Raw genomic sequence first — 206,807 nt, 5'->3', positions numbered from 1 at the left:
GTCCGTGTTGTTGCCCGGGGGCCGCGCACATTTCTCTGCGGGGAGCACTTCCTCCCCACCCCCTCCCGCTTACCCACCGTGCGGCGGGGGACATGGGGCACAGCCAACGCCCTCCCGCAGACGGGGACGGGCCGGAGGGGGACGATCCGGGTGTGTCCCCGCAGAGCTTTGCAAGGCCCCGGGTAAGTCCCGGGAAGAGTCGCCATGCAAAGCTCGAGGAGACACTCCCGGAGTGGCCCCTGACCCCACCCACGAACCTGCACCGCCAGGGGCGCGGGGAACTGCGCGAGCAACCGGCCACCGGCCGGGACACGGCAACGCACCGCAAGGGGCTGGACGAGCCCCGCAGGGGCGCGGGGCCTCGGCGGCTGGGCCAGGTCCGCGCGGGGCGCGGGGGGGCGAGGTGGAGTCGCGGGACCCCCCGGGAGGGGGCTAGCGGAGGAGTTGGGGGAGGCCCGCGACGAAGTGGAGGACGTGTTCGGACTCGGCGGCGACGCTCGCGTTGAGGCGGCCGAGCTCGTCACGGAAGCGGCGGCCGGACGCGTGCGCGGGGACGACGCCGGAGCCGACCTCGTTGGAGACGGCGACGACCGTGCGCCGGGTCGTCCGCCACGCGAGGGTCAACTCCTCGGTGCGGCGCCGCACTTCGCGGCCCGCACCGTCGCGCCACGCCTCGTCGTCCCACGCGCCCGCCGCGTCCATGACGTGGGTCAGCCACAGGCCGAGGCAGTCGATGAGGAGCGGTGGGCCCGAGCCGTCGGCCAGCAGGGGGACGAGGTCGAGGGTCTCCTCGGTGCGCCAGCCCGCGGGGCGCCGCTCGCGGTGCTCCGCGACCCGCCGCGCCCAGTCCGCGTCGCCCTCGCGGGTGCCGCCGGTCGCGACGTACACGACCTCGGGGTACGCCGACATGCGGCGCTCCGCCTCGGCGGACTTGCCGGACCGTGCCCCGCCCAGCACGAGCGTGCGGCGCGGCACGTCCGGCACGCTCTGGTAGTCGCCGGCGACGAGCGTCGTGCCGTCGGGCACCGCGCGGGCGCCCAACGCGGCCAGCCGGCGGCCGAGTTCGGGCTGCGGCGGTGCGCTGTGCCCGATGTGGACGGCGACCACGTCGGTGGTGGAGGCGACCGCGCCCGCCGCGCGCAGGCGCGCCAGCGCGTCCGGCCGTCCCACCACGTCGAGCAGGACCAGGTCGTACGGCTCGGGGTGCGTCTCGGCGAGCCCGGCGGGCGCGCAGCCCGGCGGCAGGTAGAGGGCCCGCAGACCGTCGGGGGACTCGACGGCGTACCCGGTGCCCGGCGCGTCCGTGGCGACGGCCTCGACCCGGTGGCCGGTGATCAGCGGCAGCCGCTGGCCGTCCGGCACCCGGGCGGGCGCTGGCAGCCCCGCCGGGATCTCCACGGCCGGCCCGTCGTGAGGGTGGGAGAGCAGCATGAGGCGCAGGGCGCCCAGGCTCTGCCCGGCCCGCGCGGCGGCCAGTGCGACCCCCGGCGTCAGGTCGATCAGCACCACCCCGTCGACCATGACGGCGGTCGCCGCGCGGGCGCCGGCGCCGACGGCGAGCGCGCAGGACGCGCACGGGCAGTCGGGCAGCGGCAGACCCTCGGGGCCGCCGGTGCCGAGCAGAGTCAGTTCCACGGAAGTGATCCTCTCGCGTCCCGTCTCCGGCGGCGCGTCCGGCCCGCCAGGCGGAGATGCCGGGGAATGCCCGTTACGCGCCTGGACGGTGCCGATACCCTGCCGACAGAGCGGGGAAGATCCAGGACGACCCGAGACGACCTCACGGGACCGAGGAGAGACACATGGCGTGGACGTGGCGGTTCGAGAAGGCCGACGGCACCGAGGTGCCGCCCGCGGTGGAGCCCGAGGAGTTCACCACGCAAGGGGACGCCGAGTCCTGGATCGGAGAGGTCTGGAAGGAGCTGCTGGCGGGCGGCGCCGACCAGGCCCTGCTGTTCGAGGACGAGACCCGGGTGTACGGCCCGATGAGCCTGCACGCCGAGAGCGCGGAGAGTCCGGAAGGCGTCGAGGGCGTCGACGGCACGGACGGCACGGAGGGCGGCGGCGACGCCGGGAGCAGCGAGAGCGCGGGCGTCACCGGGCTCTGAGCCCGGCCGGCGGACCCCGGGCGCCGGAGGGCGGTCCCGGGGTCCGCCGCTGTCACGACGGGGGTGCCGACGGGGTCACAGCGTCCCGAGCGTCACCGTCACCGTCTTCTGCGAGCCGTTCCGCGTGTAGGTGACGGGCACCTTCTGGCCGGGCGCGTAGCCGGCCAGCGCCTCCGTCAGGGACTGGACGCTGGTGATCGGCGAGCTGCCGACCTTGGTGATCACGTCGCCGGCCTGCAGCCCGGCCTGGTCGGCCGCGCCGCCCTTGTGCACCGACACGATGGCCACCCCGGCCGGCTGGAAGTCCTGCCCGACCACGCCGCGCACGGTCACGCCGAGTCCGGCCCGGCCGGAGTTGGTGACCTTGCCGTTGCTGATGATCTGGCCGGCGATCCGCTGGACGGTGGAGGCGGGGAGCGCGAAGCCGATGCCGGGTGCGGCGCCGCTGCCGAGCTGCGGGTCGGTGGCGGCGAGGGTGGGGATGCCGATCACCTCGTCGTCGAGGTTGACGAGCGCGCCGCCGCTGTTGCCCGGGTTGATGGCCGCCGAGGTCTGCACCATGTCGGGGATCGTCGCGCCGGTCCCGCCGCCGGACTCGCTCTCGCTGACGGTGCGGCCGGTCGCCGACACGATGCCCTGGGTCACGCTGCTGGACAGCCCCAGCGGGTTGCCCATGGCCAGCACGATCGTGCCGACCGCGACCTTGGAGGAGTCCCCGAACGTCGCGGGCTTGAGTCCGGAGGGGACGGAGTCGAGCCGGATCACCGCGAGGTCGCCGGCCGGGTACGACGACACCAGCTTCGCGCCGAGCGGGTTGCCGCCGGTGGCCAGCGACACCTCGAACGTCGTGGAGTTGCCCACCACGTGGGCGTTGGTCACGATGTCGCCCTTGCTGTCGTAGACGACGCCGGAGCCGAGGCCCTGGTCGGTGGTGATCGACACGACCGACGGCAGCACCTTCTTGACGGCGTTCATGTACGCCGTCTGCAGGTCGTTGGCGCCCGAGGTGGACTGGTCCGCGGCCTGCACCGCGCCGGGCGTCTGGCCGGCCGCGTGACCGGTGCTCGACCCCGACGAGGTGCAGCCGGCCAGCAGTGCTGTCGCGCTCAGTGCCGTCGCGGCGGCCGGCGCGAGGAGACGGTTGCGGGTATGTCGGACGCGGGATGAGTGCGATCGGCTCATGCCCGAATTGTCGCGTTCGGTGCGGTGCCGGGCCCGGCCCGCGCACCCAATCGGGTCCCGCGCCGACCGCGGGCCGCGGCTCACCACGACCCGGTGACCGCCGCGGAGCGGGGCATGCGCACCGGCCGGGACCAGACCCTAGGAGCGCACTCCGCACAGGTGCAGCAGCGCCGCCACCCCGCGGTACGGGTCCGTGCGGCCGGCCTGTTCCTCGGCCTCCAGCAGCAGGCGCAGCGCGTGCGCGTCCTGCGGGGCGCGCGCCCCGTCGGCCGCCGCGTCGGTGAACACCCGCACGCCGTACCAGGCACGCAGCGGCACCGCGATCCCGGCGAGCGTCGCGGTCAGGTCCGCCCGGCGGTCGGCGCGCGTGGCCAGGCCCAGCCGGTTGGTGTAGGCGGCGGTGCCGAACGCGGCGACCGCCTGCTCCCAGTCGCCCAGCAGGGCCGGCCGCATGGCGAGCGCGTCCCCGTTGCGGACCAGCAGCGACAGCATCCCGCCCGGCGCCAGCACCCGGGCCAGTCCGGCCAGCACGGGTTCCGGGTCGGGCAGGTACATGAGCACGCCGTGGCAGAGCACCACGTCGAAGCAGGCGGGGTCGAAGTGCCGGCCGGTCTCGCGGCCGTCACCGTGCACGACGGTGAACCGCTCCCGCACCTCCGGCGGCTCGGCGGCGACCGCGGCCTGGAGTGCGGACAGCATCGCGGGGTCGGACTCGAGCCCGGTCACCCGGTGGCCGGCACGGGCCAGACGCAGTGCCTGGGTGCCCTGCCCGGGGCCGACGTCCAGCACCCGGAGCGCGCGCGGCGCGCCGCCCGGCCCGTGCGTCGCACGGGGCAGGGCGGCGAGCTGCTCGTCGAGCTGGCGGGCGACCAGTTCCTGGCGGACGGTGTTCCGGAGCCCGCCCAGGCGCGCCAACCAGCCCTGCGCGCCGCCGGCGAATCCGGCGGCCCCAGGGCCGGGGTACCCCGCGGTCAGAGCTTGGTGCCGCGTGCGACCTGCGGCTTGGGCAGGCGCAGCCGGCGCATCTGAAGGGTGCGCATCAGCCCGTAGGCCACGGCGCCCTTGGTGCTCTGGTCCGGGAAGCGCGTACGCAGCTGCCCGCGGAGACGGAGCCCGGTGATGAGCGAGTCGGCGACGATGGCCACGATGACGATCAGCCACAGCAGCAGGGAGATCGTCTGCAACGAGCCCACGCGCACGATGCTGAGCACGAGGATCAGCACCGCGATCGGGAGGAAGAACTCCGCGACGCGCATCCGCGAGTCGACGTAGTCGCGCACGAACTTGCGCACCGGTCCCTTGTCGCGGGCCGGCAGGTAGCGCTGGTCGCCACTCTGCAGCGCCTCGCGCTGCTTGGACATGTCCGCCCTGCGGGCGTCACGGGCCTGCCGCGTGGCCGCCTTGCGGTCGGTCGGCGCGGTCACCGTCTTGCGCCGGAGGGTCTGGGCCTCGTTGCGCTTGGGCGTGGGGCGACCCTTGGGAGCCTGCGGGTCGCGGGGCTGGTCGTCGAGCACCGAGGTGGTCGAGACCTGCTCATCTTGGGAACGACGTCGGAACACGCCTCCCAGGTTACGTGAGACGGGCGCGTCACCCCAGCCCCTCGCCTACTCCCTGGGCCTGAGGTCACCGAACCGTGATCGTCCTTGGGGATGAGCGCATCCGCACCCGAACAGTGCGGTAATGGAACCATGGCCCGTAGGCTTGGGTCTGTAGAGGTGCTGGAGCAGTTGCCGAGAAGGGGGCGCGCGAGGCCCATGAGCGGTGTCATGAAGCGGATGGGACTGATCTTCCGCGCGAAGGCCAACAAGGCCCTGGACAGGGCCGAGGACCCGCGCGAGACGCTCGACTACTCGTACCAGAAGCAGCTGGAGCTGCTGCAGAAGGTGCGACGGGGCGTGGCGGACGTGGCCACTTCCCGCAAGCGGCTCGAGCTGCAGCTGACCGAGCTCCAGAAGAAGTCCGCGACGTACGAGGACCAGGGCCGCAAGGCGCTCGCGCTCGGCCGTGAGGACCTGGCGCGCGAGGCGCTGTCCCGCAGGGCGGCGCTGCAGCAGCAGGTCGCGGACCTGGAGACCCAGCACACGCAGCTGCAGGGCGAGGAGGAGAAGCTGACGCTGGCCTCCCAGCGCCTGCAGGCCAAGGTCGACGCCTTCCGCACGAAGAAGGAGACCATCAAGGCCACCTACACCGCCGCCCAGGCCCAGACCCAGATCGGCGAGGCGTTCTCCGGCATCTCCGAGGAGATGGGCGACGTCGGCATGGCCATCCAGCGGGCGGAGGACAAGACCGAGCAGCTGCGGGCCCGGGCCGGCGCCCTGGACGAGCTGCTGGCCTCCGGCGCGCTCGACGACCCGAGCGGGCTCGCGAAGGACGACATCCAGGCCGAGCTGGACCGCCTGTCCGGCGGCAGCGACGTCGAGCTGGAGCTCCAGCGGATGAAGGCCGAGCTGGCCGGCGGCAGCAGCCAGCAGGCCATCGAGGGCGGAAAGGGCGGCCAGAACAGCCAGGCGCAGCCCCAGGACACCCCGAGGCTCGACAAGCAGTAGGCGCCCGGGACCGGCCGCGGGCGGGGGCCGCGGGGCGGTGAGTTCTCACCGGCCCCGGCGCCCTGCCGTCCGTGGCACCCGGGGCCCGGCACAGTGGCCCGAAGGCTCGACGGCTCAACGAGGAGGCCGTGATGATCGCGCGGATCATGGGGGAGGGCCAGGTGGAGTTCGACGACGCCCACCTCGCCGAGCTCAACACGCTGGACGACCAACTGCTCGCCGCGATCGAGTCGGGCGACGAGGAGGGCTTCCGGCGCACGCTGGGCGCCCTGCTCGACGGGGTACGGCGGCTGGGCACCCCGCTGCCGGACGACTCGCTGGAGCCGTCCGGGCTGATCCTGCCGTCGCCCGACGCCACGCTCGACGAGGTGCGCGCCATGCTCCACGACGACGGGCTCATCCCCGGCTGAGCAGCCGATTCCCTTGAGCCCTCCGGTCCCGCCCACGGGGGGTGCGGCGCGGCGGTACCCGTCCCTTACGGTGGCTACCGTGCAGTACCCCGCCCGGAAGGCGCTCTGCGGCCCGTACCTGTGGCTGCGCGCCCATCAGAACGCCGCTGACGCCGGTCTGGCCGCCGCGGCGTTCGCCGTGATGCTGCTGGGCACCCTCGTGGGCGGCGTCGGCACCTACCGGCTGGGGCCGCTGGAGAGCGCGCTGGCCGCCCTGGCCTGCGCCTCCCTGATCGTGCGGCGCCGCTGGCCGTGGGCGGTGCTGATCGTCACCTGCGGGCTGTCCGGGCTGTTCGTCGTGGTCAGCCCGATCGACGGGCGGGTGCCCGTGGTCCTCGCGGTGGCCGTCGCCCTGTGCACGGTGGCCGCCCGCACGGACCGGGCCACCACCTGGACCACCGGCCTGGTCGCGGGCACCGGGCTCACCGCGCTCGCCATGGCCTTCGGGCCGGGCCCCTGGTACTGCCAGGCCAACTTCGCGCTGTTCGCCTGGACCGGCATGGCCACCGCCGCCGGGGACGCCGCGCGCAGCCGACGGGCCTACGTCGCCGCGATCGAGGAGCGCGCCGAGCGGGCCGAGCGGTCCCGCGAGGAGGAGGCGAGGCGCCGCGTCGCCGAGGAGCGGATGCGCATCGCCCGCGAACTGCACGACGTCGTCGCCCACCACATCGCCCTGGTCAACGTGCAGGCCGGGGTGGCCGCGCACGTGATGGACAACCGGCCCGACCAGGCGAAGCAGGCGCTTGCCCACGTGCGTGAGGCCAGCCGCTCGGCGCTGGACGAGCTGCGGGCCACCGTCGGGCTGCTGCGGCAGTCCGGTGAACCCGAGGCGCCCATGGAGCCGGCGCCCGGCCTCGCCGTCCTCGACCAGTTGCTGGACGGGTTCCGCCGGGCCGGGCTGCGGGTCGAGATCCACGTCGAGAGCGACGAGGCATCCGGCGGCTGCGGCGAGCACGGCGGCCGCGCACGCGGCGCCGCGGACCGCGGCGGCACGCTCCCGGCCGGTCCCGGTCCCGGCCGCGAACGTGCGGCTGCCGGGCTGCCGGCGAGCGTGGACCTGACCGCGTACCGGATCATCCAGGAGTCCCTCACCAACGTGCAGAAGCACGCCGGGCCGGACGCGGGCGCGGTGGTCCGGATCAGCAGGGAGCGGGACACCCTCGAGGTGGTGGTCGACGACGACGGGGCCCCCGGCACCGCCTCTTCACTGCTTCCGCCACCCGCCCTGCCCCGCCCCCGCCCGGCGCCGGAGAGCGGCGGGGAGTCCGTGGTGCCCGAGGGCGTGCCCTGCCCGGTGGAGGGCGGCGACCCGGCGCTGTCCGGCGGCCACGGGCTGCTGGGCATGCACGAGCGGGCCAGCGCCCTCGGCGGGGTGTGCCGCACGGGCGCCCGGCCCGGCGGCGGGTTCCGGGTCTGGGTGCGGCTGCCGCTGTCCGCGCCGCCGCGCTCGCGGGCCGCCCACCCGCCGGCCGCCGAGGGCGGGGCCGCCTGATGGCCGGGCCCGGCGCGGACGCGCCGGCCGGACCCGCGGACCGGGACCCCGCCGCCCGGACCGGGCCGCTGCGGGTGCTGCTCGCCGACGACCAGGCGCTGATGCGCGGGGCGCTGCGGATGCTCGTGGAGTCCGAGCCCGACATGGAGGTGGTCGGCGAGGCGGTGGACGGTGCCGAGGCGGTGGCACTGACCAGGGCCCACCGGCCGGACGTGGTGCTGATGGACATCCGGATGCCCGGCACCGACGGGATCGCCGCCAGCCGTGAGATCACCGGTGACCCCGCGCTGGCCGGCACCGCCGTGCTCGTGCTGACCACGTTCGAGGCCGACGAGTACGTGGTGCGGGCCATCACGGCGGGCGCGGCCGGCTTCCTCGGCAAGGGCGCCGAACCGTACGAACTGCTGGGCGCGATACGGACGGTGGCCCGGGGTGAGGCGCTGCTGTCGCCCGCCGCGACGAAGAGCCTGATCGCCCGGTTCGTGGCCCAGCAGCGGGGCGGGGACGGCGGCGAGCGGGCCGTGCCCGGCCTGGAGACGCTGACGGTCCGCGAGCGCGAGGTACTGGTCGAGGTCGCCTGCGGCCTGTCCAACGACGCGATCGCCGAGCGGCTGGGCGTCAGCCCGCTCACCGTCAAGACGCACATCAACCACACCATGGCCAAGCTGGCCGCCCGCGACCGCGCCCAACTGGTCGTCGCCGCCTACGAGTCGGGGCTGGTGCGGCCGCAGCCCTGGTGACCGCGGCCCGCGGCGGGCCGCCCGGCGCCGGTCATGGGAACGGCGCGGTCACGGGAACGGCGCCGGTCAGAGGAACGACGGCGAGGGCAGGTACGGCGACGGGGGCCGCATGCCGCGCAGGCACACGTACCCGGCGTTGGCGACGCTGAGCCCCGCGGCGATCCCCACGTCGACGGCCCACTCCTGTTCCGCGGTCAGCCCGGACACGCGGACCGCGCGTCCCTGCGGCATCGTCAGCAGCGCCGCGGTCAGCAGCCGGGTGGCCAGCCGGCGCGAGGTCGCCGCCAGGAGTTCGACGACGCCGTCACGGACGTAGCAGTAGCCGCTGCCGGCCAGGTCGTCGACGACCAGCAGCCGGTGGTGGCGCAGCAGTTCCTCGTGGTCGGGCCCGTGCGCGCCGCCGCGGGTGCGGCGGTCGACGGAGTCCATCATGTCCCGGCTGCGGGGCGTCCCCGGGTGGACGGCGCCGTCGAGCGGCGCGAGCCCCGAGGGGTCCACCACGCCGTCGAGCGCCATTGCGGGATGCAGGGTGAAGCCCGCCCTGCGGTACGTGCGGGCGGCCACCGGGTGCGGCGGGCCCCAGACGACACCGCGCAGGCACGCCGTGCCGTAGGCCATCGACCGGGCCATCAGCGCCTTGCCGACGCCCTTGCCCTGCGCGCCCGGCAGCACCGCCAGCAGCCCCATCGCCCAGGTTCCCTCGCGCCGGGAGGAGAGCACCGCGCCCAGCGGCCCGGCCTCCTCGTCCTGGGCGATCCAGCAGCCGCCGGGGTCGGTCGCCGCCAGGTGCCGGGTGCGGCCGCGTTGCCGCGCCGCGTCGTCCCCGGCGAAGGCACCGGCACCTGCGGAGCCGCCGGCGGGCGCGTCACCCGGCAGTGTGCGGGAGGCACCGAGAGCGGCGGACGAGATCATCCGCACGGTCTCGGCGTCCTCCTCGTCGTCCCGGACGGGTCGAAGGATCACCGATCCATCATTGCCCGCCGGACTACGGCAGGGCCAGCATCTGCTCCAGGGCCAGCTTCGCGAAGTGCTCGGTCTCGGCGTCGACCTGGATGCGGTTGACGACGGTCCCGTCGGCGAGCGACTCCAGGGCCCACACCAGGTGCGGCAGGTCGATCCGGTTCATCGTCGAGCAGAAGCAGACGGTCTTGTCGAGGAAGACGATCTGCTTGTCCGGGTGCGCCTTCGCCAGCCGGCGGACCAGGTTCAGCTCGGTGCCGATCGCCCAACTGGAGCCCGCAGGGGCCGAGTCGAGCATCTTGATGATGTGCTCGGTCGAGCCGACGTGGTCGGCGGCGCTGACCACCTCGTGCTTGCACTCGGGGTGCACCAGCACGTTCACGCCGGGGATCCGGGCGCGGACGTCCTCCACCGAGTCCAGCGAGAAGCGGCCGTGCACCGAGCAGTGCCCGCGCCACAGGATCATCTTCGCGGCCCGCAGCTCCTCGGCGGTGAGCCCGCCGCCGGGCTTGTGCGGGTTGTAGACCACGCAGTCCTCCAGCGAGAAGCCCATCTCGCGCACCGCGGTGTTGCGGCCCAGGTGCTGGTCGGGCAGGAAGAGCACCTTCTCGCCCTGCGAGAACGCCCACTCCAGCGCGCGCTGCGCGTTGGAGGACGTGCAGATGGTGCCGCCGTGCCGGCCGGTGAACGCCTTGATGTCGGCGGAGGAGTTCATGTACGACACGGGCACCGTGGTGTCCGCGACGCCCGCCTCGGTCAGCACGTCCCAGCACTCGGCGACCTGCTCGGCGGTGGCCATGTCGGCCATCGAGCAGCCCGCGGCCAGGTCCGGCAGGATCACCTGCTGGCGGTCCGAGGTGAGGATGTCGGCGGACTCGGCCATGAAGTGGACACCGCAGAAGACGATGTACTCCGCGTCCGGCCGGGCGGCCGCGTCCCGCGCGAGTTTGAAGGAGTCGCCGGTGACGTCGGCGAACTCGATGACCTCGTCGCGCTGGTAGTGGTGCCCCAGGATGAAGACCTTGCTGCCGAGCCGGGCCTTCGCGGCCCGGGCCCGCTCGACCAGGTCGGGGTCGGACGGCGCGGGCAGGTCTCCCGGGCACTCGACGCCGCGCTCGCTGCGCGGGTCGGACTCGCGGCCGAGCAGCAGCAGGGCCAGCGGCGTGGGCTGGACGTCCAGTGGGTCGTTCAGCGTTTGAGTGGTGGTCACGGGCCCGTAGCCCTTTCTTTGCGGCGCAGACCTTTTCGTCTACTTGACACTATCTATGATAGCCCGTTCGTGTCACATTGACGATGGGCAACTCGTCAATGTGACGCATTCGCCGGGCGGCGGCCGCTCCGGCACACGAGGGCGCCTTGCGACCGTGTGCGAGCATGGAGGGGACAGGTCACCCGCGGACGCGGCCGACCGGCCGAACGGCAGAGCGCGGAATGAATCCGAGCGGGTACCCGTTGGGTACCGATAGCCAGAAGTCCGTACAACCCGGGAGTGAAGCACATGACGGTTCAGGACGAGACCACCGCGAGCGAGGGCATCCTCCTGTCCGACGCCGCCGCCATCAAGGTGAAGACCCTGCTGGAGCAGGAAGGCCGCGAGGACCTGGCGCTGCGTGTCGCCGTCCAGCCCGGCGGCTGCTCGGGTCTGCGCTACCAGCTCTTCTTCGACGAGCGCTCGCTCGACGGCGATGTGGTCAAGGACTTCGGTGGCGTCAAGGTCGTCACCGACCGGATGAGCGCCCCGTACCTGGGCGGCGCCTCCATCGACTTCGTCGACACCATCGAGAAGCAGGGCTTCACGATCGACAACCCGAACGCCACCGGCTCCTGCGCCTGCGGCGACTCCTTCCACTGAGCAGCCACTTTTTGCCGCCGTCTCGCCTCCGGGCGCTGGTACCCGCTGTCGCTCGACGGCTACGCCGGGCTTCCCCGGCGGAGCGATGAGGCGAGACAGCGGCAAGAAGTGAAGACAGCGAAGCGGCGGCACCCCCACCAGGTGCCGCCGCTTCTGTGTGGGCGAGCGGGTCACTGTCCCTTGACCGGCTGCCCGTCTGTGGTGTCCACCACCGTCCTCGTGCCCAGAGGCTGCTTGAGGGACACCTCTGCGGTGAGGGCCTTCTCGATCATCGGGCAGACCCTGCCGGCCGGCCCCGGGGTCTCGGTGACGCTGACCCGCACCTGGGTGGCCGTCTCGTCCGCGGAGGCGCGGTACGTGCCGCACAGGCCACCGTAGAACGTGACCGTCAGCGTCGTTCCCTGCGCGCGGTACGCGGTGAACTTCACCGGGTGCGGCGCCCGCGGGTCGGACGGCTGGCCGGGACCGGTCCGCACCGGGCCGCCGGGGTCGACCGGCAGCGGGGTGACGGGGAGGGTGGCCGGCCCGCCGGGCTCGACCACACCGCCGCCGTAGCGGATGTACTTCGGGTCGACCGCGGCCTGCGCCACCACCGAGGTGGCCTTCACGCCGGGCTGCGCGGTGTCGAACAGCCAGGACGGCACCAGCGTCTGCGTCCCGTCCACGAACTGCGAGGAGAGCCCGAAGACCGCGCCGCGCACCTGCACCGGGTGCGGCTGGACGGGGATGCACGGCAGGTCGCGCCGCAGATCGTCACCCGAGCCGCCCGAGCCGCCCGGGGCCAGGGGTGTCATCGTCGGCACGGGAATCCGGCACGAGGTGGTGTCCGGTGCGCTCCGCGTGCCGCCCTGCGGCCGGGCGAACGTCTTCGCGTTGAGCTCCTTGAGTGCCGTCGCCGCGGACACCACCGGGTAGGTGGCTCCCTTGGCGAGCGGCGAGAGGCGTCCGGACGCGGAGGTGATGCGGCCGTCGGCGCCCACCATGACGGTGGTGGTCCAGCCGTGGGTGGGCAGCCCGCCGACCACCGGGTCCGCGTCGACCAGACGCAGCGAGCCGACCGTCTGCGCCGACTGGATCCGCGCGCCGGACAGCCCGAGGCCGCCGAGCAGCGGCGCCGCCGCCTGCTCCGCCCGCTGGGGGCTGACGGGCCCGGGTGCGTCGGTGAGGGCGCCCGAGGAGTTCGCGGCCGAGGAGCTGCCGGAACCCGTCGAGCTGCTGGAGCTGCTGGAGCTGCCCGAACTGCCCGAACCCGGCGCGCTGCCCGCGTTGCCGGAGGCGCTCGTGCCGTCGGGCCTGGCCGTCACCGGCGGCGGCCCCAGCCGGCTGTAGGTCCAGCTGCCGGGCGCGTCCTTGCCGACGAGCAGGGAGGGGCCGCCGCTGTCGCCGGTCGGGCCCACGCGCCAGGAGTCACCCATCGTGGTGACGGGTCCCGAGAAGCCGAGCAGCGATGCCAGATGCCGCACCGCGGCCTCGTCCGTGCCCCCGGCCGCCTTGTAGAGCGCGGCGGACGACGGTCCGCTCGGCAACGTGCCGGACAGCTGGTAGGTGTCGCCGCCCGCGGGCACCGCCTGGCCGGAGGCCGGCGCGGGCACGCCGGGGCCGTCGAAGCGCAGCGGCTGCAGGGCGGTCTGCGACGTGCCGTCACCGCTGCCGCTGCCGGACGCCGACGCCCAGTACGCGCCGCCGCCACCGGCCAGCAGGACGGCCGCGGCCACCGCCACCACCGTCGCGCGTGAGCGGCGGCCGGTCCGCTCCCGCGGATGCCCGTGTGCCGGATCGCCGGCGTCCACGGGGGGACCCGTGGGGGAGTCCCCGACGGATGTGTGGCTCGGCTCGTCGCTGTTCTGGTCGTGCCGCTCGGTGCTCACCGCGTGCTCCTTCGGCTCTGTCTCCCGTCAGGTGCCGATGTGACGCGGTGGCGCGCGATCCGGTTCCGTCCGTCCGCTCAGCGCGTGGCGGACCGGCGGTCAGTCGCCGTAGTCCGCCATGCCGCTCACGACGTGGGCCGAGGCGGCGGGGACGGTGATGCCGTGCAGGGCCGCGGGGGCCACGGCGTCGGCCTTCTTCGTGGCGGGGGCCTTCCAGCGCTCCGCCATCCGGCGGCAGTCTCCGATCAGCTCCTCCAGTGATTCGGATTCGCCGACTGGTGCGGAGGGGAGAACGAGTGGCAGCTTGTAGTCGCCCATGAACCCGACCCTAGGCACGCGGGACGCAAGGAGAAAGCCCTACTATCGGGTAGTTTCCACGTGTCCCGTGCGTTCCCCGCCCGGTCCTCCCGCTCGCCCCGCCCGCTCGTCCCGCCCGCCCTTCCGCCTGATCCTCCCAGTACCAGGAGCCCGCAGCCGTGCGTATCGCCGTCACCGGATCCATCGCCACCGACCACCTGATGACCTTCCCCGGCCGGTTCGCCGACCAGCTGGTGGCCGACCAGTTGCACACGGTGTCGCTGTCGTTCCTGGTCGACGCCCTCGACGTGCGGCGCGGCGGGGTCGGCGCGAACATCTGCTTCGGCATGGGCCAGCTGGGTGCACAGCCGATCCTCGTCGGGGCGGCCGGCAACGACTTCGGCGAGTACCGGGCGTGGCTGGAGCGCCACGGCGTGGACACCGCCTCGGTGCGCATCTCCGAGGTGATGCACACCGCGCGCTTCATCTGCACCACCGACCAGGACCACAACCAGATCGGCTCCTTCTACACGGGCGCGATGAGCGAGGCCCGGCTGATCGAGCTGCAGCACGTCGCGGAGCGGGTCGGCGGCCTGGACCTGGTGTCGATCGGCGCCGACGACCCGGAGGCGATGATCCGGCACACCGAGGAGTGCCGGACCCGCGGCATCCCCTTCGCCGCCGACTTCTCCCAGCAGATCGCGCGCATGGACGGCGAGGACATCCGCGTGCTGCTCGACGGCGCCGCGTTCCTGTTCAACAACGAGTACGAGAAGGGCCTGATCGAGACCAAGACCGGCTGGAGCGGCGCGGAGATCCTGGACCGCGTCGGCACCCGCGTGACCACGCTCGGTGCGCACGGCGTGCGCATCGAGCGCAAGGGCCGGCCGGACATCGAGGTGCACTGCCCCGAGGAGGACGCCAAGGTCGACCCGACGGGCGTCGGCGACGCGTTCCGGGCCGGCTTCCTGTCCGGCCTGAGCTGGGGCGTCGACCTGGAGCGGGCCGCGCAGGTCGGCAACATGCTGGCCACCCTGGTCATCGAGACCCTCGGCACCCAGGAGTACGAGCTGCGCCGCGGCCACTTCATGGAGCGCTTCACCAAGGCGTACGGCGACGCGGCCGCCGCCGAGGTGCAGCAGCACCTCGGCCGCTGACCGGAGGCCCGGACCCGGCCGGTCTCAGACGCGGCGCCGCACCACGTAGGCGGCGCCGCGCTCGGCCGGCCGCTCCCCGACGTACTCCTGCTCGCGCATCGCGCACCAGGCGGGGATGTCGAGCCGGGCGGCCTCGTCGTCGGAGAGCACGGTGACGAGCCCGCCCAGCGGTACCTCGCCGATCACCTTGGCCAGTTCGATCACCGGGATCGGGCACCGCTTGCCGAGCGAGTCGACCACCAGACCCGCGCCCGGCTCCGTGGCGCCCGCGTCGTCCGAACTCCCCGTCGCGGCTGGTTCGTTCGCGGCGCCCGGCACCGTGTCCGCCCCCGTCTGGGCGCGGACGTCCGCCACCACCCGCGGCAGCGTGGCGAGGAAGCGCTCGACGTCCTCGGCCGCCGTGCCCGGCGGCAGCGACACCCGCACGTTGCCCTCGGACAGCACACCCATGGCCTTCAGCACATGGCTCGGGGTGAGGGTGCTGGAGGTGCACGACGAGCCGGAGGACACCGAGAACCCGGCCCGGTCCAGGCCCGACAGCAGCGCCTCGCCGTCCACGTAGAGGCAGGAGAAGGTGACGACGTGCGGCAGCCGCAGCCGCTCGTGCCCCACCACCTCGACGTCCGGGACGAGTTGCGGCACCCGCGCCCGGATCCGGTCCACCAGGGCGGACAACCGGGCCGCCTCGGCGGCCGCCTCCGCCCGTACCGCGCGTAGCGACGCGGCGGCCGCGACGATCGCCGGCAGGTTCTCGAAGCCCGGCGCGCGGCCCGACTCCCTTTCGTCCGCGGGCTCCTGGGGAGCGAAACGGGTCCCCTTGCGCACCACGAGCAGTCCGACTCCGGGGGGTCCGCCCCATTTGTGGGCACTTCCGGCCAGCAGCGACCAGTCGCCCGACACCGGTCCCCAGGCCAGCGACTGGGCCGCGTCCACCAGCAGCGGCACCCCGGCCCCACGGCACGCGGCGGCGGCCTCGGCCACCGGCTGCAGCGTGCCCACCTCGTGGTTGGCGGACTGCAGGCAGGCCAGTGCCGTGTCGGGGCGCAGCGCGGCGGCGAACACGGCCGGATCCACCCGCCCCCGGCGGTCCACCGCGACCTCGGTGGTGTCGTAGGGCGCGGCCGCGTGCAGCACCGCGGAGTGCTCCACGGCCGAGACGACCACGTGCCGGCCGGTCCTGCGCCGGCCGGCGGCGGCCCCGGCGACCGCGGAGTGCAGGGCGCGCGTCCCCGAAGGAGTGAAGGAGAGTTCGTCGGGACGGCAGCCCACCGCTTCCGCGGCGGCGTCCCGGGCGGCGTCCAGCAGCAGCCGCGCACGGCGCCCTTCGCGGTAGAGGCGGGCCGGGTCGGCCCACCCCTCGTCGAGAGCGGCGACCAGCGCCTGACGTGCCACGGGATGCAGCGGAGCGGCCGAAGCCACGTCGAAATAGGACACGTCAGCACGCTACAGCGCGGGGCGGGCGAGGTGTCAGAAGGCGTCCGGAGCGCGGGTTTCCATCCCTTCGGGGTGCCGCCCGGCGCGTTGGACCCCCTCCCCGCGTGGCGCCAAATAGCGTCCAGTAGGGTTTGGTCCGCATAAACATCCACACCTCAGTGCCCGCGCTCGGGCCGACCGACCAGCAGACGGCCGGAACACTCGGACGCGCGGGCGAGACTCTCGGGAAGGCGCTACGTGAGTCCCAACGGCTCCGACCTCCCCCACGGCCCCACGGGCGTGGGCGGTACCCCCACGTCGCGGCGCCCGGTGCGGCGATGGCTGCCGCGGGCGCTGGCCGCGGGCCTGGTCCTGGCGACCGCCACTGGCTGCTCTTACAAGGACTATCCCCGCCTCGGCCTGCCCAGCCCGGCCACGGAAGAGGCACCGCGGATCCTCGCGCTCTGGCAGGGCTCCTGGGCCGCCGCGCTGGCGACAGGCGTGCTCGTCTGGGGCCTCATCCTGTGGAGCGTGATCTTCCACCGGCGCAGCCGGACGAAGGTCGAGGTTCCTCCGCAGACCCGCTACAACATGCCTCTTGAGGCCCTGTACACGATCGTCCCGATCCTCGTGGTCGCGGTGCTGTTCTACTTCACCGCACGCGACGAGTCGAAGATCCTGGACACCTCGAAGAAGCCCCAGCACGTCATCAACGTCGTGGGCTTCCAGTGGAGCTGGGGCTTCAACTACGTCGAGAACGTGGACGGGAACCCGGCGACGCCGGTCGGCGTGCCGCCGAACCTGCGCGAGATCCCGGCCAACAAGCTGGACCTGCCGCCCGGCGCCGAAGGCGTCTACGAGGTCGGCACGCCGGCCAGCAAGAACCCGGAGACGGGTCTGCCGGGGCCGACGCTGTGGCTGCCCGAGGGTCAGTCGGTGCGCTTCGTGCTCACCTCGCGTGACGTGATCCACTCGTTCTGGATCATCCCCTTCCTGATGAAGATGGACGTCATCCCGGGCCACACCAACGTGTTCCAGGTGACGCCCGACAAGCTCGGCATCTTCAAGGGCAAGTGCGCCGAGCTGTGCGGGCAGGACCACTCGCGGATGCTGTTCAACGTGAAGGTCGTGACACCCGCCCAGTACCAGCAGCACCTCAAGGACCTGGCCAGGGCGGGCCAGACCGGATACATCCCGGCAGGTATTCCCACCACGGGCAACGCGAAGAACTCGGAGCCCAAGACCACATGAGTATTCTCAACGAACCTCACGGTGCGGCCGAGGCCGACGACTCGTACGAGGACGAGCTTCCCGTCCGCACCAAGAGCCCCGGCTCGGTGGTGGTCAAGTGGCTCACCACCACCGACCACAAGACCATCGGCAGCCTGTACCTGGTGACGTCGTTCGCCTTCTTCCTCATCGGCGGCGTCATGGCGCTGCTCATGCGGGCCGAGCTCGCCCGGCCGGGCAACCAGTTCCTGTCGAACGAGCAGTTCAACCAGGCGTTCACGATGCACGGCACCGTGATGCTCCTGATGTTCGCGACCCCGCTGTTCGCCGGGTTCACCAACTGGATCATGCCGCTGCAGATCGGCGCGCCCGACGTGGCGTTCCCGCGGCTGAACATGTTCGCCTACTGGCTCTACCTGTTCGGCTCGCTGATCGCGGTCGGCGGGTTCGTCACGCCCCAGGGCGCGGCGGACTTCGGCTGGTTCGCGTACTCCCCGCTGTCGGACGCGGTGCACTCGCCCGGCGTCGGCGCGGACATGTGGATCATGGGCCTGGCGCTGTCCGGCTTCGGCACCATCCTCGGTGCGGTCAACTTCATCACCACGATCATCTGCATGCGCGCACCGGGCATGACGATGTTCCGCATGCCGATCTTCGTGTGGAACGTGCTGCTGACCGCCGTCCTGGTCCTGCTCGCCTTCCCGGTGCTGGCCGCCGCGCTGCTGTGCCTGGAGGCCGACCGGAAATTCGGGGCGCATGTCTTCGACGCCGCCAACGGCGGAGCGCTGTTGTGGCAGCACCTCTTCTGGTTCTTCGGCCACCCAGAGGTGTACATCATCGCGCTGCCGTTCTTCGGCATCATCTCCGAGGTCATTCCGGTCTTCTCCCGCAAGCCGATGTTCGGTTACATCGGCCTCGTCGCGGCGACGATCTCCATCGCCGGTCTGTCCGTGACGGTGTGGGCGCACCACATGTACGTCACCGGCGGTGTGCTGCTGCCGTTCTTCTCCTTCATGACCTTCCTGATCGCGGTACCGACCGGTGTGAAGTTCTTCAACTGGATCGGCACCATGTGGAAGGGAAGTCTGAGTTTCGAGACACCGATGCTGTGGGCGATCGGATTCCTGATCACCTTCACCTTCGGCGGTCTCACCGGCGTGATCCTGGCGGCCCCGCCGCTGGACTTCCACGTCTCGGACTCGTACTTCGTCGTGGCGCACTTCCACTACGTCGTGTTCGGCACCGTGGTGTTCGCGATGTTCGCGGGCTTCCACTTCTGGTGGCCGAAGATGACCGGCAAGATGCTCGACGAGCGGCTCGGCAAGATCACCTTCTGGACGCTGTTCTTCGGCTTCCACGGGACCTTCCTCGTCCAGCACTGGCTGGGCGCCGAGGGCATGCCCCGCCGCTACGCCGACTACCTGGCCGCGGACGGCTTCACCACGCTGAACACCATCTCGACCATCTCGTCCTTCCTGCTCGGCCTGTCGATCCTGCCGTTCCTCTACAACGTCTGGAAGACCGCCAAGTACGGCAAGAAGGTCGAGGTCGACGACCCGTGGGGCTACGGCCGTTCGCTGGAGTGGGCCACCTCGTGCCCGCCGCCGCGCCACAACTTCCTCACCCTGCCGCGGATCCGGTCCGAATCCCCGGCGTTCGACCTGCACCACCCGGAGATCGCCGCGGTGGACGAGCTGGCCGCGCACGGCGCGGGCCGCGCGTCGCTGTCCGGCACTGAGGGCAAGGAGGCCGGAGAGTGAAGATCCAAGGCAAGATGTTCGCCGGCTTCGCCCTCTTCATCCTGGTCATGGCCGTGATCTACGGTCTGTGGTCCAAGGAGCCGGCCGGCACCACCGCGCTCGTGCTCGCGTTCTGCCTGTGCACCATGATCGGCTTCTACCTGGCGTTCACCGCCCGGCGAGCCGACAACGGCGCGCAGGACCGGGACGACGCCGATGTCGCCGACGACGCCGGTGAGCTGGGCTTCTTCAGCCCGCACAGCTGGCAGCCGCTCGCCCTGGGCGTCGGCGGCTCGATGGCCTTCCTCGGCATCATCTTCGGCTGGTGGCTGCTGTTCTTCTCCCTGCCGGTGATCCTGGTGGGCGTGTACGGCTGGGTGTTCGAGTACTACCGCGGCGAGGACCGCACGCAGTAGGGGCACCCGACAGGCGATAGCGGGCGGGCCCGGACACCACCTCGGTGTCCGGGCCCGCCCGCGTCGTACCCGGGGTGTGCGGGGACGGCGCCGGCGGCCCACCACGGTGCCGCCGGCGGCCCACCACGGTGCCCGTGCCCCGCGGTGGCGGCGGCCGTCCGGGGGATTCCACGGCGTGTCCCCTTGCCCCGCCCCCCGTTTGCACCCGCTCGGCGCGCGCCCCGCCCGGTCCGTTCCTAGCGTGTCCGTATGACCCACATTCGCACCGGGGACAACCCCCGCGGGGCGCGGTTGGCGTCGCGCTGCGCGCTCCTGATAGCCATATCCCCGCTGGCGGTGGGACTCGCCGCCTGCAGCAGCGGCGGCAACCCGCTCGCCGCCTCCCCGTACGACGCCGCGGCCAAGGTCGTGTACGGGACCGCCGCCGGCGGTAAGGCAGACCCGAACAAGCCACTGGACGTGTCCGTCAAGGACGACGGCAGCCGGATCACCGACGTGACGGCCACCGACACCGCAGGGCGTTTCGTCCGCGGTGAACTGAGCGCCGACGGGCTGCGCTGGCACTCCACCGCCCCGCTCGCCGCCGGAACCCACTACACCGTGCGCGTCAGCACCGAGGACTCCGACGGCCATCCCGGCCGCAAGGTGCTCAGCTTCGACACCACCTCCGCCGGGGCCGGCCTGCACGTCACGTTCGGCCCGGACGCCGGCACCTACGGCGTCGGCCAGCCCATCACCGCCACGCTCAGCAAGCCGGTCCACGACCGTGCCGCGCGCGCCGCCGTGGAGGCCAACCTGCGGGTCAGCTCCGTTCCCAGGGCCTCCCAGGGCTCCTGGTACTGGGTCGACGACAAGACCCTGCACTACCGCCCGCAGACGTACTGGCCCACCAACGCCGCCATCACCGTGAGCAGCACGCTCAGCGGCGTCAAGGTCCAGGACAAGCTGTACGGCGGCGCCGACAAGCCGCTCACCGTGCACACCGGCGACCGGATCGAGGCGATCACGGACGCGGCCACCGACCAGATGACGTTCAAGGACGACGGCAAGGTCGTCAAGACGCTGCCGGTCACCACCGGCAAGCCGGGCTTCGACACCCGCAACGGCATCAAGGTCGTGCTGGAGAAGGAGCAGTTCGTCCAGATGAAGAGCGAGACCGTCGGCATCGGCGGCGCCGACGCCTACGACCTGCCCGTGTACTGGGCGACCCGGGTCACCTGGAGCGGTGAGTACGTGCACGCCGCGCCCTGGTCCGAGGGCTCGCAGGGTGTCGCCAACGTCAGCCACGGCTGCACGGGCATGAGCACCGAGAACGCCGAGTGGTTCTTCGACCACGTGCGCCAGGGCGACATCGTCCGGGTGGTCAACAGCCACGGCCCGACGATGACGCCGTTCGACAACGGCTTCGGCGACTGGAACCTCAGCTGGTCCCAGTGGAAGCAGGGCAGTGCGCTCAGCGGCGGCGGCGGTGTCACCGGCGCGCCCAAGCAGCAGGAGCCGGACCCCGGCCAGAGCCAGAGCCCGACTCCGGACCAGAGCCAGAGCCCCAGTCCCAGCCAGGACCCGGGCGAGCTGGACGCGGGCAGCCGGCCCACGACCGACCCCGCCCGGCTGCAGCCGCAGGCACTCTGAGCGGGCCGGCCGGCCCCTCAGCAGCGCTCACGCCGCCCCGAGCGGGCGGTCAGCGGGTCGCGACGGCCTTGCCGGTCGGCGCGACCCGCCAGCGCAGCAGTTCCGCGGCCGTCTCGCTCAGCGCCACCGGGTCCACCGGGTGGGTGGCCGCCGCGTCGGCCCGGCTCCAGGTGGCCAGCCAGGCGTCCTGCGGGCGCCCGATCAGCACCAGGACCGGCGGGCACTGGTAGATCTCGTCCTTGATCTGGCGGCACACGCCCATGCCTCCGGCGGGGTTCGCCTCGCCGTCGAGCACGCAGAGGTCGATGCCGCCGCGCTCCAGCTCGGTGAGGACCGCGGGGAGCGTCGCGCACTCGACGTACTCCACCGGCGGCAGATCCGCGGCGGGCCGGCGGCCGACGCCGAGCCGGACCTGCTCCCGGGTGTTCGCGTCGTCGCTGTAGACCAGCACCGTGGCGGTCGCCTGCATCTGGCTCTCCTCCTCGTACACACCCTCGTGAACGCATTCTCAAGCTCTCTCGGATGCTACTCCGCCCGGGGGCCCGGAGGGAGATCCCGGAGCACGGAGATCCACGCCCGCGCAGGGCCCCCGTGAGGGCCGTCGCGACGGCCCTCACGGGGGTCTTCGCCGTGCCCTTCACGGGAGCCGCGCGGCAGCGGCGCGGGACCGCGCGGAAGTGTCCGACGAGGCGTCATCCTTCGTTCGAGCGAACGGCTGACTAGGCCGAGCGGGTCCCACAGGGGCCTTGACACACCGAAGGGGACCCCCCGGAGTGAGTGCCAGATAAGCGACCGACATAATGTCGGACGTGGCGACAGCAACAGCAGTAGAAACCGGGCACGCGCACCCGTCGGTCAACCGGCCGAACCTCACCAGCGTCGGAACCATCATCTGGCTGAGTTCCGAGCTGATGTTCTTCGCGGCCCTCTTCGCGATGTACTTCACCCTTCGGTCGGTCACGGGTGCCGACTTCTGGAAGGCACACGCCGACGCGCTGAACGTGCCGTTCTCCGCGACGAACACCACGATCCTCGTGCTCTCCTCCTTCACGTGCCAGATGGGCGTCTTCGCCGCCGAGCGCGGTGACGTGAAGAAGCTGCGCTCCTGGTTCATCGTGACCTTCATCATGGGCGCGATCTTCATCGGAGGGCAGATCTTCGAGTACACGAACCTGGTCAAGAAGGACGGGATCTCGCTCAGCTCCGACCCGTACGGCTCGGTGTTCTACCTGACGACCGGGTTCCACGGGCTGCATGTGACGGGCGGTCTGATCGCGTTCCTGCTGGTACTCGGGCGTACCTACGCAGCCAAGCGGTTCACGCACCAGCAGGCCACCGCGGCCATCGTCGTGTCCTACTACTGGCACTTCGTGGATGTCGTCTGGATCGGCCTCTTCGCCACGATCTACCTGATCAAGTAGTCGGCCGCGTCCGTCAACAGCCGCCCCCACGCGGGACGGACCCATCCAGAAGCATCGACACAAGAGATCCTGACACCGGGGTAATCGTGAAAAAGCTCTCCGCACGACGGCGCCACCCGCTGGCGGCGCTTGTCGTCCTACTCTTCGCGCTCGTGGCCACCGGGGGGCTGTACGCCGCGCTCGCGCCCGCGCCCAAGGCGCAGGCCGACGACTCCGCGCAGTCCCTGGCCATCACGCAGGGCAAGAAGCTGTACTCCGTCGGCTGCGCCAGTTGCCACGGCCAGTCCGGCCAGGGCAGCTCCGACGGCCCGAGCCTGGTGGGCGTCGGCTCCGCGGCGGTGGACTTCCAGGTCGGCACCGGCCGCATGCCGGCCCAGCAGCCGGGCGCGCAGATCCCGAAGAAGAAGAACATCTACACCCAGCCCCAGATCGACCTGCTGGCCGCGTACATCGCGTCGCTGGGTCCCGGTCCGGCGGCTCCCACCAAGGACCAGTACAGCCCGGCCGGCGCGGACGCCGCCAAGGGCGGCGAGCTGTTCCGCACCAACTGCTCGCAGTGCCACAACTTCGTTGGCAAGGGCGGTGCCTTGACGGACGGCAAGTTCGCGCCGAGCCTGAAGGGTGTGGATCCCAAGCACGTCTACGAGGCGATGCAGACCGGCCCGCAGAACATGCCGTCGTTCCCCGACTCGACGATGCCGCAGGACGCGAAGGCCGACATCATCGCGTACCTGCACGAGGTGGACAGCGCCAACAGCCCCAACCCCGGCGGTTTCACGCTGGGTACCATCGGACCGGTGTCCGAGGGCCTGTTCGCCTGGGTCTTCGGCCTGGGCACGCTGATCGCCATCGCCGTCTGGATGGCCGCACGGACAGCTAAGGCCAAGAAGTCATGAGCGACGAATTCGGATCCCACAAAGACGTGTCAGAGAACCTGCCGAGTGCGCACGGCGCCCACTCCGGCGACGCGGTCCAGCACGACCCGTTCGCCAACCCGGGCCTGCCGCCTCACGAGTACCGCCGCCAGGACATCGACGAGAAGGCCGCGAAGCACTCCGAGCGAGTGGTCGCGGGCCTGTTCACCCTGTCGATGCTCGGGACGATCGCGTTCATCGCGTGCTTCGTCATCTTCCCGGTGGACAAGATCGTCTACATCTTCCCGTTCGGGCATGTCAGCGCGCTGAACTTCTCGCTCGGCCTGACGCTGGCGGTCGCCCTGCTCGGCATCGGCGTCGGTGCCGTGCACTGGGCCCGGACGCTGATGAGCGACGAGGAGATCGTCGACGAGCGGCACCGCGCCGACGCCGACGACGAACTGCGCGAGAACATCCGCCAGCAGTGGATCACCGGCGCCCGGGAGAGCGGCTTCGGCCGGCGCAAGCTCATCCGGACGACGATGTACGGCGCGATGGCTCTCGTCCCGCTCGCCGGAGTGGTCCTGCTGCGCGACCTGGGACCGCTGCCGGAGGACAAGCTCTTCCACACCCTGTGGGCCAAGGGCAAGGTGCTGATCAACAGCAACACGAACAAGCCCCTGCGTCCCGAGGACGTCGTCGTCGGCTCCCTGACCTTCGCTCAGCCGGAGGGGCTCCAGGAGAGCGACGAGGACTTCCAGCAGCAGATCGCGAAGGCGGCCCTGATGATCGTCCGGCTCAAGCCGGAGGACATCAAGGACAAGCGCGAGGCCCAGTGGGGACACGAGGGCATCGTCGCCTTCTCCAAGATCTGCACGCACGTCGGCTGCCCGATCAGCCTCTACGAGCAGCAGACGCACCACGTACTGTGCCCCTGCCACCAGTCGACCTTCGACCTCTCCGACGGTGCCCGAGTGATCTTCGGCCCGGCGGGTCACCCCCTGCCGCAGCTGCGGATCAGTGTGAACGGCGATGGCAACCTCGTCGCCCTCGGTGACTTCGCGGTGCCCGTCGGCCCGGCTTTCTGGGAGCGCTCATGAGTACTACGACCGAATCGCCGTCCAGCCGGCAGGCCACCCACCCCGGTGAGCGGATCGCCGAGTGGACCGACGGCCGGCTCGGCCTCTACAAGCTGGCCAAGTCGAACCTGCGCAAGATCTTCCCGGACCACTGGTCCTTCATGCTCGGTGAGGTCTGCCTCTACAGCTTCGTCATCCTCATCCTCACGGGTGTGTACCTGACGCTGTTCTTCCACCCGAGCATGAACGAGGTCGTCTACCACGGCCCGTACGCGCCACTGCAGGGCGTGCGGATGTCCGATGCGTACGCGTCGACCATGCACATCAGCTTCGAGGTCCGCGGTGGTCTGCTCGTCCGGCAGATCCACCACTGGGCCGCCCTGATCTTCATCGCCGGCATGATCGTGCACATGATGCGCGTCTTCTTCACCGGCGGGTTCCGCAAGCCGCGCGAGATCAACTGGCTGTTCGGCTGGACGCTGCTGTTCCTCGGCATGTTCACCGGCTTCACCGGCTACTCGCTGCCGGACGACCTGCTGTCCGGCACCGGCGTGCGGTTCATGGAGGGCGCGATCCTGTCGACCCCCCTGGTCGGCACCTACCTGTCGATGTTCCTCTTCGGCGGCGAGTTCCCCGGCCACGACTTCGTGTCCCGGTTCTACTCGGTGCACATCCTGCTGCTGCCGGGTCTGATGGCCGGTCTGCTGACCGCCCACCTGATCCTGATCTTCTACCACAAGCACACCCAGTTCCCGGGTGCGGGCAAGACCGAGAAGAACGTCGTCGGCACCCCGCTGCTGCCGATCTACACGGCCAAGGCGGGCGGCTTCTTCTTCCTGGTCTTCGGCGTCATCTCGGCGATCGCCGCGATGGTCACCGTCAACCCGATCTGGACCATGGGTCCGTACCGGCCGGACCAGGTGTCCACCGGAGCACAGCCCGACTGGTACATGGGCTTCTCCGAGGGCCTGATCCGTGTGATGCCAGGCTGGGAGATCAGGCTCTGGGGCCACACCCTGGTGCTCGGCGTCTTCATCCCGCTGATGATCTTCCCGCTGGTGCTGCTCGCCATCGCCGTCTACCCGTTCATCGAGTCCTGGGTGACCGGCGACAAGCGTGAGCACCACATCCTGGACCGGCCGCGCAACCGCCCGGTGCGCACCGGCTTCGGCGTGGCCTGGCTGACCCTGTACTTCGTGCTGCTCGTCGGTGGCGGCAACGACATCTGGGCCACCCACTTCCATCTGTCGATCAACGCGATCACCTGGTTCGTCCGTATCGGCTTCTTCGTGCTGCCGGTGCTGACGTACTGGATCACCAAGCGGATCTGTCTGGGTCTGCAGCGGCGCGACCGCGACAAGGTGCTGCACGGTCGCGAGACCGGCATCATCAAGCGGCTGCCGCACGGTGAGTTCATCGAGGTGCACGAGCCGCTCTCGCAGCAGCAGCTGCACGTGCTCACCGCGCACGCCCAGCCGGCGCCGATCGAGCTCGGCCCCGCGGTCGACGAGAACGGTGTCGCCCGCAAGACCAACCCCGTCGAGAAGCTGCAGGCCCGCATGTCCCGCAACTTCTACGGCGAGCACAGCCAGATTCCGAAGCCGACGGCGGAGGAGTACGAGGAGGTCCTGGCGGGCCACGGCCACCACGAGGAGATCACCTCGGGTTCCGGCAGCCACTGACCGGACCACCTCGGCGCCGCATCGGCGCCATGTCGCCACACACCGGGCCGGCCCGGCATCCCGCGAGGGGTGCCGGGCCGGCCCGCTCTTGCGGGGCGGGCCGGGCCGATAGGGTGAGAGGACCGGTACCGGACCCTTCGATGACCCTTCCGCCGCCCTTTCAGGAGCGTGACCCATGAGCGTTGTGACACCCGCCGGAGGCGAGACGACGGCTTCTCGTTCCTGGCCGGAGGTGCTGAGCGCCCTGATGGCCGGCCGCGACCTGAGCACGGACGACACCGCGTGGGCCATGGACCGGATCATGAGCGGCGAGGCCACCGACGTGCAGATCGCCGGGTTCGCGGTGGCGCTGCGCGCCAAGGGGGAGACGGTCGACGAACTCTCCGGCATGGTCCGCGCGATGTACGAGCACGCCCACACCATCGAGGTGCCCGGTCCGAGCGTGGACATCGTCGGGACCGGCGGTGACCGGGCGAAGACCGTCAACATCTCGACGATGTCGGCGATCGTGGTGGCCGGCACCGGAGCGAAGGTGGTCAAGCACGGCAACCGCGCGGCCTCGTCCGCGAGCGGCGCCTCCGACGTGCTGGCGAAGCTCGGCGTCAACCTGGAACTGTCCGCGGAACGGGTGGTCCAGGTCGCCGAGGAGGCCGGCATCACCTTCTGCTTCGCCGTCAGGTTCCACCCCGCGCTGCGCCATGTGGCCAAGGCCCGGGCCGAGTTGGGTGTGGGCACCAGCTTCAACTTCCTCGGGCCGCTGACCAACCCGGCGCGGGTACGGGCCCAGGCCACCGGCGTCGCCGACCTCCGCATGGCGCCCCTCATGGCCGGCGTGCTGGCCGAACGCGGCTCGTCCGCGCTGGTGTTCCGCGGCGACGACGGCCTGGACGAGCTGACCACCACGGCCACCTCGCAGGTGTGGGTGGTGCGCGACGGCAAGGTCGAGCAGCGCGCGTTCGACCCGCGGGACGTCGGCCTGCCCCTGGTGCCGGTGGAGGCGCTGCGCGGCGCCGACGCGGCCCACAACGCGGAGGTGGCCCGCCGCCTGCTGGCGGGGGAGACCGGGCCCGTGCGGGACGCCGTGCTGCTCAACTCCGCGGCGGCGCTGGCCGCTCTGGAGCCACGGGACGTGCCGCTGGAGGAGCAGATCGCGGCCGGCCTCGGCAAGGCCGCGGAGTCCATCGACTCCGGTGCGGCGGCCGCGGTCCTCGAACGCTGGGCGGCGGCCACCCAGGTCTGACGCGTGCCGGCCGCCCACGGCGGCCCCAGGTGCCGTCCGTCCACGGTACGGACGGCACCTTGCACGCGGGCACGTGTATGGCACAATGCTTTTCAGGTCACGAGTGACAGCGCAAAGGCCCCGGCTCGCTGTCCGGCAACCCTCCGTCCGAGGCGGGGTGCCCCGGGTGATGACCAGGCTGTGAGCAGCAAGGCTCGCAGCAAGCCGGACATGGGGAGTTCTGTCTTGAGCAAGCGAATGCGATAGGGCCTGTCGGCCCCGGCTTCCGCGTCTTCACCGCGTTACCGCCGTCCAGCGTTTCTGGTCCATCTCGCCTTCATCCAGTGCTTTCAGCGCCGCCGCGCGTGCCGCCGCATGTCCGGGCGTGCCCCGGCGGGCGCTGATTCGGCCTGCCTTCCTCCGGGAGTTCGCCATGACCGTGACCACCGCCGCCCCCGTCGCCACCGAGATCGGTGCGCCCCTTCCCGTCCTCGGCCGGGACGTCTCCGTGCCCCTGGTCACCGGCGGCGAGGTGACCTACGCCGCGCTCGACTACGCCGCCAGCGCGCCCGCCCTGCAGCGCGTGTGGGACGACGTGGCCGCCTACGCCCCCTACTACGGCAGCGTGCACCGCGGCGCCGGCTACCTCTCCCAGCTGTCCACCGACCTGTTCGAGCAGAGCCGCGAGACCGTCGCGCGGTTCCTCGGCTGCCGCGAGGACGACCAGGTGGTGTTCACCCGGTCCACCACCGACTCGCTGAACCTGCTGGCCGCCGCGCTGCCCGCCGGCACGCAGGTCTTCGTCTTCGAGACCGAGCACCACGCCTCGCTGCTGCCGTGGCGGCGCAGGGGCGCGGACGTCACCTGTCTGGCCGCGCCGCGCACGCCCGAGCAGGCCGTGGCCTCGCTCGACGTGGCGCTGCACGGCGCGCCGAAGGGGCCCAAGCTGGTGTGCGTCACCGGGGCCTCGAACGTGACCGGCGAGATCTGGCCGGTCCGCGAACTCGCCGCCGCCGCCCACCGGCACGGCGCCCGCATCGTGCTGGACGCCGCGCAGCTCGCGCCGCACCACCGGGTGGACATCGCCGAACTCGACGTCGACTGGGCGGCGTTCTCCGGCCACAAGCTCTACGCGCCGTTCGGTTCCGGCGTGCTCGCCGGACGCGCCGACTGGCTGCGCGAGGCCGAGCCGTACCTGGCCGGCGGCGGCGCCACCCGCACCGTCAGCCGCGCCGCCGACGGCACGGTGGACGTCGAGTGGCACACCTCGGTAGCCCGGCACGAGGCCGGCTCGCCCAACGTCATCGGCGCGTACGCCGTCGCCTCCGCCTGCCGGGCGCTGACCGAGGCCGGGCTGGACCGGCTGGCCGACCGCGAGCAGCGGTTGCTGGGGCTGCTCCGGGACGGGCTCGCGGGGATCCCCGAGGTGCGGGTGCTGTCGCTGTTCGGGGACGACGCACCGCGCGTGGGCGTGCTGTCGTTCGTCGTCCAGGGCTGGAACAGCTCGCACTTCGCGGCCGCGCTGTCCGCCGAGCACGGCATCGGCGTGCGGGACGGGCTGTTCTGCGCGCACCCTCTGGTGCGGGTGCTGCTGGACGCGGCGGAGGGCGAGCCGGGGGAGTGCGGGGCGCCGGACGCCGCGCCCGGCGAGACCTCGCTGAACGCGATCCGGGTCAGCTTCGGCGCGGGGACGCCCGAGGAGCACGTGGTCCGCTTCGTCGAGGCGGCACGCTCCCTGGTCCGGGACGGCGCCGCCTGGCGCTACCGCACCGAGGCCGGCCGCTGCGTCCCGGTCAAGGCGTGACCCCTGCCGCGGGGGCAGGAGCGGCGGCGGATCGGTGAGGGCTCAGGCGTCGAGGCCGATGGCGAACGCGGCCTCGAGGTCGTGCTGGCTGTAGGTGCGGAACGCGACGTGCGTGTCCGTCACCTCGACGCCGGGGATCTTGCTGATCCGGCCGGGGATCACGTCCGCGAGGTCGTCGTGCCGGGCCACCCGCACCATCGCGACCAGGTCGTACGTGCCGGTCACCGAGTAGACCTCGCTGACGTGGTCGAGCGCCGTGATCGCCTCCGCGATCTCCGGGATCCGGTCGACGGAGGTCTTGATGAGAACGATCGCGGTGATCACGGCGGGATGTCTCCTTGGGTCGACCTGATGACGAGGCTCACCTTACGCCGTGGCCGGTAGCAGACCCATGCGCACAGGAACCCGAAGGCGAAGCCCACCACGTGGGCCAGATAGGCGACGCCGGGCCCGCCCCGCGCGGTCTGCGCGGCCAGCCACTGCAGCACGAACCAGAAGCCCAGCACCATCCACGCCGGGAACCGCAGCGGGATGAAGAAGAGGAACGGGAACAGGCTGGTGACCCGCGCCTTCGGATACAGGTACAGGTAGGCGCCGAGCGCCCCGGAGATCGCGCCGGAGGCGCCGACGAGGCTCTGCGTGTCCTCGGTGTGCGCCAGCGCGAAGCCGTAGGTGGCCAGGTACCCGGCGGCCAGGTAGAACAGCGCGAACCTGACGCGGCCCATGCGGTTCTCCACGTTGTCGCCGAAGACGTAGAGGAAGAGCATGTTGCCGATCAGGTGCAGCCAGCCGCCGTGCAGGAACATCGCGGTGAACACCGACAGGAACGGCACCTTGGTGTAGGGCGCGGGCACCGGGCACCCCTGCGGCAACGGCAGCCGGTCGACCGGCAACTGCCCGTGGAACAGCTCGCCGGGGATCACGCCCCAGCGGTCGAAGTACGCCGCCTGCTCGCACTGGAGCGCGTGGCCGTGCCCGTACGACGGGGTGAAGCCGGACAGCGGGCCGAGCAGGAACACCGCGGTGCACAGGGCGATCAACGTGTACGTCACGACCGGCGTGCGGCGGACCGGGTTCTTGTCGTACACCGGGATGACCATGCACTGATCATGACGGATGGGGCGGAACCGGCAAAGGTCGCCTCGCCGCAGCGCGCCGGACCGCCGAGGCCATAGGGTGACCGGGACACGCGCCCGTGCTGACGGCGCGGAGAACCCGTCCGGGCACGGTTGACGGCGGTTAACGGGGACAATGGAATCGGGAGGCGGCGGCCGCAGGGATCGAAGGGGGGGCGGTACCGCGAGGAGGTCCGTTGCCGATCCGACCGGCACCGACGGGCATCCGCTCGGTGCGGACCTCGGACGGGAGTGAGTGGTGGACGGTAGCGACGGCGTTCCGGGCGCCGAAGCGGGCGCGGAGCGGACGCGGGACGAGGCTGAGCCGGACGAGGCTGAGCCGGACGAGGCTGAGCCGGGCGACGGCGAGCCCCTGCTGGACCGACCGCTGCCCGAGGGCGTCCGGCATCGCGTCGTGACCCTCGCCGCCGACGCGTTCGGCGGCTTCACCTACCCCGAGCTGCCCGTCTCGCTGCGCCCCTACGCCCGGTTCACCCCCTCCAGACGTGTGAAGTACGCGGCGACCGCGCTCGCCGCCGCGCTGGAGTCCGACGCCGCGTTCCGGCAGAAGGTGGCCGCGAAGCTCAGTGAGGCGCAGCCGGAGCTGACCGGCGCGCTGGAGGCCGGCACCCCGCCGCCCGCCGCCGACCCGCTGGACGTCGCCGCCGCCGCGTACCTGCTGCGCCCGGCCGGCTGGGCCAAGCTCGTGGCCACCGCCGGCGAGGAGGCGCAGCGCGCCGACGCCGAACGCGCCGACGAGGAGGCCCTGCGCGAACTCGCGGCGCTGCGCGGCGAGGTGGAGCACCTGCACACCCATGCCCGCACCGAGGCCGCCCGCGCCCGCGGCGAACTGGAGGCGGCCCGCAAGGAGAGCGACGCGCTGCACCGCAAGCTGCGGGCCGCGCAGAGCGACGTCAAACGCGCCGAGGCCGCGCAGCGCAAACTGCAGACCGAGCTGGACGAGGCGCGGTCGGCCGCCGCCCGCGACAAGGCGGCCGCGGACAGTGAGGCCCGCCGGCTGCGGGCCCGCCTGGCCGAGGCCGAGTCGGTGGTGGAGGCCGGGCGCAAGGCGGCCCGGGAGGGCCGCAGCACCGAGGACGTGCGGCTGCGGCTGCTGCTGGACACCGTGCTCGACGCGGCCGCCGGCCTGCGCCGCGAACTGGCCCTGCCGCCGCGGGACACCCTGGGCGTGCTGCCCGCCGACACCGTGGACGCGGTCGCCCCCGGGCAGTTCAGCGCCCGCGACATCGCCACCCGGGCCCTGTCCGACACCGATCCCGCCCTGCTCGACCAGCTGCTCGCGCTGCCGCAGGCCCACCTGGTCGTCGACGGCTACAACGTCACCAAGACCGGCTATCCGTCGATGCCGTTGGAGAAACAGCGGCTGCGGCTGCTGGGCGGGCTCGCCGCGCTCGCCGCGCAGAGCGGCGCCGAGGTGACCTGTGTGTTCGACGGCGCCGACCTGGACCGGCCGGTGTTGCTCGCGCCACCGCGCGGGGTGCGGGTGCTGTTCTCCAAGTCCGGTGAGACCGCGGACGAGTTGATCCGCCGTTTGGTGCGGGCCGAGCCGCCCGGCCGGCAGATCGTGGTGGTCTCCGCGGACCGCGAGGTGGCCGACGGCGTGGCCAAGGCCGGTGCCCGGCCGGTGGCTTCGACGCTGCTGCTGCGCCGCCTCGCCCGCGTCTGAGGACGCCCGCCCCGGTGCCTCCGGTCCGCCGGGCCGCCGGCACTCCTGTGCGGTCCCACCCCGTCCGGCGCCGGCGCCGGACCGTTCAGGGGTTGTGCCCGGAGTGTCGGATTAGGTCCGGATGACGTCGAACGCCCGTACATGACATGGCTGTTCACCACTTGGGCGCTACCGGGTGTCGTGTCGTCCTCACCGCGCGTACGGAACCCGTAAAGAATGTGCGATGCGGTCGAGATTTTGCCTACAAGGATTTGAACCGATCACAGAAAGGTCACTAAGGTCGGGCGTCGAACCTCCAAGCAGTCGATCATCCAACCCGGATGGCGCTCGGGGGCCGCCCGCCAGCTGAACCGGTAGGCGGCTGAGGAAGAAGGAGCTCGCCTTCGTGGCGTCCCACCGTCGTCCCAAGCCGGCAACCCGCACTCGCGTGACCGTGCTGACCGCGACCGCCGCTGCGGCCGTCGCGCTTTCCGCCCAGGCCGCGAACGCGACCCCCGCCAAGCCTTCCGTCAAGGACGCCAAGGCCAGGGTGGACGCCCTCTACACGCAGGCGGAGCAGGCCACCGAGAAGTACGACGCCGCCAACGAGAAGTTGCATACCCTCCAGAAGGACGCCTCAAGCCTTCAGGACCAGGTGGCCCGGCAGCAGCAGCACCTGAACCAGCTCAGGGACGGCCTCGGCACCATCGCGGCCTCGCAGTACCGCAGCGGCGGCATCGACCCGTCGCTCCAGCTCTTCCTGTCCTCCAACCCGGACAGCTACCTGGCCCAGGCGACGACCCTGGACCAGCTCGGCTCCCTCCAGGCCAACGCCCTGGAGCAGCTGCAGAACGCCAAGCGCACCCTGGACCAGGAGCGGGCCGAGGCCACCACCAAGCTCGCCGAACTCCAGTCCACCCGCACCGAACTGGCGCAGCGCAAGTCCGAGGCCAAGGACAAGCTCTCGCAGGCGCAGCAGGTCCTCAACTCGCTGACCGCCGCGCAGCGCGCGCAGATGCAGCGCGACGACGCCCTCGCCGCCAGCCGCGCCAGCTCCCGCGTGAACCTGGGCAGCGCGCCCGCCGCCTCGAAGTACGCGGCCGCCGCGTTCGCCGCCGCGCAGTCGAAGATCGGCGTCCCGTACGTCTACGGCGCCACCGGCCCCGGCTCCTTCGACTGCTCCGGCCTGACCTCCTGGGCCTACCGGCAGGCCGGCGTGTCCATACCGCGGACCTCGCAGGAGCAGGCGAACGCCGGCACGCGCATCTACTCGATGTCCGACCTGCGCCAGGGCGACCTGGTCATCTTCTACGGCGACTACCACCACGTCGGCCTGTACGCGGGCAACGGCATGGTGCTGCACGCCCCGAAGCCGGGTGCGTCGGTGCGCTACGAGTCGATCGGCGACATGACCTTCGAGTTCGGCGTCCGGATCTGAGCAACCCCGGTACGGCGTACGGGTGAGGGAACCCCTGGACGGGGGTTCCCACGCGGCGCGTGTGACCTGCGGTGCGGGCCGGGCGACCGGCCGCCGCTCACACGTACGGGCGGCGCGATCTTTGAACTCTCCGGCACGGCGTGGCTACTGTCTGCTGCCGTGCCTTCCCATCGACGCCCCCCGCAGGCCGGTCCGGCCGCCCGCACCACCCGCGTGACCGTGCTGTCCGCGGCGGCCGCGGTCACCGCGGCGCTGTCCGGCCCGGCCGCGCAGTTCGCCGCGGCCGACCCCGCCGGCGGCGACACCTCCGCCCGGATCGACGACCTGTACCAGCAGGCGGAGCAGGCGACCCAGGCGTACGACGCGGCGCAGGAGCAGTCGCAGCGGCTGCACGGGGAACTGACGACCCTGCAGGACCGGGCGGCGCGGGCCCAGCAGCGCGTCAACGACCTGCGGGACGAACTCGGGACGCTGGCCGCCTCGCAGTACCGCAGCGGCGGCATCGACCCGTCGCTCGACCTGCTGCTGTCCGACGATCCCGGGGACTACCTCGACCGGCTCAGCACGCTCGACCGGCTCGGCGGGCAGGAAGCCGCCCGGCTGCGGCAACTGCGGTCCGCCCAGCGGGAACTGCACCAGGAGCGCGACCAGGCCGCCCAGAAGCTCACCGACCTGGACCGGGCGGGGGCCCTGCTGCACGGGCGCAAGCAGCGGGTGCAGCGGGCCCTGGGGGCGGCACAGCGGCTGCTGGCCACGCTCCCGCCCGCGCAGCGCGCCGTGTGGACCCCGGACGCGGGCCAGCGGGCCTCCCGCGACCGCGTGCTCCCCGTCATCCCCGACCTGCCGGCGCCCACCGGGCGGGCCGCGCTCGCGGTGGCCGCGGCACGGCGGGCGCTGGGCGCCCCCTACGTGTGGGGGGCGACCGGGCCCAACGCCTTCGACTGCTCCGGCCTGATGCTCTACGCCTACCGGCAGGCGGGGGTGGCCCTGCCGCGCACCTCCCAGGAGCAGATGAACGCCGGGCCGCACGTCCCGCTCGACCAGGCCCGCCCGGGTGACCTCGTCATCTACCGCGGCGACGCCAGCCATGTGGCGATGTACGTCGGCGGCGGGATGGTGATCCACGCGCCCTACCCCGGCGCCCGGGTCCGCTACGACCCGGTCGGCATGATGCCGGTCACCGCCGTGACACGCCCCTGAACCCGCGCGGCGGGCGGCGCGGCGCGGACCGCACGGGGTGCCGGGACGGATCGCTCACGGAGCTCGGCCGCCGCACGCCCCTCGCACGGCCGGAACACTTCCCGACCAGGCCGTACGATCAGGGCATGGCCGTGGTGCGCCGAACACGACTCAGGGCTGCCGCGGCCGTGCGTGCGGTGGCCGCCGCCGTCCTGCTCGGGCTGACCGCCGGGGTCGCCGGATGCGACGCCTCGCACAGCACCGCTCCGTCGCCGGCGGTCACCGACCCCGAACTGCGGCACCTCTTCGACACGCACGCCTCGGCGCTGCTGCACCGCGACCGCACCGCCTTCCTCGCCGGGATCGACCCGCAGGCGCGGCGCTACCGCGCCCGGCAGCAGGCGGTGTTCGCGAACCTGGCGCAGGTGCCGCTCGCGTCCTGGTCGTACGGCCTGGTGCGCACGGACGCCTTCCCGTTGCCCCCGGCCGCCGACGGCGTGCGGCGTACCGCCGCCGAAGTCCGCCTGGACTACCGGCTGTCCGGCTACGACACCCAGCCGGTCGAGACCACCGAGTACGTGACCCTCACACGACGGGCCGGCCACTGGTACTTCGCCGGTGACGACGACGGCACGTCCAGCGGCCACCGCTCCGACGTCCAGCTGTGGGACCAGGGCCCGGTCCGCGTGGCGCACGGCGCGCACAGCCTGGTGCTCGGCCTGGCCCCCGACCGGGCCCTGCGGGAGTACGCGGCCGACGCCGACCGCGCGGTGCCCGCGGTGACCCGGTCCTGGGGCACCGACTGGCCGCGCAGGGTCGTCGTGGAGGCGCCGGCCACCCTCGCCCAGATGGCCGCGCTGCTGAACGTCGGCGCGACCGCCTACCAGGGCATCGCGGCCGTCACCACGGGCGAGCTGGGCGTGAGCGCCGCGCCCGCGGACCGGGTCCTGGTCAACCCCGAGGCGTTCGGGCTGCTGTCCGCCTTCGGCAAGCAGGTCGTCCTCACCCACGAGACCACGCACGTGGCGACCCGCCGGTCCACCGACGACCACACCCCGCTGTGGCTGTCGGAGGGCACCGCGGACTGGGTCGCCTACCGCGACTCGGGCCGCGGCGCCCCCGAGATCGCGCCGGAACTCGCGGGTGACGTGCGGGCCGGGCGGGTGCCCGGCGCGCTGCCGGACGCCGCGGACTTCAAGGCCGGCTCGGCGAAACTGGCGCAGGCGTACGAGGGCGCCTGGCTCGCCTGCCGGATGATCGCCGACCAGTGGTCGCCGCAGACCCTGACCGCCTTCTACCGGGCGGTGGCGCAGGGCGGCACCCTGGACGCGCACCTGCACGGCGCGCTGGGCCTGAGCACCGCCGAGTTCACCGCGCGATGGCAGGCCTATCTGCGGAAGGAGCTGGCGTGAGCACCGGCACGGAGGGCGGGGCACCGCGGGACGGCGGGGCGCCGGGGGACGGGGAGACGTCGGGGGGCGGCACGAGCGGCGATGGCGGCGCGGTCGCCGGGGAGAAGGCGGGCGCGGACGGCGCGGACTTCAGCGAGGAGGAGGCGTCCCGCGGCCAGGCCCTCTTCCGGCAGGTGTGGCCGCTGGCCCTCGGCGCGTCCGCGGCGTCCCTGGCCCTGTCCCTGGCGCTGGGGCTCACCTCCGCCGGCACCGGGCTCATCGGCGCGTTCGGAGACGCCTGGGCGGCGCGGGTGGCCGGCGGCGCGGTCACGCTGGTGCTGCTGCCGATGCTCCTCGGGCTGCCGTTCGCGGCCCGCGGCCGCGTGGTGCGGGCCCGCTTCGGCCTGGTCACCCAGGGCTGGGGCGGCTGGGCCGTCGACCGGCTGCGCGGCCTGCTGATCTCGCTGCCTCTCGCGGCGGGCGCGCTGTTCGCCGTGTACGCGCTGGCCGGCACCACCCGCTGGTGGTGGGCCTGGGCGGCGCTGGGCGCGGCCGCGCTCACCGTGCTGATGTCGTTCCTGGCGCCGCTGGTCTTCGAGCCGCTGTTCAACCGGTTCACGCCCATGGAGGCCGGGCCGCTGCGCGAGTCGCTGCTGGCCCTGGCGGCCCGTGACGGCGTGGTCGTGCGCGACGTGCTGGTCGCCGACGCGTCGCGCCGGACCACCGCGCTGAACGCGTACGTCTCCGGGTTCGGCCGCACGCGCCGGATCGTCGCCTACGACACGCTGCTGACCACTGCCGAGCCGCGCGAGGTCGAGCTGGTCGTCGCCCACGAGCTGGGGCACGTGGTGCACCGCGACGTGCTGCGCGGCACCGTGCTCGGCGCGGTGGGCGCGGCGGCCGGGGTGTGCGTGCTGGCGGCCGTGGTGTCCTGGCGGGCGCTGCTCGACGCGGCGGGCGTCGACCGGTTCGCCGACCCCGGATCCGCGTGGCTGCTGGCGGCCGTCGCCGGGGTGGGCGAGGTGCTGTCCGGCCCGCTCTGGCGGGCCGTGAGCCGCCGGGTGGAACGCCGGGCGGACGTGCACGCGCTCGATCTGACGGCCGCGCCGGCCGCGTTCGCGGCGATGCAGCGGCGGCTGACCGTGGTCAACGTCGGCCATCCCGACCCGCCGCGGCTCCTGCACCTGCTGCTCTCCACCCACCCCGCCCCCGCCGAACGCATCCGCCTCGCCCGCGCGTGGCGTCCCCCCACCACCGAGGCGGAGCACGCCCCGAAGGACCGGCCACCGGCCTGAGCCCGCCGGGGTTCGGGCGGTGCCGGGTCGGCGATGCGGTGTCGGCCCACGTCAGGCGATCCGCGGGCGCGCGTCCTGTGCGGCGGGGGCGGTCACGGGGTGAGGACCGTGGAACGGGGGTCGGGTTCGGCCGGTTCGGGGCGGGTGGGGCCCGGGGTGCGGGCCGGGACGGTGGCGGCCCACAGGCGGCGGCACGACATCACCGACGCGGTCACCAGGAGGGCGTTGCGGGTGCCGAGCAGCAGCAGCCCCCAGGCGTCGCCGGCCGTCACGTGGCTGAAGAAGGGGGGGAACTCCAGCGTGGTGAACAGCGCGGCCGCCAGCGTCAGCAGCAGCGGCAGGCGCAGCACGGTGCCGCGGGCCGCCGCGCACACCGCGCCGGCGCCGACCAGCCACACCATGTACTGCGGGCTGATCACGCGGCTGGTGGTGGTGAAGACCAGCAGCGCGGTGAACGCCGCGTCGTACGGGGTGGCGGCGGTGAACCGCCGCGCGCGCAGCCGCCACCAGGCCAGCCAGCACACGCCGAGCACGCTCAGCCCCAGCGCCGCGGCGCTCACCAGGTGCACGTGCGGCCCGAGGAACTCCATCGACCCGTAGTGCATCTCGACCCGGCCGTGCCAGCCCAGGTGGCGCGCCACGTGGAAGACCATGGCCCCCAGGGACTCGACCTCGGTGCCGCGGTGCTGCTGGAAGGCCAGGAAGGACATCGAGTTGCGCATCAGGGCGGCCGACAGGCCGAGCAGCACCGCCACGGTGGCCGCCGCGGCCGCCCAGGAGCGGCGCAGCGTGCGGGAGGTGGGCGCGCCGATCAGCACCAGCAGCGGCCACAGCTTGAGCAGCCCGCCGAACCCGGCGAGCGCGCCGGCGAGGGCCGGGCGCCGGCGCAGCGCCAGCAGCGCGGGAACCGCGACCGCGGTCACCATCACGTCGTAGCGGGCGTACACGATCGGGCCGAGCAGGGTCGTGCCCCCGATCCACACCCAGACCCCGGCCATGCGCCCCGAGTGCCGGGCGTCGCGCAGCAGGGCGCCGAGCACCACCGCGTCGGCCAGCAGCGCCAGGACGAAGAACGCCGACGCGTAGCCCAGGAACGGCAGCCCGCCCGGCGCCAGCAGCGGAACGGCCGCGCCCGGCGGGTACTGCCAGGCCACGTCGTGGGCGGGGAACGCGCCCGTCCGCAGCACCGGGTACCACCCGCGGTAGATGTCCTCGACGTCGTGCACCACCACCTGGCCAGGGAAGCGGACCACCTGGAACACGAAGACCAGCAGGGCGGCGCGGGTGGCCGCCCAGGCGGCGACGGCGCCGCCAGGACCGCCGATACGGGGCTTTGTCACGGTATGCATCATGCGTGCCGCCGCGCCCGCGCTCCTGTACGGACGCGATCCGCACGCCCGGCCGGGTGAACGACCCGCGGAGCCCCGGGTGAACGCGTCCGGCCGCCGCCCTGCGCCCGTCCCCGCCCGCCCGCGGCCGCCGTCCGCGGCTGTCAGCGCCCCTCAGCGCCCGTCAGCGCCAGTCGGATAGACTCCCTTTTTCCCTGCCCGCCTGCGCATCAGGTCAGCGAGGACACCCCGGCGTGGACAAGACCCTCATCGTCACCAACGACTTCCCGCCGCGCCCCGGCGGCATCCAGTCCTTCGTGCACAGCATGGCGCTGCGCCTGGACCCCGGCCAGGTCGTGGTCTACGCCTCCACGTGGAAGGACGGCAAGGAGGTCGCGGCGTTCGACGCCGAGCAGCCGTTCCCGGTGGTCCGCGACCGCACCTCGATGCTCCTGCCCACCCCGCGGGTGACCAGGACCGCCGCCCGGCTGCTGCGCGAACACGGCTGCTCCTCCGTGTGGTTCGGGGCCGCCGCGCCGCTCGCCCTGATGGCGCCCGCCCTGCGCAGGGCGGGGGCGCGGCGGCTGGTCGGCACCACGCACGGCCACGAGGCCGGCTGGGCCCAACTGCCGGGCAGCCGACGGCTGCTGCGCAGGATCGGCGAGGGCACCGACACCCTGACCTACCTCGGCGAGTACACCCGCTCCCGGATCGCCGCGGCGCTCACCGGGGACGCGGCCGCCCGCATGGTCCAACTCCCGCCCGGCGTCGACGAGAAGACCTTCCACCCCGGCTCCGGCGGTGCCGTGGTCAGGGCCCGGCTGGGCCTGTCCGACCGGCCCGTGGTGGTGTGCGTGTCGCGGCTCGTGCCGCGCAAGGGGCAGGACACGCTGATCCTGGCGATGCCGCGGATCCTGCGCGAGTTCCCCGACGCGGCGCTGCTGGTCGTCGGCGGCGGCCCCTACCGCGGCGAGCTGGAGACACTCGCCGAGCGCACCGGCGTCGCCGGGGCCGTCACGTTCACCGGTCCCGTGCCGTGGGAGGAACTGCCCGCGCACTACGGGGCGGGCGACGTGTTCGCGATGCCGTGCCGCACCCGGCGCGGCGGCCTGGACGTCGAGGGCCTGGGCATCGTCTACCTGGAGGCGTCCGCGACCGGACTGCCGGTCGTCGCCGGGGACTCCGGCGGCGCGCCGGACGCGGTGCTCGACGGCGAGACCGGCTGGGTGGTGCCCGGCGGCTCGCCCGAGCAGGCCGCCGACCGCGTCCTGACGCTGCTGCGCGACCCCGAACTGCGCCGCAGGATGGGCGAGCGGGGCCGCGAGTGGGTCGAACGCGACTGGCGCTGGGACCTGCTGGCGACCCGTCTGACGTCCCTGCTCTGAGCCCGCACGGCCCGGGCGGGGCCCGGACCGTGCCGCGTGCCGTGCTACGGCCGGTAGAGCGCGTCGATCTCCGCGGCGAACTCGTGCAGGACGATGGTGCGCTTCAGCTTCAGCGAGGGCGTCACGTGGCCCGACTCCTCGGTGAACTGGGTCGGCAGGATGCGGAACTTGCGCACCGACTCGGCCTTGGAGACGGCCGCGTTGCCCTCGTCCACCGCGTGCTGGACGGCCGCGACCAGGTCCGGGTCGCCTGCCAGTTCGGCGACCGTGCGGCCGGTCTTGCCGTGCTGCTCGGCCCAGTGCGGCAGGAACTCCTCGTCCAGGGTGATCAGCGCGGCGACGAACGGCCGCCCGTCGCCGACGACCATGCACTCGGCGATCAGGGCGTCCGCCCTGATGCGGTCCTCTATCACCGCGGGGGCGACGTTCTTGCCGCCGGCCGTCACGATGATCTCCTTCTTGCGGCCGGTGATGGACAGGTAGCCGTCCTCGTCCAGCGTGCCCAGGTCACCGGTGTGGAACCAGCCGTCGGCCATCGCCTCGGCGGTCGCCGCCTCGTTGTTCCAGTAGCCCGTGAACAGGTGCTCGCCGTACAGCAGCACCTCGCCGTCGTCGGCGATGCGCACGGTGGAGCCGGGCAGCGGCTGGCCGACGGTGCCGATCTTCGTGCGGTCCCACGGGTTGAAGGCGGTCGCCGCGCAGGACTCCGTGAGCCCGTAGCCCTCCAGGACCGTGAAGCCGATGCCGCGGTAGAAGTGGCCGAGGCGCTCGCCCAGCGGGGCGCCGCCGGAGATCGCGTGGGTCGCCCGGCCGCCGAGCACCGCCCGCAGCCGGCTGTAGACGAGCCGGTCGAAGACCCGGTGGGACAGGCGCAGTTTCAGCGACGGGCCGCCGGGGGCGTCCAGCGCCTTGCTGTACTCGATCGCGGTCGCCGCGGCCTTGTCGAAGATCCGGCCCTTGCCGCCGGCCTGAGCGGTGGCGCGCGCGGTGTTGTAGACCTTCTCGAACACCCGCGGCACGCCCAGGATCAGGGTGGGCCGGAAGCCCTGCAGGTCGTCGGTGAGGTTCTTGATGTCGGGCACGTGGCCCAGCCGGATCGGCGCCATCACCGCGGCCACCTCGACCAGCCGCCCGAAGACGTGGGCCAGCGGCAGGAACAGCAGCACCGAGGAGTGCCCGGTCCGGAACAGCGGCGCCAGCCGCTCCACCACGTTGCCGCACTCGGCGAAGAAGCTGCGGTGGGTGAGCACGCAGCCCTTGGGGCGGCCGGTGGTGCCCGAGGTGTAGACGATCGTGGCCGGCGAGTCCGCGTTGGCCCACGCGGCCCGCTCGTCGACCACCGCGTCGGAGACGTCGGTGCCGGACGCGACCAGCGCGTCCACCGCGCCGGAGTCGATCCGCCACACGTGCTTGAGGTGCGGCAGCCGCTCGCGTACCGACTCCACGACGGCCTCGTGCCCGGCCGACTCCACCACCACCGCGACCGCGCCGGAGTCGGCGAGGATCCACTCGACCTGCGAGGCCGAGGACGTCTCGTACACGGGCACGGTCACGGCGCCGGCGCACCACACCGCGAAGTCCAGCAGCGTCCACTCGTAGCGGGTCCTGGACATCAGCGCGACCCGGTCGCCGGGCTGCACGCCGGAGGCGATCAGGCCCTTGGCCGCCGCCCGCACCTCGGAGAGGAACGCCGCCGCCGTCACGTCCTGCCAGCGTCCCGCCGGATCCTTGCGGCCGAGCACGGGGATGTCCGGATGCTGAGCGGCGTTGCGGCGGATCAAGTCCGTCAGGTTGCCGTCCGCGGGGACCTCGTACAGGGCGGGAAGGCTGAACTCACGCAAGGCGACTGCTCCTCATCGGTGCCACGGCGCACCCGGAGGGAAGAGGGACGGCCTGGACGTTACCCATCGGTAAAGCTCCGGCGGTAGAGGGGCAGTGCAGATGTTTTCAGCATCACACACCGGAGGGCAGCCAGGCCGGTGGGATCGGCGCACCGCCTGCCGCACACTAGACCAGGGCGCCCCGCGCCCGGCGATGACCCCCCATAAGGTGCCCGCTATAGGGTGACGGTATGCGGGTGCATGTGGTGAGCGACGTCCACGGGGCGGCCGAGGACCTGGCCCGGGCCAAGGACGGCGCCGACGCGCTGGTCTGCCTCGGCGACCTGGTGCTCTTCCTCGACTACGCCGACCACGCGCGCGGCATCTTCCCCGACCTGTTCGGCGTCGAGAACGCCGACCGCATGGTGGAACTGCGCACCGCCCGCAGGTTCGACGAGGCCCGCGACCTCGACCGGCGGCTGTGGGACGGCATCGACCGCCGCGCCGCCATCGAGACCGCGGTGCGCAAGCAGTACGCCGAGCTCTTCGCGGCCTTCCCGACCCCCACGTACGCCACCTACGGCAATGTCGACATCCCGTCCCTGTGGGCGGAGTACGCAGGCCCCGGTACCACCGTGCTCGACGGCGCGACCGCGGACATCGGCGGCCGTACGTTCGGATTCGTCGGCGGCGGCCTGCGCACCGCCATGCGCACGCCGTACGAGATCGACGACGACGCCTACGCGGCCAAGGTCGACGCGCTCGGCCCGGTCGACGTGCTGTGCTCGCACATCCCGCCAGCCGTCCCCGACCTCTGCTACGACACCGTCGCCCGGCGGTTCGAGCGCGGCAGCCACGCGCTGCTGGAGGCGATCCGCACCCTGCAGCCGAAGTACGCGCTGTTCGGCCACGTCCACCAGCCGCTGGTGGCCAGGACCCGGATCGGCCGCACCGAATGCGTCAACGTCGGCCACTTCAACCACACGCGCACTCCCTGGGCGCTGGAGTGGTGACACCGGTCCGCCGCGGTGACCGCCGCCACACCGGAGCGCGGTAGCCTGCACCAGCAGCCAGCAGCACTGTTCAGGAGGCCACGGCCATGGCGGAACACACGAGGTCCAGCATCACCATCGAGGCGAAGCCCGCCGCCGTCATGGGCGTCATCGCCGACTTCGGCCGCTACCCGGAGTGGACGGGCGAGGTGAAGGAGGCCGAGGTCCTCGCCACCGACGCCGCCGGCCGCGCCGAGCAGGTCAGACTGCTGCTCGACGCCGGCGCCATCAAGGACGACCACACCCTGGCGTACACCTGGATCGGCGACAACGAGGTCCAGTGGTCGCTGGTGAAGTCCCAGATGCTGCGCACCCTCGACGGCTCCTACGCGCTCGTCGCGCTCGACGGCGGCGCCCGGACCGAGGTCACCTACCAGCTCACCGTCGACGTCAAGATCCCGATGCTCGGCATGATCAAGCGCAAGGCCGAGAAGGTCATCATCGACCGCGCGCTGGCCGGCCTGAAGAAGCGGGTCGAGACCCCGGCGCAGCCGGACGCCGGCGACACCGGCGAACCGGCCTGACCGCGTGGCCGCGCTGACCGCCGTCCGCACCCTGCTCGTCACCGGAGCGGGCGGCGCCGGCCGCACCTGCGTGGCGGCGGCCACCGCGGCGGCCGCCGCCCGTTCCGGCACCCGCACCCTGCTGCTGACCGGCGCCGCCGGCGCCGCGCTGGACCCGCTGCTGCCGCCGGCCGGCACCGAGGGCCCCGCCGTCTCGGCCGCCGGGCTGCCGCAGCCCTACGGCGTGGACGGCTTCGACTCCCTGTACGTCGCCCGGATCGACCCGGCGGCGTCGTTCCGCGCCGGGGCGCTGGACCTCCAGGGGCGCATCGGCAGCCTGCTGGCCATGCTCGGCGCGGCCCCCCTCGACCCCGAGGAGCTGACCGCACTGCCCGGCGCGGACGCCCTCGCGATGCTGCGCGCGCTGCGCGAGGCCGCCGGGGCCGACGCGGTCTGGGACCTGGTCGTGGTGGACCTGCCGCCGGTCGCCGAAGCCGTCCGGCTGCTCGCCCTCCCCGAGCAACTGCGGCGCTACCTGCGGCGGTTGCTACCCGAGGACCGGCAGGCCGCGCGCGCCCTGCGCCCGGTCCTGGCCCAGCTCGCGGGAGTGCCGATGCCCGCGGAGTGGGCCTACGAGGCGGCCTCCCGCGCCGACCACGAGCTCGACGCGGTCCAGGCCGTGATCGAGGACCCGGGCACGGCCGTGGCGGTCGTCCTCACCCCCGGCGCGACCGCCCCCGCGACCCTGCGCACCGCCCGCACCGGCCTGGCCCTGCACGGCCACCGGCTGGCCGCCGTGGCCGCGAACCGTGTGCTGCCGACCGGCTCCGCCGACCCCTTCCTCGCCGGGCTCTCCGCCGACCAGCAGGACGCGCTCAAGCAGCTCGCCGACCAGTGCGCCACCGACGGCGTCCCCCTGTACGAGCTGCCGCACCTCGGCCGCGCCCCGCAGGCCGGCCTCGGCGACGGCCCGGCCGTGCCCGTCGCCCCGCCCGAGCCCGCGGCACCGGGGCCGCACCCCCCGTCCGCGCCGTGGACGGTCACCGACCGGCTCGCCGCCGACGGCTGGTTCGTCTGGACCCTGCCGCTGCCCGGCGCCACCCGCGAGGGCCTCGACCTGGTCCGCCGCGGCGACGAACTCGTCCTGGACGCGGGCGGATTCCGCCGGATCGTGCCGCTGCCGTCCGCGCTCCGCCGCTGCACCGTGGCCGGCGCCGCGCTCCGCGACGGCGCCCTCGCCGTCCGCTTCACCCCCGACCCAGAGGTCTGGCCCCGCTAGACCCGCCCCGCGAGGAGTGCCGTCCGGCTGCGGGCCCGCAGGCCCCCGCGGGATCAGCCGGACCGGGCCCCGGTCCCGCACGGGCGCGCGAACGCCCGGCGCGCGGCGGGAGTTCGGGTACCGTCGAAGGGGAAGCGAAGGAGACGGACCGGGGCCACGTGCCGCGGTGAGGTGTTGAGCGGGTGTTTGGAGAGCCGATCATGAGCGAAGCCACGGACCGTCCCGACGCCGACGCGTGGGCCAAGGCCAGCGCCGAGGACATCGCCGCCGAGCACGCCCGGCGGCGGGCGCAGGCCGGGCAGGAGCCGGGCAGCGCCGTCGACGAGCTGCGCCGGCTGGCCGAGGCGGTGGGCGAGGCCGTCACCGACCGGCTGGCCGCGCTGAACCACCCCGCGGTCCAGGTCGCCGCCCAGTCCGTGGTGTCCCAGGTGCGTTCCGTTGTCGAACCCATCGTGGACCGCAACCCCGACGTCTTCGACCACCTGGCGAGCGCGGGGGCCGAACTTCTGGCGGCCTACCGCTCCGCGGTGGCCTCCGCGGAGGCCCACTGGACCGCCGGGGACCCGTCCTCGCGTTCAACCGCTGAACACATCGACCTCGACTGACCTCCCCTCCGGTACGGTTCTCTTAGCGGGGAACGACCGAAAACTGAGGGACACATGGGACTCACCATCGGCGTCGACATCGGCGGCACCAAGATCGCGGCTGGAGTGGTCGACGAGGAAGGTTCGATCCTCGAGACCGTCAAGGTGCCGACTCCGTCGACTCCCGAAGGCGTCGTGGACGCGATCGTCGAGGCGGTTCGCCAGGTCAGCACGGGTCACCAGATCGAAGCGGTCGGCATCGGCGCGGCAGGCTACGTCGATGACAAGCGCGCCACCGTCCTGTTCGCGCCGAACATCAACTGGCGGCATGAGGCGCTCAAGGACAAGGTCGAACAGCGGGTCGGCCTCCCCGTCGTCGTGGAGAACGACGCGAACGCGGCGGCGTGGGGCGAGTACCGCTTCGGCGCCGGCCAGGGCCACTCCGACGTGATCTGCATCACGCTCGGCACGGGTCTGGGCGGCGGCATCATCATCGGCAACAAGCTGCGCCGCGGCCGGTTCGGCGTCGCGGCCGAGTTCGGGCACATCCGTGTGGTGCCGGACGGCCTGCTGTGCGGTTGCGGCAGCCAGGGCTGCTGGGAGCAGTACGCCTCCGGCCGCGCCCTGGTCCGCTACGCACGGCAGCGCGCCAACGCCACTCCCGAGAACGCCCAGGTCCTGCTGAGCCTCGGCGACGGCACCGCCGAGGGCATCGAGGGCCGGCACGTCAGCGCGGCGGCGCGGCAGGGCGACCCGGTCGCCGTCGACTCGTTCCGCGAGCTGGCCCGCTGGGCCGGCGCGGGACTGGCCGACCTGGCCTCGCTCTTCGACCCCTCGGCGTTCATCGTCGGCGGCGGCGTCTCGGACGAGGGCGAGCTGGTCCTCGACCCGATCCGCAAGTCGTTCCGGCGCTGGCTGATCGGCGGCGAGTGGCGCCCGCACGCGCAGGTGCTGGCCGCACAGCTGGGTGGCAAGGCAGGGCTGGTCGGAGCGGCCGACCTGGCACGCCAGGGCTGAGAGCTCACGAGGAAAGGCGCACCATGGACGATCTGCCGGGTTCCGTCACCGAGCCTGACGGCTCGGCGGTCATCCGCGTGCTCAGCTACAACATCCGCTCGCTGCGGGACGACAGGGCGGCGCTGGTCCGGGTGATCCGTGCCTGCGCCCCCGACCTCGTCCTCATCCAGGAGGCCCCGCGGTTCTTCCGGTGGCGCAAGGCCGCGGTCCGGCTCGCCGACGCCACGGACCTCACCTACGTCACCGGCGGAGCGACCGCGACGGGGCCGATGATCCTGTCCGGGCTGCGCGCGCACGTCGAGCGCACCGAGGACAGCCTGATGCCGCGCACCCCGGGCCTGCACCAGCGCGGGTTCGCCGCGGCGGTGCTCAGGATCGGCGGCGCGCGGCTGGCCGCCGTGAGCACCCACCTGAGCCTCAGCCCCGCCGAGCGCTACGTCCAGGCCGGGCTGGTCCTGGACCGCGTCGCGTCGCTGGGCGAGCCGCACGTCGTCCTCGGCGGCGACTTCAACGAGCCGCCGGAGCGGAGGGGCTTCGCCCGGATCGCCGCGGAGCTGCAGGACGGGCACGTGGTGAAGCCGTGGGGCGGCGACATCACGAACATGCGGCCGCCGTTCCAGCGGATCGACGCGGTGTTCGCCACGCGGTCCGTCGACGTCCTCGGGTGCGGTGTTCCCCACGGCCTGCCCGGTGTCTCGGACGCGGACCTGCGCTCCGCGTCCGACCACTTCCCCGTCCTCGCCGCACTCCGCGTCCCCGCGTAACGGTTCGCCCTGGGCGTCCACAGGGCGGACCCCTGCGCCTGACCGGGGCGGAGCCCACTCCGTCGGGGGCGGACCGGTGTTCGGGGTGGGTCAGACGACGGCGCCGCCGCCGGGGCGATCGTCGTCGTCCTCACCCGTCCGCATCCGGGCGACCAGCGTGGCGAAGCCACCGAGGAAGCCGCCGACGCCGACGAGGATGGCCCACCAGGTCAGTTCGAGCTGGAAGAGGACGAACGCGAGCAGCAGGAGCGGGCCGCCGAGGACCGCGATCCACGCGAACTTCGTGGTGACGTCCGTCTCCGGCAGCGGCGGCGGCTCGGGCGGCACGAAGTGCGCGTCCTCGTCGTCGTCCTCCAGCTCGTAGTCGCGCGGCCCCTGGATCACGGGGTGGACGACGATGCTGCGGGCCGGCGGCGGCGCCTTCGGCACCGGGGGCTCCTCGGCCACGTTCTCCGCGTCCGGCCACGCGGACTTCGCGCCGGGCGCCGGCTCCTCGTCGAAGCCGGCGATCAGCGCGGCCCACGCCGCGTCCTCGTCGAGCGGAGCGGCGCCCTCGTCCTCGCGGTCAGCCACCGGCCATGCCCTCCTCGACCGCCGCCGGAGCGGACAGCCGCTGGATGAAGTCGTAGGACTCGGAGAAGATCCGGTCCGCGTCGTGGTCGAGCGTGGCCACGTGGTAGCTGCGTTCCAGCACCCGCTCGGTCACGTCCGTGGACGACACCCGCGAGAGTACGACAGCGGAGTTCGAGGGGTGCACCACGTGGTCGACACGGCTGTGCAGGAGCAGCAGCGGCTGGGTGACCTGGGGGAGCCCCGGCTGCACGACCCGCCAGAACCGGGTGAGCGAGTGCACCGCGTGCAGCGGCGTCCGGTCGTAGCCGACCTCCTCCGCGCCCTCCAGCGCGATGTCGCTGGCGATGCCCGGCACCGACGGCACGACGTGCCGGATCACCGGCACCGCCTTCAGCTGCAGGCTGTCGGCCTTCACCGACGGGTTCACCAGCACCAGCCCGCTGATCCGCGACCCGTGCTTCTGGGCGAGCCGCAGCGCGAGGGTCCCGCCCATCGACAGGCCGCACACGAAGACCCGTTCGCACTGCTCCGTCAGCTCCCGCAGTTCCCGGTCCACCTCGGCGTACCAGTCCTGCCAGCCGGTGACCTGCATGTCCTGCCAGCGGGTGCCGTGGCCGGGCAGCAGCGGCAGCCGGACGGTCAGCCCGCGGGCGGCCAGGTACTCGGCCCAGGGCCGCAGGGACTGCGGGGTGCCGGTGAATCCATGGCACAGCAGGACGCCGGTGTCGCCGCCGTCGTGGCGGTACGGCTCGGCTCCGGGGATGAGCGGCACCGTGGTTCTCCTGTTCGGGCGCGCGATTGCGGGTACACGGGAGTTCGGAGGTTCAGCGTACGCGGGACCCGTACCAAGCGGTAAGCCCCAGCCGACGTGCGTGCTCATGTGTGGCCGCCTGGGGCCGGATGCGCGCCCGGTTGGCGTTAAGGTCTTTGCGTCGGAAACAGGAGGCAGGGTTGTTCTACGGCGCGATGAAGATCGTTATCGGCCACCCGATCAAAGCGGCGTTCCGTCCGTGGGTGGAGGGGCTGGAGAACATTCCCGAGGAGGGACCCGCCATCCTGGCGAGCAACCACCTGTCCTTCTCCGACTCCTTCTTCCTGCCCGCGGTGCTGGACCGCAAGGTCACCTTCATCGCGAAGGCGGAGTACTTCACCTCGCCGGGAGTGAAGGGCAAGCTGACCGCCGCGTTCTTCAAGGGCGTCGGCCAGCTGCCCGTGGACCGCTCGGGGGCCCGGGGCGCCGGCGAGGCGGCGATCAAGAGCGGCCTGGCCGTGCTGGAGCGCGGCGAGCTGTTCGGCATCTACCCCGAGGGCACCCGGTCGCCCGACGGCCGGCTGTACCGGGGCAAGCCCGGCGGGCTGGCCCGGGTGGCGCTCGCGTCCGGCGCGCCCGTCATCCCGGTCGCGATGATCGACACGGAGAAGGTGCAGCCGGTCGGCCAGGTGATGCCGAAGTTCTCGATCCGCCCGGGCATCAGGATCGGCAAGCCGCTGGAATTCGACCGCTACCACGGCATGGAGAGCGACCGGTTCATCCTGCGCTCGGTCACCGACGAAGTGATGTACGAGATCATGCGGCTGTCCGGCCAGGAGTACGTCGACATCTACGCCACCGCCGCCAAGCGGCAGATCGCCGAGGCCGCCAAGCGCGCCGCGGAGGCGTCCGGGTCCTGAGCCGGGCCGTCCGTCCGGGTCCGGCACCGGGCCGGAAGGCGTAGGACCGGCCGCAAGGGGCAGGACCGGGCCGCAACGGGCCCGGGCAGGCCGTCCAGGGGGCCGCGGAGCGCCCGGGACGGCGGGGGAGGGGAGAAGCACGCGTGGCCGTGCGCATGTCCGTCGAGCAGCCGCTGTGGCGCGCCCTGCTCGCCTACCGCCTGCTCACCGCGGCCTACGCGGTCGCCCTGTACGTCCACGCGTACGGCCACCTGCGCCACCCGCTGCCGGGCGGGGTGTACATGGCCCTGCTCGCCGGATGGACGCTCGCCACCATCGGCCGGGTCAGGAACGCCGAGCGCTGCACCCGCGCCTTCCTCGCCGCCGACCTGACCGTCGCCGTCGGCGGCATCCTGCTGACCCGCTACGTCGACACGATGGAGCGCGTCGAGTCGGGCGCGTTCACGCTGCCGTCGATATGGACCGCGGGCGCCGTGCTGGCCTTCGCGGTGAAGGGCGGCTGGCGCTGGGCGGCGGCCGCCTCCAGCCTCGTGGCGGCCGCGGACCTGGTGGAGCGCGGCAGCCCCAGCCGCGACACCCTGCACAACGTGATCCTGGTGTGGGTGGCCAGCATCGCCATCGGCTACGTCGTCGAGGTCGCCCGGGCCAGCGAGCGGACCCTCGCGCGCGCCCTGCAGATCGAGGCGGCGACGCGGGAGCGCGAACGCCTGGCCCGCGACATCCACGACGGGGTCCTCCAGGTGCTGGCGATGGTCCAGCGCCGCGGCAACCAGGCCGGCGGCGAGGCCGCGGAACTCGGCCGGCTCGCCGGCGAGCAGGAGGCCGCCCTGCGCACCCTGATCAGCGCCGCGCCGCCCGCCCCCCGGCCGGGTGCCCCCGGCGACGGCGGGCCCGCCGCCCCCGACGGCCCGCAGGACCTGCGGACGCTGCTGGCGCCGCACGCCTCGCCCCTCGTCACCCTGTCCGCGCCCGGCACGCCCGTGCTGCTGGCCCCGCACGCCGCCGCCGAACTGGCCGCGGCGGTGGGCGCCGCGCTGGACAACGTCCACCAGCACGCGGGGGAGCGGGCGCACGCCTGGATCCTCGTCGAGGACGAGCCCGAAGCCGTCCTGGTGACGGTGCGGGACGACGGTCCCGGGATCGCGGAGGGCCGGATCGTGGCGGCCGCGGACGAGGGCCGCCTCGGGGTCGCCCAGTCGATCCGCGGGCGGCTGCGGGACCTCGGCGGCACTGCCGAGCTGCTGTCGGTGCCCGGCCAGGGCACCGAGGTGGAGCTGCGGCTGCCGCGCGGGCCCGGGGAGTACCGGGCGCCGGGCGCGGCAGAATCGGGGGCGGCACTGACGGACGCCGACGGAAGAGGCAGAACATGACGGGCAGTGCGGGCAGTGCGGGCAGTGCGGGCGGCACGGGCGGCACGGTGGGGACGGCGGACACCGGCGGTGGGCGGGAGGCACCCGTGACGGTGATGGTCGTCGACGACCATCCGATGTGGCGCGACGCGGTGGCCCGCGACCTCACCGAGGCCGGCATCCACGTGGTCGCCACCGCGGGCGACGGGCCCGAGGCGGTCCGGCGGGCCCGTGCGGCCCGCCCCCAGGTGCTGGTGCTCGACCTGAACCTGCCGGGAGCGTCCGGGGTGCAGGTGTGCAAGGAGGTCGTCGCCCACGACCCCGCGGTGCGCGTCCTGGTGCTGTCCGCGAGCGGCGAGCACGCCGACGTGCTGGAGGCCGTGAAGTCCGGCGCGACCGGCTACCTGCTGAAGTCCGCGGGCCGCGAGGAGCTGGTCGACGCGGTCCGCAGGACCGCGGTGGGCGACCCGGTCTTCACGCCCGGCCTGGCCGGGCTGGTGCTCGGCGAGTACCGCCGGCTGGCCACCGTGCCGGCCGCGGCCGCCGCGCCGGACGAGCCGGCCGCGCCCCGGCTGACCGAGCGCGAGACCGAGGTGCTGCGGCTGGTCGCCAAGGGCCTGAGCTACAAGCAGATCGCGCAGCGCCTGGTCATCTCGCACCGCACCGTGCAGAACCACGTGCAGAACACCCTCGGCAAGCTCCAGTTGCACAACCGCGTGGAGCTGGTCCGGTACGCGATCGAGCGCGGGCTCGACACGGCCGACGACACCGGGGGCGCGGCAGGGGCGACCGGCACCGGCGGCGGTCGCAGGGGCGGCGACATGTGACCCAAGTCACGCTAGCTTGGCGGAGGTTGCAACATCCGGCACAGCTGGCTTGCGACGAAGGGAAGAGCCCATGCGGGTCGGAGTCCTGACCGGCGGCGGAGACTGCCCCGGCCTCAACGCGGTCATCCGCGGCATCGTCCGTAAAGGCGTCCAGGAGTACGGGTTCGACTTCACCGGATTCCGCGACGGCTGGCGCGGCCCCCTCGAAGGGGACATCGTGCGCCTCGACATCCCGGCGGTCCGCGGCATCCTGCCGCGCGGCGGCACCATCCTCGGCTCCTCGCGCACCAACCCCCTCAAGACCGAAGGCGGCGTCGAGCGCGTCAGGCGCACCCTGGCGGAGAACGACGTCGACGCCCTCATCGTGATCGGCGGCGAGGACACCCTCGGCGTGGCCGCCGAACTGTCCTCCCGGCACGGAGTGCCCTGCGTGGGCGTGCCCAAGACCATCGACAACGACCTGTCGGCCACCGACTACACCTTCGGCTTCGACACCGCGGTCAACATCGCCACCGAGGCCATCGACCGGCTCCACACCACCGCCGAGTCCCACATGCGCGTCCTGGTGGTGGAGGTGATGGGCCGCCACGCCGGCTGGATAGCCCTGCACTCCGGACTGGCCGGCGGCGCCAACGTCATCCTCATCCCCGAGCAGCGCTTCGACCTCGACCAGGTGTGCGCGTGGGTCGAGAACCGGTTCAAGATCCGCTACGCGCCGATCGTGGTCGTCGCCGAGGGCGCCATGCCGGTCGACGGCGACCTGGTCCTCAAGGACGGCACCCTCGACTCGTTCGGCCACGTGCGGCTGTCCGGGATCGGTGAGTGGCTCGCCAAGCAGATCGAGAAGCGCACCGGCAAGGAGGCCCGCACCACCGTGCTCGGGCATGTCCAGCGCGGCGGTACCCCCAGCGCGTTCGACCGCTGGCTCGCCACCCGCTTCGGCCTGCACGCCGTCGAGGCCGTCCGCGACGGCGACTTCGGCACGATGGTCGCACTGCGCGGCACCGAGATCGTCCGCGTCCCGATCGGCGACGCCACCGCCCGCATCAAGACCGTCGACCCCGCCCTCTACCAGGAGGCGGGCGTCTTCTTCGGCTAGCCGTGGGACGCCTCGCGGCCGTCCCCGGTGTGCCGGAAATTCCCTTGTCCTTCCCTTGACCGACGGCGCTTGCCGTAGGTGATCCCCGCGACCTATTCTCCCTCCACCGGTCCGGAGGCGGCCGGTCCGGCGGCTTCGCCGTCCCCTCGGGGATCCCCCTTTCTGAGCACATGAGGAGCGCCCGTATGACGGGTGTTGCGGGAGGGCACCGCGTGCCCGTACTGGCGGTCGCAGGCGGCACCGCCTCCGGCAAGTCGACACTGGCCGACGCACTGGTCCGGCACCATCCCGGCCTGGTCGGCCTGGTCCGGCTCGACGACTTCTACGTCCCCGCGCACGATCCGCTGCGCGGGGTGCGGACCGTGTCCGCGACCGGCGCCGAGATCCTCGACTGGAACCACCCCGGCTCCATCGACCAGACCGCCGTCGCCGCCGCGGTCGACGCGGCCGCGACGGCGGCCGGCCGGCGCCGGCTGGTCGTCGTCGAGGGCCTGTTCGCGCTGACCCTGCCCGTGGTGGCCGCCCGCGCCACCTGGCGGGTCTACGTCGACACCCCCGACGACATCCGGCTCGCCCGCAAGATCCTGCGCAAGATCGAGGTGCAGCGGCAGGACCCCGCGCTGTCCCTGCGGAACTACCTGATGACCGGCCGGGAACGGCACGCCGCGCACGTCGCGCCCTCGCGCGCGGTCGCCGACCTGGTGGTCGACGGCACCGCCGACGAGTACGCGATGATCGCCGCCGTGGCCATGCTGATCGGCCCGGTGCTCGCCGCGCCGCTGCGCGGCGAACCCGCCCTGGACGCCAGCAGCTTCGGCGAGACCGCCTGACCCCGTTCCCGGGGCCGGGCGGTCCCTCCCGGCCCGTGCCGCCGCTCAGCGCACGGTCACCGCGGCCAGCACCTCCGCGACGATCGCCGGGCCGTCCAGCGTCAGCACCGACTCGGGGTGGAACTGCAGCCCGGCGAAGCCGGGACCGCGCATCGCGTGGACGTCGCCCGTCACCGGGTCACGACTCAACTCCACCTGGTGCATGGCCAGTTCCTCGGCCGCGGCCTCGTCGCAGCGGGCCGTGAACGTGTTGTAGAAGCCCACCGTCTCCGGCCGCCCGAAGAAGTCGATGCGCTCCTGCGCGCCCTGCGCCGGGTTGGCCTTGCGCGCCAGGTCGAGGCCCAGCTCCGCGGCGAGCAGCTCGTGGCCCAGGCACACCCCCAGCAGCCCGTGCCGGTGCTCCGCCACCAGGTCGGCCGCCAGCGCGCGCAGCAGCCGCATCTTCGGGTCCGCGGTGTCCGCCGGATCCCCGGGGCCGGGCCCCAGGACCACCGGGCCCCGGTGCGCCAGCGCCGCGTCCCGCAGCGCCGGCTCGTCGAACCGCCGCACCGTCACCGCCAGGCCGCACGAGCGCAGCAGGTGCGCCAGCATCGCGGTGAACGTGTCCTCGCCGTCGATGACCAGCGCGTGACCGGACAGCGCCCCGCCGGCCGCGGCCGCCGGACCGGTCTGCATCCGCAGCCAGAACGGCGCCAGGTGCCGGCGCCGGGCGTCCAGCGCCGCCTGGACCCTGATGTCGTCCGCCAGGCGCGGCCGCGGACCCGCCGCGGCCGCCGCGGGCGCGGGCAGCACGCCGAGCGCGGTCAGCACCCCGGCGGCCTTCGCGTGCGTCTCGGCGACCTCCGCGCGCGGGTCCGAGTGCCGCACCAGCGTCGCCCCGACCGGCACCCGCAGCCGACCGTCCGGCGCGATGTCCGCGGTGCGGATCAGGATGGGCGAGTCCAGCGTCTGCCCGCCGCCCGCGTCCCGGCCGATCAGCGCGAGGGCGCCCGCGTAGTAGCCGCGGCCGGCACCGTCCGGCCCGGCGGGCTCGTACCGCTCGATGACCCGGCAGGCGTTCTGCACCGGTGAGCCCGTGACCGTCGCCGCGAACATCGTCTCCCGCAGCACGTCCCGCACGTCCATCGTGGAGCGGCCCCGCAACTCGTACTCGGTGTGCGCCAGATGGGCCATCTCCTTCAGCCGCGGCCCGACCACCACACCGCCCAGGTCGCCGACGGTGCACATCATCTTCAGCTCCTCGTCGACGACCATCGTCAGCTCCTCCACCTCCTTCGGGTCGTGCAGGAACGCCAGCAGGCCCTCGGCGCTCGGGCCCTGCGCCGGGTAGCGGTACGTGCCGCTGATCGGGTTCATCACGACGGTCCCGCCGGACATCCGCACGTGCACCTCCGGACTCGCGCCGACCAGCGTCCGCTCCGGGGTGTGCACCACGTACGTCCAGTACGCGCCGCGCTCGCCGCGCAGCAGCCGGCCGAACAGGGCCAGCGCGGCCCGCGGGCCGTAGCCGGGCACCGAGCCGCGGAACGTGCGCCGGATGACGAAGTTCGCGCCCTCGCCGCGGCCGATCTCGTCCCGGACCACCCGCTCGACGACCGCCGCGTACGTGTCGTCGTCCACGTCGAACGCGCCGCCCTCGACGCTTACGTCGTCCTGGGGCAGCGCCGCCAGCAGGCCGTCCAGTGGCAGTGCGCACACCTCCTGCGGCAGCAGCACCGCCAGCGGCGTGCCGTCGTCGCGGACGTCGAAGCCGCGCTCGCGGATCTGCCGGAAGGGGACGAGGGCCAGGGCGTCCAGGGACGGCCCGCCGGCGGGCGCACCGGCGGGGAGCGGGATGCCGGACAGCGACGGCGCGGTCAGCACCGGGCCGAGCAGCACCTCCACCACGTCCGCGGGGTGGCCTGGGGTCCTGCGGTGCAGCAGGGCGAACGGCGGGCAGTCGCCGGCGGTGAGGCGCTGCACCATTTGGGCGGGGGAGTAGGGCACGTCGGTGCTCCTTCCGGAAGTCCCGTGGACGGAAGGGGCGGCCGGGCCCGGGAACGCCGAAGGCCGCCCCGTGTGGGGCGGCCTTCGCGTGAATCGGATGCGTCGCGCGCGAGGTCAGTGGGCCGCCCGGGAGGGGGGCCACCACCAGTTCTGGTTCATCGGCGCGGACGCGAGCATGGACCCGACCTTAGACCAGCGAGCCGTAGATCTGCCAGCCGGTGCCGATCTGGGTCCTGGCGGCGAACGCGGTCGCCGTCATGGAGCCGGTGCCCTTGTAGAGCCACAGCGTGCCCGACGAGTCGCGGGCCACCATGTCCGGCTTGCCGTCGCCGTTCACGTCACCGGTGCCGGTCATCGCGTTGTAGATCGTCCAGCCCGCGCCGATCTTCACTCGCGGGGCGAACGGAGCGGCCGCGTTGCCGGTGCCCTGGTAGAGCCACAGCGTGCCGGCCGTGTCGCGCGCGACCATGTCGCCCCTGCCGTCACCGTTCAGGTCGCCCACCGCGACCAGGGAGTTGTACGTCCCCCAGCCCGCGCCGACCTTCACCCGGGCGGCGAACGGCGTCGCCGGGGTGCCGGTGCCCTGGTAGAACCACAGCGTGCCCGACGAGTCGCGGGCGACCAGGTCCGGCTTGCCGTCCCCGTTCACGTCCCGGACGCCGGCCATCGTGTTGTAGACGCCCCAGCCCGCGCCCACCTTCAGGCGCGCCTTGAACGGCGCCGACGGGTTGCCGCTGCCCTGGTAGTACCAGAGCACCCCGGAGGTGTCCCGCGCGACCATGTCGCCCGTGCCGCTCGCCTTCAGGTCCGTCAGCGGCACCAGGGAGTTGTACACGCCCCAGCCCGCGCCGACCTTGAACCGCGTGTAGAACGGCGTGGCCGCGCTGCCCGTGCCCTGGTACTGGTAGAGCACGCCGGAGGAGTCCCGGGCCAGCAGGTTGTTGCGCGTGGTGCCGGGGTCGGGCGCGGTGGTGCTGATCTGCTTGACGTCCGACGCCTTCACCCACGCGATCCGGTGGTTGTACTGGATCGGGTAGAACTCGTCGGTGCCGGTGACCAGGGTGCGGTCGCCCGCGGCGGTGCCCGCGTAGGTACCGCCGTTGAAGTAGTCGCCGACCTTCTCCGGGCCCGCCTGCGCGTAGGCCTGGCCCGCCGGGATCGAGTACTTGGTGAGGCTCGCGTTGTTGTTCGTCTGCACGGCCACGCCGGTGCCCGTGTACGCGGCATCCTCCGGGTAGGCGCGCCCGTAGACGGCGATCGCGCCGGTACCGGCGGGGGTGATCACGCTGGAGCTCTTCACCGGCGCGGTGTACTGGCCGCCGGGGTTGTGGAACCACAGTTTCTGGCCGCTGTACCAGATCGCCGTCCAGTCCGGACCGGACGTGCCGGCCACGACGTACTCGCTGCCCGTGACGGCCTTGTTCTCCCAGTTGGACCCGTCGTTCGCCGCCGCCGAGCCCAGGTACGGGTCGTTCGGCTGGGCGCCCGAGGTGGAAGGCGTCGTGTACAGGTACACGAAGTTCGCCGGGTGTGCCGCGAACGTGGTGCCGCCATTGCTCAGGCTCGGCTCGTAGGCCGTGGTGTACGGCGGGACGATGCGGACCAGCTCGCCGACCCGCAGCGGGCCACCGGCGCCCTGGTCACCCACGGGGCTGCCGAGCAGCGCCATGTAGTGGTTCCAGTCCCAGTACGGACCCGGGTCCCAGTGCTGACCGGACACCAGGCTGTCGATCACGCCCGGGACCTCGTCGTGCCCGATGATGTGCTGGCGGTCCAGCGGGATGCCGAACTTGCCTGCGAGGTACTTCACCAGGGCGGCCGAGGAGTCGTACTCCGGCTCGGCGTACCAGCTGGCGGCCTTCATCGCGTAGCCCTCGTGCTCGACGCCGATCGAGTGCATGTTCACGGTCTTGTTGGCCGCGTGCCACGCCTCGTCCGTCGTCGCCACCATCTGCGTCACCCGGCCGTCGTCGGCGACCAGGTAGTGAGCGCTGGCGATGGCCGCCGGGTTCTGGAACTCCTGGATGGACCCCTCGAAGGTGCCCTCCATGTCGTGGATGACGATGTAGCGGATGTCCTCGCCGCTGGCCGGCCGCTTCGCCGGGTTGTAGTTGCCCTCGATGGTGGGCGGCGTGGCGCTGTCCGGCCCGAATCCCGCCTTGACGAAGTTGCAGCTCAGCCCGGACGGGCAGTCCGCCGTCGTCGTCGTGCTCGTGTCCGCTTGGGCCGCCAGCGGCGTCTTCGCGGGCTTGACGGGCGTCACAGAGGGGTCGGCGGCCAGCGTCACGATCTGACCGGAGTCGGTCACCCGGCTCTCGCCGGTGTGGATCGACTGGAAGACCCGCTTCGCGAACTGGTCGGCGCCGCCGGCGTCGGGGGACTGGCTGTAGCGGGCGATCGCCCCGTACCAGTTGCCCGCGTTCGCCGGCAGCGAGCCGTATGAGTCCTTCTCGTACTGCGCGAGCAGCGCCGCGGCCCCCCGGACGCTCTGCTCGGAGTTCTTCTTGAGGTCGCTCGCGGAGGTGCCGGTCAGCTTGGCGGCCTCGTCGAGCGTGTGCAGCCGCGGGTCCGAGGTGTTCACCTCGTTGTGAATCGCCGCCAGCGCCCGCTTGGCGTTGAAGTGCTTGCTGACGGCTGGGTCGCCGCTGAGGTTCATCTCGGAGAGACGCTCGGCGTCCGTCGGCTGCGACAGGTCCTGCGGGTTGATCTGGGTCAGGCCCATGACGTTGTAGTTGCCGGTCGAGCTCGGCTCGCCGTTGTGCGCGTCCCACAGCGTCTGCCGGTACGACACGGCCATCAGGACGCTCTGCGGGACCTTGAACTCCGCCGCGGCGGACGCGAACGCGTCCTGCAGCGCGTGGGGACTGTTCTGCGCGGTCGTGTCGCCGTTCGACGGCGACGCCAGCGCGATCGTTCCGTAGGTCGCGACGGTGGCCAGGACGGCCGCCCCCGCTCCGTACGCGATCAGTGATTTCCTTCTGCGGTGCTTGCTGCGGGCCACCTTGCCCCTGGCTCTCCGGCACGCCTGGGGCGCGCCCTCCCCTTGGCGATCTCCCGGACGGTGATCGCCTCCGAAGGCGCAGACGCTATCAGCCGTGTCTGACGTTCCGTTGACACCATGGGTTTCGGACGCGATGTCTCACCCACTGGGCCGAGAGAAGATCACGCCAGGCGAACCCTTAACCTGGTTCGTGTGACCGTGAACGCAGAACTCCTCGCCGGTGGCAACACCTGGCACTCCCTTCCCGCGGCGCAGCAGCCCGAGTGGCCCGACACCGATGCTCTGCGCGATGTGACCGCCGAGCTCGCCTCGTATCCGCCGCTCGTGTTCGCCGGGGAGTGCGACCAGCTGCGCGCCCGTATGGGCGCGGTGGCCAAGGGTGAGGCGTTCCTGCTCCAGGGCGGCGACTGCGCGGAGGCGTTCGACGCCGTCGGCGCCGACCAGATCCGGAACAAGCTGAAGACGCTGCTGCAGATGGGCGCGGTGCTCACCTACGCCGCGTCCGTGCCGGTCGTGAAGGTCGGGCGGATCGCCGGGCAGTACAGCAAGCCGCGCTCCAAGCCGACCGAGACCCGCGACGGCGTGACGCTGCCCACGTACCGCGGCGACTCGGTGAACGGCTTCGAGTTCACCGCCGACGCGCGCATCCCGGACCCGCAGCGGCTCAAGCGGATGTACCACGCGTCCGCGTCCACGCTGAACCTGGTGCGGGCCTTCACCACCGGCGGCTACGCCGACCTGCGGCAGGTGCACGCCTGGAACCAGGACTTCGTGAAGTCCTCCCCGTCCGGCCAGCGCTACGAGGCGCTGGCCCGGGAGATCGACAACGCGCTGAACTTCATGGCGGCCTGCGGCACCGACCCCGCCGAGTTCCGCACGGTGGAGTTCTTCTCCTCCCACGAGGCCCTGCTGCTCGACTACGAGACGGCGCTGACCCGGACCGACTCGCGGACCGGCAAGCTGTACGACGTCTCGGGCCACATGGTGTGGATCGGTGAGCGGACCCGGCAGCTGGACGGCGCGCACATCGAGTTCGCGTCCCGCATCAGCAACCCGATCGGCATCAAGCTGGGCCCGGGCACCACGCCCGAGGAGGCCCTGACGTACATCGACCGGCTCGACCCCGACCGCGAGCCCGGCCGGCTGACGTTCATCGTCCGCATGGGCGCCGACAAGGTCCGCGACAAGCTGCCGACCCTGGTCGAGAAGGTCACCGCGTCCGGCGCGCAGGTCGCCTGGGTCAGCGACCCGATGCACGGCAACACCTTCGAGGCCGCCTCCGGGCACAAGACCCGGCGCTTCGACGACGTGCTCGACGAGGTCAAGGGCTTCTTCGAGGTCCACCACGGCCTGGGCACCCACCCCGGCGGCATCCACGTCGAGCTCACCGGCGACGACGTCACCGAGTGCGTCGGCGGCGGCGACGAGATCTTCGTCGACGACCTCCACCAGCGCTACGAGACCGCCTGCGACCCGCGCCTCAACCGCAGCCAGTCGCTGGACCTGGCGTTCCTCGTCGCCGAGATGTACCGGGGCCAGTAGCCCCTGCGCGTTCGTCCCCGCGGGGCGGGGGTCACCCGGTGACCCCCGCCCCGCGCGCGTTGCGCCCCGCGCCACGCCGGCCGCGGCGAGCCCACCCGTACGGCAGCGGTGGGCGGCGGCCCGGCGCGGGTAGGCTCCCCGCGTGATCCGCGCTGTGGCCTTCGACATCGGCGAGACCCTGGTCCACGACAGCCGCCTCTGGACGATGTGGGCCGACTGGCTCGGCGTCCCGCCGCACACGGTGTCGGCGCTGGTCGGCGCCGTCGTCGCGCAGGGCCGCGACAGTGCGGACGCCCTGCGCCTGATCCGGCCGGGCATCGACATCGCCGCGGAACGCGCGGCCATGGAGGCGGCCGGCCGGGGCGAGCGGCTCGACGACGGCGACCTCTACCCGGACGCCCGCCCGGCGCTCCAGGCGCTGCGCGCCGCCGGGCTGCGGGTCGTCGTGGCCGGCAACCAGACCGCCCGCACCGGGGAGCTGCTGCGCGATCTCGACCTGCCCGCCCATGCCATCGCCACGTCCGGCGAGTGGGGTGTGGCCAAGCCCGACCCGCTCTTCTTCGCCCAGGTCGTCGGGGCGGCCGCCTGCGAGGCGCACGAGATCCTCTACGTCGGGGACCACCCCGTCAGGGACGTCTTCCCGGCGAAGGCCGCCGGGCTGCAGGCCGCGCATCTGCGGCGCGGGCCGTGGGGGTACCTGTGGGCCGACGACTCCGAGGTGGCGCTGACCGCGGACTGGCGCGTCGGCAGCCTGACGGAACTCGCGGAACGCCTCACCGCGGCGCGCTGAGCGGCGCGCCGAGTGGTGACCTGAACACGGCCGCCCGCGCCGAAGGGGCGCGGATCACACCCCTTCGCCCCCCTCGGTGCTGTTCGCCCGTTCCGGGCCCAGGTAAGGTAAGGGTTACCTCAGTCCCCCAGGGCCCCCGGAAGGCGGTGACCGCGTGTACGTGTGCTCCTGCTTCGGCATCACCGAGCAGCAGGTCAGGCAGCACGCCGACAGCGGCCGTTGCACTCCCCGGCAGATAGCCTCCGCCTGCAAGGCGGGGACGGACTGCGGGTCCTGCGTGAAGCGGATCCAGGCGCTGCTGGGCCGCGGCTCGGGCTGCGCCACCCGCGACCGTTTGGAGCCCGCGGCCACGTCGCCCGCGCAGGCGCCCGCCGGGCCCGACGCTCCCGCCACGGCCCCCGAGCCCAGCGCGGCTCCCGTCGCGCCGGTCGTCCCGGTGGCGCCGATCGTGCCGCTCGCCCCCGCCGCCTAGTCTTCGCCCCCGCCGCCCAGTCTCCGCCCCTAGTCCCCGTCGCCGTCCGGCTGCTCGATCTGCTGGGCGATGTACAGGGGCTCGCCCAGCTTCTCGATCAGGTCGAGCTGGGTGTCGAGGTAGTCGATGTGGTGCTCCTCGTCGGCGAGGATCGACTCGAAGATGTTGGCCGAGGTGACGTCGCCCTTGGCGCGCATGATCTCGATGCCGCGGCGCAGCCGGTCGATCGCCTCGACCTCGACCTGCTTGTCCGCCTGGAACATCTCGGTGACCGTCTGCCCGACGCGGACGTGGAAGAGCCGCTGGTAGTTGGGCAGGCCCTCCAGCAGCAGGATGCGGTCGGTGATCAGCTCCGCGTGCCGCATCTCGTCGAACGACTCGGACCGGGTGTAGCGCGCGAGCTTCACCCAGCCGAAGTTGTCCTGCATCTTCGAGTGCAGGAAGTACTGGTTGATCGCGGTCAGCTCGCCGGTCAGCTGTTCGTTGAGGAACTCGAGGACCTCGGGGTCGCCCTGCATGGCAGCGCCGTCCTTCCGGGTGCTTACGTGCTTGGACGTGGGGGTGGGTGCCGCACGTGGTGGTGCCGTCGGGGTGTGGCAGGTGTCGCCCGCATCCTTCCACCGCGCCCCGATTCGATCCAGTAAGTGGAGGATCACGTTCCGTGGCCGGGTCGGAAGCACTGCGTCAGGTCTGTCACCATGGAGGCATGGGCCAGTCCGAGCGTCGTGAGGGGGAGCTGCCCCCGGGCCAGCGGATCCAGCGGGGCTGGCCGGTCACCCACTACGGCCCGGTGCCGCGCTTCAAGCCCGACCGCTGGGAGTTCCGGGTGTTCGGGGCCACCGCGGACGGCGACAAGACCTGCTGGAACCACGAGGAGTTCTCCGCGCTCCCGTACGCCAGCGTCGTGGCCGACTTCCACTGCGTCACCAAGTTCTCGATGCTCGGCGTCGAGTGGGGCGGCGTGTCCACCTCCACGGTGGTCAAGCTCGCGCCGCCCGCCGACGACGTCACCCACGTCATGGTGTGGGCCGAGTACGGCTTCTCGTCCAACCTGCGCATCGAGGACTTCCTCGACGACAAGTCGATATTCGCCACCCACAAGGGCGGTGCGCCGCTGACCGTCGAGCACGGCTTCCCGGCACGGCTGGTGGTGCCCCGCCTCTACGCCTGGAAGGGCCCGAAGTGGGTGCGCGGCGTGGAGTACATGACCGCCGACCGCCGCGGCTTCTGGGAGGAGCGCGGGTACCACAACATCGGCGACCCGTGGGGCGAGCAGCGCTACTCCTACCAGGAGGAGCCCGGCGACGGGCCCGAACTGTAGCTACGCCAGGCGCAGGTCCTTGAGCAGCTTGATGTCGGACGTGTGGCCCTCCTGGCCGCCCGGCGTCTCGATGACGAACGGCACGCCCGCCGTCGCCGGGTGGTGCAGCAGCCCGCGGAACGCCTCGGGGCCGATGGCGCCGGAACCGATGTTCGCGTGCCGGTCCAGCCGGGACCCGCAGCCCGCCCTGCTGTCGTTCGCGTGCACCAGCTTCAGCCTGCCCTCGCCCGCCACCGCGGTCAGCTCGTCCAGCAGCCGGGCCGGCCCGTCCGGCGCCGCCAGGTCGTGGCCCGCGGCGAACGCATGGCAGGTGTCCAGGCACACGCCCAGCCGTGGATGCCGGTCCAGGGCGTCCAGGTAGGGGCCGAGGTCTTCGGCGAGCGAGCAGATCGACGCGCCCTGCCCGGCCGTCGGCTCCAGCAGCAGCCACGGATCGTCGTCGTGCGTCAGCTCCGCCAGCAGCGGCCGCACGCGCTCGCGTATCTGCGCCAGCGCGGTCACCCGCTCCCGCCCGCCGGTCGCCGAGCCGGTGTGGACCACCACGCCGAGCGCCCCGATCTGCCGGCCGCGGCGCAGCGAGTGCCGCAGCGAGGCCACCGACAGGTCCACCGTCGCGGGCGTGTGCGAGCCGAAGTTGATCAGGTACGGCGCGTGCACGTAGGCGGGGACGCCCAGATCCGCGCACCGGGTGCGGAACGCCTCGTCCTGCGCCGGGTCGCCCGGCCCCGTCGCCCAGCCGCGCGGGTTGGCCACGAAGACCTGGACGCACTCGGCGCCGATCTCCGCCGCGTACCCGAGGCCCTTGGCTGCCAGGCCGCCCGCCACCGGCACGTGGCTGCCCACCGGGTTGCGCGGCACCGCCGCCGTCCCCGCTCCCTTGGCGCCCGGACCCACTCAGCGCACCCAGAGGGTGATGGTGGCGCCCTTGGGGGCCTGGCCGCCGCCGTCCGGTGACTCGCTGAACACGGTGTCGCCGAAGAACACGGTGATCACCCGTACGTCGAACCCGGCGTCCTGGAGGATCTGCTTCGCCTCGTCCGCGTGCTTGCCCTTCACGTCCGGCACGTCCACCATCTGCTGGCCCTTCGAGACGGTGAGCGTCACCGTGTCGCCGGTGCCGGCCTGGTCGCCCGCGCCGGGGGACTCCAGCGCCACGCTGTCCGGGTCGGCCTTGTCCGAGAACACCTTGCCGGGCGCCAGGACCACCTTCAGGCCCGCGTCCTCCAGTTGCTGCTGCGCGTCGGCCACCGAGTCGCCGACGACGTCCGGGACCTCCACCGGCTCGCCGCGCGAGACCGTGAGCGCCACCGGACTGTCCGGCGCGCGGTCCGCGGCACCCGCCGGATCGGTGGACACCACCTGGCCGTTGGGCACGTCGGAGCTGAACACGCGCGTGACCGTGCCCGGCGTCAGGCCCGCCGAGGTGAGCGCCCGCCGCGCGTCGTCCAGGGACTTCCCCGTCACGTCGGGGACGCGCACCACCTGCGGGCCCTTGGACACCGTCAGCGTCACCGTGGCGTTGGAGCGGACCCGCCGGCCCGGCGCGGGATCGGTCGAGATCACGTTGCCGCGCGGCACGGTCAGCGAGAACGCCTGCTTCACCTTGGTGCCGAGGCCGGCCGAGGAGAGCTTCTGCTGGGCCTGTGCCTGCGGCAGCGCGAGCACGCCCGGCACCTTGGTGAACTGGCCGTCGCTGATGTACCAGACGCCCCCGGCGACACCGAGGACGACCAGCAGCGCCACGAGCAGGGCCAGCGGGCCGCGGCGGCCGCGCCGCACCGGGGGCGCGGCGTGCTCCGGCTCGTCGCGGACGGGCGCCGGCATCACCAGCCGGCTCGTGCGGTCGAGCGGGTCCTGAGCGGCGCCGTGCTCCCCGGCGACCCCAGTGACATCCGTGCCGCCCGCGACACCCGTGCCGCCCGTCACGGGCAGCGGCACCACGCTGGTCAGCTCCTCCGAGCCGGCCGGCACCGGGTCGGCCGCGGCCGCCCGCAGCCGCATCTGCACGGTGCCCTCGTCGTCCCCGCCCGCGGCGCCCGCCGCGAACGCCGCGGCGGCGCGCGGGTCCCCGGGCCGCCCGTCCAGCTGGTCGGGGGTCAGCCCGGCGCGCACCGCACGCACCTCGGCGAGCATCTCCACCGCGTCCGCCGGCCGCTCCTGCGGGGGCCGGGCGGAGGCCCGTGCCACCAGCGCGTCCAGACCCGGCGCCACCGACGGCACGAGCGCCGAGGGGGCCGGCACGTCCTCGTTGAGGTGCTGGTAGATCACCTTCATCGGGGTGTCGCCGGGGTAGGGCTTGCGGCCGGTCAGCATCTCGTAGAGCACCAGGCCGCACGCGTACACGTCACTGCGCTGGTCCACCGTGCCGTGCCCGATCTGCTCCGGCGCGAGGTACGAGACGGTGCCCAGCAGCGCGCCCGTCGACGCGCTGGTCTGCGTGTCGACGGCCCGCACCAGGCCGAAGTCGGCGACCTTCACCCGGCCGTCGTCCCCTATCAGGACGTTCTCCGGCTTCATGTCGCGGTGGACCAGGCCCGCGCGGTGCGCGGCGCCGAGCGCGGCGAGCACCGGTTCCAGGATGTCCAGGGCCGCCCGCGGCTGGAGCGCGCCGCGCTCCTTGAGCACGTCGCGCAGGGTGCAGCCGGCCACGTACTCCATCGCCAGGTAGACGTACGCGCCGTCCTGCCCCTGGTCGAAGACGCCCACCACGTTCGGGTGCGCCAGTCGTGCGACCGCCTTGGCCTCGCGGATGAACCGCTCCACGAAACCGGTGTCCGCGGCCAGCGCGGGGTGCATCACCTTCAGCGCCAGCACGCGGTCGAGCCGGGTGTCCACGGCCCGGTAGACCGTGGCCATCCCGCCGACGGCGACGCGGCCCTCGACCCGGTACCGCCCGTCGAGCACCTGCCCGACAAGCGGGTCCTGCACGCTGATGTCCACGACGCCCGATTCTACGAGTCCGAGTTGCCCCATCCGGCGGTACGCGCCCGCTCTGTACCGCACCCGTGGCGTTCCGGAACATTTCCGTGACCTCGGCCGCCGCTCGCCCGCAGGTCAGAACGCCGGGCGCTCGGGGTCCAGGGCCGCGGTGCCGTCGGCCGGGGAGGACGCCAGCGCGTGGTGGCGGCGCGGGATGCGGCCGGCCCGGTGGGCCAGCCGCCCGGCCGTCACGGCGTCCCGCATCGCCCGGGCCATCAGCACCGGGTGCCGCGCCCGCGTCACCGCGGAGGCGAGCATCACCGCGGCGCAGCCCAGCTCCATCGCCAGCGCCGCGTCCGAGGCCGTACCGGCGCCCGCGTCGAGGATCACCGGCACGCCCGCCCGCTCGGTGATGAGCTGGAAGTTGTGCGGGTTGCGGATGCCCAGGCCCGAGCCGATGGGGGAGCCCAGCGGCATGATCGCCGCGCACCCCGCGTCCTCCAGCTTGCGGGCCAGCACCGGGTCGTCACTGGTGTACGGCAGCACGGTGAAGCCGTCGTCCACCAGCGTCTCGGCGGCGTCCAGGAGCTCCACCGGGTCCGGCAACAGCGTCCGCTCGTCCGCGATGACCTCCAGCTTCACCCAGTCGGTGCCCAGCGCCTCCCGGGCCAGCCGCGCGGTCAGCACCGCCTCGCCCGCCGTGTAGCAGCCGGCGGTGTTCGGCAGCACCCGGATGCCGTGTTCGGCCAGCACCGACAGCACCGAGCCCTTCGTCGACGGGTCCAGACGGCGCATCGCCACCGTCGTCAGCTCCGTGCCCGACGCCAGCAGCGCCTGCTCCAGCACCTCCAGGCTCGGGGCGCCACCGGTGCCCATGATCAGCCGGGACGTGAACTCCGTCCCGGCGATCCGCAGCGGATCGTCCATCGTCAGCCTCCCTGCACCGCGGTGAGGATCTCCACCCGGTCGCCGTCGGCCAGCGCCGTGGCCGCCCAGCGGGTGCGCGGCACGACCGTCTCGTTGACGGCGGCGGCCACCCCGGAGGGGGCGGCGGTCAGCGCGGACACCAGCCCGGCCAGCGCCACCGGCGCCTCCAGCGACCGGAGTTCCCCGTTGACGTGCACGGTGATCGTCATGCCGGCTGCCCCTCCCGGACGCGTGCGAACCGCCCGGCGCCGAACGCCCGGGCGTAGGACGGCAGCGCGCCGTCGGCCGAGGTCAGCACCTCGGCCAGCACGTCGCCGGTGACCGGGGTGAGCAGCACCCCGTTGCGGTGGTGGCCGGTGGCCAGCAGCAGGCCGTCCAGGCCGGTCGCGCCCAGCAGGGGCGCGTTGTCCGGAGAGCCGGGCCGCAGCCCCGCCAGCGTCTCGGTGAGCGGCAGTTCGGTGATGCCGGGCACCAACTCGTGTGCGTCCCGCAGCAGTTCGTAGACGCCGCCGGCGGTGACCGTGGTGTCCCAGCCCAGTTCCTCGCTGGTCGCGCCGAGCACCAGCTCGCCGTTCTCCCGCGGCACGAGGTAGACATGGCTGCCGCGGACCACCGCGCGCACGGTGCGGGACAGGAACGGCGCGTGGCCCGGCGGGATCCGCAGCCGCAGGATCTGGCCCTTGACCGGGCGTACCGGCGGCAGCAGTTCGGGCGGCAGGCCCGCGATGCGGCCGCTCTCGCTGCCCGCGGCCAGCACGGTCCGGCCGGCCGCGACCCGCGTCCCGTCCGCCAGCAGCACGCCCGTCACCCGGTCGCCGGCCACTTCGATCCGGGCGGCCGCCGCCCGCACGAACGCCACCCCGGCCCGCTCGGCCGCCCGCAGCAGGGCCGCGGCCAGCCGCCGCGGGTCGACCTGGTGGTCCCCGTCGACGCGCAGCCCGCCGCGCACCCCGGGAGCCAGCATCGGCTCCAGCCGGCGGCAGTCCCGGCCGCCCAGCCACTGCGACTCCAGTCCCAGCGACTCCTGGAACCCGTGCAGGTCGCGCAGATGCGCGCGGTCGTCGGCGTCGAGCGCGACGGCCAGCGTGCCGCAGCGGCGGTAGCCGGTGTCCAGGCCGGTCAGCTCGGTGAGTTCCTCGACGAAGGCCGGATAGCGGGCCGCCGAGGCCATGGTGAGGTCCAGCAGCGTCTGCTCGCCGTACTGCAGCTCGGTGACCGCGGCGAGCATGCCGGCGGCGACGCGCGCCGCACCGCCGCCCGGCGCGGGGTCCACCACGGCCGTCCGCAGGCCCCGTTGGGCCGCGCGCCACGCCGTGACCAGGCCGATCAGGCCGCCGCCGACGACGAGGACGTCGGGCGGGCCCGCGTCCGGCGAAGGCGTCGGGGACGGCACCGGGGAGGGAGCCGGGAACGGTGGGGCGGCCGAGGCGTCCGCCGGACGCCGCGCAGGACCGGACGCCGGCGCGGAACGGGGCGGGGCACCGGTCGTGGAAACGGACGGGGGTAGGGGCATACGCCTGTGCTCTCCCTTCGCCGGCATGACCCGGATCAGGTTCGTACGGTCGGCAGCCGGCCAGCCGCCCTCTCAGCCCGGTCCGCCCGGGCTCCCGCGTGTGCGGCCCTCACTCTATCCCCACGCCCCCGCCGGGGCCTTGGCCGCGTGCGCCCGCCCGGCGCGACGGGCCGGGCCGGACGAGGCGCGCGGCGGCGCGGGGGAGGAACGGGTCCGGGGCGGAGAGCTAACGTGACCGGTGTGAACGAGCTGCACGCGGTGATCGTCGGCGCAGGGATGGCCGGCGTCCAGACCGCCCTGGAACTCCGCCAGCAGGGCTGGCGCTCGCCCGTGACGATCCTCGGCGCCGAACCGCACGCCCCCTACGACCGCCCGCCCCTGTCGAAGGCGGTCCTGTTCGGCGGCGCGGGCGCCGACACCCTCCTCGACGTGCGGTTCGACGTCGACTTCGCCGCCCTCGGCGTCGAACTGCGCCTGGGCGTGCACGCGGAGGCGCTGCGGGCCGCCGACCACGAGATCGTCACCGACGCCGGCCCGGTCGGCTACGACCGGCTCGTGATCGCCAGCGGCGCCTACGCGATGGCACTGCCCGGCACCGAGGGACTGCCCGGCGTGTACCCGCTGCGCACCCTCGACGACGCGGCCGCGCTGCGCCCGGTGCTGGAGGCCCAGGAGCGGATCGTGGTCGTCGGCGCCGGCTGGATCGGCGCGGAGTTCGCCACCGCGGCCCGGCAGGCGGGCTGCGAGGTGACCGTCGTGGAGGCCGCGCGGCGGCCGCTGGCGGAGGTGCTGCCGGAGGACGTCACCCGGCACATGACCGGCTGGTACGACGAGGCCGGCGTGGAGCTGCGCGCCGGGACACCGGTCGCCGCCGTCGAACCCGGCGCCGTGGTGCTGGCCGACGGGTCGCGGCTGCCGGCCGGCGCGGTCGTCGTCGGCATCGGCGCCCGGCCGGCCACCGGCTGGCTCGGCGGCTCCGAGGTCGCGCTCGACGCGCAGGGCGCGGTGCGCGCCGACGACCGGCTGCGCACCACCGCGCCCGACGTCTACGCGGTCGGCGACTGCGCCTCTTTCCCGTCCGCGCGCTACGGCCGCCGGATGCTCATCCACCACTGGGACAACGCGGTGCAGGGCCCGCGCACGGCGGCGGCCAACCTGCTCGGCGGCGACGTCGCCTACGACCCGGTGCCGTACTTCTGGTCCGAGCAGTTCGGCCGCTTCGTGCAGTACGCAGGGCAGCACGAGGAGGGCGACACCATGGTGCTCAGGGGCGACCCGTCGGGCCCCGCGTGGTCGGTGGTGTGGCTGCGGGACGGCGCGCTGCGGGCGGTCCTGGCCGTGGGCCGGCCGCGCGACATGGCGCAGGCCCGCAAGCTGATCGCCGCGTCCGCGGTGCTGGACCCGCCGGCGGCCGCCGACCCGGCCGTGCCGCTGAAGGCCGCGGTCCGCTGACGCCGGTGGTCCCCTGACACCGCCGCGCCGCTGGGGACGCCGCTGCCGCCGCCGCGCCGCTGACGGCCGTGCGGGTCGTGGCGGGCGCGGTCCGCTGACCTGGGGACGCCGGATGCCCGCCCCCCGGACGGCGGGCCGTTCGGCGGTGTGCCGCAGCGGTTGTCGGCCCCAGGTGGCACCCTTGCCCTGTGACTGTTTTCTCGTCGGTTGACGCACACATCGACGCCCTGGTCCCCTCCTGGCTCACCCTGCCGGAGGTCGCCGAGCGTCTCGGACTCGAAGTGACCCGGATCCGCCCGCTGATCAAGGAAGGGCAGCTCATCGCGGTACGCCGTGGTGAGAACAAGGTTCTGATGGTCCCCGCCGATTTCCTCGGGGACGGAAAGATCATCAAGGGCCTCTCGGGCACCCTCACCGTCCTGAAGGACGACGGATTCTCGGACGACGAGGCGCTGGAGTGGCTCTTCACCGCCGACTCGACCCTGCCCGGCACCCCGGTCCAGGCGCTGCGCGAGAATCGCGGGACCGAGGTGAAGCGCCGCGCGCAGGCGCTCGCCGTGTAGCCCGACCTTCTGGGGGAGCCCGATGAGCGCCACGGCCCGCGAGCAGCTTGCCGACGCCCGGCTGTACCTGTGCACCGACGCCCGCACCGAGCGCGGCGACCTCGCCGGGTTCGCGGACGCGGTGCTCGGCGCCGGGGTGGACGTCATCCAGCTGCGGCAGAAGGGCATCGAGGCCCGCGAGGAGCTCGCCGCGCTGGCCGTGCTGGCGGCGGCCTGCCGCCGGCACGGCCGGCTCCTGGCGGTCAACGACCGGGCCGACGTGGCCCACGCGGCCGGCGCGGACGTCCTGCACCTGGGGCAGGGCGACCTGCCGGTGCCGGCCGCGCGGGCCCTGCTCGGCAGCCAGGTGCTCATCGGGCGCTCCTGCCACGCGCAGCCCGAGGTCGACGCGGCGGCCGTCGAGCCCGGCGCCGACTACTTCTGCACCGGCCCGGTGTGGCCCACCCCCACCAAGCCCGGCCGCCCGGCGCCCGGCCTCGACCTGGTCCGCTACGCCGCGGCGCTCGGCACCGGCCGGCCCTGGTTCGCGATCGGCGGCATCGACCTCGGCACCGTCGAGCAGGTGCTGGACGCCGGCGCCCGCCGGATCGTGGTGGTCCGCGCGATCACCGAGGCCGCCGACCCGGCGACCGCGGCCGCGGCCCTCGCGGCGGCGGTCAGGTCCCGGGACTGACCCGCCCCGCGGGTGGCCGCGGGTGGCCGCGGGTGGCCGCGGTGTCCAGCAGGTGGACAGGAATCGTACCGAGGCGGGCATATGGGCCCACGCGGTGACGCACGGTCGCCGACCGAGGTTAGCCTTCAGGCATGGCTCTGGGCACCTCATCCACGCGCACCGACCGGGCGGTCACGATTCGTGAGCTGCTCGCCGGCGGCGGGCGCTCGTACTCGTTCGAGTTCGCGGCGCCCAAGACCGACAAGGGCGAGCGGACGCTGTGGAACGCGATCCGCAGGATCGAGGCGGTCCAGCCGACGTTCGTGTCGGTCACCTACGGTGCCGGCGGCTCGTCCCGCGAGGGCACCGTGCGCGCCACCGACCGCATCGTCTCGGACACCACGCTGACCCCGTGCGCGCACCTGACGGCCGTCAACCACTCCGTCGCCGAGCTGCGCAACATCATCGGGCAGTACGCCGACGCCGGCATCCGCAACATGCTGGCCGTGCGCGGCGACCCGCCCGGCGACCCGCTGGGCGCCTGGGTTCCGCACCCGCAGGGCCTGACGTACGCCGCGGAACTGGTCCGGCTGATCAAGGAGTCCGGCGACTTCTGCGTGGGCGTCGCCGCGTTCACCGAGATGCACCCGCGGTCCACCGACCCGGCCGAGGACACCCGGTACTTCCTGGAGAAGGTGCACGCGGGCGCCGACTTCGCGATCACCCAGATGTTCTTCGACGCCGACGCCTACCTGCGGCTGCGCGACCGGGTGGACGCCGCCGGCTGCACCATCCCGATCATTCCCGAGGTGATGCCGGTGACCAACGTCCGGCAGATCGAGCGCTTCTCGCAGCTGGGCAACGCGCCCTTCCCGCCCGAACTGGCGTCCCGCATCCTCGCGGTGCAGGACGACCCGGCCGCGGTGCGCGAGATCGGCATCGAGTTCACCACCGAGATGTGCCGGCGTCTGATGGCCGAGGACATTCCCGGGCTGCACTTCATTACTCTTAACCACTCCACCGCTTCGCTGGAGATCTACGAGAACCTCGGACTTCACCAGCGGGCGGCGTGACACCCTAGGCGAGGAGGTGAGCAGCACATGGGCTACTCGTTGCTCTACGTCGCGTTCGGCATCGTCGCACTGTGGCTGCTCGGTGAGGTGCTGCTGCAGTACAAGGCCCGGTTGCGCTGGCGCGTGCTGGCCTTCACCGGCTTCCTCGGCGTCGTCGCCGGGGTGTACGAGCGCCAGGTCCTCCTGATCGTGCTGGGCGCCGCCGCCTTCGGCACCGGCCAGACGTTCGTCACCCTGTCGTACAAGCGCGGCTTCTCGACCGGCTGGGCGCTGGGCGGGCGCCCCGGTGCCAGCCGCCGCCGCAGGGCCGGCGAGGCGCGCGAACCGGTCCTGGAGGTCACCGCGGTCGAGCCGGACTTCGGGCAGGGCGCCCCGGCCGGGCAGGACGTGCTGGCCGACGAGTCGGACCCCGCGGCGCTCCACCGCCCGGTCCCGATGCACGAGGACAGCGGCGAGTACCCGCTGTACGACGGCCAGTCCTCGTACACCCCCGACCCCTACACCAGCGGCGGCTACGACGGCTACGGCACCCGGGGCTACGAGTGGGGCACCGGCGAGCCGCAGCCCGCGGCGGCCGCCGCCTCCTACGACTCCGGCGGCTACGGCGGCGGGTACGAGCAGTCCGGCGGCTGGACCGGCGACCAGGGTTACGGCTACGCCGCCGACCAGGGCCAGGGAGCCGGATACGGGTACCCGCAGCAGACGACCGCCGCCACGTCCTACGACCAGGGCTACGGCGGCGGCTACCAGGACGGCGGGTACGGCCAGCAGGCCACCGGCGACTGGACGCCCCAGGCGCACTCCCCGAACGGCCGGCAGGACCAGGGCGACCAGGGCGATCCCTACGCGTCGTACGGCTACGGGCAGCAGCCGCCGCCGCAGGCCCCGGCCCAGCCCCACTCGCAGCCGTACATCCCGCCGCAGCCGCACCAGTCGCCGTACGAGCAGCAGGTGCAGCAGCCCGCCCAGCACTACGACCCGTACGACCCGTACCGGTCCTGAGGCCCGCGGGGCCGGCGGGCGGGGGCCCGGCCGGCCGGTGTGCGGTCAGCGTCCGGCGAGCAGGGACGGCAGCCGGGCCGCCGCCGTGCCCAGACCGGCCGGCGCCGCGGTCCAGCGGGACCGGCCGGACGCGCCCGCCCCGCGCGGGAAGTCCCGCAGCAGCGCCTCCTCGGTGTACCGGTCGGTCCGCTGGTGCCAGTGGACGATGCCGGCCATCCAGTCACGCAGGTCCTGGGCGTACCCGAGCACGTCCGCCCGGTCGGCCTCGTCCAGCGCGAACTCCTCGAACAGCGACGGCAGTTGGGCGTCGGTGATGTGCTGGAACTCCTGCATCCTGGCGGCCACGAGGTCACCGACCACCGCCATCGCCTCCCGCGGGGTGCAGTCCAGGAAGTTCTGCACGACCAGCACCGCGTTGTGGAGCTCGCCCTCGAACTCGATCTCCTTGCGGTACGAGAACGCGTCGTTGACGAGGCAGGCGAAGTCCATGGCCGCGGTCTGCATGGCCCGCACCGGCCGCGCGCCGGCGATCTCGCCGGCCAGCGCGGCGCGGGCCGCACGCGCCAGGCCCAGCGTCAGCTCGGAGCCGAAGGTCCTGCGGCGCATCTCGATGTAGTCGACCGGATCGGGCACCCGGTGCTGGCGGTGGTTGGTCAGCTCCCACAGCCAGCTCTCGAGCATGTCCTCGACACTCGCCCGGAAGGCCGCCCTGGCCCCGGGCTCCATCGGGCCCGCGGTGCGCCGCCACAGGTCGGCGAGCCCGCGTTCCAGCGCGGTCAGCGGCGCGGGCACCTCGCCGGCGTCCAGCGGCATGAACAGCGCCAGGCGCTCGTTGGCGAGCCGTGCACCGGCCAGGTCGCCGGTGCGGCCGAAGGCGGCCGGGTAGAAGTCGTCCGCGTACGTGCCCCAGGTCAGCCAGCCCGCGGACCGTTCCAGCGCCTCCTGGCCGGCCGAGGGCTTCATGCCCGCGGAGCACAGCGCGAAGTCGTAGCCCTCCAGCGCGCGGGCGGTCCACAGGCCGCCGGGCGGCGGGGTGTCCGGCTCGGGCCCGACGATGCCGACGCGCTCCGCCCACGCGGCGTTGGCCGCGCGCGCGGCCTCCAGATGCGGACTCAGGGCCAGGTCGAACGGCATGGGGATGCCGGGCAGCGGCACGTCCGCGGCGGGCCGGTGCGTGGGGTGGCTGAAGGCGCGGGCACGCTGCGGCATCGTCGCGGCCAGCGACCGCAGGATCTGCGCCGCCGAACCGCCCATCCCGGAGGGGCCGGCCGGCAGACCCGCGCCGGCCGTGCCGTGGGCGCCGTTCATGTACCGGCTGGAGCGCATGTGCCACTCGTGGCCGCCGGACTGCCAGTCCTGGAGGCCCTTGACGTACGCGGCGACGGCCAGCCGCTCGTGCGGGTCGAGCCCGAACTCGGCAGCCAGGGGCTCGACTTCGGTGAGGGCGGTGTGCTCGAACTGCTGGAGCCGCGATGTCAGCAGGTCGTTGACCCGATCCGCGGCCCCCTGCGGGCTCAGGCCCAGGAAGCGCTCCAGCACCAGGACGGCGTTGGCGAGTTCACCCTCCTCCTCCGTCTCCCGCTGGTACGAGAACAGGTCGTTGCGCAGGTGCACGCCGTCCGAGAAGGTGTCGCGCAGCACCCGCATCGGGCGGCTGGCCGCGACGGCGTCGGGCACCTCGGCCCCCGCGGCGTGCTCCACGAGGTTCGCCGACCAGGGCGCGCCGCCCACCTTGCGGCGCATCTCGATGTACTCGATCGGGTTGGAGACCCGCCCCGCACTGATGTTGGACAGCTCCCACAGCGACTCCTCCAGCAGGTGCCGGGTGCTCTCGTGGAAGCGCCGGCGCCAGCCGTCGGACATCGACGGCACGGTCCTGGCCCACAGGTCGGCGAGCCCCGCCTCCACCTGGTTGGCGGGCTCCGGCACCTCCTGTGCCGGGTCGACCGGCATGAACGCCGGCAGCCGGTCCAGGTACGCCTTCGCGCCCGCCATGTCCTGGGTGCGCTTGAACGTGTCGAGGAAGTGGTCGTCGAAGAAGAAGACCCACACGTACCAGTCGGTGACCAGGTCGAGTTCGGGCCCCGAGGCGTCGGGATGCGTGTACGCGCACAGCAGCGCGTAGTCGTGCGCGTCGAGGTCCGACTCCTCCCAGATCCCCGAGCCCTCCAGCATGTCCATCGTCCGGGCCCAGGCCTTGGTGTGCGTCCTCGCCCTTTCCAGATGCGGGTTGAGTCGCGCCGGGTACGGCACGTAGAAGCGCGGGAGTTCGAACGGCTGCGGCATGGCGGTCGGGCCTTCCGGTCGGCGAGATCACGGGCCGCGGATCACGCTAGGCGCTGGCGCTGGGCCCCAGTCGAGGTCAACGGGCTTTTCCGCTCGATGGGTTGAACGTCCCCGGCGGGGGGTTAAGGATCTCCGGGGTGCTCCTGGGGCTTGCTCGGCCGTCCACCGGCCGGTGGACGGGTTCGGCCTACGGGGTGCCCCCGGGGCTTGTTCGGCCGCCTGCCGCGCCGTCGTGGCTTGTCGCGTTGGGGGCACCTCCCGGCCGAAGGCTGGGGGACCCCGCGCCCCTGCGGCTTCCGCCCAGCCCCTTGCGGTGCGTTGCCGTCCACCGGCCGGTGGTGGGTTGCTCGCGTTGGGGGCACCTCCCGGCCGAAGGCTGGGGGACCTCGCGCCCCTGGTGTGCGTGCCCTTTGTCCGTGGGGTCGGGGGCGCTCCGGAAGCGTCTCCTCGGAAATGTGCATACGGGTTCGTACGTGTTGTTGCCCGGGGGCCGCGCACATTTCTCTGCGGGGAGCACTTCCTCCCCACCCCCTCCCGCTCACCCACCGTGCGGCGGGGGACATGGGACACGGCCAACGTCCTCCCGCAGACGGGGGCCGGCCGGAAGGGGACGATCCGGGTGTGTCCCCGCAGAACTGTGCATCCGCCCGGGTAAGGGCACGGAAGTACGGTGCACGCACAGTTCGAGGAGACACTCCCGGAGTGGCCCCTGACCCCACCCACGAACCTGCACCGCCAGGGGCGCGGGGAACTGCGCGACAAGCCGAGACGAGACCGGCAGACGGCAGCGCGCAGCGCGAGGCACCCCGGAAGCCGCAGGGGCGCGGGGTCCCCCAGCCTTCGGCCGGGAGGTGCCCCCAACGCGACAAGCCACGACGGCGCAGCAGACGGGTACGGCGGCCCGGGGGCAGCCCGGGAGCCGCAGGGGACGCGGGTCCCCCAGGCTTCGGCCGGGAGGTGCCCCCCAACGCGAGGAACCCCCACCACCGGCCGGTGGACGGCCGACAAGCCCCGGGGGCACCCCGTTAGCGGCTGCCGCCAGGCCCGCCGGCGATCAGGTCGGCGACGATCGCGCCGGACATGCCCGCGTGCGGGAGGCCGCCGCCGGGGTGGGCCCAGCCGCCGACGAGGTAGAGGCCGGGCAGGGAGGGGCGGTTGGGCGGGCGGAGCAGCGTGCCGGAGGCCCCGGCCAGGGCCGGGGCCGGCACCGAACCGCCGGGGGCCGCGGTCTGGCGGGCGGTGTCCGCGGGGGTGCGCACCTCGCGCCACAACTCCCGCCCCCGCAGGCCCGGTACGGCCGCCTCCGCGGCCTCGGTCATCCGCGCCGCGAACGCCTCGGCCGCGCCGCCCGCACTCCAGTCCAGACCCCGGCCGGTGCCGTTCGGGTCGTGGCAGGGCACGGTCGCGGTGAGCGTCACCGCCTCGTGGCCGTCGGGCCGCACCGCGGGGTCGTCGGGGCGCAGCACCGTCACGGTGAGCGCGCCGGTCCCGGGGAGCGGCCGGCGTTCCGGTCCGAAGACCCACGCCGCCTCGGCACCACGGTCCGCGGCGTGCACGACGGTGCGGTGCGCGGTCCCGGCCGGGCGGGCCCCGCGCAGCGCGAGGTGCACCGTGCAGCGTCCCGGTTCGCCCCCGGGGCCGGAGCCGCCGGCATCCGGCGGCAGCACGCCGTCGCGGTACAGGGCGGGCAGCGGCGCCCCGGCCACCACCACGTCGGCGGGTGTGCTGTCGCCGCCGGACAGTTCGAGACCGGCGGCCTTGCCGCCGTCCAGCAGCAGCCCGGTCACGGCGGTGCCGAAGCGGAACTCCACGCGGCGCTCCAGGCAGCGCTCGTACAGCGCGTCCGCCAGCGCCCGCATGCCGCCGCGCACGTACCAGACGCCGAACGTCTGCTCCACGTACGGCAGGACCGTCGCCGAGGCCGGGGCGCGCCGCGGGTCGAGGCCGTAGGCCAGCGCCCAGCTCTCCAGCAGCGTCCCGAGGCCCCCGCCGCCCAGTTCGCCCGCGGCCACGCCCGCCAGGCCGGGCGGGCCGCCGCGCCGGAACAGCCCGCGCCGGGCGGCCGCCGGGTAGGGGTCGCGCGCCAACGTCGCGGGATCGTGCAGCACGTCCTCGAGCAGCGGCCTGCGGGTGGCCTCCCACACCTCGCGGGCCCGCACCATCACCTGGCTCCAGCGGTCGCCGCTGCCCTTGCCGAAGGCCGCGTCCAGCGCCTCGACGACGCCCGAGCGGGAGGCGTTGGGCAGCGTGACGTCCACGCCGCCCGGCAGCAGATGGCGGGCCGCCGGGTCGACCTGCTCCAGGCCGACGAGGTCCTCGAGCGCCTTCTTGCCCGTCTTCACGAACAGGTCCCGCTGGACCGCGGGGAGCAGCAGCACGCCGGGCCCGGTGTCGAAGCGGAAGCCGTCCCGGGCCAGCAGCCCGACGCCGCCGCCGTAGGTGTCCGACCGCTCGTGCACGACCACCTGGTGGCCGCCGACGGCGAGCCGGGCAGCCGTCGCCATCGAGGCCATGCCCGCGCCGATCACCGCAATTCGTGCCATGACCAGGACTGTAGCGGCGCCCTCGCGGTCAGGTGGCCGCCGGGGCCCGGGTCACGCCGCCGCCCGGCCCGACGCCGCCGCGACGGCGCTGCCTGCGGCGCCGGAAGAAGCGGCGGATGCGCGAGAACAGGAGGACCAGCGTCGTCAGGCCCAGCGTCAGCAGCACCGCGGCCACGGCCGCGGCCACCACCGGGTGGAAGAGCGCCAGCACCACGATGCCGGCGACGGCCAGGTCCTCCAGCGTGCTCAGCACGATGTTGCTGAACGGCTCGGGCGAGGTGTTGACGGCCATCCTCGTGCCCGCCTTCACCAGATGGCTGGCCAGGGCCGTGGAACCGCCGATCGCGCCGGCCGCCAGGTGGGACAGCGACCCCTGCTGCCCGGCCAGCAGCGCCGCCACCACCGCGCCGGCCACCGGGCGGATCACGGTGTGCACCGCATCCCACGCCGAGTCGACGTAGGGGATCTTGTCCGCGACCGCCCCGCACAGGAACAGCACGCCGGCCACCACCAGCACGTCGGCGCGTTCCAGCGACGCGGGCACCTGGTCGCTCACCCCGGCCCTGCCGAGCACGCCGAGCAGCAGCACGACGGCGTAGGCGTTGATGCCGCTGGCCCAGCCGCTGGTGAACACGAGGGGGAGGACGGACACGAGCGCGAGTCTAGGCCCCCACGCGCGGCGGGAGGTGAAACCGCCCAGTGCTGAGTACCCGTACTCAGCCGCGGGGTTGAGTATCCGCACGGATGGGCGCGACCTGCGCAAACGGGGACAGTGGTACCGCGGACGGGCGCGGACCCCGACCGCCGACACGGGGCGGCGGTCGACCCGGCCCACCGCGAACGGGGGGCGCACGGGGGAGGCGCCGCTGCGGTCCGGCCGACGGGGGAACCGGGCCGTGCCGGAGCGGCGCACCCCCCCGTGCGGGCATGTCCCGCGCGGGGCCCGGGAGGTGCGGGCGAGGCGCGGGCCGGGCTCAGGCGGGGGCGGTCGCGCCCGCGCCGCCCCCGACCCTGCCCTGCAGCAGCAGCGACAGCGCCGCGTGCACCTCGTCGAGGCTGCGTTCCGGCTGGAACGCCTGCCAGTCCAGGGCGGCCACCAGCACCATGCCGAACAGTGCGGACGCGGTCAGCGGCACGTCCGTCTCCGGACTCACCTCGCCCGCCGTCACCGCCTCGCCCAGCACCTGCTCGACCACGGCCACCGCCTCCTGGCGGACCGTCATCAGCGTCTCCTGCCAGGTGCGGTTCGTGCGCCACAGTTCGGCGACGTACAGCTGTGTGAAGGACGGGTTGCCGACGATGAACGCCAGGCCCGCCCGGATCATCGCGTCCAGCGCGTCCACCCGGCTGCCGCCGCGGTCCGAGGTCTCCTCCGCCGCGCGGCGCAGGGACACGGTGAGCCGGCCGACGCCGTGCCGCAGCAGCTCCTCGAACAGGTCGTTCTTGCTGGCGAAGTTGTAGTAGACGGTCCCCTTGGCGACGCCCGCCCGTTCGGCGATCTCGTCGACCGTGGTGGCGGAGAAGCCCTGTTCGGCGATGAGGGTGACGGCGGCTTCGTACAGTTTGCGCCGGGTGGCCTCACGACGTGCGGTGGTCATGGACCCGATTCTGCACGCCCGCGGCGGGACACGTCCGCACGATCCGCCACAGCTGGGGTGTTTGCGCTGGTCAGGGTGATTGTCAGTGGTGGGCCCCAGTATGGGTGCACGGAGAGAAGGAGGCTCGTCATGGCAGTCCCCGTCAGCGACATCCATCCCGTACTGCGCCGCGCCGCCGCGTCGCCCGCCGCCCTCGACCTGCTCACCCAGGCGCACATCGGCCTCGAGGAGGCCGCGGCCCTGCAGGCTCCGCACGAGCGCTACGCCACCGCCCACCTCGCCGCGTTGCGCACCGCGGCGGCCGTGCTGGCCGTGCGCGGCCGTCCCGAGGAGACCGGCCGGCGCCGCCGCCGGATCCGCAGCGTCTGGGAGGTGCTGCCCGAGATCGCGCCCGAACTGTCGGAGTGGAGCGTGCTGTTCGCCGCCGGGGCCGAACGGCGGGCGCGCGCCGAGGCCGGCATAACCGGGGCCGCGAGCGCGCGGGACGCGGACGACCTGGTCCGGTCGGCCTCGATGTTCCTGCGGCTGGTCGAGCGGGCCCTGCTGCTGCGGCCCGCGTTCCAGGGCGAGTCGCAGGGGGCGTCGGCCCCGCCGGCCGCGGGCTGAACCGTCAGTCCTGCCCGGCGGCCGGATGCCGGTGGGCGCGTACGGGGAGGGCGGCGCCGCGGCCCGGCCGCCGGGGCGCGGAGTCGGCCGGTGCTGACCTGCGCCGCACCTTGCCCCGGCGGCCGGCACCGCAGGCCCTAGAGTGAGGGCCGACCGTTGCCGGTCGCTGCCCAGACGTACGCCGTCCGCGAGGAGAGCCGCCCGCCATGTCCCGTGAAGGAGGGGTGGACCCGATCCGCCCCCGTGCCAGCCTCCGTACCGCCGTGGTCTGGGAGGTCCTGCGCGGCGCGCTGGAACGGCGGGCCAAAGCCGCGGACCGTCCGGAGCTCGACGTCCTCGACACCGGCGGCGGCACCGGCAACTTCGCGGTGCCGGTCGCCCGCCTCGGCCACCGCGTCACCGTCGTCGACCCCAGCCCCGACGCGCTGTTCGCCCTCGAGCGGCGCGCCGCCGAGGCCGGGGTCACCGACCGGGTCACCGGCGTGCAGGGCGACACCCACGGCCTCCTCGGCGACGTCGAACCCGGCGCCTACGACGTGGTGCTGTGCCACGGCGTGCTGGAGTACGTCGACGACCCGGCGGAGGCCCTGCGCAACGTGGTGGGCGCGCTGCGCCCCGGCGGTTCGCTCAGCCTGCTCGCGGCCGGGCGCGGCGGCGCGGTGCTGGCCCGCGCGCTGGCCGGGCACTTCGCGGAGGCCCAGTACGCGCTGAGCGACCCCGACGGCCGGTGGGGCGCCGGAGACTCGCTGCCGCACCGCTTCACCGCCGAGGAGCTGACCGGGCTGGTCGGCGGGACGGGGCTGCGCGCCACGGCCGTGCACGGGGTGCGGGTCTTCTCCGACCTCGTCCCCGGCGTGCTGGTGGACACCGAGCCGGGCGCCCTGGAGGCACTGCTGCGGCTGGAGCTGGCCGCGGCGGAGGAGCCCGGCTTCCACGCCGTCGCCACGCAGCTGCACGTGCTCGCGGAACGTGACTGAGGAACGGGCCGGCGAACGGGTCCGGTAACGGACCGGAGGCGGACCGGGGACGTCTCGGGGCAGGGCCGAACGGGCGAGTCCGGGGCCCCTGCGGGGGGCCTCGCGAGGGGAGTCCGTCACACGCCGCCCGAAGCCGCATTCGTGACCGTATGCTGGCATGACGTAAGGGCGGACGGGGAAGGACAGCCCCGTCGGACAAGGCACAGTGGGGCGGGTTTCACCGGGGCGATTCCCTGCCTATCCTGAAAGGGTCGGATCGGTCGTCTCGCGCGACCGACGAGTAGGAGGTCGCCGTGCCGCTCTCGGAGCATGAGCAGCGCATGCTCGAGCAGATGGAACGGGCGCTGTACGCCGAAGATCCCAAGTTCGCGTCTGCGCTTGAGGGTGGCGGGCTGCGTACGTTCACCCGCCGCCGCGTGTACCTGGCGATTGCCGGCTTCCTGATCGGCATCGGGCTGCTCATGGCCGGGATGGTCGCGAAGCAGACCTGGGTGAGCGTCGTCGGGTTCCTGGTGATGCTGGCGTGCGCGGTCCTGGCCGTGACCGGCTGGCGCCGGGCCACGCGGCCGGGCGAGCACCCGCCGGCCCCCGCCGGACGCCGGATCGGCCGCCGGCAGCCGCGGCGCGGCAAGGTCATGGACCGCATCGAGGAGCGGTGGCAGCGGCGGCGTGACGAGCAGGGACAGTAGCCTCCGGCTCGGTTCCGCATTCTTCGAAAGGGCCCGCTTCGCGGGCCCTTTCGCCATCCCCGGAGACGGCGGGCCCGCTCGCGGGCTCCGGCCCTCTCCCTGACGGGGCGCGTGCGGGCCCCCAGGGTCCTCGGCCGTCGGACGGCGCGTCGTGGCCGGCCGCGTCGGGGACACCTCCCGGCCGAAGGCCGGGGACCCCGCCCCCTGGCGGGCCTGCGGCCTACTGCCCGTGCCTACCAGGCCTGCAGCCTTCGCCGAGCCGAGCCGCGCCCGCCCCGGTCGCGGCTCTGACGGCCCGCGACCCCCAGGACTGCGGTCCTGTATGCCCTGCGCCTGACCATCTCGCCCGTGCCCCCCTGCCCGCGGCCCCCACCAGGGGCCGCGGGCGCGGGGCGCGGGGTCAGGAGGAGGCGGGGTGGCGGCGGCGGAGGGGGGTGGTGAGGCGGGTCCAGCGGTGGGAGACGCGCTGGGCCGCGCTGCTCCAGCGAGCCGACACGGCCCAGCTCATCCGGGCCGCCGAGCGCGGCAGGAGCAGGGCCCGCAGACGGGTGCCGCGGGACGCCGACGCGTGGAGTCCCTTGCGCACCCGGTGCACCTCGTCGGCCAGCCCCGGCGTCGGCCGCGGGTTGGGCGCGTACAGCTCCCGTTCCACCGCGCCGGCCAGCGCTCCGGCCGCCGCGGCGCCCTCGCCGGTCAGCTTGCCCTCCTCCACCAGGCGTGCCATGGCGCGCCGCGGCGTCTCCGACTCGTCGGGCAGGATGCCGTAGTCCCAGCCGGTGTCCATCACCTCGCGCCACGCGGACAGCGTGAGCCCCTCGGCCTTGCCCCGGCCGCCGCCGAGCCGGCGGGCCCGCAGCCGGGTCCGCCACAGCAGGGGCGTCGTGGGGATGGCCAGCACCAGCAGCGCCAGCACCGCGTACAGGGCGATCCGGCCCGCGTCGCCGCCCCCGCCGCCGCCCGCGGCCGCCGAGGGCAGCGTGCAGTCGGCCGGGGCCGCCCGGTTCTCGGGGGCGCAGCTGTCGGTCTGCGAGGGCGCCACCGCGGGGGCCGAGGTGGCGCCGTGCGGGGCGGTGTCCGTGGTGTTGTCGCCGTTGCTCGGGGTGTTCGACGAGGTGTAGGACGGGGCCGATCCCCGGTACGGCGTCGGCTCGAAGCGGGTCCAGCCCACGCCCTCGAAGTACAGCTCGGGCCAGGCGTGGGCGTCCTTCAACCCGACGGACATCCTCCCGTCCGACGTCTGGGAGCCGGGGGTGAAGCCGATCGCGACCCGGGCAGGGATGTGCAGGGTGCGGGCCATCGCGGCCATCGTGAAGGCGAAGTGGACGCAGAAGCCCTCCTTCGTCTGCAGGAAGCGCGCGATCGCGTCGACGCCCGTGCCCGCCTTGGCCTCGGTGTTGTACACGAACTCGCCCGAGGTGAAGTACTGCTGCAGGGCCAGCGCCCGCTGGTAGTCGTTGGTGGCGTTCTTCGTCACGCTGCGGGCGGTCGCGGCGACCACCGGCGGCAGCGACTTGGGCACCTGCGTGTACGTGTCGGCGATCCGCCCGGTCGCCGGGGGCGCGGCCGCCAGCTGGGCCGGGGTCGGCATGACCTGCATGCTCGTGACGGAGTAGCGCACGTCGGACGTGTTCTGGCCGTGCTGGCCGATGATCATCCGGCCCTCGGGCTGGAACTTCCAGTTGCCGGGAGCCTGCACGCTGAGCGCGGGGAACGGCATCGGCAGCAGGCCCTGGCCGTAGTCGGAGTCCACCTGCACCTGGGTGGTCACCGGCTTGAACTTCACGTCCGTGGCCATGCCCTGCGGCTGCGGGAGCTGCTGGGGGATGTCCTCGACCGGGAGGTTCGACGGCGTCCACGCCTTGCCGTCGAACTTGTCGAGCGCCGCGATCCGCAGGTACATGCCCGGCAGGTCGGTGGAGTCGGTGCGGTAGGTCAGCACCTCGCGGTTGTCGGGCTGGTTGAGGTTGTCCTGAAGGGCCGCGACGAGGTTCACCGCGCCCGTGCCCCCGCCGCCCCCGCCGCCGCCCCCGCCGCCGTGCCCGGTGGTGTCCAGCAGCCCGGTGCCCAGGGAGGGCAGCACGAGCGGGGCGATCAGGGCGATGCCCAGCGCCATGGCGCCGATGCGCCGGCCGGTGCGCACCGGTGCGGTCGCCGTGCCGCCCGAGGGCGCGGCCCACCCGCCCTGCGCGGGACCGCCGCCGAACACCCGGCCCCAGCGCGACAGCCGGTCCCGGCCCTCGGCCAGGAGCAGCAGCAGGTAGCCGGCCGCGGCGATCAGGAAGTACGGCCAGGCGGCACCGCCGTCGTAGAGGCCGGCGGCCACCGAGTACAGGGCCAGCAGCGGCAGCCCGGCCGGGGCCGCGCTGTTGTAGGTGACCGCGATCGCGTCGACGGCGAGCGCGACCACCAGCGTGCCGCCCACCAGCAGCAGCCGGATGCCCGGGGTGACGGGCGCCGGGATGGCGAAGTTGCCGACGTCGTTGAGCCCGTCCTGGAGCACCTGGCCCAGTTCGCGGATCGCCGAGGGGCCGGGCAGGATGCCGCCCAGCGCCTGGTGCGGCGCGAACATCATGGTCAGCGCGATCAGCGAGACCACCGCCTGCGCCAGCACCGTCAGCGGCCTGGCCAGCGGGATCCGCCGTGCGCCGGCGCCGACGCCGGCCTGCAGGCACACCAGCAGGAACGCCTTGAGGATCCACTCGCTGGTGGCGGTCAGCGGCAGCAGCGAGGCCGCGGCCATCAGCGAGGCCGCCGCCCCGCACACCGTCAGCCGTCCCCGGCCGGTCATGGCCTCGCCCCCGCTTCGCGCCGTTCGCCCGCAGTGTCCTCGCCGGACCGGTACCGGTCCGCCTGCCGCCACAGTTCGGACAGCGGCTCGCCGGGGTGCACCTGCACCACCGTCCACCCCGACTCGCGCAGCATCTGCACCGCGTGCTCGGTGGTGTCCGTGTCCTCGGGGGCGGCGCCCCCGCCGTCGGCGGCCAGGGCCGCCCCCGGCACGTCGTGGTGCACGCCGGCCTCGCGGGCCAGCCAGTCGTCGCTGTCCAGCACGAACGCCACCGCGCCGCCGGCCCGCTGCCGCATCCGCCCCAGGGTCGTGGCCTGCTCCTCGAACAGGTCGCCGAGGAACGCCACGATCAAGCCCTCGCTGCCGGTGCGCAGCACCTCGTAGGCGGGCGCCAGGTCCTCGCCGTCGGAGTGCTCGACGACCGCGAGGGTGTCCAGCAGCAGCCCCGCCATGTCCGAGGTGTCGCCGCTGAACCCGGACCCGCTCTCGGGGCCCGGCACGCTGCTGCCGGTGTCGGTGAGCAGCCGTACCGCGAAGCCCCGCTCCAGCATGTGGGCGGCGACGGAGGCGGCCCCGGACACCGCCCACTCGAACGCCGAGTCCGGTCCCGCGCCGAAGTAGGCGTTCTCCCGGGTGTCCAGCAGGACGGTGCAGCGGGCGCGGTTGGGCTGCTCCTCGCGCCGCACCATCAGCTCGCCGTACTTGGCGGTGGATCGCCAGTGCACCCGGCGCAGGTCGTCGCCGTGCCGGTAGCCGCGCGGGATCACGTCGTCGTCACCGGCCAGCGCGAGGGCGCGGGTGCGGCTCTCGCCGTAGCCGGAGGACTCGCCGGCCAGCCGGACCGCCGGCAGCGGCTCGACCCTGGGCACCACGGTGAGGGTGTCGAAGGCGCTGAACGACCGGGTCAGCTCGACCATCCCGAACGGGTCGGTGAGCCGCAGCTGCAGCGGGCCCAGCGGGTAGCGGCCGCGCAGGTCGGAGCGGACCCGGTAGGACACCTCGCGGTGGCCGCCGGGCTCCACCCGGTCCAGCACGAACCGCGGGCGCGGTCCCAGCACGTACGGCACCCGGTCCTGCAGCATCAGCAGGCCGGACGGGATCCGGGAGACGTTGTCGATGCGCAGGTGCACGCGGGCCTCGGACATCGCCGGCACCCGGGACGGCGACAGCCGGCGGCTGCCGGCCACCCGGTAGCGGGTGCGGTAGAGCACCGCGACGCACACCAGGGGCAGCGCCGCCAGCAGCAGGCCCACCCGCAGCAGGTCGGACTGGCCCAGCACGTAGGAGCAGACCGCGGCCGCCAGGCCCGCGGCCACGAAGGAGCGGCCGCGGGTGGTGAGCCCGCCCAGCGCCGAGCGCAGGCCGCCGCCCTGCTGGGCCCCGCCGGCGGCCGGCGCCCCTGGCGGGGCACCCGGCGGCACGCGCGGCGGTGGCGGGGGCTCCGGCCTCGCCGGCCTCGCCGGCATCACAGCCCCCGGTTGCCGGGCTGCGGGGCGGAGGCGGGCTGGGCCGGCCAGCCGGCGCCCGCGCCCGGGCCGGGCTGCGCGCTCGGCACCGGCACCCGCTGGACGATCTCGCTGACGACCTGCTCGGGCGTGCGCCGGTTCAGCTGGGCCTGCGCGGTCGGCAGCAGGCGGTGGGCGAGCACCGACTGCGCGAGCGACTGCACGTCGTCGGGCAGCACGTAGTCCCGGCCGTCGAGGGCGGCCCACGCCCGGGACGTCCTGATCAGGTGCAGGGTCGCCCGGGGCGAGGCGCCCAGGCGCAGGTCGGGGTGGTTGCGGGTGGCGCCGACCAGGGTGACCGCGTACCGGCGGACCGGCTCGGAGACGTGCACCTGGCGGACCGCCTCGATCAGCTTGACGATCTCGTGGGCGTGCGCCACCGGCTGCAGGTCGTCCAGCGGCGAGACGCCGCCGTGCACGTCGAGCATCTGCAACTCGGCGTCGGGGCTGGGGTAGCCGACCGACACCCGGGCGGTGAAGCGGTCCCGCTGCGCCTCGGGCAGCGGGTAGGTGCCCTCCATCTCCACGGGGTTCTGGGTGGCGATCACCATGAACGGCGTCGGCAGCTCGTACGTGGTGCCGTCGATGGTGACCTGGCGCTCCTCCATGGACTCCAGGAGCGCCGACTGGGTCTTGGGCGACGCGCGGTTGATCTCGTCGCCCACCACGATCTGGGCGAAGATCGCGCCCGGCTTGAACTCGAAGTCCCGCTGCTGCTGGTCGAAGACGCTCACACCGGTGATGTCCGACGGCAGCAGGTCGGGCGTGAACTGGATCCGCCGCACCGTGCAGTCGATCGAACGTGCCAGCGCCTTGGACAGCATTGTCTTACCGACGCCCGGCACGTCCTCGATCAGCAGGTGTCCCTCGGCGAGCAACACGGTCAGTGCGATGCGTACGACCTCGGGCTTGCCCTCGATCACGTTCTCCACGCTGTGGCGGATCCGTTCCGCAGTCGTGGTCAGATCGCTCAGGCTTGCTCGTGCGTCAAAGGTCGTCACCCGGTACTCCTCGGCCTGTTCCTTGGGACCGCAGGGTCGCGGTCATCCCGGACCGGCCCTCCCCGAATGCGCAACGCTCGCTTCGGGCGAGACGTGCCGCACCTTGCATTCTTCCCTTACGGGACCGCCCACGTCACTCGCCTGCCGTTACTTGTTCGTGATTTCCCGCAGCAGGCCGGTGTGGACGTCGAAGACGAAGCCTCGCACGTCGTCGGTGTGGGTGAGGAAGGGGGAGGTGCGGACCCGGGCCATGGACTGCCGGACGTCCTGGTCGGCGTCGGTGAACGCCTCGACGGACCAGGTGGGACGCTGCCCCACCTCGGCCTCCAGTTCCGTCCTGAAATCCTCGGTGATGGTCTGCAGTCCGCAGTTGGTGTGGTGGATGAGGACGACGGAGCGGGTGCCCAGGGCGCGCTGGCTGATGGTCAGGGAACGGATGGTGTCGTCGGTGACCACGCCGCCGGCGTTGCGGATGGTGTGGCAGTCGCCCAGTTGCAGGCCGAGGGCCTTATGCAGGTCGATGCGCGCGTCCATGCACGCGACGACCGCCACCCGCAGCACGGGCGCGGCGCCCATGCCCGGGTCCTGGAACTCGGCGGCGTAGCGCTCGTTGGCGGTGACGAGCCGGTCGATGACGGACTCGGAGGAGGCGTCCGGCGACGGCTGGGTGCGCTCGGCCTGTCCGGCCGCGCTGCTTGCAGGTATCGACATGTCTATGACGGTAGCGCGAGCGGCTGCCAGGAGCAGGGGCGCGCCCGGTGCGTCGCGGCAACGTTGCCCGTGGAGAGCGGTGGAGTAAAGTGGCGCGAAGTGGTGGCGTCTGGCGGGAGGTGTGATGTTCCTCGGGACGTACACACCGCGGCTGGACGACAAGAACCGGCTCGTGCTTCCCGCCCGGTTCCGGGACGCGTTCGCCGACGGCCTGGTGATCACCCGCGGGCAGGAGCGCTGCCTGTGCGTGTGGCCCGTCGCGGGTTTCACCGCCGCCACCGAGCAGTTGTCGACGGCCCCGCTCACCTCCAAGGCCGCCCGGGACTACCTGCGGGTGCTGTTCGCCGGCGCCCACGACGAGGTCCCCGACAAGCAGGGCCGGGTGACCGTGCCGCAGGCCCTGCGCGACTACGCCGGGCTGGTCCGCGACTGCGCGGTCATCGGCGCGAACACGCGTGTGGAGATCTGGGCGGCGGACGCCTGGGAGCAGTACCTCGGCGCGCAGGAAGACACCTTTTCGGCCCTGTCACAGGAGGTTCCGCCCGGATTACTGTGAGCGCGGCCCGTACCGCCGCGCACCCCCACCGCGCACCACTCCGCACCACCGCGCGGACGTACGGCCCGGCCTCCTCCCGCTCAGCGCTCCGCTGGCACCACTTCCCCGGTGCCAGAGGGGCGCATTCCGCGAGCGGGCGGGGACCCGGTTCTACGTCCAGGCATCCGTCGCCGAGCGCGGCCATCGCACCCGGCAGGAAGAGCGCCGCCGCGGCGCCGCAGCCCCGACAGGAAACCAGGGCCACATGAACGACCCGTCCGCCACGCCGCCCGCGCAACCGCGGCACGTCCCGGTGATGCTGCGGCGCTGCCTCGATCTGCTGGCGCCGGCCCTCGCCGAGCCCGGCGCGGTCGTGGTGGACGCGACGCTGGGCCTGGGCGGGCACAGCGAGGCGCTGCTGCAGACCTTCCCCGCCGCCCGGCTGGTGGCCGTCGACCGCGACCCGGCGGCACTCGAACTCGCCGCCAAGCGCCTGGCCCCGTTCGGCGACCGCGCCACGCTCGTCCACGCGGTGTACGACGAACTGCCCGAGGTGCTGGAGGACCTGGGCATCCCGCGCGTGCAGGGCGTCCTGTTCGACCTGGGCGTGTCCTCGATGCAGCTCGACGAGGCCGGGCGCGGTTTCGCCTACGCCCAGGACGCGCCGCTGGACATGCGGATGAACCAGTCGTCGGGCATCAGCGCCGCCGAGGTCCTGAACACGTATCCGCCGGGTGAACTGGTACGCATCCTGCGGACGTACGGCGAGGAGAAGTTCGCCCGGAAGATCGTCGACGCGATCGTCCGGGAGCGTGAGCGGGAGCCCTTCACCACCAGCGCCCGGCTGGTCGAGCTGATCCGCGACGCCCTCCCGCAGGCCGCCAAGCGCACCGGCGGCAACCCGGCGAAGCGGACCTTCCAGGCGCTGCGGATCGAGGTCAACGGGGAGCTGGCGGTGCTGGAGCGGGCCATCCCCGCGGCCGTGGCGGCGCTCGCCGTCGGCGGCCGGATCGCGGTGCTGTCGTACCACTCGCTGGAGGACCGGCTGGTCAAGCAGGTCTTCGCGGCCGGCGCGGCGAACACCGCGCCCCCAGGACTGCCCGTGGTGCCCGAGCAGTACCAGCCGCGCCTGAAGCTGCTCACACGCGGCGCGGAACTTCCCACCGAGGACGAGATCGCGGAGAACCGGCGCGCGGCGCCGGCCAGGCTGCGCGGCGCGGAACGCATCAGGGAGGACATGCGGTGATCGGGGCGCAGGCGGGGAGGAGGGGATCGCCGCGGGGGGCGGGTGCAACCGCGGCACGCACGCCGTTCGTCGTTCTCATCGTGACGCTGCTCGCGGGGGGCCTGATCTCGCTCCTGCTGCTGAACTCGGCCGTCAACCAGGACTCGTTCCAGCTGAACAAGCTGCAGAAGGAGACCACCGGTTACACCGACGAGCAGCAGGAGCTCCAGCAGGAGGTGGACGGCCTGTCCGCGCCCGGCGCGCTGGAGGAGCGGGCGCGGCAGATGGGCATGGTGCCCGGCGGCGCCCCGGCGTTCCTGACGCCGGCCGGGGGCGTGCACGGCACCCCGCAGGCCGCGACCGCGCCGCCGCCCAGCCCCACACCGACACCCACCCTGGGCTCGGCCTCGCCCGCGGTGTCCGCCGGCTCGTCGGCCACGCCCTCCGGGCAGCCGCAGGCCGGTTCCCCGGCGTCCGGTGCGCCGGGCACGACCGCCGGCACGTCCACGCCCTCCCCGGGGACGTCCGACCCGACCTCGGGCAGGTGAGCAGGTGACCGGGCGCGACGACGACAGGGACCCGCACGGACGCCCGGCGGGCGGCGGCCGCCCGCGCCGCCCGGTCCCGCCGCCCGGCGGCAGGGGCGCCGCGCGGTCCGTGGGCGGCCAGGGCGCCGCGGCACGCGGCCCCGCGCGGCGCGAACGCCAGGGCCAGGGCCCCGCGCAGGGCGGCGGACAGGGCCAGGGGCACCGGGAGGGCTCCGGGCAGCCACGCGGGCAGGGTCACGCGCCGGGCCACGCGCAGGCGCAGCCAGGCCGGGTCGGGCCGCCGCGGCGGCCCGCGGGGGCCCGCTCGCTGCGCGGCCCCGGCCGGCCCGCGCCGCGCGGCCCGGTACGGCTGGGCCGGCCGCGGCCGCGGCTGCGGCTGGTCGGCGCGGCCCTGACGATCGTGATGGCCGTGTTCGTGGTGCGGCTGCTGCAGGTGCAGGCGGTCGACGCGTCCGCGTACGCGTCCAAGGCCGCCGTCAACCGCTGGGTCACCCACGAGGTCACCGCCGACCGCGGCACCATCACCGACCGCACCGGCGCGGACCTGGCCACCACCGTCGACGCGTTCGACGTGACCGCCGACCCGTACCTGTTCACGCCCGCGCAGGCCAAGGTGAAGGACGCCCCCCAGCAGGCCGCGGAGCTGCTCGCGCCGATCGTCGGGGGCGACGCCACCAAGATCGCCCAGCAGCTCGCAGCGCCCGGCTCCCGCTACCAGATCATCGCCAGGCAGCAGTCGCCGCAGGCCTGGAACCAGATCAAGGACCTCAAGGCCGCGTTCGCAGCGAAGGCCGCCAAGGGCCAGGGCGCCGACGTGCTGGCCGGGATCTTCAGCGAGCCGCACTCCAAGCGGGTCTACCCGGCGGGCGACCTGGCCGCGGGCGTGATCGGCTTCGTGAACGGCGACGGGCAGGGCGCCGGCGGCCTGGAGTCGATGCTCGACAAGCAGCTGTCCGGCACCAACGGCAAGATCCGCTACGCGCAGTCCAACGGCCGCCAGGTGCCCACCGCGGGCAGCCAGGAGCAGCCCGCGGTCCCCGGCGACGACGTGGAGCTGACACTGGACCGGGACATCCAGTGGGCCGCGCAGAGCGCCATCACCGCCCAGGTGCAGAAGTCCCACGCGGACCGCGGCTACGTGACGGTGATGGACAACCGGACCGGCGAGGTCCTGGCCATGGCCGACGCCCCCGGCTACGACCCCAACGACCTGGCCCACGCCGACCCCCATGCGCTCGGCAACGCCGCCGTGCAGGACGCCTACGAGCCGGGCAGTGTCAGCAAGCTGATGTCGATGGCCGCGATCCTCGACACCGGCACGGCCACGCCCACCACCCGTGTCACCGTGCCCGGCACGCTGCCGCGCGCCGACCGGGTCTTCCACGACGACGTCGACCACGGCACCTGGTACCTGACCCTCAACGGGGTGCTGGCCAAGTCCAGCAACATCGGCACGATCCTGGCCAGCCAGCAGCTGGGAAAGACGCAGGCGCAGGCCAACCAGGTCCTGTACTCCTACCTGAAGAAGTTCGGCATCGGCTCGCCGACCGGCGTCGGCTTCCCCGGCGAGACCCCCGGCATCCTGGCCAAGCCGCAGAACTGGAACGCCTCCCAGCAGTTCACCATCCCCTTCGGCCAGGGCCTGTCGCTGAGCGCCCTGCAGGCCACCTCGGTGTACGCGACCATCGCCAACGGCGGCGTGCGCGTCCAGCCCTCGCTGATCCGCGGCATCACCGGGCCCGACGGGCGGTTCGTGCCCGCCCCCGCGCCGAAGAAGACCCGGGTGGTCAGCGCGCGGACCGCCACGACCCTCTCGCAGATGCTGGAGTCCGTCGTCGGCAGCGAGCAGGGCACCGGCGTCTACGCCCGGATCGACGGCTACCGGGTCGCCGGCAAGACCGGTACGGCCAACCGGGTGGACCCCGACACCGGCCGCTACAAGGGCTACACCTCGTCGTTCATGGGGTTCGCGCCCGCCGACAACCCGCGGCTGACCGTCTCCTGCGTCATCCAGAACCCGACCAGGGGGAGCTACTTCGGCGGCGAGATCTGCGGCCCGGTCTTCAAGAAGGTCATGGAGTTCGGCCTGAAGTCCCTCGGCGTGGCGCCTTCGGGCAAACCCGCGCCCGATCTGCCGATCACCTTCGACCCCGCGGAACCGGCGCCCGCGGCAGGGCAGAAAGCACCGTGATCCGGATGAACGACCTCGCTGACCAGCATCGCGGCCGGGGCGCCCGGGGTGGTGACCCGCTCGGGCCGCCACCGGGCGCTTTTGACCCGGGGCCCCGGCAGCCGGGTAATCTCACCGCCGTGCCCAACGCTGATCAAACCCTCAGACAGCCTGGCGCGCCGCGCCCGGCGCATCCGAGCCCCCAGCCGCTGGCCGCGCTCGCCGGCCGGCTCGGGGTGCCCGCGACCGGCGGCCCGGCTGACGTCACCGGCGTCTCCGGCGTCACGGACGTCACCGGCATCACCCACGACTCGCGCGCGGTGCGCCCCGGCGACCTGTACGCGGCGCTGCCGGGCGCGCGCTTCCACGGCGCGGACTTCGCCGCCCAGGCCGCGCAGGCCGGCGCCGTCGCGGTGCTCACCGACCCGGACGGCGCCGAGCGCGCCGCCGCCACCGGCCTGCCCGTGCTGACCGTGCCCGACCCGCGCGCCGTGATGGGCGAGCTGGCCGCCGAGGTCTACGGCAGGCCCGGCGAGGGCCTGCTGCGGATCGGGGTCACCGGCACCTCCGGCAAGACCACGACCTCGTACCTCGTCGAGGGCGGCCTGCGTGCCGCACGCCACGGCCTCACCGGGCTGATCGGCACCGTGGAGACCCGGATCGGCGACGAGCGGATCAAGAGCGAGCGGACCACCCCGGAGGCCACCGACCTCCAGGCGCTGTTCGCGGTGATGCGCGAGCGCGGCGTGGAGTCCGTGGTCATGGAGGTCTCCAGCCACGCGCTCGTCCTCGGCCGGGTCGACGGCGCCGTGTTCGACGTCGCGGTCTTCAACAACCTCAGTCCCGAGCACATGGAGTTCCACTCGGGTATGGAGGACTACTTCCAGGCCAAGGCGCAGCTGTTCACCCCGCGCCGCAGCCTGCTGGGCGTGGTCAACCTCGACGACGAGTACGGCCGCCGGCTGGTCGCCGAGGCCACCGTGCCGCTGGTGACGTACTCCGCCGAGGGCCGGCTGGACGCCGACTGGCGGGCCGAGGACGTCCGGGCCGGGCTGATGGACAGCCGCTTCACGGTCATCGGCCCCAAGGGCGAGCACGTGCAGGCGGTGGCCCCCCTGCCCGGCCCGTTCAACGTGGCCAACACGCTCGCCGCGATCACCGCGCTGGCCGCGGCGGGCGTCGACCCGCAGGCCGCCGCCGACGGTATCGCTGCGGTGCCGGGCGTGCCGGGCCGCCTGGAGCGGGTGGACGCCGGGCAGGAGTACCTGGCGGTGGTGGACTACGCGCACAAGACCGACGCGGTCGAGTCGGTGCTGCGGGCGCTGCGGACCACCACCGAGGGCCGTATCCACGCCGTGCTGGGCTGCGGCGGCGACCGCGACCGGACCAAGCGCGGGCCGATGGGCGCCGCGCTCGCCCGGCTCGCCGACACCGCGGTGCTGACCTCGGACAATCCGCGGTCGGAGGATCCGCTGGCCATCGTCGCCGCGATGCTGGACGGAGCAGTGGGCGTCCCCGCCGCCGAGCGGGGCCACGTCATCGTCGAACCGGACCGGGCCGCCGCGGTGGCCGTGGCCGTCGCGCAGGCGCGGCCCGGCGACATCGTGCTGGTGGCCGGCAAGGGCCACGAGCAGGGCCAGGACATCGCCGGAGAGGTTCGCCCCTTCGACGACCGTGAGGTGCTGCGCGCCGCGATCGAGAAGGACCAGAAACAGCTGTGATCCCCCTCACCCTCGCCGAGGTCGCACGCGCGGTCGGCGGGAGCATGCACGACATACCGGACAGTGATGTGCGGGTGACCGGACCCGTCGTCAGGGACTCCCGCGAGGTGGTGCCCGGCGCCCTCTTCGTCGCCTTCGCCGGCGAACGCGCGGACGGCCACGACTACGCCGCGGGCGCGGTCACCGACGGGGCGGTGGCGGTGCTCGCCGCCCGGCCCGTCGGAGTACCCGCGATCGTGGTGGAGGACGTGCAGGCCGCCCTCGGCGCCCTCGCCCGCCACGTCATCGAGCTGCTCGGCGCCACCGTGGTGGCGCTCACCGGCTCCGCGGGCAAGACCAGCACCAAGGACCTGCTGGCACAGCTGCTGGAGCGGCTGGCGCCCACGGTGTGGACCCCGGGCTCGCTCAACAACGAGATCGGGCTCCCGCTGACCGCGCTGCAGGCCGACGAGAAGACCCGGCACCTGGTGCTGGAGATGGGCGCCCGCGGCATCGGCCACATCCGCTACCTCACCGGACTGACGCCGCCGCGGATCGGCATGGTGCTCAACGTCGGCAGCGCCCACATCGGCGAGTTCGGCGGCCGCGAGCAGATCGCCATCGCCAAGGGCGAGATGGTCGAGGCGCTGCCGTCCGCCGAGGACGGCGGCATCGCCGTCCTCAACGCCGACGACCCGCTGGTCAGGGAGATGGCGAGCCGGACCACGGCGCGGGTGGTGCGCTTCGGGGAGAGCGAGAAGGCCGACTACCGCGCCGAGAATGTCCGGCTCAACGACCGGGGACAGGCGGTCTTCAGCTTGCGCACACCCACCGGGTGCGCCGACGTGACCTTGCGCCTGTACGGTGAGCACCACGTGTCGAACGCGCTCGCCGCGGCCGCCGTCGCCGGTGAACTCGGCATGCCCGCACAGGAGATCGCCACCGCGCTCTCCGAAGCGGACTCGCTCTCACGCTGGCGTATGGAGGTCACCGAGCGCCCCGACGGCGTGACGGTCGTCAACGACGCCTACAACGCGAACCCCGAATCGATGAGGGCCGCCCTGCGCGCACTGGCTGCGATGGGCACGCCGGCACGGGCTCGGGGGGGCCGTACCTGGGCGGTGCTGGGACAGATGGCCGAACTCGGCGAGCAGTCGCTGGCCGAGCACGACGCCGTGGGGCGGCTGGCCGTCCGGCTCAACGTCAGCAAGCTCGTGGCCGTGGGTGGTACCGAAGCCGCCTGGCTGCAAATGGGCGCCTATAACGAGGGTTCGTGGGGTGAGGAGTCGGTGCACGTGTCCGACGCTGAGGCGGCGATCGACCTGTTGCGCAGGGAAGTGCGCCCGGGGGACGTCGTGCTGGTGAAGGCATCGAGGTCGGTCGGGCTCGAAGCGGTCGCGCTCGCGCTGATCGAGGGTGCCGCCCGATGAAGCAGATCCTCGTCTCCGGCGTCCTCGGTCTCTTCCTCTCCCTGATCGGCACCCCGCTGCTGATCCGGCTGCTGGCCTCGCGCGGCTACGGCCAGATGATCCGGGACGACGGCCCGAAGGCCCACCACAGCAAGCGCGGTACGCCCACCATGGGCGGCATCGCCTTCATCCTGGCGACGATCGTCGCCTACGCGGCCACGAAGCTGATCACCGGCGACAAGCCGTCGATCTCCGGCGTGCTGGTGCTCTTCCTGACCGCGGGCCTCGGCCTGGTGGGCTTCCTCGACGACTACATCAAGATCGTCAAGCAGCGCAGCCTGGGCCTGCGCGCCAAGGCGAAGATGGCCGGGCAGCTGATCGTCGGCATCGCCTTCGCCGTGCTCGCGCTGAACTTCCACGACTCGCGCAACCAGACCCCGGCCTCGACGAAGCTCTCCTTCACCACCGACTTCGGCTGGTCGATCGGCCCGGTCATCTTCGTGGTCTGGGCGCTGTTCATGATCCTGGCGATGTCCAACGGCGTGAACCTCACCGACGGCCTCGACGGCCTCGCGACCGGCGCCTGCGTGATGGCCTTCGCCGCCTACACCGTCATCGGCGTGTGGCAGTACGGCCAGTGGTGCGGCGCCCCGGTGAGCGCCAACGGCGCCTGCTACGAGGTGCGCGACCCGCTCGACCTGGCCGTGGTGGCCGCCGCGTTGATGGGTGCCTGCTTCGGCTTCCTGTGGTGGAACACCTCGCCGGCGAAGATCTTCATGGGCGACACCGGTTCGCTGGCGCTGGGCGGCGCGCTCGCCGGACTGGCGATCCTGTCCCGCACCGAGTTGCTGCTGGCCGTCCTCGGCGGCCTCTTCGTGCTCATCACCATGTCCGTGATCATCCAGGTCGGCTCGTTCCGCCTGACCGGCAAGCGGGTCTTCCGGATGGCACCGCTGCAGCACCACTTCGAACTCAAGGGCTGGAGCGAGGTCCTGGTCGTGGTCAGGTTCTGGATCATCCAGGGCATGTGCATGGCCCTCGGGCTGGGCGTCTTCTACGCGGCGTGGGTGGCCGCCTCGTGACCGCCGCCGCGCACGGACCCCAGAGCGCCGAGGAGTTCAAGGGCGTCGCCGTCGTCGTCGCCGGCCTCGGCGTCTCCGGGGTGCCGGCCGCCACGGTGCTGCACGGCCTCGGCGCCCGGGTCACCGTGGTCAACGGCACCGCGGGCGACAAGCAGCGCGCCGAGGCCGCCGAACTGGAGGCGCTGGGCGTCACCGTGCGCCTCGGCGACGGCGACACCCTGCCCGAGGGCACCGAGCTGGTCGTCACCACGCCCGGCTGGAAGCCGGTCAGCCCGCTGTTCCTGGCCGCCGAGGAGGCCGGTGTGCCGGTCTGGGGCGACGTCGAACTCGCCTGGCGGCTGCGGAAGCCCGGCGCCGCGCCGTGGCTCGCGGTCACCGGCACCAACGGCAAGACCACCACGACCCGGATACTCGCCGCGATCCTGGCCGCCGCGGGCCTGCGCACCGCGGCCGTCGGCAACATCGGCGTCTCCCTGCTGGACGTGGTGCTCGGCGAGCAGGAGTACGACGTGCTCGCCGTCGAACTCTCCAGCTACCAGCTGCACTGGGCGCCCAGCATCCGGCCGCACTCCGCGGCCGTGCTCAACCTCGCGCCCGACCACCTGGACTGGCACGGCTCGATGGCCGCGTACGCGGCCGACAAGGGCCGGATCTACCACGGCAACACGGTCGCCTGCGTCTACAACGCGGCCGATCCGGAGACCGAGCGGCTGGTCCGCGAAGCCGACGTCGAGGAGGGCTGCCGGGCCATCGCCTTCACCCTGGACGCCCCCCGTCCCTCGCAGTTCGGCGTCGTCGACGGCCTCCTCGTCGACCGGGCCTTCGTCGAGGACCGGGCCAACAACGCGCAGGAGCTGGCCGAGACCGGGGACGTCACCCCGCCGGCCCCGCACAACATCGCCAACGCCCTGGCCGCCGCGGCCCTGGCCCGCGCCTTCGGCGTGGCACCGGCCGCGGTGCGCGAGGGCCTGCGCGCCTTCACGCCGGACGCGCACCGCATCGCCGAGGTCGCCACGGTCGGCGGCGTCACCTACGTCGACGACTCCAAGGCCACCAACACCCACGCCGCGGAGGCCTCGCTGGCCTCCTACCCGTCGATCGTGTGGCTGGCCGGCGGCCTCGCCAAGGGCGCGGAGTTCGACGAGCTGGCCGCGCGCGCGGCCGGGCGGCTGCGGGCCGCCGTGCTCTTCGGCGCCGACCGCGCGCTGATCCGCGAAGCCCTGGCGCGACACGCGCCGCAGGTCCCGGTCACCGAGCTGGACCGGACCGACACTGGGGCGATGTCGGCCGCCGTCGCCATGGCACAGGACCTGGCCCAGCCGGGCGACACGGTCCTGCTGGCGCCGGCCTGCGCGTCGATGGACATGTTCACCAACTACAACCAGCGCGGCGACATGTTCGCGGACGCGGTGCGGGCGCTGGCCGACGCGTCGGCCGGCCCGGCGCCCGGCGCGGGCGCGGCCGAGGGCTAGCGCTCCCGGGCGCGGGAGCCGCGCACGAAAGAGGGGGCGCATTGAGCGGCTATTCGGTACGGCCGCGCGGCAGCGCGCTGCGCGGCGCCGCCCGGCTGCCGGGGCGGCTGCGCACGGCCTGGGACCGCCCGCTGACCGCCTACTACGTCATCCTCGGCGCGAGCCTGCTGATCACCGTGCTGGGCCTGGTGATGGTGTACTCCGCCTCGCAGATCCAGGCCCTGCGCTACGGGCTGCCGTCGACGTTCTACTTCCGCAAGCAGCTGCTGGCCGTCGCGATCGGCGCGGTGCTGCTGTGGTTCGCCGCACGCGCCCCGGTGCGGCTGCACCGGGCGCTGGCCTACCCGCTGCTGCTGGGCGCGGTGTTCCTGATGTGCCTGGTGCAGGTGCCGGGGATAGGGCAGACGGTGAACGGCAATACCAACTGGCTCTCCATCGGCGGCCCCTTCCAGCTCCAGCCCAGCGAGTTCGGCAAGCTCGCCCTGGTGCTGTGGGGGGCCGACCTGCTGGCCCGCAAGAACGACCGGCACCTGCTCGTCCAGTGGAAGCACCTGCTGGTGCCGCTGGTGCCGGTGACCGTGCTGCTGCTCGGACTGATCATGCTCGGCGGCGACATGGGCACCACGATGATCCTCACCGCCGTGCTGTTCGGCATGCTCTGGCTGGCCGGCGCCCCCACCCGGCTGTTCGCCGGCGTGCTCGCCGGCGCCCTCGCGCTGGCCACCCTGGCGATCGCCACCAACCCCAACCGCATGGGCCGGCTGCACTGCATCGCCGCCACCTCGCCGGGCAGCGACGACCGGTGCTGGCAGGCCGTGCACGGCATCTACGCGCTGGCGTCCGGCGGCTGGTTCGGCACCGGACTCGGGGCGAGCGTGGAGAAATGGGGCGAACTCCCGGAGCCGCACACCGACTTCATCTTCGCCGTGACCGGGGAGGAACTGGGCCTGGCAGGGACGCTGTCCGTGCTCGCCCTCTTCGCGGCACTAGGCTACGCGGGTATCCGCGTGGCCGGTCGTACGGAGGACCCCTTCGTCAGGTTCGCAGCGGGTGGTGTGACCACCTGGATCACGGCGCAGGCCGTGATCAACATCGGTGCGGTGCTCGGCCTGCTGCCGATCGCCGGGGTCCCGCTCCCGCTGTTCTCCTACGGAGGATCCGCCCTCCTTCCGACGATGTTCGCGATCGGGCTGCTGATCTCCTTCGCCAGGAGCGAGCCCGCGGCGCGAGCGGCCCTGGCCGTGCGGGGCCGGAACAACTCCCTGACGGGGGTAGTGAGACGGACGATGCGACGGCGCGCCAGACGGCGGCCGTCCGGAGAGCGGTGAATTTCGGTGCATGTCGTACTCGCCGGTGGGGGGACCGCCGGCCACATCGAGCCGGCGCTCGCGCTCGCCGATGCCCTGCGCAGGCAGGACCCGACCGTGGGCATCACGGCCCTGGGCACCGAGAAGGGCCTGGAGACCAGGCTCGTACCGGAGCGCGGCTACGAGCTGGCGCTCATTCCCGCGGTCCCGCTGCCGCGCCGGCCCACGGCCGAACTGATCACCGTGCCCGGCCGGCTCCGCGGCACGATCAAGGCCGCCGAGCAGGTGCTGGAGCGCACCAAGGCGGACTGCGTCGTCGGCTTCGGCGGCTACGTCGCGCTGCCCGGCTACCTGGCCGCCAAGCGGCTCGGCGTGCCGATCGTGGTGCACGAGGCCAACGCCCGTCCCGGACTGGCCAACAAGATCGGCTCCCGCTACGCCCACGCGGTCGCCGTCTCGACCCCCGACAGCAAGCTGCGCGACGCCCGTTACATCGGCATCCCGCTGCGCCGCAGCATCGCCACCCTGGACCGGGCCGCGGCCCGCCCCGAGGGCCGGCACGTCTTCGGCCTCGACCAGAACCTGCCCACCCTGCTGGTGTCCGGCGGTTCCCAGGGCGCGCGGCGGCTCAACGAGGTGATCGCCACGGTCGCCCCGCGCATGCAGCAGTCCGGCATCCAGATCCTGCACGCGGTCGGCCCGAAGAACGAGCTGCCGCGGTCCGACAACATGCCCGGCATGCCGCCGTACCGCCCGGTGCCCTACGTCGACCGGATGGATCTCGCCTACGCCGCCGCCGACATGATGCTGTGCCGGGCCGGCGCGATGACCGTCGCCGAGCTGTCCGCCGTCGGGCTGCCGGCCGCCTACGTCCCGCTGCCGATCGGCAACGGCGAGCAGCGGCTCAACGCCCAGCCGGTGGTCAAGGCCGGCGGCGGCCTGCTGGTCGACGACGCCGAACTCACCCCCGACTGGGTGCTCGGCAACGTGCTGCCGGTGCTCACCGACCCGCACCGGCTCTACGCGATGTCGCGCGCCGCCGCGGAGTTCGGCCGCCGCGACGCGGACGAGCTCCTGGTGTCCATGGTCTACGAGGCGGTCGCCGCACGCCGCGGGTGACCGCCGCTCCGCGGGACGCCGCCCGGCCCGCCGTGAGGCGCGCCGGGGGTGGTCCCGCGGAGTTCCCGGCCCGGGCTGGCACGATGGGTCGGCAGAGAGCGGCGGGGGCACGCCGCTCCGCAGGCGTCGACGTGGGGAGTCAGGGTGGCCGGAATCGAGGCCAGGCCGCGGGGCACCGGTCCCGGGGGACCGCCGCCCGCGGCCGGCGACGGGGGCCGGCGCGGCCGCGTCCGGCTCCGCATCACTCCGCCCTCGCGCAGGACTTCACTGATCGCCCTGGTGCTGCTGACGGTGCTGGCCGGCGGCGGCACGTGGGCGGTGTACGGGTCGGGCTGGTTCCGCGCGAACCGTGTGACGGTGCGCGGCGAACAGGTCCTCACCGCCGACCAGATCGAGCGGGCCGCGGCCGTACCGCTCGGCGGGCCGCTGGTCTCCGTCGACACCGGCGCGGTCCGGCGGCGGCTGCTGGCGGCGCTGCCGCGGATCGACCGGGTCGACGTCAGCCGTTCCTGGCCGCACACGGTCACGGTCACGGTGACCGAACGGGTGCCTTCCGCGGTGCTGGAGAACGGCCCGAAGTTCACCGAAGTCGACCGCGACGGGGTGCGGTTCGCCACCGTCGACCGCGCGCCGGCCGGCGTTCCGCTGGTCGAATTGGCCCCCGACGCCAAGGGCGCGGCGGCGAGTCTGCGGGTATTCGGCACCAGCCGGCTGCTGCAGTCCGCGATTGCCGTCTCCGGCGATCTTCCGGATTCCCTCAAGGGTCACGCGACCGCGATCCGGGTGCGTTCCTGGGACGGCATCACCGTCGAACTCGCGGGCGGACGTGACGTGATGTGGGGGAGCGCGGAACAGGGCGCGTTCAAGGCGTCGGTGCTCGCCGCGCTCATGAAGGCGGAGCCCCGTGCCCGACACTTCGACGTCAGCGCACCCACCGCACCTGCGGCTTCGGGGAGTTGACGCTTCCTCGGGCCCGGACCGGAGGGCGCCGGGACGGCCCGGGACCCCTGGCCGCACGGCGTACGGCGTGATCACATAGGGTGAAAAGAAAAACGGGAGGTTCGGCGTGTTCGTTGAACCATCACCGCTTGTCGACTTAGTGTCTCGTCCCAAAGGAACACGGGGACAGGCATACTGGTAACCCTAAACCTCAGGGTTAGGGTTCGGAACGGCAACGGCGAACTCACCGACCGTCCCACCCGATTCGTAACTCGAGGCGAGAGGCCTTCGACGTGGCAGCACCGCAGAACTACCTCGCAGTCATCAAGGTCGTCGGCATCGGCGGCGGTGGCGTCAACGCCATCAACCGGATGATCGAGGTCGGTCTCAAGGGCGTCGAGTTCATCGCGATCAACACCGATGCGCAGGCCCTGCTGATGAGCGACGCCGACGTCAAGCTCGACGTCGGCCGTGAGCTGACCCGCGGGCTCGGCGCCGGCGCCAACCCGGACGTCGGCCGCAAGGCCGCCGAGGACCACCGTGAGGAGATCGAAGAGGTGCTCAAGGGCGCCGACATGGTCTTCGTCACCGCGGGCGAGGGCGGCGGCACCGGCACCGGCGGCGCCCCCGTCGTCGCCAACATCGCCCGCTCGCTGGGCGCCCTGACCATCGGGGTCGTCACCCGGCCGTTCACCTTCGAGGGCCGCCGCCGCGCCAACCAGGCCGAGGACGGCATCGCCGGCCTGCGCGAGAACGTCGACACCCTCATCGTCATCCCCAACGACCGGCTGCTGTCCATCTCGGACCGCCAGGTCAGCGTGCTGGACGCGTTCCGGTCCGCCGACCAGGTGCTGCTCTCCGGCGTCCAGGGCATCACCGACCTGATCACCACGCCGGGCCTGATCAACCTCGACTTCGCCGACGTGAAGTCCGTGATGTCCGAGGCGGGTTCCGCCCTCATGGGCATCGGTTCGGCCCGCGGCGACGACCGGGCGGTCGCCGCCGCGGAGATGGCGATCTCCTCGCCGCTGCTGGAAGCCTCCATCGACGGCGCCCGCGGCGTGCTGCTGTCCATCTCCGGCGGCTCCGACCTCGGGCTGTTCGAGATCAACGAGGCCGCCCAGCTGGTCAGCGAGGCCGCCCACCCGGAGGCCAACATCATCTTCGGCGCGGTGATCGACGACGCGCTCGGCGACGAGGTGCGGGTCACCGTCATCGCCGCCGGCTTCGACGGCGGCCAGCCGCCCACCAAGGGCAGCCGCGACAAGGCCGCGGGCGGCTACGCCTCGCGCGACGACGCGCCGCTGCCGCGCAGCGAGCCCTCCCGCACCAGCGCGCCGTTCGACGGCATGGGCAGCATCCCGCACGCCCCGGCCGAGCGGGACCCGAAGCCCGCCCCGGCCGCCGAGACCCCGGTCCCGCCGCCGGCGATCCCGCCGATCGTGCCGCCGGCCCGCCCGTACCAGGACTCGGCCGAAGAGCTCGACGTCCCCGACTTCCTGAAGTGACCGCCCGGCAGTGATAGGGCACCGCACAGCAGTGGGCGGCGCGCACTTCGCCTTCACCGACAGGTGGGGCGGAGTGAGCGCCGTTCCGTATGACAGCCTCAACCTCGGCGGCGCGGTCGGCGACGACCCGGCCGCCGTGCACGCCAACCGCGCCCGCGCCGCCGAGGCGCTCGGCCGCGACCCGCAGCGCGTGGTGTGGATGAACCAGGTGCACGGGCGGGACGTCGCCGTGGCCGACGGTCCCTGGGGCGACGGGCCGGTGCCGGCCGTCGACGCCCTCGTCACCACCCGCGGCGACGTGACGCTCGCGGTGCTGACCGCCGACTGCGTCCCGGTGCTGCTGGCCGACCCGGTCGCCGGGGTCGCCGCCGCCGCGCACGCCGGCCGTCCCGGCCTGGTCGCCGGCGTCGTCCCCGCGGCCGTCGAGGCGATGACCGCGCGGGGCGCCCGCCCCGACCGGATCACGGCGCTGCTCGGCCCCTCGGTGTGCGGGAAGTGCTACGAGGTTCCGGCGGCCCTGCGCGAGGAGGTGGCCGCGGTCGTACCGGAGGCGTTCGCCACCACCGGCTGGGGCACGCCGGCGGTGGACGTGGGCGCCGGGGTGCGGGCCCAACTCGCGCACGCGGGCGTGCGGGTCGCCGACGCGCCCTCCGTGTGCACCCTGGAGTCCCCCGACCACTTCTCCTACCGTCGCGAGTCCGTCACCGGCCGGCTCGCGAGCTATGTCTGGCTGGACGGAACCGCGTGAACGACACAGCTGCCACCGGCAGTTCGGACAGACAGCGACAACTCGCGGCAAACCTGGCGCAGGTGGAGGAGCGGATCGCCGCGGCCTGCCGTGACGCCGGACGCGACCGCGCGGACGTGACCCTGATCGTGGTCACCAAGACCTACCCGGCCTCCGACGTGCGGTTGCTGTCCGGGCTCGGCGTACGGCAGGTCGCGGAGAACCGCGACCAGGAGGCCGGAGCGAAGGCCGCGGAGACCGCCGACCTGCCGCTCAACTGGCACTTCGTGGGCCAGTTGCAGACCAACAAGGCCCGCTCCGTGGTCCGTTACGCTGATCACGTGCACTCCGTCGACCGGTCCCGGCTGGTCGGCGCGCTGTCCCACGCGGCCACCGCCGAAGGGCGGCGGCTCGGTTGCCTGGTGCAGGTCGCGCTGGACGCCGAGTCGGGGACGCAGGGCGAACGCGGCGGCGTCGCACCCGACGGGGTCGAGGCCCTCGCCGACGCCATCGCGGCGGCCGAGGGCCTGCGTCTCGACGGGCTGATGACCGTAGCACCGCTCGCCGGCCGCTACGCGGGCCAACCCCGCGCTGCCTTCGATCGGTTGATGGAAATCTCATCCCGCCTGCGCGAAGCGCATCCGGCTGCGAACATGGTCTCGGCAGGGATGAGCCAGGACCTCGAGGAAGCGGTGGCCGCCGGAGCGACACACGTCCGCGTCGGTACGGCGGTACTCGGAGTCCGTGCACGGCTCCGGTAACGTCACCAAACAAGTCGGACCACAGCATAAATATGGTGTGGCGGCCGTTCGCAGGCGGCCGAGGACCGCAACCCCGCTGAGAGGACGCAGAGCATGGCCGGCGCGATGCGCAAGATGGCGGTCTACCTCGGCCTCGTGGAGGACGACGGGTACGACGGACCCGGCTTCGACTCCGACGACGAGTTCGAGCCCGAGCTGCCCACGCCGCCGAGCGGGCGCACCGCTCCGGAGCCGGAGCGGGTGGCTCCCCGTCGACCGCACAGCCAGCTGGTGGCGCCCAGCCAGCACCAGCCCCCCCAGGACGAGCCGCCGCGGCTCGTGCACGCTCCGGCGCCCCGCGAACCGAGGATCGCCCCAGTGGCATCCATCACACCCGAACGTCACACCCTGGAGAAGAACCCACCCGTGATCATGCCCAAGGTCGTGTCGGAACGGGAGCCGTACCGGATCACGACACTCCACCCCCGGACGTACAACGAAGCCCGTACCATCGGGGAACACTTCCGTGAGGGCACCCCGGTGATCATGAACTTGACGGAGATGGACGACACCGACGCGAAGCGTCTGGTCGACTTCGCCGCGGGTCTGGTCTTCGGCCTCCACGGGAGCATCGAGCGGGTGACGCAGAAGGTGTTTCTGCTGTCGCCTGCTAACGTCGATGTCACGGCGGAGGACAAAGCCCGGATTGCCGAGGGCGGGTTCTTCAACCAGAGCTGAGCCAGACGCAACCGCAGGACCCGGTCGACAGGCCGGCGGACGAGCAGGGGAGAGGGAAGCGCGATGAGTGTCGCACTCCAGGTGCTGTACATCGCGCTGTTCTGCTTCCTCGCCGTCCTCATTTTCCGGTTGGTGATGGATTGGGTCTTCCAGTTCGCACGATCGTGGCATCCTGGGAAGGCCATGGTGGTGGTTCTGGAGGGCACTTACACTGTCACCGATCCGCCACTCAAGCTTCTGCGGCGGTTCATCCCGCCGCTACGTCTCGGGGGCGTGGCGCTCGACCTGTCCTTCTTCGTATTGATGATCATCGTGTACATCCTGATCTCCGTCGTGGGGGGCTTGATGTGAACGGTGTGGGCTCCCGATATGTCGACGATCACGTTGAGGTGAAGAGATGCCGCTGACCCCCGAGGACGTTCGGAACAAGCAGTTCACGACCGTCCGGCTCCGAGAGGGCTATGACGAGGACGAGGTCGACGCCTTCCTCGACGAGGTGGAGTCGGAGCTGACACGTCTGCTCCGCGAGAACGAGGATCTGCGGGCCAAACTGGCCGCGGCCACTCGTGCCGCCGCCCAGAACCAGCAGCAGGGCATGCGCAAGCCGGAACCGCAGGACCGGCCGGTGCCCGCTGCCATATCCGGACCGCAGCCGGTGCCGCAGCAGCAGATGGGTCCGCCCCAGCTGCCCGGAGGCGCACCTCAGCTGCCCGCGGGGCCCAGCGCCCAGCAGCACCCCATGCAGCAGCAGGGTCACCCCATGCAGCAGCAGGGTCCCGGTCCGATGGGCCAGCACCCCATGCAGCAGCAGGGTCACCCCATGCAGCAGCAGGGTCCCGGCCCCATGGGCGGGCACCCGATGCAGCAGCAGGGGCCCGGCGGCGACAGTGCCGCCCGCGTGCTCTCGCTCGCGCAGCAGACCGCCGACCAGGCGATCGCCGAGGCGCGTTCCGAGGCCAACAAGATCGTCGGTGAGGCGCGCAGCCGTGCCGAGGGCCTGGAGCGGGACGCCCGCGCCAAGGCGGACGCGCTGGAGCGGGACGCCCAGGAGAAGCACCGCGTCGCGATGGGCTCCCTGGAGTCCGCCCGCGCCACGCTGGAGCGCAAGGTCGAGGACCTGCGCGGCTTCGAGCGGGAGTACCGCACGCGCCTGAAGTCCTACCTGGAGTCGCAGCTGCGCCAGCTGGAGAACCAGGCGGACGACTCGCTCGCCCCGCCGCGGACGTCTCCGCCCGCGCCGTCCCTGCCGGCCGCGCCCTCCATGGGCGGCGGCACGATGGGCGGCCAGGGCATGGGCGGCATGGCTCCGGCCGGAGCCGGCGCGATGGGCCACGGCTCGGCGCCGTCCTACGGCGGCGGCCAGGGCATGGGCGGGCACAACCCCGGCCCGACCTACGGCGGCCAGCAGCAGATGTCGCCGGCCATGACGCAGCCGATGGCACCGGTGCGGCCGCAGGGGCCGTCGCCGCTGCAGCAGGCGCCGACGCCGATGCGAGGGTTCCTCATCGATGAGGACGACAACTAAACGCGCCTAGCGCGCGGGCTGCCTGCACCAGGGCCGGGCCTCCGGGGAACCGTTTCCCCAGGAGGCCCGGCCCTTTTGTCCCCCCCGACGCACGGTTCGCCCTCCCCGGGCGGGGGTCCGCCCTGTGCGGGCGGCGCTTCGCCCGGTGCGGCCTGGGGTTCGCCCTGTGCGGGCGGACGGCAACCATCATGGGCGCGGGGTCCCTCAGCGCGAGGAACCGGCCACCGGCCGGTGGTCCGGATCGAACCGAACAGCCCCTTCGGGCCGGTGACGAACCGCGCCGCCGCGCGGGCTGAGCGCGCTGGGGGCACCTCCCGGCCGGAGGCTGGGGGACCCCGCGCCCCTGACGGTGACCCTTCGCCCGGACAGGGCGAACCCCCGCCCGGGGAGGGCGGATCCCCCGCCCGGGGAGGGCGAACCCCCGCCCGGACACGGCGGACCGCCGCCCCGGGCAGAGGGCGAACCCCCGCCGGGACAGGGCGAACCCCCGCCGGGACAGGGCGAACCCCCCCGCCCGGACGGGGCGAACCCCCCCGCCCGGACGGGGCGAACCCCCGGCCCGGGGGAGGGCCAAACGCCGCCGGCGCAGGGCGAACCCCCGGCCGCGCAGGGCGAGTCCCAGCCCCGGGCAGGGCCCCGCCCGGGGAGGGCGAACCCCCGCCCGGGGAGGGCAGAACCCCGCCCGGGAAGGGCGGACCGGCGCCCGGGCGGGGCGAGGGGGTCAGCGGGACTTGCGGAGGTGGAACGTCAGCGCGAGCGCCTCGTCGGAGAAGGCGGAGCCGAACCCGTCGCCCGCGGCGGGCGCGCCGGCCTCGAAGCTGTCCGCCAGGACCTCGTCGGAGATGAGCCGCGCATGCCGCGCGAGCGCCGTGCCCAACTCGTCCTCGCCCGCGGCGTACCGCACGTCGATGCGGTCGGTCACCTCGAGGCCGGAGTTCTTCCGGGCCTCCTGGACGAGCCGGATCACGTCGCGGGCGAGCCCGGCCAGCCGCAGTTCCGGCGTGACCTCCAGGTCGAGCGCGACCGTCGCACCCGCGTCGGACGCCACCGACCAGCCCTCGCGGGGCGTCTCGGTGACGATGACCTCCTCGGGCGCGAGGACCACGTCCTCGCCCTCCACCACGACCGTCGCGCTGCCGCGCTCCCGCAGGTCCGCCGAGAGCGCCGCCGCGTCCGCCGCGGCGACCGCCGCCGCCACCGCCTGCACGCCTTTGCCGAACCGCTTGCCCAGCGCACGGAAGTTGGCCTTGGCGCTGGTGTCGACGAGTGACCCGCCGACCTCGGAGAGCGAGGCCAGGGACGAGACGTTGAGCTCTTCGGCGATCTGCCCGCGCAGCTCCGCCGAGAGGTTCTCGAAGCCGGCCGCGGCGACCAGCGCGCGCGACAGCGGCTGCCGGGTCTTGACGCCGGACTCCGCCCGGGTCGCCCGGCCCAGTTCGACCAGCCGCCGCACGAGCTGCATCTGCTCGGACAGCGCCGGGTCGATCCACTCCCCGGCGACCTCCGGCCACGACGCGAGGTGCACCGAGTCCGGCGCGTCGGCCACGACCGGGACCACCAGGTCCTGCCACACCCGCTCGGTGATGAACGGCACCAGCGGCGCCATCAGCCGCGTCACCGTCTCGAGCACGTCGTGCAGGGTGCGCAGCGCCGCCGCGTCGCCCTGCCAGAACCGCCGGCGCGAGCGTCGCACGTACCAGTTGGACAGGTCGTCGACGAACCCGGACAGCAACTTCCCGGCACGCTGGGTGTCGAACCCGTCCAGCGCGTCCGAGACATCGCGCACCAGCACGTTCAGCTCGCCGACCAGCCAGCGGTCCAGCAGCGGGCGGTCCGCGACGGCCGGGTCGGCCGCCGAGGGGGCCCAGCCCGACGTGCGGGCGTACAGCGCCTGGAACGCCACGGTGTTCCAGTAGGTGAGCAGCGTCTTGCGGACCACCTCCTGGATCGTGCCGTGACCGACCCGGCGCGCGGCCCAGGGGGAGCCGCCGGCGGCCATGAACCAGCGCACCGCGTCGGCGCCGTGCTGGTCCATGAGCGGGATCGGCTGCAGGATGTTGCCCAGGTGCTTGGACATCTTGCGGCCGTCCTCGGCGAGGATGTGGCCGAGGCACACCACGTTCTCGTAGGCGGACCGGTCGAAGACCAGCGTGCCGACCGCCATCAGCGTGTAGAACCAGCCGCGGGTCTGGTCGATCGCCTCGGAGATGAACTGCGCCGGGTACGTGCGCTCGAAGACGTCCTTGTTGCGGTACGGGTAGCCCCACTGCGCGAACGGCATCGACCCCGAGTCGTACCAGGCGTCGATCACCTCGGGCACCCGCGTCGCGGTCTGCGCACAGGTCGGGCAGGGGAACACGACCTCGTCGATGAAGGGGCGGTGCGGGTCGAGGCCGGACTGGTCGGTGCCGGTCAGGTCGCCGAGTTCGGCGAGCGAGCCCACGCACGTGAGGTGGCCGTCCTCGCAGCGCCAGATCGGCAGCGGCGTGCCCCAGTAGCGGTTGCGGGACAGCGCCCAGTCGACGTTGTTGTCGAGCCAGTCGCCGTAGCGGCCGTACTTCACCGACTCCGGGTACCAGTTCGTGCGCTCGTTCTCGCGCAGCAGCGCGTCCTTGACGGCGGTGGTGCGGATGTACCACGACGGCTGCGCGTAGTAGAGCAGCGCGGTGTGGCAGCGCCAGCAGTGCGGATAGCTGTGCTCGTACGGCAGGTGCCGGAACAGCCGCCCGGTGGACTTCAGCTCGGCGACCAGCAGCTCGTCGGCCTTCTTGAAGAAGACGCCGCCGACCAGCGGCACGTCCGTGTCGAACGTGCCGTCGGGGCGCACCGGGTTGACCACCGGCAGCCCGTACGCGGCGCAGGTCTTGAGGTCGTCCTCGCCGAACGCGGGGGACTGGTGGACCAGTCCGGTGCCGTCCTCGGTCGTCACGTACCCGGCGTTGAGGACGAAGTGCGCGTCCGGGATCTCGACGAAGCCGAACGGGCGCTCGTAGGTCCAGCGCTCCATCTCACGGCCGGTGAAGCGCTGCCCGGTCGGCTCCCAGCCCTCGCCCAGCGCCTTGCCGAGCAACGGCTCGGCCACGACGACCTGTTCGGTGCCGTCGGTGGCGACCACGTAGGTGACGTCGGGGTTCGCGGCGACCGCGGTGTTGGACACCAGCGTCCACGGCGTCGTCGTCCACACCAGCAGCGACGCCTGGCCGGCCAGCGGGCCGGAGGTCAGCGGGAAGCGCACGTACACCGACGGGTCGACGACCGTCTCGTAGCCCTGCGCGAGTTCGTGGTCGGACAGGCCCGTCTGGTCCTTGGGGCACCAGGGCGCGACCCGGTAGTCCTGGACGAGCAGGCCCTTGTCGAAGATCTGCTTCAGCGACCACCACACGGACTCCACGTACTCGGGGTCCATCGTGCGGTACGCGTCGTCGAGGTCGACCCAGTAGCCCATGCGTGTCGTCAACTCGGCGAACGCGTCCGTGTGGCGGGTCACCGACGCGCGGCACTTGGCGTTGAACTCCGCGATGCCGTACGCCTCGATGTCCTGCTTGCCGGTGAAGCCGAGCTCCTTCTCCACGGCCAGCTCGACCGGCAGGCCGTGGCAGTCCCAGCCGGCCTTGCGGGTCACGTGGAAGCCCTGCATGGTCTTGTACCGGGGGAACACGTCCTTGAAGACGCGGGCCTCGATGTGGTGGGCACCGGGCATGCCGTTGGCGGTCGGCGGGCCCTCGTAGAACACCCAGTCGGGGCGGCCGGCGGTCTGCTCCAGCGAGCGCGCGAAGGTCTTGCGCTCACTCCACAGGGACAGCACCTCGTGTTCGAGGGCGGGCAGGTCCACCTGGGCGGGCACCTGGCGGTACTGCTGCTGGGACGGCTCGTGCTGCGGGCTCATCTGCGCTCTTCCTCCGGCGGACACTCGTCGCTCGTGGCGGACTTCCGTCGGAGGGACGAGAGCTGCTGACGATCGCTCCCGCGGTACCACCCTCCTTGGCGGTACGGCACCCTCGCGGGTCCCGCCGCCCCCTCATTGGGGTCGCGACGCCGGTTCTACCGACCGCGCGGGCTGCCCCTCGCGGTGTTCCTCCGGCGGCTCCGGGGTGATCTTCACGTCGCGCACACCCCCGGGCTTCCACCGTCCCCGGGTCGCTCATGGCTGCGTGCGGCGCTACTCGTCCCATCCACGCCTTTCGCTGCGGCCAGTGTACGGGGCCCGGTGTCCGGGAGCCGCACGGTTTTGCCCGGCGGGCCGCCCCGCCGCCCGGGCCGCGCTGACCCGAATGGCGGTCGGCGGCCCCCCCAGGGGGCCATTGCGGTCCCCCGGACGGAATACCTGGCCGTGAGCTGGGCACAACGGATGCAGACCGGTCTCCCGCAGGGGGTACGGGTCGACCGGGCAGCGCGCCCCGTTGCCGCGGATCGACGCCCGACTTACCGTTTCCGGCACGATTCGCGAACAAGATCACGGATGTGAAGGGGTCGCGGCCATGGTCGTGAGGGAAGCCGCCGAGAAACCGGCGGCACGGAGGACGGCAGCGGCCACCCGGGCCACGCCGGCCACGGCCAGGAAGGCGGCACCCGAGCCCAGGGGGGCCAAGAAGGCCGCGAAGTCCGGCGGGGCCACCAAGGCCTCGCCCAAGGGCGGCGCGGCGAAGGAGGCGGCAGCGACGGTGACCGCGGAGAAGGCCCCGGCCGGGAAGCCCGCCGCGGGCAAGGCGGCGAAGGCGGCGAAGCCCGCGGCCCGGAAGCGGACGGCGGCCGATCCCGCGGCCGCGAAGCCCGCGAAGGCGGCGGCCGCCAAGAAGGCCGCCGGGAAGAAGGCGCCGGCGAAGGCCGGGGCGAAGAAGGCAGCGAAGAAGGCGGCGGCGAAGTCCGCGGCCGGGAAGACCACCACGACGTCCGCGGCCGCCGGGAAGGCCCCGGCCGAGAAGGCCACCGCGAAGAGGACCACCGCGAAGGAGGCCCCGGCCAGGAAAGCCCCGGCCAAGAAGGCGGCGGCCGCCGCAACCGCGGCCCGCAAGGACACCGCCAAGAAGGTCACCCCCAAGAAGGCCACCCCCAAGAAGGCGGCGGCCAAGAAGGCCACCGTTCCGAAGACCGGCGCCAAGAAGTCCGCAGCCAGGAAGTCCGCCGCCGTGAAGCCGTCCGCCGGCAGGGCGGCGGCCGCGAAGGCACCCTCAGCACCCTCCACCCCATCGACCCCCAGCCCGGGCGGGAAGGCGCCGGCCGGCAGGAGCACGGCCGGGAAGAAGCCGGCCGCCAAGAAGACAGGAGCCCGCAAGGTGGCAGCGAAGAAGACCGTGGCCCAGTCGGCCGCGACATCGGGGTCCCCGGTCCCCGCCGCCCGCACCGCGGCCGAGCCCGGCACGCTGGCCGTCCTCCCCGGGGAGGAGCCGTGGACGGCCGAGGAGGTCGAGGAGGCGCGTGCCGAGCTGCTCGGCGAGGTCGAGCGGCTCAAGGCCGAGATCGCCTCCTCCGAGGCGGCCGTCGCCGGCCTGCTGCGGGACACCGGGGACGGCGCGGGCGACGACGCCGACACCGGCACGAAGAACATCACCCGCGAGTACGAGATGGCACTGGCCGCCAACACGCGCGAGACCCTCACCCAGGCCACGCACGCGCTGCAGCGCCTCGACGAGGGCACCTACGGCCTCTGCGAGGTGTGCGGCAACCCGATCGGGAAGGCCCGGATGCAGGCGTTCCCGCGGGCCACCCTGTGCCTGGACGACAAGCAGCGGCAGGAGCGCCGCTGAGGGCCGCCGCGGACCGCGGCGGACCGCCGCCGAGCCGCCGCGGGGGCGCCCCGCGGCGGCGGCGCGCGCCCTCATGTCACCCCGCTCACGCGGGAGGCCTTGGCGCGCGCCGGTGCCGTACCCTCGTCATCAGTCAGGATTCGGCCTGGCGGGCACGGAGCACAAGGGCTGAGGGACTCACGTGACGGAAGCGGAGCGCACCATCACCACACCGGACACCCCGGATGAGGCCCCGGACACGACGGCGGAGGCCGCGGCGTCCGGTGCGCCCACCGCCGATTCCGCCGCCGATCCCACCGTCGGGCCCGCCGCCGGCTCCGCGGCCGATCCCGCCGCGGATCCCGACGCTGCGCGCCGGCGCAGCCGCCGCGTGGCGGTGCTGATAGCGGTGGCCGCCCTCGCGTACCTGCTCGACCTGCTCTCCAAGCTCTGGGTCGTGCACAGCCTGGAGGACCACGACCCGATCCGTGTCCTCGGTCACTACCTGCAGCTCGACGCCACCCGGAACGCCGGTGCCGCCTTCGGCATGGGCCAGGGCATGACGATCGTGTTCACGCTGATCGCGGTCGGCGTGATCGCCGTGATCGTGCGGCTGTCCCGCCGCCTCTACAGCACGCCGTGGGCGATCGCCCTGGGCCTGCTGCTCGGCGGCGCGTTCGGCAACCTCACCGACCGGGTGTTCCGCGCGCCCGGCGGCTTCCAGGGGCGCGTGGTGGACTTCATCGCGCCCGAGCACTTCGCGGTGTTCAACCTGGCCGACTCGGCGATCTGCTGCGGCGGCGCCCTGATCGTGCTGCTGTCCTTCCGGGGTGTGGACCCCGACGGCTCCCGCCACGAGGACTGACCGGGCCGCGGCCGGGCCCGTTCGTCAGGGCGTGACGGGACCGCTCGCGAGACGTCCGCGGGCCCGCCGGACCCTGAGGCGCGCCGGACGCGGACCGGGGGGTCCGCCGCGTCCGGCATACTCGATCAGGTGAGTACGCTTCCCGAAGTCCGTTCCCTGCCCGTGCCCGAGGGCCTCGAAGGCGAGCGCGTCGACGCCGCCATCGCCCGCATGTTCGGTTTCTCGCGCACGAAGGCCGCCGAGCTCGCGGCCTCCGGCAAGGTCTCGCTGGACGGGGCGGCCGCGGGCAAGTCGGAGCGGGTGCACGGCGGGGCGTGGCTGGAGGTCGAGATGCCGGCGCCCGCCGTCGCGGTGGAGATCGTCGCCGAGCCGGTCGAGGGCATGGAGATCATCCACGACGACGACGACGTCGTGGTCGTCTCCAAGCCGGTCGGCGTCGCCGCCCACCCCAGTCCCGGCTGGACCGGCACCACGGTGATCGGCGGCCTGGCCGCGGCCGGCTACCGGATCTCCACCTCGGGCGCCGCCGAGCGCCAGGGCATCGTGCACCGGCTGGACGTCGGCACCTCCGGGCTGATGGCGGTCGCCAAGTCCGAGCGGGCCTACAGCTCCCTCAAGCAGCAGTTCCGTGAGCGCGTGGTGGACAAGCGCTACCACGCCCTCGTCCAGGGCCACCCCGACCCGCTGAGCGGCACCATCGACGCGCCGATCGGGCGGCACCCCACCCACGACTACAAGTGGGCGGTGACCGCGGACGGCAAGCCGTCGGTGACCCACTACGACCTGATCGAGGCGTTCCGCCACGCCAGCCTGCTCGACATCAAGCTGGAGACCGGCCGCACGCACCAGATCCGGGTGCACATGGCGGCGCACCGCCACCCCTGCGCGGGCGACCTGACGTACGGCGCCGACCCCACGCTGGCCAAGCGCCTGGGCCTGACCCGGCAGTGGCTGCACGCGGTGCGGCTGGGCTTCGAGCACCCCGCGGACGGCTCGTGGGTGGAGTTCGAGAGCCCCTACCCGGCGGACCTGCGGCACGCGCTGGACGTCGTCAGGGCCGACAGCCAGTGAGCCCGGCCGCCGCACCGGTGCGGGTGGTGCCCGCGGACGACCCCGAGGGCATGGCCGCCGTCCACGCGATACGCCACGCGGTGTTCGTCGTCGAGCAGGAGGTCCCGTCCGAGCTGGAGTGGGACGGCAAGGACGGGCGGGCGGTGCACGTGCTGGCCGAGGGCGTCGGCACCGGCCGGCTGCTCCTCGGCGAGGACGCGGCCCGCAAGAACGGCGGCGATTCGCGGCTCGCGGTGCTGGGCCGGCTCGCGGTGCTGCGCGACGCCCGCGGCGGCGGCTACGGCGCGCGGCTGGTCCGCGCGCTGGAGGAGGAGGCCCGGCGGCTGGGCCTGGCCGGGGTGTACCTGGAGGCCCAGGTCCACGCCGTCCCGTTCTACGAGAAGCTCGGATATACCGCGTACGGCCCCGAGTTCCAGGACGCGGGCATCGCGCATCGGGCCATGAAGCGGGCATTCGTGACAATCTGACGGCGTGGATCAGCTCGCCCTCTTCTTCCTGCTCATGCTCGCGGCCATCATCATGGTGCCGGTCGGCGACCGGATCGGTCTGCCGTCCCCGGTCCTGATGACGCTGTGCGGCGGAGTGCTGGCGCTGATCCCGCAGGTCCCCAACGTCCGCATCAACCCCGGCCTGATCCTGCCGCTGCTGCTGCCCCCGCTGCTGTACGCGGCCGCCCAGCGCACTTCCTGGCGCCAGTTCGCCGCGAACCGGCGGGCCATCTTCCTGCTCGCCGTGGCCCTCGTGTTCGTCACCATGGCCGCGGTCGCGGCCGTCGCCGACGCCGTGGTGCCCGGCATCACCCTCGCCGCCGCGTTCGCCCTCGGCGCCCTCGTCGCCCCTCCCGACCCGGTGGCGGCGACCGCGGTCGCCGGCTCCCTGGGCCTGCCGCGCCGCATGATCTCCATCCTGGAGGGCGAGGGGCTGTTCAACGACGTCACCGCGATCGTGCTGTACCACGTCGCGGTCGCGGCGGCGGTCTCCGGCGAGTTCTCACTCGGGCACGCGGCGCTGGAGCTGCTGCTGTCCGCGGTGGTCGCGGTGGCCGTCGGCGGGGTGCTCGGCTGGGGCGCCAACAAGCTGATGAGCATCGTCGGCGACGCGACCCTGCAGATCGGCCTGTCGCTGCTCGTGCCGTTCGCCTCCTACGCGCTCGCCGAGGAGTTCCACGGGTCCGGGGTGCTCGCGGTGCTCACCACCGCGCTGTACCTCGCGGAACACGCCTTCGAGGCCGACGACGTGACGGCCCGGCTGGCCGGCAACACCTTCTGGGAGATCATCGACACCCTGGTCACCGGGATCGCCTTCGGCCTGATCGGCCTCGAACTCCACGAGGTGTTCAGCGTCGGCCGGGGCAACTGGGGGCCGATGCTGCGGCACGCGTCCCTGATCGTCGCGGTCGTGGTGGGCGTGCGGCTGCTCTGGCTGCTGCCCGCCGCGTGGATCGCGAAGCGGCTGCACAAGGTCCGGGACATGGACGAGGACATCCCGCTGAGCTGGCGGGAGACGGTGATCATGTGGTGGGCCGGGATGCGCGGGGTGGCGTCGGTGGCCCTCGCCCTGGCCATCCCGCTGCGCACCGACCACCACGGGCCGTTCCCGGCCCGCCCGGAGCTGCTGTTCATCGCCTTCGCGGTGGTCCTCGCGACGCTCGTGGTGCAGGGCCTGACGCTGCCCTGGCTGGTCCGGCGGCTCGACGTGGGCGCCGACACCAAGCTGGAGCACGACCTGGAGCGGCAGCTCGCCCTGCGGGCGATGAAGGCGGCCAGGACCCGGCTGAAGGAGATCGAGGTCGCCGAGACGCTCGACGAGGACCTCGCGGAGATGCTGCACCACCGCGCGGTCGACCTCGGCGCCCGCATCTCGCCGGACATCCTCGACGACGAGCGCCGCGAGAGCCACGGGCGCCGCCTCAAGCGGCTGAGGGAACTGCGCCGGATCCAGGAGGACATGCTGTCCGCGGCCCGCCACGAGATCCTGGCGGCGCGCAGCGAGCCGGGCGCCGACCCGGAGATCGTCGACCGGGTGCTGCGCTCGCTCGACCTGCGCTCGATGCGCGGCTGACGGCCGGTCCGCACGCCCCGGACCGTCGCCCGGGCCCTCCGTCCCCGTTCCCCCGGCTCTGCCGCCGGAGCCCCGCCGGAGCGCCGTGAGCGGGCCGCGGGGGACCCTCAGCGGGCTCCCGGCCCCGGCCCGAGGTCCTTGGCCTCCGGCATCGGCGCCGCGTCCCTGGAGACGCCCTCGTGCCTGATGCCGGGCGCCGGCGCGGTGCTGATCCGCGGCAGCGCGTAGGGGTGGTCGCAGCGGATCCAGTCCACCAGCTGCTCGCGCACGATGCAGCGCAGGGTGAAGATGTCGCCGGCGTCCTTCGCGGTGAGCAGCGCCCGCACCTGGATCGTCGTCGGCGTGGAGTCGATGACCACCAGCCCCCACGCCCTGCGGTCCCACTCCGGGGACTGCTCGAGGATCTCCAGCAGCCGTTTGCGCATCAGGTCCACCGGCGCGGAGTGGTCCAGGTGCAGGAAGACGGTGCCGGTCATCCGCGGGTCGCCGCGCGACCAGTTCTCGAACGGCTTGCTGGTGAAGTACGACACCGGCATGGTGATCCGCCGCTCGTCCCAGGTGCGGACGCTCAGGAACGTCAGCGTGATCTCCTCGACCTCGCCCCACTCGCCGTCCACCACCACGGTGTCGCCGATGCGCACCATGTCGCCGAAGGCGATCTGCAGCCCGGCGAACAGATTGCTCAGCGTCGACTGCGCGGCCACCCCGGCGACGATGCCGATGATGCCGGCCGACGCCAGCACGGACGCGCCGAGCGTGCGCATCTCCGGGAACGTGAAGAGCATCGAGGCGACCGCGATCACCCCGACGACCGCGGTGAACACCCGCTGGATCAGCGTCACCTGGGTGCGCAGCCGGCGTATCTTCGGCACGCTCCTGGCCGTCGCCGCATAACGCGCGTAACTGGAGTCGATGACCGCGGCGGCCACCCGGACCACCAGCCAGGCCGAGGCGGCGATGAGCGCCAGCGTCAGCACCTGGCCCACGGCCTCCGGATGCCCGTGGGCGACGTGCGCGGTCGGGAACGCGCCGCGCAGGATCGCGGTGCACAGCACCACCTGCAGCGGCAGCCGGCAGCGCCGCAGCAGGTCCCACAGCGGTGTCTCCGGGTGCCGGGCGTCCACCGACCGCAGCGCCCGGTCGACCGTCCATCCGACCGCCAGCGTCAGCAGCAGCGTCGAACCCAGGACGGCCACCGGCCGCAGCACGTTCTCCATGCCGTCCCTCCCTCGCCTTCCCTCATGTCTCCGCGCGGAGAATGTCCGCGTCACCTGGCACGATGGTCGCGTACCCGAGCCCAGAGAGGGCAGCCCTGTGACGATCGTCCTGTTCCACTCCATGTACGGGCTGCGGCCCGCCGTGCTCGCCGCCGCCGACCGGCTGCGTGCCGCCGGCCACGACGTGCACACCCCCGACCTGTTCGACGGCCGCACCGCCGACGACGCGGAGGAGGGCATGCGGATCAAGGACGAGATCGGCCGCGACGAACTGCTGCGCCGCGCCGTCACGGCCGCGGCGCCCTACTCCTCGCGGGGCCTGGTGTACGCCGGGTTCTCGCTCGGCGGCTCCATCGCGCAGAACCTGGCCCTCGGCGACGAGCGGGCCCGCGGGCTGCTGCTCCTGCACGGCACCTCGGACATCGCCGACGACGCGGCCACCGACGTCGCGGTCCAGCTGCACGTCGCCGACCCCGACCCGTTCGAGCCCGACGACTGGCTGAACGCCTGGTACCTGCGGATGCGCAGGGCCGGCGCCGATGTCGAGGTGCACCGGTACCGCGGCGCGGGCCACCTCTACACCGACCCCGACCTGCCCGACTACGACGCCGAGGCCGCGGAGCGGACCTGGGCGATCGCGCTGGACTTCCTCGCCGACCTCAGCGACTCGACCGACCTCGGTGACGGCCGTGGCGGCGCCGACGATCCCGCCGACGCCGCCGATCGGTAGCCGCGTTCGTTCCGGTGCCGGGCACAGGGCCCGGCACCGGAAGGAGGCCCGCGGCACGGCCGCTACTTGGTGAGGCCCGCCTCGATCGACGCCATCACCTGCGTCGCCGGCAGACCGGCGACCTGGATGTCCTTGTTGTTGAGCTTCACGGTCGGCGTGGAGTTGACGCCGCTGTCGTCGAACGACTTGCTCATCGTCAGGGCCCACTTGTCGAAGGTGCCCTTCTTCACCGCGTCGGAGAACTTGGCGTTCCCCTTCAGCGCGGGGATCTTCTGGGCCTCCGCGATGAGGTGGTCGGCGTTGTTGAAGTCGTCCTTCTTCTCGTCCGGGTGGACGGCCTTGGAGTACAGCAGCGTGTGGTACTGCTCGAAGGCGTCCACCGAGACGTTCAGGGCCGCGCCGAGCGCGCTCAGCGCCTTCTTCGAACCCGAGCCGCCCTGGCCGGCGTCGAGGAACGTGCCGAAGGTGTACTGGATCCTGTACTTGCCGTCCTTGGCGCCCTGCAGCACCTGGTCGCCGGCCGTCTGCTCGTAGGCAGCGCAGATCGGGCAGCGCATGTCCTCGAACTCGTGCAGCGTGTTCTTGTTGTTCTTGTCGCCGATGATCAGCGTGGTGCCGTCGGTGCCGTCCGTGTTGGCCGGCTTCACCAGGGTGTCCTTGGCGGCCGCGTCCCAGTAGCCGGGCTTGTTGGCGTTGTTGACGATGACGGCGACGGCTGCGGCGATGCCCAGCACGACGACGATGCCGGTGGCCACGAAGACCTGGCGGCGTATCTTCGCGCGCTTGGCCTCCTTCTCGCGCTGGATCCGCAGCCGCTCGCGGGCGGCTTCCTTGCTGGCCTTGCTGTTCCTGCTGCTCATGATGGGTTCTCCGGGGTACGCGTGGTGGTGTGGGGGAGTGCTCGGTGCGGTCAGGCGGCGACCGGCGCGGGCGGACCACGGCGTACGACGGCGTGCAGCAGGTTCCGGGCGCCGGGGGCTCCGGCGTGCGGCAGGGCGGTGGCCGGGCGGACCCGGCGGGCCGGCAGGGCGGCGGCGCGCACGGCGGCCGCGGCGAACAGCAGCGGCCGGAACGCGGCGGCGGTCGCGGCCCGCAGCAGACGCTGCAGGGCCGCCTCACCGCGGCGCAGCCACCAGGCGGCCAGCAGGCCGACCGACACGTGCAGGGCCAGCAGCAGCCACGGCAGGGTCGCCGAGGGCATCGGCACCTGCGCGGCGGAGGCGGTGGGCACGCCGGGCAGCCGGGCGCCGGCCGGGGCGCCGTGGCAGATCACGGCCTCGTGGAAGGAGCGCCAGGAGCCGGTCACGGGCCCGCCGGAGGCGCCGTAGCAGAGGCGCTGGCCGGAGGTGAACCAGGTGTCCATGGCCAGTTCCAGCGGCACCATCAGGGCGGCGATCAGGCGGAAGCCGCACTCGCGCCGGCCGGCGACCAGGTAGGCCACGGCGAAGACGGCGGCGAACGCGGTCGCGACCACCGCCGGCGGCAGCGGCTCGTGGGACATCAGCACATGGGAGGTGGAGGAGAGCGTGACGCACAGCGCGGCGAAGAGGGCAGCACGAAGCGCGCCCAGCCGCGGTCGTATCTCCTCCATGGCGACAGAGTGTGCCATGGCGAGGCGTAGGAGTGGCCTAAAGGTGGGGTAACCCCCGGAGAACGGCTTCCCCCCTGATCGGGCCACGGCTGTCAGAGGCGGGTCGTAGAGTTGCGATCGCCTCGTCATCCGCCCTCTCCTGCCGGAGGTGTCGCTCCCCGTGACCGACCAGCCCTTCACTCACCTGCACGTCCACACCCAGTACTCGCTGCTGGACGGCGCGGCGAGACTGAAGGACATGTTCAAGGCGTGCAACGAGATGGGCATGTCCCATGTCGCCATCACCGACCACGGCAACCTGCACGGCGCCTACGACTTCTTCCACCAGGCGCAGGCGGCCGGCGTGACCCCGGTGATGGGCATCGAGGCGTACCTGGCGCCCGAGTCGCGGCGCTACACCAAGCCCGTCAAGTGGGGTGCCCCGCACCAGAAGAACGACGACATCTCCGGTGCCGGCGCCTACACCCACATGACGATCTGGGCCAGGAACAAGACGGGGCTGCACAACCTCTTCCGCGCCCAGTCCCGCGCCTCCTTCGAGGGCTTCTTCCGCAAGCCCCGGATGGACCGCGAGCTGCTGAGCGAGTACGCGGAGGGACTGATGGGCACCACCGGCTGCCCGTCCGGCGAGGTCTCCACCCGCATCCGGCTGGGGCAGATGGACGAGGCGCTCAAGGCCGCGTCCGAGTACCAGGACATCTTCGGCAAGGAGAACTTCTTCGTCGAGATCATGGACCACGGCATCGACATCGACCGCCGGGCCCGTGACGGGCTGATGGAGATCAGCAGGAAGCTCAAGGCGCCGTTCGTCGTCACCAACGACTCGCACTACACGTACGCGCACGAGTCGTCCGCGCACGACACCCTGCTGTGCATCCAGACCGGTTCCAACATGTCCGACCCGGACCGGTTCAAGTTCGACGGATCCGGCTACTACCTCAAGTCCGCGGCCGAGATGTACGCGATCGACTCCTCCGACGCGTGGCAGGAGGGCTGCCGCAACAGCCAGCTGCTGATCGCCGACCGGGTCGACACCGAGGGCATGTTCCAGTTCAAGAACCTGATGCCGCGGTTCGACGTGCCCGAGGGCTACGACGAGGTGTCCTGGTTCCGGGAGGAGGTCGCCCGCGGCATGGCCCGGCGCTTCCCCGGCGGCGTCCCGCAGGACCGCCAGGAACTCGCCGAGTACGAGATGAAGACCATCATCGAGATGGGCTTCCCCGGCTACTTCCTCGTCGTCGCCGACTTCATCATGTGGGCGAAGAACAACGGCATCGCGGTCGGCCCGGGCCGCGGCTCGGCGGCCGGCTCGATCGTCGCCTACGCGATGGGCATCACCGACCTCGACCCGGTGCCGCACGGCCTGATCTTCGAGCGGTTCCTCAACCCCGAGCGCATCTCCATGCCCGACGTCGACATCGACTTCGACGAGCGCAGGCGCGGCGAGGTGATCCGCTACGTGACCGAGAAGTACGGCTCCGACAAGGTCGCGCAGATCGCCACCTACGGCACCATCAAGGCCAAGGCCGCGATCAAGGACTCGGCCCGCGTGCTCGGCTACCCCTTCTCCATGGGCGACCGGGTCACCAAGGCGATGCCCGCCGACGTGCTCGGCAAGGGCATCCCGCTGTCCGGCATCACGGACAAGGACCACCCGCGCTACAGCGAGGCCGCCGAGGTCCGCGGCATGTACGAGAACGAGCCGGACGTCACCAAGGTGATCGACTCGGCGAAGGGCATCGAGGGCCTGGTCCGGCAGATGGGCGTGCACGCGGCCGGCGTGATCATGTCGTCCGAGTCGCTCATCGACCACGTGCCGATCTTCTCGCCGAAGAACGACGGCGCGGTCGTCACGCAGTGGGACTACCCGAGCTGCGAGTCGCTCGGCCTGCTGAAGATGGACTTCCTGGGCCTGCGCAACCTGACGATCATGGACGACGCGGTCAAGTCGATCAAGGCCAACAAGGGCATCGACATCGACCTGCTCGCCCTGCCGCTGGACGACCCCGCCACCTACGCGCTGCTCAGCCGCGGCGACACCCTGGGCGTCTTCCAGTTCGACGGCGGCCCGATGCGTTCGCTGCTGCGCATGATGAAGCCCGACAACTTCGAGGACATCTCCGCCGTCTCGGCCCTGTACCGGCCCGGCCCGATGGGCATGAACTCGCACATCAACTACGCGCTGCGCAAGAACAAGCAGCAGGACATCACCCCGATCCACCCTGAGCTGGAGGCACCGCTCAAGGAGGTTCTGGACATCACCTACGGCCTCATCGTGTACCAGGAGCAGGTGCAGAAGGCCGCCCAGGTGCTCGCCGGCTACTCGCTCGGCCAGGCCGACCTGCTGCGCCGCGCGATGGGCAAGAAGAAGAAGGAGGTCCTCGACAAGGAGTTCATCCCCTTCCAGGCGGGCATGCGGGAGCGGGGCTACTCCGACCAGGCCATCCAGTCGGTGTGGGACGTGCTGGTCCCGTTCGCCGGCTACGCCTTCAACAAGGCGCACTCCGCGGCCTACGGCCTGGTGTCGTACTGGACCGCGTACCTGAAGGCGAACTACCCGGCCGAGTACATGGCCGGACTGCTCACCTCGGTGAAGGACGACAAGGACAAGATGGCGCTCTATCTCAACGAGTGCCGCAGGATGGGCATCAAGGTGCTGCCCCCCGACGTCAACGAGTCCAACGCCAACTTCACGCCGAGCGGCGACGACACGATCGTCTTCGGCCTCACCGCGGTGCGCAACGTCGGCTCCAACGTGGTGGAGTCCGTCGTCAAGTGCCGCAAGTCCAAGGGCCGTTACGCCTCGTTCCCGGACTTCCTCGACAAGGTCGAGGTGGTGGTCTGCAACAAGCGCACCGTCGAGTCGCTGATCAAGGCCGGTGCGTTCGACGAGCTCAAGCACACCCGGCGTGGTCTGACCGAGCACTTCGAGTCGATGATCGACAACGTGGTGCAGGTCAAGCGCAAGGAGGCCGAGGGCCAGTTCGACCTGTTCGGCGGGATGGGCGGCGACGAGGGCGACGACGGCCCGGCGTTCGGCATGGACGTGGTCTTCTCCGACATCGAGTGGGACAAGACGTACCTGCTCGCCCAGGAGCGCGAGATGCTCGGGCTCTACGTGTCCGACCACCCGCTGTTCGGCATCGAGCACATCCTCAACGACAAGACGGACGCGGCGATCGCGGCCCTGGCCGGCGACTACTCCGACGGCGCGATCGTCACCATCGGCGGCATCATCTCGGGCCTGCAGCGCAAGATGACCAAGCAGGGCAACGCCTGGGCGATCGCCACCGTCGAGGACCTGGCGGGCTCGGTGGACTGCATGTTCTTCCCCGCGACCTACCAGCTGGTGTCCACCCAACTCGTCGAGGACGCCGTGGTGTTCGTCAAGGGCCGGCTCGACAAGCGGGAGGACGTGCCGCGGCTGGTCGCGATGGAACTGATGGTGCCGGACCTGTCCGACGTGGGCACCAACGCCCCTGTGGTGCTGTCCATCCCGACGGTCAAGGTCACGCCGCCGCTGGTGGCCAGGCTCGGCGAGGTGCTGGACAGCCACCGGGGCAACACCGAGGTGCGCGTGCGGCTCCAGGGCGCCAGGTCCACCACCGTGCTGCGGCTCGACCGGCACCGGGTCACCGCGGACCCCTCGTTGTTCGGGGACCTCAAGGCCCTGCTGGGGCCGGCCTGTCTGGGCGCCGGGCAGCAGGCGGGCTGACCGCCCCCGGGCGCCTCGGGCGCCCGTTGCGCACGGGACGGAAAACGAGCGCGGGGGCGCCCCCCGATGGGGCACCCCCGCGTGCGTGAGAAGTGCGGGTGCGGCGCGATCAGTTGTGGCCGAACCTCTTCTGCTGCTTGCGCGCGACCGGGGTCGCGGCCGGCATGCCGTGCTCCTCGCCACCCACCGCGGTCTTCACGGGCTCCTGGGCCTCCGTGGCCGGGTCGGACCGGTGGTCGTGCTGCTCGCGCTGGCGGTTCTGGTTGTTCTTGTTCTTAGCCACGATCGTGCCTTCCTAGTGTGGGGATTGTTGGCCGATGGGCCGCCATCAGATTTGCACGTGAGTACAAAGCGCGCATTTCGGGCAGTTGACCGGTGAGAGCCCTGTGTAACCGTGACCGCCGCCACGCCGAAGATCCGTTTCGCGGTCATAACCACCGGGAATTCGGGCAGACTCGGGGGAAATCACAGGCAGAGCCCTGGACGAACTCACCGGGGGGCGACCGGAAGAGGTGCGACATGGATCGCTGCGTCGTCCTGGTGGACGCCGGATACCTGCTGGGCGCAGCGGCCAGCTTGCTGGCCGGCGAGCCCTCCCGGTCCCGGATTCTGGTGGATCATGCCGCCGTGGTCGCTGGCCTGCGTGAACGCGCCGAAAGGGAGACCGGCCGCCCGCTGCTGCGGATCTACTGGTTCGACGGAGCGCCCGACCGGGTTCCGCAACCCGAGCACCGCAGGCTGCGCGTGATGCCCAGAGTCACCGTGCGTCTCGGCGCCCTCACCCGGACGGACGGCCGTTGGGCGCAGAAGGGCGTCGACGCCGCCATGCACGCCGAACTGTCCGAGCTGGCCCGCAACCGCGCTTGCTCCGACGTCGTCCTGGTCACCGGCGACGGCGACCTGCTGCCCGGCATGATGTCCGCCAAGGAGCACGGCGTCGCCGTCCACCTGTGGGCCGTGCAGGCCGCCGACGGCGACTACAACCAGTCCGAGGACCTCGTCGCCGAGGCCGACGAGCGCCGCGTGCTCGACCGCGCGTGGATCACCGCCGCGATCCGCGCCCGCGACATCTCGGGCGTGTGCGCGCCGGCCGGCCCGGCGCCCGAGTTCGGCCCCGAGTTCGGCCCCGAGATCGCCGCGATCCTGGCCGCCCCGCTGCCGGAGTCCGCGCCCCCCGCCGGATCCGTCCCGGCCCCGCCGGAACCCCCGCACCCGGCCAGGAACGGTTCCGGCCCGGCCCCCGGCCCCCCGCCGCACCACAAGGGCGTCCCCACCCCCAAGGACCTCGCCGACCTCGGCCGCCCGCACCCGGCGCCGCACCACCACCCGGTGGCGGCCGCGACCCTGCGCTGGTCCTCCGAGAAAGGCTGGACCGACCGGGGCCACGAGCAGGACAGCAGCGGGCTGCCCACGCTCGCCCAGCTCACCAGCGCCGAGCAGCGCTGGGCCGACCGGGAGGACGACATCACCGCGGTCAGCGGCGACCCCTTCGAGGTCGGCCAGGTCTTCGCCCGCCGCTGGATCGCCCGGGTGGCCGATCCCACCCACCGCCAGCAGCTGTCCGGCCACTACCCGCGGGTCCCGCACCGCATCGACGGGGAGCTGCTGCGCTACGCAGCCCGGTTCGGGCTGCTGGCCCACAAGGACGACCAGATCGACGAACAGGACCGCTACGCGATCAGGGCCGGCTTCTGGCGGGAGTTCGGCATCCGCGGCCCGGCCGCCCCCGCGCCCCCGGACTGAGCCCGCCCGGCGGGCCGCGCCGGGCCCCCGTTGGCCCGCGCGGCGGGCGTTACGCGTACTCTCGATGTTCGTGAGTACGGGCACGGAGGAGACGGCCGCCCCCACGGCGGCCACCGCCCGCGATGCGGTGTGCACCGTGCGCGGTCTCGTCAGGACGTATGCGGTGTCGCGGGCACGCCGCGCGTCCCGCCGCCCGTCCCTGCGCGGCACCCGCGGCACGGTCGAGGCGGGCCTGGCCGCCACGCCGATCCGCGCCAACGACGGCATCGACCTCGACGTCCGCCGCGGCGAGCTGTTCGGCCTCCTCGGCCCCAACGGCGCCGGCAAGACCACCCTGGTCCGCCAGCTCACCGGCCTGCTGCGCCCCGACGCCGGCAGCATCCACCTCCTCGGCCACGACCTGGTCCGGCACCCCGACCGCGCGGCCCGGCTGATCGCCTACCTCGGGCAGGAGTCCACCGCGCTGGACGAGCTGACCGTCGCGCTCGCCGTGGAGACCACCGCGCGGCTGCGCGGCCTGGACGCCGCCGCCGCCCGGACCGCCCGCGACGCCGTCCTGGACGAGCTGGACCTCGGCGCGCTGTCCGGTCGGCCGCTCAAGCGGCTCTCCGGCGGCCAGCGCCGCCTCGCCTGCTTCGCCACCGCCCTGGTCGGCGAGCGCCCGGTCCTGGTCCTGGACGAGCCCACCACCGGCATGGACCCCGTCGCCCGGCGTGCCGTGTGGACCGCGGTGGACCGGCGCAGGACCGCCCACGGCACGACCGTGCTGCTGGTCACCCACAACGTCATCGAGGCCGAGACCGTGCTGGACCGTGTCGCCGTGCTCGACCAGGGCCGGGTCATCGCCTGCGACACCCCCGCCGCGCTGCGCGCCCTCGTCGCCGACGAGGTGCGGCTGGACCTGGTCTGGCGGCAGGACGCGCCGCTGGGCGTGCCCGCCGTCGCCGCGCTGCGGCCTCTCGCCGAGGTCTCCGGGCGCCGCTGGACCCTGCGGCTGCCCCAGGACCGCGCGAGGGCCGCCGTGGCCGACGTCACCGGCGGGCCGGCGTTCGCCGCCCTCGACGACTTCACCCTGGCCGTGCCGAGCCTGGAGGACGTCTACCTCGCGCTCGGCGGGCGCGGCACCGGGCTGGTGAAGGCATGACCGTCGTCGCCGCCGGCCCCGAGCAGGCCGGACCCGGGCAGGCGCCCGCGCCCGCGCCGCTCGCGCCCCGCGCCCGGCTGTGGCCGTCGCTGGCCGCCGTCTACCGCGCGCAGCTGTCCCGGGCCCGTGTGGCCCGCATCCCCCTGCTGTTCGTGGCCACGTTCCAGTCCATCGGGATCATGATCATGATGCGCGGCGTGGTCCACGCGGGTGACGGCGAGGCGGCGCGCTCCGTCGTCGCCGGCTCCAGCGTCCTCGTCGTCGCGTTCGTCGCCCTCAACCTGCTCGCCCAGTACTTCGGGCAGCTGCGGGCCTCCGGCGGCCTCGACCACTACGCGACGCTGCCGGTGCCGCCCGCCTCGGTGGTGCTGGGCACCGCCGCCGCGTACGCGTCCTTCACCGTGCCCGGCACGCTGGTCACCGCGGCCACCGGGTGCGCGCTCTTCCACCTGACGCCCGCCGGGCTGTGGGTGCTGATCCTGGTGATCCCGCTGGCCGGCGCCGCGCTGTCCGGGCTGGGCGCCGCGCTGGGGCTGCTCGCGCCCCGGCAGGAGATCGCCACACTGCTCGGCCAGCTCGGCATGTCCGCGGCCCTCCTGCTCGGCGTGCTGCCCGCCTCGCACATGCCCGAGCCGATCCGCTGGGCCCGGGACGTGCTGCCGTCCACCTACGGCGTCGAGGCCTTCGCCCGCACCCTGGGCGGGCCGGGCGCCACCCACTGGGCCGCGGTGGCCGCCGACCTGTGCGTGTGCGGGGCCGTGGGCGTCCTCTCGCTGGCGCTCGCCACCCGCGCCTACCGCAGAGCCGCCTGCCGGTGATTCGCCCGATAGCGCGATTGACAGACAGACCTGGCACGATGGGCAGGTGACCGCACCCCTGACGCCGCATGACCAGCCCCAGTTCCCGCCGTACCCCGCCGACGGGGGCGGAACGGGCGGTACCAAGGGCGACAAGGAGCCGCTGCGGGCGGAGATCGCCAGGGGAGCGCTGATCGCCCTGCTCGTCGCCGTGTGCGGCGTGGCCCTCGGGCTGCTCTGGCTGTGGCTGGCGCCGCGCATCCCCATGGTGTCCGACGGTCAGGCCGTCTACCTCAAGGACACCGAGGGCGAGGAGGCGATCGGCGCCGACGGGACGTTCGCGCTGATCGCGGCGGGGCTGGGCGCGGTGACGGCGGCACTGGTCTTCTGGCGCTGGCGCCGCGGCGGGGTGTCCGTCGTGGCCGGCCTGGCCGTCGGCGGGCTGCTCGCGTCCGTGATCGGCTGGCGGATCGGGGTGTGGCTCGGGCCGCCGACCGACATCGTCGCCCACGCGAAGGCCGTCGGCCCGAAGAAGGTCTTCGACGGGCCGCTGGAGTTGCGGGCGAAGAGTGCGCTGGTGGCCTGGGCGGCGGCGGGAATGCTGGTCCATCTCTGCCTGACCTCCGCGTTCGGCCCGCGCGATCCCGAGCCGACGCCCGCGCCCCCGCACTGGGCTCCGCCCCCGCCACCCCCCACCTCCTGACGAGGGGTACTCGCGACCAGCCACGACGACGCCGCGGATCGTCACGGCCCCGGCGGGGCTGTTCGGCCCGCTCCGGCCCACGGACCGGTGGGAAGTCCGCGCCCCAGGCGCACCCGGCTGCCCGCGTAGGGCGAGCCCCTGCACTGGGGTGCCCCACAGGGGCGCGGGGAACTGCGCGACAAGCCACGCGGACGCCGCGGATCGTCACGGCCCCGAGGGGGCTGCTCGCTCCGCTCCGGCCCACGGACCGGTAGGAAGTCCGCGCCGCAGGCGCACCCGGCTGCCCGCGCAGGGCGAGCCTCCTCGCCGGGGAAGGGCGCCACGGCGCGCCCCGCCGAGGAGGGGAACCCGCGCGCCGCGCCGAGGAGGGGAACCCGCGCACCCCGCCGCCCGCGCAGGGCGACCGTCTGGGCGGGGGAGGTGGAACGGGGACCCGCCGGGAGGGCTTACGCGCGGGAGATGGGGGAGGACGTCGCGGAGGTGAGGGCCGTGAGGACGGCGGGCGCGAGCTCGACCTCCAGGCCGCGCCGGCCCGCGGAGACGAACACCGTGGCGAACGCGGCAGCGGACACGTCGACGACGGTCGGCAGCGGCCGCCGCTGGCCCAGCGGCGAGATCCCGCCCCGGACGTAACCGGTGGAGCGCTCGGCCGCCGCCGGATCCGCCATGGCCGCCCGCTTGCCCCCGACCGCGGCGGCGAGCGCCTTCAGGTCCAGGCTCGTGGACACCGGCACGACGGCGACGGTCAGGGCTCCGTCCACCTCGGCGACCAGCGTCTTGAACACCCGGTCGGGCGACGTGCCCATCGCCGCGGCCGCCTCCAGGCCGTACGACAGCTCCGAGCCGGGGTCGTGCTCGTAGGCGTGGAGGGTGAAGGCCGCCCCGGCCTTCTCCAGCGCGACGGTGGCCGGCGTCCCCCCGCCGGACCGCGACTTCTTCGCCATGCTCGCGGCGCCCCGTCCTTCAGTTCGCGCAGATCGGCTGCTGGGTGAGGTCCACCGCCGGCAGCGACGGCAGCTTGTCCATGATCGAGGTCTCGCGCCGCAGCAGCCGCAGCTCCGCGGTGAGCCGGGCCGCCGCGTCCGTCGCCTCCAGCAGCTGCTGCTTCTGGTCGGTGCCGGCGATCACCGCGGCCGCCACGAGGTACGACAGCACCGTCGGGTCGTCGGGGAACTCCTGGCCGGACAGCGACCGCTCCCGCGCCCCGGCCAGCCGCTTCTGGTAGGCGGTGAAGGTCCGCACGACCTCGGTCACCAGCGCGCCCGCGCCCTGGCCCGCCTCGTCCGGCACGTCCTCGACCTCGGCCGTCAGATAGGGCCCCGACGCGTCGACCGACACCAGCCGGAACCGCTGGATGCCGGTCGCCACCAGCTCGTAGCCGCCACCGTCCCGCTCGGCGATGCCGGCCGCGTCCGCGACGCAGCCGTAGCCGTAGAGGGCCTCCATCGGATCGTCGCCGAGGCCGGCGAGCGGGCCGGCGTCCAGGCCGTCCTGGCCGGTCGGCGAGATCTCCTGGCCGCGCTTGATGGCCACCACGCCGAACCGGCGCGGGGCGTCCTCCGGCAGCGCCGTCAGATCACCGACGAGGGCGCGGTACCGCTCCTCGAAGACGTTCAGCGGCAGCACCAGGCCGGGGAAGAGCGCCGAGCTGAGCGGGAAGAGCGGAAGGCGATCGGTCACAGTGAGCCAGGGTACGGGCAGCGTGCCCCCGTTCGTCACCCGCTGTGCGCACTGCGCCCCAGGTCGGTCCGGACGAGGGGGCCCGTACGCGCCGGACGGCCGGTGACGCTCCGCACCCCCCGCCGCATCCGGCTCGCGGCGTCACCCCCGCCGCAGCAGGCGCGAGGCGCCCGCCGCGACCGTGGTCGCCAGCATCCATCCGAGCAGGGTCAGTGCCGACGCCACCCACTGGCTCACGCCCACCTCGCGCCACGCGTTGTCCTGCCCGAGGTCGATGACCGGCAGCAGCAGGTCGAGCGCGTACAGGGCCGGGCTCCAGTGCGGGACGTAGCCGCTGTCGGCCGGCGCCGGCTGGCGGTGCGCGGCGAAGTACACCGCGCCGACCGCCCACAGCACCGCCATCCACACGGCCGCCCGGCCCGGCCGGTAGCCGTACCCGACGGTGACGTCCTGCAGCCAGCCCCAGGCCCGTCCGGCCACCGTCAGCGACTCGCGGCGCCGCCGCTGCCGCGCCAGCTGCACCTCGCGGGCCTCCGCGTCCTCGCCGCTGGCCCGCAGGGCGGCGGCCAGCCGCTCGTACGGCTCCGGCTTGAACTCCGGGGTGGCCGCGTGCAGCCACGCGATCCTGGCGCGCAGCGGGAAGTCCTCCGGCGGGGTGAGGCTGTCGTACTGGAAGCCGCGCAGCGACAGCAGGCCCGCATCCGGCCAGCTGTCCGGCGTGTCGGCGAGCTTGCCGACCCGCGCGCCGGCCAGCGACACCAGGCCGCCGGTCGGCGGGCGGCCCGGGGTGAACCGCAGCTCGGGGGTCTGGATGCGGCGCAGCGAGAGCTGCTGCTCGCCCTCCAGGGTGAAGCGGGCGCGGGCGATGACCACCGCGTTGCCGAACCGCCCGTCGTCCAGCCGCAGCCCGCCCTCGCACACGAAGTCCCGGGTGCGGGCGCCGGTCGGCGGCGGGGTGTCGCCGGCGACGCCGGCCGGCGTGTCCCAGCCGGCGCTGAGATACAGGGTGTGCTCGACCTGCACCCGGGCCGCGTTGAGGGCGTAGCGGTCGTAGGGGTTGCGCAGCAGGGCGCCGCGCAGGCTCAGCCGGCCGCCGATCCTGGCGCTGCGCAGGCTGAACTCGCCGATGACGTCGACGAGTTCGGCATCGACGTCCTGGCCCACCACCAGCCCGTCGGCGGCGATGGCCCGGCTGTGCCGGTCGCGGCGCACCGTCATCTGGTTGAGGAGTAAGTCGGTGCCGATCTGCGCGTCCGTCATCCGGATCCCGCCGGGGACGTAGCACTGCGGGAGGTGGAGGTCGCCGCTGACCTGGAGGCGGGCCGCCTCCAGGCGGGGTATCACGCAGCGCACCAGCCGCATGCTCCCGGCCCGGCACTCCTGCAGCATCAGCTGGTCGTCGAAGCGGCAGTCGTCCATCTGCACGTAGGGGGTGATGGTGCCGCCGGACAGCATCAGCCGGCCGCTGATCCGCACCCCGGACAGCTTCAGCGCCGCGACGCGCCCGGGCAGCGACGCGGGAGGATTCAGCAGCAGCTCCGCGACGGCCTGCGCCCGCACCGTGCGCTCCGGCCCCCACTCCGGGGCCGACGCGGCCTCGGGGTCCAGCGGGCGCGGCACGGTGCGGCGGCCCTGCGGGTGCAGGTCGCACGTCTCACCGGCGCGGAACGCCCGCCACATCCGGATCTCGGGCGCCGTCCAGCCGCCCGGCGGGGCGGCGTCGCCCGGTGCGCCCCGCCCGTCGAGCCCCGTGCCCGCGTCCCGCTCGGTCATCCCGCCCTCCCCGTCGTGCCCGTCGCACGTGTGATCCCCGTCGCCCGGCCGGCCCGGCCGCCCGCGCGCCCACCGGGTGATCGCCGCGCCCACGCTAGCGCGTGGCGGCCACGCGGCGTCCGCGGCACGTATCACGGAGTGGAACCTCGGACCGTCCCGCATGCCCGGGTCTCTACACTTGGCAGCGTGATCTCCCGAATCGATCTGCGCGGTGCCGCCTTCCCGGAGGGCGGGATCGACCGCGACCTGCTGCCTCGTGCCGAGTTCGACGTGGAAGCCGCCCTGGAGACGGTGCGGCCCATCTGCGACGACGTGCGCCATCGCGGCGGCGAGGCGGTGATCGACTACGGGGAGAGGTTCGACGGCGTGCGCGTCGAGCGGCTCCGGGTCGCCGACAAGGCGATCGCCGAGGCGCTCGACGGCCTGGACCCCGACGTCCGGGCCGCCCTGGAGGAGTCGATCCGGCGCGCCCGGATCGTGCACCGCGAGCAGCGGCGCACCGACGTGACGACGCAGGTCGTGCCCGGCGGCACGGTCACCGAGAAGTGGGTGCCGGTCCAGCGCGTCGGGCTGTACGTGCCCGGCGGCCTGGCGGTCTACCCGTCGTCCGTCGTGATGAACGTGGTGCCCGCGCAGGAGGCCGGGGTCGGCGGCGTCGCCGTGGCCTCGCCCCCGCAGAAGGACTTCGGCGGCCTGCCGCACCCCACCGTCCTGGCCGCGTGCGCGCTGCTGGGCGTCGACGAGGTGTACGCCACCGGCGGCGCCCAGGCCGTCGCGATGTTCGCGTACGGCACCGACGAGTGCCGCCCGGTGAACCTCGTGACCGGCCCCGGCAACATCTACGTGGCCGCCGCCAAGCGCCTGCTCAAGGGCCGGATCGGCATCGACGCCGAGGCCGGGCCCACCGAGATCGCGATCCTCGCCGACGCCTCCGCCGACCCCGGCTACGTCGCCGCCGACCTCATCAGCCAGGCCGAGCACGACCCGCTGGCCGCCGCGGTGCTCGTCACCACCTCGCCCGAACTGGCCGACGCCGTCGACGGTGAGCTGGCGACGCGGGTCGCCGCCACCAAGCACCGCGACCGGATCACCGCCGCGCTGTCCGGCCGCCAGTCCGCGACCGTGCTCGTCGACACCCTCGACCAGGGCCTGGACGTGGTCGACGCCTACGCCGCCGAGCACCTGGAGATCCAGACCCGGGACGCCGCCGCGGTCGCCGCCCGGGTGCGCAACGCCGGCGCGATCTTCGTCGGCCCGCACGCGCCCGTCTCCCTCGGCGACTACTGCGCCGGGTCCAACCACGTGCTGCCCACCGGCGGTTGCGCCTGCCACTCCTCGGGCCTGTCCGTGCAGTCCTTCCTGCGCGGCATCCACGTCGTCGACTACTCCCGCGACGCGCTCGCCGAGGTGGCCGGGCACGTGGTCACCCTCGCCAACGCCGAGGACCTGCCCGCCCACGGCGAGGCCGTCACCGCGCGCTTCGGAGGCGCCCTGTGACACGCGTGGACGACCTCCCGCTGCGCGAGGAACTGCGCGGCCAGACCGCCTACGGCGCGCCGCAGCTCGACGTGCCGGTGCGGCTGAACACCAACGAGAACCCGTACCCGCTGCCCGAGCCGCTGGTGGCGCGGATCGCCGAGCGGGTCGCCGAGGCGGCCCGCGGGCTCAACCGCTACCCCGACCGGGACGCGGTCGAGCTGCGCACCGAGCTCGCCGCCTACCTGAGCCGGACCGCGGGCCACGCCGTCGGCACCGGCCAGGTGTGGGCGGCCAACGGCTCCAACGAGATCATCCAGCAGCTCCTGCAGGCCTTCGGCGGCCCCGGCAGGACCGCGATCGGCTTCGAGCCGTCGTACTCCATGCACGCGCTGATCTCCCGCGGCACCGGCACCGGCTGGATCTCCGGGCCGCGCAACCCCGACTTCACCGTCGACGTCGCCGCGGCGGTCCGCGAGATCGCCGAGCGCCGCCCGCACGTGGTCTTCGTGTGCTCGCCCAACAACCCGACCGGCACCGCCGTCGAGGCCGAGACCGTGGTGGCGCTGTACGACGCCGCGCAGGCGGCCCGGCCGAGCCTGGTGGTCGTCGACGAGGCGTACGGCGAGTTCTCGCACCACCCGTCGCTGCTGCCGCTCATCGAGGGCCGGCCGAACCTCGTGGTGACCCGCACCATGTCGAAGGCGTTCGGCGCGGCCGGGCTGCGGCTGGGCTACCTGGCCGCCGACCCCGCGGTGGTCGAGGCCGTGCAGCTCGTTCGGCTGCCCTACCACCTGTCGTCGGTGACGCAGGCGACGGCACTGGCCGCCCTGGAGTACACCGACACGCTGCTCGGCTACGTCGCGCAGCTCAAGCGGGAGCGGGACCGGGTGGTCCAGAGCCTGCGCGCCTGCGGATACGACGTCGTCGACTCCGACGCCAACTTCGTGCAGTTCGGCCGGTTCGCCGACAGCCACGCCGCCTGGCAGGCGATCCTCGACCACGGCGTGCTCGTCCGCGACAACGGCGTGCCCGGCTGGCTGCGGGTCTCCGCGGGGACGCCGGAGGAGAACGACGCGTTCCTCACCGCGGCCGAGAGCGTCCGCAAGGCGTTCGACGCGGCCGGCGCCCTCGCCCACGGCGAGCCCACAGCGACCGGGGCCGCCGAACCGGCGCCGCCCGCACACGACATCCAGCACACCAGCACAGCCGAGGAGTCCGCATGACCCGCCTGGGGCGCGTGGAGCGCACCACCAAGGAGACGTCCGTCGTCGTCGAGATCGACCTCGACGGCACCGGCCAGGTCTCCGTGTCGACCGGCGTGGGCTTCTACGACCACATGCTCGACCAACTGGGGCGCCACGGCCTGTTCGACCTCAGCGTCAAGACCGAGGGCGATCTGCACATCGACACCCACCACACCATCGAGGACACCGCCCTCGCGCTCGGCGCCGCCTTCAAGCAGGCGCTCGGCGACAAGGTGGGCATCTACCGCTTCGGCAACTGCACCGTCCCGCTGGACGAGTCGCTGGCGCAGGTGACCGTCGACCTGTCCGGCCGGCCCTACCTGGTGCACACCGAGCCGGAGAACATGGCGCCGATGATCGGCACGTACGACACGACGATGACCCGGCACATCCTGGAGTCGTTCGTCGCGCAGGCGCAGATCGCGCTGCACGTCCACGTGCCCTACGGCCGCAACGCGCACCACATCGTGGAGTGCCAGTTCAAGGCGCTCGCCCGGGCGCTCCGCTACGCCAGCGAGCGCGATCCGCGCGCCGCGGGAATCCTGCCGTCGACGAAGGGCGCGCTGTAACCGTGAACAAGGGATCCTCACTCTTCATCCTGCTCGGCCTGTTCCTGGCCGGTGGGGTCTACTCCTTCTGGAAGCAGAAGCAGTCCAGGAGCCTCATCGCGATCCTGGCCATCGGCTCCGTGATGTCGCTGGCGGCCGGGCTGCTCCAGCTGTGAGGGGAACGGCATGACGCAGAGCACCGCGAGCGGCGGCACCGCCCCGACCACCAAGCGCGTGGTCGTGCTCGACTACGGGTTCGGCAACGTGCGCTCCGCCGAGCGCGCGCTGGCCCGCGTCGGCGCGGACGTGGAGATCACCGCCGACTACGACAAGGCGATGGCCGCCGACGGGCTGCTGGTGCCGGGCGTCGGCGCGTTCGAGGCCTGCATGGCCGGGCTCAGGGGCGTCCGCGGCGACTGGATCATCGGCCGCCGGCTGTCCGGTGGCCGTCCGGTGATGGGCATCTGCGTCGGCATGCAGATCCTGTTCGCCCGCGGCATCGAGCACGGCGTGGAGACCGACGGCCTGGACGAGTGGCCCGGCACGGTGGAGCCGCTGCGCGCGCCCGTCGTCCCGCACATGGGCTGGAACACCGTCAAGGCCCCTGCGGACTCCACCCAGTTCGCCGGCCTGGACGACGACGCGCGGTTCTACTTCGTGCACTCCTACGCGGTGCGCGACTGGGACCTGGAGACGCACAACGCCGCCATCCGCGCCCCCAAGGTCGCCTGGACCACCCACGGCGAGCCCTTCGTGGCCGCGGTCGAGAACGGCCCGCTGTGGGCCACCCAGTTCCATCCGGAGAAATCCGGGGACGCCGGCGCGCAGCTGCTGTCCAACTGGCTCGGCACGCTGTAGACCGTTGCCGGGACCCCGCCGTCCCGAGCCGCCCGCTCCTCGTGCCGGCACCCCCGACGCCACGTCCCCGACGCCCCCGCCCGCCCATCACCTGAGGACCGCATTCCGATGAGCACGCTCGAACTCCTCCCCGCCGTCGACGTCCGCGACGGCCAGGCCGTCCGCCTGGTGCACGGCGAGTCCGGCTCCGAGACGTCGTACGGCGAGCCGCTGGCGGCCGCGCTGGCCTGGCAGCAGGCGGGCGCGGAGTGGCTGCACCTGGTCGACCTCGACGCGGCCTTCGGCACCGGGGACAACCGGGAGCTGATCGGGGAGGTCGCCCGCAGCATGGACATCAAGGTCGAGCTGTCCGGCGGCATCCGCGACGACGACACGCTCGCCGCGGCCCTCGCCACCGGCTGCACCCGCGTCAACCTCGGCACCGCCGCGCTGGAGACCCCGGAGTGGGTCGCGAAGGTCATCGCCGAGTACGGCGACCGCATCGCGGTGGGCCTCGACGTGCGCGGCACCACGCTCCGCGGCCGCGGCTGGACGCGCGACGGCGGCGACCTCTACGAGACGCTCGCCCGGCTCGACTCCGAGGGCTGCGCCCGCTACGTGGTGACCGACATCGCCAAGGACGGCACCCTGCAGGGCCCCAACCTCGAACTGCTGCGCGGCGTGTGCGCCGCCACCGACCGCCCGGTCGTCGCCTCCGGCGGTGTCTCCAGCCTCGACGACCTGCGCGCCCTCGCGACGTTGGTCCCGCTGGGTGTGGAGGGCGCCATTGTCGGAAAGGCGCTCTATGCGAAGGCGTTCACGCTCGAAGAAGCCCTGGAGGCAGTGACACGATGACCGAGACCCCCGCCGCGGTGCGGCGCACGCAGTCGGACAGCCCGTGGGAGGACACCCTCGGATTCGCGCGTGCCGTGGCGGCGGGGGACCTGGTGCTGGTCTCCGGCACCATGCCCGTCTCCAGCGGGCTGGTGCGGGCCGAGGGCAGCCCCTACGAGCAGACCCTGCTCGCCTTCCGCAACGCGCTGGCCGCGCTGGAGCCCTTCGGGCTCGACGCGGAGAGCGTGGTGCGCACCCGCATGTACCTCAGCCACACCCGGGACGTCGAGGAGGTCGGCCGGGCGCACCGCGAGTTGTTCGCCGCGATCCGCCCCGCCACGACGATGGTCGTGGTGGCCGGGTTCACCGACTCCCGCGTGCTGGTCGAGGTGGAGCTCGAGGCCTATCGAGCCGCGTACCGAGAAGAATTCCGAGGAGATCCCGCATGACCCTCGCGGTCCGAGTCATCCCCTGCCTGGACGTGGACGCCGGACGGGTCGTCAAGGGCGTCAACTTCCAGAACCTGCGCGACGCGGGGGACCCGGTCGAGATGGCCCGGCTCTACGACGCCGAGGGCGCCGACGAGTTGACGTTCCTGGACATCACCGCGTCCTCCGGTGACCGGGAGACGACCTACGACGTGGTGCGCCGCACCGCCGAGCAGGTCTTCATCCCGCTGACCGTCGGCGGCGGGGTGCGCAGCGCGGAGGACGTCGACAAGCTGCTGCGGGCCGGCGCCGACAAGGTCGGCGTGAACACCGCGGCGATCGCGCGCCCCGAGCTGATCCGGGAGATCGCCGAGCGCTTCGGGCGGCAGGTGCTGGTGCTGTCGGTGGACGCGCGCCGCACGCCCTCCGGCGGCTTCGAGGTCACCACGCACGGCGGCCGCCGCGGCACCGGCATCGACGCGGTGGAGTGGGCGCACGAGGCGGCCGAGCTGGGCGCCGGCGAGATCCTGCTCAACTCCATGGACGCGGACGGCACGAAGGACGGCTACGACACCGAGATGATCGCGGCGGTGCGCAAGCACGTGACGGTGCCGGTGATCGCCTCGGGCGGCGCGGGCGCGCTCGGCCACTTCCCGCCGGCCGTCGCCGCGGGCGCGGACGCGGTCCTCGCCGCGTCCGTCTTCCACTTCGGCGATCTGCGGATCGGCGCCGTCAAGTCCGCGCTGCGTGAGGCCGGGCACCCGGTGCGCTGACCCGGTCCCAACCCCCGCCCGGACCAGGGCCGTTCAGCCGACCCGCGCCCGGCGGGCGCCGATGAGCACGGCCAGGTCCGGGGCGAGCGGCACCTCCACGGTGTGCAGCGCGGGGTGGTCGAGCCAGTGCAGCCGCGCCTCGTCGGGCCGGCCCGCGTGGACCGGCGGGCCGCCGCGCGACGGCGTGAAGTCGTCGATCACCACGACGCCGCCCGGCCGCAGCAGCGCCAGCGGGTCGGCCGGCGGATCGTCCGGCCCGCCCTTGCCCTGCCCGCCGCCGTCGAGCACCAGCAGGTCGAACGGCCCGTGCTCGGCGATCGCGGTCCAGTCCGCGCACTCCACGGCGACCGCCGGAGCGAGCCCGGCGAAGAGCGCGGCGGCGGCTGCCGCGCGGCCCTGGTCGCGCTCCACGCTCACCGCCCGTGCCCCCGGCGGCATGCCGGACACCAGCCACGCCAGGCCCACGCCGCAGCCGGTACCGGTCTCGCCGATGTGCCGCGCACCGCCCGCCAGGGCCCGCAGCAGCCGCCCGTGTTCGGGCCGGCAGGAGTACCGGAAACCCATCCGCCAGGCGGTCCGCGCGGCCTGCTCGACCAGGGGCGGCAGGTCGCCCGTGCCGCGGAGGTGGGCTCGGGTGCCGTCGAGGGACATGCCGGCCATACTGCCGGGCCGGCGGTGGCCGCGAGGCCCTTCCTGTACGAAAGAAAAGTTGCGCACATTATATTGCGCAACTTTTCTTGCGTATCTAGTCTGATGGCATGGACGACAAGCAGGCCGCCTCCGGGCCGCAGCGCATCACCGACGTCGACGCGCTGAAGGTCTTCACCCACCCGCTGCGGATCCGCCTCTACTACGCGCTCCACACCGCCCGCGAGGCCACCGCCTCGCACCTGGCCGACCAGGTCGACGAGGCCGTCTCGCTGGTCAGTTACCACCTGCGGAAGATGGCCGCACACGGCTTCATCGTCGAGGCCGAGGGCCACGACGACGATGGGCGCGAACGCTGGTGGAGGCTGTCCTCGCACCGCGGATTCACCTTCCACGACGCGGACTTCGCCGACCGGCCAGAGGGTGTCGCGGTCATCGGCCAGATCAACCGGCAACTCCTCGGCACCCGCACCGAGCGCTACGCCCGCTACCTCGACGAGCAGGTGGCCTGGTCCCGGGAGTGGACCGAGGCGGCCTTCTCCTCGGAGTTCGTGCCGCTGCTCACCGCCGCCGAACTCCAGCAGATGGCCGACGAGCTGGGCGCGTTCATGCAGCGGTGGACCGACGTCGGGCGGGCCGCGGAGGCGGCCGGCGACACCGAGGGGCGCGAGCACGTCGCGGTGCAGATGTACGGGTTCCCGACCCGCTCCTGAACTCCCCGGCGCCGCCCGCCCGTTCGCCCGCGCACCCGTCCGTGCGCAGGCGTTCGCCCGCGTGCCCGTGGGGCCGTCCGTACGTCCGCTCCCTTGCTGGAGGGTTACGCGTTGACCACCACGACCACCGCGACCGCGACCCGTGCGGCCCGGCCCGCCCACCGCGACGCCAACGTGCTGCGCTGGCTGGCCGCTTACACCGCCTCGACGCTCGGCGACGGCGTCTACTTCCTCGCGCTCGGCTTCGCCGCCGCCAAGTCCCTGCCGCCCGCCGAGGTCGGCATGGTGATGGCGGCCGGCTCGGTGCCGCGCGCCGCGCTGATGCTCGGCGGCGGCGTGATCGCCGACCGCTTCGGTCCGCGCCGGGTGGTGATCGGCAGCGACGCCGTGCGCTGCGTGCTCATCCTCGCCGCGGCCGCCACCCTCGCCCTGTCCTCGCCCGGGCTGTGGCTGCTGATCGCCGTGGCCCTCGCCTTCGGCGTCGTCGACGCGCTGTTCCTGCCCGCGGTGGGCGCCCTGCCGCCGCGGCTCGCCGGACCCGACCAGATGATGCGCCTGCAGGGCCTGCGGGCCCTGGCCATGCGGTTCGGGAACATCGCCGGACCACCGGCCGGCGGGCTGGCGATGGGCCTGGGCGGACCCTCCGCGGCGTTCGCCACCGCCGGCGTGCTCTTCGCCGCGTCGGTGCCGCTGCTGGTCACCACCCGCATCGGCGCGCTGCCCCGCCCGGACGCCGCGGACGGCGCGGTGGACGGCGCGCGGGACGGCGGCGCGGGAGCCGGGCCCCGGTCCGCCACGGCCTGGCAGGAACTGCGGGACGGGCTGCGCCACCTGCGGAGCAACCGGCTGGCCGGGCCGCTGGTGGTGTCCGGCGCGCTGTGCGAACTCGGCCTGGCCGGGCCCCTGAACGTCGGCATGGTGCTGCTGTGCCAGGAGCGCGGCTGGGGCTCGACCGGCTACGGCTGGATCATCGCCGCGTTCGGCGTCGGCTCCGCGGGCGGCGCGCTGCTGCTCACGGTGCGCGGCTGGCTGCCGCGGGCCGGCGCCGTCTCGATCGGCACGCTCTTCGTCAGCTCCTCCGCGCTGGGCCTGGCCGCGCTCGCCGGATCGCCCACCGTGGCGGCCGCCGTGACCCTGTTCGCCGGCCTGGTCGGCGGGGTCTGCGGCGGGCTGACCATCGCGCTCATCCAGTCCGCCGTGCACCCGGCCTACCTCGGCCGGGTCTCCGCCGTGATGAGCCTCACCGGTTTCGGCCTCGCGCCCCTGGCCTACCCGGTGTTCGGCGCGGCCGTCGCCGCGTGGGGTCCGACCCCGGTGTTCCTGGTGAGCGCCGGCGTCGCGTGCCTGGGCGGCGTGCCGAGCCTGGCCTCGCCCACGGTGCGCCGCGCCGAACTGGACCGCCCGCCCGGCCGCTGAACCGGCCGCTGAGCCGGGCGCCGATCACGTCAGGCCGAGCCGCGAGTTCTGGGCCGCGGTCACCGCGCTCTCCTCGCCGGCCACCTCGACCTTGGCCACGGACTGCCGGCCGAACGCGTACAGCGTCAGCTCGGCGGGCTCCCCGGTGACCGTGACGACGGGAGAACCGCGATGGGCCACCACCGTCTGGCCGTCGGGGCGCCGCAGCACCAGGCCGACGGGGGAGCGGCGGCCCAGCATGCGGCCCATGCGCTCCAGACGGCTCCAGAGGGCGTCCCCGAAGACGGGGTCGATGGGCCGCGGCGTCCAGTCGTCCGCGGCCCGCCGCACGTCCTCGGCGTGCACGTAGAACTCGACGGTGTTGGACGCCTCGTCCAGCTGCTTGAGGCTGAACGGCGACATCCGCGGCGGGCCGGTCCTGATGAGCTGGATCAGCTCCTCGTAGGGCCGCTCCGCGTACTCCTCGCGCACCCGGTCCAGGCGGGCCGCGAGCTGCGGGATGACCAATCCGGCCGCCGCGTCGCCGCGGCGCTCGCGCACCACGACGTGCGCGGCCAGGTCACGGGTCCGCCATCCCGGGCACAGGGTCGGGGCGTCGGGACCCGCCTGCTCCAGCAGGTCGGCGAGGAGCAGGCGTTCACGCTGCGCATGGGTCGACATACCGTCAGGCTAGGCCCTGGCGGCCGGATTGCGCCGGAGTCGCACCGCGGCCCGCGCCGAACCGGGCCCGCGGTTAGCCCAGCTTGCTGTACAGCTTCACCCCGTTGTGCCCGTTGTTGCGGGTCAGCGAGCACGTGACCGTCTTGCGGTTCTGCAGCTGGTAGGTGACCAGCTTGGGGAACAGCGCGTACGGGTAGTACGTGCGCCCGTCCGCGGGCAGGTGCTTGCGGGCGTCCGCCTCGCACAGCGTCAGCGCCTTGTTCTGGATCTCCAGGTCGCTGGCGAACGTGCCGGACAGCGTCTCGTTGGCGACGACCTGCGCGTCGTGCGCGGAACTGCACGAGCGCGTCGTCACCTTGGACACCGAGGGGCTGAGCGTCGGCGCGTCGAAGCACTTGCCGGGCGAGAGCACCACGTAGGGCACGAGCTTCTCGGTCGGCGTGGGCAGCCCGGTGTCGCTCGGCTCGTCCGTCGGCAGGTCCAGCGTCGGGTCGTCGGAGGGCGCCGTGACGGTGGGCGTCGGCAGCGTCACCGTCGGCACGGTGGTCAGCGAGGCCGTCGGCTTGGCGTCGTCCTTCTTGTCGCCGCCGCTGTTCGAGGCCACCAGGATGCCGCCGACGACCGCGCCGACCGCCACGATGGAGCCGATGGCGATCCACGCGTTGCGCTTGCTGTTGTTCGGCGGCGGGGGCGGCGGCAGGTAACCGCCTGGGCCGGGCGGCGGGTAGCCGAAACCACCGGGCGGGGCCGGCGGTCCGGGGGGTCCGGGCGGGCCGTAGCCGCCGCCCTGCGGGGGATAGCCGTAGGGGTCGTTGCCGCCCTGCTGCGGGTAGCCGTACTGCCCGCCGCCCTGCTGGGGGTAGCCGTACTGCTCGTTGCCGCCCTGCTGCGGATGGCCGTACTGCTCGCCGCCACCCTGCTGCGGGTAGCCGTAGCCACCGCCCGGCGGGGGCGGGGGCGGGGGGCCGAACCCCTGCGGCGGGCCGAACCCGCCACCCTGCTCAGGGGGCGGCGTCGGTCCGTTCGGCGGAGGCGGTGGAAAACCCATGCACGCAGAATGCCCCATGAGGGTGACAAGGGCGAGCCAGTACCGGAGAGCGGACAACACCGCCGCCTGCTTTGCCAGTTCTTGCGGCTTTTCTCATTGGGGGAGATCGGCGGCACAATGGGGGCCATGCCCGCCACCTCGCTCGACCCCGCCATCGCCGCCCGTCTCAAGCGCAACGCCGACGGCCTGGTGCCGGCCATCGCCCAGCAGTACGACACCGGCGAGGTACTCATGCTGGGCTGGATGGACGCCGAGGCGCTGCACCGCACGCTGACCACCGGCCGCTGCACCTACTGGAGCCGCAGCCGCAGCGAGTACTGGGTGAAGGGCGACACCTCCGGGCACGTGCAGCACGTCAAGTCCGTCGCGCTGGACTGCGACGGCGACACGGTGCTGGTCAAGGTCGACCAGGAAGGGGCCGCCTGCCACACCGGCGACCGCACCTGCTTCGACGCGGACGTGCTGCTGCCCTCCTCGGGCACCGCCGCGTCCGCGCCCGCCGGCCAGTAGGGTCAGCGGCCATGGACGCCATGGACCTTGAGACGTTCCGCAAGCTCGCGGTCGACCGCCGGGTCATCCCGGTCAGCCGTCGGCTCCTCGCGGACGGCGACACCCCCGTCGGCCTGTACCGCAAGCTCGCCGGCGAGCGGATGGGCACCTTCCTGCTGGAGTCCGCCGACAGCGGCGGACGCTCCTGGTCCCGCTACTCCTTCGTCGGGGTGCGCTCGGCCGCCACGCTGACCGTCCGCGACGGGCAGGCGCACTGGCTCGGCACCCCGCCCGTCGGCGTGCCCGTCGACGGCGACCCGCTGGAGGCACTGCGGGCGACCCTGGAGGTCCTGCACACCCCGCGCGACCTGACCCCTCACACGCCGGGGGGACGGCCGCCGTTCACCGGCGGCATGGTCGGCTACCTCGGCTACGACATCGTCCGCCGCCTGGAGCGCATCGGCGACCGCACCGACGACGAACTGCGCCTCCCCGAGCTGACGTTGCTGCTCACCTCCGACCTGGCCGTGCTCGACCACTGGGACGGCAGCGTGCTGCTGATCGCCAACGCGATCAACCACAACGACCAGGACAGCGGCGTCGACGAGGCGTACGCCGACGCGGTCGCCCGGCTCGACGTCATGGAGGCCGACCTCGCCAGGCCCGTGCCGACCGTGCCCGCGGCGCTGCCGCACGACGTCCAGTTCGACGTCGACTGGTCCTGGGGCGGCGAGGAGTTCAAGGCCGCCGTCGAGGACATCAAGGAGCGCATCCGGGCCGGTGAGGCGTTCCAGGTGGTGCCCTCCCAGCGCTTCCACATGCCGTGCGGGGCGAGCGCCCTCGACGTCTACCGGATGCTGCGCGCCACCAACCCCAGCCCGTACATGTACCTGTTGCGCCTCCCCGATCCCGAGGGCGGCGACCAGGGCTTCGACGTGGTGGGCTCCAGCCCCGAGGCGCTGGTCAAGGTCGAGGACGGGCAGGCGATGGTGCACCCGATCGCCGGCACCCGGCCGCGCGGCGCCACCCCGCAGGCCGACACCGCGCTGGCGGAGGAACTGCTCGCCGACCCCAAGGAGCGGGCCGAGCACCTGATGCTGGTCGACCTCGGCCGCAACGACCTGGGGCGGGTGTGCGAGCCGGGCAGCGTCGAGGTCGTCGACTTCATGTCGATCGAGCGCTACTCGCACGTGATGCACATCGTGTCGACGGTCACCGGCCGGGTCGCCGACGGCCGCACGGCCTTCGACGTGCTCACCGCGTGCTTCCCGGCCGGCACCCTGTCGGGCGCGCCCAAACCGCGGGCGATGCAGATCATCGAGGAGCTGGAGCCGACCCGACGGGGCCTGTACGGCGGCTGCGTCGGCTACCTGGACTTCGCCGGCGACTCCGACACCGCCATCGCCATCCGCACCGCGCTGCTGCGCGGGGGCACCGCCTACGTGCAGGCCGGGGCCGGCATCGTGGCCGACTCCGACCCCGAGGCCGAGGACGCCGAGTGCCGCAACAAGGCCGCCGCGGTGCTCCGCGCGGTCGCCGCGGCCAACCGCCTGGGCACCGCCTGACGTCCGGGCCCGTGCGGCCTGACGGGCCCGGCCCACCACGCACAGGGGCGCCCCGTGAAGGGGCGCCCCTGCTCGTGGAGAGGAACGGTCAGCCCGCGAAGGCCGTGGTGCCGTTCGGGGTGCCGAGGCCGGTCGGGCCGTCGTAGCCGGACTTGGCGGTGCACAGGTACGACCCGGAGCACGAGCCGTTGGAGCCGCTGACCACGTCGTTCAGCGAGCCGGTGTGCGCGTACGGGAAGGACGCCGGGGTCGAGCCGCTGGACGGCGTGCCGGCCAGGGCGTACACCGAGGCGATGATCGGCGACGAGGCGCTGGTGCCGCCGAACACCTCCCAGCCGGTGTCGCCGCCATAGGTGTCGTAGACCGCGACACCGGTGGCCGGGTCGGCGACCGCGGACACGTCGGCGACGGTGCGCCGGCTGCAGCCGGTGTCCTTCTGCCAGGTGGGCTTGGCGTCGTACGCCGAGCAGCCGGAGCCGGTGCCGGACCACACGGTGTCGGTCCAGCCGCGGGTGGTGGAGGACTTCTTCAGCGAGGTCCCGCCGACCGCGGTGACGTACTTGGACGCCGCCGGGTACTCGGCGCCGTAGCCGCTGTCACCGGCGCTGACGGTGATGGCCACCCCGGGGTGGTTGAAGTACGAGGTGTCGTACGAGGTGTCGGAGGAGGACTCGCCGCCCCCGTAGCTGTTCGACACGTACTTCGCGCCCAGCGACACCGCGGTGTTCACCGACTTGCCCAGGTTGGCCATGGTCGCCGAACTGGCCTCGACCAGCAGGATGTGGCAGCTCGGGCAGGTCGCGCTGACCATGTCCAGGTCGAGGGATATCTCCTCGGCCCAGCCGGCGTCGGCGCTGGGCAGCGACGAGGTGCCGCTCTGCCCCACCTTCTTGAAGCAGCCGTTGGCCGTGGTGCAGGCCGCGAGCCCGTACGTCGAGCGGTACGTCGCGAGGTCCGCTTCGGCGTTCGGGTCGTCGTACGCGTCGACGATCGCCACCGTCGCCCCCGAACCGCCGCTGGACGGCAGGGCGTAGGCGCTGTGCAGGTCGGACGGGCCGTATCCGGACGGGGTCGCCGCCGGGTTGGCCGAACGGGCGGACGGTGCCAGGGAGTTGGCGCCGCTGGTGACCTTCAGCGCCTTGCAGGCCATGACGCCGGGGTGGGTGCTGACGGCGCAGGAGCGGGCGGTCGTCAGGCCGTGTACGGCCGTTGCGGCGCCCGCGGCGGGGGACAGGGCGAAACCGGTGGCGGCCAGGCCGGCCGCCGCGGTGAGCGCGATGCCGGCGCGGCGGACCGCCGCCGGGGTGGGGATCGATCGCAAGCTGATGCCTCTCTGTGGGGTAGGGCATGGTGCGTGCGGGTGGCGTGATGACCCTGATGCGCAGAGTGAGCACAGGGACGAGTGGGACGGTAGAGCTGACGAGCACACGTCAACAAGAGGGAGGGGGGAAGCTATACCTCCGCTTTACCTGCGGGTAGGTCCGGCCGAAGCGCTTTCCCGGAGACGTGCCCGCTGGTGGACGCGGATAGATGCGGCAGCCATGGAACCTGTGTGCAGATCCTGTGTACGGCCGTCACGCGCGCTCGCCGACCGCCCCGGCGCACCCCGGGCGCGGGGCTTCACGGGCGGCAGGCGATAGTGGTGGGGTGACCGCAGTACCACCGCCGCGCGCGGAACAGGAACCCGCACCGACCGAGGCCGCCGCCGACCCGTCGGCCACCGCGGGCGCGCCCGGCGCCGGCGCGGCGCCGGACGCCGCACGGCGCTCCGCGATGCGCGCGCTGGCCGTGGCACTGCCACTGGGCGCGATCGGCTCCGCACTCGTGCTGCTCGGCTCCGGCAAGACCTGGAGCAAGGGGCTGGCCCAGTTCTCCGGCACCGGACTGTCCGTCCACGCCTCGGGCACCTCCACCACCGCACTGCCCGGCGCCCTCGCCCTCGTCGGACTGGCCTCCCTCGTCGCGGTGTTCGCGGTCCGCCGCGCCGGCCGCTACGTGGTGACCGCGCTGCTCGCCCTGAGCGGCCTCGGCGTCGTCGTCACCACGCTCGCCAGCCGCGCCGACCACCACGCCCTCGACTCCGAGGCCGCCCGCGCCACCGGACTGCGGCACGCCGTCGCCACCCACGCCACCATCACCGCGTGGCCGCTGGTCGTCGCCGCCGGCGGCGTCCTGCTGCTCCTCGCGGGCCTGCTGGCGCTGCGTCACGGGCAGCGGTGGCCGGCCATGTCCAGCCGCTACGACCGCAAGGGCGGCCCCGCGGCCGCCACGCGGGCGCCGGCCCCCGTCGACCCGGACCGGGCCGAGGACCTGTGGAAGGCGCTCGACCGCGGCGAGGACCCGACGCAGTCACCCGGCTGACGCCCCGCGCACGGGGCCCCCGTGCACGGTTCGCCGGGTGGACGCGCAACAATGGTGACGTAGGGGACGCCGTGGGCGTCCACGACCGGGACGGACCCGACCGCGAACCTCTGAGGGAGCACTCATGGCGGCAGAGCACGACCACGGACACACCCCCGCCGCCTGGACCGGCGTGATCATCGCCTTCGTGGGCTTCTGCGTGGCCGGCGTCTTCACGGTCGCCGCTCAGCCCGTCGGTTTCTGGGTGGGCATGGGCGTCATCCTGCTCGGCGCGGCCGTCGGCGGCATCATGCGCGTGATGGGTCTCGGCAAGAAGGAAGAGCCCCTGGTCCTCACCCCGGCCAAGACCGAGGAGAAGCCGCCGGTTCACGCGAACGCGTGAACAGGGCCGTCTGATCACCGACAGCCCCTGGGGCGGCCTTTCCCGCCGCCCCCGCGGTCGCTCACCCCGGGCGCAGCCCGCCGGACAGCCCCGTCCGCGGCTGCGCCCCGCTGCGTCCTGAGGGCGCCCACCGCAGACTCGAGGCGTGAGCCTGCACCCCGTGCGCGCGCCCCGCACCCCTCCCGGGCCCCGGCCGGCGCCCGGCCTGCCCGCCGCGCCGACTCCCGCCGCACCTTCGTCCGGCGCACCTTGGTCCGCCGCGCACGCGCTGCGGCGCGCCGCGGTCCCGGCCGCCGTGCTCGGCGGCGCGGCCGCGGCGTTCGCGTACGTCGCCGCCGTCGACCCGAACGTTCCCGGCCACTACCCGGCCTGCCCGCTGCTCACCTACACCGGCCTGTACTGCCCGGGGTGCGGCGGGCTGCGCTGCGCCCACGCCCTCGCGCACGGCCGGCTCGGCACGGCCCTCGGGGACAACGCGCTGGCAGTCGCCGGTTTCGCGTTCTTCGCCGTCGTCTGGACCGCGTGGTGCGCGGCGGCGCTGCGCGGCCGGACCTTCGCGCCCTCCCTCACCCGGGCGCACCGCTGGGCGTTCTGGACGCTCCTCATCGCCTTCGGAGTTGTCCGGAACCTGCCCTTCGGCAGGGCCCTCGTGCCGTGACGGGCGGGGCCCCGGTGCGCCGCCCGCGCCGGCGTTTGTCCAGGTGGTGGGACTGCCGAGCGGTGGATTCGGGCACTCCGCCCCATGCCCGATACCATCGGGAGTGCCGGCGGCCGCCGCCACTGGCTTGATCATTTCGCTGCTCGTCCCGGCCGGAAGGGGAGTTCTCGCGTGAGTGTGCTCGACGAGATCATCGACGGAGTCCGGGCTGACCTCGCCGAGCGACAGGCCCGGGTGTCCCTCGACGAACTCAAGGAGCGGGCCGCGCACGCCCGCGACGCCCAGGACGGGGTCGCGGCGCTGAGCGGGGACAGCGTCAAGGTCATCTGCGAGGTCAAGCGCTCCAGCCCGTCCAAGGGCGCGCTGGCCGCGATCGCCGACCCGGCCGGGCTGGCCGCCGACTACGAGGCGGGCGGCGCCGCCGCGATCAGCGTCCTCACCGAGCAGCGCCGCTTCGGCGGGTCGCTGGCGGACCTGGAGGCCGTCCGCGGCAGGGTCGACATTCCGGTGCTGCGCAAGGACTTCATCGTCACCGCCTACCAGTTGTGGGAGGCCCGCGCGTACGGCGCGGACATCGCGCTGCTGATCGTCGCGGCCCTGGACCAGCCGGCGCTGGAGTCGCTCATCGAGCGCGCGGAGTCCATCGGGCTGACGCCGCTCGTCGAGGTCCACGACGAGGAGGAGGTCCAGCGGGCGGTCGACGCGGGCGCGCGCGTGATCGGCGTCAACGCGCGCAACCTCAAGACGCTCGAGGTGGACCGCGGGACCTTCGCCCGGGTCGCCCCGGAGATCCCGGACCACATCGTCAAGATCGCCGAGTCCGGGGTGCGCGGGCCGCACGACCTCATCGCCTACGCGAACGACGGGGCGAACGCCGTGCTCGTCGGCGAGTCGCTCGTCACCGGCCGCGACCCCAGGACGGCGGTCGCCGACCTCGTCGCGGCGGGCGCGCACCCGGCACTCCGCTTCGGCCGCAACTAGCCTCCGGCTCGGCCCCCACTCCCTCCTCGCCCTCCACCCCGCGCGGGCAGCGGTTCGCCCTGCGCGGGCGGCGGGTTCGCCCGGACTCCGTCTGGGGTGCCTTCAGTGCGGGCCGCCGGCCGGTGGGTCGGGAGCGACAGCAACCGCCCCTTCGGGGCGGCTCGCGGAGTGCGGCGCCGTGGTGGCTGGGCGGGTTGGAGGCCCCCCCCGGCCGGAGGCGGGGGAGCGCCGTGCGCCGCAAGGTGCGGACCCTTGGGGCGGGGGCACCGCCGGCGGGTGGATAGAATCGGTGCATGCCCGTTGCCTCGCGCCTCGCTCCCGGTTGCCGCCCCCGCGGCTGCCGCGCGCCGGCGCGGCGTGTGCTGGGGCGGCGGGTGCGCTACGTGATCGGGTGCGAGCCCGGCCAGGTGAACGGCAGGCGATGGCGCCGCGGCTGAGCCGCACCCACCACCTGCCCAGGAGCCGACCGGCGCGCCACGCGCCGTGATGACGCGCGCACCGGCAGGTGGACCTTCGTCCGTCGCACGTACCTTCACCTGCCAGGGGCACCCCATGTCAGAGAAACACGAGTTCTTCCTGCCCGACCCCGACGGCGCCGTCCCCAGCCCGGAGGGCTACTTCGGCGCGTTCGGCGGCAAGTTCATCCCGGAGGCGCTGGTCGCCGCCGTGGACGAGGTCGCCGCCGAGTACGAGAAGGCCAAGGGCGACCCGTCCTTCGCCGCCGAGCTCAACGACCTCATGGCCAACTACACCGGCCGGCCGAGCGCCCTCACCGAGGTGCCGCGGTTCGCCGAGTCCGCGGGCGGCGCCCGCGTCTTCCTCAAGCGCGAGGACCTCAACCACACCGGCTCGCACAAGATCAACAACGTGCTCGGCCAGGCCCTGCTGACCCGGCGGATGGGCAAGACCCGCGTCATCGCCGAGACCGGCGCCGGCCAGCACGGCGTCGCCACCGCGACCGCCTGCGCCCTGTTCGGCCTGGAGTGCACGATCTACATGGGCGAGGTCGACACCCGCCGCCAGGCCCTGAACGTGGCCCGGATGCGGATGCTCGGCGCCGAGGTCGTCTCGGTGACGTCCGGCAGCCGCACCCTGAAGGACGCCATCAACGAGGCGTTCCGCGACTGGGTCGCCAACGTCGACCGCACCCACTACCTCTTCGGCACCGTCGCGGGACCGCACCCCTTCCCCGCGCTGGTGCGCGACTTCCACCGGGTGATCGGCGTCGAGGCCCGCCGCCAGCTGCTGGAGCGCACCGGGCGGCTCCCGGACGCGGCCGTCGCCTGCGTCGGCGGCGGCTCGAACGCGATGGGCCTGTTCCACGCGTTCCTGCCCGACGCCGACGTGCGGCTGGTCGGCTGCGAGCCGGCCGGGCACGGCGTGGACACCGGCGAGCACGCCGCCACCCTGACGGCCGGCGAGCCCGGCATCCTGCACGGCTCCCGCTCGTACGTCCTGCAGGACGACGAGGGCCAGATCACCGAGCCGTACTCGATCTCGGCCGGCCTGGACTACCCCGGCGTCGGCCCGGAGCACGCCTACCTCAAGGACACCGGCCGCGCCGAGTACCGCGCGGTGACCGACGACGCGGCCATGCAGGCGCTGCGCCTGCTGTCCCGCACCGAGGGCATCATCCCCGCCATCGAGAGCGCCCACGCCCTGGCCGGCGCCCTGGAGGTCGGCCGCGAGCTCGGCCCGGAGGGCCTGGTCCTGGTCAACCTCTCCGGGCGCGGCGACAAGGACATGGACACCGCGGCCCGCTACTTCGGGCTGTACGACGACGCCGCCAAGGGCGCGGGAGCGGGGGACGGGCAGTGAGCGGGAACATCGCACTCCTGGAAGCGGCCCTGGCGGGCGCCCGGGCGGAGAACCGGGCCGCGCTGATCGCGTACCACCCGGCCGGCTTCCCGACCGTGGACGGCGGCATCGCCGCGATCAGGGCCGCCTTCGACGGCGGCGCCGACGTCGTCGAGGTCGGCCTGCCGCACAGCGACCCGGTGCTGGACGGCCCGGTCATCCAGACCGCGGACGACATCGCGCTGCGCAACGGTGTGCGGATCGCCGACGTGCTGCGCACGGTCCACGAGGCGCACGCGGCGACCGGCAAGCCGGTCCTGGTGATGACCTACTGGAACCCGGTCGACCGCTACGGCGCGGAGCGCTTCGCCGCGGAGCTGGCCGAGGCCGGCGGCGCCGGCTGCATCCTGCCCGACCTGCCGGTCGAGGAGTCCACGGCCTGGCGGAAGGCCGCCGAGGCGCACGGCCTGGCCACCGTGTTCGTCGTCGCGCCGTCCAGCCGGGACGAGCGGCTGGCCAAGATCACCGCGGCCGGCAGCGGCTTCGTCTACGCCGCGTCCCTGATGGGCGTCACCGGTACCCGGGTCAGCGTCGGCGCGCAGGCGGCCGACCTGGTGCGGCGCACCCGGGCCACCACCGACCTGCCGGTCTGCGTCGGGCTCGGCGTCTCCAACGCCGAGCAGGCCGCGGAGGTGGCGGCCTTCGCCGACGGCGTGATCGTCGGCTCGGCGTTCGTCAAGCGCCTGCTGGACCACGAGGGCGACCTGGAGGCCGGCCTCGCCGCCGTCCGCGAGCTGGCCGCCGACCTGGCCGCGGGCGTCCGCAAGCGCTGAGGCCCCCGCCTGCGGCAACGCACCACTCCGTCCGTGCCCGGACCGGCCCCGCCGGTCCGGGCACGGACGCGTCCGGTGCCGGCCCGTGCGGGCGACCGCACAGCTGTCCGTCATCCGTTCCGGCGAATCTGCGCCCGCCGCGGCTCCGCGGGGCCGTCCGGGCCGTTGTTCAGGGATGTGAGCCAACGGAATCGTGACGGGAAGCGGAGCGCACGCGAGGCGCTCAGGGAACAGCGGGCGAAGGATCAGGCGCGGGACAAGCGGAAGCGGACCCTGGTGGTCGCGGGCGCCGTGGTCGCCGTCCTGGCCATCGGCACCGGGATCGGGCTTGCCGTCGCCGGCAACAGCAGTAACAGCAGCACCAGCAGCTCGTCCTCCTCCGGACCGGTCACCCCGCCCAAGGGCGCGACCGGGACGGACAACCTGGTCATCCCGGTCGGCGCCGCCGACGCGCCCTCCACGCTGACCATCTACGAGGACTTCCGCTGCCCGGCCTGCGACGCCTTCGAGAAGTCGTTCACGCCGACCATCCACCAGCTCGAGGACAGCGGCCAGATCCGCACCGAGTACCACCTCGTCACCCTGATCGACGGCAACCTCGGCGGCACCGGCTCGCTGAACGCCGCGAACGCCGCCGCCTGCGCGCAGGACCAGGGCAAGTTCCGCGCGTACCACGACGTCCTGTACAGCAACCAGCCCGACGAGCAGAACGACAAGTTCGCCGACAAGAACACGCTGCTGACGCTCGCCGACAAGGTCCCCGGGCTGAAGACGCCGGCGTTCACCGCCTGTGTGACGGACGGCACGCACAACTCCTGGGTGAAGAAGTCCAACGACGCCTTCAACCACTCCGGCTTCAACTCCACCCCGACCGTGCTGCTCAACGGCAAGAGCATCTACGGCGGCAACAACAACCTGACCCCCGCCTCGCTGACGCAGATGGTGCAGGCGGCCAACAAGGGCAAGCCGGCCGGCAAGGTCACCGCGACGCCGTCGCCCTGAGGCGTGTGACGTTATCCAGCCGTAGCCGGGCGGGTTGCCGTATCACCCGCCCGGCACGGTAGCGTCGGTGATGCCATGGACCTCGCATACATTCCCAGCCCGTCGCACGGAGTCGTCCACCTCGGACCCGTTCCGCTGCGCGGCTACGCGTTCTGCATCATCATCGGTGTCTTCGTGGCCGTCTGGCTCGGAAACAAGCGGTGGATCGCCCGCGGCGGCACGGCAGGAACGGTCGCGGACATCGCCGTGTGGGCGGTGCCGTTCGGCCTGGTCGGTGGCCGGCTCTACCACGTCATCACCGACTACGAGCTGTACTTCACCCACGGCAAGGACTGGGTGAACGCCTTCAAGATCTGGGAGGGCGGGCTCGGCATCTGGGGCGCGATCGCCATGGGCGCGCTGGGCGCCTGGATCGGCTGCCGCCGGAGGGGCATCGCCCTGCCCGCCTACGCCGACGCCATCGCCCCCGGCATCGCCTTCGCGCAGGCCATCGGCCGCTGGGGCAACTGGTTCAACCAGGAGCTGTACGGCAACCCGACGAAGCTGCCGTGGGGCCTGAAGATCACCAGCTCCGGCGGTGACCGGGTGCCCGGCATCTACCAGCCCACGTTCCTGTACGAGTCGCTGTGGTGCGTCGGTGTCGCCCTGCTCGTCATCTGGGCCGACCGCCGCTTCCGCCTGGGCCACGGCCGGGCCTTCGCGCTCTACGTCGCCGCGTACTGCACCGGACGCTTCTGGATCGAGCACATGCGGTCCGACTACGCGCACCACATCCTGGGACTGCGTCTCAACGACTGGACAGCGATCCTCGTCTTCCTGGCGGCCGTCGCCTACATCGTGCTGAGCCTGCGCCTGCGCCCGGGCCGCGAGGAGATCGTGGAGCCGAAGGCGGCCGCGGCCGTCGCCGCGGACGGCGCAGACGGCATGGACGGCATGGACGGCATGGACACAGCCGGGACGACGGAGCCCGTCGAGGGTGCTGACTCCGCTGGGTCCCCCGAGGCCGTGGGTGCCGTGGCCTCCGGAAGCGTCGCCTCCGCTGAGACGTCCGCCACGTCGGATGCCCCGGCCAAGGACGCGGAACCCGCCGTGGCCGCGGCCGAGGCGGGCGACGGCGAGGCCGCGGAAGCGGCCGACCAGCAGTCCACGACCGCTGCCAAGCCCCGCTAGTCCGTTTGTTTCTTCCACGTAACCGCAGGTCAGGGCAGCCTTTCCTTGCTGGCGGCGGTTGCGTGTCCCGCGTACGGTGACTGAGGTTTCCGAAGTGACGCGGGCGCGGTGTGCCCGGGGGAGGGGCAGGCATGAGCACGGCAGTCGCGGGGAGTGGCACCACCACCACCGCTGAGGCCCCGGCCCCCGAGCACGTCTCGCACCACTCGCACCGCGACGTCAGCGGCGGCTGGCTGCGGCCCGCGGTGTTCGGCGCGATGGACGGCCTGGTGTCGAACCTGGCGCTGCTGACGGGCATGGCCGGCGGCGACGTCAGCTCCCGCACGATGGTCGTCACGGGCCTGGCGGGCCTGGCGGCGGGTGCGTTCTCCATGGCGGCGGGCGAGTACACGTCGGTGGCCTCCCAGCGCGAGCTGGTCGAGGCGGAGCTCGCGGTCGAGCGCATCGAGCTGGACCGGAACCCCGAGGACGAGCTGCGCGAACTGGCGTCGCTGTACGTGGCGCGCGGGGTGGACCCCGAGCTGGCGCACGAGGTGGCCCGGCAGATGTCCGCCGATCCCGAGCAGGCGCTGGAGATCCACGCGCGGGAGGAGCTGGGCGTCGACCCCACGGACCTGCCGTCGCCGCTGGTCGCCGCGGTGTCCTCGTTCGCGTCCTTCGCCCTGGGCGCGCTGCTGCCGGTGCTTCCCTACCTTCTGGGTGCGACCGCGCTGTGGCCGGCGGTGCTGCTCGCCATGGCCGGCCTGTTCGCCTGCGGCGCGGCGGTCGCGCGGGTCACCGCGCGCTCCTGGTGGTTCAGCGGTGTCCGCCAGCTCGTGCTGGGCGGTGCCGCGGCGGCGATCACCTTCGGCATCGGCGCCGTCATCGGCACTGCGGTCGGCTGACACCGCCTGCCGCCTGCCCGGGGGTCCAGTGCGTGCCCCGAAAGCCGGGGGTCGCCCGCCTTGAGAGCCGCCCCCGCCGGATGAGGGCGAAGTACTGCGCACCTCGTGCCGGGAGTGAGGGCTGAGGCCGGTCGGGTTGTTTCAGCGACGTGGCGACCGGGCATTACTGGGGAACGCGCACGCCGGCAGAGCCGCCAGGCAGCGCGACCTCCGCACCCTCGACCCGGACAGCCGCTCCAGGCTGGCCTGAAATCATCGCCCCACGCCCCCGGTGTGTCCACATGCTGGAATCACATATCCGCTTCTCGAACACTCGGCCATCATGTAACCTGCACGAAATCGCAGAGGGCCAACGTCGTCCCTGTTGCGCATGCCTATGACGGGCGATGCATATCAGCCAAGACGACGACGGGAGAGCCATGCGTTCGCGTTCCGCGTTCATGGACGGGCACCCCGCCCCGCAGGGGATGTACGACCCCCGCAATGAGCACGACGCCTGTGGCGTCGGCTTTGTCGCCACCCTCAGCGGCGAGGCGAGCCACGGGCTCGTGGAGCAGGCGCTCACCGTCCTGCGCAACCTGGAACACCGCGGCGCCACCGGCGCCGAGCCCGACTCGGGCGACGGCGCGGGCATCCTTGTCCAGATCCCGGACACCTTCCTGCGGGCCGTCACCGGCTTCGCGCTGCCCGACGCCGGGCAGTACGCGGTCGGCCTGGCCTTCCTGCCCGTCGAGCACGAGGACCGCACCAAGGCCGTCGACGCCATCGAGCGGATCGCCGCGGAAGAGGGCCTGACCGTCCTCGGCTGGCGCGAGGTCCCCCTCGGGCCCGACCTGCTGGGCGCCACGTCCCGCTCGACGATGCCGTACATCTCCCAGCTGTTCGTCGCCGACGGCGAGGGCACCCGCTCCGGCATCGCCCTGGACCGCCCCGCGTTCGTGCTGCGCAAGCGCGCCGAGCGCGAGGCCGACGTGTACTTCCCGTCGCTGTCCGCGCGCACGATCGTGTACAAGGGCATGCTGACCACCGGCCAGCTCGAACCGTTCTTCCCCGACCTGTCCGACGAGCGGTTCGCCACCGCCATCGCGCTGGTCCACTCGCGCTTCTCCACCAACACCTTCCCGAGCTGGCCGCTCGCCCACCCGTACCGGTTCGTCGCCCACAACGGCGAGATCAACACGGTCAAGGGCAACCGCAACTGGATGCGGGCCCGCGAGTCGCAGCTGGCCAGCGAGCTGTTCTCCGGCGACCTCGAGCGGATCTTCCCGGTCTGCACGCCCGGCGCCTCCGACACCGCGTCCTTCGACGAGGTGCTGGAGCTGCTGCACCTCGGCGGCCGCTCGCTGCCGCACAGCGTGCTGATGATGATCCCCGAGGCGTGGGAGAACCACGCGTCCATGGACCCGGCCCGCCGCGCGTTCTACCAGTACCACTCCACGCTGATGGAGCCCTGGGACGGCCCGGCCTGCGTGACCTTCACCGACGGCTCGGTCGTCGGCGCGGTGCTCGACCGCAACGGCCTGCGCCCCGGACGCTACTGGGTCACCGACGACGGCCTGGTCGTGCTCGCCTCCGAGTCCGGCGTGCTCGACATCGACCCGGGCAAGGTCGTCCGCAAGGGCCGCCTGCAGCCCGGCCGGATGTTCCTGGTCGACACCGTCAGCCACCGGATCGTCGAGGACGACGAGATCAAGGCCGAGATGGCCGCGCAGCACCCGTACAGCGAATGGCTCGACGGCGGCCTCATCGACCTGGCCGACCTGCCCGAGCGCGAGCACATCGTGCACACCCACGCGTCGGTCACCCGCCGCCAGCAGACCTTCGGGTACACCGAGGAGGAGCTGCGCGTCATCCTCGCGCCGATGGCCAGGACCGGTGCCGAGCCGATCGGCTCGATGGGCACCGACTCGCCGATCGCCGCGCTGTCCGACCGGCCGCGGCTGCTGTTCGACTACTTCACGCAGCTGTTCGCGCAGGTCACCAACCCGCCGCTGGACGCCATCCGCGAGGAGCTCGTCACCTCGCTGATCTCCACCATCGGGCCGTCCTGCAACCTGCTGGAGCCCAGCCCCGCGTCCTGCCGCAACATCACCCTGTCGTTCCCCGTGATCGACAACGACGAGCTGGCCAAGCTCATCCACGTCAACGCCGACGGCGACATGCCCGGCATGAAGGCCGCGACGCTGTCCGGCCTGTACCGGGTCACCGGGGGCGGCCGCGCACTGGCCGCCCGCCTCGCCGAGATCTGTGCCGAGGCCGACGCCGCGATAGAGGACGGCGCGCGCCTGATCGTGCTGTCCGACCGGCACTCCGACGCCGAGCACGCCCCGATCCCGTCGCTGCTGCTCACCTCCGCGGTGCACCACCACCTGATCCGCACCAAGCAGCGCACCCAGGTCGGTGTGCTCGTGGAGGCGGGGGACGTGCGCGAGGTGCACCACGTCGCGCTGCTCATCGGCTACGGCGCCGCCGCGGTCAACCCCTACCTGGCCATGGAGTCCGTCGAGGACCTCGTGCGGGCCGGCACGTTCCTGGAGGGCGTCGAGCCGGAAGCGGCCATCGCCAACCTGATCAAGGCGCTCGGCAAGGGCGTCCTGAAGGTCATGTCCAAGATGGGCATCTCGACCGTGGCGTCCTACCGCGGCGCGCAGGTCTTCGAGGCCGTCGGCCTGGACACCGACTTCGTCGACACCTACTTCCACCTCACCGACAGCAAGATCGGCGGGGTCGGCATCGACGTCGTCGCGGCCGAGGTCGCCGCCCGCCACGCCAAGGCCTACCCGGCCTCCGGCATCCCCGCCGCGCACCGCCGGCTGGAGATCGGCGGCGAGTACCAGTGGCGCCGCGAGGGCGAGCCGCACCTCTTCGACCCCGACACCGTGTTCCGGCTGCAGCACGCCACCCGCACCCGGCGCTACGACATCTTCAAGCAGTACACGGACCGGGTGAACGAGCAGTCGGCGCGGCTGATGACGCTGCGCGGCCTGTTCGGCCTCGCCTCCGACCGGCCGTCGGTGCCGATCGACGAGGTCGAGCCGGTCAGCGAGATCGTCCGGCGGTTCTCCACCGGCGCGATGTCGTACGGCTCGATCTCCCGCGAGGCGCACGAGACGCTGGCCATCGCGATGAACCAGCTCGGCGGCAAGTCCAACACCGGCGAGGGCGGCGAGGACCCGGACCGGCTGTACGACCCGGCGCGGCGCTCGGCGATCAAGCAGGTCGCCTCCGGCCGCTTCGGCGTGACCTCGGAGTACCTGGTCAACGCCGACGACATCCAGATCAAGATGGCGCAGGGCGCCAAGCCCGGCGAGGGCGGCCAGCTCCCCGGCCACAAGGTGTACCCGTGGGTCGCCGGTACCCGGCACTCCACGCCCGGCGTCGGCCTGATCTCCCCGCCGCCGCACCACGACATCTACTCCATCGAGGACCTCGCCCAGCTCATCCACGACCTGAAGAACGCGAACCCGCGGGCCCGCGTCCACGTCAAGCTGGTCTCCGAGGTCGGCGTCGGCACCGTCGCCGCCGGCGTCTCCAAGGCGCACGCCGACGTGGTGCTGATCTCCGGCCACGACGGCGGCACCGGCGCCTCGCCGCTCACCTCGCTCAAGCACGCCGGCGGCCCCTGGGAACTGGGCCTGGCCGAGACGCAGCAGACGCTGCTGCTCAACGGGCTGCGCGACCGCATCGTCGTGCAGACCGACGGCCAGCTCAAGACCGGCCGCGACGTGGTGATCGCCGCGCTGCTCGGCGCCGAGGAGTTCGGCTTCGCCACCGCCCCGCTGGTGGTGTCCGGCTGCGTCATGATGCGCGTGTGCCACCTCGACACCTGTCCGGTCGGCGTCGCCACCCAGAACCCCGTCCTGCGCGAACGCTTCACCGGCAAGCCGGAGTTCGTGGTGAACTTCTTCGAGTTCATCGCCGAGGAGGTCCGCGAGCTCCTCGCCGAGCTGGGCTTCCGCTCCCTGGAGGAGGCCGTCGGCCACGCCGAGCTGATCGACGCGACCCGCGCCGTCGACCACTGGAAGGCGCAGGGCCTGGACCTGGCCCCGCTGCTGTACGTGCCGGAGCTGCCCGAGGGCGCGGCCATGCACCGCACCACCGAGCAGGACCACGGCCTGGACCGCGCCCTGGACAACGAGCTGATCCGGCTCGCCGCCGAGGCGCTGGAGTCCGGCGCCCCGGTCCGCGCGCAGGTGCCGGTACGCAACGTCAACCGCACCGTCGGCACCATGCTCGGCCACGAGGTGACCAAGAAGTACGGTGGCGCCGGCCTGCCCGACGACACCATCGACATCACGCTCACCGGCTCCGCCGGCCAGTCGTTCGGCGCGTTCCTGCCCCGCGGCATCACGCTGCGGCTGGAGGGCGACGCCAACGACTACGTCGGCAAGGGCCTGTCCGGCGGCCGCGTCGTGGTCCGGCCGGACCACGGCGCCGACCACCTCGCCGAGTACTCCACCATCGCCGGCAACACCATCGCCTACGGCGCCACCGGCGGCGAACTGTTCCTGCGCGGCCGCACCGGCGAACGCTTCTGCGTCCGCAACTCCGGTGCCACCGTGGTCGCCGAGGGCGTCGGCGACCACGGCTGCGAGTACATGACCGGCGGCCGGGCCGTCGTCCTGGGCAGCACCGGGCGGAACTTCGCGGCCGGCATGTCCGGTGGCATCGCGTACGTCCTCGACCTCGTCGCGGACAACGTCAACACCGGCCTGGTCGGGGTCGAGCCGCTCGACGCCGACGACATCACGTGGCTGCACGACGTCGTGCGCCGCCACTTCGAGGAGACCGCCTCCACCGTCGCCGAGCGGCTGCTCGCCGACTGGGGCGGGGCCCTCACCCGCTTCGGCAAGGTCATGCCGAGGGACTACAAGGCAGTGCTCGCCGCCAAGAACGCCGCCGAGCAGGCCGGGCTCTCCGAGTCCGAGACCACCGCGAAGATGATGGAGGCGGCACATGGCTGACCCCAAGGGCTTCCTCACCACCGGCCGCGAGGGCGCGCCGTCCCGTCCGGTCGAGGAGCGCAGGCAGGACTGGAACGAGGTCTACGTCCCCGGCGGCCTGCTGCCGATCATCAGCAAGCAGGCCGGCCGCTGCATGGACTGCGGCATCCCGTTCTGCCACAACGGCTGCCCGCTGGGGAACCTGATCCCCGAGTGGAACGACTACGCCTACCGCGAGGACTGGAAGGCCGCGTCCGAGCGGTTGCACGCCACCAACAACTTCCCGGAGTTCACCGGGCGGCTGTGCCCGGCGCCCTGCGAGTCGGCGTGCGTGCTCGGCATCAACCAGCCGGCCGTCACCATCAAGAACGTCGAAGTCACCATCATCGACAAGGCGTGGGACAGCGGCGACGTCACCCCGCAGCCGCCGGAGCGGCTGTCCGGCAAGACCGTCGCGGTGATCGGCTCCGGCCCCGCCGGGCTGGCCGCCGCCCAGCAGCTCACCCGGGCCGGCCACACCGTGGCCGTGTACGAGCGGGCCGACCGCATCGGCGGGCTGCTGCGCTACGGCATCCCCGAGTTCAAGATGGAGAAGCGGCACATCAACCGCCGCATCGAGCAGATGCGCGCGGAGGGCACCAAGTTCCGCACCGGCGTGCAGATCGGCACCGACCTGGACGCCGGCAAGCTCGCGAAGCGCTACGACGCGGTGGTCGTCGCGGCCGGCGCCACGCAGTGGCGGGACCTGCCCGTCGAGGGCCGCGAACTGGCCGGCATCCACCAGGCGATGGAGTACCTGCCGCTGTCCAACAAGGTGCAGGAGGGCGACTTCGTGCAGCCCCCGATCACCGCGGAGGGCAAGCACGTCGTGGTCATCGGCGGCGGCGACACCGGCGCGGACTGCGTCGGCACCGCACACCGCCAGGGCGCGCTGTCCGTCACCCAGCTGGAGATCATGCCGCGGCCGTCCGACGACCGGCCCGTGCACCAGCCGTGGCCGACGATGCCGATGGTCTACAAGGTCACCTCGGCGCACGAGGAGGGCGGCGAGCGGGTCTACGCCGTCAACACCGTGCGGTTCACCGGTGACGAGAACGGCAACGTCCGCGAACTGCACCTGGTGGAGGTGGTCTTCGAGGACGGCACGTTCGTCCCGCAGGAGGGCACCGAGCGGATCATCCCCGCGGACCTGGTGACGCTCGCGATGGGCTTCACCGGCACTGACCAGGCCAACGGCATGATCGAGCAGCTCGGTCTGGCCCTGGACGCGCGCGGCAACATCGCGCGCGACGCGGACTACGCGACGAACGTGGACGGCGTGTTCGTGGCCGGCGACGCCGGACGCGGGCAGTCGCTCATCGTGTGGGCGATCGCCGAAGGGCGCTCGGCCGCGCGGGCGGTCGACGCGTACCTCACCGGGGTGCAGTCCGCGCTGCCCGCGCCGATCCGGCCCACCGACCGGCCCCTGACCGTCTGAGGCGTCCCGCCTCCCCTGTCGTCCCGCACAACGGCGTGCGGAACGCGATGCGGCGCCCGCCACCCCGACCCCGGCGGGCGCCCATCTTTTCCCCGTGCCCGGAGCTCGCCCTGCCCGGAAGGGCGCGTTGCCGGCGAGCGGTGCGTGGCTACGTGTCGCAGTCCAGAACGGAGTGGCAGAGCGTGCACCTCGCGCGGACGCGGCCCCTGCTGGGAAGCCGTATGCGCTGCCGGCACGTGGGGCAGGGGAAGGACACCCGCACGGCGGACGGCGTGCCGTCGAACGCGTAGTCCGGGCCGGAGGCCAACCCCCGGCGGTCCCTGGCGTAGCGCCGCCGCGCCGCCCACCCGGCCGCGGCCAGCGGCGGCCGGTGCAGGTCCTGGCGGGCCCGGGTCAGCCCCTCCCGGTACGCGTCCCGCGCCTGCGCGCTGCGGAACCACGGCTCGATGTCGTCGCCGAACGCCAGCGCCCGCTTGGCGAGGACGTACCCGAACTCCTCCGGCGTGAGATAGCCCAGCTTGTACGCGGACATCATCAGCCGCTCGCCGCGGATCGCCGCCTCCTCGCGGTAGGCGTCCAGCAGGAGCCATCCGGCGCCCAGATACGCCGTCGCCGTGTCGGTGAGGATCTCGTTGTCGCGGGTGCCGGGGAACTCCAGGCCCAGCCGGTGCAGGTAGACGTGCATGACCTCGTGCGCGAGGGCCGCGCCCACGTCCCGCCGGTCGGTGCGGAACCGCGCGTGGAGCTCGATGAAGTACTCGGGCCCCGCGGCGAGTTCGACGTTCCCCGCGTGCACCATGTCGCGAAAGCCCACCACCATCCGGGCGTCCGGCAGCCGGAAGTGCTGGACCATGACGCGGGCGATGCGCTGCGCGCCCAGATACAGGTCGTCGCCGTCGGGGAAGTCCACCAGTTCGGGATGCACGCTCGCGGCGAACCGGGCCACTCCGTCCGCCGACAGCCGCCGGTAGAGCGCGGTGAGCGCGGACTGGATCGTCACCAGGTGCGGGAAACCGTGCACGATCGGCTCGCTCGCGGCGGCGGACGCCCCGGGCTCCACTGGCTCGGCCATGAACACCTCCCCTGGTGATCGAGCCTACGCGTCGCACCAGGCGGTTGTCGCCGTACCGGGAACGCCCGCACTCTCGCTGTGCCCGGCGACCACGGCACCGGCGGCCGCCAGCCGCTCGGCCGCGCGCGGCGCGGTGCCGCCCACCGGCTGGTAGACGCTCACCAGCAGCCGGCCGCCCGGCTCGACCAGCCGGTCCAGCGCGTGCCGCACCACGTCGGGGAAGCGGACCGGCGGCACGCAGTCCGCCAGGACGTGCACGAACGTGAAGCGGCGGCCGTCCCCCGGCGTCCAGTCCAGCGCGTTGCCGACCGCGATCCGGTCCGCCCACCGCGGCAGCCGCCGCCGCGCCTCCGCGACCAGGCCCGGGGACAGGTCCACCCCGTACGGTTCGACGGCCCGGCCGTCCTCCGCGGCCCACGCCGCCACCGACTCCATCAGCAGGCCGTTGGCGCAGCCCACGTCCAGGAACGTGCCGTCGCGGTGCAGTCCGTCCACGACCATGCGCCGCTGCACCCGCCACTGCTCCGGGCCCGCGCCGAACCCGGAACCGCTCTCCGGCGGGTTGCCCTCCCGCAGGTACGACAGCTCGATCTGCCGCACCACGGCCGCGAAGTACGACGCCTCGCTCTGCGAGGCCCGCGACGCGCCCGCGTCCCGCACCGCCGACCGCTCGACCGGGTCCGTCAGAGCGGGCGCCAGCTCCTCCGGAGTGCCGGTGCGCCACGGCACGTCGGCGTGCCGGCGCCGGCCCTGGTAACGGTCGCCCTCGACACGGACGTACACGTGCCGGCCGACCGCCCGGTACGCGAACGGCCGCACCAGCTGGATGCGGAAACCGGCCGTCTCCAGCGGGACGCGCAGCGCGGTGTCGCGCAGCCACACCTCGCCCGGCCGCACCTCGCCCGCCGGCAGCCGCACCGATCCGTCGGGGTGCTCCACGGCCACGCAGTGCCCGTTCGGCAGGAACGGCACGAACGTCATCCGCCGCACCTCCGGCGGCTCCTCCTCGTCCAGCGCGTACGCCGGCGGCTCCGGGCCGGCGGGCGCGCTCGCCTGCCACGCGGCGAGCAGCGGCACGTCGCCGGCGCCCTCCGCGGGCAGCACGACGACGCCGAACGGCCGGTCGAAGGCGACGCGCAGCGCCGGCCGTCGCGCGACCGCCGTGCGCCGGACCGCGACCGCGGTCACCGCCGCGGCCTCCACCCCCAGCTCGCCGACCCGCAGCAGGCACTCCTGCGCCACCCGCGACACGTGCAGCGGCTCGGGCGACAGCCCGGAGAAGTCGGCGCCCGGCCCGGCCGCGTGCCGGAGCCCGAGCGCGCCGAAGTGCGCGGTGACGTCGACGGTGCCGCGCAGGGTCAGGCGCGGCAGCGCCACGGTCACCCGCCCGGCCCCGACGGGCGTGCGGACGTCCGACCACGCCTCGGGCAGCACCGCGGCCGCGCCCGTGCCGGGCGGCCCCAGCACGAAGCGCACCCTGGCACCCGCAGCGCCGCCGGGCCCCGCCTCGCACCGCAGTTCGACGACGGTCGCGCCGCCCGCGGTGGTCCATGCCGCGTCGACGGGGACGTCGCCGTGCATCGTCGGCACCTGCCGCACCCGTCCCGCCGCGTCCGTGAAGTCCCGCGGCCGGGTGTCCCTCTCGGGGAACGGGGTCACCCAACGGGCCCGCAGCGCGAGGGCGTTGACGAGGACCAGACGTGCGTCGGCGGGCACGTCCAGCGGCAGCCGCCCGATGAGGCCGCCGGTGGCCCGCCGCACCCACGCGTCCAGTGCCGCCCGGTCCGTCAGCGGTCCGAAGCCGACATCGGGCAGCGCCGCCCGGTAGCCCGGCCGCACCTCGGCCCGGCTCCACACACCGGTGGCGGCGGCCAGCGCGTCGGTCGCCGCCAGGGCGCGCGCCGCGTCAGTGACCGCCGGGGCCGCCTCGGGGCCCGCGACGCCCAGCAGGGCCCGCAGCTCCCGCGCGGTGTCGCCCGCGGCGCCGGCGGCGAGCGCGGCCAGCGCCAGCCACAGCCCCGCCGGGGAGCACGCCAGGTCGCCGGCCTCCGCCGGCCCGTCCGGCGAGCCCGCGCCGGCCACCGCGGGCAGCCAGCGTGCGGCCAACTCCCGCACCGCCACCGCGTACCGGGCGGGAGACACCGCCGCGCTCCCGGCGGTCCGCGCGGCCGCGCCCCGGACATCCCCGCCGTCCCCGCCGTCCCCGCCGGCCGCCCCGTCCGTTCGCTCCGTCATCGCGAGCCCCCTGTGCCGTCGCCGGTTCCTGCCTGTCCTCGCCCTTACCGTGCCGTACCGCGCCCGGTACGGCAGCCGTTCGCAGCACCGGGCCCTGCCGGGCGGATGTCCCGCGGGCCGCGCGTGCCCCCGCCCGTCCGCGCGGGTGGGGCCACCGTACAAGTGACGCCCGGGACGGCGACGATCACCAGGCCGCGCTTCCCGATCCGCCCGGCGCCGCCCCGCACGGCCGCGGCGAGCCCCTGACCGGCGGCGCCGGGGACTCACTTCGCGCCGTGCGGGCAGGGGAATCGCACGACTGACCGGGAAATCCGTATCCACCGACACGCACGTGAGGCAGCATGAGCCGCATGCCAGCACTGACCCGCGCGGAAGCCGAGACCCGCGCCCGCGACCTGTCCGTCCAGCGTTACGCGATCGACCTCGACCTCACCAGGGGCGAGGAGGTGTTCGGCTCGACCACGGTGATCCGGTTCACGGCACTGCGGGACTGCGACACCTTCGCCGAGGTGAGACCCGCCGCGCTGCACCGCGTCGCACTCGACGGCCGCGCGCTGGACCCGGCGCTGCTGGACGGCAACCGGCTGCCGCTGACCGGCCTGACGGCCGGCGAGCACGAACTGCGGGTCGAGGCCGACATGCGCTACTCGCGCACCGGCGAGGGCATGCACCGCTTCACCGACCCCGCCGACGGCGAGGTGTACGTCTACACGCAGCTGTTCCTCGACGACGTGCAGCGGGTCGCCGCCGCCTTCGACCAGCCCGACCTGAAGGCCGTGTTCGACGTCGAGGTCACCGCGCCCGAGGAGTGGACGGTCCTCGGCAACGCGCTGGGCACCCGGACCGCGCCGGGCCGCTGGAAGCTCGCCACCACCCCGCCGCTGGCCACCTACCTCCTGTGCGTGGTCGCCGGGCCCTACCACTCGGTGCGCACCGAGCACGCCGGCATCCCCTTCGGCCTGCACTGCCGCCGCTCGCTCGCCCCCTACCTGGACCGCGACGCGGACGACCTGTTCGACATCACCCGCACGTGCTTCGACCGGTACCACGAACTCTTCGACGAGCCCTACCCGTTCGACTCCTACGACCAGGCGTTCGTGCCGGAGTTCAACGCCGGCGCCATGGAGAACCCGGGGCTGGTCACCTTCCGCGACGAGTACGTCAGCCGGTCGGCCGTGACGCCCACCGAGGCGCAGTTCCGCGCGGTGGTCATCGCCCACGAGATGGCCCACATGTGGTTCGGCGACCTCGTCACCCTGCGCTGGTGGGACGACATCTGGCTCAACGAGTCGTTCGCCGAGTACATGGGCTACCAGGTCGTCAGCGAGGCCACCCGGTTCACCGGCACCTGGAACGACTTCGCGGTCGTCCGCAAGGCATGGGGGAGCGACGCCGACCAGCGGCCCTCCACCCACCCCGTCGCGCCCGCCCCCGAGGCCGTGCCCGACACCGCCTCCGCCCTCACCAACTTCGACGGCATCTCGTACGCCAAGGGCGCGTCCGCGCTGCGCCAACTCGTCGCGTGGCTCGGCCGCAAGGAGTTCCTGGCCGGCATCAACGAGCACTTCGCGCGGCACCGCTTCGGCAACGCCGCCCTCGCCGACTTCATCGACTCGCTGTCCACGGCCACCGACCGCGACGTGCCCGCGTGGGCGGACGCGTGGCTGCGCACCAGCGGCCTCGACACGCTCACCCCCGCCGCGTCGCCGGCGCCCAACGGCTGGCGCCTGGAGGTCAACCACTCCGGCGGCCGCCCGCACCGCATCGGCGTCGGCCTGTACGACCGGGCCGTCGCCGACGCCGGGCGGCTGGTCGAACGGGACCGCAGCACCCTCGACATCACCGCCACCGCGGTCGTGGAGAAGCGCGAACTGTCCGGGCCGCGACCCGACTTGATCCTGCTCAACGACGGCGACCTGACGTTCGCGAAGATCCGTTTCGACGAACGCTCCTGGGAGACGCTCTCCGCGACCCTGAGCAGCCTGCCGGACGCGCTGAGCCGCGCCGTCGCGTGGAACGCGGCGCGCGACCTGGTGCGCGACGGGCGGATCGCGCCGCGCGAGCACCTCGCGCTGACCTGCCGGCACCTGCCGGCGGAGAGCGACCCGTACCTCGTCGAGGGCGTCCTCACGTTCGCCCGGACCGTCCTCGCCGACCGCTACCTCGCGCCGTCGCTGCGCACCGAGGCGCTCGGGTCGCTCGGCGAGGCGAGCCGCGCGGTGCTCGCCACCGGGCGCGCGGAGACCGCGCTGTCCGCGACGCGCGCGCTCATCGACTGCGCGGTCACCGGCCAGGACGCGGCGGAGCTGCGCGGCTGGTACGAGGACGGGGCGATCCCCGGGGCACCCGCACTCGACCCGGAACTGCGCTGGCGGATGCTGCTCAGGCTGTGCGTGCTCGGCGCGGCCGGAGCCGCGGAGATCGAGGCGGAACTCGCCCGCGACGGAAGCGCGAAGGGGCTGGAAGGCGCGGCGCGCTGCCGGGCGGCGCTGCCGGACGAGGCGGCGAAGGAGGCGGCGTGGCAGGCGATGTTCCACGACGACTCGCTGTCCAACTACCTGTTCGCCGCGACCGCGCAGGGGTTCTGGCATCCCGAACAGGCGGAGCTGCTGGCGCCGTTCGCGGGGCGGTTCTTCCCCGACGCGGCGGCGCTGGCCGCGCGGCGCGGGCCGGCCATCGCCGAGGCGATCGGGCGGTACGCGTTCCCGTTCACGGCCGTCGACGCGGGGACGCTGGCGCTGGGCCGGGAGGCGGTCACCGCTGGCGCGGTGACGCCGGCTCTTCGCCGCGCTCTGGCGGACCGCCTCGACGACGGGGCGCGTGCGCTGCGCCTCCGGCAGGCCCCCTGACTACGGGGTGCCCCCGGGGCTTGTCGGCCGCCCACCGGCCGGTGGTGTTCTCGGCCTACGGGGTGCCCGGCGCTGCGCGCTGCCGTCCGCGGGTCTCGTTGTGGTTGCTCGCGCAGTTCCTCGCGCCCCTGGCGGTGCACGTTCGTGGGTGGGGTCAGGGGCCACTCCGGGTGTGTCTCCTCGAACTGTGCGTGCACCGTTCTTCCGTGTCCTTGCCCGGGTGGATGCACAGTTCTGCGGGGACACACCCGGATCGTCCCCTTCCGGCCGGTCCCCGTCTGCTGGAGGGCGTTGGCTGTGTCTCATGTCCCCCGCGGCACGGTGGGTGAGCGGGAGGGGGTGGGGAGGAAGTGCTCCCCGCAGAGAAATGTGCGCGGCCCCCGGGTGCGGATACGTACGAACCCGTATGCACATTTCCGAGGAGACGCTTCCGGAGCGCCCCCGACCCCACGAACAAAGGGCACGAAAATCAGGGGCGCGAGGAACTGCGCGAACAACCACGACGAGACCGGCACACGGCAGCGCGCAGCGCAGGGCACCCCGGAAGCCGAACCACCCACCGGCAGGTGGACACGAGCAAGCCCCGGGGGCACCCCGCCGGCCGGTGGACGGCAACGGCGCCCGGGCAGGGCGAGCCACCCCCAACCCTCCGGGAGGGAACCCGTCGTGCCCTTGGGGGGGTGGTGATCGTTGGGGTGGGGGAGGGAACGTTGGAGGGAGGGAGCCGCGGATGCCCATGCCCGGCCTGGCCGGCGGCCGCCACGGCGCGGACGAACTGCGACCGCTCGTCGAGACGGTGTACGCCGCACTCACGGAGGGCGCCCGGGACCGCGCGGGCGCGGCACCCAGGGGCGGCCCGGAATCCGTCGCGGAACGCGTCGCGAAGGCCGTGGGCGACGTGCTGCCCCGCGGCGGCACCGGCGACCGCGAAGCCCTGTACGCGCTGGTGCACGTCCTCGCGGAGGGCGCGGCCGACCCGGCGGAACCGCACTGCGCGGCCCACCTGCACTGCCCGCCCCTGGCCGTCGCGGCCGCCGCGGACCTCGCCGCGTCCGCGCTGAACCCGTCGATGGACTCCTGGGACCAGGCGCCCGCGGCCAGCGAACTGGAGGCGCGGGCCACCGCGGCGCTGGCCGCCGTGGTGTACCCGGACCTGCCCGCGCCCGACGCCCTCGTCACCACCGGCGGCACCGAGTCCAACCAGCTCGCCCTGCTGCTCGCCAGGGAGCGGGCGGCCGGCGGCCCCCGCGTGCAGACCATCTGCGGTGCGAACGCGCACCACAGCGTGCAGCGCGCCGCGTGGCTGCTGGGCCTGCCCAACCCCGTGGTGCTGGCCACCCCGGCCGGCGTGCTGGACCCCGTCGTCCTCGACCGGACGCTGGACGAACTGCCGGTGCGGCGGGCGCTGGTGGTGGCCACCGCCGGCACCACCGAGACCGGCGCGATCGACCCGCTGGCGGACATCGCCAAGGTCACCGCCCGGCACGAAGTGGAGCTGCACGTCGACGCCGCGTACGGCGGCCCGCTGCTGTTCAGCCGTCGCCAGGCCGCGAAGCTCGACGGGCTGCAGTCCGCGGTGTCCGTCACCCTCGACCTGCACAAGATGGGCTGGCAGCCGGTCGCCGCCGGCCTCCTCGCGGTGCCCGACGGCGGCGCGCTGCGCCCGCTGGACCACCGCGCGGACTACCTCAACGCGCAGGACGACACCGAGGCCGGCATGCCCGACCTGCTGGGCCGGTCCCTGCGCACCACCCGCCGCCCGGACATCCTGAAGATCGCCGTCACCCTCCGCTCACTCGGCCGTGACGGGATGGCCGCGCTGGTGGACACGGTGTGCGAGCTGGCCCAGACGCTCGCCGCGAAGGCCGACGCGCATCCGGGCCTGACCCTCTACGGGCCGCCAGCCATCAGCACCGTGCTGTTCCGTCCCGCGGACGCCTCCGACGAGGACGTCGCCGAGCTGCGCCGCCGCCTGCTGTACGAGGGCCGCGCGGTCCTCGGCCGGGCCCGCGCGGACGGCCGGCTGTGGCTGAAGGCCACCCTGCTCAACCCCCGTCTGCGGCCCGAGGACCTGGACGGCCTGCTCGCCCTGGCCGCCGGCCCCCCGCACCCCACCGGCTCCACGGAAGGCACCACCGCGCCATGACCGCCGTCCCCGAACCCGCACGGGTACCCGCCCAGCTCCCGGCCCGGCCCCCGGACGGGCTGCCCGCCCGTACGCATGTGCCCGACGCCGAACCCGCCGACGCCGAGCCGTTCGACCTGCTGGGCATCGGCATCGGCCCGTTCAACCTGTCGCTCGCGGCGCTCGCCGACCCGCTGCCCGGCCTCACCGCCGCCTTCTACGACCAGCGGCCCGGCTTCCACTGGCACCCGGGCCTGCTCATCGACGGCGCCACGCTGCAAGTGCCGTTCCTCGCCGACCTGGTGACCCTCGCCGACCCGGCCAGCCGCTGGACGTTCCTGAACTATCTCAAGTCCCGCGAGCGGCTGTTCCCGTTCTACTTCGCCGAGCGCTTCCACGTGCACCGCGCCGAGTACGACGCGTACTGCCGGTGGGTCGCCGAGTCGCTGCCCAGCACCCGCTTCGGCCAGCAGGCCGACAGCGTGCGCTGGAACCCGGGCCGCGCCGCCTTCGAGGTCGACCACACGCATCTCGACGCGCACGGTGAGGCCGAGGCCCTGGGCCGCACCTACGCCCGCCACCTGGTGCTGGGCATCGGCACCGAGCCGTACGTGCCCGAGCCGCTGCGGCCGCTGGCCGAGGCGCCGGCCGTCCCCGTGGTGCACTCCGGGCGGTACACCGACGAGCGGGAGCGGCTGCTGGCCGCCGAGCACATCACGGTCATCGGCTCCGGCCAGTCCGGCGCCGAGGTGTTCCTCGACCTGCTGCGGGCCCGTCCGGCCGGCCGCGAGCGCATCACGTGGCTGGCCCGCACACCGGCGTTCGCGCCCATGGAGTACAGCAAGCTGGGCCTGGAGCACTTCACCCCGGACTACACCCGCTACTTCCACGCGCTGCCGGAGGCCGTCCGCGACGGGCTGGTGCCGCGGCAGTGGCAGCTCCACAAGGGCATCGACACCGAGACGATCACCGCGATCCACGACGAGCTGTACCGCCGCACCCTGGACGGCGGCTGGCCCGACGCGGTACTGACCCCCGGCGTCGCGGTGCGCACCGCGGGCCGCCTGGGCACCCGCGAGGTCGAACTCCACCTGGAACACGTCGAACAGGGCACCCGCAGCCGGCTGGTGACCGGCGCCGTGGTGCTGGCCACCGGCTACCGCGAGCGGCCGCTCGACCGGCTGCTGGCGCCCCTCGCGCCGTACCTGCGCCGCGACACGGCGGGCCGTCCGTCCGTCGACGCGCTGCACCGCCTGGAACTGGACCCGGCGGTGACCGGCCGGATCTACGTGCAGAACGCGGAGCGCCACACCCACGGCGTGGGCGCGCCGGACCTGGGGCTGGCGGCCTGGCGGTCCGCGGTGATCCTCAACGACCTGACGGGGCTGCTGACCGGCGAGGAGCACTACCCCCTGCCGGCCAGGACCGCGTTCACCACCTTCGGCCTCGGCGGCCACCCGGCGGCGCCCGGCACCGGGCCGGGCGCCGCCGAGCAGGGCCTCACGCGAACAGGGGCACCCCGGCGCGGGTGAGGCGCCACTGGTCGCCGCCGAACGTGGCCGGGTCGATGGTGCCGTGGGCCTGCACCCACGCGATGATCGTGTTGCGGATCTCGTCGGAGTTCGACCACACCGACTGCGCGGCCGCCACGTGCGGGTAGTTGCTGCCGCCGCTGGAGCGGTAGTTGTTGACCGCCAGCACGAACTGCGCGGCCGGGTCGATCGGCGCGCCCTGGAACGTGAGGTTCACGATCCGGGAGCCGGCCGGCTGCGCGATGTCGATGTCGTACGACACCCCGCTGAGCACGTCGTAGCTGTAGTCCGGCGTGTTGTTCGCGTTGGTGAGCTTCGTGACGTCCACGGGGGCGTCCGGCGCGGTCTGCACGAAGTAGGCCGCGGACCACTCCAGGTAGTCCTTGACCTGGGCGCCGGTGAGGATCTTGGCGTCCAGCGTGTTCTCGTAGACGTACAGGCCCGCCACGTCGCGCAGCGACACGTCGCCGGCCGGGATCGCCGCGGTCCGGGAGAACGGCGACGCCTCCGAGAGCACCGGCAGCGACGCGTAGGAGGTGCCGGCCAGCGCCTTCTTGACCGTGTCGGACTGCACGAGGTTCAGGAAGTCGATGATCGGCGTGTCCAGGTAGGTGGACTGCGCGGCGGACATCGCCTCCTTGCAGGTGCCGATGATCTGGTTGACGTACGCCACGACCTTGTCGTGCTCGTCCTTCACCAGCTGCGCCACGACCGGGTCCTCGGCGACGGTGTTGGCGTTGCGCACCTCGGCGGTGACCGAGGCGACGTGCCAGCGGCCGCGGTCGAACTCCAGGTCGATGTCGAACACGCTCAGCCGCTCGCCCCAGCACAGCGGCTCGGACAGCACCACGGACCGGCCGGTCTCCTCGTTGACGACGGTCCGCGAGGCCACCTCGCGGTGCGTGTGGCCGACCAGGATCGCGTCGATGCCGGGCACCTGCGCGGCCACCAGCGAGGAGGCGTTCTCCGGGTAGGGGACGGCGTCGCCGTAGGAGGTGGCGCCGTCCAGGCCGGAGTGGTCGGTGAGGATCACCACGTCGCAGCCCAGTGCCCGCAGCTTGGGCACGTAGAGCTTCGCCTGCTCGACCAGGCCGGGGAAGGCCATCCTGCCCTGCACGTTGGCCTTGTCCCAGATGGCGATGCCCGGGTTGGTCAGGCCGAGGATGCCGACCTTCACCGGCTTGGCGCCGTGCACCTCGATCTCCTTGACCAGGTACGGCGGGAACGCGGGCCTGAGGGTCGTGGCATCGACGGCGTTGGCGGCCAGCAGCGGGAAGTCGCACTGCTCCTGGAAGGCGCGCAGCAGCGGGATGCCGTAGTTGAACTCGTGGTTGCCGAGGGCCGCCGCGTCGTAGCGCATGTGGTTCATCGCCAGCGCCATCGGGTGCCGCGGGCCGTCGTGCGCGCCGGTGATGGGCTCCACCCGGGCGTAGTAGTACGACAGCTGGGTGCCCTGGATGATGTCGCCGGCGTCGATCAGCAGCGTGCGGTCGTGGCCCTTCTCGGCCCGGGCCTGCGCGACGAGCGTGGCGACCTTGGCCAGGCCGACGTCGTTGTGGGCGGCGTCGTCGTACTCGGCGTTGGTGAAGTAGTCCCAGTTCACGGCGTGGCCGTGCAGGTCGGTGGTGCCGAGCACGCGCAGGCCGAAGGTCTTCGGCGGGCAGCCGTGGCCGGCCGGCTCCGCGGCCTGGGCGGCCGGTGCCACCACCGCGCCGGCCGCGCCGGCGAGCGCCACGCCGGCACCCGTGGCGGCCGAGCGGTTGATGAAGTCCCTGCGGTTGAGCGGCATCTGTTCTCCCTGAGGTCCTGTGGCGCGTCGAGCAACGAACAACGCGCGTAGATTCTGGACCACGGCGCCGGCGGGCAACAGTCTCCGCGCGTAACCGGCAGGTGTCGCAGGGGTGTCGGACCGGGGCGGGGCAGGTGATGCCGGAGCGGCGCCGGAGTGGCGGCGGAGGGCCGCCGGAGGCGCGGCGGAGGTGCGCCGGACGGGTGTACGTCACGCTCCTGGCCACGGAGTGTTACCGCAGCGCTCATCCGAGCGGACCCCTGCACAGTTCGATTGTTGTCAACAAGCTTTAATCCAGACGTCGTTGGACTGTTGCCGGCGTCGCGTTCCCTACCAACGAGTAAGTCATACGCTCGATACATGCGCCGAGCCAAAATTGTCTGCACCCTGGGTCCGTCCACCGACTCTTACGACCAGATCAAGGCACTGGTCGAGGCCGGCATGGACGTGGCACGCCTGAACCTGAGCCACGGTTCGTACGCCGAACACGAGGACCGCTACCGAAGGGTCCGCAAGGCCTCCGACGAGGCCGGCCGCAGCGTGGGCATCCTGGTGGACCTTCAGGGGCCGAAGATCAGGCTCGGCCGTTTCGCCGAGGGCCCGGTACTCCTTGAACGCGGCGACGAGTTCACCATCACCGTGGATGACATCGAAGGTGACCGCAGCATCTGCGGCACCACCTACAAGGGCCTGGCCGCCGACGTCGCCCGCGGCGAGCGGATCCTCGTCGACGACGGCCGCGTGACGCTGGAGGTCACCGACGTCGAGGGGCCGCGCGTGCACACCATGTGCATCGAGGGCGGCATGGTCTCCGACCACAAGGGCCTCAACCTGCCGGGCGTCGCCGTCTCCGTGCCCGCCCTGTCCGAGAAGGACATCCGCGACCTGCGCTGGGGCCTGCGGGTCGGCGCCGACGTCATCGCGCTGTCCTTCGTCCGCTCCGGACGCGACGTCCAGGACGTGCTGCGCGTCATGGAGGAGGAGGGCCGCCGCGTCCCGGTCATCGCCAAGATCGAGAAGCCGCAGGCCGTCGACAACCTCGAGGAGATCGTCGACGCGTTCGACGGGATCATGGTCGCCCGCGGCGACCTGGGCGTCGAGATGCCCCTCGAAGACGTCCCCATGGTCCAGAAGCGCGCGGTCAAGCTCGCCAAGCGCAACGCCAAGCCGGTCATCGTCGCCACCCAGATGCTCGACTCGATGATCGACGCCTCGCGCCCCACCCGCGCCGAGGCCAGCGACGTCGCCAACGCGGTCATGGACGGCACCGACGCGGTGATGCTCTCCGGCGAGACCAGCGTCGGCAAGTACCCGATCGAGACCGTCAAGGTCATGTCCCGCATCGTGACCGCCGCCGAGGAGGACGTCCTCGCCGCCGGACTCCCGCCGCTGACCGACTCCAACAAGCCGCGCACGCAGGGCGGTGCGGTCGCCCGCGCCGCCGCCGAGATGGGCGACTTCCTCGGCGCACGCTTCCTCGTGGCGTTCACCCAGTCCGGCGACACCGTCCGCCGGCTGTCGCGCTACCGCTCGCCGATCCCGGTGCTCGCCTTCACCCCCGAGCCGGCCACCCGCTCCCAGCTCAGCCTGACCTGGGGCGTGGAGACCTTCCTCGGCCCGATGGTGCAGACCACCGACGAGATGGTCCAGCAGGTCGACGAGGAACTGCTGCGGATCGGCCGCTGCAAGAAGGGCGACGTCGTGGTGATCACGGCCGGATCCCCGCCCGGAATGCCCGGCACGACCAACATGGTCCGCGTCCACCGCATCGGCGAGGACGACTCCCCGAAGGCGTAATGCGTATCGGGAATTTTGGTCCTGACGCATACCGGTCCCCGTTCGGCAGCCGCCGGGCGGGGACCGCCTTTTCGTAAACCCGCGCCCCGGGCAATTAACGCTGTGTAACGCGCACGCAATACAGCCCCAAAGGGGCCCGCCGGACGCGCCCGCCAGGCCGCCGCCCGGGCCTATTCCCGGGCCCGCCGGTCTTGCCGGTCCCTTGCCGCAGGCGGCCCGCACGGCCCCCGCGCGCCATTCCGGAAGTGCGCGTTCTCATCATGCGGACGCCGACGCAAAGCGCCCAAACCCCGTCCTGAACCTCAGCGGAACCTCAAGAGTTTCCGATCGGCATAACAAGACAGTCACACTCTTCCCCACCCCTCTGCCTGATGTGACGTGACGCGCCTAGAGTCACGGCCAGTCACCGCGCCACCGGATTTGTCAGTTCGGCACCAGCGCGCGACTCGGCCTCTCATCAGAGACGGCCGCGCCAGGGGAAAGGACTGATCGTGCGACACCGTTCCTTGCTGATTCTGACCTCCGTCCTCGCCACCGGAGCCCTCACCCTCACCGCGTGCGGCTCCCGCAGCGACGACAGCAAGAAGGGCGGATCCGACAGCAGTGGTGGCTCCAAGACCACCGTCGTCATCGGCGTCGACGCCCCGCTGACCGGCGCCAACTCCGCCACCGGCCTGGGCATCCAGTACGGCGTGCAGATCGCGGTGGACGACGCCAACGCCAAGAACCTCGTCCCCGGCGTGACCTTCAAGATCAAGCCGCTCGACGACAAGGCGCAGCCCGCCACCGGCCAGACGAACGCCACTGCCTTGGTGCAGGAGAAGGACGTCATCGCCACCGTCGGCCCGCTCAACTCCGGCGTCGCGCAGTCGATGCAGCAGGTCTTCGAGTCGGCCAAGATGGTGGAGATCTCGCCGTCGAACACCAACCCGGCCCTGACCCAGGGCAAGGACTGGGCGACCGGCACCAAGACCCGCCCCTTCACCACCTACTTCCGCACCGCCACCACCGACGCCAACCAGGGCAACTTCGCCGCCGACTACGCGGTCAACACCCTGAAGAAGAAGTCCGCGTTCGTCGTCGACGACAAGCAGACCTACGGCGCCGGCCTCGCGGGCATCTTCCAGGGCAAGTTCAAGGAGCTCGGCGGCCAGGTCGCCGGCACCGACCACGTCAACACCGGCGACACCGACTTCTCGGCCCTCGTCACCAAGATCAAGAACTCGCACGCCGACATGGTTTACTACGGCGGCCAGTACGACGAGTCCGAGCTGGTCACCAAGCAGCTCAAGGCAGCCGGCGTGCACATCCCGCTGATGGGCGGCGACGGCATGTACTCCGACACCTACATCAAGACCGCCGGCCAGGCCGCCGAGGGTGACCTCGCCACCTCCGTCGGCGTGCCCGTCGAGACCCTGCCCGCCGCCAAGACCTTCATCGACACCTACAAGTCGAAGGGCTACCCCGGCGACTACGGCACCTACGGCGGCTACTCCTACGACGCCGCCACCGCCATCATCAAGGCCGTCAAGACCGTGATGGACGCCAACGGCGGCAAGCTGCCCAGCGACGCCCGCGCCAAGCTCGTCGACGCCGTCCAGAAGACCGACTTCGACGGCATCGCCGGCCACGTCGCCTTCGACCAGTACGGCGACACCACCAACAAGCAGCTGACCGTGTACCAGGTCAAGGGCGGCAAGTGGACCGCCGTCAAGACCGGCGTCTACAACGGCTGATCGACACCGCACCACCTCGGGCCGCGCGGCCGGTCACACCACCGTCCGCGCGGCCCGCCGTATCACCCGCCCACCCCGCCCACCCCGCACCACCGCCAGACGAAGACCACCGACACCACCCCCGTCACCCGCTCACCTGCTCCCCAGCGACATGGAGGCCATGCGGTGCACACCCTGCCGCAACAGCTGGCCAACGGGCTGTTCCTCGGCTCGATGTACGGGCTCATCGCCATCGGCTACACGATGGTGTACGGCATCGTCCAGCTCATCAACTTCGCCCACGGTGAGATCTACATGACCGGCGCCTTCGGCGCGCTGGCGATCTACACCAATCTCCCGAGCAGCCTGTCCATATGGGCCGCGCTCCCGCTGATGCTGATCGGCGGCGCACTCGTCTCCGTGGTCATCGCCGTAGGCGCCGAACGGCTCGCCTACCGGCCCCTGCGCAACGCGCCACGGCTGGCACCCCTCATCACCGCGATCGGCCTCTCCCTCGCGCTGCAGCAGGCAGTCTTCAACTGGTACCCCGACGCCAAGAGCGGCAAGCGATTCCCGCAACTCCCCGGCGGCCCCTTCCACATCGGCTCCGTCGACGTCCAGAGCGGAGACCTCTTCCTCCTCGGCGCCGCCGTCATCTGCATGCTCGCCCTCGGCATCTTCGTCCGCTCCAGCCGCACCGGCCGCGCCATGCAGGCCACCGCGCAGGACCCCGACACGGCCAAGCTCATGGGCGTCGACACCAACCGCATCATCATCATCGCGTTCGCCATCGGCGGCTTCTTCGCCGCCGTCGCCGGCCTCGCCTCCGGCCTGAAGTACGGCCAGATCCAGTACAACATGGGCTTCCAGGCCGGCCTCAAGGCCTTCACCGCCGCCGTCCTCGGCGGCATCGGCAACATCTACGGCGCCATGCTCGGCGGCCTCGTCCTCGGCATCGCCGAAGCCTGCGCCACCGCCTACATCGCCAACGTTCCCGGCATGGAACAGTTCGGCGGCGGAGCCTGGGCCCAGGTCTGGGCCTTCGTCCTCCTCATCGTCGTCCTGCTGGTCCGGCCCCAGGGCCTGCTCGGCGAACGCGTCGCGGACAGGGCGTGATCACACCATGACCGACCTCCCCATCGCAGCAGCCGAAGAAGCCGCCGCGGCCACCGCCGGCCACAGCACCCGGCGCACCGCCCCCTTCATCCCCCTGCCGGTCACCGCCGCCCGCGCCACCACCCTCGCCGGCGCCGTCATCACCACCGCCTCCACGTTCATGTCGTGGACCTACACCACCGACTTCCCCGGCGACCTCACCGTCAGCGGCTACCCCGGCGGCCTCCAGGTCATGACCCTCATCGGCGCCCTCCTCACCGGCGTCGTCGCCCTCGGCACCTTCGGCCTCAAGGGCCTGCGCTGGCTCAACCCCGCGCGCACCAACAACGGTGTCCTGCTGCTCGCCCTCGCGACCCTCGGCACCACCTGGTACACCGTCATCGACATCGCCGCGAAACTCGGCGGCTTCGCCAACCTCGACCCCGGCGGCATCGTCGCCTTCATCGGCGCACTCGTCCTGTTCGCCGGCGCCCTCGCGCTGCCCCTCGACCGGCACCCCGAAGAAGCCGCCGACACCGAGTACTACGAACTCGGCTGGTTCGAACAGGTCACGCCCGTCGTCCGCGGCTACGCCTGGCTGCGCGAAGCCCGCCTGCACCACAGCGAACTGCGCGTCCCCGACACCCGCAAGCTCAACCCCTGGCTGCAACGCCTCGTCATCGTCGTCGTCTACGCACTCGGCCTGAAGATCCTCACCTTCGGCCTCGCCACCGACTACAGCGACATCTTCATCGGCTACCTCATCGTCGTCGCCATCGGCGTCTGGGGCCTGAGCGCCAGCGGACTCATCAAGCAGTTCCAGCAACTCACCCAGCACAACAAGCGGTTCGCCGGAACGATCGGCGTCATCACCGCCATCGCCTACCCGTTCGCGCAGAACAACGAACTGTGGGCCAACCTCGGCGTCTACGTGCTCATCGTCGCCACCGTCGCCCTCGGCCTCAACATCGTCGTCGGCCTCACCGGCCTCCTCGACCTCGGCTACGTCGCCTTCCTCGGCGTCGGCGCCTACACCGCGGCCCTCGTCTCCGGCTCCCCGTTCTCCATCTGGTCCGGCACCCAGTTCCCGTTCTGGGCCGCCGCCCTCGCCGGCATGATCGCCGCCTGCGTCTTCGGCGTCCTCATCGGCGCCCCCACCCTGCGCCTGCGCGGCGACTACCTCGCCATCGTCACCCTCGGCTTCGGAGAGATCTTCCGCATCGTCGTCCGCAACCTCGACGGCGTCAGCGGACCCAAGGTCACCAACGGCCCCAACGGCATCGCGCAGATCCCCGACCTGTCCATCTTCGGGTACAACCTCGGCGACACCCACTCCGTCGGATCCTTCACCCTCGGCCGGTTCGCCAACTACTACCTGCTGATGCTCGTCATCACCGTCATCGTCGTCCTCGTCTTCACCCGCGCCGCCGACTCCCGCATCGGCCGCTCCTGGATCGCCATCCGCGAGGACGAGACCGCCGCCACCGCCATGGGCATCAACGGCTTCCGCGTCAAGCTCGTCGCGTTCGCCCTCGGCGCCTCCCTCGCCGGCCTCGCCGGCACCGTCTTCGCCCACGTCACCAACAGCGTCGTGCCCGACCCCTACCAGTTCTCCGGACCGGTACCCCCCAACTCCGCCTTCCTGCTCGCCGCCGTCGTCCTCGGCGGCATGGGCACCGTCAGCGGACCCATCCTCGGCGCGGCACTGCTCTACGTCATCCCGCAGAAGCTGGGCTTCCTGTCCAAGTACGAACTCTTCGCCTTCGGCATCGCCCTCATCCTCATCATGCGGTTCCGGCCCGAAGGCATCATCCCCAACCGGCGCCGCCAGCTGGAGTTCCACGAGGACGACGCCCCGGCGCCCGGCAACCGTCCGATGGGCGACGACACCGTCCCCGCCACCACGGCAGGGGCGTGAGGCACACCATGACCACGACCATCCCCCAGCAGCCCACCCCCGCGGGTGCGGAACCGGGCGGCGCCCTCCTCGAAGCCCGCGGCGTCATCATGCGGTTCGGCGGCCTCACCGCCGTCCGCAACGTCGACCTCACCGTCAACAAGGGCGAGATCGTCGGCCTCATCGGCCCCAACGGCGCCGGCAAGACGACCTTCTTCAACTGCCTCACCGGCCTGTACGTGCCGACCGAAGGCACCGTCAGCTACCAGGGCACCGTCCTGCCGCCCAAGCCCCACCTCGTCACCAAGGCCGGCGTCGCCCGCACCTTCCAGAACATCCGGCTCTTCGCCAACATGACCGTCCTGGAGAACGTCCTCGTCGGACGCCACACCCGGACCAAGGAAGGCCTCCTCTCCGCCATCGTGCGCGGCCCCGGCTACCACCGCGCCGAAGCACAGTCCCGCGCCCGCGCCATGGAACTCCTCGAGTTCACCGGCCTCGCCGACAAGGCCGAACACCTCGCCCGCAACCTGCCCTACGGCGAACAGCGCAAGCTCGAGATCGCCCGGGCCCTCGCCAGCGAACCCGGCCTGCTCCTCCTCGACGAGCCCACCGCCGGCATGAACCCCCAGGAGACCCGCGCCACCGAGGAACTCGTCTTCGCCATCCGCGACCAGGGCATCGCCGTCCTCGTCATCGAGCACGACATGCGGTTCATCTTCAACCTCTGCGACCGCGTCGCCGTCCTCGTCCAGGGCGAGAAACTCGTCGAAGGCAGCTCCGACGTCGTCCAGAACGACGAACGCGTCATCGCCGCCTACCTCGGCGAACCCTTCGACGCCACGTCCCAGGACGACACCGCCGCACGCGAGACCCCCGGCACCGACCAGGCGGAAGGCACCACCAGCGAGCAGGAGAACGACCGATGACCGCACTCCTCGAAGTCGAGGACCTCCGCGTCGCCTACGGCAAGATCGAAGCCGTCAAGGGCATCTCGTTCTCCGTCGACGCAGGCCAGGTCGTCACCCTCATCGGCACCAACGGCGCCGGCAAGACCACCACCCTGCGCACCCTCAGCGGACTCCTCAAGCCCGTCGGCGGCCGCGTCCGCTTCGACGGCAAGGTCCTCACCCGCGTCCCCCCGCACAAGATCGTCGCCCTCGGACTCGCCCACTCACCCGAAGGCCGGCACATCTTCCCCCGCCTCACCATCGAGGAGAACCTCAAGCTCGGCGCCTACCTCCGCAAGGACACCGCCGGCATCACCAAGGACATCAACCGCGCCTACGACCTCTTCCCCATCCTCGGAGAACGCCGCAAGCAGGCCGCCGGCACCCTCTCCGGCGGCGAACAGCAGATGCTCGCCATGGGCCGCGCCCTGATGTCCCAGCCCAAACTGCTCATGCTCGACGAACCCTCCATGGGACTCTCGCCGATCATGATGCAGAAGATCATGGCCACCATCGTCGAACTCAAGGCCCAGGGCACCACCATCCTGCTCGTCGAGCAGAACGCCCAGGCCGCCCTCTCCCTCGCCGACCAGGCCCACGTCATGGAGATCGGCACCATCAAACTCTCCGGCACCGGCCAGGACCTCCTCCACGACGAGGGCGTCCGCAAGACCTACCTCGGCGAGGACTGACCCGCACGGCGCCCCCGGCACCACGGGAAAGCCCCGGCACGCACACCGTGCCGGGGCTTCCGCGTTCAAAGAGACCAGAGCGGCTACTTCTCCGTGACCTCGTCGATCACGGCCTGCGCCACCGCCTGCATCGACATCCGCCGATCCATCGACGTCTTCTGGATCCACCGGAACGCCGCCGGCTCCGACAACCCGTACTTCGTCTGCAGCACGCTCTTCGCCCGGTCCACCAGCTTCCGCGTCTCCAGCCGCTGCGCCAGATCCGCGACCTCCTCCTCCAGCGCCCGCAGCTCCTGGAAGCGGCTCACCGCCATCTCGATCGCCGGCACGAGATCACTCTTCGTGAACGGCTTCACCAGATACGCCATCGCCCCGGCATCCCGCGCCCGCTCGACCAGCTCCCGCTGCGAGAACGCCGTCAGCATCAGCACCGGCGCCAGCTTCTCCCCGGCGATCCGCTCCGCCGCCGAGATCCCGTCCAGCACCGGCATCTTCACGTCCAGGATCACCAGATCCGGCCGCAGCTCCTCCGTGAGCTTCACCGCCGTCTCGCCGTCGCCCGCCTCACCGACGACGGAGTACCCCTCCTCCTCCAGCATCTCCTTCAGATCCAGCCGGATCAGCGCCTCGTCCTCAGCGATCACGACCTTCGTCGTGGACGGAGGCACGTGCGACGGCTCGTCCTGAGCCTGCTCATCCTGGGGCGTCGGGGACTCTTCGGGGGCGCTCACGATGCTCCTTGTGCTCCTCGGGCGGTGGAGGGGTGCTGCCCCCTGAGCCTACCTAGCTCCGGTAGAGTTTGAGCACGGAGGATGTGCGCTATCCTCTGATTCTGAGGCCCCGGTAGCCCAATTGGCAGTAGGCAATGGATTCAAAACCCATACAGTGTCGGTTCGAGTCCGACTCGGGGCACTTCACCTTCCAATCGAAGGTAAATGATTCTTTCTAGCGAACGCTGAACATGGTGAACTTCCGGGCGATTCGCTCGGTTTGTCACCGGTCTCGCGCAGAGTTGCGTCATGCACGATCTCGATATTCGCCGCGAAGCCATGCGCCTGGTCGCGTCCGACCGCAGCCTCAACAGTGTCAGCCGGGAAACCGGGATATCCCGTGCGACACTTCGCCACTGGCGTACCCACGGAATCACGCCGACCAGCATCGGTGCCCAGCCCCTTCGCACCGAGGGACCGGCGTACCCCTATCTACTCGGTCTCTACCTGGGCGACGGCTGCCTGAGCGCCCATCGCCGTGGGGTGTACGTCCTCCGTATCTCCTGCGCCGACGCCTGGCCGGGTCTCGCCGACGCCTGCGAGCGGGCCGTTCACGGGGTGCGCCCCGGAGGTGCGGTCTCGCGGGTGCAGCGTCAGGGGTGCACCGAGATCACGTCGACGAGCAAGCAGTGGCCCGTGGTGTTCCCGCAGCACGGTCCGGGCAAGAAGCACGAGCGGAAGATCGAACTGGAGCCCTGGCAGCAGGACATCGTGGACGCCCGCCCCTGGGAGTTCGTGAGCGGGCTGATCCACTCGGACGGGTGCCGGATCACCAACTGGACCGAACGTGCGGTCAACGGCGTCCGGAAGCGCTACGAGTACCCGCGCTACTTCTTCACCAACACCTCGGCCGACATCCGGCGGCTCTTCACCGGCACGCTGGACGCGCTCGGCGTCGAGTGGACGGAGTCCCGGCGGCGGGGCGGTGCCTACAACGTCTCCGTGGCCCGGCGCGCGTCCGTCGCGCTGATGGACGCGCACGTCGGGCCGAAGAGTTGAGGCGGGGCGGCGCGGGGTCAGGCCGTGCCGTTGGTGGAAGTGGTGGGGGTGGCGGGGCGGAGCATGCAGGTGAGGCGGGCGGTGCAGACGCGCTTGCCGGTGGCGTCGTCGGTGATGGTGATCTCGTAGGTGGCCGAGGAGCGCCCGCGGTGGACGGGGGTCGCGGTGCCGGTGACGGTGCCGGAGCGCAGGCCGCGGTGGTGGGTGGCGTTGAGGTCGACGCCGACGGCGACCTTGCTGGGGCCGCCGTGGAGCATCGCGCCGACGGAGCCGAGGGTTTCGGCGAGGACGGCGGAGGCGCCGCCGTGGAGGAGTCCGTAGGGCTGGGTGTTGCCTTCGACGGGCATGGTGCCGACCACCTTGTCGGGTGCCGCTTCCAGGATCCGGATGCCCATGCGCTCGCCGAGGTGGCCGGCGGAGAACAGGGCGGGGAGGTCGATGCCGAGGCCGGCGTACTGCTCCAGGATCTCCGGGGGGAAGTGCGTGGTGGTGGTCTGCTCGCCCATGGGAGGGGGGACTCCGTTCAGTGCTGTTCGAGTCGGATGACGACGGACTTGGCCGCGGGGGTGTTGCTGGTGTCCGCGGTGTGGTCCAGCGGGATCAGGACGTTGGTCTCGGGGAAGTACGCGGCGGCGCAGCCGCGGGGGGTGGGGTAGTGGACGACGCGGAAGCCTTCGGCGCGGCGTTCGCTGCCGTCGGTCCATTCGCTGACGAGGTCGGTGTAGTCGCCGTCGGTGAGGCCGGCGGCGGCGGCGTCCTCGGGGTGGACGAGGACGACGCGGCGGCCGTCCTTGATGCCGCGGTAGCGGTCGTCGAGGCCGTAGATGGTGGTGTTGTACTGGTCGTGGGAGCGGAGGGTCTGCAGGAGCAGGCGGCCTTCGGGGACGTGGGGGTATTCCAGGGGCGCGGCGGTGAAGTTGGCCTTGCCGGTCGCGGTGGGGAAGGTGCGGCTGTCGCGGGGGGCGTGGGGGAGGGTGAAGCCGCCGGGGTGCCGGACGCGGGTGTTGAAGTCGTCGAAGCCGGGGACGACGCGGGCGATGCGGTCGCGGATGAGGTCGTAGTCGGTTTCGAAGTCGGCCCAGGGGATGGTGCTGTCGGGGCCGAGGACGGTGCGGGCGAGCCGGCTGATGATGGCGGGTTCGGACAGCAGGTGGGGTGAGGCGGGGGGCAGGTTGCCGCGGGAGGCGTGGACCATGCCCATGGAGTCCTCGACGGTGACGAACTGGTCGCCGCCTGCCTGGTGGTCCTTCTCGGTGCGGCCGAGGGTGGGCAGGATGAGGGCGCGTGCTCCGGTGACGGCGTGGGAGCGGTTGAGTTTGGTGGAGACGTGCACGGTCAGGCGGGCCTGGCGGACGGCGGCTTCGGTGACGGCGCTGTCGGGGGTGGCGGCGACGAAGTTGCCGCCCATGGCGAAGAAGACCTTGGCGGTGCCGTCGCGCAGGGCGCGGATGGCGCGGACGACGTCGAGGCCGTGGTGGCGCGGGGGTTCGAAGCCGAACTCGTCGCGGAGGGCGTCGAGGAAGGGGGCGGCGGGGCGTTCGAAGATGCCCATGGTGCGGTCGCCCTGCACGTTGGAGTGGCCGCGGACGGGGCAGACGCCGGCGCCGGGGCGGCCGACGTTGCCCTGCAGGAGCAGGACGTTGACGACTTCGCGGATGGTGGGCACGGCGTGCTTGTGCTGGGTGAGTCCCATGGCCCAGCACACGATGGTGCTCTTGGCGTTGCGGAGCCGGGTGTGGAGGTGTTCGACCTGGGCGCGGGTGAGGCCGGTGGCGCGTTCGACCTGGTCCCATTCGGTGGCGAGGGCGGTGGCCTTGTAGTCCTCGTAGCCGTGGGTGTGGGCGTCGAGGAACTTGTGGTCGAGGTCGTCGTTCTCGATGAGGAGGCGGCCGAGACCGCGGAAGAGCGCCTGGTCGCCGCCGAGCCGTATGGGGAGGTGGAGGTCGCTGAGGGGGGTGCCGCGGCCGGCGAGGCCGCCGGGGGTCTGGGGGTTCTTGAAGCGTTCGAGGCCTGCTTCGGGCAGGGGGTTGACGCTGACGATGGTGGCGCCGGCCCGCTTGGCCTTCTCGAGGGCGGAGAGCATCCGCGGGTGGTTGGTGCCGGGGTTCTGGCCGGCGACGATGATGAGCTCGGCGGTGTGGAGGTCGTCGAGGAGGACGCTGCCCTTGCCGACGCCGAGGGTTTCGGTGAGGGCGGAGCCGGACGACTCGTGGCACATGTTGGAGCAGTCGGGCAGGTTGTTGGTGCCGTAGGCGCGGGCGAAGAGCTGGTAGAGGAACGCTGCTTCGTTGCTGGTGCGGCCCGAGGTGTAGAAGACGGCCTCGTCGGGGCCGTCGAGGGCGGCGAGTTCGTCGGCGATCAGTGCGAAGGCGCGTTCCCAGGGGATGGCCTCGTAGTGGTCGGCGCCTTCGGGCAGGTACATGGGCTGGGTGATGCGGCCCTGCTGGCCGAGCCAGTAGCCGCTGCGTGCGGCGAGGTCGGTGACGGGGTGGGCGGCGAAGAAGTCGGGGGTGACCCGGCGCAGGGTGGCTTCTTCCGCGACGGCTTTGGCGCCGTTCTCGCAGAACTCGAAGGTGTGGCGTTTGTCCTCTTCGGGCCAGGCGCAGCCGGGGCAGTCGAAGCCGTTCTTCTGGTTGACCTTGAGGAGCGTGAGGGTGGCGCGGCGGGCTCCCATCTGGGCGCCGGCGACCTTCACGGTGTGTCCGATCGCGGGCAGGCCCGCGGCGCTCTGCTTGGGCGCGGTGACGTGCGGGGCGTCTTGGACGGGGTCTCCGGCCGGGGGCTTCGTTGCCATGCGATCGATCCTGCCACTCTTTCGGCGCCTCATCGCCTCCGGGTCCTGGACCCTTCGGCTCAGCGGCCGCGGCCGCGGCTGCGGATGCCGGCCCGGCGGCGCGGGGAGCGTCGGGGGTTGTCGGTGCTGCGTGGGAGGATCGGGCTGTGGCAGAGAAAGCGACGAAGACGACGACCGACCGCCCCCGGCTGATGCTGCTGGACGGGCATTCGCTGGCGTACCGGGCGTTCTATGCGCTGCCGGTGGAGAACTTCAGCACGGCCACGGGGCAGCCGACGAACGCGATCTACGGGTTCACCTCGATGTTGTCGAACACGTTGCGTGACGAGCAGCCGACGCATCTGGCGGTGGCGTTCGACGTGTCGCGCAAGACGTGGCGGTTCGACGAGTACCCGGAGTACAAGGCGACGCGGTCGAAGACGCCGGACGAGTTCCGCAGCCAGGTGGGGCTGATCGGCGAGTTGCTGGACGCGATGCGGGTGAGCCGGTTCGCGGTCGACGGCTACGAGGCGGACGACGTCATCGCGACGCTGGCCACGCAGGCGGAGGCGCTGGGGTACGAGGTGCTGATCGTCACGGGTGACCGGGACGCGTTCCAGTTGGTGTCGGATCACGTCACGGTGCTGTATCCGACGAAGGGCGTGTCGGAGCTGACGCGTTTCACGCCGGAGAAGGTGGAGGAGAAGTACGGTCTCACGCCGCGCCAGTACCCGGACTTCGCGGCGCTGCGCGGTGACCCGTCGGACAATCTGCCGGGCATTCCGGGGGTGGGGGAGAAGACCGCCGCGAAGTGGATCACGCAGTTCGGGTCGTTCGCGGAGTTGTGCGAGCGGGTCGACGAGGTGAAGGGCAAGGCGGGGGAGAACCTCCGGGCGCATCTGGAGGCGGTGAAGCTGAACCGCCGGCTGACCGAGATGGTCAAGGACGTGCCGCTGGACGCGGGGCCGGAGGGGCTGGCGCGGCCGGCGTACGACCGGGAGAAGGTCGGTGGCGTGCTGGACGCGCTGGAGTTCCGCAACCCCAACTTCCGGGAGCGGCTGTTCGCGGCGGATCCGGGGGCGGAGGAGGAGGCCGCGGAGGTCGCCGAGGGTGTGGCGGTCGACGGTGTGATGCTGGCGGAGGGTGAGCTGCCGGGCTGGCTGGCGGAGCGTGCGGGGGAGCCGCTGGGGCTGGCGAGTGTGGACACGTGGTCGCTGGGGGGCGGCGGTGTGTCGCAGGTCGCGCTGGCGTCCGCGGAGGGCGCGGCGTGGTTCGACCCGTCGCAGGTGGGCGAGGCGGACGAGCAGGCGTTCACGGCGTGGCTGGCGGACGCGGACCGGCCGAAGGTGCTGCACAACGCGAAGAACGTGGCGCGGGTGTTCGCGGAGCACGGCTGGCGGCTGGCCGGCGTGTCGATGGACACGGCGCTGGCGGCGTATCTGATCAAGCCGGGCCGCCGGTCGTTCGCGCTGGACGTGCTGTCGGTGGAGTACCTGGGCCGGGAGCTGGCGCCGGCGGACGGGGGCAGCGGGCAGCTGGCGTTCGGTGAGGAGGACGACGGCGAGGCGGCCGCGGCCGAGGCGTTGATGGTGCAGGCCCGTACGGTGCTGGATCTGGGCGACGTGTTCGCGCAGCGGCTGCCGGAGGTGGGTGCGGCGGAGTTGCTGCACGACGTGGAGCTGCCGGTGTCGGCGTTGCTGGCGCGGATGGAGCGGGCGGGTATCGCCGCGGACCGGGCCCATCTGGAGGGTCTGGAGCAGCAGTTCGCCGCGGCGGTGCAGCATGCGGTGGCGGAGGCGCACGCCGCGGTGGGGCACGAGTTCAACCTGGGGTCGCCGAAGCAGTTGCAGGAGGTGCTGTTCGGGGAGCTGGGCCTGCCGAAGACGAAGAAGACGAAGACGGGTTACACCACGGACGCGGACGCGCTGGCGTGGCTGGCGGCGCAGACGGATCACGAGCTGCCGGTGATCATGCTGCGGCACCGCGAGCAGGCGAAGCTGCGGGTGACGGTGGAGGGCCTGGTGAAGACGATCGCGGCGGACGGGCGGATCCACACCACGTTCAGCCAGACCGTCGCGGCGACGGGCCGGCTGTCGTCGACGGATCCGAACCTGCAGAACGTGCCGGTGCGGACGGACGAGGGGCGGGCGATCCGCCGGGGGTTCGTGGTCGGTGAGGGGTTCGAGTCGCTGCTGACGGCGGACTACAGCCAGATCGAACTGCGGGTGATGGCGCACCTGTCGGAGGACGAGGGGCTGATCGCCGCGTTCACCTCCGGTGAGGACCTGCACACGACGGTGGGCTCGCACGTGTTCTCCGTGGAGCGGGACGCGGTGGACGCGGAGATGCGCCGCAAGATCAAGGCGATGTCGTACGGGTTGGCGTACGGGCTGTCGGCGTTCGGCCTGTCGCAGCAGCTGGCCATCGAGGCGGCCGAGGCGCGGGCGCTGATGGAGACGTACTTCGAGCGGTTCGGCGGTGTGCGGGACTATCTGCACCGCGTGGTGGAGGAGGCCCGGATCACCGGGTACACCGAGACGTTGCTGGGGCGGCGCCGGTATCTGCCGGATCTGACGAGCGACAACCGGCAGCGCCGGGAGATGGCCGAGCGGATGGCGTTGAACGCGCCGATCCAGGGGTCGGCCGCGGACATCGTGAAGATCGCGATGCTGCGGGTCGACGAGGCGCTGACGCGGGAGAAGCTGGCGTCGCGGATGCTGTTGCAGGTGCACGACGAAATCGTGCTGGAGGTGGCTCCGGGCGAGCGGGAGCAGGTGGAGGAGCTGGTCCGCCGGGAGATGGCGGGCGCCTATCCGCTGCGTGCTCCGCTGGACGTGTCGGTGGGCTGGGGCCGGGACTGGGAGTCGGCGGCGCACTGACGGGTTGTGTTCCGCGTCCGGTTCGCGCCGGGCCGCCGGCGGGGTGTGAACGTGCCGCGTCTCCTTGGTTAAAGGATCACCGGGGGGATGCGGCCTGGCGGTGAATTGCGTTCTTTCGTCCCCTGTGTATTGCCGTGGGCCTGTGGTCGAGGGGCTGAAGTTGCCGTAGGGTCGACCGAGTTGTGGCGCCGGGGACGGTGCGCATCTCGTTTGTGGGAGGGGACCGCGATGGCAGCGCGGAGGTACGGCCGGAGGCTTCGCAGGGGTGCGGCGGGGACGGCGGTGGCCGCCGCGGTGATGGCGGCCCTCAGCGCCTCGCAGGCACCCGGACTGTTCGGGGTCGCGCACGCGACGGCGCAGAGCGGCACCCAGCAGGGGCAGCAGCAGTCGCCGCCCGCGGTGCCGGCACCGGGGCCGCCCATCGACGGCGGTTCGCCGTACATCACGGATGTGCCGCCGCTGAACACCCAGACGGGGCCGTTCGCCCCGCCGCCGGGTGGCGGTCCCGTGGTGAGCGTCCCGTCGGGCGCGAGCCTGCCGACGACGGTGCTGGCCGCGTACCAGCGCGCCGAGGCGGCGCTGCGGCTGTCCCAGCCCGGCTGCCACTTGCCGTGGCAACTGCTCGCCGGTATCGGGCAGGTGGAGTCCGGCCAGGCGCGTGGCGGTGCGGTCGACGCGAACGGCACGACGCTGTCGCCGATCCTCGGCCCGGTGCTCAACGGCAAGGGCTTCGCGAACATCTCCGACACCGACGGTGGCCGCTGGGACGGCGACCCGGTGCACGACCGGGCGGTCGGCCCGATGCAGTTCATCCCCTCCACGTGGGCGACGTGGGGCGCCGACGGCAACGGTGACGGCGTGAAGGACCCCAACAACGTCTTCGACGCGGCGCTGGCCGCCGGCGACTACCTGTGCGCCGGCAACCGCGACCTCGCGGTGCCGCAGCAGATGGACCGGGCGATCCTCGGCTACAACCACTCGCAGGCGTACCTGAACCTGGTCAGGGCCTGGTACACGCACTTCCTGCAGGGCGGCGCGGTGAGCGTGCCGGACAGCAGCGGGAAGACCGGGAAGAACGGCCAGGGCATCGCCCCGGTGCCCGACCCGTCGACGACGCCGGTCGCCCCGGTCTCGCCGTCGTCCCCCGCGGGCGGCGTCCCGCCGCACGGCGGGGTGAACCCGGGCGGATCGGTCACCCCGCCCTCGCACGGCACCCTGCCGCCCCCCACCACGAGCCCCACCGGCTCGCCGACGACCCCGCCCACCACGCCGCCGACGTCCGGGCCTCCGACGACGCCGCCCACCACGCCGCCGACGACGCCGCCGACCACGACCCCGCCGACGACGCCGCCGACCACCGACCCGACGACGCCGGGCTGCCCGACGGACTCGCCGTCGCCGACGGACAGCGCCAGCCCGTCGCCGTCGCCGTCGGACAGCACCTCGCCGGACCCGTGCGCCACCGACACGCCCACCCCGAGTCCCTCGGACACCGCGGGCGCGGCGACGGGCGCGGCGCTGACCCCGTCGGCGAACGCCGTCACGACCGGCTGAGACCCGGGGCCGCCGACGGGCCCCACGCCCCGACTCGTCGCCGCCCGGCGCCGCGCCCGCTCCACGGGCCCGGCGCCGGGTGCGTTTCCGGGACCCGCTCCTCCAGTCCACCAGGCGCCCCGCGCCCGCCCGTTGGGCCCGGGGTCAGATCGGGGACGGGGTCGTGCGGGGAGGATCCGGCGCGGGGCGGCTGGGTGGCGGGGCGGCTGGGTGGCGTCAGCTCTTGCGGGGGTTGGTGCGGCGGGTGGGGGCAGCTGTCGCGGGGTCTTCGGGCCAGGGGTGGCGGGGGTAGCGGCCGCGGAGTTCGGCTCGGACCGCGCGGTAGCCCTCGCGCCAGAACGACGCGAGGTCCGCGGTGACGGCGGCGGGGCGGCCCGCGGGAGACAGCAGGTGCACCAGCACCGGAACGCCGTCGCCGGGGGCCGCGCCCGGGAGCGTCCCGACCCGCGGGGTCTCCCGCAGGCCGAACAACTCCTGGAGTTTCACGGCCAGTACAGGCTGCTCGCCGCTGTAGTCGACGCGCACCCGGGACCCGCTCGGCACCTCCAGGCGCTCCGGCGCCAGCTCGGCGAAACGCGCCGCCTCCCCGCTCGCCCACGGCAGCAGCCGCGGCAGGGCCGCGCCCGCCTCGACGCGCGCCAGGTCCGCGCGGCGCCGGGCCCGCCCGAGCTCCGGGCCCAGCCACTCCTCGGCGCGCTCCAGCAGAGCCCCCTCGGAGACGTCGGGCCACGGCTCGCCCAGCGCCCGGTGCAGGAACGCGATCCGCTGCCGCGTCTCGCGGGCCTCCCGCGTCCAGTGCAGCAGGCCGGTGCCCTCGGCGCGCAGCCCCCCGAGCACGGCCGCACGCACCGCCGCCGGGTCCGGCGACTTGAGCGGCGCCGCGGCCAACTCCACGGCGCCCAGGCGTGCCACGCGCCGCGCGACGACGTCCCCGCCGCTCCAGCGGACCTCCTCGTACGTCTCCAGGAGGCCGCCGGCCGCCAGCCGCGCCGTCTCCTCGTCGGTGACCGCCGCGAGCCGCACCCGGGCGTCGGTGCTCCCCGCCGCCCGCTCGGCGACCGCGATCGCCACCCACTCCGCGTCCCCCAGCGCCCCGCCGGCGGCCGCCGCCGTGCCGCCGACCATCAGGTAGCCGCCGCCGGGCCGCCGCCGCGCGACCCGCTCGGGGAACGCCAGCGCGGCCACGAGCCCGGCGGCGTCCTCGTCGCCCCACGTCCGGCCGCCGTGGCCGCCGGTGCTGCCCCCGCGCGCGACCGCGGGCAGTGCGGTGCGCAGGCGGCGGGACTCGGTGCGCCAGCGGGCCGTGAACGCGTCGGTGGTGCGGCGGGCCGTGTGCCAGGCGCCGGCCAGGTCGGTGCCGTACGACGACGGCACCTCCTCGGAGAGCAGCGCGGTGATCTCGGCGGCCCGGTCGGGACCGATCAAGGGCGCCGCGTCGAGCAGGGCGCGGGCCAGTCGCGGGTGGAGGCCCAGCAGCGACAGGGCGCGGCCGCGGTCGGTGGCCCGGCCCGCGGCGTCGACCGCGGCGATGTCGCGCAGCGCGGAACGTGCCGCGGCCAGCGCGCCGGCCGGCGGCGCGTCGAGGAGCGCCAGGGCGGACACCTCGGGATCGCCCCAGCAGGCGGCCTGCAGCGCGAACGCGGTCAGGTCGGCCAGCGCGATCTCGGGCGCGGGGCGCGCCGGGAGCCGCGGGTGCTCGGCCTCCGCCCAGCAGCGGTAGACGGTGCCCGGGGCCTCGCGGCCCGCACGGCCGGCGCGCTGCTCGGCGGCGGCCCGCGACGCCCGCACCGTCGTGAGCGCGCCCAGGCCCCGCGCGTGGTCGGTGCGCGGTTCGCGGGCCAGCCCGGAGTCCACCACGACCCGGACGCCCGGCACGGTCAGGCTCGACTCGGCCACCGACGTGGCCAGCAGCACCCGCCGTCCCTCGCCCGGCGCGAGCGCCGCGTCCTGCACGGCGGCCGGCGCGCGCCCGTGCAGGTGCAGCACCTCCGCGCCCGCGGGGGAGCCGAGCAGCCCCGCCACGCGGCCGATCTCCCCGACGCCCGGCAGGAAGCACAGCACGTCGCCGTCGCGCTCGGCCAGCGCCCGCCGCACGGTGGCGGCGACGTGGTCCAGCAGCGCGGGGTCGACCCGCATGCCGTGCGGTGGCCGTACCGGTCGCGGCGGCGGCGACCACCGCACCTCCACCGGGTGCAGCACCCCCGCCGCCTCGATCGCGGGCCCGTCCAGCAGCCCCGCCCAGGCCGCGGTGTCGGTGGTCGCCGACGCCGCCACCAGGCGCAGCCCGGGCCGCAGCACCGCCCGCACGTCCAGCAGGAACGCCATCGAGGTGTCCGCGTCGAGGTGCCGCTCGTGGCACTCGTCGAGCATCACCGTGCCGACGCCCGGAAGTTCCTGGTCGCGCTGGAGCCGTTGCAGCAGCACGCCCGTGGTCACCACCTCGACGGCCGTGCGGGCCGAGACCCGGCGCTCGCCGCGGACGGTGTAGCCGACGGTGTCCCCGACGCGCTCACCGAGCAGCCAGGCCATGCGCCGCGCGGCGGCCCGCACGGCCATCCGCCGCGGTTCGGCCACCAGCACCCGGCCGGCGTCGCCGAACGCGTCGGACAGCAGCAGCGGCACCAGCGTCGTCTTGCCGGTGCCGGGAGGTGCCGCCAGCACCGCGGTCCCGCCGTCGCGCAGCGCCGCCAGCAGTTCGGGCACGACCGAGGCGACCGGCAGCGCCCGGCCCTCCGCGCGGATCTCCGCACTCACCGCGCGCCTCTCACTTCCCGGCACCCGAGCGGCGAGGAGCCGTGCGGCGAGGACCCGTGCGGCGAGGACCGGCGCCGCGAGGACCGGCGCCCGTCGTGACGGCCCGCTCCCGCGCGGCCCGCACCGCGACGGCCCGTTCCGCTGCAGCTCACGTCGCGAGCGTTCACTCCGCGACGCACACGAAGATCGCCGTGCCCGGCAGCAGGCGGCCGCGCAGCGGCGACCAGCCGCCCCACTCCTGCTCGTTCCACTCCGGCCACTCCGGCTCGACCAGGTCCACCAGGCGCAGGCCCGCCGCGGTGATCTCGCGGACGCGGTCGCCGAGGGTGCGGTGGTGCTCGACGTAGACGGCCAGGCCGCGGTCGTCCTGCTCGACGTAAGGGGTGCGGTCGAAGTAGGAGGCGACGGCGGTCAGGCCCTCGGGCCCGGCCTCGTCGGGGAACGCCCAGCGCACCGGGTGGGTGACCGAGAAGACCCAGCGGCCGCCGGGCCGCAGCACCCGCCGCACCTCGCGCTGCACCGTCGCCGAGTCGGCGACGAAGGGGAGCGCGCCGTACGCGGAGCACGCCAGGTCGAAGGAGGCGTCGGCGAACGGCAGCCGCCCCGCGTCGGCCTGCACCAGCGGCACGGACACGCCCGCCCCGCCGCCGGTCCCGCCGTGGTGCGCGCCGCCGGTCCCGTCGGCCAGTGCCTGGTCGATGCGGCGCGCGTGCTGCAGCTGCCGCCGCGAGAGGTCGAGGGCGACCGGGCGGGCGCCCTGCCCGGCCAGCCACCGCGAGCACTGTGCGGCGCCCGCGCCGATCTCGAGCACCGCCTTGTCCTTGAGTTCGGCCGCGGGGCCCAGGAGTGCGGCCTGCGCCTCGTCGAGCCCCTCGGGGCCCCAGACGAAGCGGTCGTCGCCGAGGAAGCGGCCGTGCTCCAGCTGGTACTCGTCGGCGTTGCCGTCCCACCAGCGGCGATTGGCCCGGCTGCTCTCCGTGGTACCGGCAATACGACGGGTAGCTTCGGGTTCGGGTCCTTGGATCATCGCGGCAGTCGTCGTACTCTCTGCGTAGACCTGCGGGGTGGGCGAGTTGCGCCGGTTAGGTCCCTTATGCGCGTGGTGCGCTCTTCGCGCATTGACCATGCCCGGCTGCCCCCGTATGCTACAAGTTGCGCTGGCAGCCTGCGCGCCTCAGACGGAGCAGGCCACGCTCGACTTTGCAGATCCCTTGGGCCTAGCGGCTTGCGGTCCTCGCGGCCGGGCCCGCAGGGGTACGGCAGGACGAAAACGGCTCCCGGCGTAGCAGTACCTACGACTTACTGTCCGTACCGGAGTCCTTTCCCTAATGACGAGCAGCACCGAGTCCCCCCTTACCACCCCGCAGGTGGCGGTCAACGACATCGGCAACGAGGAAGCCTTCCTCGCCGCGATCGACGAGACGATCAAGTACTTCAACGACGGCGACATCGTCGACGGCGTCATCGTGAAGGTCGACCGGGACGAGGTCCTGCTCGACATCGGTTACAAGACCGAAGGCGTCATCCCGTCCCGCGAGCTCTCCATCAAGCACGACGTCGACCCGAACGAGGTCGTCGCCGTCGGTGACGAGATCGAGGCCCTGGTCCTCCAGAAGGAGGACAAGGAGGGCCGCCTGATCCTCTCGAAGAAGCGTGCCCAGTACGAACGTGCCTGGGGCACCATCGAGAAGATCAAGGAAGAGGACGGCATCGTCACCGGTACCGTCATCGAGGTCGTCAAGGGTGGCCTCATCCTCGACATCGGCCTGCGCGGCTTCCTGCCCGCCTCGCTCGTCGAGATGCGCCGCGTGCGCGACCTGCAGCCCTACGTGGGCAAGGAGCTCGAGGCGAAGATCATCGAGCTGGACAAGAACCGCAACAACGTGGTCCTGTCCCGCCGCGCCTGGCTGGAGCAGACCCAGAGCGAGGTCCGCCAGACCTTCCTCACCACCCTGCAGAAGGGCCAGGTGCGCTCCGGCGTCGTCTCCTCCATCGTCAACTTCGGTGCGTTCGTGGACCTCGGCGGTGTCGACGGTCTGGTGCACGTCTCGGAGCTGTCCTGGAAGCACATCGACCACCCCTCCGAGGTCGTCGAGGTCGGCCAGGAGGTCACGGTCGAGGTCCTGGACGTCGACATGGACCGCGAGCGCGTCTCCCTGTCGCTGAAGGCGACCCAGGAAGACCCGTGGCAGCAGTTCGCCCGCACCCACCAGATCGGCCAGGTCGTTCCCGGCAAGGTCACCAAGCTGGTTCCGTTCGGTGCGTTCGTCCGCGTGGACGAGGGCATCGAGGGTCTGGTGCACATCTCCGAGCTGGCCGAGCGCCACGTGGAGATCCCGGAGCAGGTCGTCCAGGTCAACGACGAGATCTTCGTCAAGGTCATCGACATCGACCTGGAGCGCCGCCGGATCTCGCTCTCCCTCAAGCAGGCGAACGAGTCCTTCGGTGCCGACCCGGCGTCGGTCGAGTTCGACCCGACCCTCTACGGCATGGCCGCGTCGTACGACGACCAGGGGAACTACATCTACCCCGAGGGCTTCGACCCGGAGACCAACGACTGGCTGGACGGCTACGAGAAGCAGCGTGAGGAGTGGGAGGGGCAGTACGCCACCGCCCAGGCCCGCTTCGAGCAGCACCAGGCGCAGGTCATCAAGTCCCGCGAGGCGGACGAGCAGGCTGCTGCGGAGGCCGGCAACGCCGCGCCCGCCGCGGGCGCCGGCACCGGCGGCGGTTCGTACTCCTCGGAGTCGGACGACAACTCCGGCGCCCTGGCGTCGGACGAGGCGCTCGCCGCGCTCCGCGAGAAGCTCGCCGGCGGCCAGAGCTGACACCGGCTCCGCGCTGAGGCAGGCCACTGCACGGTGGGCCCGCATCCCTTCGGGGGTGCGGGCCCACCGCCGTGTCCGGGGCCTGCCGGGGTGCTCTACGGGGTGACGGGGACGTTCGTGAGGCCCTTGCCGCCGGTCACCGTGTTGCTGCCGGAGACGGTCGTCGGGCAGTCGGCGCCGCTGTTGGTGACGTCGATGGCGAGCTGGGTCGCGCCGGTGGCGCCGGTCAGGTCCGAGACGTTGTCCCGGAAGACGGTGCCGCAGCCCCAGCCCGGCTGCTGGGTGTGCGTCTGGTAGCCGTCGTTCAGGGTGCGGGTGCCGTGGTTCCCGGTGATCACGTAGTCGTTGCCCTTCACGTCGACCCACGAGTCGTCGTAGTTCGTCATGCTCAGGCCGCTGCCGTCGAAGGTGTTGCCGGAGACCAGGCCGCCGGTGGTGCCCTCCTTGAGGTCGATGTTCTCGGCGCCGACGTTCGGGCCGATGACGTTGTCGAGGATCTGCACCCGGTCGCTGGTGTCGCTGAGCGTGTTGGCGGTGCCGACGTACACGCCCTCGCCGTAACCGGGCCGCTGCAGGCCGGTGTTGTAGATCCGGGAGTTCCTGATCACGTCGTCGGTGCTGGAGGTGCGGAAGTGCACGCCCTCCATCTGCAGGTCGTGGACGGTCACCGCGTCGATCACCACGTGCGAGGCGGTGTCGGTGACGATGCCCTTCTGCCCGCCGGTGACGGTCAGGCCCTGAACCGTCCAGTAGCTCGCGCCGTCCAGGTACAGGCCGTAGCCGCCGCTGGAGGAGAGCACGGCGTTCGCCGAGCCGGTCAGGGTGATCGGGGCCGCGGCCGTGCCGGGGGTGTACGCCTTGAAGTTGCCGACGTAGGTGCCGTCGGCGAGGTGGATGGTCTGGCCGGGGGCCGCGGCGGCCAGCGCGGCCTTGAGGTCCTTGGCCGTGGCAACCTCGACGGTCGTGCCGGCCGCGCCGGCCGGGGCCGGGTGGGCGAGCAGGCCGGCGGCCAGCAGGGCGGCCGCGGTGGGGAGGGTCAGGAGCGCGTGGGGTCGCATCCGGAACGCCTTTCATGAATGTGAACGTGGGACGCTGACATGAACAAGGGCGGCGCCTGGACGGTAGGGCGCCCGCCGACGGCCCGTCAAGACGCCCGCCTCGCACGCACCCGGACGCGTCGTGTCCGGGCGCGGGTTCACGCCATTCCCCCGCGCGCCGGGAATGGCGGGCTCGCGCTGTTCGTTGGAAGTCACAGAGAGCGAGGAGGACGATGACCGTGCTGGATCCCCAGGGACTGTACGAGTACGTGCCGGGCGGGGCCGAGGCCGTCGACGAGGCGGTCGGTGACACCGGCCCGGTGCTCCTGTACCACTTCGAGGGGTACATGGACGCCGGGGCGACCGGCGAGCAGATCACCGAGAAGCTGCTGGACCGCCTCGACAACCAGCTCATCGCGCGCTTCGACGCCGACCGCCTGGTCGACTACCGGGCCCGCCGCCCGCTGATGACCTTCGAGCGCGACCACTGGACGGCCTACGAAGAGCCGGCCATCGACCTCTACCTGGTGCGCGACACCACGGGCACGCCGTTCCTGGTGCTCACCGGCCCCGAGCCGGACGTGGAGTGGGAGCGTTTCAGCCGCGCGGTGCTCCAGGTGATCGAACGCCTGGGCGTGCGCCTGGCGATCAACTTCCACGGCATCCCGATGGGCGTGCCCCACACCCGCCCGGTCGGCGTCACCCCGCACGGCAACCGCGTCGACCTGATGCCCGGCCACCGCGCCTGGTTCGAGGAGGCGGAGGTCCCCGGCAGCGCCGCCTCGCTGATCGAGCTGCGCCTGGCCGAGGCCGGCCGGGACGTGCTGGGCGTCGCCGCCCACGTCCCGCACTACCTCGCCCGCTCCCCGTACCCCGACGCGGCGCTCATGGTCCTGGAGACGATCACCGCGGCGACGGGCCTGGTGCTCCCCGAGGTCGCGCACGCCCTGCGCAACGAGGCCCACACGGTGCGCGTCGAGATCGACCGGCAGGTCGCGGAGGGTGACGGGGAACTGGTCTCCGTGGTCCGCGGGCTGGAGAGCCAGTACGACGCGGTCGCCGGTTCCCAGACGCGCGAGAACCTCATCGCCGAGCCCGTCGACCTGCCCTCGGCCGACGACCTCGCCGCCGAGTTCGAGCGCTTCCTCGCCGACCGCGAGGACGACGGCCGCTGACCCGCCCGGCCCCGGCCCCGGCCGGGGTCAGGCGGTGGCCGCTCGCGCCACCAGACCGTCCCAGGCGGCCCGGACCTGGGGTTCCAGCTCATCGAGCGGCCCGTCGTTGCCGATGACGACGTCGGCGACCGCGAGCCGCTGCTCGCGGGTGGCCTGCGCGGCCATCCGTGCCCGCGCCTCGTCCGCGGTCATGCCGCGCAGCCGCACCAGGCGGTCCAGCTGGGTGTCCGGTGCCGCGTCCACCACGATCACCACGTCGTACAGCGGCGCCAGACCGTTCTCGGTGAGCAGCGGCACGTCGTGGACGACGATCGCGTCCGGTCCCGCGGCCTGCTGCAGCTCCGCCGACCGCCTGCCGACCAGCGGGTGCACGATCGCGTTGAGCGCCTTGCGGCGCTCCTCGTCGGCGAAGACGATCGCGCCCAGCCGCGGCCGGTCCAGGCTGCCGTCGGGCGCCAGCACCTCCGTGCCGAACTCGGCGACCACCGCGGCCAGCCCCTCGGTACCGGGCTCGACGACCTCCCGCGCGATCCGGTCGGAGTCGACCAGCACCGCGCCGTAGGACGCCAGCAGCCGCGCGACCTCGCTCTTGCCGGCGCCGATGCCGCCGGTCAGCCCCACTGTCAGCATGGGCGACACCCTATGCGCTGCGGTGCCGGCGCCCGCGGCGGGCCGGGAATGGGGTTGCCGGTCAGGGCGTTGGGTATGTCTGACCAGACGACCAGTCGTCACCCGTCCCGATTCAGGGAGGCGGCCTTGCCCGAGCGGACTCCAGAGACGCACATCATCGACTACCGCGCCGCGGAGCAGTTGCTGGCCGCGCGTGACCCGCGCGGTGCCGTCAAGCTGCTGGACCCGGTGATCGCGGCGCACCCGGAGAACACCGCGGCCCGCCTGCTGCGCGCCCGCGCGTTCTTCGCCGCGGCCCAGCTGCGCCCGGCCGAGCTGGAGTTCCAGCTCGTCCTGGAACGCGAGCCCGACAACGCCTTCGCGCACTTCGCTCTGGCCCGCACGCTGGAGCGGGCCAACCGGCCCGGCGAGGCCCAGCGTCACTTCCGGCTCGCCGCCGCCCTCGACCCGCGCCCGGACTACCTGGCCGCGGCCCGTTTCGAAGGCGACTGAGCCCCGGACGCGGCCGCTTCCCGCCCCGGGAACCGGCGGCGGTGCGGCAAGCGTCAAACTCCCGTCAAGGAAACCGCGGTAGCGGTGCGGCGGCGGGCTTCCGCCGCTACGTTCACACCCTTGTCATCGAAGGGGAGCGGGACAATGGAAGTCGTCGTCGTGCTGCTGGTCATCCTCGCGGTGCTCGGCCTCATCGTGCTGTCCAGCAGCGTCAAGGTGGTGAAGCAGTACGAGCGCGGGGTGATCTACCGGTGGGGGCGGGTCAACCGGCTGCCCAAGGAGCCGGGCCCGCGGTTCCTCGTGCCGTTCATCGACCGCATGACCAAGGTCAACATGCAGGTCGTCACCATGCCGGTGCCGTCCCAGGAGGGCATCACCCGCGACAACGTGTCCGTGCGGGTGGACGCGGTGCTGTACTTCCGCGTCGTCGACCCGATCCGGGCCACCGTCGACGTGCAGAACTACCAGTTCGCGATGCTGCAGGTCGCGCAGACCTCGCTGCGGTCGATCATCGGCAAGAGCGACCTGGACGACCTGCTGTCCGGGCGCGAGCAGCTGCACGAGGGTCTGGAGCTGATGCTCGCGACCCCCGCCGCCGGCTGGGGCGTGCACATCGACCGCGTCGAGATCAAGGACGTCGCGCTGCCGGAGTCCATGAAGCGGTCGATGGCCCGGCAGGCCGAGGCCGACCGGGAGCGGCGGGCCCGCATCATCACCGCCGACGGTGAACTGCAGGCGTCGCAGAAGCTGTCCGAGGCCGCGCGGACCATGGACGCCAACCCGGCGGCCCTGCAACTGCGCCTGCTGCAGACGGTCGTCGAGGTCGCCGCGGAGAAGAACTCCACGCTCGTCATGCCGTTCCCGGTGGAGATGCTGCGCTTCTTCGACCGGGCGGGCGCCGGCACCGGTGCCGCGAACGACAAGCCCGCCGCGGCGGCCGCGCCGCCCGCGGTGGCGCCCGCGGATCCGCAGCCCGCGGTCGAGCCCGCCGACGAGCGGGCCGAACTGCCCAAGTCCGTGGGCCCGCAGATCCCCGACCCGCGCTCCTCGGAGGAGTGAGCGCGGCTCACCGCCGGTCCCGGTGCGACGTCTGACGCGCCCGGCGGGGCGGCCGGTGCCCGGCACCGGCCGCCCCGCCCGCGCGTTCAGCGCGACCAGTCGACCTTGAACACCCAGGCGTACCGGCCGGCCGCCCGCGCGGCGGCCGGCACCTGCACGGTCAGCGTCCCGCCGTCGAACTCCCAGTCCAGCGGCCGGTCGTGGCCCAGCATCGTCACCTTGTCGCCCTTGCGGACCGGCACCGGCGCCCGTACCACCAGCGTGCTGCCGGGGTCCTCCAGCGACGAGATGTAGAACGCCCTGCCCTGCTGGACGCTGAACCGCAGCGACCCGAGCTGCGCCATCGCCGACCAGTACGTGGTGCCGTACACCGACTCGCCGTTGACCCGCAGCCACTGCCCGGTCTCCCGCAGCCGCTGCTCCATGATCGCCGGGATGGTGCCGTCGGCCTTCGGCCCGATGTCCAGCAGGAAGTTGCCGTTCTTGCTGACGATGTCGACGAGGGTCTGCACGACCTCCTCGGCCGTCATGTAACGGTCGTCCGGGGTGGCGCTGTTGTAGCCGTAGGAGTGCGGGTCCAGGCCGCGGCTCGCCTCCCACTTGGCGACCACCGTGTTGGCGTAGGTGGTGTACTCCGGCGTGCTGAAGTCGTGCGGGCCGATGCCGGAGCGGTTGTTGACCGTCACGTCCTTGGGGCGCCCGCGGTTCTTGGCGTGGTTGAAGTAGTCCGTCAGCACGTGGTGGCTGTCGTTGACGCCGCCGATGTCGCACCAGATGACGTCGGGGTCGTAGCCGTGGATCAGCTCCTCCATCTGCGGGGCCTGGTACTCGGACACGTAGTCCTTGCCGGCGGTGTAGCCGGTGTACGGCACCGGCGCCTGCGTGTAGGGGTTGCGCGGGGCGTGCCCCATCCACGGGTTGTCCGGGTTGAACCACTCCGGCATCGAGAAGTAGAGGCCGTTGCGCAGCTCCGGGGTGTACGTGCGCGAGGCGGTGAACAGGTCCTTCACCAGGTCCCGGTGCGGGCCCATGCGCACCGCGTTGCGGTCGGAGACCTTGGTGTCCCACAGCGCGAAGCCCTCGTGGTGCTTGGAGGTCAGCACGTAGTACTCGGCGCCCGCGTCGCGGAACAGCTCGACCCAGGACCGCGGGTCGAAGCGGCTCGCGGTGAACATCGGGATGAAGTCGTCGTACGCGAAGTCCTCGCCGTAGGTCTGCGCGTGGTACTGGTACACCGGATCGCCGGGGCTCTGCATCGAGTTCCAGTACCACTCGGCGTACGAGCCGCCGACCGGCGACCAGGCCGGCACCGAGTAGACGCCCCAGTGGATGAAGATGCCGAACTTGGCGTCGCTGAACCAGTAGGGCGCCTGGTGGGTGGAGAGCGACGCGTCGGTCGGCTGGTAGTCGGGGGTGCCCAGGACGAGGGACGCGCCGCGGGTCGCGGCGGTGCCGCCGCGTCCGGTGGCCCGGACGCTGCCGGTAGCGGCGGTACCCGGCGCGGTGCCGGCCGCGTTGCGGATGCCGATCCGCAGCCGCGCCTGCTCGCCGGGCCCGAGCACCGGCACGGACGCCGGCGCGACGGTGAGGCCGCCGGGCACCTGCACGTCCACCCGCACCTCGTCGGCCTCCGTGATCCAGGCGGTGCCGGCGTTGAGCACGGTCGCCTCGACGCTCTGGGTGGCCTTCGGACCAGTGAGCGCGTTGGTCGACGCGGCCGAGCGCAGCAGCAGCGCGCGGCCGGCGGCCGGGGGCTGCAGGGTCAGCGCGAAGACGTGCAGGGCCGAGGTGCCGGCCGTCGCGGGCCCGGTGGTGGGCAGCGTCACGGCGACCGCGTCGCGGGACGGGTCCAGCCACAGCTCGGTGACGCTCATCGCGACCGGGTGCGGGTCGGTGCCGCCGGGGGAGTAGCGGAACGACGTGGTGAGCTCGCCGCCGCCCGAGTACCAGTCGTCCCCGCCGAGGGCCGCGTCGGAGGTGCTGCCGTCGGCGTAGTGCACGGTCGCGGTGCCCGAGGCCGCGCCGTAGCTGCACGACACCAGGAACGACGCCGACAGGTAGCGGCCCGCGGGCAGGTCCACGCGCTGGCCGCTCGCCACGATGTTGTTCTTCGCGCCGGCCGCCGACGACGGGATGATGAAGCTCACCCCTCCGATGACTGCCGTGCCGGAGGGCAGTTCCTCACCGGGGAAGGAGTAACCGGATCCGTCGAAGTCGCCGCCGCGGGCGTCCGCGGTGTCGATGCCGTCGTTGTCGAACCAGCCGTCCAGGGGGACCGGCACCGCGTCGGGCACCGAGCCCCACCCCGCCGGTCCCGCGGACCGACCGGCGGTCGGACCGCCGGCCGTGCCGGCGGGTGCTGCCACCGCGTTCTGCGCGGTGAGCAGGGTGGAACCCACGGCTGCGCCCGCTGCCATACCCAGCACGTGGCGTCGTGGGAACGTGGTCATCTGTGCCCTCCTCGTCCATGGAGCGGCTCGTCGCGGATGGGGTGCCATCCGCAAGGGCCTCAGCCGCGCGGCCGGCGGCGTGCCGCGCGGGGCGGCAGCGCGGAACGGCCCGCAACAGGCCGGAGGCGGCCCGTCACCGAACCGGCACCCACCGACACCAAGCGTCACCGATCGACATCGACGGACACCGATCGACATCGACCCGACGCCGACTGAAACGGCTGAGACATCCGATGAGTGATCCTGGAGAGGTGAGCGGAACCTGTCAATAGATCGGACAGTCGTCCGTGGCGGGAGGGCTCAGAACAGCGGAGCGGGCAGCACGCCCTCGAGCGCCAGGAGCTGCCGCTTGATCTCCAGGCCGCCGCCGAAGCCGCCTATGCCGCCGCCGCTCTCGATCACCCGGTGGCACGGCACGACCACCGGCAGCGGGTTCGCCCCCATCGCGGAACCGACCGCGCGGGCCGCCAGTGCCTCGCGCCCCTCGCCGACCCGGTCGGCGAGGTCCTGGTAGCCCACCACCGTGCCGTAGGGCACACTCGCGGCCAGCTCGCGCAGCACCCGCCGGTTGAACCCGGTGGCCAGCGACCAGTCCAGCGGCAGGTCGAAGGCGCGCAGCCGGCCGTCGAAGTACGCGGCCAGCTGGTCCGTGACCGGTGCCAGCCGGTCCGCGTCCGCCACCGCGGGGGCGCCCAGCCGGCGGCCCAGCGCCGCCACCGTCCGCTCCACGTACTCCGGGCCGGCCCGGAAGCCGACCAGCACCAGGCCCTGCCGCGTCCCCGCCACCAGCAGGGGCCCGATCGGCGCGTCCACCACGGTCCACGCCACGGTCCAAGCCACCTCAGTCACGCCCCCCACCCTAGGGCGGGGGTCCGACAGCGGGCCGCCGCCGGCGGCCCCGGCCGATTGTCGGTGGCTGGCCGTACCGTGGTCTCATGCGGCCCGTTTCAGACATCGAACGCAGTGTGGCGCCCTTCGAGGTCGTCAGCCCCTTCCAGCCCAGCGGCGACCAGCCGACCGCCATCGACGACCTCGACCGCCGGATCCGCGCGGGCGAGCAGGGCGTCGTCCTGCTCGGCGCCACCGGCACCGGCAAGTCCGCCACCACTGCCTGGATGATCGAGCGGCTGCAGCGCCCCACCCTGGTGATGGCGCCCAACAAGACGCTGGCCGCCCAGCTCGCCAACGAGTTCCGCGAGCTGCTGCCGAACAACGCGGTCGAGTACTTCGTCTCGTACTACGACTACTACCAGCCCGAGGCGTACGTCCCGCAGACGGACACCTACATCGAGAAGGACTCCTCCATCAACGAGGAGGTCGAGCGTCTGCGGCACTCGGCGACCAACTCGCTGCTCACCCGGCGCGACGTGGTGGTGGTCGCCTCGGTGTCCTGCATCTACGGCCTGGGCACCCCGCAGGAGTACATCGACCGCATGGTCCGGCTGAACGTCGGGGACGTCATCGACCGCGACCAGCTGCTGCGCAAGTTCGTCGACATCCAGTACACGCGGAACGACGTGGCGTTCACCCGCGGCACCTTCCGGGTCCGCGGCGACACCGTGGAGATCTTCCCGGTGTACGAGGAACTCGCCGTGCGCATCGAGATGTTCGGCGACGAGATCGAGGCCCTCTACACCCTGCACCCGCTCACCGGCGAGGTGATCACCGAGGACCGGCAGATCTACGTCTTCCCCGCCACCCACTACGTCGCCGGACCCGAGCGGATGGAACGGGCGATCACCGGCATCGAGAAGGAGCTGGAGGTCCAGCTCGCCCAGATGGAGAAGCAGGGCAAGCTGCTGGAGGCCCAGCGGCTGCGGATGCGCACCACCTACGACATCGAGATGATGCGGCAGATCGGCACCTGCTCCGGCATCGAGAACTACTCCCGCCACATCGACGGGCGCGAGTCCGGCTCCGCGCCCGACACCCTGATCGACTACTTCCCCGAGGACTTCCTGCTCGTCATCGACGAGTCCCACGTCACCGTGCCGCAGATCGGCGCGATGTACGAGGGGGACGCCTCCCGCAAGCGGACCCTGGTCGACCACGGCTTCCGGCTGCCCTCCGCACTGGACAACCGGCCGCTGAAGTGGGAGGAGTTCCTCACCCGGGTCGGCCAGACCGTCTACCTGTCGGCGACCCCCGGCGCGTACGAGCTGTCCCGCGGCGACGGAGTGGTCGAGCAGATCATCCGCCCCACCGGCCTGGTCGACCCCGAGGTCATCGTCAAGCCCACCGAGGGCCAGATCGACGACCTGGTGCACGAGATCCGGCTGCGCACGGAGAAGGACGAGCGCGTCCTGGTCACCACGCTGACCAAGAAGATGGCCGAGGACCTGACCGACTACCTGCTGGAACTGGGCATCCAGGTGCGGTACCTGCACAGCGACATCGACACCCTGCGCCGGGTCGAGCTGCTGCGGGAGCTGCGGGCCGGCGAGTACGACGTGCTGGTCGGCATCAACCTGCTGCGCGAGGGCCTGGACCTGCCGGAGGTGTCCCTGGTCGCGATCCTGGACGCGGACAAGGAGGGCTTCCTGCGCTCGGGGACCTCCCTGATCCAGACCATCGGCCGCGCCGCCCGTAACGTCTCCGGCCAGGTCCACATGTACGCGGACCGGATCACCCCCGCGATGGAGAAGGCCATCGACGAGACGAACCGGCGCCGCGAGAAGCAGGTCGCGTACAACACCGAGCGCGGCATCGATCCGCAGCCGCTGCGCAAGAGGATCGCCGGCATCCTCGACTCCTTCGCCCGTGAGGACGCCGACACCGAGGAGCTCCTGGGCTCCGGCCGGCAGCGCTCCCGTGGCAAGGCGCCGGTGCCGGGCCTGTCCGGGAAGGCCGGCGGCAAGCGGGACAGCGCCAAGCTGCCCGCCGACGAACTGGCCGACCTCATCGCCCAGCTGACCGAGCAGATGCACGCGGCGGCGGCCGAGCTGCAGTTCGAGGTGGCCGCCCGCATCCGCGACGAACTCGGCGATCTGAAGAAGGAGTTGCGCCAGATGCGGGAGGCGGGAATGGCCTGATCGCCCCGGGAGAACTCCCGCCGGCGAACCGGGACCCCCTTCGGTGGCGTCTTGTTATGGTGCGGGACACGCACACGAAGTGACGGGTGAGAGGGGACAGCGCGTGACGGTCAACATGACCAAGGGCCAGAAGATCAGCCTGAGCAAGGCGGACGGGGGATCGCTGACCGCGGTCAGGATGGGGCTGGGCTGGCAGGCCGCGCCGCGCCGCGGGCTGTTCGGCAGCCGCACCCGGGAGATCGACCTCGACGCCTCCGCTGTGCTCTTCGCCGACAAGCAGCCGGTGGACGTGGTGTTCTTCCGCCACCTCACCAGCGACGACGGTTCGGTCCGGCACACCGGCGACAACCTCGTCGGCGGCGCCGGGCAGGGCGGCGACGACGAGTCGATCCTCGTCGACCTGGCCCGCGTGCCGGTGCACGTCGACCAGATCGTCTTCACCGTCAACTCGTTCACCGGCCAGAGCTTCGCCGAGGTGCAGAACGCCTTCTGCCGCCTGGTCGACGAGACCAACGGCCAGGAACTGGCCCGCTACACCCTGACCGGCGGCGGCTCCTACACCGCCCAGATCATGGCCAAGGTGCAGCGGGGCTCCGGCGGTTGGACGATGACGGCCATCGGCACGCCCGCCAACGGCCGCACCTTCCAGGACCTGATGCCGGCCATCCTGCCCTCGCTGTAGCGGCGGGCCGGCACGCGCACCGGCCGGCGCCGGCGACGCGCCGGCCGGGCCCGCGCCCGAGGGCCGGACACACCACACCGACGACGGGAACGGGGGGCGGCCATGACGGCCGAACTGGTCCGCGGGCAGAACCATCCGCTGCCCGGCAACCGGCTGGAGATCCGGGTGTCGGCGGGCACCCCCGTGGTGGCCGCGGTCACTCTCGGAGACGACCAGGGGCGGGTCAGCGGCCAGCAGGGGTGGCTCGCGCACCCCGGCGAACCGCAGCTGCCCGGGGTGGAGGTACCGCGGCAGGCCGCTGCCGAGCACCGGCTGGCCGTCGACCTCGGCGCCATGCCGGACTCCGTGCACCGGGTGCACGTCCTGCTCGCACTGCCCGGCGGGCGCCCCGACTCGGCCACCGACTTCGGTGCGGTCCCCGCCCCGCACATCGCCGTCACCACCCCCGAGGGCACCGGGATCGCCGGCTTCACCATCACCGGGCTGAGCGCCGAGACCGCGCTGCTGGCCGCGGAGCTGTACCGCAGGCAGGGCGCGTGGAAGATCCGGGCGGTCGGCCAGGGCTACGCCGGCGGGCTGCAGGCCCTGCTCGCCGACCAGGGCGTGCCGGAGCCGGCGGCCACCGCGGGCCGCATCCACCACGCCGCCGAGCGCGAACTCGCCCGCTCGGTCGCGCCGCCCGCCCCCCTGCCAGCCGCCCCGCCCCGCCGCGTTCCCGCCGCGGGCGCGGCAGCGACCACGCCGGCCCACGCGGCCGGAAGCACGGCAGCGAGCGCGGCAGGAGGCGCGCCGGCGCACACGGCAGCGAGCGCGGCCGGAAGCACGGCGGCGGATCCTGCCACGGCTCCCGGCGGCGGCCGCATCGACTACCAGCACCCCCGCCGCAAGGCCGCCGCCGCGACCGCCGCCGCCGCCGCGACCGCCTCCGCGACCGCCTCCGGGACCGCTCCCGCCGCCCCCGCGCGGCCGCCGTCCCTCCCCGGCCAGGCCCAGGCGCCGGCGCCCGGCGGCGGGCAGCCGCAGGGCGCGGACCGGCAGGACCCGCCGGGTCCGCCGGTGCCCGTCGCCGGTGACGCCGCGGGCTGGACGATGGAGGAGCGGCTGCACAACCAGATCTGGGGCATGTTCGAGGACCTGGCCAGGACCGTCGCCGCCTACCGCAGCGCCGAGGACTTCGCGCAGTCCCGCTACGACCAGGAGATGGACCGGCTGCTCGCCGACCCCCGCACCCGCGGCGGGACGGCCGCCGACGCCGCGCGCGACGCGGCCGAGCTCAAGCAGATGGCCCTGGTCGACCAGGCCCGCGCCGTGCTCGACCGGGACCTGGCGCAGCTCACCGCGGAGGCCGAGGTCGTCGAGCCCGCGCTGCCGCCGCCGTTCGCCGGCTGGGAGAACCCGTGCTGGCACGCCTACGAAGTGCCCGACGAGCGGCCGCTCGCGGTGCGGCTCGGCACGCTGAGCCTGCCCGAGGCGCCCGAGCTGCGGATCCCGCTGCTGGCACGGCTGCCGCTCAACCGCGGGCTGTGGATCGACAGCGCCGACGACCGGCGGGTGGCGATGGACACCGCGGTGTCCATCGCGGCGCGGCTGCTCGCCTCGCATCCCGCCGGCGGCTTCGCGGTGCACGCCCTGGACCCCGCCGGATCCGGTGCGCAGGCGCTGGCGCCGCTGCAGGCCGGCGGGGCGCTGGTGCTGCCGCCGCCGTCGTCCGGCGTCGCGGGCGTCAACGAGGTGCTCGGCCGGCTCACCGAACGGGTGGACCTGCTGCAGATGGCGATGCGCGCCGGCGCCCCCGACGCGCTGCCGCCCGGCTTCGACACCGCCGAGCAGCTGCTGATCGTCAACGAGTTCCCGTACGCCTTCGACGACCGGACGGTGAACCAGTTGCGGTACCTCGCCGACGAGGGGCCGGCGGCGGGCGTGCACCTGCTGCTGGTCGCCGACCGCGAGGACGCCGCGGCGTACGGTCCGGTGCTCGACCCGCTGTGGCGGTCGCTGC

The 206,807-nt window shown here is 73.1% G+C and carries 170 protein-coding genes, 1 tRNA gene, 3 pseudogenes and 1 riboswitch (1 of these 175 only partly in view); of the genes and pseudogenes, 118 read left to right on the top strand and 56 right to left on the bottom strand.

All coding sequences use genetic code 11. The features are described from left to right. Nucleotides 1-432: 432 nt before the first annotated feature. Nucleotides 433-1,635, bottom strand: a complete 1,203-nt coding sequence (locus BMW99_RS10910) for a bifunctional adenosylcobinamide kinase/adenosylcobinamide-phosphate guanylyltransferase (RefSeq protein WP_069465698.1) — start codon at nucleotides 1,633-1,635, stop codon at nucleotides 433-435. A gap of 164 nt (nucleotides 1,636-1,799) precedes the next feature. Here BMW99_RS10910 and BMW99_RS10905 point away from each other — a divergent pair. Then, nucleotides 1,800-2,006, top strand: a pseudogene (locus BMW99_RS10905) (hypothetical protein); the annotation flags it as partial. A 174-nt stretch (nucleotides 2,007-2,180) separates the two neighbouring features. On the opposite strand, the gene BMW99_RS10900 reads toward BMW99_RS10905, so the two are convergent. The 3 genes from BMW99_RS10900 to BMW99_RS10890 form a co-directional block, all read right to left on the bottom strand. Continuing rightward, nucleotides 2,181-3,287: a S1C family serine protease gene (locus BMW99_RS10900; RefSeq protein ID WP_075016696.1), complete on the bottom strand. Its 1,107-nt coding sequence runs from the start codon at nucleotides 3,285-3,287 to the stop codon at nucleotides 2,181-2,183. 138 nt (nucleotides 3,288-3,425) lie between these two features. Next, nucleotides 3,426-4,202 (bottom strand): class I SAM-dependent methyltransferase, encoded by a 777-nt coding sequence (locus tag BMW99_RS10895; protein WP_075016695.1) that lies wholly within the window; start codon nucleotides 4,200-4,202, stop codon nucleotides 3,426-3,428. 56 nt (nucleotides 4,203-4,258) lie between these two features. Next, on the bottom strand, nucleotides 4,259-4,846 hold the full coding sequence (locus tag BMW99_RS10890; protein ID WP_069465699.1) for a DUF3043 domain-containing protein: 588 nt from the start codon (nucleotides 4,844-4,846) through the stop codon (nucleotides 4,259-4,261). Between the two features lie 195 nt (nucleotides 4,847-5,041). Between BMW99_RS10890 and BMW99_RS10885 the strand changes: the two genes are divergently transcribed. From BMW99_RS10885 to BMW99_RS10870, 4 genes are all read left to right on the top strand, one after another. Then, complete coding sequence (locus tag BMW99_RS10885; RefSeq protein WP_069465700.1) at nucleotides 5,042-5,833, top strand: PspA/IM30 family protein; 792 nt, start codon at nucleotides 5,042-5,044, stop codon at nucleotides 5,831-5,833. A 131-nt stretch (nucleotides 5,834-5,964) separates the two neighbouring features. Next, nucleotides 5,965-6,243, top strand: a complete 279-nt coding sequence (pspAA, locus tag BMW99_RS10880; RefSeq protein ID WP_069465701.1) for a PspA-associated protein PspAA — start codon at nucleotides 5,965-5,967, stop codon at nucleotides 6,241-6,243. A 79-nt stretch (nucleotides 6,244-6,322) separates the two neighbouring features. After that, on the top strand, nucleotides 6,323-7,774 hold the full coding sequence (locus tag BMW99_RS10875; protein ID WP_245791351.1) for a sensor histidine kinase: 1,452 nt from the start codon (nucleotides 6,323-6,325) through the stop codon (nucleotides 7,772-7,774). Further along, nucleotides 7,774-8,514, top strand: coding sequence for a response regulator transcription factor (locus BMW99_RS10870; protein ID WP_079176009.1), 741 nt, complete (start codon nucleotides 7,774-7,776; stop codon nucleotides 8,512-8,514). Before BMW99_RS10875 ends, BMW99_RS10870 begins: the two co-directional genes overlap by 1 nt. Before the next feature lie 66 nt (nucleotides 8,515-8,580). Here the strand turns inward: BMW99_RS10870 and BMW99_RS10865 are convergent, their stop codons facing one another. Then, the gene (locus BMW99_RS10865) at nucleotides 8,581-9,477 is read right to left on the bottom strand and encodes a GNAT family N-acetyltransferase (protein WP_069462125.1); all 897 of its coding nucleotides are present in this window, start codon (nucleotides 9,475-9,477) and stop codon (nucleotides 8,581-8,583) included. 22 nt (nucleotides 9,478-9,499) lie between these two features. Beyond that, on the bottom strand, nucleotides 9,500-10,684 hold the full coding sequence (gene nadA, locus BMW99_RS10860; RefSeq protein WP_069462124.1) for a quinolinate synthase NadA: 1,185 nt from the start codon (nucleotides 10,682-10,684) through the stop codon (nucleotides 9,500-9,502). 288 nt (nucleotides 10,685-10,972) lie between these two features. On the opposite strand from nadA, the gene BMW99_RS10855 reads away from it, so the two are divergent. Continuing rightward, a complete protein-coding gene (locus tag BMW99_RS10855; protein ID WP_069462123.1) occupies nucleotides 10,973-11,326 on the top strand; it encodes an iron-sulfur cluster assembly accessory protein in 354 nt (117 codons plus the stop codon). Nucleotides 11,327-11,496: 170 nt separating this feature from the next. Here the strand turns inward: BMW99_RS10855 and BMW99_RS41260 are convergent, their stop codons facing one another. Both BMW99_RS41260 and BMW99_RS10845 read right to left on the bottom strand, forming a co-directional pair. Then, complete coding sequence (locus tag BMW99_RS41260) at nucleotides 11,497-13,194, bottom strand: hypothetical protein (protein WP_075016693.1); 1,698 nt, start codon at nucleotides 13,192-13,194, stop codon at nucleotides 11,497-11,499. 99 nt (nucleotides 13,195-13,293) lie between these two features. Next, on the bottom strand, nucleotides 13,294-13,512 hold the full coding sequence (locus BMW99_RS10845) for a hypothetical protein (protein ID WP_075016692.1): 219 nt from the start codon (nucleotides 13,510-13,512) through the stop codon (nucleotides 13,294-13,296). 158 nt (nucleotides 13,513-13,670) lie between these two features. On the opposite strand from BMW99_RS10845, the gene BMW99_RS10840 reads away from it, so the two are divergent. Continuing rightward, nucleotides 13,671-14,648: a carbohydrate kinase family protein gene (locus tag BMW99_RS10840; protein ID WP_075016691.1), complete on the top strand. Its 978-nt coding sequence runs from the start codon at nucleotides 13,671-13,673 to the stop codon at nucleotides 14,646-14,648. Between the two features lie 24 nt (nucleotides 14,649-14,672). On the opposite strand, the gene BMW99_RS10835 is transcribed toward BMW99_RS10840, so the two are convergent. Further along, nucleotides 14,673-16,082 (bottom strand): cysteine desulfurase/sulfurtransferase TusA family protein, encoded by a 1,410-nt coding sequence (locus BMW99_RS10835; protein WP_069465956.1) that lies wholly within the window; start codon nucleotides 16,080-16,082, stop codon nucleotides 14,673-14,675. Between the two features lie 237 nt (nucleotides 16,083-16,319). Between BMW99_RS10835 and ctaC the strand changes: the two genes are divergently transcribed. From ctaC to BMW99_RS10815, 4 genes are all read left to right on the top strand, one after another. Further along, the gene (gene ctaC / locus BMW99_RS10830; protein ID WP_069465955.1) at nucleotides 16,320-17,312 is read left to right on the top strand and encodes an aa3-type cytochrome oxidase subunit II; all 993 of its coding nucleotides are present in this window, start codon (nucleotides 16,320-16,322) and stop codon (nucleotides 17,310-17,312) included. Beyond that, the gene (gene ctaD / locus BMW99_RS10825; protein ID WP_069465954.1) at nucleotides 17,309-19,051 is read left to right on the top strand and encodes an aa3-type cytochrome oxidase subunit I; all 1,743 of its coding nucleotides are present in this window, start codon (nucleotides 17,309-17,311) and stop codon (nucleotides 19,049-19,051) included. Before ctaC ends, ctaD begins: the two co-directional genes overlap by 4 nt. Then, the gene (locus BMW99_RS10820; protein ID WP_069465953.1) at nucleotides 19,048-19,446 is read left to right on the top strand and encodes a cytochrome c oxidase subunit 4; all 399 of its coding nucleotides are present in this window, start codon (nucleotides 19,048-19,050) and stop codon (nucleotides 19,444-19,446) included. The genes ctaD and BMW99_RS10820 overlap by 4 nt, the downstream gene beginning before the upstream one ends. Nucleotides 19,447-19,695: 249 nt before the next feature. Further along, nucleotides 19,696-21,078 carry a L,D-transpeptidase gene (locus BMW99_RS10815; RefSeq protein ID WP_079138825.1) on the top strand — a complete coding sequence of 461 codons (1,383 nt, stop codon included), beginning with the start codon at nucleotides 19,696-19,698 and terminating at the stop codon, nucleotides 21,076-21,078. Between the two features lie 49 nt (nucleotides 21,079-21,127). Here BMW99_RS10815 and BMW99_RS10810 read toward each other — a convergent pair whose 3' ends face one another. Continuing rightward, a complete protein-coding gene (locus BMW99_RS10810) occupies nucleotides 21,128-21,547 on the bottom strand; it encodes a hypothetical protein (protein WP_069463233.1) in 420 nt (139 codons plus the stop codon). 331 nt (nucleotides 21,548-21,878) lie between these two features. Here BMW99_RS10810 and ctaE point away from each other — a divergent pair, with 331 nt between their 5' ends. The 6 genes from ctaE to BMW99_RS10780 all read left to right on the top strand — a co-directional run bounded on the left by ctaE (nucleotide 21,879) and on the right by BMW99_RS10780 (nucleotide 29,137). After that, a complete protein-coding gene (gene ctaE / locus BMW99_RS10805) occupies nucleotides 21,879-22,499 on the top strand; it encodes an aa3-type cytochrome oxidase subunit III (RefSeq protein ID WP_069463225.1) in 621 nt (206 codons plus the stop codon). Between the two features lie 86 nt (nucleotides 22,500-22,585). Further along, nucleotides 22,586-23,395, top strand: coding sequence for a cytochrome bc1 complex diheme cytochrome c subunit (gene qcrC, locus BMW99_RS10800; RefSeq protein WP_069463226.1), 810 nt, complete (start codon nucleotides 22,586-22,588; stop codon nucleotides 23,393-23,395). After that, nucleotides 23,392-24,453: a cytochrome bc1 complex Rieske iron-sulfur subunit gene (qcrA, locus tag BMW99_RS10795; protein ID WP_069463227.1), complete on the top strand. Its 1,062-nt coding sequence runs from the start codon at nucleotides 23,392-23,394 to the stop codon at nucleotides 24,451-24,453. Before qcrC ends, qcrA begins: the two co-directional genes overlap by 4 nt. Then, a complete protein-coding gene (gene qcrB, locus BMW99_RS10790; RefSeq protein WP_069463228.1) occupies nucleotides 24,450-26,114 on the top strand; it encodes a cytochrome bc1 complex cytochrome b subunit in 1,665 nt (554 codons plus the stop codon). The genes qcrA and qcrB overlap by 4 nt, the downstream gene beginning before the upstream one ends. Before the next feature lie 175 nt (nucleotides 26,115-26,289). Continuing rightward, nucleotides 26,290-27,354, top strand: a complete 1,065-nt coding sequence (trpD, locus tag BMW99_RS10785) for an anthranilate phosphoribosyltransferase (protein ID WP_069463229.1) — start codon at nucleotides 26,290-26,292, stop codon at nucleotides 27,352-27,354. Between the two features lie 95 nt (nucleotides 27,355-27,449). Then, a riboswitch (SAM riboswitch) is annotated at nucleotides 27,450-27,566 on the top strand. Nucleotides 27,567-27,766: 200 nt separating this feature from the next. Beyond that, nucleotides 27,767-29,137, top strand: coding sequence for an aminotransferase class V-fold PLP-dependent enzyme (locus tag BMW99_RS10780; RefSeq protein WP_069463230.1), 1,371 nt, complete (start codon nucleotides 27,767-27,769; stop codon nucleotides 29,135-29,137). A 42-nt stretch (nucleotides 29,138-29,179) separates the two neighbouring features. On the opposite strand, the gene BMW99_RS10775 is transcribed toward BMW99_RS10780, so the two are convergent. Both BMW99_RS10775 and BMW99_RS10770 read right to left on the bottom strand, forming a co-directional pair. Next, nucleotides 29,180-29,461: an Lrp/AsnC family transcriptional regulator gene (locus BMW99_RS10775; RefSeq protein ID WP_069463231.1), complete on the bottom strand. Its 282-nt coding sequence runs from the start codon at nucleotides 29,459-29,461 to the stop codon at nucleotides 29,180-29,182. Beyond that, entirely contained in the window at nucleotides 29,458-30,237 is a 780-nt protein-coding gene (locus tag BMW99_RS10770; RefSeq protein WP_069463232.1) for a rhomboid family intramembrane serine protease, read from the bottom strand. Before BMW99_RS10770 ends, BMW99_RS10775 begins: the two co-directional genes overlap by 4 nt. Before the next feature lie 388 nt (nucleotides 30,238-30,625). Between BMW99_RS10770 and BMW99_RS10765 the strand changes: the two genes are divergently transcribed. The 5 genes from BMW99_RS10765 (at nucleotide 30,626) to BMW99_RS10745 (ending at nucleotide 37,221) form a co-directional block, all read left to right on the top strand. After that, nucleotides 30,626-31,939 carry an NYN domain-containing protein gene (locus tag BMW99_RS10765; protein WP_069463234.1) on the top strand — a complete coding sequence of 438 codons (1,314 nt, stop codon included), beginning with the start codon at nucleotides 30,626-30,628 and terminating at the stop codon, nucleotides 31,937-31,939. A 385-nt stretch (nucleotides 31,940-32,324) separates the two neighbouring features. After that, nucleotides 32,325-33,356, top strand: coding sequence for a C40 family peptidase (locus BMW99_RS10760; protein WP_069466727.1), 1,032 nt, complete (start codon nucleotides 32,325-32,327; stop codon nucleotides 33,354-33,356). 159 nt (nucleotides 33,357-33,515) lie between these two features. Next, nucleotides 33,516-34,556, top strand: coding sequence for a C40 family peptidase (locus tag BMW99_RS10755; RefSeq protein WP_069466726.1), 1,041 nt, complete (start codon nucleotides 33,516-33,518; stop codon nucleotides 34,554-34,556). A 125-nt stretch (nucleotides 34,557-34,681) separates the two neighbouring features. Next, nucleotides 34,682-35,947 (top strand): hypothetical protein, encoded by a 1,266-nt coding sequence (locus BMW99_RS10750; RefSeq protein ID WP_107485351.1) that lies wholly within the window; start codon nucleotides 34,682-34,684, stop codon nucleotides 35,945-35,947. Continuing rightward, nucleotides 35,944-37,221 (top strand): M48 family metallopeptidase, encoded by a 1,278-nt coding sequence (locus BMW99_RS10745; protein ID WP_245791349.1) that lies wholly within the window; start codon nucleotides 35,944-35,946, stop codon nucleotides 37,219-37,221. The genes BMW99_RS10750 and BMW99_RS10745 overlap by 4 nt, the downstream gene beginning before the upstream one ends. A gap of 92 nt (nucleotides 37,222-37,313) precedes the next feature. On the opposite strand, the gene BMW99_RS10740 is transcribed toward BMW99_RS10745, so the two are convergent. Next, nucleotides 37,314-38,570, bottom strand: a complete 1,257-nt coding sequence (locus tag BMW99_RS10740; protein WP_075016708.1) for a glycosyltransferase 87 family protein — start codon at nucleotides 38,568-38,570, stop codon at nucleotides 37,314-37,316. Between the two features lie 233 nt (nucleotides 38,571-38,803). On the opposite strand from BMW99_RS10740, the gene BMW99_RS10735 reads away from it, so the two are divergent. Beyond that, on the top strand, nucleotides 38,804-39,934 hold the full coding sequence (locus tag BMW99_RS10735; protein ID WP_075016690.1) for a glycosyltransferase family 4 protein: 1,131 nt from the start codon (nucleotides 38,804-38,806) through the stop codon (nucleotides 39,932-39,934). Nucleotides 39,935-39,978: 44 nt separating this feature from the next. Here the strand turns inward: BMW99_RS10735 and BMW99_RS10730 are convergent, their stop codons facing one another. Next, the gene (locus tag BMW99_RS10730; RefSeq protein WP_069464875.1) at nucleotides 39,979-41,775 is read right to left on the bottom strand and encodes an AMP-dependent synthetase/ligase; all 1,797 of its coding nucleotides are present in this window, start codon (nucleotides 41,773-41,775) and stop codon (nucleotides 39,979-39,981) included. A 230-nt stretch (nucleotides 41,776-42,005) separates the two neighbouring features. On the opposite strand from BMW99_RS10730, the gene BMW99_RS10725 reads away from it, so the two are divergent. The 6 genes from BMW99_RS10725 (at nucleotide 42,006) to BMW99_RS10700 (ending at nucleotide 46,953) form a co-directional block, all read left to right on the top strand. Next, a complete protein-coding gene (locus BMW99_RS10725) occupies nucleotides 42,006-42,767 on the top strand; it encodes a metallophosphoesterase family protein (protein ID WP_069464874.1) in 762 nt (253 codons plus the stop codon). Nucleotides 42,768-42,853: 86 nt separating this feature from the next. Beyond that, on the top strand, nucleotides 42,854-43,330 hold the full coding sequence (locus BMW99_RS10720; protein WP_069464873.1) for an SRPBCC family protein: 477 nt from the start codon (nucleotides 42,854-42,856) through the stop codon (nucleotides 43,328-43,330). Nucleotides 43,331-43,334: 4 nt separating this feature from the next. Beyond that, a complete protein-coding gene (locus BMW99_RS10715) occupies nucleotides 43,335-44,588 on the top strand; it encodes an ArsA family ATPase (RefSeq protein WP_245791345.1) in 1,254 nt (417 codons plus the stop codon). Nucleotides 44,589-44,788: 200 nt separating this feature from the next. Next, nucleotides 44,789-45,193: a DUF5304 family protein gene (locus BMW99_RS10710; protein ID WP_075016689.1), complete on the top strand. Its 405-nt coding sequence runs from the start codon at nucleotides 44,789-44,791 to the stop codon at nucleotides 45,191-45,193. Nucleotides 45,194-45,247: 54 nt separating this feature from the next. Continuing rightward, complete coding sequence (locus BMW99_RS10705) at nucleotides 45,248-46,189, top strand: ROK family glucokinase (RefSeq protein WP_069467695.1); 942 nt, start codon at nucleotides 45,248-45,250, stop codon at nucleotides 46,187-46,189. Between the two features lie 23 nt (nucleotides 46,190-46,212). Beyond that, on the top strand, nucleotides 46,213-46,953 hold the full coding sequence (locus BMW99_RS10700) for an endonuclease/exonuclease/phosphatase family protein (protein ID WP_069467696.1): 741 nt from the start codon (nucleotides 46,213-46,215) through the stop codon (nucleotides 46,951-46,953). Between the two features lie 90 nt (nucleotides 46,954-47,043). On the opposite strand, the gene BMW99_RS10695 is transcribed toward BMW99_RS10700, so the two are convergent. Further along, a complete protein-coding gene (locus BMW99_RS10695) occupies nucleotides 47,044-47,526 on the bottom strand; it encodes a hypothetical protein (RefSeq protein ID WP_075016688.1) in 483 nt (160 codons plus the stop codon). Then, entirely contained in the window at nucleotides 47,519-48,298 is a 780-nt protein-coding gene (locus tag BMW99_RS10690) for an alpha/beta hydrolase (protein WP_069467688.1), read from the bottom strand. The genes BMW99_RS10695 and BMW99_RS10690 overlap by 8 nt, the downstream gene beginning before the upstream one ends. A 179-nt stretch (nucleotides 48,299-48,477) precedes the next feature. On the opposite strand from BMW99_RS10690, the gene BMW99_RS10685 reads away from it, so the two are divergent. The 5 genes and pseudogenes from BMW99_RS10685 (at nucleotide 48,478) to BMW99_RS10665 (ending at nucleotide 53,302) form a co-directional block, all read left to right on the top strand. Further along, nucleotides 48,478-49,197: a lysophospholipid acyltransferase family protein gene (locus BMW99_RS10685; protein ID WP_069467689.1), complete on the top strand. Its 720-nt coding sequence runs from the start codon at nucleotides 48,478-48,480 to the stop codon at nucleotides 49,195-49,197. A 155-nt stretch (nucleotides 49,198-49,352) separates the two neighbouring features. After that, nucleotides 49,353-50,567 (top strand): MacS family sensor histidine kinase, encoded by a 1,215-nt coding sequence (gene macS / locus BMW99_RS10680; RefSeq protein WP_079176008.1) that lies wholly within the window; start codon nucleotides 49,353-49,355, stop codon nucleotides 50,565-50,567. Between the two features lie 95 nt (nucleotides 50,568-50,662). Further along, nucleotides 50,663-51,301 (top strand): annotated as a pseudogene (locus tag BMW99_RS10675) (response regulator); the annotation flags it as partial. Nucleotides 51,302-51,443: 142 nt separating this feature from the next. Next, nucleotides 51,444-52,472: a 6-phosphofructokinase gene (locus BMW99_RS10670; RefSeq protein ID WP_069463576.1), complete on the top strand. Its 1,029-nt coding sequence runs from the start codon at nucleotides 51,444-51,446 to the stop codon at nucleotides 52,470-52,472. A gap of 185 nt (nucleotides 52,473-52,657) precedes the next feature. Next, nucleotides 52,658-53,302, top strand: coding sequence for a uridine kinase family protein (locus BMW99_RS10665; RefSeq protein WP_176735476.1), 645 nt, complete (start codon nucleotides 52,658-52,660; stop codon nucleotides 53,300-53,302). 45 nt (nucleotides 53,303-53,347) lie between these two features. Here BMW99_RS10665 and BMW99_RS10660 read toward each other — a convergent pair whose 3' ends face one another. Both BMW99_RS10660 and BMW99_RS10655 read right to left on the bottom strand, forming a co-directional pair. Continuing rightward, entirely contained in the window at nucleotides 53,348-55,267 is a 1,920-nt protein-coding gene (locus BMW99_RS10660; RefSeq protein ID WP_075016687.1) for an anthranilate synthase family protein, read from the bottom strand. A 208-nt stretch (nucleotides 55,268-55,475) separates the two neighbouring features. Further along, entirely contained in the window at nucleotides 55,476-58,289 is a 2,814-nt protein-coding gene (locus BMW99_RS10655) for an N-acetylmuramoyl-L-alanine amidase (RefSeq protein ID WP_079138496.1), read from the bottom strand. Between the two features lie 192 nt (nucleotides 58,290-58,481). Here BMW99_RS10655 and BMW99_RS10650 point away from each other — a divergent pair, with 192 nt between their 5' ends. The 3 genes from BMW99_RS10650 to BMW99_RS10640 all read left to right on the top strand — a co-directional run bounded on the left by BMW99_RS10650 (nucleotide 58,482) and on the right by BMW99_RS10640 (nucleotide 61,093). Beyond that, on the top strand, nucleotides 58,482-59,831 hold the full coding sequence (locus tag BMW99_RS10650; RefSeq protein WP_069464067.1) for a class II 3-deoxy-7-phosphoheptulonate synthase: 1,350 nt from the start codon (nucleotides 58,482-58,484) through the stop codon (nucleotides 59,829-59,831). A 142-nt stretch (nucleotides 59,832-59,973) separates the two neighbouring features. Next, nucleotides 59,974-60,621 carry an HAD family hydrolase gene (locus BMW99_RS10645; protein ID WP_075016686.1) on the top strand — a complete coding sequence of 216 codons (648 nt, stop codon included), beginning with the start codon at nucleotides 59,974-59,976 and terminating at the stop codon, nucleotides 60,619-60,621. A 154-nt stretch (nucleotides 60,622-60,775) separates the two neighbouring features. Continuing rightward, nucleotides 60,776-61,093, top strand: coding sequence for a (2Fe-2S)-binding protein (locus tag BMW99_RS10640; RefSeq protein ID WP_075016685.1), 318 nt, complete (start codon nucleotides 60,776-60,778; stop codon nucleotides 61,091-61,093). A gap of 29 nt (nucleotides 61,094-61,122) precedes the next feature. Here the strand turns inward: BMW99_RS10640 and bfr are convergent, their stop codons facing one another. After that, entirely contained in the window at nucleotides 61,123-61,611 is a 489-nt protein-coding gene (gene bfr / locus BMW99_RS10635) for a bacterioferritin (protein WP_075016684.1), read from the bottom strand. Nucleotides 61,612-61,799: 188 nt separating this feature from the next. Between bfr and BMW99_RS10630 the strand changes: the two genes are divergently transcribed. Further along, the gene (locus tag BMW99_RS10630; protein ID WP_069465272.1) at nucleotides 61,800-62,414 is read left to right on the top strand and encodes a sulfite oxidase-like oxidoreductase; all 615 of its coding nucleotides are present in this window, start codon (nucleotides 61,800-61,802) and stop codon (nucleotides 62,412-62,414) included. On the opposite strand, the gene BMW99_RS10625 is transcribed toward BMW99_RS10630, so the two are convergent. From BMW99_RS10625 to thiO, 5 genes are all read right to left on the bottom strand, one after another. Continuing rightward, entirely contained in the window at nucleotides 62,415-63,272 is an 858-nt protein-coding gene (locus BMW99_RS10625; RefSeq protein ID WP_069465271.1) for a deoxyribonuclease IV, read from the bottom strand. A gap of 36 nt (nucleotides 63,273-63,308) precedes the next feature. Continuing rightward, on the bottom strand, nucleotides 63,309-65,354 hold the full coding sequence (gene pknB, locus BMW99_RS10620; RefSeq protein ID WP_069465270.1) for a Stk1 family PASTA domain-containing Ser/Thr kinase: 2,046 nt from the start codon (nucleotides 65,352-65,354) through the stop codon (nucleotides 63,309-63,311). A 114-nt stretch (nucleotides 65,355-65,468) separates the two neighbouring features. Then, complete coding sequence (locus BMW99_RS10615; RefSeq protein WP_069465269.1) at nucleotides 65,469-66,260, bottom strand: thiazole synthase; 792 nt, start codon at nucleotides 66,258-66,260, stop codon at nucleotides 65,469-65,471. A 2-nt stretch (nucleotides 66,261-66,262) separates the two neighbouring features. Next, nucleotides 66,263-66,469: a sulfur carrier protein ThiS gene (gene thiS, locus BMW99_RS10610; protein ID WP_069465268.1), complete on the bottom strand. Its 207-nt coding sequence runs from the start codon at nucleotides 66,467-66,469 to the stop codon at nucleotides 66,263-66,265. Beyond that, a complete protein-coding gene (gene thiO / locus BMW99_RS10605) occupies nucleotides 66,466-67,653 on the bottom strand; it encodes a glycine oxidase ThiO (RefSeq protein ID WP_075016683.1) in 1,188 nt (395 codons plus the stop codon). The genes thiS and thiO overlap by 4 nt, the downstream gene beginning before the upstream one ends. Nucleotides 67,654-68,013: 360 nt before the next feature. Here thiO and BMW99_RS10600 point away from each other — a divergent pair, with 360 nt between their 5' ends. From BMW99_RS10600 to BMW99_RS10580, 5 genes are all read left to right on the top strand, one after another. After that, nucleotides 68,014-69,225, top strand: a complete 1,212-nt coding sequence (locus tag BMW99_RS10600) for an NAD(P)/FAD-dependent oxidoreductase (protein WP_256090396.1) — start codon at nucleotides 68,014-68,016, stop codon at nucleotides 69,223-69,225. Nucleotides 69,226-69,413: 188 nt separating this feature from the next. After that, entirely contained in the window at nucleotides 69,414-69,788 is a 375-nt protein-coding gene (locus BMW99_RS10595; RefSeq protein ID WP_069465588.1) for an Rv2175c family DNA-binding protein, read from the top strand. Nucleotides 69,789-69,810: 22 nt separating this feature from the next. Beyond that, nucleotides 69,811-70,461, top strand: a complete 651-nt coding sequence (gene thiE, locus BMW99_RS10590; RefSeq protein ID WP_069465587.1) for a thiamine phosphate synthase — start codon at nucleotides 69,811-69,813, stop codon at nucleotides 70,459-70,461. Between the two features lie 131 nt (nucleotides 70,462-70,592). Further along, entirely contained in the window at nucleotides 70,593-71,513 is a 921-nt protein-coding gene (gene metF, locus BMW99_RS10585) for a methylenetetrahydrofolate reductase [NAD(P)H] (protein WP_069465586.1), read from the top strand. 27 nt (nucleotides 71,514-71,540) lie between these two features. Continuing rightward, nucleotides 71,541-72,515, top strand: a complete 975-nt coding sequence (locus BMW99_RS10580; RefSeq protein WP_069465585.1) for a hypothetical protein — start codon at nucleotides 71,541-71,543, stop codon at nucleotides 72,513-72,515. 45 nt (nucleotides 72,516-72,560) lie between these two features. Here BMW99_RS10580 and BMW99_RS10575 read toward each other — a convergent pair whose 3' ends face one another. From BMW99_RS10575 to BMW99_RS10560, 4 genes are all read right to left on the bottom strand, one after another. Continuing rightward, complete coding sequence (locus tag BMW99_RS10575; RefSeq protein ID WP_069465584.1) at nucleotides 72,561-74,801, bottom strand: terpene synthase family protein; 2,241 nt, start codon at nucleotides 74,799-74,801, stop codon at nucleotides 72,561-72,563. A 1,025-nt stretch (nucleotides 74,802-75,826) separates the two neighbouring features. Then, nucleotides 75,827-77,344: a phytoene desaturase family protein gene (locus BMW99_RS10570; RefSeq protein ID WP_075016682.1), complete on the bottom strand. Its 1,518-nt coding sequence runs from the start codon at nucleotides 77,342-77,344 to the stop codon at nucleotides 75,827-75,829. A 28-nt stretch (nucleotides 77,345-77,372) separates the two neighbouring features. Next, nucleotides 77,373-77,996 (bottom strand): DUF4126 domain-containing protein, encoded by a 624-nt coding sequence (locus BMW99_RS10565; protein WP_075016681.1) that lies wholly within the window; start codon nucleotides 77,994-77,996, stop codon nucleotides 77,373-77,375. Nucleotides 77,997-78,318: 322 nt separating this feature from the next. Continuing rightward, complete coding sequence (locus tag BMW99_RS10560) at nucleotides 78,319-78,942, bottom strand: TetR/AcrR family transcriptional regulator (protein ID WP_075016680.1); 624 nt, start codon at nucleotides 78,940-78,942, stop codon at nucleotides 78,319-78,321. Between the two features lie 129 nt (nucleotides 78,943-79,071). Between BMW99_RS10560 and BMW99_RS10555 the strand changes: the two genes are divergently transcribed. The 3 genes from BMW99_RS10555 (at nucleotide 79,072) to BMW99_RS10545 (ending at nucleotide 81,214) form a co-directional block, all read left to right on the top strand. Further along, nucleotides 79,072-79,548 carry an SAV_6107 family HEPN domain-containing protein gene (locus BMW99_RS10555; RefSeq protein ID WP_075016679.1) on the top strand — a complete coding sequence of 159 codons (477 nt, stop codon included), beginning with the start codon at nucleotides 79,072-79,074 and terminating at the stop codon, nucleotides 79,546-79,548. A gap of 206 nt (nucleotides 79,549-79,754) precedes the next feature. After that, the gene (locus BMW99_RS10550) at nucleotides 79,755-80,525 is read left to right on the top strand and encodes a methyltransferase (protein ID WP_069466617.1); all 771 of its coding nucleotides are present in this window, start codon (nucleotides 79,755-79,757) and stop codon (nucleotides 80,523-80,525) included. A gap of 293 nt (nucleotides 80,526-80,818) precedes the next feature. After that, nucleotides 80,819-81,214, top strand: coding sequence for a DUF3040 domain-containing protein (locus BMW99_RS10545; RefSeq protein ID WP_069466616.1), 396 nt, complete (start codon nucleotides 80,819-80,821; stop codon nucleotides 81,212-81,214). A 400-nt stretch (nucleotides 81,215-81,614) separates the two neighbouring features. On the opposite strand, the gene BMW99_RS10540 is transcribed toward BMW99_RS10545, so the two are convergent. From BMW99_RS10540 to BMW99_RS10525, 4 genes are all read right to left on the bottom strand, one after another. Then, a complete protein-coding gene (locus tag BMW99_RS10540) occupies nucleotides 81,615-84,002 on the bottom strand; it encodes a transglutaminase family protein (RefSeq protein WP_075016678.1) in 2,388 nt (795 codons plus the stop codon). Next, nucleotides 83,999-85,468: a DUF58 domain-containing protein gene (locus BMW99_RS10535; RefSeq protein ID WP_069463273.1), complete on the bottom strand. Its 1,470-nt coding sequence runs from the start codon at nucleotides 85,466-85,468 to the stop codon at nucleotides 83,999-84,001. The genes BMW99_RS10540 and BMW99_RS10535 overlap by 4 nt, the downstream gene beginning before the upstream one ends. After that, complete coding sequence (locus tag BMW99_RS10530; RefSeq protein ID WP_075016677.1) at nucleotides 85,468-86,508, bottom strand: AAA family ATPase; 1,041 nt, start codon at nucleotides 86,506-86,508, stop codon at nucleotides 85,468-85,470. The genes BMW99_RS10535 and BMW99_RS10530 overlap by 1 nt, the downstream gene beginning before the upstream one ends. Before the next feature lie 147 nt (nucleotides 86,509-86,655). Continuing rightward, nucleotides 86,656-87,219 carry a beta-class carbonic anhydrase gene (locus BMW99_RS10525; RefSeq protein WP_069463275.1) on the bottom strand — a complete coding sequence of 188 codons (564 nt, stop codon included), beginning with the start codon at nucleotides 87,217-87,219 and terminating at the stop codon, nucleotides 86,656-86,658. Between the two features lie 124 nt (nucleotides 87,220-87,343). On the opposite strand from BMW99_RS10525, the gene mraZ reads away from it, so the two are divergent. From mraZ to BMW99_RS10440, 17 genes are all read left to right on the top strand, one after another. Next, a complete protein-coding gene (gene mraZ, locus BMW99_RS10520; protein ID WP_069463276.1) occupies nucleotides 87,344-87,775 on the top strand; it encodes a division/cell wall cluster transcriptional repressor MraZ in 432 nt (143 codons plus the stop codon). Between the two features lie 244 nt (nucleotides 87,776-88,019). Beyond that, the gene (gene rsmH, locus BMW99_RS10515) at nucleotides 88,020-89,000 is read left to right on the top strand and encodes a 16S rRNA (cytosine(1402)-N(4))-methyltransferase RsmH (protein WP_075016676.1); all 981 of its coding nucleotides are present in this window, start codon (nucleotides 88,020-88,022) and stop codon (nucleotides 88,998-89,000) included. Between the two features lie 80 nt (nucleotides 89,001-89,080). Next, nucleotides 89,081-89,527 carry a hypothetical protein gene (locus tag BMW99_RS10510; RefSeq protein ID WP_075016675.1) on the top strand — a complete coding sequence of 149 codons (447 nt, stop codon included), beginning with the start codon at nucleotides 89,081-89,083 and terminating at the stop codon, nucleotides 89,525-89,527. A 4-nt stretch (nucleotides 89,528-89,531) separates the two neighbouring features. Beyond that, complete coding sequence (locus BMW99_RS10505) at nucleotides 89,532-91,718, top strand: peptidoglycan D,D-transpeptidase FtsI family protein (protein WP_407640281.1); 2,187 nt, start codon at nucleotides 89,532-89,534, stop codon at nucleotides 91,716-91,718. Between the two features lie 5 nt (nucleotides 91,719-91,723). After that, nucleotides 91,724-93,418, top strand: a complete 1,695-nt coding sequence (locus BMW99_RS10500; protein ID WP_075016705.1) for a UDP-N-acetylmuramoyl-L-alanyl-D-glutamate--2,6-diaminopimelate ligase — start codon at nucleotides 91,724-91,726, stop codon at nucleotides 93,416-93,418. Further along, complete coding sequence (locus BMW99_RS10495) at nucleotides 93,415-94,827, top strand: UDP-N-acetylmuramoyl-tripeptide--D-alanyl-D-alanine ligase (protein WP_069463201.1); 1,413 nt, start codon at nucleotides 93,415-93,417, stop codon at nucleotides 94,825-94,827. Before BMW99_RS10500 ends, BMW99_RS10495 begins: the two co-directional genes overlap by 4 nt. After that, the gene (mraY, locus tag BMW99_RS10490) at nucleotides 94,824-95,888 is read left to right on the top strand and encodes a phospho-N-acetylmuramoyl-pentapeptide-transferase (RefSeq protein WP_069463202.1); all 1,065 of its coding nucleotides are present in this window, start codon (nucleotides 94,824-94,826) and stop codon (nucleotides 95,886-95,888) included. The genes BMW99_RS10495 and mraY overlap by 4 nt, the downstream gene beginning before the upstream one ends. Further along, the gene (murD, locus tag BMW99_RS10485) at nucleotides 95,885-97,360 is read left to right on the top strand and encodes a UDP-N-acetylmuramoyl-L-alanine--D-glutamate ligase (RefSeq protein WP_069463212.1); all 1,476 of its coding nucleotides are present in this window, start codon (nucleotides 95,885-95,887) and stop codon (nucleotides 97,358-97,360) included. Before mraY ends, murD begins: the two co-directional genes overlap by 4 nt. 77 nt (nucleotides 97,361-97,437) lie before the next feature. Beyond that, nucleotides 97,438-98,688 carry a putative lipid II flippase FtsW gene (gene ftsW, locus BMW99_RS10480; protein ID WP_245791354.1) on the top strand — a complete coding sequence of 417 codons (1,251 nt, stop codon included), beginning with the start codon at nucleotides 97,438-97,440 and terminating at the stop codon, nucleotides 98,686-98,688. 6 nt (nucleotides 98,689-98,694) lie between these two features. Further along, nucleotides 98,695-99,786, top strand: coding sequence for an undecaprenyldiphospho-muramoylpentapeptide beta-N-acetylglucosaminyltransferase (gene murG, locus BMW99_RS10475; protein WP_069463204.1), 1,092 nt, complete (start codon nucleotides 98,695-98,697; stop codon nucleotides 99,784-99,786). Between the two features lie 144 nt (nucleotides 99,787-99,930). Beyond that, a complete protein-coding gene (locus BMW99_RS10470; protein WP_069463205.1) occupies nucleotides 99,931-100,746 on the top strand; it encodes a cell division protein FtsQ/DivIB in 816 nt (271 codons plus the stop codon). Between the two features lie 272 nt (nucleotides 100,747-101,018). Continuing rightward, on the top strand, nucleotides 101,019-102,233 hold the full coding sequence (gene ftsZ / locus BMW99_RS10465; RefSeq protein ID WP_069463206.1) for a cell division protein FtsZ: 1,215 nt from the start codon (nucleotides 101,019-101,021) through the stop codon (nucleotides 102,231-102,233). Between the two features lie 31 nt (nucleotides 102,234-102,264). Continuing rightward, a complete protein-coding gene (pgeF, locus tag BMW99_RS10460) occupies nucleotides 102,265-102,981 on the top strand; it encodes a peptidoglycan editing factor PgeF (RefSeq protein WP_107451540.1) in 717 nt (238 codons plus the stop codon). Next, complete coding sequence (locus BMW99_RS10455; RefSeq protein ID WP_069463208.1) at nucleotides 102,978-103,721, top strand: YggS family pyridoxal phosphate-dependent enzyme; 744 nt, start codon at nucleotides 102,978-102,980, stop codon at nucleotides 103,719-103,721. The genes pgeF and BMW99_RS10455 overlap by 4 nt, the downstream gene beginning before the upstream one ends. 93 nt (nucleotides 103,722-103,814) lie before the next feature. After that, entirely contained in the window at nucleotides 103,815-104,438 is a 624-nt protein-coding gene (gene sepF, locus BMW99_RS10450) for a cell division protein SepF (protein WP_069463209.1), read from the top strand. A gap of 63 nt (nucleotides 104,439-104,501) precedes the next feature. Further along, complete coding sequence (locus tag BMW99_RS10445) at nucleotides 104,502-104,789, top strand: YggT family protein (protein WP_069463210.1); 288 nt, start codon at nucleotides 104,502-104,504, stop codon at nucleotides 104,787-104,789. Nucleotides 104,790-104,835: 46 nt separating this feature from the next. Beyond that, on the top strand, nucleotides 104,836-105,963 hold the full coding sequence (locus BMW99_RS10440) for a DivIVA domain-containing protein (protein WP_069463211.1): 1,128 nt from the start codon (nucleotides 104,836-104,838) through the stop codon (nucleotides 105,961-105,963). Nucleotides 105,964-106,684: 721 nt separating this feature from the next. On the opposite strand, the gene ileS is transcribed toward BMW99_RS10440, so the two are convergent. Continuing rightward, complete coding sequence (ileS, locus tag BMW99_RS10435; RefSeq protein ID WP_075016674.1) at nucleotides 106,685-109,849, bottom strand: isoleucine--tRNA ligase; 3,165 nt, start codon at nucleotides 109,847-109,849, stop codon at nucleotides 106,685-106,687. A gap of 592 nt (nucleotides 109,850-110,441) precedes the next feature. On the opposite strand from ileS, the gene BMW99_RS10430 reads away from it, so the two are divergent. The 5 genes from BMW99_RS10430 to BMW99_RS10410 all read left to right on the top strand — a co-directional run bounded on the left by BMW99_RS10430 (nucleotide 110,442) and on the right by BMW99_RS10410 (nucleotide 115,683). Further along, nucleotides 110,442-111,707 carry a TraR/DksA family transcriptional regulator gene (locus tag BMW99_RS10430; RefSeq protein ID WP_069462589.1) on the top strand — a complete coding sequence of 422 codons (1,266 nt, stop codon included), beginning with the start codon at nucleotides 110,442-110,444 and terminating at the stop codon, nucleotides 111,705-111,707. A 181-nt stretch (nucleotides 111,708-111,888) separates the two neighbouring features. Next, nucleotides 111,889-112,551: a signal peptidase II gene (gene lspA, locus BMW99_RS10425; RefSeq protein ID WP_069462590.1), complete on the top strand. Its 663-nt coding sequence runs from the start codon at nucleotides 111,889-111,891 to the stop codon at nucleotides 112,549-112,551. 129 nt (nucleotides 112,552-112,680) lie between these two features. Next, nucleotides 112,681-113,622, top strand: coding sequence for an RluA family pseudouridine synthase (locus BMW99_RS10420; RefSeq protein WP_069462591.1), 942 nt, complete (start codon nucleotides 112,681-112,683; stop codon nucleotides 113,620-113,622). After that, nucleotides 113,619-114,089, top strand: coding sequence for a GNAT family N-acetyltransferase (locus tag BMW99_RS10415; RefSeq protein ID WP_069462592.1), 471 nt, complete (start codon nucleotides 113,619-113,621; stop codon nucleotides 114,087-114,089). The genes BMW99_RS10420 and BMW99_RS10415 overlap by 4 nt, the downstream gene beginning before the upstream one ends. A 4-nt stretch (nucleotides 114,090-114,093) precedes the next feature. Further along, entirely contained in the window at nucleotides 114,094-115,683 is a 1,590-nt protein-coding gene (locus BMW99_RS10410) for a Na+/H+ antiporter (protein ID WP_075016673.1), read from the top strand. 107 nt (nucleotides 115,684-115,790) lie between these two features. Here BMW99_RS10410 and BMW99_RS10405 read toward each other — a convergent pair whose 3' ends face one another. Then, nucleotides 115,791-116,900 (bottom strand): mechanosensitive ion channel family protein, encoded by a 1,110-nt coding sequence (locus tag BMW99_RS10405; protein WP_069466001.1) that lies wholly within the window; start codon nucleotides 116,898-116,900, stop codon nucleotides 115,791-115,793. A gap of 121 nt (nucleotides 116,901-117,021) precedes the next feature. Here BMW99_RS10405 and BMW99_RS10400 point away from each other — a divergent pair, with 121 nt between their 5' ends. Beyond that, complete coding sequence (locus BMW99_RS10400) at nucleotides 117,022-117,630, top strand: dienelactone hydrolase family protein (RefSeq protein WP_069466005.1); 609 nt, start codon at nucleotides 117,022-117,024, stop codon at nucleotides 117,628-117,630. A gap of 62 nt (nucleotides 117,631-117,692) precedes the next feature. On the opposite strand, the gene BMW99_RS10395 is transcribed toward BMW99_RS10400, so the two are convergent. Then, a complete protein-coding gene (locus BMW99_RS10395) occupies nucleotides 117,693-118,490 on the bottom strand; it encodes a thioredoxin domain-containing protein (protein WP_069466002.1) in 798 nt (265 codons plus the stop codon). A 50-nt stretch (nucleotides 118,491-118,540) separates the two neighbouring features. Then, complete coding sequence (locus BMW99_RS10390) at nucleotides 118,541-119,221, bottom strand: hypothetical protein (protein WP_069466003.1); 681 nt, start codon at nucleotides 119,219-119,221, stop codon at nucleotides 118,541-118,543. A 160-nt stretch (nucleotides 119,222-119,381) separates the two neighbouring features. On the opposite strand from BMW99_RS10390, the gene dnaE reads away from it, so the two are divergent. Beyond that, on the top strand, nucleotides 119,382-122,936 hold the full coding sequence (gene dnaE, locus BMW99_RS10385) for a DNA polymerase III subunit alpha (protein WP_069466004.1): 3,555 nt from the start codon (nucleotides 119,382-119,384) through the stop codon (nucleotides 122,934-122,936). 109 nt (nucleotides 122,937-123,045) lie between these two features. Here dnaE and BMW99_RS41255 read toward each other — a convergent pair whose 3' ends face one another. Continuing rightward, complete coding sequence (locus BMW99_RS41255; RefSeq protein ID WP_176735626.1) at nucleotides 123,046-123,219, bottom strand: hypothetical protein; 174 nt, start codon at nucleotides 123,217-123,219, stop codon at nucleotides 123,046-123,048. Nucleotides 123,220-123,455: 236 nt separating this feature from the next. On the opposite strand from BMW99_RS41255, the gene BMW99_RS10380 reads away from it, so the two are divergent. From BMW99_RS10380 to BMW99_RS10365, 4 genes are all read left to right on the top strand, one after another. Continuing rightward, on the top strand, nucleotides 123,456-124,679 hold the full coding sequence (locus tag BMW99_RS10380; RefSeq protein ID WP_075016671.1) for an NYN domain-containing protein: 1,224 nt from the start codon (nucleotides 123,456-123,458) through the stop codon (nucleotides 124,677-124,679). 70 nt (nucleotides 124,680-124,749) lie between these two features. After that, complete coding sequence (locus BMW99_RS10375) at nucleotides 124,750-125,823, top strand: ABC transporter ATP-binding protein (RefSeq protein WP_177226069.1); 1,074 nt, start codon at nucleotides 124,750-124,752, stop codon at nucleotides 125,821-125,823. Further along, nucleotides 125,820-126,641, top strand: coding sequence for an ABC transporter permease (locus tag BMW99_RS10370; protein WP_069467615.1), 822 nt, complete (start codon nucleotides 125,820-125,822; stop codon nucleotides 126,639-126,641). The genes BMW99_RS10375 and BMW99_RS10370 overlap by 4 nt, the downstream gene beginning before the upstream one ends. Before the next feature lie 46 nt (nucleotides 126,642-126,687). Then, nucleotides 126,688-127,323, top strand: a complete 636-nt coding sequence (locus BMW99_RS10365; protein WP_245791340.1) for an ABC transporter permease — start codon at nucleotides 126,688-126,690, stop codon at nucleotides 127,321-127,323. Nucleotides 127,324-127,769: 446 nt separating this feature from the next. Here the strand turns inward: BMW99_RS10365 and ybaK are convergent, their stop codons facing one another. From ybaK to BMW99_RS10350, 3 genes are all read right to left on the bottom strand, one after another. Next, nucleotides 127,770-128,267, bottom strand: coding sequence for a Cys-tRNA(Pro) deacylase (gene ybaK, locus BMW99_RS10360; protein ID WP_069464018.1), 498 nt, complete (start codon nucleotides 128,265-128,267; stop codon nucleotides 127,770-127,772). Nucleotides 128,268-128,286: 19 nt separating this feature from the next. Next, nucleotides 128,287-129,003: an LON peptidase substrate-binding domain-containing protein gene (locus tag BMW99_RS10355; protein ID WP_075016669.1), complete on the bottom strand. Its 717-nt coding sequence runs from the start codon at nucleotides 129,001-129,003 to the stop codon at nucleotides 128,287-128,289. Nucleotides 129,004-129,144: 141 nt separating this feature from the next. After that, nucleotides 129,145-130,776: an oxidoreductase gene (locus BMW99_RS10350; protein ID WP_407640280.1), complete on the bottom strand. Its 1,632-nt coding sequence runs from the start codon at nucleotides 130,774-130,776 to the stop codon at nucleotides 129,145-129,147. Between the two features lie 186 nt (nucleotides 130,777-130,962). Between BMW99_RS10350 and hisD the strand changes: the two genes are divergently transcribed. From hisD to hisF, 8 genes and pseudogenes are all read left to right on the top strand, one after another. Next, nucleotides 130,963-132,273, top strand: a complete 1,311-nt coding sequence (gene hisD / locus BMW99_RS10345) for a histidinol dehydrogenase (protein ID WP_075016668.1) — start codon at nucleotides 130,963-130,965, stop codon at nucleotides 132,271-132,273. Continuing rightward, nucleotides 132,270-133,373: pseudogene (locus tag BMW99_RS10340) on the top strand (histidinol-phosphate transaminase); the annotation flags it as partial. The gene hisD and the pseudogene BMW99_RS10340, both read left to right, overlap by 4 nt. Before the next feature lie 101 nt (nucleotides 133,374-133,474). Continuing rightward, nucleotides 133,475-134,068, top strand: a complete 594-nt coding sequence (gene hisB / locus BMW99_RS10335) for an imidazoleglycerol-phosphate dehydratase HisB (RefSeq protein WP_069465393.1) — start codon at nucleotides 133,475-133,477, stop codon at nucleotides 134,066-134,068. A gap of 2 nt (nucleotides 134,069-134,070) precedes the next feature. Next, entirely contained in the window at nucleotides 134,071-134,223 is a 153-nt protein-coding gene (locus tag BMW99_RS41250; RefSeq protein ID WP_176735591.1) for a hypothetical protein, read from the top strand. A gap of 10 nt (nucleotides 134,224-134,233) precedes the next feature. After that, nucleotides 134,234-134,905, top strand: coding sequence for an imidazole glycerol phosphate synthase subunit HisH (gene hisH, locus BMW99_RS10325; protein ID WP_075016666.1), 672 nt, complete (start codon nucleotides 134,234-134,236; stop codon nucleotides 134,903-134,905). A 108-nt stretch (nucleotides 134,906-135,013) separates the two neighbouring features. Further along, nucleotides 135,014-135,739, top strand: a complete 726-nt coding sequence (gene priA / locus BMW99_RS10320; protein ID WP_075016665.1) for a bifunctional 1-(5-phosphoribosyl)-5-((5-phosphoribosylamino)methylideneamino)imidazole-4-carboxamide isomerase/phosphoribosylanthranilate isomerase PriA — start codon at nucleotides 135,014-135,016, stop codon at nucleotides 135,737-135,739. Beyond that, nucleotides 135,736-136,167 carry a Rid family hydrolase gene (locus tag BMW99_RS10315; RefSeq protein ID WP_069464899.1) on the top strand — a complete coding sequence of 144 codons (432 nt, stop codon included), beginning with the start codon at nucleotides 135,736-135,738 and terminating at the stop codon, nucleotides 136,165-136,167. Before priA ends, BMW99_RS10315 begins: the two co-directional genes overlap by 4 nt. Beyond that, the gene (hisF, locus tag BMW99_RS10310) at nucleotides 136,164-136,919 is read left to right on the top strand and encodes an imidazole glycerol phosphate synthase subunit HisF (RefSeq protein WP_069464900.1); all 756 of its coding nucleotides are present in this window, start codon (nucleotides 136,164-136,166) and stop codon (nucleotides 136,917-136,919) included. Before BMW99_RS10315 ends, hisF begins: the two co-directional genes overlap by 4 nt. A 33-nt stretch (nucleotides 136,920-136,952) precedes the next feature. Here hisF and BMW99_RS10305 read toward each other — a convergent pair whose 3' ends face one another. Continuing rightward, nucleotides 136,953-137,570 (bottom strand): O-methyltransferase, encoded by a 618-nt coding sequence (locus tag BMW99_RS10305; RefSeq protein ID WP_069464903.1) that lies wholly within the window; start codon nucleotides 137,568-137,570, stop codon nucleotides 136,953-136,955. Nucleotides 137,571-137,677: 107 nt separating this feature from the next. Here BMW99_RS10305 and BMW99_RS10300 point away from each other — a divergent pair, with 107 nt between their 5' ends. Next, a complete protein-coding gene (locus BMW99_RS10300; RefSeq protein WP_069464901.1) occupies nucleotides 137,678-138,280 on the top strand; it encodes a helix-turn-helix domain-containing protein in 603 nt (200 codons plus the stop codon). A 111-nt stretch (nucleotides 138,281-138,391) separates the two neighbouring features. Beyond that, nucleotides 138,392-139,696, top strand: coding sequence for an MFS transporter (locus BMW99_RS10295; protein ID WP_069464902.1), 1,305 nt, complete (start codon nucleotides 138,392-138,394; stop codon nucleotides 139,694-139,696). Between the two features lie 24 nt (nucleotides 139,697-139,720). Here the strand turns inward: BMW99_RS10295 and BMW99_RS10290 are convergent, their stop codons facing one another. Both BMW99_RS10290 and BMW99_RS41245 read right to left on the bottom strand, forming a co-directional pair. Then, entirely contained in the window at nucleotides 139,721-140,356 is a 636-nt protein-coding gene (locus tag BMW99_RS10290) for a TIGR03085 family metal-binding protein (RefSeq protein ID WP_075016664.1), read from the bottom strand. A 73-nt stretch (nucleotides 140,357-140,429) separates the two neighbouring features. Then, nucleotides 140,430-141,404, bottom strand: coding sequence for a hypothetical protein (locus BMW99_RS41245; RefSeq protein ID WP_075016663.1), 975 nt, complete (start codon nucleotides 141,402-141,404; stop codon nucleotides 140,430-140,432). Between the two features lie 126 nt (nucleotides 141,405-141,530). Here BMW99_RS41245 and hisI point away from each other — a divergent pair, with 126 nt between their 5' ends. Together hisI and BMW99_RS10275 are read left to right on the top strand one after the other, a co-directional pair. Then, nucleotides 141,531-141,914, top strand: coding sequence for a phosphoribosyl-AMP cyclohydrolase (gene hisI, locus BMW99_RS10280; protein ID WP_177226068.1), 384 nt, complete (start codon nucleotides 141,531-141,533; stop codon nucleotides 141,912-141,914). A gap of 20 nt (nucleotides 141,915-141,934) precedes the next feature. Then, a complete protein-coding gene (locus BMW99_RS10275) occupies nucleotides 141,935-143,458 on the top strand; it encodes an anthranilate synthase component I (RefSeq protein WP_069465862.1) in 1,524 nt (507 codons plus the stop codon). Between the two features lie 88 nt (nucleotides 143,459-143,546). On the opposite strand, the gene BMW99_RS10270 is transcribed toward BMW99_RS10275, so the two are convergent. Further along, complete coding sequence (locus BMW99_RS10270) at nucleotides 143,547-144,779, bottom strand: S53 family peptidase (protein WP_069467594.1); 1,233 nt, start codon at nucleotides 144,777-144,779, stop codon at nucleotides 143,547-143,549. Nucleotides 144,780-145,105: 326 nt separating this feature from the next. Between BMW99_RS10270 and BMW99_RS10265 the strand changes: the two genes are divergently transcribed. The 12 genes from BMW99_RS10265 (at nucleotide 145,106) to BMW99_RS10215 (ending at nucleotide 159,946) form a co-directional block, all read left to right on the top strand. After that, nucleotides 145,106-145,819: a TIGR02234 family membrane protein gene (locus BMW99_RS10265; RefSeq protein ID WP_069467595.1), complete on the top strand. Its 714-nt coding sequence runs from the start codon at nucleotides 145,106-145,108 to the stop codon at nucleotides 145,817-145,819. 124 nt (nucleotides 145,820-145,943) lie between these two features. Beyond that, entirely contained in the window at nucleotides 145,944-146,201 is a 258-nt protein-coding gene (locus BMW99_RS10260; protein ID WP_075016661.1) for an HGxxPAAW family protein, read from the top strand. 151 nt (nucleotides 146,202-146,352) lie between these two features. Continuing rightward, on the top strand, nucleotides 146,353-146,859 hold the full coding sequence (locus tag BMW99_RS10255; protein ID WP_407640282.1) for a DUF2752 domain-containing protein: 507 nt from the start codon (nucleotides 146,353-146,355) through the stop codon (nucleotides 146,857-146,859). 171 nt (nucleotides 146,860-147,030) lie between these two features. Beyond that, nucleotides 147,031-147,840, top strand: a complete 810-nt coding sequence (gene trpC / locus BMW99_RS10250) for an indole-3-glycerol phosphate synthase TrpC (RefSeq protein ID WP_069463592.1) — start codon at nucleotides 147,031-147,033, stop codon at nucleotides 147,838-147,840. 293 nt (nucleotides 147,841-148,133) lie between these two features. After that, the gene (gene trpM, locus BMW99_RS43055) at nucleotides 148,134-148,277 is read left to right on the top strand and encodes a tryptophan biosynthesis modulator TrpM (RefSeq protein WP_372461487.1); all 144 of its coding nucleotides are present in this window, start codon (nucleotides 148,134-148,136) and stop codon (nucleotides 148,275-148,277) included. Nucleotides 148,278-148,392: 115 nt separating this feature from the next. Beyond that, a complete protein-coding gene (trpB, locus tag BMW99_RS10245; RefSeq protein WP_069463591.1) occupies nucleotides 148,393-149,658 on the top strand; it encodes a tryptophan synthase subunit beta in 1,266 nt (421 codons plus the stop codon). Beyond that, nucleotides 149,655-150,470 carry a tryptophan synthase subunit alpha gene (gene trpA / locus BMW99_RS10240; protein WP_069463590.1) on the top strand — a complete coding sequence of 272 codons (816 nt, stop codon included), beginning with the start codon at nucleotides 149,655-149,657 and terminating at the stop codon, nucleotides 150,468-150,470. Before trpB ends, trpA begins: the two co-directional genes overlap by 4 nt. A gap of 177 nt (nucleotides 150,471-150,647) precedes the next feature. Further along, complete coding sequence (locus BMW99_RS10235; protein WP_069463589.1) at nucleotides 150,648-151,472, top strand: DsbA family protein; 825 nt, start codon at nucleotides 150,648-150,650, stop codon at nucleotides 151,470-151,472. A gap of 75 nt (nucleotides 151,473-151,547) precedes the next feature. Beyond that, nucleotides 151,548-152,642, top strand: coding sequence for a prolipoprotein diacylglyceryl transferase (lgt, locus tag BMW99_RS10230; RefSeq protein ID WP_069463588.1), 1,095 nt, complete (start codon nucleotides 151,548-151,550; stop codon nucleotides 152,640-152,642). 131 nt (nucleotides 152,643-152,773) lie between these two features. Beyond that, entirely contained in the window at nucleotides 152,774-153,526 is a 753-nt protein-coding gene (locus BMW99_RS10225) for a VIT1/CCC1 transporter family protein (RefSeq protein ID WP_069463587.1), read from the top strand. A 419-nt stretch (nucleotides 153,527-153,945) separates the two neighbouring features. After that, a complete protein-coding gene (gene gltB / locus BMW99_RS10220) occupies nucleotides 153,946-158,490 on the top strand; it encodes a glutamate synthase large subunit (RefSeq protein ID WP_069463586.1) in 4,545 nt (1,514 codons plus the stop codon). Next, nucleotides 158,483-159,946 (top strand): glutamate synthase subunit beta, encoded by a 1,464-nt coding sequence (locus BMW99_RS10215; RefSeq protein WP_069463585.1) that lies wholly within the window; start codon nucleotides 158,483-158,485, stop codon nucleotides 159,944-159,946. Before gltB ends, BMW99_RS10215 begins: the two co-directional genes overlap by 8 nt. A 148-nt stretch (nucleotides 159,947-160,094) precedes the next feature. Here BMW99_RS10215 and BMW99_RS10210 read toward each other — a convergent pair whose 3' ends face one another. After that, the gene (locus tag BMW99_RS10210; protein ID WP_069463593.1) at nucleotides 160,095-161,018 is read right to left on the bottom strand and encodes a hypothetical protein; all 924 of its coding nucleotides are present in this window, start codon (nucleotides 161,016-161,018) and stop codon (nucleotides 160,095-160,097) included. Between the two features lie 24 nt (nucleotides 161,019-161,042). Continuing rightward, the gene (locus tag BMW99_RS43050; RefSeq protein ID WP_075016660.1) at nucleotides 161,043-163,253 is read right to left on the bottom strand and encodes a serpin family protein; all 2,211 of its coding nucleotides are present in this window, start codon (nucleotides 163,251-163,253) and stop codon (nucleotides 161,043-161,045) included. 350 nt (nucleotides 163,254-163,603) lie between these two features. Here BMW99_RS43050 and pepN point away from each other — a divergent pair, with 350 nt between their 5' ends. The 3 genes from pepN to BMW99_RS10190 all read left to right on the top strand — a co-directional run bounded on the left by pepN (nucleotide 163,604) and on the right by BMW99_RS10190 (nucleotide 169,759). Further along, nucleotides 163,604-166,102 carry an aminopeptidase N gene (gene pepN, locus BMW99_RS10200; protein WP_075016702.1) on the top strand — a complete coding sequence of 833 codons (2,499 nt, stop codon included), beginning with the start codon at nucleotides 163,604-163,606 and terminating at the stop codon, nucleotides 166,100-166,102. Between the two features lie 730 nt (nucleotides 166,103-166,832). Continuing rightward, on the top strand, nucleotides 166,833-168,248 hold the full coding sequence (locus tag BMW99_RS10195) for a pyridoxal phosphate-dependent decarboxylase family protein (protein ID WP_075016659.1): 1,416 nt from the start codon (nucleotides 166,833-166,835) through the stop codon (nucleotides 168,246-168,248). Further along, nucleotides 168,245-169,759 (top strand): lysine N(6)-hydroxylase/L-ornithine N(5)-oxygenase family protein, encoded by a 1,515-nt coding sequence (locus BMW99_RS10190; protein WP_079176004.1) that lies wholly within the window; start codon nucleotides 168,245-168,247, stop codon nucleotides 169,757-169,759. The genes BMW99_RS10195 and BMW99_RS10190 overlap by 4 nt, the downstream gene beginning before the upstream one ends. On the opposite strand, the gene BMW99_RS10185 is transcribed toward BMW99_RS10190, so the two are convergent. Next, nucleotides 169,728-171,548: a bifunctional metallophosphatase/5'-nucleotidase gene (locus BMW99_RS10185; RefSeq protein WP_069467128.1), complete on the bottom strand. Its 1,821-nt coding sequence runs from the start codon at nucleotides 171,546-171,548 to the stop codon at nucleotides 169,728-169,730. The two genes, BMW99_RS10190 and BMW99_RS10185, sit on opposite strands and share 32 nt — an antisense overlap. Nucleotides 171,549-171,908: 360 nt before the next feature. On the opposite strand from BMW99_RS10185, the gene pyk reads away from it, so the two are divergent. The 6 genes from pyk (at nucleotide 171,909) to BMW99_RS10155 (ending at nucleotide 179,694) form a co-directional block, all read left to right on the top strand. Then, nucleotides 171,909-173,345 (top strand): pyruvate kinase, encoded by a 1,437-nt coding sequence (pyk, locus tag BMW99_RS10180; RefSeq protein ID WP_069467129.1) that lies wholly within the window; start codon nucleotides 171,909-171,911, stop codon nucleotides 173,343-173,345. A gap of 491 nt (nucleotides 173,346-173,836) precedes the next feature. Continuing rightward, nucleotides 173,837-175,081, top strand: a complete 1,245-nt coding sequence (locus BMW99_RS10175; protein WP_245791337.1) for a branched-chain amino acid ABC transporter substrate-binding protein — start codon at nucleotides 173,837-173,839, stop codon at nucleotides 175,079-175,081. Between the two features lie 165 nt (nucleotides 175,082-175,246). Further along, entirely contained in the window at nucleotides 175,247-176,176 is a 930-nt protein-coding gene (locus BMW99_RS10170) for a branched-chain amino acid ABC transporter permease (protein WP_069462446.1), read from the top strand. 7 nt (nucleotides 176,177-176,183) lie between these two features. Beyond that, the gene (locus tag BMW99_RS10165) at nucleotides 176,184-178,073 is read left to right on the top strand and encodes a branched-chain amino acid ABC transporter permease (protein ID WP_079138240.1); all 1,890 of its coding nucleotides are present in this window, start codon (nucleotides 176,184-176,186) and stop codon (nucleotides 178,071-178,073) included. An 8-nt stretch (nucleotides 178,074-178,081) separates the two neighbouring features. Further along, on the top strand, nucleotides 178,082-178,981 hold the full coding sequence (locus BMW99_RS10160) for an ABC transporter ATP-binding protein (protein WP_069462445.1): 900 nt from the start codon (nucleotides 178,082-178,084) through the stop codon (nucleotides 178,979-178,981). Next, nucleotides 178,978-179,694, top strand: a complete 717-nt coding sequence (locus BMW99_RS10155; RefSeq protein WP_069462444.1) for an ABC transporter ATP-binding protein — start codon at nucleotides 178,978-178,980, stop codon at nucleotides 179,692-179,694. The genes BMW99_RS10160 and BMW99_RS10155 overlap by 4 nt, the downstream gene beginning before the upstream one ends. A gap of 83 nt (nucleotides 179,695-179,777) precedes the next feature. On the opposite strand, the gene BMW99_RS10150 is transcribed toward BMW99_RS10155, so the two are convergent. After that, on the bottom strand, nucleotides 179,778-180,425 hold the full coding sequence (locus BMW99_RS10150; RefSeq protein ID WP_069462443.1) for an ANTAR domain-containing response regulator: 648 nt from the start codon (nucleotides 180,423-180,425) through the stop codon (nucleotides 179,778-179,780). A 106-nt stretch (nucleotides 180,426-180,531) separates the two neighbouring features. Here BMW99_RS10150 and BMW99_RS10145 point away from each other — a divergent pair. Together BMW99_RS10145 and BMW99_RS10140 are read left to right on the top strand one after the other, a co-directional pair. Then, nucleotides 180,532-180,606, top strand: a tRNA-Leu gene (locus BMW99_RS10145). 107 nt (nucleotides 180,607-180,713) lie between these two features. Continuing rightward, nucleotides 180,714-181,463, top strand: coding sequence for a helix-turn-helix domain-containing protein (locus tag BMW99_RS10140; protein WP_069462442.1), 750 nt, complete (start codon nucleotides 180,714-180,716; stop codon nucleotides 181,461-181,463). Between the two features lie 17 nt (nucleotides 181,464-181,480). On the opposite strand, the gene BMW99_RS10135 is transcribed toward BMW99_RS10140, so the two are convergent. Both BMW99_RS10135 and BMW99_RS10130 read right to left on the bottom strand, forming a co-directional pair. Continuing rightward, a complete protein-coding gene (locus BMW99_RS10135) occupies nucleotides 181,481-181,969 on the bottom strand; it encodes a PaaI family thioesterase (protein WP_075016658.1) in 489 nt (162 codons plus the stop codon). Nucleotides 181,970-181,986: 17 nt separating this feature from the next. Beyond that, entirely contained in the window at nucleotides 181,987-184,257 is a 2,271-nt protein-coding gene (locus BMW99_RS10130) for an FdhF/YdeP family oxidoreductase (RefSeq protein ID WP_075016657.1), read from the bottom strand. 146 nt (nucleotides 184,258-184,403) lie between these two features. Between BMW99_RS10130 and polA the strand changes: the two genes are divergently transcribed. Beyond that, a complete protein-coding gene (gene polA / locus BMW99_RS10125; RefSeq protein WP_069464432.1) occupies nucleotides 184,404-187,115 on the top strand; it encodes a DNA polymerase I in 2,712 nt (903 codons plus the stop codon). A 228-nt stretch (nucleotides 187,116-187,343) separates the two neighbouring features. Continuing rightward, nucleotides 187,344-188,669, top strand: coding sequence for a lytic transglycosylase domain-containing protein (locus BMW99_RS10120; RefSeq protein ID WP_075016656.1), 1,326 nt, complete (start codon nucleotides 187,344-187,346; stop codon nucleotides 188,667-188,669). 216 nt (nucleotides 188,670-188,885) lie between these two features. On the opposite strand, the gene hrpB is transcribed toward BMW99_RS10120, so the two are convergent. Both hrpB and BMW99_RS10110 read right to left on the bottom strand, forming a co-directional pair. Continuing rightward, entirely contained in the window at nucleotides 188,886-191,423 is a 2,538-nt protein-coding gene (gene hrpB, locus BMW99_RS10115; protein ID WP_245791335.1) for an ATP-dependent helicase HrpB, read from the bottom strand. A gap of 163 nt (nucleotides 191,424-191,586) precedes the next feature. Continuing rightward, entirely contained in the window at nucleotides 191,587-192,450 is an 864-nt protein-coding gene (locus tag BMW99_RS10110) for a class I SAM-dependent methyltransferase (RefSeq protein WP_075016655.1), read from the bottom strand. A gap of 301 nt (nucleotides 192,451-192,751) precedes the next feature. Between BMW99_RS10110 and rpsA the strand changes: the two genes are divergently transcribed. Continuing rightward, nucleotides 192,752-194,251, top strand: a complete 1,500-nt coding sequence (gene rpsA, locus BMW99_RS10105; RefSeq protein ID WP_069463195.1) for a 30S ribosomal protein S1 — start codon at nucleotides 192,752-192,754, stop codon at nucleotides 194,249-194,251. A 95-nt stretch (nucleotides 194,252-194,346) separates the two neighbouring features. Here rpsA and BMW99_RS10100 read toward each other — a convergent pair whose 3' ends face one another. Further along, nucleotides 194,347-195,309: a right-handed parallel beta-helix repeat-containing protein gene (locus tag BMW99_RS10100; protein WP_069463196.1), complete on the bottom strand. Its 963-nt coding sequence runs from the start codon at nucleotides 195,307-195,309 to the stop codon at nucleotides 194,347-194,349. A 218-nt stretch (nucleotides 195,310-195,527) separates the two neighbouring features. On the opposite strand from BMW99_RS10100, the gene BMW99_RS10095 reads away from it, so the two are divergent. After that, on the top strand, nucleotides 195,528-196,463 hold the full coding sequence (locus BMW99_RS10095; protein ID WP_069463199.1) for a PAC2 family protein: 936 nt from the start codon (nucleotides 195,528-195,530) through the stop codon (nucleotides 196,461-196,463). A gap of 27 nt (nucleotides 196,464-196,490) precedes the next feature. Here the strand turns inward: BMW99_RS10095 and coaE are convergent, their stop codons facing one another. Further along, on the bottom strand, nucleotides 196,491-197,093 hold the full coding sequence (gene coaE, locus BMW99_RS10090; RefSeq protein ID WP_069463197.1) for a dephospho-CoA kinase: 603 nt from the start codon (nucleotides 197,091-197,093) through the stop codon (nucleotides 196,491-196,493). Between the two features lie 126 nt (nucleotides 197,094-197,219). Between coaE and BMW99_RS10085 the strand changes: the two genes are divergently transcribed. Continuing rightward, complete coding sequence (locus BMW99_RS10085; protein WP_069463198.1) at nucleotides 197,220-197,585, top strand: tetratricopeptide repeat protein; 366 nt, start codon at nucleotides 197,220-197,222, stop codon at nucleotides 197,583-197,585. Nucleotides 197,586-197,729: 144 nt separating this feature from the next. Beyond that, complete coding sequence (locus BMW99_RS10080) at nucleotides 197,730-198,644, top strand: slipin family protein (RefSeq protein ID WP_075016654.1); 915 nt, start codon at nucleotides 197,730-197,732, stop codon at nucleotides 198,642-198,644. An 86-nt stretch (nucleotides 198,645-198,730) separates the two neighbouring features. Here BMW99_RS10080 and BMW99_RS10075 read toward each other — a convergent pair whose 3' ends face one another. Both BMW99_RS10075 and BMW99_RS10070 read right to left on the bottom strand, forming a co-directional pair. Beyond that, on the bottom strand, nucleotides 198,731-201,094 hold the full coding sequence (locus tag BMW99_RS10075) for an alpha-L-fucosidase (protein WP_069462161.1): 2,364 nt from the start codon (nucleotides 201,092-201,094) through the stop codon (nucleotides 198,731-198,733). A 300-nt stretch (nucleotides 201,095-201,394) separates the two neighbouring features. Beyond that, entirely contained in the window at nucleotides 201,395-201,952 is a 558-nt protein-coding gene (locus tag BMW99_RS10070; RefSeq protein ID WP_176735395.1) for a methylated-DNA--[protein]-cysteine S-methyltransferase, read from the bottom strand. Nucleotides 201,953-202,029: 77 nt separating this feature from the next. On the opposite strand from BMW99_RS10070, the gene uvrB reads away from it, so the two are divergent. The 3 genes from uvrB to BMW99_RS10055 form a co-directional block, all read left to right on the top strand. Beyond that, the gene (gene uvrB / locus BMW99_RS10065) at nucleotides 202,030-204,126 is read left to right on the top strand and encodes an excinuclease ABC subunit UvrB (RefSeq protein ID WP_069462159.1); all 2,097 of its coding nucleotides are present in this window, start codon (nucleotides 202,030-202,032) and stop codon (nucleotides 204,124-204,126) included. A gap of 103 nt (nucleotides 204,127-204,229) precedes the next feature. Then, nucleotides 204,230-204,808 carry a TerD family protein gene (locus tag BMW99_RS10060; RefSeq protein ID WP_069462158.1) on the top strand — a complete coding sequence of 193 codons (579 nt, stop codon included), beginning with the start codon at nucleotides 204,230-204,232 and terminating at the stop codon, nucleotides 204,806-204,808. 102 nt (nucleotides 204,809-204,910) lie between these two features. Beyond that, nucleotides 204,911-206,807 carry the 5' portion of a TerD family protein gene (locus BMW99_RS10055; RefSeq protein ID WP_075016653.1) on the top strand. Its footprint extends 152 nt past the window's final position, so 1,897 of the gene's 2,049 nt are visible here — the first part of the coding sequence; it begins with the start codon at nucleotides 204,911-204,913; the stop codon falls past the right edge of the window.

Source organism: Actinacidiphila rubida (assembly GCF_900110255.1).
Classification (GTDB): Bacteria; Actinomycetota; Actinomycetes; order Streptomycetales; family Streptomycetaceae; genus Actinacidiphila; species Actinacidiphila rubida.
Note: the sequence above shows the minus strand (reverse complement) of the source record. Positions and strands in the feature narration are given on the sequence as shown.

What these genes read in the sequence shown, in the direction of transcription:
- BMW99_RS10665 (WP_176735476.1), top strand. Translation starts at nt 52,658, where the DNA reads ATGACGGGTGTTGCGGGAGGGCACCGCGTGCCCGTACTGGCGGTCGCA.
- mraZ (WP_069463276.1), top strand. Translation starts at nt 87,344, where the DNA reads ATGTTCCTCGGGACGTACACACCGCGGCTGGACGACAAGAACCGGCTC.
- metF (WP_069465586.1), top strand. Translation starts at nt 70,593, where the DNA reads ATGGCTCTGGGCACCTCATCCACGCGCACCGACCGGGCGGTCACGATT.
- mraY (WP_069463202.1), top strand. Translation starts at nt 94,824, where the DNA reads ATGAAGCAGATCCTCGTCTCCGGCGTCCTCGGTCTCTTCCTCTCCCTG.
- BMW99_RS10725 (WP_069464874.1), top strand. Translation starts at nt 42,006, where the DNA reads ATGCGGGTGCATGTGGTGAGCGACGTCCACGGGGCGGCCGAGGACCTG.
- BMW99_RS10430 (WP_069462589.1), top strand. Translation starts at nt 110,442, where the DNA reads ATGGTCGTGAGGGAAGCCGCCGAGAAACCGGCGGCACGGAGGACGGCA.
- BMW99_RS10700 (WP_069467696.1), top strand. Translation starts at nt 46,213, where the DNA reads ATGGACGATCTGCCGGGTTCCGTCACCGAGCCTGACGGCTCGGCGGTC.
- BMW99_RS10395 (WP_069466002.1), bottom strand. Translation starts at nt 118,490, where the DNA reads ATGAGCAGCAGGAACAGCAAGGCCAGCAAGGAAGCCGCCCGCGAGCGG.
- hisB (WP_069465393.1), top strand. Translation starts at nt 133,475, where the DNA reads ATGACCCGCCTGGGGCGCGTGGAGCGCACCACCAAGGAGACGTCCGTC.
- pyk (WP_069467129.1), top strand. Translation starts at nt 171,909, where the DNA reads ATGCGCCGAGCCAAAATTGTCTGCACCCTGGGTCCGTCCACCGACTCT.
- BMW99_RS10535 (WP_069463273.1), bottom strand. Translation starts at nt 85,468, where the DNA reads ATGCCGGCGAGGCCGGCGAGGCCGGAGCCCCCGCCACCGCCGCGCGTG.
- BMW99_RS10705 (WP_069467695.1), top strand. Translation starts at nt 45,248, where the DNA reads ATGGGACTCACCATCGGCGTCGACATCGGCGGCACCAAGATCGCGGCT.
- hisF (WP_069464900.1), top strand. Translation starts at nt 136,164, where the DNA reads ATGACCCTCGCGGTCCGAGTCATCCCCTGCCTGGACGTGGACGCCGGA.
- ctaD (WP_069465954.1), top strand. Translation starts at nt 17,309, where the DNA reads ATGAGTATTCTCAACGAACCTCACGGTGCGGCCGAGGCCGACGACTCG.
- BMW99_RS10160 (WP_069462445.1), top strand. Translation starts at nt 178,082, where the DNA reads ATGACCACGACCATCCCCCAGCAGCCCACCCCCGCGGGTGCGGAACCG.
- pepN (WP_075016702.1), top strand. Translation starts at nt 163,604, where the DNA reads ATGCCAGCACTGACCCGCGCGGAAGCCGAGACCCGCGCCCGCGACCTG.
- BMW99_RS43050 (WP_075016660.1), bottom strand. Translation starts at nt 163,253, where the DNA reads ATGACGGAGCGAACGGACGGGGCGGCCGGCGGGGACGGCGGGGACGGC.
- BMW99_RS10540 (WP_075016678.1), bottom strand. Translation starts at nt 84,002, where the DNA reads ATGACCGGCCGGGGACGGCTGACGGTGTGCGGGGCGGCGGCCTCGCTG.
- rpsA (WP_069463195.1), top strand. Translation starts at nt 192,752, where the DNA reads ATGACGAGCAGCACCGAGTCCCCCCTTACCACCCCGCAGGTGGCGGTC.
- BMW99_RS10550 (WP_069466617.1), top strand. Translation starts at nt 79,755, where the DNA reads ATGTCCCGTGAAGGAGGGGTGGACCCGATCCGCCCCCGTGCCAGCCTC.
- BMW99_RS10570 (WP_075016682.1), bottom strand. Translation starts at nt 77,344, where the DNA reads ATGGCACGAATTGCGGTGATCGGCGCGGGCATGGCCTCGATGGCGACG.
- thiS (WP_069465268.1), bottom strand. Translation starts at nt 66,469, where the DNA reads ATGACGATCACCGTGCACGTCAACGGGGAACTCCGGTCGCTGGAGGCG.
- BMW99_RS10575 (WP_069465584.1), bottom strand. Translation starts at nt 74,801, where the DNA reads ATGCCGCAGCCGTTCGAACTCCCGCGCTTCTACGTGCCGTACCCGGCG.
- BMW99_RS10190 (WP_079176004.1), top strand. Translation starts at nt 168,245, where the DNA reads ATGACCGCCGTCCCCGAACCCGCACGGGTACCCGCCCAGCTCCCGGCC.
- BMW99_RS10140 (WP_069462442.1), top strand. Translation starts at nt 180,714, where the DNA reads ATGCACGATCTCGATATTCGCCGCGAAGCCATGCGCCTGGTCGCGTCC.
- BMW99_RS10315 (WP_069464899.1), top strand. Translation starts at nt 135,736, where the DNA reads ATGACCGAGACCCCCGCCGCGGTGCGGCGCACGCAGTCGGACAGCCCG.
- BMW99_RS10195 (WP_075016659.1), top strand. Translation starts at nt 166,833, where the DNA reads ATGCCCATGCCCGGCCTGGCCGGCGGCCGCCACGGCGCGGACGAACTG.
- BMW99_RS10225 (WP_069463587.1), top strand. Translation starts at nt 152,774, where the DNA reads ATGAGCACGGCAGTCGCGGGGAGTGGCACCACCACCACCGCTGAGGCC.
- BMW99_RS10400 (WP_069466005.1), top strand. Translation starts at nt 117,022, where the DNA reads ATGTACGGGCTGCGGCCCGCCGTGCTCGCCGCCGCCGACCGGCTGCGT.
- BMW99_RS10080 (WP_075016654.1), top strand. Translation starts at nt 197,730, where the DNA reads ATGGAAGTCGTCGTCGTGCTGCTGGTCATCCTCGCGGTGCTCGGCCTC.
- BMW99_RS10630 (WP_069465272.1), top strand. Translation starts at nt 61,800, where the DNA reads ATGGGCCAGTCCGAGCGTCGTGAGGGGGAGCTGCCCCCGGGCCAGCGG.
- priA (WP_075016665.1), top strand. Translation starts at nt 135,014, where the DNA reads ATGAGCACGCTCGAACTCCTCCCCGCCGTCGACGTCCGCGACGGCCAG.
- ybaK (WP_069464018.1), bottom strand. Translation starts at nt 128,267, where the DNA reads ATGGCGAAGAAGTCGCGGTCCGGCGGGGGGACGCCGGCCACCGTCGCG.
- BMW99_RS41245 (WP_075016663.1), bottom strand. Translation starts at nt 141,404, where the DNA reads ATGGGTTTTCCACCGCCTCCGCCGAACGGACCGACGCCGCCCCCTGAG.
- sepF (WP_069463209.1), top strand. Translation starts at nt 103,815, where the DNA reads ATGGCCGGCGCGATGCGCAAGATGGCGGTCTACCTCGGCCTCGTGGAG.
- coaE (WP_069463197.1), bottom strand. Translation starts at nt 197,093, where the DNA reads ATGCTGACAGTGGGGCTGACCGGCGGCATCGGCGCCGGCAAGAGCGAG.
- BMW99_RS10350 (WP_407640280.1), bottom strand. Translation starts at nt 130,776, where the DNA reads ATGACCGAGCGGGACGCGGGCACGGGGCTCGACGGGCGGGGCGCACCG.
- BMW99_RS10900 (WP_075016696.1), bottom strand. Translation starts at nt 3,287, where the DNA reads ATGAGCCGATCGCACTCATCCCGCGTCCGACATACCCGCAACCGTCTC.
- BMW99_RS10670 (WP_069463576.1), top strand. Translation starts at nt 51,444, where the DNA reads ATGCGGGTCGGAGTCCTGACCGGCGGCGGAGACTGCCCCGGCCTCAAC.
- trpB (WP_069463591.1), top strand. Translation starts at nt 148,393, where the DNA reads ATGTCAGAGAAACACGAGTTCTTCCTGCCCGACCCCGACGGCGCCGTC.
- gltB (WP_069463586.1), top strand. Translation starts at nt 153,946, where the DNA reads ATGCGTTCGCGTTCCGCGTTCATGGACGGGCACCCCGCCCCGCAGGGG.
- BMW99_RS10185 (WP_069467128.1), bottom strand. Translation starts at nt 171,548, where the DNA reads ATGCCGCTCAACCGCAGGGACTTCATCAACCGCTCGGCCGCCACGGGT.
- BMW99_RS10130 (WP_075016657.1), bottom strand. Translation starts at nt 184,257, where the DNA reads ATGGCAACGAAGCCCCCGGCCGGAGACCCCGTCCAAGACGCCCCGCAC.
- BMW99_RS10885 (WP_069465700.1), top strand. Translation starts at nt 5,042, where the DNA reads ATGAGCGGTGTCATGAAGCGGATGGGACTGATCTTCCGCGCGAAGGCC.
- hisI (WP_177226068.1), top strand. Translation starts at nt 141,531, where the DNA reads ATGCCCGCCACCTCGCTCGACCCCGCCATCGCCGCCCGTCTCAAGCGC.
- BMW99_RS10135 (WP_075016658.1), bottom strand. Translation starts at nt 181,969, where the DNA reads ATGGGCGAGCAGACCACCACCACGCACTTCCCCCCGGAGATCCTGGAG.
- BMW99_RS10750 (WP_107485351.1), top strand. Translation starts at nt 34,682, where the DNA reads ATGGCCGTGGTGCGCCGAACACGACTCAGGGCTGCCGCGGCCGTGCGT.
- BMW99_RS10120 (WP_075016656.1), top strand. Translation starts at nt 187,344, where the DNA reads ATGGCAGCGCGGAGGTACGGCCGGAGGCTTCGCAGGGGTGCGGCGGGG.
- BMW99_RS10845 (WP_075016692.1), bottom strand. Translation starts at nt 13,512, where the DNA reads ATGGGCGACTACAAGCTGCCACTCGTTCTCCCCTCCGCACCAGTCGGC.
- BMW99_RS10660 (WP_075016687.1), bottom strand. Translation starts at nt 55,267, where the DNA reads ATGGTGCAGCGCCTCACCGCCGGCGACTGCCCGCCGTTCGCCCTGCTG.
- qcrA (WP_069463227.1), top strand. Translation starts at nt 23,392, where the DNA reads ATGAGCGACGAATTCGGATCCCACAAAGACGTGTCAGAGAACCTGCCG.
- BMW99_RS10100 (WP_069463196.1), bottom strand. Translation starts at nt 195,309, where the DNA reads ATGCGACCCCACGCGCTCCTGACCCTCCCCACCGCGGCCGCCCTGCTG.
- BMW99_RS10810 (WP_069463233.1), bottom strand. Translation starts at nt 21,547, where the DNA reads ATGCAGGCGACCGCCACGGTGCTGGTCTACAGCGACGACGCGAACACC.
- BMW99_RS10855 (WP_069462123.1), top strand. Translation starts at nt 10,973, where the DNA reads ATGACGGTTCAGGACGAGACCACCGCGAGCGAGGGCATCCTCCTGTCC.
- qcrB (WP_069463228.1), top strand. Translation starts at nt 24,450, where the DNA reads ATGAGTACTACGACCGAATCGCCGTCCAGCCGGCAGGCCACCCACCCC.
- bfr (WP_075016684.1), bottom strand. Translation starts at nt 61,611, where the DNA reads ATGCAGGGCGACCCCGAGGTCCTCGAGTTCCTCAACGAACAGCTGACC.
- BMW99_RS10380 (WP_075016671.1), top strand. Translation starts at nt 123,456, where the DNA reads ATGGATCGCTGCGTCGTCCTGGTGGACGCCGGATACCTGCTGGGCGCA.
- BMW99_RS10215 (WP_069463585.1), top strand. Translation starts at nt 158,483, where the DNA reads ATGGCTGACCCCAAGGGCTTCCTCACCACCGGCCGCGAGGGCGCGCCG.
- BMW99_RS10440 (WP_069463211.1), top strand. Translation starts at nt 104,836, where the DNA reads ATGCCGCTGACCCCCGAGGACGTTCGGAACAAGCAGTTCACGACCGTC.
- BMW99_RS10075 (WP_069462161.1), bottom strand. Translation starts at nt 201,094, where the DNA reads ATGACCACGTTCCCACGACGCCACGTGCTGGGTATGGCAGCGGGCGCA.
- thiE (WP_069465587.1), top strand. Translation starts at nt 69,811, where the DNA reads ATGAGCGCCACGGCCCGCGAGCAGCTTGCCGACGCCCGGCTGTACCTG.
- BMW99_RS10260 (WP_075016661.1), top strand. Translation starts at nt 145,944, where the DNA reads ATGGCGGCAGAGCACGACCACGGACACACCCCCGCCGCCTGGACCGGC.
- BMW99_RS10275 (WP_069465862.1), top strand. Translation starts at nt 141,935, where the DNA reads ATGGACCTTGAGACGTTCCGCAAGCTCGCGGTCGACCGCCGGGTCATC.
- BMW99_RS10560 (WP_075016680.1), bottom strand. Translation starts at nt 78,942, where the DNA reads ATGACCACCGCACGTCGTGAGGCCACCCGGCGCAAACTGTACGAAGCC.
- rsmH (WP_075016676.1), top strand. Translation starts at nt 88,020, where the DNA reads ATGAACGACCCGTCCGCCACGCCGCCCGCGCAACCGCGGCACGTCCCG.
- BMW99_RS10870 (WP_079176009.1), top strand. Translation starts at nt 7,774, where the DNA reads ATGGCCGGGCCCGGCGCGGACGCGCCGGCCGGACCCGCGGACCGGGAC.
- BMW99_RS10300 (WP_069464901.1), top strand. Translation starts at nt 137,678, where the DNA reads ATGGACGACAAGCAGGCCGCCTCCGGGCCGCAGCGCATCACCGACGTC.
- BMW99_RS10155 (WP_069462444.1), top strand. Translation starts at nt 178,978, where the DNA reads ATGACCGCACTCCTCGAAGTCGAGGACCTCCGCGTCGCCTACGGCAAG.
- trpM (WP_372461487.1), top strand. Translation starts at nt 148,134, where the DNA reads ATGCCCGTTGCCTCGCGCCTCGCTCCCGGTTGCCGCCCCCGCGGCTGC.
- uvrB (WP_069462159.1), top strand. Translation starts at nt 202,030, where the DNA reads ATGCGGCCCGTTTCAGACATCGAACGCAGTGTGGCGCCCTTCGAGGTC.
- BMW99_RS10580 (WP_069465585.1), top strand. Translation starts at nt 71,541, where the DNA reads ATGGGCTACTCGTTGCTCTACGTCGCGTTCGGCATCGTCGCACTGTGG.
- lgt (WP_069463588.1), top strand. Translation starts at nt 151,548, where the DNA reads ATGGACCTCGCATACATTCCCAGCCCGTCGCACGGAGTCGTCCACCTC.
- trpD (WP_069463229.1), top strand. Translation starts at nt 26,290, where the DNA reads ATGAGCGTTGTGACACCCGCCGGAGGCGAGACGACGGCTTCTCGTTCC.
- BMW99_RS10770 (WP_069463232.1), bottom strand. Translation starts at nt 30,237, where the DNA reads ATGGTCATCCCGGTGTACGACAAGAACCCGGTCCGCCGCACGCCGGTC.
- BMW99_RS10405 (WP_069466001.1), bottom strand. Translation starts at nt 116,900, where the DNA reads ATGGAGAACGTGCTGCGGCCGGTGGCCGTCCTGGGTTCGACGCTGCTG.
- BMW99_RS10740 (WP_075016708.1), bottom strand. Translation starts at nt 38,570, where the DNA reads ATGCATACCGTGACAAAGCCCCGTATCGGCGGTCCTGGCGGCGCCGTC.
- pspAA (WP_069465701.1), top strand. Translation starts at nt 5,965, where the DNA reads ATGATCGCGCGGATCATGGGGGAGGGCCAGGTGGAGTTCGACGACGCC.
- BMW99_RS10615 (WP_069465269.1), bottom strand. Translation starts at nt 66,260, where the DNA reads ATGGACGATCCGCTGCGGATCGCCGGGACGGAGTTCACGTCCCGGCTG.
- BMW99_RS10815 (WP_079138825.1), top strand. Translation starts at nt 19,696, where the DNA reads ATGACCCACATTCGCACCGGGGACAACCCCCGCGGGGCGCGGTTGGCG.
- BMW99_RS10555 (WP_075016679.1), top strand. Translation starts at nt 79,072, where the DNA reads ATGGCAGTCCCCGTCAGCGACATCCATCCCGTACTGCGCCGCGCCGCC.
- BMW99_RS10445 (WP_069463210.1), top strand. Translation starts at nt 104,502, where the DNA reads ATGAGTGTCGCACTCCAGGTGCTGTACATCGCGCTGTTCTGCTTCCTC.
- BMW99_RS10290 (WP_075016664.1), bottom strand. Translation starts at nt 140,356, where the DNA reads ATGTCGACCCATGCGCAGCGTGAACGCCTGCTCCTCGCCGACCTGCTG.
- BMW99_RS10210 (WP_069463593.1), bottom strand. Translation starts at nt 161,018, where the DNA reads ATGGCCGAGCCAGTGGAGCCCGGGGCGTCCGCCGCCGCGAGCGAGCCG.
- BMW99_RS10370 (WP_069467615.1), top strand. Translation starts at nt 125,820, where the DNA reads ATGACCGTCGTCGCCGCCGGCCCCGAGCAGGCCGGACCCGGGCAGGCG.
- BMW99_RS10390 (WP_069466003.1), bottom strand. Translation starts at nt 119,221, where the DNA reads ATGGAGGAGATACGACCGCGGCTGGGCGCGCTTCGTGCTGCCCTCTTC.
- BMW99_RS10720 (WP_069464873.1), top strand. Translation starts at nt 42,854, where the DNA reads ATGGCGGAACACACGAGGTCCAGCATCACCATCGAGGCGAAGCCCGCC.
- hisH (WP_075016666.1), top strand. Translation starts at nt 134,234, where the DNA reads ATGACGCAGAGCACCGCGAGCGGCGGCACCGCCCCGACCACCAAGCGC.
- BMW99_RS10525 (WP_069463275.1), bottom strand. Translation starts at nt 87,219, where the DNA reads ATGTCGATACCTGCAAGCAGCGCGGCCGGACAGGCCGAGCGCACCCAG.
- BMW99_RS10165 (WP_079138240.1), top strand. Translation starts at nt 176,184, where the DNA reads ATGACCGACCTCCCCATCGCAGCAGCCGAAGAAGCCGCCGCGGCCACC.
- ctaE (WP_069463225.1), top strand. Translation starts at nt 21,879, where the DNA reads ATGTCGGACGTGGCGACAGCAACAGCAGTAGAAACCGGGCACGCGCAC.
- macS (WP_079176008.1), top strand. Translation starts at nt 49,353, where the DNA reads ATGTCCGTCGAGCAGCCGCTGTGGCGCGCCCTGCTCGCCTACCGCCTG.
- ileS (WP_075016674.1), bottom strand. Translation starts at nt 109,849, where the DNA reads ATGAGCCCGCAGCACGAGCCGTCCCAGCAGCAGTACCGCCAGGTGCCC.
- BMW99_RS10500 (WP_075016705.1), top strand. Translation starts at nt 91,724, where the DNA reads ATGAACGACCTCGCTGACCAGCATCGCGGCCGGGGCGCCCGGGGTGGT.
- BMW99_RS10710 (WP_075016689.1), top strand. Translation starts at nt 44,789, where the DNA reads ATGAGCGAAGCCACGGACCGTCCCGACGCCGACGCGTGGGCCAAGGCC.
- BMW99_RS10305 (WP_069464903.1), bottom strand. Translation starts at nt 137,570, where the DNA reads ATGTCCCTCGACGGCACCCGAGCCCACCTCCGCGGCACGGGCGACCTG.
- BMW99_RS10110 (WP_075016655.1), bottom strand. Translation starts at nt 192,450, where the DNA reads ATGATCCAAGGACCCGAACCCGAAGCTACCCGTCGTATTGCCGGTACC.
- BMW99_RS10780 (WP_069463230.1), top strand. Translation starts at nt 27,767, where the DNA reads ATGACCGTGACCACCGCCGCCCCCGTCGCCACCGAGATCGGTGCGCCC.